At 57.7% G+C, this 230,686-nt stretch carries 216 protein-coding genes, 2 tRNA genes and 1 riboswitch (2 of these 219 running past the window's edge); of the genes, 110 read left to right on the top strand and 108 right to left on the bottom strand.

Features of this window, described 5'->3' with window-relative positions:
• Nucleotides 1–432, top strand: the 3' portion of a protein-coding gene (gene doeA, locus ACR0KS_RS04805) for an ectoine hydrolase DoeA (RefSeq protein WP_170563177.1). It extends 753 nt beyond the left edge of the window; 432 of the gene's 1,185 nt are visible here — the last part of the coding sequence; the start codon falls outside the window, past its left edge; its stop codon occupies nt 430–432.
• Nucleotides 429–1,586: an acetylornithine deacetylase gene (gene argE, locus ACR0KS_RS04800; protein ID WP_170563174.1), complete on the top strand. Its 1,158-nt coding sequence runs from the start codon at nt 429–431 to the stop codon at nt 1,584–1,586. The genes doeA and argE overlap by 4 nt, the downstream gene beginning before the upstream one ends.
• Here argE and ACR0KS_RS04795 read toward each other — a convergent pair.
• From ACR0KS_RS04795 to ACR0KS_RS04770, 6 genes are read right to left on the bottom strand one after another with little or no spacing between them, the layout of a single operon-like run.
• Nucleotides 1,583–2,443: an urea carboxylase-associated family protein gene (locus ACR0KS_RS04795; protein ID WP_480693140.1), complete on the bottom strand. Its 861-nt coding sequence runs from the start codon at nt 2,441–2,443 to the stop codon at nt 1,583–1,585. The genes argE and ACR0KS_RS04795 overlap by 4 nt on opposite strands.
• A gap of 38 nt (nt 2,444–2,481) precedes the next feature.
• Nucleotides 2,482–3,960, bottom strand: coding sequence for an aldehyde dehydrogenase (locus ACR0KS_RS04790; protein ID WP_170563169.1), 1,479 nt, complete (start codon nt 3,958–3,960; stop codon nt 2,482–2,484).
• Between the two features lie 8 nt (nt 3,961–3,968).
• On the bottom strand, nt 3,969–5,003 hold the full coding sequence (locus tag ACR0KS_RS04785; RefSeq protein ID WP_170563166.1) for an LLM class flavin-dependent oxidoreductase: 1,035 nt from the start codon (nt 5,001–5,003) through the stop codon (nt 3,969–3,971).
• Nucleotides 5,003–5,923, bottom strand: coding sequence for a flavin reductase family protein (locus ACR0KS_RS04780; protein ID WP_170563164.1), 921 nt, complete (start codon nt 5,921–5,923; stop codon nt 5,003–5,005). The genes ACR0KS_RS04785 and ACR0KS_RS04780 overlap by 1 nt, the downstream gene beginning before the upstream one ends.
• Nucleotides 5,920–6,699: an alpha/beta fold hydrolase gene (locus ACR0KS_RS04775; protein WP_170563161.1), complete on the bottom strand. Its 780-nt coding sequence runs from the start codon at nt 6,697–6,699 to the stop codon at nt 5,920–5,922. Before ACR0KS_RS04775 ends, ACR0KS_RS04780 begins: the two co-directional genes overlap by 4 nt.
• Entirely contained in the window at nt 6,671–7,270 is a 600-nt protein-coding gene (locus tag ACR0KS_RS04770; protein WP_170563158.1) for an amino acid synthesis family protein, read from the bottom strand. The genes ACR0KS_RS04775 and ACR0KS_RS04770 overlap by 29 nt, the downstream gene beginning before the upstream one ends.
• 108 nt (nt 7,271–7,378) lie before the next feature.
• On the opposite strand from ACR0KS_RS04770, the gene ACR0KS_RS04765 reads away from it, so the two are divergent.
• From ACR0KS_RS04765 to ACR0KS_RS04745, 5 genes are all read left to right on the top strand, one after another.
• Nucleotides 7,379–8,236, top strand: coding sequence for a LysR family transcriptional regulator (locus tag ACR0KS_RS04765; protein ID WP_170563155.1), 858 nt, complete (start codon nt 7,379–7,381; stop codon nt 8,234–8,236).
• A 77-nt stretch (nt 8,237–8,313) separates the two neighbouring features.
• Complete coding sequence (locus ACR0KS_RS04760; protein ID WP_170563152.1) at nt 8,314–9,564, top strand: sarcosine oxidase subunit beta family protein; 1,251 nt, start codon at nt 8,314–8,316, stop codon at nt 9,562–9,564.
• 14 nt (nt 9,565–9,578) lie between these two features.
• Nucleotides 9,579–9,866 carry a sarcosine oxidase subunit delta gene (locus ACR0KS_RS04755; protein ID WP_170563149.1) on the top strand — a complete coding sequence of 96 codons (288 nt, stop codon included), beginning with the start codon at nt 9,579–9,581 and terminating at the stop codon, nt 9,864–9,866.
• Nucleotides 9,863–12,805 carry a sarcosine oxidase subunit alpha family protein gene (locus ACR0KS_RS04750; protein WP_170563146.1) on the top strand — a complete coding sequence of 981 codons (2,943 nt, stop codon included), beginning with the start codon at nt 9,863–9,865 and terminating at the stop codon, nt 12,803–12,805. Before ACR0KS_RS04755 ends, ACR0KS_RS04750 begins: the two co-directional genes overlap by 4 nt.
• Complete coding sequence (locus ACR0KS_RS04745; protein WP_170563144.1) at nt 12,798–13,358, top strand: aminomethyltransferase family protein; 561 nt, start codon at nt 12,798–12,800, stop codon at nt 13,356–13,358. Before ACR0KS_RS04750 ends, ACR0KS_RS04745 begins: the two co-directional genes overlap by 8 nt.
• A 5-nt stretch (nt 13,359–13,363) precedes the next feature.
• On the opposite strand, the gene ACR0KS_RS04740 is transcribed toward ACR0KS_RS04745, so the two are convergent.
• From ACR0KS_RS04740 to ACR0KS_RS04715, 6 genes are all read right to left on the bottom strand, one after another.
• On the bottom strand, nt 13,364–14,368 hold the full coding sequence (locus ACR0KS_RS04740; RefSeq protein WP_170563141.1) for a helix-turn-helix domain-containing protein: 1,005 nt from the start codon (nt 14,366–14,368) through the stop codon (nt 13,364–13,366).
• Between the two features lie 83 nt (nt 14,369–14,451).
• Nucleotides 14,452–15,054, bottom strand: a complete 603-nt coding sequence (locus ACR0KS_RS04735; protein ID WP_170563138.1) for a YrbL family protein — start codon at nt 15,052–15,054, stop codon at nt 14,452–14,454.
• 182 nt (nt 15,055–15,236) lie between these two features.
• A complete protein-coding gene (locus ACR0KS_RS04730) occupies nt 15,237–16,646 on the bottom strand; it encodes an SLC5/6 family protein (RefSeq protein WP_170563135.1) in 1,410 nt (469 codons plus the stop codon).
• A complete protein-coding gene (locus ACR0KS_RS04725) occupies nt 16,646–17,392 on the bottom strand; it encodes a methyltransferase domain-containing protein (RefSeq protein ID WP_170563132.1) in 747 nt (248 codons plus the stop codon). The genes ACR0KS_RS04730 and ACR0KS_RS04725 overlap by 1 nt, the downstream gene beginning before the upstream one ends.
• A 9-nt stretch (nt 17,393–17,401) precedes the next feature.
• A complete protein-coding gene (locus ACR0KS_RS04720; RefSeq protein WP_170563129.1) occupies nt 17,402–17,788 on the bottom strand; it encodes a GtrA family protein in 387 nt (128 codons plus the stop codon).
• Nucleotides 17,785–18,744, bottom strand: coding sequence for a glycosyltransferase family 2 protein (locus ACR0KS_RS04715; RefSeq protein WP_170563125.1), 960 nt, complete (start codon nt 18,742–18,744; stop codon nt 17,785–17,787). Before ACR0KS_RS04715 ends, ACR0KS_RS04720 begins: the two co-directional genes overlap by 4 nt.
• Nucleotides 18,745–19,202: 458 nt before the next feature.
• Here ACR0KS_RS04715 and nadA point away from each other — a divergent pair, with 458 nt between their 5' ends.
• From nadA to nadC, 3 genes are read left to right on the top strand one after another with little or no spacing between them, the layout of a single operon-like run.
• Nucleotides 19,203–20,255 carry a quinolinate synthase NadA gene (gene nadA / locus ACR0KS_RS04710; RefSeq protein ID WP_170563122.1) on the top strand — a complete coding sequence of 351 codons (1,053 nt, stop codon included), beginning with the start codon at nt 19,203–19,205 and terminating at the stop codon, nt 20,253–20,255.
• Nucleotides 20,256–20,263: 8 nt separating this feature from the next.
• Nucleotides 20,264–21,832 (top strand): L-aspartate oxidase, encoded by a 1,569-nt coding sequence (locus tag ACR0KS_RS04705; RefSeq protein ID WP_170563119.1) that lies wholly within the window; start codon nt 20,264–20,266, stop codon nt 21,830–21,832.
• A complete protein-coding gene (gene nadC, locus ACR0KS_RS04700; RefSeq protein ID WP_170563116.1) occupies nt 21,829–22,677 on the top strand; it encodes a carboxylating nicotinate-nucleotide diphosphorylase in 849 nt (282 codons plus the stop codon). Before ACR0KS_RS04705 ends, nadC begins: the two co-directional genes overlap by 4 nt.
• A 6-nt stretch (nt 22,678–22,683) precedes the next feature.
• On the opposite strand, the gene ACR0KS_RS04695 is transcribed toward nadC, so the two are convergent.
• The 9 genes from ACR0KS_RS04695 to pyrH form a co-directional block, all read right to left on the bottom strand.
• A tRNA-Ser gene (locus ACR0KS_RS04695) sits at nt 22,684–22,773 on the bottom strand.
• A gap of 90 nt (nt 22,774–22,863) precedes the next feature.
• Complete coding sequence (locus ACR0KS_RS04690) at nt 22,864–25,305, bottom strand: DUF3772 domain-containing protein (RefSeq protein WP_170563113.1); 2,442 nt, start codon at nt 25,303–25,305, stop codon at nt 22,864–22,866.
• A complete protein-coding gene (locus ACR0KS_RS04685) occupies nt 25,305–26,339 on the bottom strand; it encodes a cysteine synthase A (protein ID WP_170563110.1) in 1,035 nt (344 codons plus the stop codon). The genes ACR0KS_RS04690 and ACR0KS_RS04685 overlap by 1 nt, the downstream gene beginning before the upstream one ends.
• A 69-nt stretch (nt 26,340–26,408) precedes the next feature.
• On the bottom strand, nt 26,409–27,524 hold the full coding sequence (locus ACR0KS_RS04680) for an NUDIX domain-containing protein (RefSeq protein WP_170563107.1): 1,116 nt from the start codon (nt 27,522–27,524) through the stop codon (nt 26,409–26,411).
• Between the two features lie 30 nt (nt 27,525–27,554).
• On the bottom strand, nt 27,555–27,995 hold the full coding sequence (locus ACR0KS_RS04675) for a TrgA family protein (RefSeq protein WP_170482250.1): 441 nt from the start codon (nt 27,993–27,995) through the stop codon (nt 27,555–27,557).
• 16 nt (nt 27,996–28,011) lie between these two features.
• Complete coding sequence (locus ACR0KS_RS04670) at nt 28,012–29,220, bottom strand: SAM-dependent methyltransferase (RefSeq protein ID WP_170549655.1); 1,209 nt, start codon at nt 29,218–29,220, stop codon at nt 28,012–28,014.
• Between the two features lie 69 nt (nt 29,221–29,289).
• Entirely contained in the window at nt 29,290–30,714 is a 1,425-nt protein-coding gene (locus tag ACR0KS_RS04665) for a cryptochrome/photolyase family protein (protein ID WP_170563104.1), read from the bottom strand.
• Between the two features lie 45 nt (nt 30,715–30,759).
• Nucleotides 30,760–31,986, bottom strand: a complete 1,227-nt coding sequence (locus ACR0KS_RS04660) for an aminotransferase class V-fold PLP-dependent enzyme (protein WP_170563101.1) — start codon at nt 31,984–31,986, stop codon at nt 30,760–30,762.
• Between the two features lie 240 nt (nt 31,987–32,226).
• Nucleotides 32,227–32,979 (bottom strand): UMP kinase, encoded by a 753-nt coding sequence (pyrH, locus tag ACR0KS_RS04655; protein ID WP_170384010.1) that lies wholly within the window; start codon nt 32,977–32,979, stop codon nt 32,227–32,229.
• A 96-nt stretch (nt 32,980–33,075) separates the two neighbouring features.
• On the opposite strand from pyrH, the gene miaA reads away from it, so the two are divergent.
• The 5 genes from miaA (at nt 33,076) to ACR0KS_RS04630 (ending at nt 40,797) form a co-directional block, all read left to right on the top strand.
• On the top strand, nt 33,076–33,969 hold the full coding sequence (miaA, locus tag ACR0KS_RS04650) for a tRNA (adenosine(37)-N6)-dimethylallyltransferase MiaA (RefSeq protein ID WP_170563098.1): 894 nt from the start codon (nt 33,076–33,078) through the stop codon (nt 33,967–33,969).
• A gap of 326 nt (nt 33,970–34,295) precedes the next feature.
• Entirely contained in the window at nt 34,296–35,966 is a 1,671-nt protein-coding gene (locus tag ACR0KS_RS04645) for an ABC transporter substrate-binding protein (RefSeq protein WP_170384006.1), read from the top strand.
• Nucleotides 35,967–36,087: 121 nt separating this feature from the next.
• Nucleotides 36,088–37,134 (top strand): ABC transporter permease, encoded by a 1,047-nt coding sequence (locus ACR0KS_RS04640; RefSeq protein ID WP_170384004.1) that lies wholly within the window; start codon nt 36,088–36,090, stop codon nt 37,132–37,134.
• Between the two features lie 13 nt (nt 37,135–37,147).
• Complete coding sequence (locus ACR0KS_RS04635) at nt 37,148–38,611, top strand: ABC transporter permease (RefSeq protein ID WP_170563095.1); 1,464 nt, start codon at nt 37,148–37,150, stop codon at nt 38,609–38,611.
• A gap of 98 nt (nt 38,612–38,709) precedes the next feature.
• Entirely contained in the window at nt 38,710–40,797 is a 2,088-nt protein-coding gene (locus tag ACR0KS_RS04630) for an ABC transporter ATP-binding protein (RefSeq protein ID WP_170384000.1), read from the top strand.
• Between the two features lie 58 nt (nt 40,798–40,855).
• Here ACR0KS_RS04630 and ACR0KS_RS04625 read toward each other — a convergent pair whose 3' ends face one another.
• The gene (locus tag ACR0KS_RS04625; protein ID WP_170563092.1) at nt 40,856–41,440 is read right to left on the bottom strand and encodes a lytic transglycosylase domain-containing protein; all 585 of its coding nucleotides are present in this window, start codon (nt 41,438–41,440) and stop codon (nt 40,856–40,858) included.
• A 205-nt stretch (nt 41,441–41,645) separates the two neighbouring features.
• Between ACR0KS_RS04625 and ssb the strand changes: the two genes are divergently transcribed.
• Nucleotides 41,646–42,152, top strand: coding sequence for a single-stranded DNA-binding protein (ssb, locus tag ACR0KS_RS04620; RefSeq protein WP_170383995.1), 507 nt, complete (start codon nt 41,646–41,648; stop codon nt 42,150–42,152).
• A gap of 18 nt (nt 42,153–42,170) precedes the next feature.
• The gene (locus tag ACR0KS_RS04615) at nt 42,171–43,241 is read left to right on the top strand and encodes a site-2 protease family protein (protein ID WP_170563090.1); all 1,071 of its coding nucleotides are present in this window, start codon (nt 42,171–42,173) and stop codon (nt 43,239–43,241) included.
• On the opposite strand, the gene aroB is transcribed toward ACR0KS_RS04615, so the two are convergent.
• A complete protein-coding gene (aroB, locus tag ACR0KS_RS04610; protein ID WP_170563087.1) occupies nt 43,242–44,354 on the bottom strand; it encodes a 3-dehydroquinate synthase in 1,113 nt (370 codons plus the stop codon).
• Nucleotides 44,354–44,941: a shikimate kinase gene (locus ACR0KS_RS04605; RefSeq protein WP_170383989.1), complete on the bottom strand. Its 588-nt coding sequence runs from the start codon at nt 44,939–44,941 to the stop codon at nt 44,354–44,356. Before ACR0KS_RS04605 ends, aroB begins: the two co-directional genes overlap by 1 nt.
• 79 nt (nt 44,942–45,020) lie before the next feature.
• On the opposite strand from ACR0KS_RS04605, the gene ACR0KS_RS04600 reads away from it, so the two are divergent.
• The 10 genes from ACR0KS_RS04600 to ACR0KS_RS04555 all read left to right on the top strand — a co-directional run bounded on the left by ACR0KS_RS04600 (nt 45,021) and on the right by ACR0KS_RS04555 (nt 56,564).
• On the top strand, nt 45,021–45,170 hold the full coding sequence (locus ACR0KS_RS04600) for a hypothetical protein (protein WP_170383987.1): 150 nt from the start codon (nt 45,021–45,023) through the stop codon (nt 45,168–45,170).
• Nucleotides 45,160–46,683 (top strand): hypothetical protein, encoded by a 1,524-nt coding sequence (locus ACR0KS_RS04595; protein WP_480693132.1) that lies wholly within the window; start codon nt 45,160–45,162, stop codon nt 46,681–46,683. Before ACR0KS_RS04600 ends, ACR0KS_RS04595 begins: the two co-directional genes overlap by 11 nt.
• 2 nt (nt 46,684–46,685) lie before the next feature.
• On the top strand, nt 46,686–47,639 hold the full coding sequence (locus tag ACR0KS_RS04590) for a site-specific tyrosine recombinase XerD (RefSeq protein WP_170563081.1): 954 nt from the start codon (nt 46,686–46,688) through the stop codon (nt 47,637–47,639).
• A gap of 63 nt (nt 47,640–47,702) precedes the next feature.
• Nucleotides 47,703–49,010: an HlyC/CorC family transporter gene (locus ACR0KS_RS04585; protein WP_170482300.1), complete on the top strand. Its 1,308-nt coding sequence runs from the start codon at nt 47,703–47,705 to the stop codon at nt 49,008–49,010.
• Nucleotides 49,011–49,102: 92 nt separating this feature from the next.
• Nucleotides 49,103–51,520, top strand: coding sequence for a GcvT family protein (locus ACR0KS_RS04580; protein ID WP_170563078.1), 2,418 nt, complete (start codon nt 49,103–49,105; stop codon nt 51,518–51,520).
• 31 nt (nt 51,521–51,551) lie between these two features.
• A complete protein-coding gene (locus ACR0KS_RS04575; RefSeq protein WP_170563075.1) occupies nt 51,552–52,151 on the top strand; it encodes a nucleotidyltransferase family protein in 600 nt (199 codons plus the stop codon).
• 354 nt (nt 52,152–52,505) lie between these two features.
• Nucleotides 52,506–52,844: a hypothetical protein gene (locus ACR0KS_RS04570; protein WP_170563072.1), complete on the top strand. Its 339-nt coding sequence runs from the start codon at nt 52,506–52,508 to the stop codon at nt 52,842–52,844.
• 59 nt (nt 52,845–52,903) lie between these two features.
• Entirely contained in the window at nt 52,904–54,340 is a 1,437-nt protein-coding gene (locus ACR0KS_RS04565) for a Do family serine endopeptidase (protein WP_170563069.1), read from the top strand.
• A gap of 183 nt (nt 54,341–54,523) precedes the next feature.
• Nucleotides 54,524–55,204, top strand: coding sequence for a response regulator transcription factor (locus ACR0KS_RS04560; RefSeq protein WP_170383970.1), 681 nt, complete (start codon nt 54,524–54,526; stop codon nt 55,202–55,204).
• 49 nt (nt 55,205–55,253) lie between these two features.
• Nucleotides 55,254–56,564: an ATP-binding protein gene (locus ACR0KS_RS04555; protein WP_480693131.1), complete on the top strand. Its 1,311-nt coding sequence runs from the start codon at nt 55,254–55,256 to the stop codon at nt 56,562–56,564.
• On the opposite strand, the gene ACR0KS_RS04550 is transcribed toward ACR0KS_RS04555, so the two are convergent.
• Genes ACR0KS_RS04550 through ACR0KS_RS04540 form a run of 3 tightly spaced genes read right to left on the bottom strand, consistent with a single transcriptional unit; the run spans nt 56,545 to nt 59,285 of the window.
• On the bottom strand, nt 56,545–57,012 hold the full coding sequence (locus tag ACR0KS_RS04550; protein WP_170563064.1) for a CYTH domain-containing protein: 468 nt from the start codon (nt 57,010–57,012) through the stop codon (nt 56,545–56,547). The two genes, ACR0KS_RS04555 and ACR0KS_RS04550, sit on opposite strands and share 20 nt — an antisense overlap.
• Nucleotides 57,009–57,764 (bottom strand): AAA family ATPase, encoded by a 756-nt coding sequence (locus tag ACR0KS_RS04545; RefSeq protein ID WP_170563061.1) that lies wholly within the window; start codon nt 57,762–57,764, stop codon nt 57,009–57,011. The genes ACR0KS_RS04550 and ACR0KS_RS04545 overlap by 4 nt, the downstream gene beginning before the upstream one ends.
• Before the next feature lie 3 nt (nt 57,765–57,767).
• Entirely contained in the window at nt 57,768–59,285 is a 1,518-nt protein-coding gene (locus ACR0KS_RS04540; RefSeq protein ID WP_170563058.1) for a CHAD domain-containing protein, read from the bottom strand.
• A gap of 316 nt (nt 59,286–59,601) precedes the next feature.
• On the opposite strand from ACR0KS_RS04540, the gene ACR0KS_RS04535 reads away from it, so the two are divergent.
• Nucleotides 59,602–59,949, top strand: coding sequence for a TfoX/Sxy family protein (locus tag ACR0KS_RS04535; RefSeq protein ID WP_170563055.1), 348 nt, complete (start codon nt 59,602–59,604; stop codon nt 59,947–59,949).
• Nucleotides 59,950–60,003: 54 nt separating this feature from the next.
• On the opposite strand, the gene ndk is transcribed toward ACR0KS_RS04535, so the two are convergent.
• Nucleotides 60,004–60,426, bottom strand: coding sequence for a nucleoside-diphosphate kinase (gene ndk, locus ACR0KS_RS04530; RefSeq protein ID WP_155143779.1), 423 nt, complete (start codon nt 60,424–60,426; stop codon nt 60,004–60,006).
• 103 nt (nt 60,427–60,529) lie between these two features.
• Nucleotides 60,530–61,732, bottom strand: coding sequence for a multidrug effflux MFS transporter (locus ACR0KS_RS04525; RefSeq protein WP_170563052.1), 1,203 nt, complete (start codon nt 61,730–61,732; stop codon nt 60,530–60,532).
• Nucleotides 61,733–61,841: 109 nt separating this feature from the next.
• Here ACR0KS_RS04525 and ACR0KS_RS04520 point away from each other — a divergent pair, with 109 nt between their 5' ends.
• From ACR0KS_RS04520 to ACR0KS_RS04470, 11 genes are all read left to right on the top strand, one after another.
• Nucleotides 61,842–63,692 carry an ABC-F family ATP-binding cassette domain-containing protein gene (locus ACR0KS_RS04520; protein ID WP_170563049.1) on the top strand — a complete coding sequence of 617 codons (1,851 nt, stop codon included), beginning with the start codon at nt 61,842–61,844 and terminating at the stop codon, nt 63,690–63,692.
• A complete protein-coding gene (locus ACR0KS_RS04515) occupies nt 63,689–64,081 on the top strand; it encodes an ACT domain-containing protein (protein WP_170563046.1) in 393 nt (130 codons plus the stop codon). The genes ACR0KS_RS04520 and ACR0KS_RS04515 overlap by 4 nt, the downstream gene beginning before the upstream one ends.
• Nucleotides 64,078–64,698 (top strand): MarC family protein, encoded by a 621-nt coding sequence (locus ACR0KS_RS04510; RefSeq protein WP_170416984.1) that lies wholly within the window; start codon nt 64,078–64,080, stop codon nt 64,696–64,698. The genes ACR0KS_RS04515 and ACR0KS_RS04510 overlap by 4 nt, the downstream gene beginning before the upstream one ends.
• Nucleotides 64,699–64,739: 41 nt before the next feature.
• Entirely contained in the window at nt 64,740–65,321 is a 582-nt protein-coding gene (locus ACR0KS_RS04505) for a TIGR02281 family clan AA aspartic protease (protein ID WP_170416982.1), read from the top strand.
• A 48-nt stretch (nt 65,322–65,369) separates the two neighbouring features.
• Entirely contained in the window at nt 65,370–65,990 is a 621-nt protein-coding gene (locus tag ACR0KS_RS04500; RefSeq protein WP_170482339.1) for a hypothetical protein, read from the top strand.
• 64 nt (nt 65,991–66,054) lie between these two features.
• Nucleotides 66,055–67,269, top strand: a complete 1,215-nt coding sequence (locus tag ACR0KS_RS04495; RefSeq protein ID WP_170563043.1) for an MFS transporter — start codon at nt 66,055–66,057, stop codon at nt 67,267–67,269.
• Entirely contained in the window at nt 67,266–67,862 is a 597-nt protein-coding gene (locus tag ACR0KS_RS04490) for a YceI family protein (RefSeq protein WP_170563040.1), read from the top strand. The genes ACR0KS_RS04495 and ACR0KS_RS04490 overlap by 4 nt, the downstream gene beginning before the upstream one ends.
• 70 nt (nt 67,863–67,932) lie before the next feature.
• Nucleotides 67,933–69,162: an MFS transporter gene (locus ACR0KS_RS04485; protein WP_170563037.1), complete on the top strand. Its 1,230-nt coding sequence runs from the start codon at nt 67,933–67,935 to the stop codon at nt 69,160–69,162.
• Between the two features lie 111 nt (nt 69,163–69,273).
• On the top strand, nt 69,274–70,992 hold the full coding sequence (gene metG, locus ACR0KS_RS04480) for a methionine--tRNA ligase (protein ID WP_170482352.1): 1,719 nt from the start codon (nt 69,274–69,276) through the stop codon (nt 70,990–70,992).
• Nucleotides 70,993–71,280: 288 nt separating this feature from the next.
• Entirely contained in the window at nt 71,281–72,459 is a 1,179-nt protein-coding gene (locus ACR0KS_RS04475) for an efflux RND transporter periplasmic adaptor subunit (protein WP_170482355.1), read from the top strand.
• 3 nt (nt 72,460–72,462) lie between these two features.
• On the top strand, nt 72,463–75,600 hold the full coding sequence (locus ACR0KS_RS04470) for an efflux RND transporter permease subunit (RefSeq protein WP_170416970.1): 3,138 nt from the start codon (nt 72,463–72,465) through the stop codon (nt 75,598–75,600).
• Nucleotides 75,601–75,666: 66 nt separating this feature from the next.
• On the opposite strand, the gene glpD is transcribed toward ACR0KS_RS04470, so the two are convergent.
• Nucleotides 75,667–77,250 carry a glycerol-3-phosphate dehydrogenase gene (gene glpD, locus ACR0KS_RS04465; RefSeq protein ID WP_170563034.1) on the bottom strand — a complete coding sequence of 528 codons (1,584 nt, stop codon included), beginning with the start codon at nt 77,248–77,250 and terminating at the stop codon, nt 75,667–75,669.
• Between the two features lie 202 nt (nt 77,251–77,452).
• Here glpD and ACR0KS_RS04460 point away from each other — a divergent pair, with 202 nt between their 5' ends.
• The 6 genes from ACR0KS_RS04460 (at nt 77,453) to ACR0KS_RS04435 (ending at nt 82,202) form a co-directional block, all read left to right on the top strand.
• Nucleotides 77,453–78,214 carry a DeoR/GlpR family DNA-binding transcription regulator gene (locus ACR0KS_RS04460; RefSeq protein ID WP_170563030.1) on the top strand — a complete coding sequence of 254 codons (762 nt, stop codon included), beginning with the start codon at nt 77,453–77,455 and terminating at the stop codon, nt 78,212–78,214.
• A gap of 116 nt (nt 78,215–78,330) precedes the next feature.
• Nucleotides 78,331–78,486, top strand: coding sequence for a DUF5993 family protein (locus ACR0KS_RS04455; protein WP_480693130.1), 156 nt, complete (start codon nt 78,331–78,333; stop codon nt 78,484–78,486).
• A gap of 9 nt (nt 78,487–78,495) precedes the next feature.
• Entirely contained in the window at nt 78,496–79,065 is a 570-nt protein-coding gene (locus tag ACR0KS_RS04450; protein ID WP_170563027.1) for a disulfide bond formation protein B, read from the top strand.
• Nucleotides 79,066–79,099: 34 nt separating this feature from the next.
• Nucleotides 79,100–79,462 (top strand): DUF3302 domain-containing protein, encoded by a 363-nt coding sequence (locus tag ACR0KS_RS04445; protein WP_170383924.1) that lies wholly within the window; start codon nt 79,100–79,102, stop codon nt 79,460–79,462.
• A 20-nt stretch (nt 79,463–79,482) separates the two neighbouring features.
• Complete coding sequence (locus ACR0KS_RS04440) at nt 79,483–80,628, top strand: HlyD family secretion protein (RefSeq protein WP_170563024.1); 1,146 nt, start codon at nt 79,483–79,485, stop codon at nt 80,626–80,628.
• Nucleotides 80,629–80,639: 11 nt separating this feature from the next.
• On the top strand, nt 80,640–82,202 hold the full coding sequence (locus tag ACR0KS_RS04435) for an efflux transporter outer membrane subunit (protein ID WP_170563022.1): 1,563 nt from the start codon (nt 80,640–80,642) through the stop codon (nt 82,200–82,202).
• A 3-nt stretch (nt 82,203–82,205) separates the two neighbouring features.
• Here the strand turns inward: ACR0KS_RS04435 and mprF are convergent, their stop codons facing one another.
• Both mprF and ACR0KS_RS04425 read right to left on the bottom strand, forming a co-directional pair.
• Nucleotides 82,206–84,815, bottom strand: a complete 2,610-nt coding sequence (gene mprF, locus ACR0KS_RS04430; protein WP_170563019.1) for a bifunctional lysylphosphatidylglycerol flippase/synthetase MprF — start codon at nt 84,813–84,815, stop codon at nt 82,206–82,208.
• 101 nt (nt 84,816–84,916) lie between these two features.
• Nucleotides 84,917–85,345: an Lrp/AsnC family transcriptional regulator gene (locus ACR0KS_RS04425; protein WP_170482371.1), complete on the bottom strand. Its 429-nt coding sequence runs from the start codon at nt 85,343–85,345 to the stop codon at nt 84,917–84,919.
• A gap of 86 nt (nt 85,346–85,431) precedes the next feature.
• Between ACR0KS_RS04425 and rocF the strand changes: the two genes are divergently transcribed.
• Both rocF and ACR0KS_RS04415 read left to right on the top strand, forming a co-directional pair.
• Nucleotides 85,432–86,352, top strand: coding sequence for an arginase (gene rocF, locus ACR0KS_RS04420; RefSeq protein WP_170563016.1), 921 nt, complete (start codon nt 85,432–85,434; stop codon nt 86,350–86,352).
• Complete coding sequence (locus tag ACR0KS_RS04415) at nt 86,352–87,395, top strand: ornithine cyclodeaminase (RefSeq protein ID WP_170563014.1); 1,044 nt, start codon at nt 86,352–86,354, stop codon at nt 87,393–87,395. Before rocF ends, ACR0KS_RS04415 begins: the two co-directional genes overlap by 1 nt.
• A gap of 134 nt (nt 87,396–87,529) precedes the next feature.
• Here the strand turns inward: ACR0KS_RS04415 and ACR0KS_RS04410 are convergent, their stop codons facing one another.
• The 3 genes from ACR0KS_RS04410 to ACR0KS_RS04400 all read right to left on the bottom strand — a co-directional run bounded on the left by ACR0KS_RS04410 (nt 87,530) and on the right by ACR0KS_RS04400 (nt 90,647).
• Nucleotides 87,530–88,933 carry a TRAP transporter large permease gene (locus ACR0KS_RS04410; protein ID WP_170563012.1) on the bottom strand — a complete coding sequence of 468 codons (1,404 nt, stop codon included), beginning with the start codon at nt 88,931–88,933 and terminating at the stop codon, nt 87,530–87,532.
• Nucleotides 88,934–89,566, bottom strand: a complete 633-nt coding sequence (locus tag ACR0KS_RS04405) for a TRAP transporter small permease (protein WP_170563010.1) — start codon at nt 89,564–89,566, stop codon at nt 88,934–88,936.
• Nucleotides 89,567–89,630: 64 nt separating this feature from the next.
• Nucleotides 89,631–90,647, bottom strand: a complete 1,017-nt coding sequence (locus ACR0KS_RS04400; RefSeq protein WP_170563398.1) for a C4-dicarboxylate TRAP transporter substrate-binding protein — start codon at nt 90,645–90,647, stop codon at nt 89,631–89,633.
• Nucleotides 90,648–91,073: 426 nt separating this feature from the next.
• Here ACR0KS_RS04400 and acs point away from each other — a divergent pair, with 426 nt between their 5' ends.
• The 8 genes from acs to ACR0KS_RS04360 all read left to right on the top strand — a co-directional run bounded on the left by acs (nt 91,074) and on the right by ACR0KS_RS04360 (nt 100,469).
• The gene (acs, locus tag ACR0KS_RS04395; RefSeq protein WP_170563008.1) at nt 91,074–93,038 is read left to right on the top strand and encodes an acetate--CoA ligase; all 1,965 of its coding nucleotides are present in this window, start codon (nt 91,074–91,076) and stop codon (nt 93,036–93,038) included.
• 7 nt (nt 93,039–93,045) lie between these two features.
• Nucleotides 93,046–93,729, top strand: coding sequence for an adenylate kinase (locus ACR0KS_RS04390; protein WP_170563006.1), 684 nt, complete (start codon nt 93,046–93,048; stop codon nt 93,727–93,729).
• Nucleotides 93,730–93,913: 184 nt separating this feature from the next.
• Nucleotides 93,914–94,198 carry a DUF4212 domain-containing protein gene (locus tag ACR0KS_RS04385; protein ID WP_170383899.1) on the top strand — a complete coding sequence of 95 codons (285 nt, stop codon included), beginning with the start codon at nt 93,914–93,916 and terminating at the stop codon, nt 94,196–94,198.
• 5 nt (nt 94,199–94,203) lie between these two features.
• Nucleotides 94,204–95,988 carry a sodium:solute symporter family protein gene (locus ACR0KS_RS04380; RefSeq protein WP_170563004.1) on the top strand — a complete coding sequence of 595 codons (1,785 nt, stop codon included), beginning with the start codon at nt 94,204–94,206 and terminating at the stop codon, nt 95,986–95,988.
• A gap of 110 nt (nt 95,989–96,098) precedes the next feature.
• Nucleotides 96,099–97,922, top strand: coding sequence for a DUF294 nucleotidyltransferase-like domain-containing protein (locus ACR0KS_RS04375; RefSeq protein ID WP_170563003.1), 1,824 nt, complete (start codon nt 96,099–96,101; stop codon nt 97,920–97,922).
• A gap of 25 nt (nt 97,923–97,947) precedes the next feature.
• Nucleotides 97,948–98,466, top strand: coding sequence for a hypothetical protein (locus ACR0KS_RS04370; protein ID WP_170383893.1), 519 nt, complete (start codon nt 97,948–97,950; stop codon nt 98,464–98,466).
• Nucleotide 98,467: 1 nt separating this feature from the next.
• Complete coding sequence (locus tag ACR0KS_RS04365; RefSeq protein WP_170563000.1) at nt 98,468–99,880, top strand: 3'-5' exonuclease; 1,413 nt, start codon at nt 98,468–98,470, stop codon at nt 99,878–99,880.
• 88 nt (nt 99,881–99,968) lie between these two features.
• Nucleotides 99,969–100,469: a flavin reductase family protein gene (locus ACR0KS_RS04360; RefSeq protein WP_170562998.1), complete on the top strand. Its 501-nt coding sequence runs from the start codon at nt 99,969–99,971 to the stop codon at nt 100,467–100,469.
• A gap of 3 nt (nt 100,470–100,472) precedes the next feature.
• On the opposite strand, the gene ACR0KS_RS04355 is transcribed toward ACR0KS_RS04360, so the two are convergent.
• Genes ACR0KS_RS04355 through ACR0KS_RS04345 form a run of 3 tightly spaced genes read right to left on the bottom strand, consistent with a single transcriptional unit; the run spans nt 100,473 to nt 102,705 of the window.
• Nucleotides 100,473–100,952 carry a DUF6505 family protein gene (locus ACR0KS_RS04355; RefSeq protein ID WP_170562995.1) on the bottom strand — a complete coding sequence of 160 codons (480 nt, stop codon included), beginning with the start codon at nt 100,950–100,952 and terminating at the stop codon, nt 100,473–100,475.
• Nucleotides 100,949–101,647, bottom strand: a complete 699-nt coding sequence (locus ACR0KS_RS04350; RefSeq protein WP_170562992.1) for a biotin/lipoate--protein ligase family protein — start codon at nt 101,645–101,647, stop codon at nt 100,949–100,951. Before ACR0KS_RS04350 ends, ACR0KS_RS04355 begins: the two co-directional genes overlap by 4 nt.
• Nucleotides 101,644–102,705, bottom strand: coding sequence for an Mrp/NBP35 family ATP-binding protein (locus ACR0KS_RS04345; RefSeq protein WP_170416933.1), 1,062 nt, complete (start codon nt 102,703–102,705; stop codon nt 101,644–101,646). The genes ACR0KS_RS04350 and ACR0KS_RS04345 overlap by 4 nt, the downstream gene beginning before the upstream one ends.
• Nucleotides 102,706–102,794: 89 nt before the next feature.
• On the opposite strand from ACR0KS_RS04345, the gene ACR0KS_RS04340 reads away from it, so the two are divergent.
• Entirely contained in the window at nt 102,795–103,523 is a 729-nt protein-coding gene (locus ACR0KS_RS04340; RefSeq protein WP_170562989.1) for a c-type cytochrome, read from the top strand.
• On the opposite strand, the gene ACR0KS_RS04335 is transcribed toward ACR0KS_RS04340, so the two are convergent.
• Nucleotides 103,517–105,469: a 4Fe-4S binding protein gene (locus ACR0KS_RS04335; RefSeq protein ID WP_170562986.1), complete on the bottom strand. Its 1,953-nt coding sequence runs from the start codon at nt 105,467–105,469 to the stop codon at nt 103,517–103,519. The genes ACR0KS_RS04340 and ACR0KS_RS04335 overlap by 7 nt on opposite strands.
• Before the next feature lie 263 nt (nt 105,470–105,732).
• Here ACR0KS_RS04335 and ACR0KS_RS04330 point away from each other — a divergent pair, with 263 nt between their 5' ends.
• The 11 genes from ACR0KS_RS04330 to ACR0KS_RS04280 all read left to right on the top strand — a co-directional run bounded on the left by ACR0KS_RS04330 (nt 105,733) and on the right by ACR0KS_RS04280 (nt 115,281).
• A complete protein-coding gene (locus tag ACR0KS_RS04330; RefSeq protein WP_170383876.1) occupies nt 105,733–106,287 on the top strand; it encodes a DUF3305 domain-containing protein in 555 nt (184 codons plus the stop codon).
• On the top strand, nt 106,284–106,856 hold the full coding sequence (locus tag ACR0KS_RS04325) for a DUF3306 domain-containing protein (protein ID WP_170562984.1): 573 nt from the start codon (nt 106,284–106,286) through the stop codon (nt 106,854–106,856). The genes ACR0KS_RS04330 and ACR0KS_RS04325 overlap by 4 nt, the downstream gene beginning before the upstream one ends.
• A 4-nt stretch (nt 106,857–106,860) precedes the next feature.
• On the top strand, nt 106,861–107,472 hold the full coding sequence (locus tag ACR0KS_RS04320; protein ID WP_170562982.1) for a molecular chaperone TorD family protein: 612 nt from the start codon (nt 106,861–106,863) through the stop codon (nt 107,470–107,472).
• A gap of 57 nt (nt 107,473–107,529) precedes the next feature.
• The gene (locus ACR0KS_RS04315; protein WP_039530250.1) at nt 107,530–107,718 is read left to right on the top strand and encodes a ubiquinol-cytochrome c reductase iron-sulfur subunit N-terminal domain-containing protein; all 189 of its coding nucleotides are present in this window, start codon (nt 107,530–107,532) and stop codon (nt 107,716–107,718) included.
• Nucleotides 107,719–107,822: 104 nt separating this feature from the next.
• Complete coding sequence (locus ACR0KS_RS04310; protein ID WP_170562980.1) at nt 107,823–110,717, top strand: formate dehydrogenase subunit alpha; 2,895 nt, start codon at nt 107,823–107,825, stop codon at nt 110,715–110,717.
• Between the two features lie 11 nt (nt 110,718–110,728).
• Entirely contained in the window at nt 110,729–111,322 is a 594-nt protein-coding gene (gene fdh3B, locus ACR0KS_RS04305) for a formate dehydrogenase FDH3 subunit beta (RefSeq protein WP_085821701.1), read from the top strand.
• A 109-nt stretch (nt 111,323–111,431) separates the two neighbouring features.
• Complete coding sequence (locus ACR0KS_RS04300) at nt 111,432–111,782, top strand: antibiotic biosynthesis monooxygenase (protein WP_170562978.1); 351 nt, start codon at nt 111,432–111,434, stop codon at nt 111,780–111,782.
• A gap of 27 nt (nt 111,783–111,809) precedes the next feature.
• Nucleotides 111,810–113,006 (top strand): formate dehydrogenase subunit gamma, encoded by a 1,197-nt coding sequence (locus ACR0KS_RS04295; protein WP_170383866.1) that lies wholly within the window; start codon nt 111,810–111,812, stop codon nt 113,004–113,006.
• Nucleotides 113,007–114,269, top strand: coding sequence for a c-type cytochrome (locus ACR0KS_RS04290; protein WP_170562976.1), 1,263 nt, complete (start codon nt 113,007–113,009; stop codon nt 114,267–114,269).
• 13 nt (nt 114,270–114,282) lie between these two features.
• The gene (locus ACR0KS_RS04285; RefSeq protein ID WP_480681042.1) at nt 114,283–114,408 is read left to right on the top strand and encodes a hypothetical protein; all 126 of its coding nucleotides are present in this window, start codon (nt 114,283–114,285) and stop codon (nt 114,406–114,408) included.
• The gene (locus tag ACR0KS_RS04280) at nt 114,409–115,281 is read left to right on the top strand and encodes a helix-turn-helix transcriptional regulator (RefSeq protein WP_170562974.1); all 873 of its coding nucleotides are present in this window, start codon (nt 114,409–114,411) and stop codon (nt 115,279–115,281) included. It abuts the gene before it with no gap.
• A 2-nt stretch (nt 115,282–115,283) separates the two neighbouring features.
• Here ACR0KS_RS04280 and ACR0KS_RS04275 read toward each other — a convergent pair whose 3' ends face one another.
• From ACR0KS_RS04275 to ACR0KS_RS04235, 9 genes are all read right to left on the bottom strand, one after another.
• On the bottom strand, nt 115,284–116,099 hold the full coding sequence (locus ACR0KS_RS04275; protein ID WP_170562972.1) for a substrate-binding domain-containing protein: 816 nt from the start codon (nt 116,097–116,099) through the stop codon (nt 115,284–115,286).
• 19 nt (nt 116,100–116,118) lie between these two features.
• Nucleotides 116,119–116,853 carry an ATP-binding cassette domain-containing protein gene (locus ACR0KS_RS04270; protein WP_170562970.1) on the bottom strand — a complete coding sequence of 245 codons (735 nt, stop codon included), beginning with the start codon at nt 116,851–116,853 and terminating at the stop codon, nt 116,119–116,121.
• The gene (locus ACR0KS_RS04265) at nt 116,846–117,559 is read right to left on the bottom strand and encodes an ABC transporter permease (protein WP_170562968.1); all 714 of its coding nucleotides are present in this window, start codon (nt 117,557–117,559) and stop codon (nt 116,846–116,848) included. Before ACR0KS_RS04265 ends, ACR0KS_RS04270 begins: the two co-directional genes overlap by 8 nt.
• A 153-nt stretch (nt 117,560–117,712) precedes the next feature.
• On the bottom strand, nt 117,713–118,702 hold the full coding sequence (locus tag ACR0KS_RS04260; protein ID WP_170562966.1) for an ABC transporter substrate-binding protein: 990 nt from the start codon (nt 118,700–118,702) through the stop codon (nt 117,713–117,715).
• Nucleotides 118,703–118,761: 59 nt separating this feature from the next.
• A complete protein-coding gene (locus tag ACR0KS_RS04255; RefSeq protein ID WP_170562964.1) occupies nt 118,762–119,607 on the bottom strand; it encodes an ABC transporter permease in 846 nt (281 codons plus the stop codon).
• Nucleotides 119,604–120,536, bottom strand: a complete 933-nt coding sequence (locus ACR0KS_RS04250; protein ID WP_170562962.1) for an ABC transporter permease — start codon at nt 120,534–120,536, stop codon at nt 119,604–119,606. Before ACR0KS_RS04250 ends, ACR0KS_RS04255 begins: the two co-directional genes overlap by 4 nt.
• A complete protein-coding gene (locus ACR0KS_RS04245) occupies nt 120,529–121,323 on the bottom strand; it encodes an ABC transporter ATP-binding protein (RefSeq protein ID WP_170416905.1) in 795 nt (264 codons plus the stop codon). Before ACR0KS_RS04245 ends, ACR0KS_RS04250 begins: the two co-directional genes overlap by 8 nt.
• 55 nt (nt 121,324–121,378) lie before the next feature.
• Nucleotides 121,379–122,833: a dihydropyrimidinase gene (gene hydA / locus ACR0KS_RS04240; RefSeq protein ID WP_170482443.1), complete on the bottom strand. Its 1,455-nt coding sequence runs from the start codon at nt 122,831–122,833 to the stop codon at nt 121,379–121,381.
• Between the two features lie 91 nt (nt 122,834–122,924).
• Complete coding sequence (locus ACR0KS_RS04235; protein WP_170562960.1) at nt 122,925–124,175, bottom strand: Zn-dependent hydrolase; 1,251 nt, start codon at nt 124,173–124,175, stop codon at nt 122,925–122,927.
• Between the two features lie 171 nt (nt 124,176–124,346).
• Here ACR0KS_RS04235 and ACR0KS_RS04230 point away from each other — a divergent pair, with 171 nt between their 5' ends.
• A complete protein-coding gene (locus ACR0KS_RS04230; RefSeq protein WP_170562958.1) occupies nt 124,347–124,955 on the top strand; it encodes a TetR family transcriptional regulator C-terminal domain-containing protein in 609 nt (202 codons plus the stop codon).
• 32 nt (nt 124,956–124,987) lie between these two features.
• Here ACR0KS_RS04230 and preA read toward each other — a convergent pair whose 3' ends face one another.
• From preA to ACR0KS_RS04215, 3 genes are all read right to left on the bottom strand, one after another.
• The gene (preA, locus tag ACR0KS_RS04225; protein WP_170482452.1) at nt 124,988–126,292 is read right to left on the bottom strand and encodes an NAD-dependent dihydropyrimidine dehydrogenase subunit PreA; all 1,305 of its coding nucleotides are present in this window, start codon (nt 126,290–126,292) and stop codon (nt 124,988–124,990) included.
• 45 nt (nt 126,293–126,337) lie between these two features.
• Complete coding sequence (locus ACR0KS_RS04220; protein WP_170562956.1) at nt 126,338–127,672, bottom strand: NAD(P)-dependent oxidoreductase; 1,335 nt, start codon at nt 127,670–127,672, stop codon at nt 126,338–126,340.
• Between the two features lie 160 nt (nt 127,673–127,832).
• Nucleotides 127,833–128,465, bottom strand: coding sequence for a cupin domain-containing protein (locus ACR0KS_RS04215; RefSeq protein WP_170562954.1), 633 nt, complete (start codon nt 128,463–128,465; stop codon nt 127,833–127,835).
• 171 nt (nt 128,466–128,636) lie between these two features.
• On the opposite strand from ACR0KS_RS04215, the gene ACR0KS_RS04210 reads away from it, so the two are divergent.
• The 3 genes from ACR0KS_RS04210 (at nt 128,637) to ACR0KS_RS04200 (ending at nt 131,711) form a co-directional block, all read left to right on the top strand.
• Entirely contained in the window at nt 128,637–129,632 is a 996-nt protein-coding gene (locus ACR0KS_RS04210) for a hypothetical protein (RefSeq protein WP_170562951.1), read from the top strand.
• A 72-nt stretch (nt 129,633–129,704) separates the two neighbouring features.
• Nucleotides 129,705–130,997, top strand: a complete 1,293-nt coding sequence (locus tag ACR0KS_RS04205) for an O-acetylhomoserine aminocarboxypropyltransferase/cysteine synthase family protein (RefSeq protein WP_170383822.1) — start codon at nt 129,705–129,707, stop codon at nt 130,995–130,997.
• A 3-nt stretch (nt 130,998–131,000) separates the two neighbouring features.
• Nucleotides 131,001–131,711 carry a GNAT family N-acetyltransferase gene (locus ACR0KS_RS04200; protein ID WP_170383820.1) on the top strand — a complete coding sequence of 237 codons (711 nt, stop codon included), beginning with the start codon at nt 131,001–131,003 and terminating at the stop codon, nt 131,709–131,711.
• 2 nt (nt 131,712–131,713) lie between these two features.
• Here ACR0KS_RS04200 and ACR0KS_RS04195 read toward each other — a convergent pair whose 3' ends face one another.
• Nucleotides 131,714–132,409: an SIMPL domain-containing protein gene (locus ACR0KS_RS04195; RefSeq protein WP_170562948.1), complete on the bottom strand. Its 696-nt coding sequence runs from the start codon at nt 132,407–132,409 to the stop codon at nt 131,714–131,716.
• A gap of 209 nt (nt 132,410–132,618) precedes the next feature.
• Here ACR0KS_RS04195 and ACR0KS_RS04190 point away from each other — a divergent pair, with 209 nt between their 5' ends.
• Nucleotides 132,619–134,472 carry a hypothetical protein gene (locus ACR0KS_RS04190; protein ID WP_480693129.1) on the top strand — a complete coding sequence of 618 codons (1,854 nt, stop codon included), beginning with the start codon at nt 132,619–132,621 and terminating at the stop codon, nt 134,470–134,472.
• A gap of 59 nt (nt 134,473–134,531) precedes the next feature.
• Here the strand turns inward: ACR0KS_RS04190 and hppD are convergent, their stop codons facing one another.
• On the bottom strand, nt 134,532–135,629 hold the full coding sequence (gene hppD / locus ACR0KS_RS04185; protein WP_170562942.1) for a 4-hydroxyphenylpyruvate dioxygenase: 1,098 nt from the start codon (nt 135,627–135,629) through the stop codon (nt 134,532–134,534).
• Nucleotides 135,630–135,774: 145 nt separating this feature from the next.
• Between hppD and ACR0KS_RS04180 the strand changes: the two genes are divergently transcribed.
• Nucleotides 135,775–136,230, top strand: a complete 456-nt coding sequence (locus ACR0KS_RS04180; RefSeq protein ID WP_170562939.1) for an Lrp/AsnC family transcriptional regulator — start codon at nt 135,775–135,777, stop codon at nt 136,228–136,230.
• A gap of 19 nt (nt 136,231–136,249) precedes the next feature.
• On the top strand, nt 136,250–138,130 hold the full coding sequence (locus ACR0KS_RS04175; RefSeq protein ID WP_170383810.1) for a monovalent cation:proton antiporter-2 (CPA2) family protein: 1,881 nt from the start codon (nt 136,250–136,252) through the stop codon (nt 138,128–138,130).
• 25 nt (nt 138,131–138,155) lie between these two features.
• Here ACR0KS_RS04175 and cobT read toward each other — a convergent pair whose 3' ends face one another.
• Entirely contained in the window at nt 138,156–139,169 is a 1,014-nt protein-coding gene (gene cobT / locus ACR0KS_RS04170; RefSeq protein WP_170562936.1) for a nicotinate-nucleotide--dimethylbenzimidazole phosphoribosyltransferase, read from the bottom strand.
• 79 nt (nt 139,170–139,248) lie between these two features.
• Here cobT and cobS point away from each other — a divergent pair, with 79 nt between their 5' ends.
• Nucleotides 139,249–140,013, top strand: coding sequence for an adenosylcobinamide-GDP ribazoletransferase (gene cobS / locus ACR0KS_RS04165; RefSeq protein ID WP_170803169.1), 765 nt, complete (start codon nt 139,249–139,251; stop codon nt 140,011–140,013).
• On the opposite strand, the gene ACR0KS_RS04160 is transcribed toward cobS, so the two are convergent.
• The 6 genes from ACR0KS_RS04160 to ACR0KS_RS04135 all read right to left on the bottom strand — a co-directional run bounded on the left by ACR0KS_RS04160 (nt 140,010) and on the right by ACR0KS_RS04135 (nt 145,901).
• Nucleotides 140,010–140,780 carry an ion channel gene (locus tag ACR0KS_RS04160; RefSeq protein WP_170562930.1) on the bottom strand — a complete coding sequence of 257 codons (771 nt, stop codon included), beginning with the start codon at nt 140,778–140,780 and terminating at the stop codon, nt 140,010–140,012. The two genes, cobS and ACR0KS_RS04160, sit on opposite strands and share 4 nt — an antisense overlap.
• A gap of 114 nt (nt 140,781–140,894) precedes the next feature.
• Complete coding sequence (locus ACR0KS_RS04155) at nt 140,895–141,410, bottom strand: CarD family transcriptional regulator (RefSeq protein WP_170348382.1); 516 nt, start codon at nt 141,408–141,410, stop codon at nt 140,895–140,897.
• Nucleotides 141,411–141,694: 284 nt separating this feature from the next.
• Complete coding sequence (fdxA, locus tag ACR0KS_RS04150) at nt 141,695–142,033, bottom strand: ferredoxin FdxA (protein ID WP_170383802.1); 339 nt, start codon at nt 142,031–142,033, stop codon at nt 141,695–141,697.
• Nucleotides 142,034–142,099: 66 nt separating this feature from the next.
• Entirely contained in the window at nt 142,100–142,465 is a 366-nt protein-coding gene (locus ACR0KS_RS04145) for an RNA-binding S4 domain-containing protein (RefSeq protein WP_170383800.1), read from the bottom strand.
• 6 nt (nt 142,466–142,471) lie between these two features.
• On the bottom strand, nt 142,472–145,270 hold the full coding sequence (locus tag ACR0KS_RS04140) for a DEAD/DEAH box helicase (protein WP_170562927.1): 2,799 nt from the start codon (nt 145,268–145,270) through the stop codon (nt 142,472–142,474).
• A 22-nt stretch (nt 145,271–145,292) separates the two neighbouring features.
• The gene (locus ACR0KS_RS04135; RefSeq protein ID WP_170562924.1) at nt 145,293–145,901 is read right to left on the bottom strand and encodes a tetratricopeptide repeat protein; all 609 of its coding nucleotides are present in this window, start codon (nt 145,899–145,901) and stop codon (nt 145,293–145,295) included.
• A 31-nt stretch (nt 145,902–145,932) separates the two neighbouring features.
• Here ACR0KS_RS04135 and ACR0KS_RS04130 point away from each other — a divergent pair, with 31 nt between their 5' ends.
• From ACR0KS_RS04130 to ACR0KS_RS04120, 3 genes are all read left to right on the top strand, one after another.
• The gene (locus ACR0KS_RS04130; protein WP_170562922.1) at nt 145,933–146,223 is read left to right on the top strand and encodes an SCP2 sterol-binding domain-containing protein; all 291 of its coding nucleotides are present in this window, start codon (nt 145,933–145,935) and stop codon (nt 146,221–146,223) included.
• On the top strand, nt 146,223–147,200 hold the full coding sequence (locus tag ACR0KS_RS04125) for an alpha/beta hydrolase (protein WP_170562919.1): 978 nt from the start codon (nt 146,223–146,225) through the stop codon (nt 147,198–147,200). Before ACR0KS_RS04130 ends, ACR0KS_RS04125 begins: the two co-directional genes overlap by 1 nt.
• Nucleotides 147,201–147,266: 66 nt before the next feature.
• A complete protein-coding gene (locus ACR0KS_RS04120) occupies nt 147,267–149,087 on the top strand; it encodes a M3 family oligoendopeptidase (RefSeq protein ID WP_170562916.1) in 1,821 nt (606 codons plus the stop codon).
• Here the strand turns inward: ACR0KS_RS04120 and ACR0KS_RS04115 are convergent, their stop codons facing one another.
• From ACR0KS_RS04115 to ACR0KS_RS04105, 3 genes are read right to left on the bottom strand one after another with little or no spacing between them, the layout of a single operon-like run.
• Complete coding sequence (locus ACR0KS_RS04115) at nt 149,088–149,975, bottom strand: DMT family transporter (RefSeq protein ID WP_170562913.1); 888 nt, start codon at nt 149,973–149,975, stop codon at nt 149,088–149,090.
• Nucleotides 149,976–149,990: 15 nt separating this feature from the next.
• Entirely contained in the window at nt 149,991–150,260 is a 270-nt protein-coding gene (locus tag ACR0KS_RS04110; RefSeq protein ID WP_170416865.1) for a DksA/TraR family C4-type zinc finger protein, read from the bottom strand.
• Nucleotides 150,261–150,318: 58 nt separating this feature from the next.
• The gene (locus ACR0KS_RS04105; protein ID WP_170562910.1) at nt 150,319–151,293 is read right to left on the bottom strand and encodes a Gfo/Idh/MocA family protein; all 975 of its coding nucleotides are present in this window, start codon (nt 151,291–151,293) and stop codon (nt 150,319–150,321) included.
• A gap of 133 nt (nt 151,294–151,426) precedes the next feature.
• Here ACR0KS_RS04105 and ACR0KS_RS04100 point away from each other — a divergent pair, with 133 nt between their 5' ends.
• Nucleotides 151,427–152,608, top strand: coding sequence for a membrane dipeptidase (locus ACR0KS_RS04100; RefSeq protein WP_170562907.1), 1,182 nt, complete (start codon nt 151,427–151,429; stop codon nt 152,606–152,608).
• Nucleotides 152,609–152,655: 47 nt separating this feature from the next.
• Here the strand turns inward: ACR0KS_RS04100 and rpoH are convergent, their stop codons facing one another.
• Both rpoH and ACR0KS_RS04090 read right to left on the bottom strand, forming a co-directional pair.
• Nucleotides 152,656–153,552 (bottom strand): RNA polymerase sigma factor RpoH, encoded by an 897-nt coding sequence (gene rpoH, locus ACR0KS_RS04095; protein ID WP_170416859.1) that lies wholly within the window; start codon nt 153,550–153,552, stop codon nt 152,656–152,658.
• 146 nt (nt 153,553–153,698) lie between these two features.
• Entirely contained in the window at nt 153,699–154,733 is a 1,035-nt protein-coding gene (locus tag ACR0KS_RS04090; RefSeq protein ID WP_170562903.1) for an RluA family pseudouridine synthase, read from the bottom strand.
• On the opposite strand from ACR0KS_RS04090, the gene ACR0KS_RS04085 reads away from it, so the two are divergent.
• Nucleotides 154,732–155,034: a DUF6476 family protein gene (locus ACR0KS_RS04085; protein ID WP_170562900.1), complete on the top strand. Its 303-nt coding sequence runs from the start codon at nt 154,732–154,734 to the stop codon at nt 155,032–155,034. The genes ACR0KS_RS04090 and ACR0KS_RS04085 overlap by 2 nt on opposite strands.
• 7 nt (nt 155,035–155,041) lie before the next feature.
• Here ACR0KS_RS04085 and ACR0KS_RS04080 read toward each other — a convergent pair whose 3' ends face one another.
• The 8 genes from ACR0KS_RS04080 to ACR0KS_RS04045 form a co-directional block, all read right to left on the bottom strand.
• Complete coding sequence (locus ACR0KS_RS04080) at nt 155,042–156,025, bottom strand: hypothetical protein (protein ID WP_170562897.1); 984 nt, start codon at nt 156,023–156,025, stop codon at nt 155,042–155,044.
• Between the two features lie 31 nt (nt 156,026–156,056).
• Nucleotides 156,057–157,055, bottom strand: coding sequence for a glycosyltransferase family 2 protein (locus tag ACR0KS_RS04075; protein WP_170562894.1), 999 nt, complete (start codon nt 157,053–157,055; stop codon nt 156,057–156,059).
• A gap of 113 nt (nt 157,056–157,168) precedes the next feature.
• The gene (locus ACR0KS_RS04070) at nt 157,169–159,166 is read right to left on the bottom strand and encodes a hypothetical protein (protein WP_170562891.1); all 1,998 of its coding nucleotides are present in this window, start codon (nt 159,164–159,166) and stop codon (nt 157,169–157,171) included.
• Nucleotides 159,163–160,107: a hypothetical protein gene (locus tag ACR0KS_RS04065; protein ID WP_170562889.1), complete on the bottom strand. Its 945-nt coding sequence runs from the start codon at nt 160,105–160,107 to the stop codon at nt 159,163–159,165. The genes ACR0KS_RS04070 and ACR0KS_RS04065 overlap by 4 nt, the downstream gene beginning before the upstream one ends.
• Nucleotides 160,108–160,112: 5 nt before the next feature.
• Complete coding sequence (locus tag ACR0KS_RS04060) at nt 160,113–161,096, bottom strand: glycosyltransferase family 2 protein (protein ID WP_170482539.1); 984 nt, start codon at nt 161,094–161,096, stop codon at nt 160,113–160,115.
• A gap of 387 nt (nt 161,097–161,483) precedes the next feature.
• Nucleotides 161,484–162,032, bottom strand: a complete 549-nt coding sequence (locus ACR0KS_RS04055; protein ID WP_170562886.1) for a hypothetical protein — start codon at nt 162,030–162,032, stop codon at nt 161,484–161,486.
• A gap of 716 nt (nt 162,033–162,748) precedes the next feature.
• The gene (locus ACR0KS_RS04050; protein ID WP_170562883.1) at nt 162,749–163,642 is read right to left on the bottom strand and encodes a DUF6538 domain-containing protein; all 894 of its coding nucleotides are present in this window, start codon (nt 163,640–163,642) and stop codon (nt 162,749–162,751) included.
• A gap of 44 nt (nt 163,643–163,686) precedes the next feature.
• Nucleotides 163,687–163,773, bottom strand: a tRNA-Leu gene (locus tag ACR0KS_RS04045).
• Between the two features lie 142 nt (nt 163,774–163,915).
• On the opposite strand from ACR0KS_RS04045, the gene ACR0KS_RS04040 reads away from it, so the two are divergent.
• Together ACR0KS_RS04040 and lipB are read left to right on the top strand one after the other, a co-directional pair.
• Entirely contained in the window at nt 163,916–164,575 is a 660-nt protein-coding gene (locus tag ACR0KS_RS04040) for a DsbA family oxidoreductase (protein ID WP_170562881.1), read from the top strand.
• Nucleotides 164,576–164,614: 39 nt separating this feature from the next.
• Entirely contained in the window at nt 164,615–165,271 is a 657-nt protein-coding gene (lipB, locus tag ACR0KS_RS04035) for a lipoyl(octanoyl) transferase LipB (RefSeq protein WP_170562879.1), read from the top strand.
• A gap of 443 nt (nt 165,272–165,714) precedes the next feature.
• Here lipB and ACR0KS_RS04030 read toward each other — a convergent pair whose 3' ends face one another.
• Nucleotides 165,715–166,134, bottom strand: coding sequence for an HIT family protein (locus ACR0KS_RS04030; protein WP_170562876.1), 420 nt, complete (start codon nt 166,132–166,134; stop codon nt 165,715–165,717).
• A gap of 287 nt (nt 166,135–166,421) precedes the next feature.
• Here ACR0KS_RS04030 and ctaD point away from each other — a divergent pair, with 287 nt between their 5' ends.
• The 3 genes from ctaD to ACR0KS_RS04015 all read left to right on the top strand — a co-directional run bounded on the left by ctaD (nt 166,422) and on the right by ACR0KS_RS04015 (nt 169,358).
• Nucleotides 166,422–168,080, top strand: a complete 1,659-nt coding sequence (ctaD, locus tag ACR0KS_RS04025; RefSeq protein ID WP_170562873.1) for a cytochrome c oxidase subunit I — start codon at nt 166,422–166,424, stop codon at nt 168,078–168,080.
• A gap of 142 nt (nt 168,081–168,222) precedes the next feature.
• Entirely contained in the window at nt 168,223–168,822 is a 600-nt protein-coding gene (locus ACR0KS_RS04020; RefSeq protein ID WP_170383752.1) for a DsbA family protein, read from the top strand.
• A 44-nt stretch (nt 168,823–168,866) separates the two neighbouring features.
• Entirely contained in the window at nt 168,867–169,358 is a 492-nt protein-coding gene (locus ACR0KS_RS04015) for a DUF2244 domain-containing protein (RefSeq protein WP_170562870.1), read from the top strand.
• 22 nt (nt 169,359–169,380) lie between these two features.
• On the opposite strand, the gene ACR0KS_RS04010 is transcribed toward ACR0KS_RS04015, so the two are convergent.
• Nucleotides 169,381–169,866, bottom strand: coding sequence for a GatB/YqeY domain-containing protein (locus ACR0KS_RS04010; protein WP_170410286.1), 486 nt, complete (start codon nt 169,864–169,866; stop codon nt 169,381–169,383).
• Nucleotides 169,867–170,049: 183 nt separating this feature from the next.
• Between ACR0KS_RS04010 and carA the strand changes: the two genes are divergently transcribed.
• A complete protein-coding gene (carA, locus tag ACR0KS_RS04005) occupies nt 170,050–171,216 on the top strand; it encodes a glutamine-hydrolyzing carbamoyl-phosphate synthase small subunit (RefSeq protein ID WP_170562867.1) in 1,167 nt (388 codons plus the stop codon).
• 81 nt (nt 171,217–171,297) lie between these two features.
• The gene (locus tag ACR0KS_RS04000; protein WP_170562853.1) at nt 171,298–173,166 is read left to right on the top strand and encodes a glycosyltransferase; all 1,869 of its coding nucleotides are present in this window, start codon (nt 171,298–171,300) and stop codon (nt 173,164–173,166) included.
• A 6-nt stretch (nt 173,167–173,172) separates the two neighbouring features.
• Here the strand turns inward: ACR0KS_RS04000 and ACR0KS_RS03995 are convergent, their stop codons facing one another.
• A complete protein-coding gene (locus ACR0KS_RS03995; RefSeq protein WP_170383741.1) occupies nt 173,173–173,820 on the bottom strand; it encodes a GntR family transcriptional regulator in 648 nt (215 codons plus the stop codon).
• A 100-nt stretch (nt 173,821–173,920) separates the two neighbouring features.
• Here ACR0KS_RS03995 and ACR0KS_RS03990 point away from each other — a divergent pair, with 100 nt between their 5' ends.
• The 3 genes from ACR0KS_RS03990 to ACR0KS_RS03980 all read left to right on the top strand — a co-directional run bounded on the left by ACR0KS_RS03990 (nt 173,921) and on the right by ACR0KS_RS03980 (nt 176,174).
• Nucleotides 173,921–174,565 (top strand): pyrimidine 5'-nucleotidase, encoded by a 645-nt coding sequence (locus ACR0KS_RS03990; RefSeq protein ID WP_170482567.1) that lies wholly within the window; start codon nt 173,921–173,923, stop codon nt 174,563–174,565.
• 87 nt (nt 174,566–174,652) lie between these two features.
• Complete coding sequence (locus ACR0KS_RS03985; protein ID WP_170383737.1) at nt 174,653–174,901, top strand: hypothetical protein; 249 nt, start codon at nt 174,653–174,655, stop codon at nt 174,899–174,901.
• Between the two features lie 76 nt (nt 174,902–174,977).
• Nucleotides 174,978–176,174: a UbiH/UbiF family hydroxylase gene (locus tag ACR0KS_RS03980; protein ID WP_170562850.1), complete on the top strand. Its 1,197-nt coding sequence runs from the start codon at nt 174,978–174,980 to the stop codon at nt 176,172–176,174.
• A gap of 10 nt (nt 176,175–176,184) precedes the next feature.
• On the opposite strand, the gene ACR0KS_RS03975 is transcribed toward ACR0KS_RS03980, so the two are convergent.
• Complete coding sequence (locus ACR0KS_RS03975) at nt 176,185–177,312, bottom strand: aminotransferase class V-fold PLP-dependent enzyme (protein WP_170562847.1); 1,128 nt, start codon at nt 177,310–177,312, stop codon at nt 176,185–176,187.
• Nucleotides 177,313–177,445: 133 nt separating this feature from the next.
• On the opposite strand from ACR0KS_RS03975, the gene ACR0KS_RS03970 reads away from it, so the two are divergent.
• A complete protein-coding gene (locus ACR0KS_RS03970; protein ID WP_480693127.1) occupies nt 177,446–178,246 on the top strand; it encodes a GntR family transcriptional regulator in 801 nt (266 codons plus the stop codon).
• 1 nt (nt 178,247) lies between these two features.
• Here the strand turns inward: ACR0KS_RS03970 and ACR0KS_RS03965 are convergent, their stop codons facing one another.
• Complete coding sequence (locus ACR0KS_RS03965) at nt 178,248–178,706, bottom strand: Lrp/AsnC family transcriptional regulator (protein WP_170383731.1); 459 nt, start codon at nt 178,704–178,706, stop codon at nt 178,248–178,250.
• Complete coding sequence (locus ACR0KS_RS03960) at nt 178,703–179,158, bottom strand: Lrp/AsnC family transcriptional regulator (RefSeq protein ID WP_170383729.1); 456 nt, start codon at nt 179,156–179,158, stop codon at nt 178,703–178,705. Before ACR0KS_RS03960 ends, ACR0KS_RS03965 begins: the two co-directional genes overlap by 4 nt.
• A 132-nt stretch (nt 179,159–179,290) precedes the next feature.
• On the opposite strand from ACR0KS_RS03960, the gene ilvC reads away from it, so the two are divergent.
• Nucleotides 179,291–180,313: a ketol-acid reductoisomerase gene (ilvC, locus tag ACR0KS_RS03955; protein WP_170383727.1), complete on the top strand. Its 1,023-nt coding sequence runs from the start codon at nt 179,291–179,293 to the stop codon at nt 180,311–180,313.
• 66 nt (nt 180,314–180,379) lie between these two features.
• Nucleotides 180,380–181,282, top strand: a complete 903-nt coding sequence (locus tag ACR0KS_RS03950; RefSeq protein WP_170562844.1) for a DMT family transporter — start codon at nt 180,380–180,382, stop codon at nt 181,280–181,282.
• Here the strand turns inward: ACR0KS_RS03950 and glmM are convergent.
• The 9 genes from glmM to ACR0KS_RS03905 all read right to left on the bottom strand — a co-directional run bounded on the left by glmM (nt 181,279) and on the right by ACR0KS_RS03905 (nt 193,526).
• The gene (gene glmM, locus ACR0KS_RS03945) at nt 181,279–182,622 is read right to left on the bottom strand and encodes a phosphoglucosamine mutase (RefSeq protein WP_170562842.1); all 1,344 of its coding nucleotides are present in this window, start codon (nt 182,620–182,622) and stop codon (nt 181,279–181,281) included. The two genes, ACR0KS_RS03950 and glmM, sit on opposite strands and share 4 nt — an antisense overlap.
• Nucleotides 182,623–182,657: 35 nt before the next feature.
• Nucleotides 182,658–183,656: a dihydropteroate synthase gene (gene folP, locus ACR0KS_RS03940; RefSeq protein ID WP_170562839.1), complete on the bottom strand. Its 999-nt coding sequence runs from the start codon at nt 183,654–183,656 to the stop codon at nt 182,658–182,660.
• On the bottom strand, nt 183,653–184,573 hold the full coding sequence (locus ACR0KS_RS03935; RefSeq protein WP_170562836.1) for a dihydroneopterin aldolase: 921 nt from the start codon (nt 184,571–184,573) through the stop codon (nt 183,653–183,655). The genes folP and ACR0KS_RS03935 overlap by 4 nt, the downstream gene beginning before the upstream one ends.
• 102 nt (nt 184,574–184,675) lie before the next feature.
• Nucleotides 184,676–186,046 carry a multicopper oxidase family protein gene (locus tag ACR0KS_RS03930; RefSeq protein ID WP_170562833.1) on the bottom strand — a complete coding sequence of 457 codons (1,371 nt, stop codon included), beginning with the start codon at nt 186,044–186,046 and terminating at the stop codon, nt 184,676–184,678.
• Nucleotides 186,047–186,119: 73 nt separating this feature from the next.
• Nucleotides 186,120–186,761: a cell wall hydrolase gene (locus ACR0KS_RS03925; protein ID WP_170383715.1), complete on the bottom strand. Its 642-nt coding sequence runs from the start codon at nt 186,759–186,761 to the stop codon at nt 186,120–186,122.
• Nucleotides 186,762–186,947: 186 nt separating this feature from the next.
• Nucleotides 186,948–189,488 carry a putative PEP-binding protein gene (locus ACR0KS_RS03920; RefSeq protein ID WP_480693126.1) on the bottom strand — a complete coding sequence of 847 codons (2,541 nt, stop codon included), beginning with the start codon at nt 189,486–189,488 and terminating at the stop codon, nt 186,948–186,950.
• 64 nt (nt 189,489–189,552) lie between these two features.
• On the bottom strand, nt 189,553–191,775 hold the full coding sequence (gene glyS, locus ACR0KS_RS03915; protein WP_170562828.1) for a glycine--tRNA ligase subunit beta: 2,223 nt from the start codon (nt 191,773–191,775) through the stop codon (nt 189,553–189,555).
• Nucleotides 191,776–191,784: 9 nt separating this feature from the next.
• Nucleotides 191,785–192,999, bottom strand: coding sequence for a sodium/glutamate symporter (gene gltS, locus ACR0KS_RS03910; protein ID WP_170562825.1), 1,215 nt, complete (start codon nt 192,997–192,999; stop codon nt 191,785–191,787).
• Nucleotides 193,000–193,004: 5 nt separating this feature from the next.
• A complete protein-coding gene (locus ACR0KS_RS03905; RefSeq protein WP_170562822.1) occupies nt 193,005–193,526 on the bottom strand; it encodes a DUF6446 family protein in 522 nt (173 codons plus the stop codon).
• A gap of 91 nt (nt 193,527–193,617) precedes the next feature.
• Here ACR0KS_RS03905 and ACR0KS_RS03900 point away from each other — a divergent pair, with 91 nt between their 5' ends.
• Complete coding sequence (locus tag ACR0KS_RS03900) at nt 193,618–194,250, top strand: MarC family protein (RefSeq protein WP_170562819.1); 633 nt, start codon at nt 193,618–193,620, stop codon at nt 194,248–194,250.
• Between the two features lie 8 nt (nt 194,251–194,258).
• Here ACR0KS_RS03900 and ACR0KS_RS03895 read toward each other — a convergent pair whose 3' ends face one another.
• On the bottom strand, nt 194,259–195,188 hold the full coding sequence (locus ACR0KS_RS03895; protein WP_170562816.1) for a glycine--tRNA ligase subunit alpha: 930 nt from the start codon (nt 195,186–195,188) through the stop codon (nt 194,259–194,261).
• Nucleotides 195,189–195,393: 205 nt separating this feature from the next.
• On the opposite strand from ACR0KS_RS03895, the gene ACR0KS_RS03890 reads away from it, so the two are divergent.
• Entirely contained in the window at nt 195,394–197,127 is a 1,734-nt protein-coding gene (locus ACR0KS_RS03890) for a serine protease (RefSeq protein ID WP_170562813.1), read from the top strand.
• Nucleotides 197,128–197,176: 49 nt separating this feature from the next.
• Here ACR0KS_RS03890 and ACR0KS_RS03885 read toward each other — a convergent pair whose 3' ends face one another.
• Nucleotides 197,177–198,751 carry a thiamine pyrophosphate-binding protein gene (locus ACR0KS_RS03885; RefSeq protein WP_170562810.1) on the bottom strand — a complete coding sequence of 525 codons (1,575 nt, stop codon included), beginning with the start codon at nt 198,749–198,751 and terminating at the stop codon, nt 197,177–197,179.
• Complete coding sequence (locus tag ACR0KS_RS03880; RefSeq protein ID WP_170383697.1) at nt 198,751–200,199, bottom strand: TrkH family potassium uptake protein; 1,449 nt, start codon at nt 200,197–200,199, stop codon at nt 198,751–198,753. Before ACR0KS_RS03880 ends, ACR0KS_RS03885 begins: the two co-directional genes overlap by 1 nt.
• Between ACR0KS_RS03880 and ACR0KS_RS03875 the strand changes: the two genes are divergently transcribed.
• Nucleotides 200,198–200,779, top strand: coding sequence for a hypothetical protein (locus tag ACR0KS_RS03875; RefSeq protein ID WP_170561662.1), 582 nt, complete (start codon nt 200,198–200,200; stop codon nt 200,777–200,779). The genes ACR0KS_RS03880 and ACR0KS_RS03875 overlap by 2 nt on opposite strands.
• Before the next feature lie 513 nt (nt 200,780–201,292).
• Here ACR0KS_RS03875 and folE2 read toward each other — a convergent pair.
• Both folE2 and metZ read right to left on the bottom strand, forming a co-directional pair.
• Nucleotides 201,293–202,396: a GTP cyclohydrolase FolE2 gene (folE2, locus tag ACR0KS_RS03870; RefSeq protein WP_170562806.1), complete on the bottom strand. Its 1,104-nt coding sequence runs from the start codon at nt 202,394–202,396 to the stop codon at nt 201,293–201,295.
• A 172-nt stretch (nt 202,397–202,568) separates the two neighbouring features.
• Nucleotides 202,569–203,759 carry an O-succinylhomoserine sulfhydrylase gene (metZ, locus tag ACR0KS_RS03865; RefSeq protein ID WP_170383693.1) on the bottom strand — a complete coding sequence of 397 codons (1,191 nt, stop codon included), beginning with the start codon at nt 203,757–203,759 and terminating at the stop codon, nt 202,569–202,571.
• A 65-nt stretch (nt 203,760–203,824) separates the two neighbouring features.
• Nucleotides 203,825–203,902: riboswitch (SAM riboswitch) on the bottom strand.
• Nucleotides 203,903–204,146: 244 nt separating this feature from the next.
• On the opposite strand from metZ, the gene ACR0KS_RS03860 reads away from it, so the two are divergent.
• The gene (locus tag ACR0KS_RS03860; protein ID WP_170562803.1) at nt 204,147–204,836 is read left to right on the top strand and encodes a glutathione S-transferase N-terminal domain-containing protein; all 690 of its coding nucleotides are present in this window, start codon (nt 204,147–204,149) and stop codon (nt 204,834–204,836) included.
• A gap of 22 nt (nt 204,837–204,858) precedes the next feature.
• Here ACR0KS_RS03860 and ACR0KS_RS03855 read toward each other — a convergent pair whose 3' ends face one another.
• Together ACR0KS_RS03855 and ACR0KS_RS03850 are read right to left on the bottom strand one after the other, a co-directional pair.
• Nucleotides 204,859–205,698: a DUF2189 domain-containing protein gene (locus tag ACR0KS_RS03855; protein WP_170562800.1), complete on the bottom strand. Its 840-nt coding sequence runs from the start codon at nt 205,696–205,698 to the stop codon at nt 204,859–204,861.
• Between the two features lie 127 nt (nt 205,699–205,825).
• Nucleotides 205,826–206,215 (bottom strand): OB-fold nucleic acid binding domain-containing protein, encoded by a 390-nt coding sequence (locus tag ACR0KS_RS03850; RefSeq protein ID WP_170562797.1) that lies wholly within the window; start codon nt 206,213–206,215, stop codon nt 205,826–205,828.
• Between the two features lie 127 nt (nt 206,216–206,342).
• Here ACR0KS_RS03850 and ACR0KS_RS03845 point away from each other — a divergent pair, with 127 nt between their 5' ends.
• Both ACR0KS_RS03845 and ACR0KS_RS03840 read left to right on the top strand, forming a co-directional pair.
• Entirely contained in the window at nt 206,343–206,666 is a 324-nt protein-coding gene (locus ACR0KS_RS03845; RefSeq protein ID WP_170383687.1) for a 2Fe-2S iron-sulfur cluster-binding protein, read from the top strand.
• Nucleotides 206,666–207,412 (top strand): FG-GAP repeat domain-containing protein, encoded by a 747-nt coding sequence (locus ACR0KS_RS03840; RefSeq protein WP_480693122.1) that lies wholly within the window; start codon nt 206,666–206,668, stop codon nt 207,410–207,412. Before ACR0KS_RS03845 ends, ACR0KS_RS03840 begins: the two co-directional genes overlap by 1 nt.
• A 102-nt stretch (nt 207,413–207,514) precedes the next feature.
• Here the strand turns inward: ACR0KS_RS03840 and purD are convergent, their stop codons facing one another.
• Nucleotides 207,515–208,777: a phosphoribosylamine--glycine ligase gene (gene purD / locus ACR0KS_RS03835; protein ID WP_170562794.1), complete on the bottom strand. Its 1,263-nt coding sequence runs from the start codon at nt 208,775–208,777 to the stop codon at nt 207,515–207,517.
• Nucleotides 208,778–208,852: 75 nt separating this feature from the next.
• On the opposite strand from purD, the gene xseA reads away from it, so the two are divergent.
• The gene (gene xseA / locus ACR0KS_RS03830; protein WP_170562791.1) at nt 208,853–210,346 is read left to right on the top strand and encodes an exodeoxyribonuclease VII large subunit; all 1,494 of its coding nucleotides are present in this window, start codon (nt 208,853–208,855) and stop codon (nt 210,344–210,346) included.
• 7 nt (nt 210,347–210,353) lie between these two features.
• Here the strand turns inward: xseA and ACR0KS_RS03825 are convergent, their stop codons facing one another.
• Nucleotides 210,354–210,749: a hypothetical protein gene (locus ACR0KS_RS03825; RefSeq protein WP_170562788.1), complete on the bottom strand. Its 396-nt coding sequence runs from the start codon at nt 210,747–210,749 to the stop codon at nt 210,354–210,356.
• A 135-nt stretch (nt 210,750–210,884) separates the two neighbouring features.
• On the opposite strand from ACR0KS_RS03825, the gene ACR0KS_RS03820 reads away from it, so the two are divergent.
• The 5 genes from ACR0KS_RS03820 (at nt 210,885) to ACR0KS_RS03800 (ending at nt 215,143) form a co-directional block, all read left to right on the top strand.
• Nucleotides 210,885–211,520 carry a lysoplasmalogenase gene (locus ACR0KS_RS03820; protein WP_170562785.1) on the top strand — a complete coding sequence of 212 codons (636 nt, stop codon included), beginning with the start codon at nt 210,885–210,887 and terminating at the stop codon, nt 211,518–211,520.
• 58 nt (nt 211,521–211,578) lie between these two features.
• On the top strand, nt 211,579–212,721 hold the full coding sequence (gene ftsY / locus ACR0KS_RS03815; protein ID WP_170562782.1) for a signal recognition particle-docking protein FtsY: 1,143 nt from the start codon (nt 211,579–211,581) through the stop codon (nt 212,719–212,721).
• A gap of 90 nt (nt 212,722–212,811) precedes the next feature.
• On the top strand, nt 212,812–213,714 hold the full coding sequence (locus tag ACR0KS_RS03810) for a DMT family transporter (RefSeq protein WP_170562779.1): 903 nt from the start codon (nt 212,812–212,814) through the stop codon (nt 213,712–213,714).
• Nucleotides 213,715–213,730: 16 nt separating this feature from the next.
• A complete protein-coding gene (locus tag ACR0KS_RS03805) occupies nt 213,731–214,336 on the top strand; it encodes an inner membrane-spanning protein YciB (protein ID WP_170562776.1) in 606 nt (201 codons plus the stop codon).
• A gap of 138 nt (nt 214,337–214,474) precedes the next feature.
• Nucleotides 214,475–215,143, top strand: a complete 669-nt coding sequence (locus tag ACR0KS_RS03800; protein ID WP_170562773.1) for a Crp/Fnr family transcriptional regulator — start codon at nt 214,475–214,477, stop codon at nt 215,141–215,143.
• 213 nt (nt 215,144–215,356) lie between these two features.
• Here the strand turns inward: ACR0KS_RS03800 and ACR0KS_RS03795 are convergent, their stop codons facing one another.
• From ACR0KS_RS03795 to rpiA, 6 genes are all read right to left on the bottom strand, one after another.
• Nucleotides 215,357–216,793 (bottom strand): Do family serine endopeptidase, encoded by a 1,437-nt coding sequence (locus ACR0KS_RS03795; protein ID WP_480693139.1) that lies wholly within the window; start codon nt 216,791–216,793, stop codon nt 215,357–215,359.
• Between the two features lie 185 nt (nt 216,794–216,978).
• Nucleotides 216,979–217,173, bottom strand: coding sequence for a DUF2065 domain-containing protein (locus ACR0KS_RS03790; protein WP_170562767.1), 195 nt, complete (start codon nt 217,171–217,173; stop codon nt 216,979–216,981).
• A complete protein-coding gene (gene hflC, locus ACR0KS_RS03785; protein WP_170482680.1) occupies nt 217,173–218,051 on the bottom strand; it encodes a protease modulator HflC in 879 nt (292 codons plus the stop codon). Before hflC ends, ACR0KS_RS03790 begins: the two co-directional genes overlap by 1 nt.
• Nucleotides 218,051–219,196: an FtsH protease activity modulator HflK gene (gene hflK, locus ACR0KS_RS03780; protein ID WP_170562764.1), complete on the bottom strand. Its 1,146-nt coding sequence runs from the start codon at nt 219,194–219,196 to the stop codon at nt 218,051–218,053. The genes hflC and hflK overlap by 1 nt, the downstream gene beginning before the upstream one ends.
• Before the next feature lie 72 nt (nt 219,197–219,268).
• Nucleotides 219,269–220,627, bottom strand: a complete 1,359-nt coding sequence (gor, locus tag ACR0KS_RS03775; protein WP_170562761.1) for a glutathione-disulfide reductase — start codon at nt 220,625–220,627, stop codon at nt 219,269–219,271.
• A gap of 132 nt (nt 220,628–220,759) precedes the next feature.
• Nucleotides 220,760–221,542: a ribose-5-phosphate isomerase RpiA gene (gene rpiA, locus ACR0KS_RS03770; RefSeq protein WP_480693121.1), complete on the bottom strand. Its 783-nt coding sequence runs from the start codon at nt 221,540–221,542 to the stop codon at nt 220,760–220,762.
• Nucleotides 221,543–221,709: 167 nt separating this feature from the next.
• Here rpiA and ACR0KS_RS03765 point away from each other — a divergent pair, with 167 nt between their 5' ends.
• The 3 genes from ACR0KS_RS03765 (at nt 221,710) to ACR0KS_RS03755 (ending at nt 224,770) form a co-directional block, all read left to right on the top strand.
• Complete coding sequence (locus tag ACR0KS_RS03765) at nt 221,710–222,411, top strand: glutathione S-transferase family protein (protein WP_170563389.1); 702 nt, start codon at nt 221,710–221,712, stop codon at nt 222,409–222,411.
• Nucleotide 222,412: 1 nt separating this feature from the next.
• Nucleotides 222,413–223,786, top strand: coding sequence for an L-serine ammonia-lyase (locus ACR0KS_RS03760; protein ID WP_170410441.1), 1,374 nt, complete (start codon nt 222,413–222,415; stop codon nt 223,784–223,786).
• Nucleotides 223,787–223,855: 69 nt separating this feature from the next.
• Nucleotides 223,856–224,770, top strand: a complete 915-nt coding sequence (locus ACR0KS_RS03755; protein ID WP_170562758.1) for a DMT family transporter — start codon at nt 223,856–223,858, stop codon at nt 224,768–224,770.
• On the opposite strand, the gene ACR0KS_RS03750 is transcribed toward ACR0KS_RS03755, so the two are convergent.
• Complete coding sequence (locus ACR0KS_RS03750) at nt 224,715–225,392, bottom strand: thiamine diphosphokinase (RefSeq protein ID WP_480693120.1); 678 nt, start codon at nt 225,390–225,392, stop codon at nt 224,715–224,717. The two genes, ACR0KS_RS03755 and ACR0KS_RS03750, sit on opposite strands and share 56 nt — an antisense overlap.
• Before the next feature lie 153 nt (nt 225,393–225,545).
• Here ACR0KS_RS03750 and ACR0KS_RS03745 point away from each other — a divergent pair, with 153 nt between their 5' ends.
• Both ACR0KS_RS03745 and ACR0KS_RS03740 read left to right on the top strand, forming a co-directional pair.
• On the top strand, nt 225,546–227,213 hold the full coding sequence (locus ACR0KS_RS03745) for a hypothetical protein (protein WP_170562751.1): 1,668 nt from the start codon (nt 225,546–225,548) through the stop codon (nt 227,211–227,213).
• Nucleotides 227,214–227,398: 185 nt separating this feature from the next.
• Nucleotides 227,399–227,962, top strand: a complete 564-nt coding sequence (locus ACR0KS_RS03740) for a GNAT family N-acetyltransferase (protein ID WP_170562748.1) — start codon at nt 227,399–227,401, stop codon at nt 227,960–227,962.
• Nucleotides 227,963–227,969: 7 nt separating this feature from the next.
• Here ACR0KS_RS03740 and ACR0KS_RS03735 read toward each other — a convergent pair whose 3' ends face one another.
• The 4 genes from ACR0KS_RS03735 to nthB all read right to left on the bottom strand — a co-directional run.
• The gene (locus ACR0KS_RS03735; protein WP_170482711.1) at nt 227,970–228,212 is read right to left on the bottom strand and encodes a DUF2842 domain-containing protein; all 243 of its coding nucleotides are present in this window, start codon (nt 228,210–228,212) and stop codon (nt 227,970–227,972) included.
• Nucleotides 228,212–229,507 (bottom strand): adenylosuccinate synthase, encoded by a 1,296-nt coding sequence (locus ACR0KS_RS03730; RefSeq protein ID WP_170562745.1) that lies wholly within the window; start codon nt 229,505–229,507, stop codon nt 228,212–228,214. The genes ACR0KS_RS03735 and ACR0KS_RS03730 overlap by 1 nt, the downstream gene beginning before the upstream one ends.
• 216 nt (nt 229,508–229,723) lie before the next feature.
• Nucleotides 229,724–230,062, bottom strand: a complete 339-nt coding sequence (locus tag ACR0KS_RS03725) for a nitrile hydratase accessory protein (protein WP_170562742.1) — start codon at nt 230,060–230,062, stop codon at nt 229,724–229,726.
• Nucleotides 230,059–230,686: the 3' portion of a nitrile hydratase subunit beta gene (gene nthB, locus ACR0KS_RS03720; protein ID WP_170562739.1), read on the bottom strand. 53 nt of this gene lie beyond the right edge of the window; 628 of the gene's 681 nt are visible here — the last part of the coding sequence; its start codon lies off the right edge, out of view; the stop codon is at nt 230,059–230,061. Before nthB ends, ACR0KS_RS03725 begins: the two co-directional genes overlap by 4 nt.

Raw genomic sequence — 230,686 nt, 5'->3', positions numbered from 1 at the left:
GGCTGCTATCGCCGGTATCACACGCCTTTCTGCCGGTCGGTGTTCCTTGGTCAGCCACCCGATCACCTGCTGCGGGCCGAAGCTGCGCTGGTTGAGGGGCTCGAAGCAGGTTTGGACGCGGCCCGCGCAGGCAATCAGGCCCGCGACATCGCGCTTGCGTTGGCCGCGCCGTTGGAACGCGCCGGGATCGAGCGCGGCGCGCGGTGCGGCTATCCTGTTGGTCTCAGCTATCCGCCAGATTGGGGAGAGCGCACCATTTCCCTGCGACCCGAAGACGAAACCGTTCTTGAACCCGGCATGACCTTCCATTTCATGCCCGGCCTTTGGATGGACGACTGGGGGCTTGAGATCACCGAATCCATCCTGATCACCGATTCCGGGCCAGCAGAGTGCTTCTGCGACCGCCCCCGCAAACTGTTCGTAAAGCCATGACCTTGCAAAGAACCAAAGAAATCCTGTCCGACCTGATCGCCTTTGAAACGGTTTCGGCAGATAGCAATCTTGAGATCATCCACTATTTGACCGACTTTCTTGAGGCTCTGGGCGCGCGGTGTATTCAGACACAGGACGCAACCGGCGCAAAGGCCAATATCTTTGCCACGCTTGGGCCAGAGATGGATGGCGGCATTGTCTTGTCCGGTCATACGGATGTTGTTCCGGTGGCCGATCAGGACTGGACCAGCGATCCGTTCCAGATGGTCGAGCGTGACGGCAAACTGTTTGGGCGCGGCACATGCGACATGAAGGGGTTCATCGCGGCAGCCTTGGCTTTTGCGGAAACTCTTGATGCGACACAGTTGACCCAACCGCTGCATTTCTCGTTCACCTATGACGAGGAAACCGGGTGTCTTGGGGCGCGCAATCTGGTGGATGACCTGTCTGAACGCGGCATCGTCCCGGACATCGCCATCATAGGTGAGCCAACAGAGATGCGCGTGATCGAGGGCCACAAAGGGTGCTATGAATACACCACGTCCTTTGTCGGGCTGGAAGGGCACAGTTCGGCCCCGGACGATGGGGTGAACGCGGCTGAGTATGCGGCCCGCTACATCGGGAAACTGCTGGAATTGCGCCAAATCCTGAAATCCCGCGCGCCAACCGACAGCCCGTTTGAACCGCCTTGGACAACAGTGAATATCGGGCGGATTTCCGGTGGGGTCGCGCACAATGTGATCGCTAGCAAAGCCGAGGTTGCCTGGGAAATGCGGCCCGTTCAATCCAGCGATGCGGACCTGGTCAAGCGCGCTCTGACCGACTACGTGGAACACGCGCTATTACCTGAAATGCAGGCCGTACACAGCGCCGCCACTATAACCCAACAGGCCGTCGCCGAAGTTACCGGTCTTGAGCCGATGGACAAAAACGCAGCCCGAGACCTTGTGGCCGAACTGACCGGAGCGAACGGCACGGGCGTCGTTTCATTCGCGACTGAGGCGGGGCTGTTTCAACAGCTTGGGGTTCAGGCGATTGTCTGCGGGCCGGGATCAATCACTCAGGCCCATAAAGCAGACGAATTTGTCGAGATTGAACAGCTTGAGCTTTGCTGCCGGATGCTCGACCGTTTGGGGCGTCGAATGACCGCCTAGCCTGCGCCGTGAGAACGATCATACGCTGATCGCGCAGGTTGGACATGCGCTTCGCGCGCGTCTTGCCCCGGATCATACACCTCAACCAGCAACGGATAGCAGGCCGCAGCGTCCGAGGAATGCTCGGATGAACAATCCCCTCCGGGACAGGCCGAAAGCCCGACGGTCAGATCAATCTCGGCGTAGAATTCCAGATAATCACCGGGGCGCACCGGGCTGGCCTTCATGAAATACTGCCCGGTGTCCCGCGTGAAACCCGTGCACATGAACACATTCAGAACGTCGTGCACATACATTTCTGCCTCATGAAGCGGCAGGTCGCAATGGCTGGCCAGAGCCCGCGTCAGGTTCGAGTGGCAGCAATAGTGATAGTCGTCACCCGACAGAAGACGGCCGGTATAGGGGTCACAGCGCGTTCCGATTACGTCATGAACGGACCCTCCGAATTCATCGAACCCGTACCAGTCCAAAGTGTCGCTTACGATGGTGGCCATCGGGCGCATGTGCGGAAAGCTGGACCACATGCGATCACCGGTCGACAAATGCGTTCCGTGCAGGGCGCGGGTTTTGCCGGAATAGAACCGCTCAGACAGGTCGTATTTGTTCCACATATTCAGATCGCCGACCTGTGGGCCATCAACCGAAACAACCCGAACGAAAGCACCGGCGGGAACATCAATGCAGGCCGCATCCCGAGGGGCGGCGGTCACCTCAGCCGTCTTGGACGCCTGTTGCCTGAGCGCACTCAACGCATCCAGATCGGGTTGCGGCAGCGTGTCTGGCGAATAGCAGATGACCGGAGGGATAGTTTTGCGCTGGTTCGCGTCTGATGGCGCCCTGAAATGCGGGTTCTTCAACTTCACGGGCACACTCCCTTCGCTGTTTCTGCCCAGATTTAGCGCATTACAAACGGGTTCGCCATCGGCTCTTGCGCGGTGCTGATCCAAGTTGTTTTGGTCCGCGTGTAATCCAGAACCGCCTCGACCCCGGCCTCGCGCCCATAGCCGGATTGGTTGAACCCGCCAAATGGCGCGATGGGAGAGATTGCGCGATACGTATTCACCCAGCAAATCCCAGCCCTGATCTGCTTGGAAACCCTGTGCGCCCGCGCAAGGTTCTGGGTGAAGACACCCGACCCAAGCCCGTAGGGTGTGGCATTGGCCAGTGCGATGGCCTCCTCCTCGGTATCAAACGGCAACAGAGACATCACAGGGCCAAACATCTCGACCTTCAGGGTTTCCGTTTCGGCCGAGTTGCACTGGACCAGCGTCGGATTCATGTAGTTCCCCGGCCTGTCTGCGGTTTCCCCACCAAACCGGATCACCGCACCCTGCCCGCGTGCGGTGGCCAGCGTCTCTTGGATTTTGAGAACCTGAGCCCTCGTACATAGCGGGCCAACATGCGTGTCACCATGCAAAGGATCACCCACCCGAATGGCGCGGGATTTTTCCTCGATCCGTTCGATCAGCGACTCCAATATGGGCCGGTGCACCAACCCTCGCGTTCCCGCAACGCAGCTTTGGCCTGACGCGCCGAAATTACCGGCAATCAGACCGTTCGCTGCCCCATCCAAATCCGCATCCTCAAACACCAGAATCGGGGATTTTCCGCCCAGTTCCAGAGATGTAACCGCGAAATTCTCGGCCGAGTTTCGCACAACGTGGCGCGCGGTTTCCGGCCCGCCTGTGAAAGCGATACGATCCACATCGGGGTGGCGCGTCAGGGGAATTGCGCAATTCTCGGCATCCCCGGAAATGACCGACACAACACCCGGCGGGAAACCGGCCTCGTCGATCAGACGAGCGAATTCCAGCATCGGGGCCGGAGCGATTTCCGAGGCTTTGAGAACAACGGCGCACCCAGCCGCAAGAGCGGGGCCAAGTTTTGTTGCCGTCAGGAACATCTGCGCGTTCCACGGCACGATCGCCGCAACCACACCTATTGGTTCACGGGTCGTAAACACGTGCATGTCCGGTTTGTCGATTGGCAAAACAGTCCCTTCGACCTTATCCGCCAATCCAGCGAAATACCGGTAGTAATCCGCGACATACCCTGTTTGCGCCGCAGTTTCCGCCAGCAACTTACCGCTGTCCGTTGTCTCAAGCTCGGCCAGACGCGAGGCGTTTTCTGCAACCAGATCAGCCAGTCGATACAGCAGTTTCCCCCGAGCGGTAGCTGACAGATCGCGCCACAACGGATCGTCCAACGCGCGTTTAGCAGCCGCGACAGCGCGATCAACATCCTCGGGCGCGGCGCAGGCAAAGGTCGCCCAACCTTGACCGGTGGCGGGGTTTTCAGACGTCATGACCTGTGACGACGCGCCTTCGGTCCGGCTGCCATCAATGAAAAGCTGAAAGTGCGGCAAGTTACCCATCGTGATCCTCACTGAAAAACAGGCATGACTTCATCAATGAACCGAGCCAACGACGCGCGTTTGCGATCGTTGGTCATTCCACTGTCGATCCAGAACGAAAACTCATCATAGCCCAAATCCTCGTACCGTTTGATCCGGTCGATGACCTGCTGCGGGGTGCCGACGGTCAGATCGGCCGCCAGCTTCTCGGTCGTGTACATCGGGTTCGCGTCCATCTCGTCCGATGAGATCGGTTTGATCAGACCCTGAGTGATCGGGCGTTTGTTCAGGAACCAAGCCCCGAAATAGTTGTAATACCGACGCAAATCCTGAACGCCACGGGCGACATCATCCTCGTCCGCGCCGACATATGTGTGATGCAGCAGCATAATCTTAGGACGCGGCCCAGAATAGCTGTTGCAGGCGTCGTTGAACCGCCCCATCAACGTTTCGATCTCTTCCACGCCTTGCCACAAGGGGGTGACCTGAATGTTAAACCCATTGTGGACGCCGAATTCGTGGCTGTTGGGATCGCGCGCCGCGATCCAGATCGGGGGTCCGTCTTTCTGCACTGGCTTTGGCGCGGACGTGGTTGCAGGGAAGGAATAGAACTCTCCGTCATGCGCACAATCGCCCCGCCAGATTTCTTTCAATAACGGGGTCGTCTCACGCATCCTTTGACCCGCCTCCCATGCGTCCATTCCCGGCATAAGGCGCTCGTATTCAAAGGAATATGCGCCGCGCGCGATCCCCAGCTCTATTCGCCCTTTGGTGATCTGATCCGCCGCCGCAGCCTCACCCGCCAGCTTGATCGGGTGCCAGAATGGGGCGACGACCGTCCCGGTCCCCAAACGAACATTGCGGGTGTGATGCGCCAGATCGACCAGTGACAGGAACGGATTCGGCGCGATGGTGAATTCCATCCCGTGATGCTCTCCCGTCCAGACCGCGCGCATCCCGCCCTCATCCGCCATTTTAACAAGCCCGACAAATTCATCGTACAAAACGTCATGAGGCTGATCCGGCGTCAGGCGTTCCATATGGGCAAACAGAGAAAACTCCATCAACGGGCTCCTTCATTCAAACTGTGGATGTCACCCTGTTTCGCGTCACCAAGGTAGAGAGAGAAGTTCCCCTCCTGCGCCTCGACCGCAAAGCGGGCCATCATGTCGTGGATGGCTTGGGTGGTGTAAGTGAGCTTTGGCAATGCGTCGACGGGCACCCATTTGGCGCTGTCTACCGCAGGTGTTTCGTGGCAGGAGGCCAGGAAAAACGTATAGTGCAGACCGCTTCCCGCGTCGCTGAAAGAGGAATACACCTGATCGACCCGCGCTGGCACACCTCGGTCTGCCAGCCCTTGCGCCAGCCTATTGCGCTGACCTCCGGGTTCGACGCCTGCGATCTGTAGCGGCCGGTACCGACCGTTGTGAATCTCAAGCAAAACGTGGCGCTTTGATCGCACCAACGCGCCGCAGATCGTCGGCTCTTTCGCGTCGATCTCACGTTCCAGACCCAGGCTGAAATACGAGCCCCCGACATAGCCCAGACCATTGCCCCTGGCGTGCGAAAACTCCTCAACCCGGCCAATCAGAACCGTATGATCCCCGGCAGGGACTGCGGTATGTGTTTCACAACAGAATTGGGCCAGTGCCCCTTGGATCAATGGCAGGTCACCTAACCCCCTGGAGTGGTCGACCTTGGCAAAGCGATCGCCTTTGTAGCTGGCGAAGGTGTTGGACACCTCCCGCTGTCCCTCAGACAGGATGTTGACTGCAAAATGCGAGCATTTGCCGAATACATTATGGCTGGACAGAAACTTGCCCGGACAGACCAACAGCAATGGTGGATCCAGCGATACGGACGAAAACGAGTTTGCCGTGAATCCAACTGGGACCCCGTTTTGATCAAGTGTGGTCACAACGGTCACACCGGTCATGAAACTGCCGAAAGCGTCGCGCAGCGCCCTTGGGTCGATAGATGTCATGTCAGGCACTCCTGTACGAACCCCAACAGAATAGAATTGACCTCAACCGGGTGTGTCATTGGCATCATGTGGGCCGCGCTGGATACGATCTCGGCACGTCCCTGCGCCACCAGACCCGCCATTTTGCGGGACATTTCCGGAGTAGAATTCGGCTCGTCCGCGCCTGTCATAAACAACGCCGGACGCGTGATTTTCGACAGGTCTTCATCCGACAACCCATCGCTTTCGGCAAAGACGCTGTAGGCGGCTTTGTAGGCCGCAGGATTTACCTCAGTCAGCCATTGTGCACAGGCTTCGCGTTCCTTGGTTTCTTGATCTCGGAACCAACGGGTTAGCGTGCCTGACGGGTCATTCGGTCCATCGGCACTCAAAGACGTAGCGCGTGCCATAACCGCCTGACGCGCCTTGGGATCGCGCCGATAGACGGCGTTCAGGGCGGCAACACCCCTTACATGCTCATGACCGGATGCGGCCAGTGATAAGGCCACCAACGCGCCCATAGAATGTCCGACCAAAACGGCTGGCTCGGACAACAGGGATTCAACGGGTTTAACGTAGCTGAGCAGCCCATCAGGGCTACGGAACACCGAGCGGCCATGCCCAGACATGTCCGGGCACAACACGCGAAAACCTGCCGCGACAAACGCATCAATCTGCGCATTCCACGCCTCAGCCCGCAGGCCCACCCCGTGCAGCAGGATGACCAGCGGCCCCTCGCCTGCGTCTATAGCGGCGAGGTTACCAAACTCAGACCGAGGCCGGGTTGTCCACGTCATGGCCCAGATCCTTCAAATCCTGATAGCGGTCCCCAATACGATGATGTGGCCGCCCCGAGGTCGCACCGCCCAGAACCACGACAACCTCTTCGGCGCGCGGCGCATCGGGGATGGCGAATTGCAGCGTCAGGTAGTGCGACCGACGGCCCGCGTCGTTCTTATCCATCATCGGCACCATGATCGGAGTGTTAGCGGGGCCGCGTGTATTGGTGAAAGACAGATAGGATTTCGCACCAACCGCCTGCCGGAAGATGTTCCCGAAATGCAGAGTGTGGATCAGGCCCGAGGCGTGCTCGACCTCTCCGTCCAGCCCGACGACGGCTGCCTTGCCATAGGCTTCGATCGCGTCGCCCCCTCCGGCCAGCGCTATCATTCGGCTGGTCAGCAGCTCTCCTAAGATCGGACCGAAGGCAAGAATTTCAGCGCGCAGATCGTCGACATACCGCCCGGCCCACGGGTTCGACACAACGGCAGCGACGGCAAACATACGCCAGGGACGGTCGGCCTTGCGAAACCCTTCGACCAGAACTTCCTCATCATAGGTTACGATTTTTCGGATGTTTGGCTTCACGATGGCCCCCTTGTTTTAGTCAGGGAAAATATCACCGCCGGAATCATCTTTTGACAAACGAAAGAACTTTGGCCTTAGGTATTACCATCACTAATAGGTCAATTACCGATGGCAAAAACACTGCCCCCGCTTACATGGTTCAGATCGTTTGAAGCCGCCGCGCGCAGGCTAAGTTCCACCGCCGCCGCCGACGAGATCGGCCTGACACAATCCGCCGTCAGCCAGCAAATCCGCGCGCTTGAGACGCGACTGGGTGTGGTCCTGTTTCACCGCCACGCCCGTGGTCTTTCCCTAACGGATGAAGGCCGCAAGCTGTTGCCGCAGGTCGAAGCCGCGCTTGAGATGCTAGAGGCCGCCGCCTCGCCCTACCTGACCGAGCAAAAAGCGCGGCATATCACCGTGGCGGCCTCGATCAGTATCATTGAATGGGTCATAGCGCCCGCCCTGCCCGAGTTCCAATCGCAACATCCCGAAACATCAGTGCGATTTGTCAGCACGATCTGGCCCGACGAATACGCAGCCTCTCGCGCGGATATCGAAATCAGGTTCGGGTCAGAAAAGCAGGTCGGCAAGAACGCGGTTCCGTTGCGGCCCAACCGTCTAGTTCCAGTCAAGGCACCTTCTTTGGATGGTGATCTGCAAACTTTGCCCCTAATCGAATCGGTGGGGACCTCCGACAGTTGGGCTTCGTGGTCCGAGGCAACTGGCCAACAGGTCGGACACCCGACCTACTACGTGGATTCTTACGGACTGGCACTGCAACTCGCGGTTACTGGAAACGGCGTGGCCTTGGTGAATTCGATTGTCGCGGCCCACGCCCTGAAAACCGGGGCAATTCAACCCGCTTTTGATGAATTCGCTTCGGCCAGCGAGGGGTATTACCTTTCAGTCCAACGCGACTCCGCGGAAGTGTCCGAATTTGCGGACTGGTTCTCGGGCTTGGTGCGTTCTCAGGCCGGGGTCTGATTCAGACATGTCGATGTCGCATCTGAGGATATCCAACCGCAACAAAATAGTGAATTCTGGCGAAAAAGGTCCGATTCATGCGATATTCCGGCTTTCGAGTCATCAAAGAGGCGCTTACCGGCCATAAAGGCTGGAAACCGGTCTGGCGCGAGCCTGAGCCCAAGCCGCATTATGACGTCATCATCATCGGTGGCGGTGGTCATGGGCTGGCCACGGCGCATTACCTGTCCAAGGTCTATGGTCAACGCAACGTGGCCGTGGTCGAGAAAGGCTGGATCGGGGGCGGCAATGTGGGGCGGAACACAACGATTGTGCGCTCGAACTATTTGCTGGACGGGAATGAGCCCTTCTACGAATTCTCGCTGAAACTGTGGGAGGGGCTAGAACAAGACCTCAACTACAACGCCATGATGAGCCAGCGCGGGATCATCAACCTGTTCCATACAGACGGTCAGCGCGACGCCTATATACGGCGCGGCAATGCGATGATCCTGAACGGTGCGGATGCCGAGTTGCTGGACGCCGATCAGGTCCGCGCCGAGCATCCCTATCTGAATTTCGACGACGCCCGCTTTCCTATCAAGGGCGGCTTGGTCCAGCGCCGTGCAGGGACAGCCCGCCATGACGCGGTGGCCTGGGGTTATGCGCGGTCTGCGGATTTACACGGCGTCGACATCATCCAGAATTGCGAGGTCACGGGCCTGCGGATTGAAAACGGCACTTGTCTGGGGATTGAGACCACCAAGGGCTTTATCGGGGCCAGCAAAGTGGGCTCCGCAGTCGCAGGCAATTCCAGCCGCGTTATGGGCATGGCCGGGATGCGGTTGCCCATTGAAAGCCACGTCCTGCAAGCGTTTGTGTCCGAGGGGCTGAAACCGGTCTTGCCCAGCGTCATCACCTTTGGCGCGGGACATTTCTATGTCAGCCAGTCCGATAAGGGCGGGCTGGTTTTTGGTGGCGATATCGACGGCTACAACACCTATGCCCAACGCGGCAACCTGCCCGTGGTCGAGGATGTTTGCGAGGGCGGCATGGCCCTGATGCCCATGATCGGTCGCGCGCGGTTGCTGCGGATGTGGGGCGGTGTGATGGATATGTCGATGGATGGCTCTCCCATCATCGACCACACCCCGGTTCAGGGGCTCTATTTCAACGGAGGCTGGTGTTACGGCGGGTTCAAGGCCACACCTGCCTCGGGCTATTGTTTTGCGCATCTGCTGGCAAAAGATGAACCGCACCCCGTAGCCACCGCCTATCGTCTGGACCGGTTCCGCACCGGCCGGATGATCGACGAAAAAGGCGCGGGCAACCAGCCCAACCTGCACTAAGGGGGACACCAGACATGATCATAAACCACCCCCTTCTTGGGCCACGCGATGCCTCAGAGTTCACCTATCTGGGCGACGCTTCCCTGATCGACCGGCCCGACGGGATGGGCGAGAGTGCCGCTGACGCGTTCTATGACTACGCCTATCTGCGCGACAACCCTGCCGGTGAGCACCGTGAGCTTTGGTATCACGAGGCCGGGGATCGCTCGTGGCTGGTCGTCACCCGCAATACACTGACCCATGAGATTTCCAAGGTGGAACTGGCCCGCGATGTGGCCCGCGCGCGGGGACGTTCAAAATGACGCAAACAAACCGACTGAACGGCGGGCAGATCGACCGTAATACAACTCTGAACTTCTATTTTGACGGTCGCCGCTATACCGCGCACCCCGGTGATACGTTGGCCTCGGCACTACTGGCCAACAATGTGCGACTGATCGGGCGGTCGTTCAAATACCATCGCCCGCGCGGGCTGCTGACGGCAGGGTCCGAGGAACCCAACGGCATGGTGGAACTGCGCAGCGGAGCTCACAAAGAACCCAACACCCGCGCCACGACGATTGAGATGTTCGACGGGTTGCTGGCAAACTCGCAAAACCGTTGGCCCAGCCTGCGGTTCGATGCGCTGGCGGTGAATGACCTGTTCTCGAACTTCCTGTCGGCGGGGTTCTACTACAAAACCTTCATGTGGCCCGCCGCGTTTTGGGAGAAGCTGTACGAACCCATCATCCGCCGCGCCGCTGGCCTTGGGTCGCTTTCGATGCAGGCCGACCCGGATGAATACGACAAAGGTTTCCGTCACTGCGATCTGCTGATCATCGGTGCTGGACCTGCGGGTCTGATGGCGGCGCTGACCGCCGGGCGTGCGGGTGCTGATGTCATTCTGGCGGATGAGGATTTCACCCTCGGTGGACGTCTGAACAGTGAGACATTCCCGGTTGGAGATCAAAGCGCCCCCGATTGGGCGGCGCAGGCGGTTGCAGAACTGTCCGCAATGCCCAACGTCCGGTTGATGCCGCGCACTACGGTGATCGGCGCATTCGACCACGGCATCTATGGCGCCGTCGAACGAACCGGAGATCACCTGCCCTCGCTGCCCGCTGGCAAACCGCGCCAGATCCTGTGGCGGATCTACAGCCAAAAAGCGCTGCTGTGCGCCGGGGCAACCGAGCGGCCGATTGCGTTTGAAAACAACGACCGTCCCGGCATCATGACCGCCAGCGCGTTGCGGACCTACGCCAATCGCTTTGCAGTGAAGGCCGCGCCTCGGGTTGCGATCTTTACCAACAATAATGACGGCCACCGCACCGCCGCTGATCTGCACGCCAAGGGCGTCAAGATTGCCGCTGTGGTGGATGTGCGCGAAGATGCTCCGCTCAGTTATGACTATGAGGTGCTCAAGGGCGCGCAGGTTGTGAACACTAAGGGCCGTCTGGGTCTGAGCTTTGTCGAAGTTGCCCTGCCCGACGGCTCGACCCGCACTGTGGATTGCGGCGCGCTGGGCGTGTCGGGCGGCTGGAACCCGAATGTGCACCTGACCTGCCACCAGCGAGGGCGGCCTGCATGGGACGACGCGCTGGCTGCCTTCGTTCCGGGTCAAGACCTGCCGGTCGGCATGTCCGTCGCAGGCGCGGCCAACGGCGTCATGTCTACGCATGGAGCGTTGCAGTCAGGGGCCGAGGCCACCGCAACTGCACTGGACCTGACCGCACTGCCTGACCTGCCCGAAGCCGAGGACGCGCCCGTCACGCAAAAGCCGTTCTGGTATGTGCAGGGTTGTAAGCGGGCTTGGGTCGATCAGCAGAACGACGTGACCGTCAAAGATGTGAAGCTCAGCTATCAGGAGGGCTTCCGCTCGGTCGAGCACCTGAAACGCTATACCACGCTGGGCATGGCAACCGATCAGGGAAAGACCTCGAACATCACGGGCCTTGCGATCATGGCCGAGGTCGCAGGCAAGACGATCCCCGAGACCGGCACCACCATCTTCCGCCCGCCCTATACCCCCGTGCCCATCGGCGCCTTCGCGGGCCGCATGACCGGTAAAGAGTTCCACCCGACCCGCCTGACCCCGTCGCACCATTGGGCCAAGGAGCGCGGCGCAGTGTTTGTCGAGGCCGGGAACTGGCTGCGCGCGCAGTGGTTCCCCCGACCGGGTGAGACGCACTGGCGCGAATCCGTCGACCGTGAGGTGCGCCAGACCCGTGCCTCGGTCGGGGTGTGCGACTGTACAACGCTAGGCAAGATCGACGTGCAAGGCACGGATGCTGCCGAATTCCTCAACCGCGTTTACGCCAACGGCTTTGCCAAGCTGGCGGTTGGTAAAACCCGCTATGGTCTGATGCTGCGCGAGGATGGAATGGTCATGGATGACGGCACCGCCGCGCGGCTGGCCGAGGATCATTTCGTCGTCACCACCACAACCGCAAACGCCGTAAGTGTCTATCGCCACATGGAATTCGCGCGTCAGTGCCTGTTCCCGGACATGGATGTGCAACTGATCTCGACCACCGATGGCTGGGCCCAATACGCGGTAGCGGGGCCGAATTCACGCAAGCTGCTGCAAAAGATCGTGGACCCGGACTTCGATATCTCGAACGAAGCGTTCCCCTTCATGGCCTGCGGCAAGATCACCGTGTGCGGCGGGTTGCGGGCGCGGCTGTTCCGCATCTCGTTCTCGGGCGAATTGGCGTTCGAGATCGCAGTGCCCTCTCGATACGGCGACGCGCTGATGCGCCGGTTGATGGCTGAGGGTGAGGAGTTCGACGTCACACCCTATGGCACCGAAGCGCTGAGCGTGATGCGGATCGAAAAGGGCCATCCGGTCGGCAATGAGCTGAACGGAACCACCACAGCGTTGAACCTTGGCATGGGCAAGATGGTGTCGAAGAAGAAAGACAGCATCGGCTCGGTCTTGTCCGAACGCGAGGCGTTGACCGCGCCGGATGTGTTGAAACTGGTCGGGTTAAAGCCAGTTGCCCCCGAAGACAAAGTCACCGCCGGAGGGCACTTGATGAACGCCGATGGCCCCGTCGATGCTGCGCATGATCAGGGGTATGTGACCTCGGTGGCCTATTCCCCCAGTCTGAGCAGCAATATCGGTCTGGGCCTGCTGAAACGGGGCGATGAAAGGCTGGGCGAGAAGATGCGTCTTGTCTCCCCGCTGACCGATCTGACGGTCGAGGTTGAGATCGTCTCGGCCCATTTCATTGACCCGGAAGGAGAACGTCTGCGTGCATAATCTTGTCGCGATAACTGCCCTCGGCGGGTCCGAGCCGCGTGTGGATACCGTTGGTCCGGTCACCTGCACCGAAACCCCCGGCGTGGCCTTGGCCTCGGTCGCTGCGCGTCTGGGAAAGGAGACAGCGGCGCAAAAGGCTTTGGCCAAGATGATCGGAGCACCAGCGCCCGAGGTTCAGCGATTTACCGGAGATCAAGTAATCGCCTTTTGGGCGGGGCCAGATCAATGGATGCTCGAAGCGCCCTTTGACAGCCACGAAGACCTTGCGGATCAGGTGAAGGCGACCCTTGGCCAAACAGCCTCGGTCACGGAACAAACGGATGCTTGGGCGCGGTTCGATTTGCGCGGCGATGGGATCAATGCGGTTCTGGAACTTCTGTGCCAATTGGACCTGCGCCAGTTTCCGGCCGGCCACGCCGCGCGCAGTTCAATTCACCATATCGGGTGTTTCGTCCTGTGCCGCAGCGCCGACCATGTCAGCCTTTATGGTCCCAGATCCTCGGCCGGGTCACTGCATCATGCGATCATCGCAGCTATGAGATCAGCCCACTAAGCCAATCAGACCGAGGGCAGCGGCGCGTTGTCCTCGACCCTGAATCGGTTGATCCTGCGCCGATCCTCGCTGGGGCTGAGGCCGAAGGCAGATCGGTAATGAGTGACCATGGGTGCAACGGACCCATAGCCAATAGCGGCAGCGATTTCCGAGATCGGGTCCTTGGTGTAGACAACCATCTGGCGCGCGGCCTTCATGCGCATAGAGCGGTAGTAATGGCTGGGGCTCTGGCCCGTCGCCTGCTTGAATGCACGTTCGATCTGCCGAGGGGTAACACCCATGTGCTCAGCAACTTTCGCGATCGAAATCGGCTGGCTCATATATCCCTCGAACAACTCAATACACCGCGCAACCAGCGCCGGAAACCTATCGCCAGTTTCCGGCGCAGTGGCGTAGGGTACTTGCTGTCGCACCCCTGCCCCACGCATCATCGGGTGCTGGAACCAGCACGCCACCTCATGCGCTGTATCCGCGCCCAGTCGATCCTGGATCAGGTGAAGCGCCAAATCAAAGCCCGCAGCGGCACCAGCCGCAGTGCAGCGCGTCTGCGTTCGGACTATGACTTCGCTACGACTGTCAACCTCTGGAAACTCAGCTTCAAACGCAGCTTCATAGCACCAGTGCACCGAGACAGGCTGCCCGGCCATAGCCCCCGACCGGACCAAGGGGAAAACTCCGCCACTGATCCCACCCAAAACAGTTCCGTGACGCCCAAGATTGCGCAGCGCTCCGTTTCCAAGGCGGATGTCATCGAAACGCGATGTCGGGCTGCTGAGCAAAAAGAGGATGTCAATGTCCTTGCAATCCGTCAGGGCGCGTTCGGCCTCGAAGCCAACCCCGGCGCTTGACTGCACCTTTTCGCCCCGCTCAGACAGCAAAACCCAACAGAAAGCCTCTTGCCCGGCGATTTCATTGGCTGCACGCAGCGGCTCAATCACCGAGGTGAGGCACGCCATTGGGAAGCCGTCAAACAGAAGAAATCCGATCTGGGTCTTATCTTTGGTGTGCATGCCGCTGACTTAACAGGAAAACGATCAGAAAGTCGAAAACGCGCGTCTATAGTCTATCTTGCATTAGACCTGCTTCGGCGAGGTCAAACACCAAACCCCCGGCCCAAACGGTCGCGACGACGCTTAATTGACAAGCGGAAGGCCCAGTCGCTGACCAAGGCCAGCGGGAACAACACTCGTTCACCCACCCCATCAATAACGACCAACTTACCGCCGCGTTCCTGCGCACGCACGACGTTTTCAAGGCCCATGTCGCCGACGATGATCCGGCCTTTTTCCAGATCGTCAAACAGCTCCATAAGTTCAGCATGTAGACGTTTTAAACCCTCGGGATTGCCCTTCAACGCCACCTTCTCGGATTGAACGGTCGGCGCGAGGTCGCCGTTCGGACCTGTTAGTTTTTCAACCACAATCGCTGGCCCATGCGAGGTCGAAGCATAGCCCATGAACCGCGCAAGACGCTCGATCTCTGGGCAGCCGCGATGTAGCGCGGCAAGGTATTCATTGGCTTCGCGGTTCCACTGTCGCAGGTTTCCATAACGTCTCTCGGCATACCGGGGGATGACGTGGTTGCGCACTGGTATGTCAACTCTGACCTTTAGCAACGCGTCTTGATGCTTGGGGTGCTGAAATATGAGATAGTTGCGGCTTTTACGCAAAGGTTCCAATTTACTCAGATCAATCATGATGCCTGCTGCCTTTGGTCATTTGCGGAACGTCCCGCAGGTGCGTTTAATGCCCAACTGAACCTCGTTCATAAAACCATCTTTTAGTTGTTACAAATTTCTTTTTCTCGACCCAGCTTTGACCATCGCGAACACTTCACCACGGCCTTCGCTGGGGTCTACAGCGCCTAAAAAATGCGATACTAGGGTCCCATTGGCGCGGGCGGAAGCAGAATAAAGGCTTGCTTACCAATAGTTTCGACAATCGGGACATGAGTCCACGTGCGCGGCTGGAACGGGGGATCGACATCCTCACACGACTCGGGCGTTTCCTGGCAGGCGAAAACCTCTGCGCCGGTGAGGTAAGTCAAGCGCAAGCGCAATCCCCTGAAATGTTGAATGCCGGCCCGGTAAGCACCATTCAATCCCGAATAGTGACCATAGATATGAATGGTCTCGGTGCCCTCGGGTATCTCCGCCGCAATTCCGCGCGTGGTCTGTTGCCAAGGCGGTATTACAATATATGTCAAATTGACGAAATGGGATAGCTTCAACATCATAATACACATAATGGCGATACGCGCGATACTTGCCATCCTGCCAGGCGTCTTGGACAAGTTGAGTGTTGCGAGAGTGAATGTAAGTCCAAACAAAAGCCAGATCCAACCAAAGGCTCGAACCGGAACGAGAACGCCGGACATCACTGATTTGGCGAGCAAGGGCGCAAGCCCTGCCAGCACAGCGGCCAGAATGGAAACAGCGACAAACGGTTGCTGGCTAAACAGGATTCCCCACGCAATCGCGACAAGTACAAGAAGTATGCCGCCGTTACGCTCGACACCTGCGCCAAATTGTTTGACCGTGTCATGAAGGTATAGTTTCAGCTTGCCCAGATTAGCGATCAAATCCTCAATGGTTTTGACCTCAGTAGGCGTTCGCCATTCGGCAATCGGAATGCCAAAAACCCCGTGATAGAAATAATTCAGGCTATAGACGGACAATAAGGCGACCGCGAGGCTTGCAAAAAACACAGCCAGTGTAATCGCAAGGCTCTTGTAGGTTTGCGGCGCCTTGTGAGACATCACCACCAAGGTCATCAAAAGGAACGGATATGTGGTGTACGCCATAAAGGACAGCGGCACCCCTACGAACAACAGCGCAAGCGAAGCCCTGTGCGGAAGGAAAACGACCAACAGAGCGAAGATCGTAATAACCCAAACACCCAGCAAAAGCGTATTGAACCACAACATGATCTTGAACGCAGGGATCGACAACACCACAAACAAGGCAAAAAAGCCTTTGAACCAAACCGGCGCATCTCGTCCCAGCACAATAACGGATGACGAGGCGGAAAAAATCGACCACGCGAGTATGTACAACACAAAATTGACCTGAGAGGGCCAGAAAACCGGTCGGAACTGCCACCAGTAGTTCAGCCACCGCCCCTCGTCCAACGCTTTAAAATAAGCTATGCGCTTGTGGCCCAAAAGTGCCGGAAAATCATCATGCCGGACCAAAGGATCGGAAAGCAGCGGGGCGTAAATCACCAGCGAGGCCGTGAAACAAATCACCCACAGGCGGAACAAATCTTGCCACAAAGGTTTTGCGTTCATCATTGGCTCCGGTGCGAGCGCGCAATAACGGATGCGCGCGCCTGGGCGATTTTCGTGACAGTTGCCTGAGGCAGTCTTCGGACGATGAATTTGCGTATATTCCAGCCGAGCGTGCCCACTTCCTTCAATCCACCAGGTTCAACCTTGGTTTCCAGAACATCTGCGGGAAGTGTCGCGGCACCTGCTTCATTCGCATACAAAACGCTGTTGTAGCGATACCAAGGTTCGATTGACGCATCACTGAACAGAATGGGGCGAATACAGTCGTATGCCGTGAAACCTTGTTCCGCAAAAAGACCCTGCCAGAAAGACAGGGGTTGTTCGTTAATGTGAAACTCGCCGCCCTGCCCCGGAACCGCCGCTGAAAACAGAACCAGATCGCTGTGGGACGTCAGGCTTTGAACCAAGCTGGCGGACGCTTCGCTGGGAAGATGCTCGCCAACCTCAAGGGATTGCGCCAAACCGAACTTCCTCCCAAGATCGACCGGGTGGCTTAGGTCTCTGCCAAAAAAGCAATCCTTTGGAATAGCCAGAGTTTCTCGGTCGACATAGTCTCCGTCCACGCCCGCCACGTCCCGGCAACCGGCTGCCGCCCATTCCGACAGCCACACACCTCGGCCACAGCCAAAATCCACAACACTGCTTGGCTTGATCCAGGATTGCAGGCAGTCAATTAGCTGAATGGCAGACCGCCTTGCGCCGCGATCAATGTAGTCAAAGAACTCGTTTGAATAGATATGCGACATGGTCACTCTCTAAATTGAGGTTTCTTCGCGATAGACCCACAACCGCAGGATCACGAAGTTTATGATGGGAAGAATGACAACAACCAGACCGGCGGCGACCGGTTCGGCAAGGGCCAGTCTGGGGGCAAGGACACCTGTTATCATTGATGAGACGACAAGGCCGATGGCGATCATGCACAAAAAGCGCCCAAACTGACCGGGCGCCACCACGGGTTTGTCAAACGTCCAAGCGGTTTGACCAACATACTGAATGAGGATAGCGGACCCGAATGCCAGCAGGTTTGCGATCCAAGGGGAACTGAACACCTGCAGCAGCCCCAGATACGCGACAATGTAATATGCGGCGACACCGGTTCCGACCACAGCAAACCGAAATATGCGTTTGCGTTCACTCATGACGTCTTCTGAGCTTTTTCAGAAAGAGTTTCGACACCATTGCCAACTTGTTCGTCCACAAAGAACAGTGGCCGCCCCTTTGCCTCGACGTAAAGCCGTCCAAGGTATTCTCCGATAATGCCCAGCGTCAGCAACTGAATGCCAGAAAAGAAGCTGATGACCAGAACGGTCGAAGCCCAACCAGCCACAGTGCTATAAAGGATTAGGGACCAGAAGACGTAGACCGCCATCAGCGCCGCGACAAGCAGCGTCAGGAATGCCAAACGTGTGGCCATCTGCAGCGGCTTGATCGAAAAACTGGACAACGCGTCGAAAGCCAGCCGGATCATCTTTGACAAAGGGTACTTCGTTTCACCCGCAACACGCGGGTCTCTTACGTATTCTATGCCGATCTGCTTGAAACCCGCCCAAGCAAACATGCCGCGTATGAAACGCGATCGCTCGGGCATGTCCAGAACTGCATCCAAAGCACGGCGGCTGACAAGTCTAAAATCGCCGGTATCATTTGGAATCGGCACGTCGGACAAACGGTTCAACACCCTGTAGAACCCATGAGCGGTCATCTTCTTGAACCAGCTCTCGCCCTTTCGCTCGCTTCTGCGGCCGTACACCACGTCATAACCGCGGTCCATCATGGCCATCATATCCGACACCAGTTCGGGCGGATCCTGCAAATCAGCATCCAGCATAAAAATCCGCTGACCCTGAGCCGCCATCAGACCCGCCGTCAAAGCGACCTGATGCCCTCGGTTCGTGGATAGTTTAATGCCTTTGACGCATGCGTGCTTTTCGCTCTGTTTGCAGATTTCGTCCCACGTCGCATCCGAGGAGCCGTCATCCACCAGCACTATTTCGCAGTCGGCCGACCAAGGATCAGTTGCCGAGACCAGACGCTCGACCAGCATCGGAACAGAGTCCTCTTCGTTCATGCAAGGAACGACAACAGACAATAACATTTAACCTCCGAACGCGAACTGTCCTGCTCGAATTTCTGCGATGGGATCGCTTTTTATAGAACACGTCGCTTTGGTTTTTTCTCTTTGGGTCGCTGCCCTTGATACCCTATCTACAGCACTTCGCTAATCGGCAAGTACCAGTTTTCAGCCCGTAGTCACCCTTGTGACACATCGGAAAAAACTGTCTGCACGATACCGACCAGCCCTGATTGGGATCAGGTATTGGCCACCCGATGTGGCAGCAATGCGCCATTCTTGCGACAAAGCTCGGATTGCATCCGGATTTATGAAAAATTTGCACGCTCGGGGCTACCAAGTCAGAAAATTCAGTCACAAAAACAATATAGTTCCCTCCAAGGTGGGAAATTTGGAACATTCTTCCCCGCTGGGTGGTGGTCAATCCTGATCAAATCTCATATTCAATGCCGCGAGTGTAAACCAGGCAGATATGCAGACCCGTGTTCGACCTACCCGCGCAGCGTGCGCATCTTTCCGATAAATACGACCTCAGCCCCTCGCCGGAACTGGCCGCCAGCATGGAGGACATCTACGCACGCATGTCGCGTGTTGTCTCACCAGTGGACTGGGCTATTTACGCGCCCTACGTCAAGGCGATCAATGACCTGAAGGCCGAGCGTAATGCCGTCATTCTGGGTCACAACTACATGACGCCCGAAATATTCCACGGTATTTCCGACTTTGGCGGCGACAGCCTGCAACTGGCGATCAAGGCCACAGAGGTCGAAGCGGATGTGATCGTGCAATGTGGCGTGCATTTCATGGCTGAGACATCCAAAATCCTCAGCCCTCAAAAGACCGTTCTCATGCCGGATATGGACGCGGGATGCTCGCTGGCTGAATCCATAACGGCAGAAGGCATTGCGGAAATGCGCCGCCGCTATCCCGGAGCCCCCGTGGTGTCGTATGTGAACACAACGGCCGAGGTCAAAGCTGCTTCGGACATCTGCTGTACCTCGTCAAACGCGGCTCAGATCGTCGCAGCACTGGACAGCGACACAATAATTATGACCCCGGATCAGTACCTTGCGCAAAACGTGGCAAGGGACGTTCCGCAAAAGAACGTGGTCTGGTGGGAAGGCTCGTGCATCGTTCACGAACAATACAGCGCCAGCGACCTTCGCGACTTCCGCGAGTGGAATCCCGGCACGCGCCTGATTGCGCATCCCGAATGTCCGCCGGACGTTGTGGCCGAGGCGGATTTTTCTGGCTCGACCAGCGGTATCATCAAGTATGTGACCGACGAAAAGCCCGAAAAAGCGTTGCTGATCACCGAATGTTCGATGGCGTCGAACATTGCGGACGAGTTGCCAGAGGTCGAATTCGTCGGCCCCTGCAACATGTGCCCCTACATGAAAAAGATCACGCTGGAAAAAGTTCTGTACGCGCTGGATACCATGACTGGTCAGGTTGAGGTTGATGCGGACGTAGCAGACAAGGCCCGGCTGGCGGTTCAACGGATGATTGATCTGTCGCGCAAGCTGGGTATTTGACCGGACGGATGCAACACGTCACCACCAAGCGCGTGGTTATTATCGGCGCGGGGCTGGCTGCGGTGTACGCTGCGCTCAAACTGGCTCCGCGTCCGGTTGTCATGATCTCTCCCGAACCTCTTGGTTCCGGTGCAAGCTCGGCTTGGGCACAGGGCGGGGTCGCCGCGGCGATGGCCGCATCCGATAGCCCCGAAGCGCATGCAGAGGACACGATGCGCGCTGGTGCAGGGTCTGTGATGCGCGAGGTCGCGGATTTCGTTACACGCGCTGCCCCGGACCATATCCTTGACCTTTCTGATCTTGGCACGGGCTTCGACCGGACCGCGGACGGAGGATTCATTCAATCCCGCGAGGCGGCCCACTCTGCCGCCCGGGTCGTGCGGGTCAAAGGTGATCAGGCAGGTACGGAAATCATGCGCGCCTTGATCGCAGAGCTGCGTCAGACGCCATCCATACAGGTGATCGAAGGTGTACAAGCGGTTGGTCTGGACAGCGACGGGACACAAGTTCGCGGCGTGTTCCTGACCCCGGCAGAAGACCCCTGCGTGCAGCCATTGGTGCTGCGCGGGTCAGCCTATATTCTAGCGACAGGTGGGTCTGCTGGGCTTTATGCTCAGACGACCAACCCTGCTCGCATCCGGGGTCAAGGGATCGGCATGGCCGCACGCGCCGGTGCGCGTATCGCGGATGCCGAGTTCGTGCAATTCCACCCCACGGCCATCAATGTAGGCGAAGACCCGACCCCTTTGGCCACAGAAGCCTTGCGCGGGGAAGGTGCAACGTTGGTCAATTCCAACGGGCAGCGTTTCATGCAAAACCTACACCCGGACGCAGAGCTTGCCCCCCGAGACGTCGTTGCCCGCGCAGTTTATCTGCAAATGAAGTCGGGTCATCGGCCCGCTCTGGATACCCGGCATGCCATTGGCGCGGCTATTGCCGATCAATTCCCCTTTGTGACCGAAGCATGCCTCAGAAACGGCGTCGACCCGGCCAAATCTCCCATCCCGGTTACGGCAGCGGCCCACTATCACATGGGCGGCGTCGCGGTGGACTTGTCTGGACGCAGTTCTCTGAACGGCTTGTGGGTCTGCGGCGAGGCTGCCTCAACCGGACTGCACGGGGCAAATCGGCTGGCATCCAACGGGCTGTTAGAGGCGCTGGTGTTCGCGCGCTCCTGCTCACATGACATTGCGCGTGTTGTGCCCGTCGACGCTGCGCAGAACGTCGAACTGACCTTTTCAACCGGAACAAGCCAGACAGTGAACGCACAAGACGTTCAGACCCTGCGAAATGTCATGACGAATCTTGTTGGCGTTGTGCGCACAGAAACTGGTCTGAGTCAGGCTTTGAGCGACATCGCGGCACTTGAGGCGCGGAATTCTCATTCGCCTGCATTTTTGAATATGACGGCAACCGCGACCGTCATCACCGCCGCGGCACTGATGCGTGAAGAAAGCCGCGGCGCACACTACCGGTCTGACTTTCCGCAGGCTTCCACTGCGTCCGGACAGCGATCATTTTTGACGCTAGGCCAGGCGATCGCGCTGCGAGACAAATACACAAAGGAATCCGCATGACTGTTCCCGCCCTGCCCGACCTGATTCTCGAACCGCTCATCCGCTCTGCGTTGATGGAGGATCTCGGGTCGAATGGCGATATAACTTCGCTGACCGTAATTCCGCCCGAGACGACATATGCCGCGCGTTTGAACACGCGCGAGGACGCCGTTGTTTCGGGTATGCAGGTCGCAGAACTGGCCTTTCGCTTGGTCGATCCGACATTACAGATCGTTCGGCACGCGCAGGACGGCCAACGCTGCGCGAAAGGAGAAACCCTGATGGAGATTCGCGGCCGCGCGGCCTCGATCCTGTCAGGTGAACGCGTGGCATTGAACTTTGCAGGCCGCCTGACAGGTGTTGCGACAGCTACTGCGGATTTGGTCGCCGAAACCAAAGGCACCAATGCGCGTGTTACCTGCACACGCAAAACAACGCCCGGCCTGCGCATCGTCGAGAAACAGGCCGTACTGCATGGCGGCGGGTATAATCACAGGTTCTCATTGTCTGACGCGATTCTGATCAAGGACAACCACATCGCAGCCGCAGGCGGAGTTCAGGCCGTCCTCGAAGCGACCAAGGCGCGCGCGTCGCACATGATGAAGGTTGAGATCGAAGTTGACCGTCTGGACCAACTGGCCGAAGTACTTGAAGTCGGCGGCGCGGATGTTGTCTTGCTGGACAATATGGCCCCAGACACCCTTGCCGAGGCCGTTGCAATGGTCGGCGGGCGGATGACGACCGAAGCCTCGGGCAACGTCACGCGCAAAACCGTTGCGGCCATCGCAGCGACGGGCGTTGATTACATCTCGTCCGGGGCGCTGACGCATTCTTACCGGACAATCGACCTGGGTCTGGATTTCTAGGCAGGGTGGCGGAGAGACAGGGATTCGAACCCTGGAGACGGTTTCCCGCCTACACACTTTCCAGGCGTGCGCCTTCGACCACTCGGCCACCTCTCCGTGGGCGCGATATTTGGACTATCGCTTAGGGATTTGCAAGGCCCGATTACGGCGAAAATTCAACCTTTTCAGATAAGGGTAGAAACGGCCCTACACCTCATCCCCGTCGCCGTCGGACATGTCGGCCTCAGTCATCTCAATCGCCGTAGATGCAGGAGAATCTGAGAGGTTTGCCTCAGTCTTTTTGTCCGATTCTGCTTGGCGGGTGCCGGTTGGCGTCCGCAGCGTTTCAGGATTACGCAACCAGACGTCACGTTGGGCGAACGGAATCTCGATCCCTTCTTCGTCAAAGCGGCGGTTGATCTCGTGATTCATGTCCGATTTTACGGACAGCACCCAGTTCACGTCGCGTAAGATGGCTCGAATTTCAAAGTCCAGCGAGTCTGCCCCAAATCCTTGGAACACGACGCTGGGCGCGGGATTTGCCAGAACCATCGGGTGTTCGTTCGCAACTTCGCCCAAAATCTTCTCGACCCGCTTTGTATCGGTCCCATAGGCTACGCCAACGGGCACGATGACCCGGCCGATGGTGTTCCCGCGCGTGTAGTTCGTTACCACTCCGCTGATCAGGTCCGAGTTGGGAACGATGACGTCCGTTCTGTCAAAAGTCTCAATCCGCGTTGACCGAACCGAGATATCGCGGACGTACCCCATCATTCCGTTCACATCTATCCAGTCGCCCTTCGAGATGGGGCGTTCGATCAGCAGGATGATGCCTGAGACGAAATTGGACACGATTGTCTGCAGGCCAAAACCGATACCGACAGACAAAGCACCCGCAACGATCGCCAGCGAGGACAGATCGAACCCTGCGACCATGATGGCCACAAGTGCTGCCAGAAAAATCCCGACATATCCCGTCCCGGATACGATCGCGTTCTGACCACCGGGGTCAATGCTGGTTTTGGGTAGCAACGAGTTCCGCAGCCCCCCTTGCAACATCCGAGTCAGCCCATATCCAATGAGGAAAACGATAACGAAAACAAAGAAGTTGCTGGGCGAGATTGTCACGCCGCCGATATCGAACCCCATCAGCAGACGCGACCAAGCCTCGAGCAAATCTGTTTGGCGCGCGCCCCAATAGAGGGCAAGGATTGGCAAGGCCAAGATTGCCAGTACAAACCCAACCAAAACCGAGAACAGCGAGTCCCACACAGCTTCGCCCTGCCCGGTGATCCAGCCGTAGACTTGCGTGATAAAGCGCTGGAAAATGACAAGCGCCGCAATAAGGACAAGCGTCTTGACCGCCGGGAAAACTACGGCCTCAGCCGCGTTCGTGAAGCCGAAAACTGCAAGTACAGGCGTTGCGATACCCAACAGGAACAGCGCGCGGCGTAAGAATTCGACCATCTGGCTAAAGCCTGCCACGCGGGTCGTTCCGGTCGGGTCTGGTTCATCCTGCTGAGCGTCAGTTGTCCGAATATGCCGAACACGAAGCAGCAGCAAAGCAGTGGCAACAATGACCGGAAAGCTGACAACGGCTCTGGTAGAGTCCGAAATGTTCTCGATCTGCTCGAACAATATTGCCAATTCATGCAGGATCAACATCACCGCCAGCAAGTCAATGTAGACGCGCAACTCTTTGATTTTGATCGCAGACAGGCGTTTGAAACCCTGAGCTTGCCCAATGAGGTAAATTTGACGCCCAATCCAGTCGTAGAAAAAGATGATTGCGGCCCAATACGGCACTTCCTCAAGCAGCAATGACCCGCGCAGCCCCAGCACCCCTGTCAGGTTAATGGCAACAACTGCGGCCAGAACCCCCAGCCACGGCAAGAGGATCCGCAGCAGCGAAATCACAAACGTCCAAACCCCTGTACCGGACCCACCCAAGAGGCGCAGGTAGTCCCCGCCTCTCTCGGACCAGTTTCTTCCGAAGACCAGCAACACGACCGAGATTACCGACAGGACAAAAATCCCAAGCCCACGTTCCCGTATTTGCTCGCGCGCGACGTCGGTTCGCAAATTCTCGGCTATTTCGTTGATCAGGCTACGGGCGGCTTCTTTCACGTCCACCCATGCTGGACCCCAGTAAGCCGGGTTAATGGGTGACGGACCTCTTTCCATCAGCTCCTTGGTCTGACGGTGACGGATAATCTGGTCAATCTCACTGATAAGACCGTTGGCCCTGCTATATGCCTCCTCTGAAATGATACGAGGCACACGCAGGCCGTTTAGCTGCTCATCAAGGTGTTGACGGATGGCTGCGATGTCTTCCGGCTCGGTCTCTTCGCCTTCGGGCTTGGGGCCAAGAGCCTCAAGCTGGCTTTCCAGAGTTTGAATCCGGTCTGTATTGGCGCTGCGGGCCTTGTTGAAGTCTTCGCGGTAAACATTTATTTCCGAACGCAAATTCTCGAGCGCTGCGTTCGAAGCGCGGTTCGCTTCGATAACACCCTCGGCCCGATCCGCCGTTTTAATCCAACCCTGATAGTATTCACTTTGTCGATCTGTCAGTTGGGCGGCGACAGGGCCGCCCAAAACGGCGAAACAAACCGAAACCAGGGCTAGGAACAGGCGGACCTGCCGCAGCATCATACGTCCTCGAACACGCCGGGGATGCTGCGGGGCGCTTCGGTCATCCAATCCGGGACTGGCAGCTCTTTCTCACGCAGGAATTCCGGGTTGAACAGCTTGGACTGATAGCGCGTGCCATAGTCGCACAGGATGGTGACAATGGTATGCCCCGGCCCCAGATCCTTGGCCAATCGCACGGCACCGGCCATGTTGATCGCGGTCGAACCGCCCATGACCAGACCTTCTTCGCGCAGCAGATTAAAGATGTAGGGCAGCGCTTCGTTGTCCGTCATCTGATGGGCATAGTCCGGCTTGAACCCCTCAAGGTTCTTGGTGATGCGCACCTGACCGATACCTTCGGCGATCGAGCTTCCCTCCATCGCGATCTCACCGGTGGTGTAGTAGGAATAAAGCCCTGCCCCCATCGGATCGACCAGACCGATCTTGACGCCTTTGGGCTGCAACGCGTCAGCAACTCCGGCCAGCGTACCGCCCGATCCAACGGCGCACACAAACCCATCGACCTTACCATCGGTTTGTTCCCAAATCTCGGGGCCAGTGGTTTCCACATGCGCCTGACGGTTTGCCACGTTGTCAAACTGGTTGGCCCAGATCGCACCGTTCGGTTCGGACTGCGCCAGCTCCTCGGCTAGACGACGCGAGTAGTGCACGAAGTTATTGGGGTTGCGATAAGGGGCGGCCGGAACCTGCACCAGTTGCGCCCCCGCAAGCCGCAGCATGTCCTTCTTTTCTTCGGACTGGGTTTCCGGGATCACGATAACGGTCTTGAACCCCATCGACGCCCCAACCAGCGCAAGGCCGATTCCGGTATTGCCTGCGGTGCCTTCAACGATCGTTCCGCCGGGCTTCAGCTCACCGCGTGCGATGGCGTCCTTGATGATATACAGCGCCGCGCGGTCCTTGACCGATTGGCCGGGGTTCATGAACTCGGCCTTGCCAAGGATTTCACACCCGGTTTCTTCGCTGATGCGTTTCAGCCGGATCAACGGCGTTTTTCCTACTGCGTCAGCAAGGTCTCGTGCAATGCGCATGGCGCCCTCATTTCATTACATAACAACGAAGATTTACAGTCGACGCGCGACAACCACAAGCGGCGATAACTATGCGCGCAGCCGGTTCCGGTGACGGGCAAGCCAATGGGCCAGCGACAACAGCGGCAAATCCTTGAACCCGTTGCCATCGACATGGTCCATAAACTCGACAAACGGCATGATTTGCGTTCGGATATCCTCGCCCTCCGAGGCAACCCCGCCGTTGTCTATTGTTCGATTAAGATCGGCGAGTCCGACATAGAGATGAATGAATTCAGTCGATGACCCACTGGAAGAATAAGCGCCACCTGCGTATTCCAGAGCACTAAGTTGTGTCTGGGCCTCCTCCACGGCCTCGCGGCGGGCGGCCTGCTCGGGCGTTTCCCCAGGGTCGATCATACCGGCCACAGGTTCCCACATCCAAGGTTCCGGGTCGCCTATCAGAAAGACCGGAGCCCGGAATTGCTCGACCAGCAAAACCGTGTCTCGGACCGGGTCATACGGCAGAACGACCACCGCACTACCCTGCATCAAGCCACTACGGTTCAGGACTTCGCCCATTGAACCGTCATGTTGGCGGTGCTGCACCCTAAGCTCGTCCATCCCAAAATAGCTGAGGTAGGCCCTTTGATGCTGATGCACCACGACATCTTTGCCAACACTGCGCGGGTCACCCGTGAGGCGTTGTCGGGCGGCAAGCCGCGCCCACGCTCTGGTTCGGATTGCCGGGAAACTTTGTGCAATCGTGGCCGCATCCACACGACCGTAGAAATCCATGACTTCTTCGGCGGCCAGCATGGTGACGTCTCCCCACGTGTCCACCCAATTTCGCAAGGACCAAATTTGATCGGGAATCCAATGTTCTGACTCGGGATAGAAGACGCTGGCTTCGGTCATCGACCCATCTTGCAGCTCTATGTTTTGCGTTCTGAGGTCATAATCGAACCCACCCTCATAGAACCTCAGCCGATTGAGTTCCTCATCGCCAAGCCCTCGCACCAGAAGCCCGTCAGCCAAGCTGTCTTTTTCCGTCAAAATCATCGGGAAAGCCTGTCCTTGCACCCCGTAAACGGCGTGACCGTTCAAAGATGCTTTGCAGATGTCGAGTTGCAATACCGTACACCCCAACACCAGTTCCAACAGAGGCAAGTGTCGGAGTGTGCCGTAGAAAAATAGATCAGACAAGGAATGAAGTCTCGTGTTTCAGACGAAGAATTATCGCCAGCGGCGGCTGGCTTCCTCAGTGGCAAGACCCGCCACAAGAGCACCGATCGCCAAGGTCAAAAGGATTTCGGGTGTCAGCAACAGCCGACCATACTCGATGCCAATCTGGAAAATCGCCAGCAGCGCCTCAAACGGGCCATCGTATCTATGACGCATGGCCAGACGGAACATTTCGTAACATCCCTGCACGAACAGCCCCCAAAACACCAACGAAGCTATTCCAGTCAAGCCATTGTTGATTGCGGCGGTCCACCCTTTGCCAGCGCGCCGACCCATGATCATCCATCCGCAGGCAACGCCCAAAAACATGTTGATATAGGTGAACGCGCCGTAATCCTTACCTTCTTCCCCGTTCGTGATGATCATGCTCGACACGAGGAAAGCCACCACCAAAAGACAGACGGCGGCAATTAGACGTGAGGCGGTGGGCATTAGAGGGGTCCGTTCACTACACTGGTTTCGCTACAGTAATCTGTGTCACATCGCAATTACCGGTGTCAAAGGCTGCGCCGCAGGCAGTTAAATAATAATTCCACATGCGGCGAAAACGCTCATCAAACCCCATGTCGGCAATCACATCCCACTTGTCGTTGAACGTTTCGTACCACCGCCGCAGAGTCAGATCATAGCTCTTGCCGAACTCTTTCGACGTCACGACGTTCAACCCCGCCTGCGAAACCTGTTCCTTCAACACAGAAGGTGCCGGTAGCATCCCACCGGGGAATATGTATTTCTGAATGAAATCAACGCCGTTTCGATAAACATCCCACCTGTGATCGGCTACGGTTATGATCTGCAGCGTTGCCTGCGCACCTGGCTTGAGGCGTTCTCGGACTGTTTCAAAATAGACAGGCCAGTATTTTTGTCCGACCGCTTCAAACATCTCAATCGAAGCGATACCATCATATTGGCCACGCTCGTCCCGATAGTCTTGTAGCTTGAACTCGACCATCTCTGATAGCCCAGCTTTTTCAATCCTCTGCCGGGCAAACTTCAACTGTTCTTCACTGATCGTAAGCCCTGTGACCCGCAAACCACGCTCCTTCGCGGCATATTCTGCAAATCCGCCCCAACCGCATCCGATCTCAAGGATATGATCTCCGGGTTTCGCACCCATTTCATCGACCAAACTGGCATATTTCGCCGTTTGCGCATTTTCGAGGCTTTCCTGCCCCGTCTCAAACAAAGCGCTGGAATACGTCATCGTATCATCCAGCCACAACGCATAGAAATCATTACCTAAATCGTAATGATACGAGATGTTCTTTTTCGCCTGTTTCCGGCTGTTGCCGTGCAACCAGAACCGCAGACGCTCATATGCTTGAACAAGGAACTTACCGGTGAAATCGTCATAGACCGTTTCGGTGCCCAAATGCACAAGATCCATGAAAGACCGCAGGTCCGGAGTGCTCCAGTCTCCTTCCAGATAGGCGTCGGAAAAGCCCAGCTCACCTTCACGGATCAGGCGTGCGAAAACGTCGGGGTTGTGAATATCCACCCGCGCGACCGGTCCGGGCCTGGCGCCTTCTGACCGAAAGATGCGACCGTCCGGCAGAGCGATGTCCAATCGCCCGGATTCCATCTTGTTCAGCATTTTCAGAACTTGACCGAAATACCTCGGCAGGCCCTTTTGCCCTTCTGTCGTCGTATGGATCATCCGCTTTCCCCTGTGCGGTTGCTGTTTCAGGCTAGGACGAGTTTGTGTTTCTGGCAAGTTTTCAGTTCCTTACTGGCTTTTTCGGCCTTCATAAGCCGCGAGCGCTCGCGCGCGGCCGACAGGCAATTCAACAATCGGGTTTGGATACAAGTCCGTCTCAGAGATGCCCCATGCGCGTGGAACGGCGTCAAAATACGCAAGCGCCGACGCGGGCGGGTTTGATTGCCCTTCGGCAATCCATTTGCGCACATATACCCCATTCGGATCAAATTTCTCCTGCTGTGTCAGCGGGTTAAATATCCGAAAGAACGGCGAAGCATCCGGGCCCGAGCCTGCAACCCACTGCCAACCCATCGCGTTACAGGCCGGATCCCAATCGATCAGACAGTCATCAAACCACCTCATCCCGATTTTCCAATGCGTCATCAGATGCTTGGTCAAGTAGCTGGCTGTGATCATGCGCGCCCGATTGTGCATTCGGCCGGTCACGTACATCTGGCGCATCGCTGCGTCCACAACCGGAATCCCGGTTTTTGCCGTTTGCCATGCGATCACCTCGGGGCGGGTGACGTCCGTATTCCACGGAAACGCCTCCCACTCTGGTTTCCAATTCTCGGTCAACAGGTGTGGCGTATGAAACATCAGGTGATATGCGAACTCTCGCCACACAAGCTGACGCAAGAATGCATCGGTCCCTGACACTCCGGTCATCGCCGCGTTTTGAACCGTGTGCCAAACAGTGCGTGGACTGATTTCCCCTAAAGACAGGTATTCGGACAGATTTGACGTTGCATCGCGATCCAGCCGGTCCCTGTTTTCGGAGTAATACGAAATCCGATCCAAGAAACCGTGCAATGCTTTGATCGCGGTGGTTTCGCCTGCCCGCACGTGTGGGGCCACAATTGCCGCCCCTCGGTTCATGCCCGAAGCCAGGTTCCACTCTGACAGATCGTCCGATCCCGGCCAGTTCTGCGGCCCCCTCAGCGTTGCAGGGGCAGGTTCGGGTGACGCAACATCCCGGCCCTGTACTGCCCTCCACATCGGTGTGAAAACGCGGAACGGCTGACCGGATTTGGTTGCAACAGTCCAAGGTTCAAACAGCAGATGACCTGCGAAGGATTGTGCCTTTACACCCTGATCCGACAACCGCGACTTTGCATCGGTATCGCGCGCAATTGCGTCGGGATCATAGGCACGGGACCAGTAGACAGCCGTTGCGCCTGTTTGCGAGATAAGGTCTTCAAGAACCGCAAGAGCGTGCCCGCGACGCAGAACCAAACGACTGCCCAGATTGTTCAGCGACTGCGCCAGTGCATCCACGCCCAATCCCAAACGCCATTTGGGTGCAGCCCCAAGCGCCTCGGCCTGATCATCCAAAATAAACAAGGGAATAACCGGCTGTCCTGAGGCGACCGCAGCCGTCAGCGCCGGATGGTCCGACAGACGCAAGTCCCGTCGGAACCAAACAATAATCGGTGGCCGCTCGTTTTCCATTTTCGCCCTGTTTTCTTCGGTCTACGAAACAGAGCCAAAACCGGATCACAAAACGGCGTCAAGTGCATTCAATAATTGATCAATTTCCTGCTGAGAGGTGTAGTGCGTGAAGCTGACCCGCAGCACGCCTTGGGCCAAATCGACCCCCATCGCCTGCAGCGGGCGCACGGCGTAGAAGTCTCCTCCGCCAGCCATGATACCGTAGTCCACGAGATCAGCCGCGACCTGCTCGGCGTTGCGCGTCAGGGCCATCGCAACAGTCGGGGCTCGTCTGCTTGCATCCGACGTTCCAATCAGTCGAACGGCGTTGCGATCCTTGACCGCGTCCAGAACCGGCTGAAGCAAAGCCACTTCTTGCGCACGCATCAGGTCGTGGACAAAGGCACCGCGTTCGGTCGCATCGCTGTCAGGCCCATTGTGATGGTCACACAGAAGGTCAACGTAGTCCGCCATACCTGCGCTTGCCGCGATTTGGGCGTGGTCTGGACCGGCGGGTGTAAAGCGTTTATACAGCACATCCGCGTTAAAATAATGCGCCTGATTGGGCAGCAGATCACCCAGAGATTTTCGGACCACCATGCAGCCCTGATGCGGCCCATAGGTCTTGTAGGCGGAAAACAGGTAGATATCCGGCCCAAGGTCACCGACATTCGGAAACCCGTGCGGCGCGTATGAAACGCCGTCGACGCAGACGAAAGCGCCCGCCGCATGCGCGATGGCCGTAATTTCGGTAACCGGGTTGATCTCTCCGATCACGTTCGAGCAGTGCGGGAAACAGACCAGACGCACCTTTTCATCCAGCAGGTGTTCAAGATCATGCGGGTTCAGGGATCCGGTCTCGGGATCGATCTGCCACTCACGGATTTCAATGCCGTCATCCGCAAGTCGACGCCACGGACCCGAGTTCGCCTCATGATCCTGATTGGTGACAACAATAGCCTCGCCGGGTTTCATCCATTGGCGGAATGCCTGCGCCAGAACATAGGTGTTCTGAGTGGTTGATGGGCCAAAGCTCAGCTCTTCCGTCTCAACGCCCAGAATAGCGGCCATCCGACTGCGGGCCTCGTCCATTTCGTCACCCGCCAAACGGCTGGCCTCATAGGGGCCGTAGGGCTGAACCTTACGCTGGGTATAGTAACGGGTCAGCCGGTCAAGAACCGGTTTGCAGGTGTAGGAACCGCCTGCATTCTCAAAAAACGCCTGCCCTTGCAGACTGGGTTCGGAAAACGCCGGGAACTGTGACCGTACAAAATTGATATCCAGAGTGCTCATGGCACGGGACTCCTTGATCATGCGCGTCAATCCATGAGGAGCACGAGCATGATTTCGGTCCCCTCGGAAATCATGGCAGGTCTTCCAGCCCAGCCCGCACTTATGAAGCACCGGCAGCCCTTGCGGTTCACAAGAACAGCGCCAAATTGCCCACAACACCATTTGCCGTCAAGCAGGCCTGCAATCGCGACAAAAAAAGCCGGGCGTTTCAGCCCGGCTTTGTTACGTGATTTGGGTAATTTAACCCTGAACCTTGGTGTAAGTCCCCTCACCCGCGAGAATACCACGGAAGCCGCCCGGCTCATCCAGGCCAAAAACGATCAGCGGCAGGTTGTTGTCCCGTGCAAGCGCAATGGCCGATGCATCCATGACCCGCAGTCGCTTGGCCAGCACGTCGTCATAGGTCACGGTATCATAGCGCACGGCGTCCGCATGTTCTTTGGGGTCTTTGTCATACACGCCATCGACACCGTTTTTGCCCATGAAGATCGCCTCGCACGCCATTTCGTTGGCGCGCAGCGTCGCGGCAGTGTCAGTGGTAAAGTAAGGGTTTCCGGTCCCGGCCGCAAAAATGCAAACCCGCTTTTTCTCAAGGTGGCGAACGGCGCGGCGGCGGATGTAGGGTTCACACACCTCGTCCATCCGAATGGCCGAAATAACACGGGTAAATACGCCGATTTCTTCCAAGGCGGACTGCATCCCAAGTGCGTTCATCACGGTCGCCAGCATTCCCATATAGTCAGCGGTCGTCCGCTCCATCCCCTGTGCCGAACCGCTCAGGCCGCGGAAAATGTTGCCGCCGCCAATGACCATGCAGATTTCAACGCCCAGATCGTGAACGGATTTCACCTCTTGCGCGATACGCTGAACGGTTGGCGGGTGCAGGCCAAAGCCTTGATCCCCCATAAGCGCTTCGCCGGATATTTTCAGCATCACGCGCTTGTACGTTGTTTTCGGGGGTTCAACTGTGTCGGTTGTCGGGGAAAGGCTCATGTTGCGCTCCGGGCTGGCACGGGTTTAATTCCGGCGCAAAATGAAGCAAAACCTCGGCAGGTTCAATGCGGATGGTAAGGAATGAGGCGTGCCGGGATGACCAAGCCTGAAACACAGCAGATTCTGGATCGCCTGCCGAAGATTCCCGAGGGTGCTCCGGTGCTGATCGCCGGGCCAACGGCCTCTGGAAAATCCGCGCTTGCCTTGGAGATCGCTGAACGGTTCGGGGGCGTCATCGTGAATGCGGATGCCAGTCAGGTTTACGATTGCTGGCGCGTGATTTCAGCCCGGCCGTCAATCGAAGATGAGGCGCGCGCGCCGCACTTGCTATACGGTCACATCGCATATGATCAGGAGTACTCGACCGGTCATTGGCTGCGCGAGGTCAAGCCGCTGCTGGCTGTTGATCAGAGGCCAATTATAGTTGGCGGCACCGGGCTTTATTTCTCTGCCCTAACCGAAGGTATGGCGGACATTCCGCCGACACCCGCCGAAATTCGGTCCGAGGCGGACAAGTTGGACCTGCAGTCCCTTATGAAAGGCGTCGACGCTGGAACGCTAGCGCGCATTGACACGCAAAATCGTGCTCGCGTTCAACGGGCGTGGGAAGTGCAGCACGCAACGGGCCGAAGCCTAAGCGACTGGCAGGCAGATACCCCCCCTCCGGCGCTAAATCTGCAAGACGCGGTCCCCATTGTGTTTGATGTGGACAAACAATGGCTTCTGGACAGGATCACACGCCGTTTTGACATGATGTTGGACTCAGGTGCCCTGGAAGAAGTCAAAGCCATGCAGGACAGGTACGATCCGTCGCTTCCTTCCTTTAAGGCGATCGGGGTTCCCGAGTTGATGGCCTACCTCAAGGGACAAATGACGCTGCAAGACGCACGCGAACGCGCGACAATCTCGACGCGCCAGTTTGCCAAACGCCAACGAACATGGTTCCGGGCGCGGATGAAAAACTGGAATCGGGTAGATTTCTCAAAGTGATACCTCAGGTGACGGGCGGTCTGGTTTCTCCTAGTTCACGGCCTTCCCCTAATCACCGAATCCGCGCGACTGATCCCGTCAAAGGGTCAGTCAGGCACCCAGCCCCAAGGAGGTCATTGCCGACTAACTGAGGCCGCCGATGTCGTTTTTGTATCCTGAATGACGATTTCGAGCGTTGACCTGATCCAAATTCTGGTGCGGAATGTGGTTATGGGGATGTTCATATTCCAAAAAACAAGAACCAGAGAACCTGCTACCCGATCAAATCGGGTCTGAGCGGTTCAAGAACTCAGCAATAAAAAACTATGTCACAGGGAGAGACATAAATGAAAAATCAAACCTTGACCGGAGCACCGATGCACTGGGCGGCGGAAATGCACGCGCAGGAATATCGCAACGGTAAGCTTAGCCGGCGCGAATTCATGGCACGCGCGACTGCCCTGGGCGTCGCTGTACCTGCCGCCTATGGACTGATCGGTCTGCATTCGCCTGCAGCCGCCCAAGAACCCCAGCGCGGCGGCACAATCCGCTACCAGATGGAAGTTCGCGCCCTGAAGGATCCGCGCACCTACGACTGGACTCAGATCGCCACCTACACCGCAGGTTGGCTGGAATATCTGGTCGAATACAACAACGACGGTTCGTTCCAGCCCATGCTGCTGGAAAGCTGGGAAGCCAACGATGATGCGACGGAATACACTCTGAACGTTCGCCAGGGCGTCAAGTGGAACAACGGCGACGATTTCACAGCGGAAGACGTGGCACGCAACATCGAAGGCTGGTGCGACGCCGGTCTCGAGGGCAACTCGATGGCGTCCCGCATGGCGTCCCTGATTGATGAGGGCACCCAGAAAGCGGCAGATGGCGCAATCACCGTTGTCGACTCCCACACTGTAAAGTTGAAGTGCAACGCACCGGACATCACCATCATTCCGGGCATGGCCGACTATCCCGCTGCCATCGTGCACAGCAGCTTTGACGCGAACAACATGCTGGCCAATCCGGTCGGAACAGGCTTCATGATCCCCGAAAGCCACGAAGTCGGCGTCAAAGGCGTTCTCGTGCGTAACGAAGAATTCGACTGGTGGGGATACGAGGCCGGCAAGGGCGGCTACATCGACCGGATCGAGTTCATTGACTACGGCACTGACCCCGCAGCGTTCCTGGCGGCGTATGAAGCCGAAGAAATCGACATGAACTGGGAGTCGGTCGGCGAGTTTGTCGACATCTTTGACGGCATCGGCTTGGTTCGCTCAGAAATCCCGTCGGGCTTTACCATCGTCATTCGCCCGAACCAGTTGGCCGAAGACGAGAACGGCAACAAGATCTATGGCGACAAGCGTGTCCGTCAGGCTCTGGCCATGGCGGTCGATAACGAAGTCTGTCTGGAACTTGGCATGTCAGGTTACGGCATTCCCGCCGACAACTGCCACGTTGGTCCGATGCATCCTGAACATGACTCGGCCGTAACCCGTATCCCCTATGATCCAGCCGCGGCGAAGGCCCTGATGGACGAGGCGGGCATGGGCGATTTCGAGCATGAAGTTCAGTCCATCGACGATGACTGGCGCCGCAACACCACGGCGGCTGTCGTCGCACAGTTGAACGACGCCGGCATCAAGGCCAAGCACACGATCCTGCCCGGCTCGACCTTCTGGAACGACTGGACCAAGTACCCCTACTCGTCGACCAACTGGAACCACCGTCCGCTGGGCACTCAGGTTCTGGCGCTGGCCTACAAGTCCGGAGTGGCCTGGAACGAGTCCGGCTTTGCCAATGACGAGTTCGATGCGCTGCTGGCCGAAGCGAACTCGATCGCGGACGTCGACAAGCGCCGCGAGGTGATGGCCAAGCTGCAGGCGATCATGATCGACGAAGGCGTCGTCATCCAGCCGTATTGGAGGACCGCAATGCGCCACCACCGTGACAACATGGTGGGCGTAGAAAAGCACATCGCGGACCTGCCACAGCTGTATAAGTTCGGCATCGTCTCGTAAGCCAAAAAACATAAGGCCGCGCCTGTTGGGTGCGGCCTTTTCGTCCTGACTACGGCGACCAAAATAACAGCGACGCGTGCGGCGAAACGACCGTCACGCTAGCCTACCAACAGGGGCTACCATGGGACTTTTCATATTAAGGCGCGTCGGCATTATGCTGTTGACCGCACTGTGCCTTACCTTCCTGGTCTTCTTTCTGACCAACCTCTACCCGAACCTTGAAAAGCTTGCGAAAACGCAGGGCAATTTCAGGATGTCGGACGAGCAAGTCGAAAGCTTTCTGGAAAAAGGCGGATACCTCCAGCCAACGCCCATAAAATACGGCGAGTGGCTGGGAGTGCTTCCTTCTTACAGGCACACAAATGAAGACGGCACCGTGCAAGGCAGATGTATTCTGCCCGGCAAGACCGCCGAAGAGTCCCCCAATTTCTGCGGCATCCTGCAGGGGTATTGGGGCTATTCGACCGTGTTCAAAGAAGAAGTCTCGACTGTTGTGGGCAATCGCCTGGCCCTTACGGGCCGTTTGATGTTCTGGGTGATGCTGCTGATGGTCCCGTCGGCTTTGATCCTTGGAATTCTGGCTGGCATGAAAGAAGGGTCGGCCACTGACCGGACACTTTCGACCTTTGCGATCACTACCACAGCAACGCCCGAATACGTGTCTGGTGTTATCTTCATTGCGATTTTCACCTCGTCCGCTGTCGGGTTGAAATGGTTCAAGGGAACGGCCACGCAAGCGATGGAAAATCCGACTTTTGAGAACTTCTTCCTGCCAGTGTTGACCATTTCACTATACGGCATGGGGTATATCGCCCGCATGACCCGTGCCTCGATGACCGAGGTCATGACCGCGCAGTACATCCGAACCGCCCGACTGAAGGGCGTCTCGTTCCCGAACATCGTCATGAAACACGCGCTGCGCAATGCGCTGATCGCACCGTTCACCGTCATCATGCTGCAGTTCCCATGGCTGCTGAATGGTGTGGTGATCGTCGAGACCCTGTTCAACTACAAGGGCTTTGGCTGGGCGCTGGTTCAGGCCGCCGGCAACAACGACATCCAACTGTTGCTGGCCATCTCGGTCGTGTCGGTCTTTGTGGTGCTGGTAACGCAGCTGATCTCGGATATCGGCTATGTCTACCTCAACCCACGCATCCGCATTTCGTAAGGAGGGATAGATCATGGAACCACTTTCCTGGACCGGCTCTATCGCCTTCCTGAACCCGTTACTGGCCATTGCTTTGGCACTGATGGTCGTTTCGATCCTGGCCTGGATACTGGCCAGCATCATCCTGCCGGAACCCCAGATGACCGTGAACCCGGATGGGACACTGACGTCAGGGTCGGGCGTGCGGAATCTCATCCAAACCGTGCTGCGCTTTAGTTTTCTTGCAAGCGTCGGTCTGGGCGTTGCCTACATTGTTTTAGGCATCCTGATGGGCACAAGCGCCGGCATCATCGGGGCCATGGCCCAACAATTCCTGCCCGTCTGGTTGTCGCTGGTCCTTCTCTACGCCATGTCGATCGCGTTCAAGCGCAAGCTGGGTTTGTACGGCAAACTGTTTGACAGCCCGATTGGTATGATCGGCTTTGGTCTTGTGATGTTCTGGGTGTTTACCGGTATCTTTGGCGCCCTGGACCTGATCGTGACGCATGAACCGCTCTCGCAGGTGTCGGGTATGAAAAACAAGGTGCCCGGAACGCCATTGCCCAGCGTCGAAGAAGGAGAATACGCCTGGTATCTACTGGGCGGCGACAATCTTGCTCGGGACGTGTTCAGCCGCATGGTCAAAGGGGCGTGGATCGTCGTTCAGATTGCGCCGCTGGCGACGATGTTTGCCTTTATGGTCGGTATCACGCTGGGCCTGCCTGCCGGCTACTACGGCGGTCGTCTGGACACGCTGCTGTCCTTCCTGGCGAACCTGATCCTGGCCTTCCCTGTCATCTTGCTGTTCTATCTGCTGGTCACGCCCGAGATCGTGGCAACAGGTGTGCCGAACTATATGGCGGCCGTTCTGTTCGTCTTTCCGATCATTTTCCTTGGTGTTTTACTGAACTCGCGCTTTTACACGAGGCCCAAGTTCCGAACACCGCTATTGATCGGTGTTCTGGGTGTCGCGTTGTGGCAGTATCTGTCGCTGATCTCAACGAATGGATACATCGTTAACACAGACAACTACAGCATTTGGGGACTTCCGACCTATCTGGACCTTTTTGACGTGCCCGGAGGGATTCTGGTGGTCTTTGTCTCGGTGGTTTTTGTCAACTCTCCAACTGTGTTCCGCATCGTGCGCGGGTTGGCGATGGACATCAAAACCCGCGACTATGTCGCCGCTGCCCAGACACGCGGCGAAGGGCCGTGGTACATCATGCTGTGGGAAATCCTGCCAAATGCGCGGGGTCCGCTGATCGTCGATTTCTGTCTGCGGATTGGGTACACCACCATCCTTTTGGGGACTTTGGGTTTCTTTGGGCTAGGACTGCCGCCGGAAAGCCCGGACTGGGGGTCAACGATCAACGAGGGGCGTAAGCTGCTGTCGATCTATCTCCATCCTGCCCTGCCGCCTGCGCTGGCTCTGTTGACGCTTGTTCTTGGGTTGAACTTGCTGGCCGACGGTCTGCGTGAGGAAAGCCTGAAGGATTGATGTGAAAGCGGCCGGGGGGCCAGCCCCCCGGACCCCCCGGGATATTTTTAGCCAGATGAAGCAGGGGATCCCCCAAAATTTGGCGAGGAGCAAACAAGATGAACAAACTGGCGGATTATGATGGCCCCATCCTCGAGATCGACAAGCTGTCGATTTCGTTCTTTACCCGTTTGCGCGAGATCCCGGCTGTGATGGACTTCTCGGTCAGTGTGCAGCCCGGAGAGGCTGTCGGACTGGTTGGCGAATCCGGATGCGGCAAATCCACCGTTGCGCTGGGGGTCATGCAGGATCTTGGCAAGAATGGGCGCATCGTGGGCGGTACCATCAAGTTCAAGGGGCGTGATCTGGCCGAGATGACATCGGACGAGCTGCGCGACATTCGCGGCAACGAGATCGCGATGATCTATCAGGAGCCGATGGCCTCGTTGAACCCGGCAATGAAGATCGGCAAGCAGTTGATGGAAGTGCCGATGATCCACGAAGGCGTCGGTGCGGAAGAAGCCTATGCCCGGGCGCTTGAGGTCGTCACAGATGTGCGCCTGCCTGACCCCGAGCGAATGTTGAACTCATTCCCGCATCAGTTGTCGGGGGGTCAGCAACAGCGGATCGTGATCGCAATGGCGCTGATGTCGAAGCCTGCACTTCTGATATTGGACGAACCGACAACGGCGCTGGACGTGACGGTTGAGGCAGCCGTGGTCGAGTTGGTCAAGGACCTGGGTAAGAAATACGGCACTTCGATGCTGTTTATCTCGCACAATCTGGGTCTGGTGCTGGAGACTTGCGACCGGCTTTGCGTGATGTATTCCGGTGAAGCGGTTGAGCGCGGATCAATCCATGATGTGTTTGACGAGATGCAGCATCCCTATACACAGGCGCTGTTCCGCTCGATCCCCCTTCCCGGGGCTGACAAGAACGCGCGGCCTCTGGTGGCAATTCCTGGAAACTTCCCTTTGCCGCATGAACGTCCACCGGGGTGTAATTTCGGCCCGCGCTGCGACTATTTCGAGGAAGGTCGGTGTGACGCGCAGAACATTCTGATGGAGGCTGTGCCGGGTAATGACCGCCACCATACGCGGTGCCTGAAGTTCAAGGAGATCGATTGGAACGCGCCGATCACCGTGTCGGAGCAGAAAGAAAAAGCCGAAATCGGTCGCACCGTTCTGAAGATGGACAACCTCAAGAAATACTATGAGGTGGCCGCGAATGCCCTGTTCGGTGGCGGTGAGAAGAAGGTTGTGAAAGCGAATGAGACGCTGAGTTTCGAGGCTCATGAGTCTGAGACCTTGGCCATCGTAGGTGAGTCGGGTTGTGGCAAATCCACTTTTGCCAAGGTTCTGATGGGGCTGGAAACAGCGACGGACGGCCAGATTTTGCTGGATAACCGCAACATCGAAGCTGTGCCGATCGAGGAGCGCGACGCCAAGACTGTTGGCGAAGTGCAGATGGTTTTCCAGAACCCGTTCGACACGCTGAACCCGTCCATGACCGTCGGTCGCCAGATCATCCGGGCGCTGGAGATTTTCGGCGTTGGGAATTCCGAGGCTGAACGCAAGAAGCGGATGCTGGAGCTTTTGGACCTGGTTAAGCTTCCCCGCGCCTTTGCCGATCGGATGCCTCGGCAGTTGTCAGGTGGGCAGAAACAGCGTGTCGGTATTGCCCGCGCCTTTGCCGGAGACGCGCGGATCGTGGTTGCAGACGAACCAGTCTCGGCTTTGGATGTGTCGGTGCAAGCTGCGGTCACAGACCTGCTGATGGAGATTCAGCGCGAGCACAAAACCACGCTTTTGTTCATCAGCCATGACCTGTCCATTGTGCGATACCTCAGCGACAGGGTGATGGTGATGTATCTGGGCCATGTGGTCGAACTGGGGACGACGGATCAGGTATTTTCACCACCGTATCATCCATATACTGAAGCTCTGCTGAGTGCTGTCCCGATCGCCGATACGTCGATCGAAAAACAACATATCGTTCTTGAAGGCGACATTCCGTCGGCGATGAGCCCTCCACCCGGCTGCCCCTTCCAAACACGGTGCCGCTGGAAGTCAGAGGTTCCAGATGGGCGCTGTGAACAAGACGTGCCGCCCGTTAAGACGCTTGCGGATGGGCATCAGGTAAAATGTCATCTGGCCGAGGATATTCTTGCCCGGATGGAACCTGTCATCAAAATCGCGGCAGAATAAGAGAGATTACGGAAAGAACCGGTCATTGTGCCGGTTCTGTATTCTTAAGTCCCTGCGGTTACCCGCCCCAGATGACTTTCACGTAGTTCTGGGTTTCTTTGTACGGCGGAACTCCGCCGTGCTTTTCGACCGCCTGAGGACCCGCGTTATAGGCCGCCAATGCCAAACGCCAGGATTTGAACTTGCGATATTGCCACGACAGGTAACGCGCACCACCTTCAAGGTTTTGCTTGGGATCGTGAGGGTTCACGCCCAAAAGCTGCGCAGTGCCGGGCATCAACTGCGCAAGACCCAGCGCGCCCTTGTGCGATACCGCATGGGGGTTCCATCCGCTTTCCTGCTGAACAAGCCGCAGAAACAGCTCTTCGGGGACATTGTGCTTGCGGGCCGCTTGACGTGCCAGAGAAAGGTATTGTCCGCGGTACTTACCGTTGTAACGTTTGTTGAAATTGCCCGTGGCTGTTTTTCGTTTCGGCTTCAGGCGTTCGGAATCGCGGTACTGGGTCGCGGCGCGGGTGTCCAATATCTTGGCCTGCTTGAGAAAAATGTCCTTGCGGCTTTTGGTAGACAATGTCTGAGCCGCAGCCGGAACTGAGACCAGCACAAGGCAAAACCCTAAAAACCAACCAACCAGAAAACGCATTAATGCCAATCCCGCTCGTCCACGAACCCGACTGAGTATAGATATTTCAACGAAAAATGAAAGCTTGGTAAAAATTTCCGAGTGTTTTTCCATCCGGCGCATGTTCATCAACTGTGTTTTAACCACGCCGCAGGCCGTATAGGGTCGCAGAGATACTCGGCGTCAGATTCGGGCGCATCAAATTCAGTCTAGAACGGGGAAATACATGGCAGGCTCAGTCAACAAGGTCATTCTGGTGGGAAATCTTGGCCGAGATCCCGAAGTTAGAACGTTCCAGAACGGCGGCAAAGTCTGCAACCTGCGCATCGCCACTTCTGAAACTTGGAAGGACCGCAATACGGGCGAACGCCGTGAGCGGACCGAATGGCACTCGGTTGCGATTTTCAACGAAGGGCTTGTTCGTGTGGCCGAGCAGTACCTGCGTAAAGGCTCCAAAGTTTACCTTGAGGGGCAGTTGCAGACGCGCAAGTGGCAAGATCAATCCGGTCAGGATCGCTATTCGACCGAGGTCGTCTTGCAGGGCTTCGGCTCGACGCTGGTTATGCTGGACGCGCGCGGCGAAGGTGGCGGCGGCGGTGGATACGGCAGTGGTCAATCAGGTAGCTATGGCGGCGGTCAGGCTGGCGGCGGTTATGGCGACCCTTACGGCGCGCCCTCGGGCTCCCCTGCCCCGGCATCTGGCGGAATCGACGACGACGAGATTCCGTTCTAAGAAAAACGGAGATTAGTGATGACGTGGTCCTTCTCACTCGGCCGATTATTTGGGTCGGAACTGAAGGTCCACGTCACCTTTTTCCTGCTGCTGGCCTGGGTCGGTTTCGCGGCCTATTCCAGCGGCGGCATGTCGGCGGCCGTCGAGAACCTGATCTTCGTGCTCGCGCTGTTTGCCTGTGTTGTGGCGCATGAATTCGGCCATGCGCTTATGGCCCGGCGCTTCGGGATCAAGACACCTGACATTACCCTGCTGCCCATTGGCGGTCTGGCCCGGCTTGAGAGAATGCCGGAAAACCCGATACAGGAAGTCTGGGTCGCCCTTGCCGGCCCCGCTGTAAACATCGTCATCTGGATCATTCTGATCGCTTTCGGGGCCGGAATGCCTTTCGAGACGATGACGCAGATCGACAGCACAGCCCCCGGCCTTCTGAACCGGCTGGCCTATATCAATCTGCTGTTGGCTGCCTTCAACATGATACCAGCCTTTCCGATGGACGGCGGACGGGTATTCCGCGCCTTGCTTTGCCTTAAAATGGATCGCGTCAAAGCAACTCGGGTCGCGGCGTTTGCCGGACAAGCGGTCGCTGTGGGCTTCGGCTTTCTTGGGCTCAGCATGGGCAATCCGCTGCTGGTCCTGATCGCTGTTTTTGTCTTCGTTGCAGCCAATGCGGAAAGTCAGGACGTGGCCATGCGATCTGTCGCGCGGCAGGTTATGGCGCGCGATGCGATGATCACCGAATACCAGTCGCTGTCGCCTTCGGACACCTTGGCGACGGCCGCCCAAGCCGTCATACACACCACGCAGCATGAGTTTCCGGTGTTGGACACAGACGGAACGCTCAGGGGTTTCGTTACCCGTAACCGCCTGTTTGCGGCCCTGGCCGCGGAAACTCCGCGATCAGATCCCGCCACATCCATAATGGAGGCCGATATTCCACAGGTCGAACTCACCAGCGGGTTGGAGGCTGTTCTGGAAGGTCTGCACAAGGGCGCGCCCGCCATAGCGGTTTGTACCAAGGCCGGTCACATGGTGGGCTACATTACGCGCGAAAACATCGGTGAGTTGATGGTCATCCGGGGACGCTGATCAGGCGACGGCCAGAGCGTCCTCGAGCACCGACAAGACAGCTTCGCGCGGGACATCCGAGGTTACGAACGCCTGCCCGATTCCTCGTGCCAGAATGAAACGCAACTGACCGTCTATGACCTTTTTGTCTTGCGCCATCAGATCGACCAACGCCTCTGCCCCCGGAAGATCACCCGGAATGTCGGCAAGATCCGTTTTCATGCCCATCTGACGCAGGTGCGCGCGAACGCGGCTGGGGTCTTCCTGTGCGCACAAGCCAAGGCGCGACGACAGCTCAAACGCAAGCGCGCAACCAATGGCTACACCCTCGCCGTGCAGCAAGCGGTCCGAATAGCCGGTTGCGGCCTCCAACGCATGACAGAACGTGTGGCCAAGGTTCAGCAAGGCGCGATCGCCCTGTTCGGTCTCGTCTCGCGCCACGATATCGGCCTTCATCTGGACCGATCGCGTCACGGCCCGGACGCGCGCGGCCATGTCGCCGCCCGACACTTCGGTCCCGTTGGCCTCAAGCCACTCAAAGAACTCGGCATCGCCCAGAAGACCGTATTTAACGACCTCGCCATAGCCCGACAGGAAATCCCTCTGGGTCATTGTGCCCAAGACCGAGGTGTCGGCCAGTACCAGTGACGGTTGATGAAACGCCCCGATCAGGTTTTTCCCCTGCGGCGCGTTGATCCCCGTTTTCCCCCCGACCGAACTGTCCACCTGTGCCAGCAACGAGGTCGGGATCTGCACGAACCGCACACCGCGCCGCAACACAGCGGCGGCAAAGCCTGCCAGATCACCGATAACGCCGCCCCCAAGAGCCACGACAACATCGCGGCGTTCGACTTTTTCGGCCAGCAACCATTCGACCGCGCGCTCAAAATGCGGCCAGCTCTTGGTGGCTTCCCCAGCTGGCAGAGCCAGCGCCGACATCTCGATCCCCGCAGCAGCCAGACCTTCGCGCAGCGCGTCCAAATGCAAGGCTGCCACGTTTTCGTCCGTCAGTACCGCAACCTTTTGACGGTTGAGCAATGGCGCGATCATCTTCCCTGACTGGCTCAGTAAATCAGGCCCGATCTCAACATCGTAGGATCGCTCACCCAGCTCAACATGTACGGTTTGGTGCATTATTTCCGTTCCAAAACATCCGGGCGAGTCGTCAAAGCATCGACGACCCTGTCCACCATATTTTCAATCGACGTCTCACCATCAGAAGTCACGGCGAGGTCGGCCTGCGAATAGACCGGCACACGTTCCTCGTACAAGGCGCGCAACGTCGCATGAGGGTCGTCCGTGCGCAGCAAAGGCCGCGTGTCCTTGTGCTTGACCCGGTTCCACAGCACGTTCAGGTCTGCTTTTAACCAGACCGAAACCCCACGCTCGGTAATAATCTGGCGATTCTGACCGGCTAGAAACGCGCCCCCACCGGTGGACAAGATACCCTTTTCCTCGTCCAGAAGCCGCCCAATGACCTGACTTTCCTTCGCGCGGAAGAAAGGCTCACCGTCACGTTCAAAGATTTCCGGTATGGTCATATTGGCAGCCGATTCGATCTCGGCATCGCTATCCAAGAACGGAACGCCAAGCTTTGCGGCCAAGGCACGACCCACAGCAGTCTTCCCAGCCCCCATCATGCCGACCAAAACCACCGTTTTGTGCAGTTTGAAGCTCTGAATGGGTTCGGACGTCGCGGTGTTATGCTTAATTTCGCTCATTTCACCGTGAATGACGTGATCTTAAGAAAAATGCCAGTTATAACTTGGTCAAAACACAAAATTGAGGCAGCGTTGAGCAATGGGTCGTCTGATCAAGTTCCTGATATATCTGGTTTGCCTGTGTTTCATCGGGCTGGTGGGCTATGCCTATCTGGGTCCGATCTTTGGCGCGGACTTTTCTGCCCCACAGCAAGAGATACGAGAGCCGGTAATCCTGAATGTCGAATAAGGCCGCAGTTGCTGCGCTGTTTCTTGCTACTTCGGTACAGGCGCAGCAGGAACCTCTTTCCGTTATTGAGTGGTTAAGCGAGCCGCCCGAAAACCTGCCCGGTACAGTTTTGCTTGAGCCGCCTGTTACCCAGACAGGTCTTGGGCCAGAGGTTGAGGTCACGCGGCTAGAGACGCTTTCGCAGCCCTTGGGCCTTGTATCGTCGAACGTAACCGGCCTGCCTATCGGCCTTTGGCAGAACAGCGATACGGACCGCCTAGCGGAATTGATTGCCCGAGTCCCGGTCAAGTACAACCCCGCCATGCAGCGCCTTCTGTTTACCTTGCTGTTGTCCGAAGCGCGCGCGCCGTCCGGGCCCGAGGCCGAAGAAACGCTTTTGCTGGCACGTTTGGACAGGCTGATGCAGCTTGGAGCGGCTGATCCGGCTCAGTCTCTGGTACAGCTTGCAGGCCCGACAGACAGTCGCGAGCGGTTCAAACGCTGGTTCGACGCGACCCTGCTGACCGGTGACGAAGACCGAAGCTGCACCGCATTGATTGCCCAGCCTCACTTGTCACAGGACTACGCCGCGCAGATTTTCTGCAAAGCGCGCCGGGGGGATTGGCCCTCTGCCGCGCTCACCTTGGAAGCCGCGCACGCGCTAGAAGTCCTGTCCCCCGAGGATCTTGATGTCCTTGATCGGTTTCTCAGCCCTGAACTGTTTGAAGACGCCGAATACCTGCCGCAGCCGGAAGACCCTGACCCGCTGAGCTTTCGCCTGTTCGAGGCCATTGGCGAGCGTTTGCCCTCGACCCCGCTGCCTCGGGTCTTTGCAAACGCTGACCTGCGCGATGTGGCGGGCTGGAAAGCCCAGATCGAAGCGGCTGAGCGTCTGACACGTGTGGGTGCTCTGACACCGAACCAGTTGCTGGGCCTTTATACAGAACGGTCCCCGGCTGCCTCGGGTGCCGTTTGGGACAGGGTTACTGCCGTTCAACGATTTGAAACCGCGTTGAACTCTGGCGACCCGAGTGCCATTGCAACAGCATTGCCCATCGTGTGGGACCAAATGCGCAGCGTCGGGCTTGAGGTGCCTTTTGCCGAATTGTTCGCAGGGCAGTTGTCGCAGGTGACATTGGATGACCCAGCGGTCGAGCAACTGCGGTGGCGGGTATTGCTGTTGTCAGACTTATACGAAACTGCGGCCCTGTCCGCCCCCGATCAGTCAGAGGAAAGTCAGTTTCTGGCAGCGCTGGCGCAAGGTGACCCTGGACGTGCCCCGTCCCCCTCTCCGTTAGCGGATGCCGTGGCTGAAGGGTTTGCCTGGGCCGCGCCAGTGCCTTCGGACACCAACGCCCTGCTGTCCAATGACCAGTTGGGCGAAGCGATCCTTGAGACGATGGAGCTTTTTGCGCACGGATCGCGCGGGAACCTTGTCGATCTGACAGCGGCCATTGCAACGTTGCGCCGTGTCGGGCTTGAAGACACCGCGCGCCGCGCTGCGTTGAACCTGCTGATCCTGCAGGGCACCTGATTATGACCGCCCCCGCCACTCAGGAGCTTTGGATTTCCACGTTTCTGCAAGCGCAAGCGGCCGAGTTAGGTGCAGCCACGAATACGCTGATGGCATATGGCCGAGACCTAAAGGACTTTTCCGATTGGCTGGATCGACGAAAAACCGGCATTGCAGATGTAAGTCGCGACCAGATCGAAAGCTACCTGATCGACTGTGACGCGCAGGGGCTTTCCCAGTCTACCCGTGCGCGTAGGCTTTCAGCGATCAAGCAGATTTACCGCTTTGCGTTCGAGGAAGGCTGGTGTGAGGCCAACCCAGCAATCCAGATCAAAGGTCCGGGGCGCCAGAAACGCCTGCCAAAAACACTGGATGTGCCCGAGGTCGACCGGCTGCTGCAAGCAGCACGTGAAACCGGGAGGACCAAGGCAGATCGCGTGCGCAATACGTGCCTGATGGAGCTGCTATACGCCACCGGGATGCGCGTGACCGAGCTGGTTTCTCTGCCGGTTTCCTCAACGCGAGGAGATCCGCGTATGTTGCTGGTGCTGGGAAAAGGCGGCAAGGAACGGATGGTTCCTCTGTCTCCGCCAGCACGCGAGGCGCTTGCTGTTTGGTTGGGTATTCGGGACGAAGTCGAAGATCAGCAAGTCGCGGATGGTGGTCAGCGCTCTAAGTTCCTGTTTCCCTCACGCGGGAAGTCTGGGCACCTGACGCGGCATATGTTCTTCCAGTTGGTCAAAGACCTTGCCGTTCAGGGTGGAGTCTCGCCCGAAAAAGTCACGCCGCACACATTGCGCCATGCCTTTGCGACGCATTTGCTGGCCAATGGCGCAGATTTACGTTCAATCCAGACCTTGCTTGGCCACGCAGATGTTGCGACGACGGAAATATATACTCATGTGCTGGACGAACGGCTGGCCGAACTGGTGTTAGAGCATCACCCGCTTGCCAAAGACCCCGGCGACAAGGGCTAACCCCTTGATCCGCAGGGGCCGCGCCCCCATAACCATTGCAGCAACACGAACAACCAAGGACCGATGGAACCCTCTTCTTCTCTGATCGACGGCGCATTCTGGTTTACGACCGGCGCCATTCTGCTTTTGCTCGTCCTGTCGGGCTTTTTCTCGGGTTCCGAAACGGCATTGACCGCCTCGTCGCGCGGCAAGCTGCGGGCGCAGGCCGACAAGGGATCGCGTGGTGCGCAAAAAGCGCTGGATATCACCGATGACAACGAACGTCTGATCGGCTCGGTCCTGCTAGGCAATAATTTGGTGAACATCCTTGCGGCGTCTTTGGCTACCGCGTTGTTTACGCGTCTCTTTGGCGAAAGCGGCGTCGCATTGGCGACGCTGGTCATGACCCTTCTGGTTCTGATCTTCGCCGAAGTTCTGCCCAAGACCTACGCCATCACCAACGCGGAAAAAGCGGCCTCTGCCGTGGCCCCGTTGATCAGCGTTGTCGTGACCGTGTTTTCGCCGGTGGTTGCAGCGGTGCGCTTACTGGTGCGCGGAGTTCTGCGCCTGTTTGGGGTGCAGATCGACCCCGATAGCAACATCCTTGCGGTACGAGAGGAAATTGCTGGCGCGCTACAGTTGGGCCATTCCGAAGGCGTTGTCGAAAAAGAAGACCGAGATCGCATTTTGGGCGCGTTGGACCTTGGTGATCGGACGGTGGAAGAAATCATGTTGCACCGCTCGAATATCGAGATGATCGACGCGGACGACGCGCCCGAGGCCATCCTGCAGCAATGCCTGAAAAGCCCTCATACCCGCCTGCCCGTTTTCCGGGATGAGCCTGAAAACATCGTGGGCGTCGTGCACGCCAAGGACTTGTTCCGCGCCATGTATGCGCATGCCGGCAGCAGCGAAGGTGATCCAAACCGCCTGAAAGCGTTCGATATCTCAAAGGTCGCCAACGACCCCTATTTCGTTCCCGAAACAACGACTCTGGACGACCAGATGCGGGAATTCCTGCGCATGCACAGCCATTTTGCGCTGGTCGTAGACGAATATGGCTCGCTGCGCGGTCTGATCACGCTGGAAGATATCCTTGAAGAAATCGTGGGCGAAATCGCCGACGAATTCGATCTTGATGAGGATGTCCCAGTTACACGAACCGAGGACGGTCAGTTTTTGGTCGAGGGTGCGATGACAATCCGCGACGTGAACCGCGCGATGGAATGGTCCCTGCCCGACGAAGAAGCCAATACCGTCGCAGGTTTGGTCATACACGAGGCGCAGATGATCCCGGTGACGGGTCAGGTTTTCTCGTTCCACGGCTTCCGATTTGAAGTTACGGCACGCGAAGGGAACCGGATCACCGAGTTGAAAATCCGCCCTCTCTGACACACAGCCAGCGACACACCATGTCGGGAACGGAACAGTAAACCCAAGCCTGCGCTTGCAGGCTCGGGCCGAAACCGGATGGAGGCAGCAACGTGAAAACGACAACACAAGTGGCAGTCATTGGGGGTGGTGTTGTCGGATGCTCGGTCCTGTATCACCTGACCAAGCTGGGATGGTCGGATGTCATGTTGCTCGAGCGGTCCGAGCTGACCAGCGGGTCCACATGGCATGCGGCAGGCGGTTTTCACACGCTCAACGGCGACACCAACATGGCCGCCCTGCAAGGCTATACGATCCGACTGTACAAAGAACTGGAAGAGATCACCGGTATGTCCTGCGGCCTGCACCATGTGGGCGGCGTGACGCTGGCCGACAATCAGGACCGGTTCGACATGCTGCTGGCCGAGCGTGCCAAGCACCGCTTCATGGGTCTTGAGACCGAGATCGTCGGCCCGGAAGAGATCAGGAAAATTGCTCCTATCACCAACACGGATGGGATAATCGGCGCGCTCTATGACCCGCTGGACGGCCACTTGGACCCGTCCGGTACAACGCATGCCTATGCCAAGGCTGCCCGCATGGGCGGGGCGACGATCGAAACGCATTGTATGGTGCACGAAACGCTTCAACGGCGGGACGGTACTTGGGACGTGGTCACCGACAAAGGCACCATTCATGCCGAGCATGTGGTCAACGCCGGCGGTCTTTGGGCGCGCGAGGTCGGTGCCATGGCAGGCGTATATTTCCCGCTGCACCCGATGGAGCATCAGTACCTGGTAACCGACTCGATCCCTCAGATCGAAGCCATCTTTGATGCGGGCGGCGAGCATCCGCATGTGATGGACCCCGCCGGTGAAAGTTATCTGAGGCAGGAAGGCCGCGGCCTGTGCATCGGGTTTTATGAACAACCCTGCAAACCTTGGGCCGTGGACGGCACGCCGTGGGAGTTCGGGCACGAGCTGTTGCCCGACGACTATGACAAGATCACCGACAGTATCGAATTCGCCTATCGCCGCTTTCCTGTTCTGGCCGAGGCCGGAGTGAAATCGGTGATCCACGGGCCGTTCACCTTTGCGCCGGACGGGAACCCTCTGGTCGGGCCTGTGCCGGGGCTGCGCAACTACTGGTCGGCCTGCGGCGTGATGGCCGGGTTCAGTCAGGGTGGCGGCGTTGGCCTGACGCTGGCCCAGTGGATGATCGAAGGCGAGCCCGAACGCGATGTCTTTGCCATGGACGTGGCCCGGTTCGGCGACTGGATCAGCCCCGGCTACACTCGCCCCAAGGTGATCGAGAACTACCAGAAACGCTTTAGCGTCGCCTACCCGAACGAAGAGCTACCCGCCGCGCGCCCGAACCGAACCACGCCGATGTACGACATCTTCAGCGATCTGGGCGCAGTCTGGGGGCAGCAATACGGGTTGGAGGTGCCGAACTATTTCGCCCAGGGCGATGAACCGGGATATGAAACGCCTTCCTTCCGACGCTCGGACGCGTTCTCGGCGACGGGTCGCGAGGTCAACGCTGTCCGCAATGGCGTAGGTATCAACGAGGTGCACAACTTCGGAAAATACCGCATCACCGGCACCGGTGCTCGGGCGTGGCTGGACAAAGTCATGGCAGGTCGCGTTCCACAACCTGGACGATTATCACTGAGTCCCATGCTTTCGCCCAAAGGCAAACTGATTGGCGACTTCACCATTTCATGCCTTGGCGAGACTGAGTTCCAGCTCACCGCCTCTTACGGCAGCCAAGCCTTCCACATGAGGTGGTTCCTGCAAAACAAAACCGACGGCGTGAACATCGAAAATGTCAGTGATCGTCTGAACGGGTTTCAGATCGCGGGCCCCAAGGCTGCTGAGGTGTTGACGGCCTGCACGCGCGACGACATCGCGACCCTTGGTTTTCTGGATGTCCGGCGCATGACAATTGGAATGACCGACTGCATCGTTCAACGGGTCAGCTATACCGGAGACTTGGGGTTTGAAATCTATTGCGATCCGATGGCGCAAAGACAACTCTGGTGGACTTTATGGCAGGCAGGGCAGCCTCACGGCATGGTGCCTTTTGGAATGCGCGCCATGATGAGCCTGCGGCTGGACAAGTTCTTTGGGTCCTGGATGCGTGAATTCTCACCAGATTATACCGCCGCTGAGACGGGGCTGGATCGCTTTATTTCCTTCTCAAAGAATGTTGATTTCATCGGTCGCGCGGCTGCCGAGCTGGAACGCAGCGAAGGTCCAACCCGTAAACTGGTCGCGTTTGAAGTTGACGCTGACGACGCGGATGTAAACGCATATGAACCAATCTGGCTGGAAGGCAAAGTCGTCGGCTTTTGCACCTCGGGCGGGTACTCCCATTTCGCGAAAAAATCCGTGGCACTGGGCTTTCTGCCCGTCTCCAGAGCGCAAACAGGGTTGGAAGTTGAGATCGAAATCCTCGGCCAGCTTCGCAAGGCTCGGGTGATCTCGCAACCGCTGTTCGACGCAAACGGTTCGCGCATGCGGGGATGACTTGGGGCCAAACCACCGGCATTGTAGCGCTATGATTCCGTTACCCATTATCCTTCTGGCCGCAGGGCAATCCAGTCGCATGGAAGGCAAGGACAAATTGTTGCAGGACGTCGACGGGATACCGTTATTGCGGCGTTCGGCCCAGATCGCGATGAAGGCCGGGCCTGTTATCGTCGCGCTGCCGCCCAAACCGCATGCCAGATACGACGCTCTGGACGGGCTGGACCTGCAAAGGATCGAAATTGCAGACGCGGCCGAAGGAATGAACGCCAGCTTGCGCGGCGCGTTGGCTCATGTCCCGACCGAGGCCAACGGCGTGATGATCCTGTTGGCCGATTTGCCGGACATTACATCGGATGACCTAAGCACTGTTATCAACGCTGTCCGTCGCCACCCCGGTCATCTGATTTGGCGTGGAGCGACCGATCAGGGCAAACCCGGCCACCCGGTTATTTTTGACAGGCAGCTTTTTAATGAACTAGCCCGCCTGAAAGGTGACGAAGGCGCGCAATCCGTTGTGCGTGCCCATGCCGACAAAGTTCACATGGAAGCCTTGCCGAAACAGAACGCGCTTCTCGATCTGGACACGCCTCATGACTGGGACGCGTGGCGGCAAAAAGGGCACACCTGAAACGAACGCGGCCCGGTCTTTTCAGACCGGGCCGGTGCCCAAAACAGGACTACCACTTTTCATCAATCCTGAAAGCGCAGCCATTTGTGCAATAAAGCACGCTGGCTATTCCGCCGCCGAACCTAAACAAGACCCCCTCGTTAACATGCCGCTCAGCGCTTCCAGTGACTGTGACAAGCCATCGGCACCCCCTAGTGCCTTTGGCTCCCCTCGCTTGGGCAAATTCATCGTCACCGATCCGTCCGACCCAAACAACGCAAAACTAGGGCATACGGTTAATTTTCGACGTATCAGAATGGTTTTTACGCAACATGCGGCAACGCGAAAAACAATCTTAGATAGAGTGTCGCGTGTATGTTTTTTGACTATTTTAGGCTATTTGATCATGCTTATACGCTGTTTCATTTATTTGCCGCAGGGTTGTTCGCGGGATTGAGAGAATTGCCGCCATGCGATCCACAACCCAAAAGAGAGAGAAAACCAACTGCCCCGAAAGGCCGTTCTTTTGTTAACAAAACTGTTTCAATCCGGCCCTTTTCGCAATTTGGCATTTGGATCGGCAACAATTTGCCGATTCGCATCGTTGATTCGGCGATTCAAACCACATCGCTCTGTCCGAACGGCACATTGGAAGAACGCTTTGTGGCTAAATTAAGTTTTCTTAACTTTTCTCACAGGAAAGACAAAGACTGATGCTGCATCTGCTGTTTTAACGCGCGGCCGCAATCGCGTGAGACAAACAGGAGACCAAAATGAGCATCCGTAAATCCTCTCTTCTTATCCCGCGCACGACCAGTTGGGTCGGCGTCAGCGCGCTGAGCGCTGCGTTGCTGGCAAGCACCGCCATTCCCTCACAGGCGGACGAAGCGCTGGCTGATCTAGTCGAGAGCGTGTCACCGTCAGTCGTGACCATCATAGCGGAACAGGACGCGCGCCCGATGCCAGCGCAGGGGCAGGACTTTGACTTTGAAAGCCATCCGTTCGGTGAATTCTTCAAACGCTTCGGCACACCCGAAGGCTTTAACGCCCCGCAGCGTGGCCCGGCACAGGGGCTGGGGTCAGGGTTCGTTCTGGATGAAGCCGGCTATATCGTCACGAACCACCACGTTGTAGACAATGCGTCCAGCGTGACCGTTCGTCTGAACGATGACCGCACCTATGATGCAGAAGTTATCGGCACCGACCCCCTAACCGATATCGCCGTTCTGAAAATCGATACCGGAGATGTTCTGCAGGCCGTTGAACTGGGCGATAGCGACGTAATCCGAGTCGGCGAAGACGTCGTTGCCATCGGCAATCCATTCGGCCTTAGCTCGACCGTGACGACCGGGATTGTATCGGCCAAGGGCCGCAACATCTCGCAAGGGCCGTATGCTGAATTCATCCAGACCGATGCGGCAATCAACAAGGGCAACTCTGGCGGCCCGCTGTTCAACATGCAGGGCGAGGTTGTCGGCGTAAATTCAGCGATCTACTCTCCCAGCGGCGGCTCGGTTGGTCTGGGCTTTGCCGTTACCTCGAATATCGTAGAGCACATCGCAGCCGACCTGCGTGATGACGGCCAGGTCAGCCGTGGTTGGCTGGGAGTTTCGATCCAGAATGTCAGCCCGGAAATTGCGGCAGCTATGGGTATTGACGCTTCGACTGGCGCGCTGATTTCGGATGTCGTCGATGGCAGCCCTGCGCAAGGCGTTCTGGAACAGGGCGACATCATCCTGACGTTCAACGATGAGCCCGTCGATTCAAGCAGCGACCTGCCCCTGTTGGTCGGCGCCACCAAAGTGGGTACCGACAGCACTCTGACAGTTCTGCGCGACGGGAAGGAACAGCAGGTTGAGCTGACCATTGGACAGCACGAAAGCGCCTCGGCCGAGATTGATAAGTCCGTAGACGAAACTGTATCGGGTACCGCCCTGGGCGCTACCGTTGCTCCGCTCACCGACACGACCCGTGCCGAGATGGGAGTTGGTGAAAACGTCAACGGCGTGGTCGTGACCGATCTTGCGCCCGAAAGCCCGGCGGCCAAGGCAGGTCTCCAGCGTGGCGACGTGATCGTGAAGCTCGGCGGGCAGGAAACCGTCACACCGGATGCGCTGAAGGCGGCGCTGGACAGCGAAAAGACCGATCCCGCGTTGGTTTTGATCAATCGTGGCGGCAACCAGATCTTCGTTGCGGTGGAAATCGCATGATCTGACACCCGCGCGCGCCACGTGATGGGGAGAATCTGGCGTGCGCCTCCCCGGTGGATTGAATTGTCCGCTATCCGCCGGGACTGCCGGGTGCGCAACGACGCACCCGGCACGTTCTTTCCCTAAAACCAGTGCTTTACCCGAAATTTTGTGTTTAAATACCAGTAGAAAGGAGTCCGGATCATGAGCCGTCGCCTGCTGATCGTTGAAGACGATGAAGACACCCGCGAGTTCATCGCCAAAGGGTTTGGCGAAGAAGGCTATGTGGTCGAACAGGCCGCGGATGGCCGTGAAGGTCTGTATCATGCCACCGACGGCGGGTTTGACGCCATTGTGCTGGACCGGATGCTGCCGGGGCTGGACGGGTTGTCCCTGATCCGTTCCCTTCGGGCTGCGGGCCTGAAGACCCCCGTCCTTATGCTCACAGCGATGAGCGCGGTCGATGAGCGGGTCAAGGGGCTGCGCTCGGGCGCTGATGACTACCTTGTAAAACCGTTTTCTTTCCAAGAGTTACACGCCCGTATTGAAGCCCTGTTGCGACGCCCTCAGGAATCAGAAGAAAACGCGACCTTGACCTGCCGCGACCTTGAGATGGACCTGCTGACCCGCAAAGTCACGCGCGACGGGCACGAAGTTTCGTTGACCCCTCGTGAGTTCCAGATCCTTGAGTATTTTCTGCGCAGAAAGAACCGCGTGGTGTCGCGCACGATGCTGCTCGAAGGTGTTTGGGATTACCATTTCGACCCGAATACGAACGTGGTTGACGTCCATATCTCAAAACTGAGGCGTCAACTGGATGAAGGTGGCGGACCGCCTTTGATTGAAACCGTCCGGGGTGCCGGCTACATGATCTCTGATGGATAACCTTCAACTCTCCTTCAATAATTCCCGAACGAGATTGGTTTTCGCCAGCATGGTCCTCAGCACTTTGCTGACCGCGACGGTGCTGGCTTTGGTCTATGTCACGGCGAACCGCAGCATCGAAGGTGAAACACGATCGGTCGTATCGGCCGAACTAACCGGGTTGGCCGACGAATACGAAAGGCGCGGCCTTATCGGTTTGTTGACGGCCATCGAACGACGCCTGCCCTCTGCGTCCGAGCGGGACGCGCTGTACCTATTGACCGATCGCTTCGGCGCGAAACTTGCAGGCAACCTCAAACAATGGCCTGCGGACGTCACCGCCGGAAGCGGATGGGTCGATCTGGAGCTTCGCCGCGCCGACAATGACGAATTGGTTCCCATTTCCGCCGCCTCCATCCGCTTACCGGGTGGCGAACGTCTGCTGGTCGGCCGGGACGCCCTGGCGCGACAGCAATTTGACCGGGTTCTCTTGCGTTCGGTGGGCATCGCGCTGGCGATTGCCTTTGCGCTTAGTGTGTTGACGGGCTGGTTGTTCACAAGGCTGGTGTTCTCTCGCCTGTCGGACATAGCCAGCACTGCCGAGAATATTGTGTCCGGCGACTTGTCCCGGCGAATGCCCTTACGCGGAACAGGTGATGAGTTTGATCAGGTGGCCCGAACGCTCAACACCATGTTGGACCGGATCGAGGAACTGATCAGCAACCTGCGCACAACTTCAAATTCGATCGCGCATGACCTCAGATCCCCTCTTTCGCGCCTGCGCCAGAGAGTTGAAACCCTGTCAGATCCAAGCAAAACGGACCTGGATCGAGAGATTGATGTGGCACGGGCTACAGCCGAAATCGACCATGTTCTCAGGGTGTTGGGCCAACTTACTGACATCTCACGTGCCGAGGCCGGTGTGGGACGCGAACAATTTGAAACCGTTGATCTGCAACAACTGGTTGGTGATGTTGTTGAACTGTATGAACCCGTGGCCGCAGATCAAGGCGTTCAGATCACTTTCAACGGAGAGGCAAAGCCGATACAGGGTCACCGCCCCTTGTTATCGCAAGCGTTGTCGAACCTGTTGGAAAATGCCTTGCGCTATGCGCCTGAAGACACGTCCATCGACATCACGATTTCCGAGGATGGTCCGTTTGCCTGTATGAGTGTCCGTGATCACGGCCCCGGCGTTCCAGACGAGGACCTGCCCCGCCTTCAAGTACCCTTTGTCACGCTTGACCCTGCGCGAACCGAACGAAACGCGGGGCTTGGACTGGCGCTGGTTGCTGCAATCTCACATATGCATGGTGGCGCTTTCATGGCCAGAAACTGCAATCCCGGCCTGCAAGCGACCATCAAGCTGGGACGCCACTAGTCGCCATTGTCCTGTTCTTGTACCGGTTGTCCGACGTTACATCTGCGCCAAACCAATCCGGGGGTGTAAAGGCAAGCGCCTCGGCCTCGGTCGAAAACTCGACCTCGACCAGTTGCAGCGGGGCAAGATCCCCCAGAAACACGTCCAGCTCAAACACACGTCCGTCGGAAAGCACGCCGGTAAAACGCTCTTTCTCGACCCGGCGTCCTTCGGTTTCAGGCCAGAAGGTTTCAAACTGCTCGGCCGAAATTTCCGCCTCACGCTCGACCCGAACCATTGCACCACCGCCCTTTAGGGTCAGGTAAAACCGATCGTTCTTTTGCCTCAGGCGCAACTCGGCCGAGTCGTCGGGCGATGTCAGATAGCCCTGCCGAACGACGGCTTTGTCCGCCCGACTTAGATCCGGCAGGTCAGCCACAAGGAACTTGCGTTCGATTTCGGTACTCATTTGTCTGAAACCACACCGTTTTCCAACTCATCATAGAGCGCGAGATACGCGGCGCTGGCCGCGCTCTGACCGGCAAAGATGCTGACGGGCGCCCTGTTCTGCCCCATCCGTTCGATATCAGCCGCAAACGGGACGGACGCCTGCAGGAACCGCTTTCGATACAGTTTTCGCATCGCCATCATCGTTTCCACATGCAATGTCTTTCGGCGTTGCACCATCGAGAAAAAGGAGCGCAGCTTTTTCTTTGGCAGTCCTTTCTGGTCAAAGAAACTCACCAGTTGGTCGAAGGTCCGTTCGGACAGTGTCGTCGGAATAACAGGTACGACGATCTGGTCTGCGGCCTTGAATATGTTCTCGGACAGCGTTGAAAAATTCGGCGGGCAGTCCAAAATGATCACGTCATAGTCGCTGCCTGCCGCGACCAGAGCTTTCTTCAACCGCGATCTCTTGTTGCGCATGCGAGACAGAAACACATCAAAGTCGCGAAAGGTCATGTTCGCCGGCAAAACATCCAGCCTTTCAAAATCGCTTGCCCGGATGGATTTAACAAAGCGCTCTACATCCTCGAAGAAACGAGAATCCGTCAGCTTTTTCGAGGGTTTAACCCGCAGGTAGAACCCTGACGCACCTTGCGGATCCAGATCACACAGAAGAACAGTTTTCCCAGCCATCGCGTAGGCATAGGCCAGATTGACCGCAGTCGCTGTTTTGCCAACGCCGCCCTTGTTGCTGTAACAGGCTATGATCTTCAATCCCTAGTCCTCCTTGTGGTGAAACAGGCTGCGAAACAGGTGTCTGATGTTCGGGCTGTCGAAATGCCGGAAATTTGCGATGATGCGGTCTCGTTCTGATTTCTGCCGTTGATCCAACACGGCAACCAACCCGCCGACGGACATGGCAAGCTGCGCGTTTGCACGTTTCTGAGAGTTGCTTTGCCGCGCAACAAACTCCAAAAGCGCCTCTTGCTGGACCGAGCAGTCATTGAACACTCCAAGGCTATCTTGCAGCTTTTTCAACGGCTTGATGATTGTCTTGAAATCCCGCGCGTCGAAAAGAGGGCCAAAGAACTCCATCAGATACCGCAGCTTCTTGCAGTCGATCCGCAAGTCATGCACCAATCCGTCCGGGGTATCCGGCGTGATTTGCCGCGCCAATTTGCAAACTTTTCGATAGCGTTTCCAAATCAGGGCGCAGGCGTACCCATAGGCTTCACGGGTTGCGTTCGGACCCGACTCCAGATTTCCAACGTCCGCAAAAAGAGCGGTCAGCTCATTCATCCGACGGTCATAAGCAACGGACTTGAAACGCCGCGACAGAGCGTTGAAGGCTTGCGAACGCTCTTGCTCAAACTGGTGGAACATCGCCTCCGCACCTAAATGAAGTTTGGGCGGTATCAGTTTGAAATATATATCTTTATCCAGCAAGTATACGTCAAGATCGCGAACCCGGCCCGTGGGGGCCATTAGGTCTGAAAAGACGTGTTTCAAGGTAATCGTTTGTTCGCTTGAAAACACACCCTTGAAAAGGCTCAACACCGAGCGGACGCGCCGCAAGGATACGCGATAGTCGTGCAGATACTCGGTATCAATGTCAGCAATCACGCCAGCCTCGTTCTGGCGCGCTACGGCTAAGAAAGTCCGAATGATATCCGTTGCCACTTCTATTGACGGCTCATTCTTGCCCAGCGAAATTGCCGGCTTTGCCTGATATGGAACCACGCCGGGGCAAAGCGCGTCGAACAGAGTTTCCACCCCGCTTGCCTCTGAAGTCAGCGTGCCCAAAGTCTTGCAAACTGCCTTGAAAGCGCGATCGTAGCCTTTCATCTTTTGGACAATCACGACACTCGCGCGGTACTCGCCTGCCCCAAAAGACAGCACAGCGCCGCGCACCTGCGTCTTGAGCTCGTCATCCAAAACCACAAACCTTTGGGTCTGGAGCTTTCCCTTCCCCACGCTGGTCAGCGCACGCAACCTTGGGAACGTCTTCAAGGCGGCTTTGACTGATCCATCTGGAAGATCCTGAACAAATTTCCCATTTCCGGTTGTTCTCTGCCAAGCAGTGCCGCCGCGCCCCCGGAAAATGCGCAGCGCCCCGCCTGACTGGATCAAAAGGTCTCCAGACGCTCTGATCGACTGATCGTGACAATCAAGCACATCAAAGGTCTGTTCCGCTGCGGCTGGCTCAACCTTGAGTGTGAGATTTTTGAGAGACTTTGATAACCGGTTCGGCTCAAACCGCTCCGGCAGGAAAAAAACGGTGTCCTTTCCTTTCATCGTGATCTTTCCATCGGCACCCACACGCAAAGGCCGTTCACAAAGCTATCAACGGTAGCCGGGCTTCGTATCGCGCACGTCCCGCAAAACAAGAGCGTCTTGCTGCCCCGTCGCAAGGGCAGGTTTTTCACGTGCTTTGCGCTTTGTTCCCGGGCTTCCCAGGTTTTGGGTATTGATGACAGCATAAGGTCATCAGATCGCGGCCTTCCGACAAAATCAAGTAAATCAATCCACCGTATGGCCATGATAAAGAGAGTGTTAAACGACACCTGAACTATCTGATGACAGCATTGGCTAGCATCGCTAAGACACAAGCATGACTGACCCGGTTTCTTCTATCCGAAATCTTGGACCCGCTTACGAGCAAGCCTGCGCTCGCGCGGGTATTCATTCGGCACAGGAACTGCGCGAGATCGGCGCAGATGCGGCTTATGCTAAGTTGCTTAGGTCTGGATCACGCCCACATTTCATCGGCTACTACGTGTTGGTCATGGGCCTGCAGGGACGTCCTTGGAACGACTGCAAAGGCGACGAGAAAAAAGCGCTGCGTCAACGGTTTGACGCAATCAAGGCCAGCATTGAAACTGCGCCTGAAACCCAGATGATCCAGGACCTTGATGCGATCGGAGTCCGCGTCTCAGCGGACGACCTGAAGTCCGAATAAAAAAAGCCGCCCCCGAGAATCGAAGGCGGCTTTTCAAACTTACTAGGCGACGTATTAGCCGACCAGTTCGATGCCCGAGAAGAAGTACGCGATCTCGACCGCTGCGGTCTCAGGTGCGTCCGAACCGTGGACCGAGTTCTCACCAACGGATTCAGCGAACTCGGCGCGGATGGTCCCTGCGGCTGCGTCGGCGGGGTTGGTTGCGCCCATGACTTCACGGTTTTTGGCAATGGCGCCTTCGCCTTCCAGAACCTGAACAACGACCGGAGCCGACGACATGAATTCACACAGCTCGTCATAGAACGGACGCTCAGCGTGGACTTCGTAGAACTTGCCGGCTTGTTCTTTGGTCATGTGGATGCGTTTTTGCGCAACGATGCGCAGGCCAGCTTCTTCAAACTTGGCGTTGATCTTGCCAGTCAGGTTGCGGCGGGTTGCGTCGGGCTTGATGATCGAGAAAGTGCGTTCCAGTGCCATGTCGGGCTCTCCTTAATGCTCGGCGCGAGGCTCGCGCCCAAATCCATCGCGCGCCGCCTAGCACGGTATGCGCGTCAAGAAAAGCACTATGATGGCCAAGCGATCAGATCGCGCCCGGCAACGGGTCCAACCGGTCAACACGACGCACATAGAGCACAGCCAACAACCCCGCGAAGCTGCTGCCGCACATCATCGACAACACAACGAATGGGCCGTTTTCCGCACTGACGAGGGCACCAGTCGCCGAGGTCAGCACCGCGCCAAGCGCCACGATCATTGCCCCAGCCAGACCAGCCGCACTGCCTGCCAGTTTTGGCCGCACCGACATCACCCCAGCCGATGCGTTGGCATTGGTCAATCCGTTGCCAAAGCCTACGCAGATGGCCGAACCAAAGAACACCCAGACCGAACCCGCGTTGCCCAGAAACAGAAGCAGTCCACAGAACGGTCCGGTCGAGGCAACGATCCGTCCGATCAGGATCATCGTCGTTAATCTCGTGCGCGCGGCGATGCGTCCCGTGATGAAGTTACCAACCATAAAGCCACCGGTAATGATCCCGATACCAAGCCCCAGCATGGCGGGGCTCAGATCGAACCACGCGGCGGCCACTAGGGGGGCGCCTGTAATAAAGCTGAAAAAGCCGCCAATCGAAAATGCTGCGCACAAGGCGTAGCCCCAGAACCTGCGGGCGCGGAACAGATGTGGGTACTCGCGCAGCTGTGCTGCGAATGTAGATGACCGGTTCGTGTTGGTTTCCCCCATATCGAACCACAGCAAGACCAAAAGCCCCGCGCCCATCAGCGAATACAAAACGAACCCAGCGCGCCAGCCGAATAGCATATCCAACGCGCCGCCCAGCATCGGACCCAACATCGGTGCCAAAGCCATCGCCATTGTCACATAGCCCAGTTTGCTGGCCGCTTCGTTTGGCGGATAGCGATCGCGGATCGAAGCGCTGGACAGAACCGACCCCGCCACCACTGCGGCCTGCATCAAGCGAAACCCGAGGAACAACCAGATCGTTTCGGCCAAAACACAACCTACCGAGGCGCAGACGAAGATGGACATACAGATCAACAGCACTGGCCTTCGCCCATAACGATCCGACAGTGGCCCCATGATCAACTGAAGCACCGCTGAAACTGCGAGGTATCCAGCCACCGAAAGGTTCACGAGGCCGTACTCTGCTTCAAAATCTGCGCTCATGTTCGCCAGTGACGGCAGGAACATGTTCAACGACAACACAGATAGGGCCGTGGCAAATATCAGCGTGATCAGGGATGGGGGCGTTTGGGCCGCTCGCATGCCAAAAAACCGTTTCGTTACAACAAATGAGACAGCGCTAGCACATCGCGTAGATATTGAACATGGCAAGCCGCTGGCGGCGGCATCATGGCTCTGCTAAGAGCGGCCCATGTTACGGATCGAAGACATCAACTATGCCGTCGAAGGCCGCCCGCTTTTTGACGGGGCAAGCGCAACCATTCCAGATGGTCACAAGGTTGGGCTTGTGGGTCGCAATGGCACGGGCAAAACCACTCTTTTTCGCCTAATCAGGGGAGAACTTGCGCTGGAATCCGGCAATATCGTGCTGCCGAAACGCGCTCGCATTGGTGGCGTGGCGCAAGAGGTCCCCTCGTCCGATGTCTCGCTGATCAACACCGTACTGGCCGCCGATACCGAACGCAGCGCGCTGATGGCCGAGGCCGACAATGCCACGGACCCCGCCCGCATTGCCGAGATTCAAACCCGTCTGACCGATATCGACGCATGGTCAGCCGAGGCGCGAGCAGCCTCGATCCTCAAGGGGCTGGGGTTTGACGACGCGGACCAACAACGCCCCTGCTCGGATTTCTCGGGCGGATGGCGAATGCGTGTGGCTCTGGCGGCCGTACTGTTCTCGCAACCCGACCTGTTGCTCTTGGACGAACCGACAAACTATTTGGACCTCGAAGGTGCCTTGTGGCTGGAAAGCTACCTGTCCAAATACCCGCACACCGTGATCATCATCAGCCACGATCGTGGGCTGCTGAACCGCGCTGTCGGCTCGATCCTGCATCTGGAGGACCGCAAGCTGACGTACTACGCGGTGCCTTACGACAAATTCGCCGAACGCCGCGCCGAGCGTCTGGCACAGGCCGAGTCCGAAAACACCAAGGCCAAGGCGCGCATCGCTCATCTGCAAAGTTTCGTAGATCGCTTTCGGTATAAGGCATCAAAGGCTGTGCAGGCGCAGTCGCGCTTGAAAATGATCGAGCGCATCCAACTCGTCTCGACCCCGCAAGAGGCTGCCCTGCGCGCATTTTCCTTCCCCGAGCCCGAGGAGCTTTCGCCGCCGATCATCCAGATCGAAGGTGGCGTGACCGGATACGGCGAAACCGAGGTTCTGCGCCGCCTGAACCTGCGCATCGATCAGGACGACCGGATCGCGCTGCTGGGCAAGAACGGTCAGGGAAAATCGACGCTGTCCAAGCTGTTATCTGACCGCCTGCCCCTGATGGCCGGAAAAATGACCCGCAGCAACAAGCTGCGTATCGGATATTTCGCGCAGCATCAGGTCGATGAGTTGTATGTTGACGAAACCCCCTTGGACCACCTGCGCCGCCTGCGGCCGGACGAAGCTCCGGGTAAATGGCGGTCAAGATTGGCTGGGTTCGGACTGAATGCGGATCAGGCCGAAACTCGGGTTGGTCGTCTTTCTGGGGGTCAAAAGGCGCGGCTGTCGCTGTTGATCGCAACGATTGACGCCCCGCATATGTTGATCCTCGACGAGCCGACCAACCATCTGGATATTGAAAGCCGGGAAGCACTGGTCGAAGCCCTGACCGCTTATTCAGGCGCAGTGGTTCTGGTCAGCCACGACATGCACCTGCTGTCGCTGGTTGCGGACCGGCTTTGGCTGGTGTCTGACGGCACGGTCAAACCCTTTGACGGCGACCTTGAGGCATACCGCGCCTTGCTGCTGGCCCGCGACAAGCCCGTAAAGACCAAGCCCCAGATCGCTAAACCCAAGCGCCCTTCGCGCGAGGCGATGCTGGCCCTGCGTGCGGATCTGCGAAAGTGCGAGGACAGGATCGAGAAACTTACGGATATGCACGAAAAGCTCTCGGCCAAGCTTGCGGACCCGTTGCTGTACGAAGACGACAGGATCAACGATCTGGAAACATGGAACCGCAAATTCGCCGAGGTGGTCGAGGCGATGCAAAAGGCCGAAGCCCTCTGGGTCGCTGCGGCGGAACGTCTTGAAGAAGCCGAAGCGCCATGAAGAAGCCTGTTGTCGAGACACAGGCCATGATTTCAGGCATGCGCCCGCAGCTTCTGGCCGGAGAATACGCTTTTGTCACCTGGCCTGATGGGGCAGAATGGCCCAACGGCACGAGGGCAAGCTGCGCCGAAGCTGAGGGGCTGTCCCTTATCGTACCGCGCGATGCAGCGCCCAAAGGCGCGGTTGCAATGCGGTGTATTACGTTGCAGGTCCATTCATCGCTGGAAGGCGTCGGGCTGACGGCGGCTGTGTCCGGCGCTTTGGCTCGGCACAATATCCCGGCGAACATGGTTGCGGGTTACCATCACGATCACGTTTACGTTCCAAGCGCTCTGGCCGACAAAGCTGTGGCCATATTGATGGATCTGCAACAAGGTAGTGGGGAATGATCGACCTCGCCTTTTTCATAACTGCTTTCACCACCATGTTCGTTGTGATCGACCCGTTCGGCACGACGCCCATTTTCGTCGCTCTGACACAAGACATGGAGACTGCAGCGCGGCGCAAAACCGCGATCCGCAGTTGCCTGACAGCGGTGTGCATCCTGATCGCCTTTGCAGCCTTTGGAGAGGCGGTGCTTGGCTTTGTGGGCATTTCGATGGCCGCGTTCCGGGTGGCCGGAGGCGCATTGCTGTTCCTGACCGCACTGGACATGCTGTTTGAACGGCGCACGAAACGGCGCGAAGACCGGGCCGAAGAAGAAGAACACCCTGACCCGTCCGTCTTTCCTTTGGCCATCCCGCTGATTGCCGGGCCGGGTTCGATAGCAACGATCATCCTGCTTGCAGGTCAGAACCCCGGCATTCAGGGGATCGCCGCCGCCTGTGCGGTGATGCTGGCGGTCATGGCCGTGGTGTTCATATTCTTCCTGTCAGGGGGAATGATTGCGCGTCTGCTTGGCAAAACGGGTTTGAACGTGCTGACCCGCCTGCTTGGGATGCTGTTGGCGGCGCTGTCGGTTCAATTCATCTTGGACGGCCTCAAGGACTTTGGATTCGCGTCGTAAACCCCCATATACGTGCAAGAGTTTAGTGTTGAGGTTTCGGTATGGATGGCGACAGCATTGCGCGTCTTGCTTATTTGGGGCTGCTTGGGGCGGCTGTCGTTGCCTGGTTTTTGTCTCAGAACCGGCAAACCCTGAATAAAACGCTGCAACAGGCGATGGCCTGGGTGTTCATCTTTATCGGCGTGATTGCCGTGGTTGGCCTATGGGAAGACATTCGCACAACCACCGGCCCTGCCCCTCAGATGACCGTGACAGGCGAGACGATCGAGGTTCCGCGCGCCTATGATGGTCACTACTATCTGCCCGTCTTGGTGAACGGAGAGCCGATCACCTTCCTTGTCGATACCGGTGCCAGTCAGATTGTCCTGAGCGCTCAGGACGCCACCCGCGTAGGCATTGATCCCGATCAGTTGAACTATTTCGGTCGCGCGGCCACCGCGAACGGAGAAGTCCGGACGGCACCCGTTCGGCTTGAGACCTTCACGGTGGGTCCAATCACCGATCAGAACGTCTCGGCCTGGATCAATGAGGGCGAGCTGCACAAATCCCTTCTGGGGATGGATTACCTGCACAGGTTCTCGAACATCCAGTTTGCAGACGGTCGGATGATTTTGTCCCGCTGAGGGCATTTCCGAATTGAGAACAAAGTGAGAACATGCTAGATTGAAAGCATGTCTACCCATCTTCTTGGCCGCAAACCCGCACGTGAAGCGCCGGGCATAAATCTTGATCCGCAGATCGCCCTGCAACTGGGTCGCGTGCACGAAGCCTGCGGCCCCGCCCGGCGCAGCTTTGCCATGTGGCTGGCGGGTCAGGCGCAGGGACCGGTGCTGTGGATTTCCCCTGCGTGGGAGCCGGGTCAGTTGAACCCCGACGGGATGATGCCCTTTGCGGATCCGGCCCGGTTCATCTTTGTCCACCCCACCCGTGCCGAAGACGTGCTGTGGTGCCTTGAAGAAGCGCTGCGCAGTGGGGCCATTCCGCTGGTGATCGGAGATTTGCCCGGTGCCCCCGGCCTGACACCCGTGCGCCGGATGCATCTGGCCGCCGAACAGGGCGGCGCGATGGGGCGGGCTCCGCTGGGGTTGCTGCTAACCCCCGGCGATGGCGGCGCACAGGGGGTCGAGACGCGCTGGCACATGGCGGCCGATCATCAGGGCGAGGCCCGCCGCTGGACCCTGACCCGCCGCCGCGCCCGCGCCCTGCCCCCGGTCAGTTGGCAAGCCACTCAGACCAAACCGCGTGCGGGGCTGAACCTGCGCCGGGTGAAAACCGAAGACGCCCGCGTGTGACACTGGCAGAAGATCACGCAAGATGTGACTAGCCAAAACCAAACCCGCGCCCTAGCGTGCCGGAATGAGCCATCCGATCCACGACAGCCGCTATTCCTGGCTTCGCCTTTTGATCACGCTCGCCATTGCGATGGTGGCGAATGTGGGCATGTGGGCCGTGATCGTGGTGATGCCCGCAATCGAGGCGCAGTTCGACGCAGGCCGCGCCGAAGCATCGTTTCCGTATGTCCTGTCCATGATCGGCTTTGCGCTGGGCAATATGTGGCTGGGCCAACTGGTGGATCGGCTGGGTGTGACCAAGGCGCTGATCGGGGCCGCGGTACTGAGCGCCATCAGCTACCTGCTTGCAACATGGGCGCCGAACATGGTGCTGCTGTCCGCCGCTCATCTGCTTCTGGGGCTGGGAACCTCGATCGGGTTTGGGCCGCTGATCGCCGATATCTCGCACTGGTTCATGAAGCGGCGCGGTATCGCTGTGGCGCTGGTGGCCAGCGGGAACTATTTGTCGGGCGCAATCTGGCCTACCCTGCTGTCCGGTATTCTGGCGCGTGAGGGGTGGCAGCAGGTCTATCTGACGCTGGCGATCATCACGTTGGTCGTCGTGATCCCCTTGTCCCTGCTGCTGCGCCGTCAGGTCCCGGTCGAGGCCCACCAGACCGCAGCCGCAAACGCGCAGATCAACGCGCACAGTGTCGGCATATCCCCCCGAGCACTGCAATACATTCTGGGTCTCGCCGGGATCGGCTGTTGCGTGGCGATGTCGATGCCGCAGGTTCATATCGTCTCGTACTGCGTCGGGCTAGGCTATGGCCCGGCGGTCGGGGCCGAGATGCTTTCACTGATGCTGCTTGGCGGAGTGGTCAGCCGGGTTATCTCGGGGATGGTCGCGGATAAGCTGGGCGGTCTGTACACATTGCTGATCGGGTCGGTCCTACAGTGCGTCGCCCTGTTCTTGTTCCTTCCATATGACGGGATGGTTTCCCTGTATGTCATCAGCCTCATGTTCGGGCTGGCGCAGGGTGGGATCGTGCCCAGCTATGCTTTGGTCGTGCGCGAATACATGCCTCCGCAAGAGGCCGGTGCGCGGGTTGGCTTTGTCATGATGATGACCATCATGGGTATGGCTTTGGGCGGATGGATGTCTGGGTGGATTTATGATTTCACCGGAAACTACCAACTGGCATTTATTAATGGCATCCTCTGGAACGGCCTGAACATCGCCATCCTGCTGATGCTGTTGAAACGGTCGCGTCCGCGCAGACAAGAGCTGCCTGCATGACCTTTCTGTCGCGGCGCACTGTATTGGCCGGGCTTGCCTTTTTACCGTTAGCCCGTCCCGCCTTGGCCGCGTTGCAACTTTACGAACTGGTGCAAGACGGGACATCCGTTGAATTTACGTTTGCGCTTTCCGGCATCACCCAATCCGGCACGATGCCGATCCAAAGCGCTGATATTCAGATCGACCTTGGCAACTTGCCAAACAGCCGCGTTTCCGTTGTGCTGAGTGTTGCCGACGCTCGCACAAATATCCCCTTCGCCCGCAAACCGATGCTGAGCGAAAGCGTACTGGATGCAGCGACTTTCCCGACCATTCAATTCAAGTCGACAAATATCCTACTGGGTGAAGGAGGTCGTATCTCTCGCGGAGCCAAGATAGTCGGAGACCTGACCGTTCGGGACATCACCCGCCCCATCGCGCTGCAGGCGAACCTGTTTCGGGAACGCGGCAGCGCCACCGACAGCCTTGATGACCTCTCGATCCGCCTGACCGGAGCATTAAACAGGCACGACTTCGGCGCGTCCGGCTATGCTGATCTTGTGCAGGACACTGTCGGGCTGGACATCCAAGCCCGTATTAAACGCACCGGATAGACGAAAAACGACGCCACAAAGTCGATAAGCTGCGCGCGTCCCGCTCTGGATGCGCCAATCTGAGGCCATTATGCGCACCGTCATTTCTTTTGCCGCCCTGTTCCTCTCGGTCATACTGCTGCAGCTTTCGACCGGCGGCGTTGGCCCTTTGGATGCCATCTCTGGCCTCACGCTTGAGTTCACGACCGAGCAGATCGGTCTTTTGGGCTCGGCACATTTTATCGGGTTCTTTGTCGGCTGCTGGTGGGCACCGCGCCTTATGGGAAGCGTCGGTCACTCGCGCGCTTTTGCTGTCTGCACCGCTTTGGGTGCAATGGGCCTTCTGGGACATACTTTGACCGAAAACCCATATGTCTGGGCCGTGCTTCGTATCGCGTCAGGCACTTGTGTCGCCGGGTGCTATACCGTGATCGAGGCTTGGCTGAACGCCAAGGTGACCAACGAGACGCGCGGGCGTGCCATGGGCACGTACCGGATCGCGGATATGGGCGCGTCCTTGTGTGCGCAGTTGATCATCGCCGTTCTGCCGCCTGCGTCCTATGTCTCGTACAATCTACTGGCTATTCTGTGCTGCGCGTCCCTGTTGCCTTTGGCCCTGACCCGGGCAAGCCAGCCGAAAACCCCCGACGCGCCGCGGTTGCGCCCCAAGCTTGCGTGGCACAGCTCACCATTGGCCGTGGCAGGCGTGATTGTGGCCGCGCTAAGCTCGGCATCGTTTCGGATGGTTGGTCCGATTTACGGGCAAGAGGTTGGTTTGGACGTTGATCAGATCGCTTTCTTCCTTGCGTCCTTTGTCTTGGGCGGAGCGCTGGCGCAGTACCCTCTGGGCTGGCTGGCCGACAAATATGACCGCCGCTGGGTGTTGATCTGGCTATCGGTCGCCGCCGTTCTAAGCTGCGGCGTGACCATGGCCGCAAGCGGTGCCGGGACGTTGGGCGTGATGTTGGCCGCGGGACTGTTTGGCCTGACGACCTTTCCCATCTTTTCGGTCTCGTCCGCCCACGCCAATGACTTTGCCACAACGGAACAGAGGGTCGAGCTATCCGCCGCGTTGATGTTCTGGTACGCACTCGGAGCCATTGCCTCGCCATTCATTTCGTCCACCTTGATCCAGCAGTTCGGGCCGGGCGCCCTGTTCGCATTTGTGGCGGTTGGTCATGTCGGGTTGATCGTCTTCGGCCTTGCCCGGATGCAGTCGCGTCCAACACCCGAGGAGCGCACGAATTACGTCTATGCGCCGCGCACTTCTTTCACAATCGGGCGGCTGCTGAAGAAGTCGCGGGAAGAACACAAGTCCTAGCCCTGATCGCCGGATTTTCGCATCCAAACCGGCAAGTAAGCAAAAGCCGGGGTTTTGCTGGCCGGTCACATCATGTAGACGGGCGCGCAGTTAGATACGTGGAAGCACAAAATGGCTCGGATTCTCATCACCTCGGCGATCCCTTACATCAATGGGATCAAGCACCTCGGCAACCTGATCGGCTCGCAACTGCCTGCTGATCTGTACGCACGCTATCAGCGTGGCCGGGGGAACGAGGTTATGTTCCTGTGCGCCACCGACGAACACGGCACCCCGGCAGAGCTGGCCGCAGCCAAAGCAGGTCAGCCCGTGGCCGAATATTGCGCCCAGATGCACGGTGTTCAGGCCGATATCGCGCAGCGCTTTGGGCTGAGCTTTGATCACTTTGGCCGTTCATCCAGCGATCAGAACAAGCACCTGACCCAGCATTTTGCTGGTAAGCTGGACGATGCGGGTTTGATCCGTGAGGTCAGCGAAAAGCAGGTCTACTCTAATGCCGATGGCCGCTTCCTGCCCGACCGTTATATCGAGGGCACCTGCCCCAATTGCGGCTATGACCGCGCGCGCGGAGATCAGTGCGAGAACTGCACCAAGCAGTTGGACCCGACCGATCTGATCGAGCCGCGCAGCGCCATCAGCGGCTCGACCGATCTTGAGGTACGTGAGACCAAGCACCTGTATCTGCGCCAGTCCGCCATGAAGGATCAGTTGGATGCATGGATCGACAGCAAGACCGACTGGCCGATCCTGACCACCTCGATTGCGAAGAAATGGCTGCATGACGGAGACGGTCTGCAAGATCGCGGCATCACCCGCGATCTGGACTGGGGTGTTCCGGTCAAGAAAGGCGATCAGGACTGGCCGGGGATGGAAGGCAAGGTCTTCTATGTCTGGTTCGACGCGCCAATCGAATATATCGCCTGCGCCAAGGAATGGGCCGATGCCAGCGGCAAACCGGATGCCGAGTGGGAACGCTGGTGGCGCACCGACAAGGGCGCGGACGATGTGCGTTACGTGCAGTTCATGGGCAAGGATAACGTGCCCTTCCACACCCTGTCCTTCCCCGCCACCATTCTGGGATCGGGCGAGCCGTGGAAGATGGTCGATCATCTGAAATCCTTCAACTACCTGAACTATGACGGCGGCCAGTTCTCGACCTCACAGGGGCGTGGCGTGTTCATGGATCAGGCGCTGGAAATCCTGCCCGCCGATTTCTGGCGCTGGTGGTTGCTGAGCCATGCGCCCGAAAGCAGCGACAGCGAATTCACCTGGGAGAATTTCCAGCAATCGGTGAACAAGGACTTGGCCGACGTGCTGGGCAACTTTGTCAGCCGGATCACCAAGTTCTGCCGCTCGAAATTCGGTGAGGCAGTGCCCGAAGGCGGCACTTTTGGTGAGCGGGAACAAGAGCTTATCGCGGAACTCACCCGCCGCGTTCGCGCCTATGAAGGGTTCATGGAGGCGATGGAGGTCCGCAAATCCGCGCAGGAACTCCGCGCGATCTGGGTTGCGGGCAATGAATATCTGCAATCGGCGGCCCCTTGGTCCACCTTCAAGGAAGACCCCGAACAGGCCGCAGCACAAGTGCGTCTGGGTCTGAACCTGATCCGGCTTTATGCGGTGCTGAGCGCGCCGTTCATCCCCGAAACCTCGGCCAAAATGCTCAGCGCGATGAACACGCTGGATACAAGCTGGCCGGATGACGTGGCCGCAGCGCTGGATGCACTGCCAGCGGGTCACGAGTTCTCGGTCCCGGATGTGCTGTTCGCCAAAATCACGGATGAGCAACGCGAAGACTGGCAAACACGTTTCGCCGGAACGCGCGACTAAGTCTATTGCTCCAACCGATTAAACACTCAAAGGAGGCGTTTTCGCCTCCTTTTTGATTCCACCCTACACTCCGAATCCACAAACGGCCCTCGCGTTGGCTGATGTCAGCCTGTGTCTGCTCGTAAACCTGCGCTTTGTCGTAAGAAATTCCGATGACAATCCCGATCAAGGCACGTCAACACGCTTGAGAAATGAACTCAAACCCGCCATCCTGATCGAAAGTTCACACGACTCGAATGGCCACTGCAGTCCGAGTTGCGTTCAGTTTTAATTCATGAGGCAATTGCCATGTCCCTTGCATCGACGTTTTTGAAGTTTCGTCAATTCGGATCGACACCCAAGTTCTTTCGACACGCCGCCGTTTTGACTGTTATCGGACTGGCAAACCCTGCGTATGCTCAGGACCAAAGCGATGCGCCGCCGCCCAAGGTGTCGATCGCAGCAGCTTACACTCAGGAAATTACAGCCGAATCCGTTTTCATCGGACGGGCCGAAGCACTTGATCGGGCGGACATTGTGGCCCGTGTCAGCGGATTTCTGGACAGCCAAACCGTCGAGGATGGCGCGTTGGTGAACCGGGGTGACCTGCTGTTCACGATCGAACCCGACCTGTATCAAGCCACGCTTGAGGCACGCAACGCCGACCTCGACCGCGCCGAGGCCAATCTGGAACTGGCCAAGGTCGAACTCGCCCGGAAAGAAGAGCTGTACAAGCGCGATGCCACCCCGGAATCGGAACGGGACATCGCCCGCGCGAACGAGCTGGTAGCTCAAGCCGAGGTAAAAGCTGCCCAAGCAGCGATCCAGCAAGCTCAACTGGATTTGAGCTATACAGAAATTCACGCACCTTTCACGGGTCGTATAGGTCGGGTGGCAACCAGCGTCGGCGATGTTGTCGGGCCGAATAATCCCCCCTTGGTCAACATCGTCAGCGAGGCTCCGATCTACGTCAATTTCTCTTTGAACGAAAAGCAGTTCACAACGGTTCTGGAAGCTGTCGGAGAAAGTGCCGCATCGCTGGCTGAAAGCAACAAAAGCCCCGTCGTGAAGGTAATACTACCGAACGGGTCAGAGCTGGCCGAAACCGGGGAAATCGTTTTCGTCGACAACCGGATCGACCCCCTAACCGGGGCAATTACCGTGCGCGCAGAGTTTCCGAACACCGACCGACTGATCGTTGACGGCGCATTCCTGAGTGTTCAGATCGAAGCCTTTGAACCCACTCTCGAAGTTCTGATACCGCAGGCAGCCTTGCAGCGCGATCAGCGTGGTGAGTTTGTTTTGGTGGTCAATGATCAGCAGATGGTTGAACAACGCTATATTACCACGGGCCAGTCCGAGGGATCTGCGATCATCGTCAAGGATGGTCTGCGCGAGGGCGAAAGCGTCATTGTCGAGGGTCTACAGCGGGTCAGGCCGGGCGTGGCGGTGGACGCGGTCGTCGCGTCCGAGCAGCCGGGAGAATAACGGATGTTCTCAGCCCTGTTCATCAGCCGGCCAAAGCTGGCACTTGTTATTTCGCTTGTCCTGACCATCATGGGGACTATCGGCTACATGGTTCTACCTGTAGCGCAGTTCCCCGACATCACGCCCCCTGTGGTGAGCGTGACGACCACCTACACTGGTGCAAACGCCGAAACGGTGGAAAATACCGTTGCCGCACCGATCGAAGCGCAGGTGAACGGTGTGGACGACATGATTTACATGACGTCTACGTCCTCGGACAACGGATCTTATTCTCTTAACATTACCTTTGAGGTCGGCACCGACCCGGATATCGCCTCGGTCAACGTGCAGAACCGTGTCGCGCAAGCGATGTCGTCACTGCCGTCCGAAGTGACTTCGTCTGGCGTTGTCACGCAAAAGGCGTCGACCAACATGCTGTTGCTGGTGACACTGACCTCGCCCAACGGAACCTATGACAGCGTTTTCCTGTCAAACTATGCCTCGATCAACCTGAAAGACGCGCTGGCGCGTGTGCAGGGCGTGGGCAAGGCCGATGTTCTAACCAATCTGGAATACGCCATGCGGATCTGGATGGACCCGGACAAGATGGCCGCTCTGTCCATCACCCCCGGCGACGTGATCACTGCCATTCGGGAACAGAACGTCGAGGTGTCCGCAGGCTCAATCGGCGCGCCTCCGGTGCCCGAAGGCCAGACCTTCCAGTACACCATCAAGACCAAGGGGCGTCTGACCTCGGCTGATGAGTTTGGCGACATCGTCATCCGAACAGGCGAAGCCGGCTCGATCGTTCGGGTAAAGGACATCGCGCGCGTTGAATTGGGGGCTCAGTACTATGCGGCCTCTGGTTATTTTGAAAGCGTACCAGCGACTGTCATCGGTATTTATCAGGCACCCGGTGCCAACGCTCTGGCAGTATCGGAACGGGTACAGACCGAGCTTGATCGCCTGTCGCGCGCTTTCCCGACCGATGTGGAATACCAAGTGCCGTTCAACACGACGGATTTTGTCCAACAATCGCTGAACGATGTGGTCTCGACCCTGATCTTGACCTTTATCCTCGTGATCTCGGTTGTGTTCGTTTTTCTTGGCAGTTGGCGGGCGACCATCATTCCGGCCGTCGCGATTCCGGTTTCACTTATCGGGACATTTGCGTTTCTGCTGGCCTTTGGAATGTCGCTGAACACAATCTCACTGTTCGCGTTGGTGTTGGCAATCGGGATCGTGGTGGATGACGCCATCGTGGTCGTGGAAAACGTCGAGAGGATCATCGCGGAGGAAGGCTTACCCCCAGCCGAGGCGACTCGTAAGGCAATGGGGCAAATCACAGGTCCGGTCATTGCAACCACGCTTGTTCTGCTGGCCGTGTTCGTTCCGGTCACCTTCATGCCCGGAATTTCAGGACGCCTGTATTCGCAGTTTGCCGTGACCATCTCGACCGCCGTGGTGATCTCGTCAATCAACGCCCTGACACTGTCGCCTGCTTTGTGCGGACTGGTTCTTCGGGAACGCTCTGGCCCACCCAAGGGGGTGCTGGCCGTGTTTGAAAAGTTCATCGGGTCGGTTCGTAACGGCTATGTCGCGATTGTCCGAAAGCTGCTGATTTTGCCAATCGTCGCGCTTGGGATCGTCGTGGCTTTGGCCATGGGAACCGGAACGATTATGACCAACACCTCAAGCGGTTTCATTCCCCTTGAGGACAACGGCTATCTGTTTGTCGACATCCAGTTGCCCGATGCCGCGACGTTGGAGCGCACAGAAACGGTTTCCAGTCGTGTAGACGAGCAAATTCAACAAATCCCCGGCGTTGCAAGCACGGTTCTGATCAACGGCTTTTCGCTGTTGAACGGCACAATCACCAACGGAGCCGCGATCTTTGTCAACCTCGACAACTGGGATGAACGACAGGAAGACGATCTGAGCGCTGATGCAATTCTGGCCAAGGTTCTGGCGATTGCAAATGGGGAATCCGCAGCTTCGATCGTGGCCTTCAACCCGCCGCCGATTCAAGGCTTGGGCATGTCGGCCGGTGTCGAGATGGAAGTTCAGCAGACTGGCGGCGGCTCACCGCAGGACCTTGCCTCGGCAGTGGGGTCTTTCGTGTACTCGGCTAACCAGAGGCCCGAGATCGGGCAATCCTACACGACGTTCCGCGCAAACGTGCCGCAACTTTTCGTCGATCTGGACCGCGAAAAAGCCAAGACCCTGCAAGTGTCCGTGGCCGAAGTATTCCAGACCATGCAAGCTCAACTCGGTTCGTACTACGTGAACGACTTTAACCTGTTTGGCCGTGTTTATCGGGTGATGATCCAAGCCGAGGGTAGCTATCGCGACAATGTCGAGGACATTTCAAACCTCTATGTTCGCTCGACAAAAGGCGAAATGGTGCCCCTTGGAACACTGGTCGATGTCGAAAACGTGTTGGGTCCTGTCCTTCTCAAACGTCACAACCTTTTCAGGTCTGCGACCGTCACGGCGGTTCCCGCTGCGGGGCTATCGACGGGCGACGCGATCACCGTAATGACGGAAGAATCGGCAAACGCCCTGCCCCCAGGTTATTCGTTTGAATGGACGGGGACTGCGCAACAGCAGCTTGCGTCCGGCGGACTGGTCATCGTAATCCTCGGACTGGCGATCCTGTTCGGCTATCTGTTCCTCGTTGGTCAGTATGAAAGCTGGACCCTGCCCGTTTCCATCCTGCTATCCGTCATCGTCGCCTTGTTCGGCGCGGTTGCGGCTGTGGCCATCGTTGGTAGTGACATCAACCTGTATACTCAGATCGGGATGATCATGCTCGTGGGGCTTGCGTCGAAAAACGGCATCCTGATTGTCGAATTTGCGATGGAGCAAAGGGCAAACGGGCTACCGATCAAGGACGCTGCCGCCGAAGCTGCGTTTCAACGTTTCCGAGCCGTAATGATGACGGCCCTGTCCTTCCTTCTGGGCGTTGTGCCCCTGCTGGCGGCAAACGGTGCGGGCGCGGCCAGCCAGAAGGCCATCGGCGTTGCTGTCTTCGGCGGGATGCTGGCGGCCACACTGGTCGGAGTGATCGTCGTTCCAGTGCTATACGCCCTGATGCAAGGACTGCGTGAGTGGATGAAGGGCACCAAGAACGATCCGGGATCGCCCGAGAATGCAACCTGATCAGAACTAGTCCAAAATAGAAAAAGCCCCGCTACCTGCTGGCGGGGCTTTTTGTTTTCTGTCGCCTCACGCGGCTATGGCGCTCTGATTTTCCATCCATTTCTGAATGCGGTGCACCTGATCTTCAGTCAGCCGAAGACCCAGTTTATTGCGCCGCCACACGACGTCTTCTGCGGTCCGCGCGTATTCTTTGGTCACAAGCCATTCCAGTTCACGCTCGGTCAATGTCGCGCCGAAATTTTCGCCTAAGTCTTTTTCGGACTGCGCATCGGCCAGAATAGTCCGCGCCTCTGTCCCGTAAGCGCGCGCAAGACGTCCCGCCCAAGCCCGGTCCAAGAATGTGTAGTCGGCTTCGAGACCGGCAATCAGGCTTGGAACGCCATCAACAGGAAAATCGCCTCCGGGCAATGCGACGCCTGCTGTCCACGGCCCCGGCAAATTCGGGAAATGCTCGGCCACTTTTTCCAGCGCGCTTTCAGCGAGCCTCCGGTACGTCGTGATCTTTCCACCAAACACATTCAGGATCGGTGCCCCGCCCTGTGCATCCACCTTCAACGTATAGTCCCGCGTCGCGGCGGTCGCGCTCGTGGCACCGTCGTCATAGAGAGGCCGGACGCCGGAATACGTCCAGACAATGTCATCGCGCGATAAGGGCTGCTTGAAATATTTCGACGCGAAAGCGCAAAGGTATTCCTGTTCTGCCTCGGTACAAATTGGCGGCTCTGAGGGGTCCGGGTGATCTTGGTCGGTCGTACCGATCAACGTGAAATCGCGTTCATAGGGAATGGCGAAAATGATGCGGCCATCCTGTCCCTGAAAGAAATAGCATTTGTCGTGGTCAAACAGCTTTCGGGTCACAATATGGCTTCCCCGCACAAGCCGAACGCCTTCACGCGAGTTCACTCGTATCTTGGTCTGAATAATATCGCCAACCCACGGTCCACCAGCGTTTATCAGCATCCTTGCCTTTACCAAACGTGACTCACTGCTGTTTTCATCGCGGATTGTGACATGCCACAGGTCGTCCACTCGTTCAGCCGACATCACCTTGGTTCGCACCATGATCTGGGCACCGCGCGACTCGGCATCCCGAGCGTTTAGAACGACAAGCCGCGAGTCCTCGATCCAGCAATCCGAATACTCGTATGCCGTTTGGAACTTTTCCTGCAAAGGCCCACCCTCTGGAGAACTGCGCAGGTCCAAAGACGACGTGCCCGGAAGAATTTTCCGGCCGCCAAGGTGGTCGTACATGAAAAGACCCAGCCGGATCAGCCAAGCGGGCCGGCGGCCACGCATCCACGGCATCACTGTGCTCAGCAACCGGGACGTCGGCGTGTCTGAATCGAACCGCATGTCTTCGTGGTATGGCAGAACAAACCGCATCGGCCAGCTAATATGGGGCATGGCTCGCAAAAGGGTTTCGCGTTCGACCAGCGCCTCGCGGACCAGTCTGAACTCAAAATATTCGAGGTATCGCAATCCACCGTGAAACAGCTTGGTCGAAGCCGACGAAGTGGCCGATGCCAAATCGTTCATTTCGGCCAGCGTTACGGTCAGCCCGCGCCCGGCTGCATCCCTGGCAATGCCACACCCGTTTATGCCGCCCCCGATGATGAAAAGATCGCATACCTGTTCGTCTTGCCGTTCCATTTTCGGTCGATTCCCCACACTGGCACATTCGGCGCCATTAACCCGGCACACACTCGGTTCGTCAATGTGATTCTTCGTTTATGTTCGTTTTGCACAAATCAGGCATTTATTTTTCGGCTAAATATCGAATACTGAAACCTAATTCTTGCATTTTGACAGAAAGAGAACAAAAACGAACACTCTTACTTAGCAGGAGACGCCCGTGTCACTTTCTTTCCGCCAGTCGGACATTCTGAAGATCGCCAAACAGAACGGGCGCGTCATGGTCGAGGAGCTGGCCGAAACCTTTGATGTAACCGTCCAGACAATTCGCCGAGACCTGTCAGAGCTTGCGGATATGGGAAAGTTGGACCGCGTGCATGGCGGAGCTGTGCTGCGATCCGGTGTCTCGAACATTGGCTATGAAGACCGCCGCGCACTGAACGCAGACACCAAAGCCCGCATCGCGCAAGCCTGCGCCGATGACATCCCGGATGGCGCGTCACTTTTTATGAACATCGGAACCTCGACCGAGGCGGTCGCGCGTCAGTTGCTGAACCACAAAGACCTGATGGTCGTGACGAACAATATGAATGTTGCAAACATCCTAGTCGAAAACACGGATTGCGAGATCGTTGTTGCCGGAGGAGTCTTGCGCCGTTCAGATGGTGGCTTGATCGGAAACCTGACAATTTCGACGATCGAGCAGTTCAAGTTCGACTACGCGGTCATCGGATGTTCTGCGCTGGATGCTGAAGGCGACTTGCTGGATTTTGACTTTCAGGAAGTTCGGGTAAGTCAGACAATCATCGCTCAGGCTCGTCAGACCTTGCTGGTCTCGGACCATTCTAAATTTCAGCGGACCGCCCCGGCGCGAATTGCGTCTCTGTCCGATGTCGATGCCTTCTACACCGAATTACCACTCTCCGATGATCTGACGCAGAAGTGCAACGAGTGGGACACGCGGCTTTGTTTGGCCCCCTAAGACCCGTCGTTTTCGCATTTAGCGCGCATTCCCAAACGCGGTTCTTGTCAGACGCGATTTAGCCTGACAATATCACAACATATTGCAATCGTTGCACGGGAGGGAGGCTCCGGGCCATGATCGCGCTTTTATTCGCGTTACTTACAGCCACAATGGGGCTGAATTATTTTCGACTGACCACCGCAGCCAACGTGCTGTTTTTTATAACTCTGGCCCTGAGCGTTTACTGGTTCAAGTTTCACGCCACCAGCCAATTGACGATTCAACTCTAGGGGACTGCGATGACACCTGATCTGTCCCGGAACCTGAACGCCCTTGGCACACTGGCTGTCAGTCTGGTTTTGCTTCTGGCCTATATCTATCAGCTGACCCTCTACGAACTGCCCTGCCCCCTTTGCTTGCTGCAACGCGTTGGCTTTGTCGCCGTTGGGGTTGGGCTGGGTTTGAACCTTTTATACGGTGCGCGGCCCAGACATTACGCCCTGATGCTGATCGCCGCCCTCTTTGGTATCAGCGTTTCAGTGCGGCAAATCCTGCTGCATATCGTGCCGGGCACGGGGCACTATGGCTCACCCGTACTGGGTTATCACTACTACACGTGGGCGGCGATCTGCTTTTTCCTGATCCTGCTGGGAACCGCCATCATGCTGATGTTCGAGAGGCAGTACGCTGACGACACATCCGATCAGCCTCGGTTCGGCGGCAGCGCACTGGCGAAGGTCGCGTTCTTCATAGTGCTGGGTTTGGCCGCCTTGAACGCAGTCTCGACCCTGCTGGAATGCGGCCCCGGCATCTGCGCCGACCCGCCGACGGACTACAAACTGATTGACGAACTGGGGACCAACGACTGAGGATGGGTCAACCGTCCCTCAAGGAGGCACGAGCATGGGACTATTGGGGCAGCCGCTTGGCTACTATGACTACCTGACATTTCTTGCGCTGATATTGCTGCTTGCTGCGGTTATGGGGCTGTTCCTGTTCCTGATGGGGTTGCCGGGCCGTATTGCGATCAAACGCAACCATCCACATGCCGAGGCGGTCAAGATCATGGGCTGGATGGGATTCCTTGCGATCGTGCCTTGGGTCCACGCGTTTATCTGGGCCTTCCACGATGGGACAACCGTGGATATCCGCCGTATGCCAGACGATGAACGGGACGCCGTGCGCAAAGAAATCAAGCGGTTGGGTGGAACACTAACAGACGAATATCGCGACCCGCTTGACCCAGACGAGACACAGAAGAGCTAAGCCAAAGGAACTGAAACACCATGTTTGTCGCCCTCGGCATTACGCTTTTCTACATCATTTTCGTCTGGTTCATTTTCTTCAAAATGCAGTGGCTGCGGTTCAACATCGCTTGGGGCATCGTGTCCTTTTGGGTAGGCGCACACCTGCTGCTGATTTTCCTCGTCGCCTTGCGGTTTTTTCAGCCGTTTTCGATCGACAGCCATGTTGTCCGCTCGACCATCCAGATCGTACCCCGCCTGACCGAGCCGACGATCCTGACGGAGGTTTTGGTCGAACCCAACACCCAGGTCAAAAAAGGAGACCCGCTCTACCGGTTCGACGACACCGTTTTTTCGCTGGAGGTTGAGGAAGCCAACGCGCAACTGGTTGCCGCGCAGCAGAACGCCAAGATCCTTGAACAAGACGTTATCGTCGCCGCCGAAGCCGTCGAACGCACAAACGCTAAGCTGGCCTATTCACTGACGCAGCAGGTGCGATACGAAAACCTCGTCCCTGCAGGCGGCGCGCGCCAGGATGAGTTGGATCGCTGGAATGAACAGGTCACCGAAGATCAGGCCTCGATCAAGGAAGCCGAGGCAAACCTTGAGAAAGCGGAACTGGCGCTGAATTCTCAGATCGACGGGGTGAATACGGGCATCCTGCAAGCCCGGGCACAGTTGGAAAAAGCCGAGTATTTCCTTAACAATACAACGATCTACGCACCTGAGGACGGCATGATCGTGTCGCAACAGGCGCGCCCCGGCCTTGTTGTCGGCGATATTCGTCTGGGCGCGATTGCCAGCTTTGTGACCAAGGATAACCCTTATATTCTTGCGACCTATCGGCAGCAGAACCTCAAGTTTGTCGAGGTCGGTCAGGATGTCGAGGTCGCGCTGGACCTGTATCCCGGCGAAATCCTCACCGGCAAGGTCGAGGCGATCTGGTGGGCCACGCGCCAAGGTCAGTACCTGCCCTCCGGCCGCCTGCCCGGTTTTGAGCTGCCCAAATTGCCGGGCCGCATTGCGGTGCAAGTCTCGGTTGATCTTCCTGACGGCCACACTTTCCCCGCCGGTGGGCACGCGGCGGTGGCGATTTACACAGGCCAAGGCAAGAGCTTTGAGTTCCTGCGGCGTATCAATATCCGTCTTTATTCCTTCGCCAACTTCATCCGACCACTGGACATCTGAGGACGCGCAGCATGAACCGGACCAAATTCCGCAGCAAGATAATCGGTACAGCGCTGAGCGCCGTATTGCTTGCGGCATGCGCACCCGTCGGTCCCGATTTCGTGCGGCCAAATTCGCCGGTCGTGAAGCAATGGATCGAGGTGAACAGCCCAAGCGCCGGTTCAAGTGGCTTGACGTCACGCAGTGCGCCCGTGGTGCGTTGGTGGGAGACATTCAACGACCCCACCCTGAACAAACTGATTGCAGAAGCCTATGCCCAGAACCTTGACCTGCAAGTGGCGGGAGCTCGCGTTTTGCAGGCCCGCGCGCAGTTGGGCATCGCGTTTGGCGAACTCTATCCGCAATCGCAGGCCATCGGAGGGTCCATCGAGCGCCGCCAGATCAGCGAAAACCTTGGGCCGATCTCGGACATCAACCGGATTATCCCTTTGGACACCGAATTTTCGACCTCGCAAGTCGGCTTTGACGCACAATGGGAGCTGGATGTCTGGGGCGCACAGCGACGGGGCGTTCAAGCGGCCCGCTCGAACCTCGCGCTGCAGGTCGCGAATTATGACGACGCGTTGGTCACCTTGACCGGCGATGTGGCCGCGCTGTACGTCAATATCCGTGCGCTGCAGGAATCTTTAGCCGTGGCGCGCGAGAACATACAGTTGCAGCAGGAGAGCGCGGACCTTACCGAACTCCGGTTCAAAAACGGCGTCACGACTGAGCTGGATGTACAGGAGTCCCAAGCGCTATTGAACAACACCAAGGCTTTGGTCCCTGCAATCGAAAGCGATCTGCAGCAGGCCAAGAATGCGCTGGCCGTTTTGCTGGGCGCGACCCCGTCAAGGATGGCCGGTTTGCTGGGGAATTCAGGACGTATCCCCACAGCGCGTTCCAACGTGTCCGTTGGCGTTCCGGCAGAGCTGCTGCGGCGTCGCCCGGATGTGCGTGCGGCTGAACTGGCGGCGGCCACGCAATCGGCGCAGGTCGGGATCGCGCTGGCAGACCTTTACCCGCAGTTCATCCTGTCGGGTTCTATCGGAGTGCAGGCTTCGGGCGGTCGCGATCTGTTTTCGGCGGCCAGCACCACGGGACTTGCCAATGCCGGAGTGGTCTGGAACGTCCTGAACTATGGCCGGATCAAGAACAACGTCCGCGCGCAGGACGCGGCCTATCAAGCCCTTATCGCAAATTACCAGAACACTGTCCTGACGGCCTATTCCGAAGTTGAAAGCGCGATGGTCGCGTACACTCAATCCCGCAAACAGGTCGGGTTTTATGAAAACAGCGTCGCTGCCTCACGCAAAGCGGCCGAGATCGCGGTGGATCAATACCGCGATGGGGCCGCCAGCTACTCTCGCATCTTAAACACTCAAACGGCGCTGCTGCGGTCGCAGGCGAATTTGATCGAGGCACGGCAACAAGTGTCGAACAACCTTGTTTCAGTCTACAAGGGTCTGGGCGGAGGCTGGCAAATTCGTCAAAATCAAGAATTCCTGCCCGAGACTGTCCTGGCAGAGATGGCATACCGCACAGATTGGGGTGACCTGCTGCAAGAAACGCCGACTGGGGTCAGCCTGAACTGATCGCTATTTCGTCAGACCTTTCAGCCCGCCCGAGATAAGGATATTCACCTCGTACAGTATGCGCGGGGCCGCCAGACCACCGGGGCTGGCCAGATAGTTCGGGCTCCAATCCGGGTCGAACTTCTGCTTGAAGGACCGCAGCCCCTCAAAGTGATAGAACTGCTCACCGTGCTCGTACACAAACCCGCCAATGCGGTTCCAGATCGAGGCAAGCTGACGGTTTTCGATCCCTGAAAATGGGGCAGCTCCCAATGAAAACCATTGGAACCCCTGCTCTGCCCCCCACGACATCATCTCGGCAAACAGGGCGTCCATGACAAAGCTGGGGCTGTCAGGCTCATACCGCATAAGGTCCAGTGACAGTTCAGACTTGTGGCCACCCTGAAACAGATTGGCAAACGCAACGATTTCGCCCGTATCCCCATTGCGCAGAACCGCATGGTCAAAATACGAAAGGTATTCGTTATCGAACCCACCTAGGGCGAACCCCTTTTCTTCGCCCGCTTTTTGCGCGAGCCAATCATCGGAAATCTTCCGCAACTCGGGCAGAACCGGTGCCAGTTTCTCTTTGGGAATGATTTCAAACACATACCCTTCTCGCTCGGCCCGGTTCTTGGCCTGACGAAAGCGTTTGCGCGACTTTCCGTCCAAAGAGAAGTCTTTCAGCGGAACACGCGCAACCTCGCCGATTTTCAGGATCGACAGGCCCAGATCAAGAAAGGTCGGCAGGTATTTAGTCGAAACGCTGTAAAACGCGCAGAGCTTGCCCTCACGGTCTGCCATTTCGCGAAGCTGCCAGATCAGTTGCTGCCCGGCTGTTTCATCACCAACAGGCTCTCCCTTGGTGATCAGGGCGTTGCCGGTATCAGCGTAGGCCAGAAAGGCGTTTTCCTCGGGCGAGATCAGGAACTGCTTGTCGCCGGTCAGAGAGACTTGCGCCTCAGTATCTTCGCTTTCCATCGCCAGACGTTCGACCGCTGCGGGGATTTCGGTGCGAACAGGCGGTGGAATATCCCTTCCAAACAAGGTGTTCACGGCGACCACGCCCAGAATGACCGCCACAATCAGGCTCGAGCGCAGGAAACGCGACGCATCGCCGTTCCACGCGAATTCCCACCAAAGCGAGTTCTGATATTCGACATGAGAATAAGCAAACAAACCAATCCAGAAAATGACGGCCAGCAGAGCAATCACACTGACAAGCCACGGGATATTCAGCCTGAAAATCGACGCCCCACTCACGCGATAGAAAGCGCCCCGGAACATGGCAAGCAAGGTGATTGTGCCCAGCATGCTAATTGCCTCGTGCGTGTTCAGACCTTTGGTCAGCGACGCCACAAACCCCACAACCATCAGCAACATGGCCACGACCCACGCCCGATAGAGTTTACGGAACAACCCGCGCGAGACGAGGATCAGCAAGACACCAACCGCACTGCCCGCAAGGTGAGAGGCCTCGACAAAGGACAAGGGCAGGAAATCCCGCAGAACCCCAAGGTTTTGGCTACTGGTCGGCAACGCGCCGGATACCAGCAGGATCACCCCGGCAACCGCTGATACCCCCGCGGCAACCATCGGCACGATCGGACGCAGGATGCGGTAAACCCACGTGGCGGCTCCGCCAATTCTGCGGCGGTGGGTCAACGCCGAAGCGACAGCGATTGACAGACTGGCGATGGCAAAAGGCAGAAAGGTGTAAACCAACCGGTACAACAGCAGCGCAGCAATGACGTCCGAACGGCCAGAAGCCCCCAGCCCCGCGATCAGCGTGGCCTCAAACGCGCCAATCCCGCCCGGCGCGTGGCTTAGGATGCCGACCGCGATGGCGCCAATGTAAACCGCAAAGAAGAACGGGTAGCCAATGCCCAGATCATCGGGCATCAGGACATAGAGCGCCATTGACGCGCCGAACAGGTCACCAATGGCCGCGAGGGTCAGCAATCCGGCCAACTTACCGCCCGGCAGATTAAACCCCAGCCCCCCGTAGGCCAGTCTGCGCCCACCCCTTGCCAGCCAGATCAAAAGCGTCGCGAGGCCGATCAGAAGGCAAACACCTATGACGGTTTCGACGGTTTCGTTGATCGGCAGGATTTTAGAAATCCCATCGGGATGAAGGGTCAACAGGCAGCCCAGCAACAGGACCATACCCGACCAGAACGCTATCCACGATGTGGCGATAACACCCGCAACCCGCCCGAGGTCCAATCCAAGCGAGGCATAAATGCGATATCTGATCGCTGTCCCCGTGATGTAGGAAAAACCCAGACAGTTCGACACGGCATATCCGCAAGCGCCTGCCATACCTGCAACGGGCAAAGGAACCTCGCCATCAGCCACGCTTTGAACGGCGAAAACGTCGTACATGGACAGGGAAACAAAGCTGAACGCCGTCCAGCAGACGGCAAAGAACATCAGCTTCCACGACGTGTTCGCCACGTCTGTCTGAACGTCAGACCATTTAACATGCGATGACAATTCATGCAAAACGACCAAAGCGATCAATGTGACCAAGACCGGAATTGCGATACGGACCAGAGGTCGTTCAAGAAATTCCGTCGCACGTTCGGCCCAGCGAACCGCCCACAGTTCTTCGCCTGTGTCCTGCGTCGTCATGTTGTTCCCCTGCTCTCAGGTCTGACAATAGTCACTCGCGCGCGTTACCCGCTCAAGGAAACTGTTGCACAATTTCCTTGAGCTTCAAAGGACTACGGACATCAGACGCGCCCTTTTCGGGTGGACAGCAGAAGATTGGTTTCGGAACGGGTGATCCCTTCCATCCGGCGTATCTGAAAGAGAATCTCATCCAACTCGGCCAAGGTTTCGGTCCCGATTTCAGCGATCAGATCCCAGCTTCCATTGGTCGAATGCACGGCGCGCACCTGCGGCAATGCCGCGATCCGCGACATTGTCCGCTCGGTGCCGCGGCCTTCAATCTCAAGCATCATCAAGCCGCGAACCGGGCTTTGCGCCACATCCCGACGGGTCAGAACGGTGAACCCCACGATTTCCCCTGATTGCTTGAGGCGCTGCAAGCGACTGCGCACCGTTGCGCGCGTTACACCCAGCGTTTCGGCAAGCTCGGACAGCGACGCGCGCGCATCGCGGTGCAGAGCACTGAGCAATCTACTATCCAAATCGTCCATACATTCTTCCCATTTTGTATCCTCGGGTACCTTTTTGAACACTTTGTAGTCTATTCGCAACCCACAGCGATTGGTTAGATAGTCATATGGATACAGGAAATGTAATATTGGTCGGTGCTCCGATAGATGCGGGGAAACGCCGACAGGGATGCCGCATGGGCCCTGACGCCTATCGGGTGGCAGGGTTGGAGCAGGCTCTGACCAATTTGGGGCATATGGTTCAAGACGTCGGTGATATTCGCCCTGATGACACTGACACTCCACCACATGATCACCTTTTCGCCCTACCAGAATGCGTGGGTTGGACACACGCCCTAAGCCGCGCGGCCCAGGACGCCGCTGCCAAGGGACTGCCGATCTTTATGGGCGGTGACCACGCTTTGTCGATGGGCACGGTCAAAGGCATGTCAGAATATGCCAACGGAATTGGCCGCCCAATGTTCGTTCTCTGGCTGGATGCGCACAGCGACTTCCACACCCCCGGCAGCACAGACAGCGGTAACCTGCACGGCACGCCTGTCGCCTATTTCACCGGGCAACAGGGGTTTGACGACTTTCCGGTTGTGACTGCCCCGATTCCAACCGATCGCGTCGGCATGATTGGCCTTAGGTCCGTGGACCCGGCCGAGCGGCAACGGCTTGAACAGGACCAAGCAATGCTGGCCGACATGCGCAGCATCGATGAACACGGGATCAAAGCCCCCTTGATGGCATTCCTTGACAGGGTGCGGGCCGCAAACGGAATGCTGCATGTTTCACTGGATGTGGACTTTCTCGACCCCTCAATCGCACCGGCTGTCGGCACAACAGTTCCCGGCGGTGCAACCGAACGCGAAGCGCATTTGGTCATGGAGCTTCTACACGAAAGCGGGCTTGTATGCTCGCTGGACCTGGTCGAATTGAACCCCTTTTTGGATGAACGCGGTCGAACCGCAAAACTGATGGTCGATCTGGCTGCCTCGTTGCTGGGGCGTCGAATCTTTGATCGCCCGACCCGGAGTTTCTGATGACACAACCATCTGACAAGGCGCTGGTGCCATTTGTTTCTGTCGACAATATGATGCGACTGGTGCACCACATCGGTGTCGAACGTATGATCACGCAGATCGCCGCACAGATCGAAGCAGACTTCAAACGCTGGGAAAGTTTCGACAAAACCCCCCGTATTCCAGCACATTCACCGCACGGCGTTATCGAGCTTATGCCGACATCGGACGGTGAAGCCTATGGGTTCAAATACGTCAACGGCCATCCGAAAAACACCTCGGAAGGGCTGCAAACGGTCACCGCCTTTGGGCTGCTGGCCGACGTGTATACCGGCTACCCCACATTGCTGACCGAGATGACCCTTCTGACAGCATTGCGCACGGCCGCGACATCAGCGCTTGTCGGCAGCTATCTGGCACCAGAATCAGCCACAACGATGGCGATGATCGGAAACGGAGCGCAGTCAGAGTTTCAATGCCTGGCTTTCAAGGCAATGTGCGGGATCGATACGGTGCGCCTGTTTGACACCGACCCAAACGCAACCGAGAAATGCGCAGCAAACCTCAGAACGTCAGGCCTGACCGTCGTTTTGTGCAAGACCCCTGAGGACGCTATCGAGGGCGCCCAAATCATCACCACCTGCACTGCCGACAAGAAATACGCCACGATCCTGACCGACAACATGGTCGGACCCGGCGTTCATATCAACGCAATCGGCGGCGATTGCCCCGGCAAAACCGAGCTTCACCGGGATATCCTGCTAAGGTCAGACATTTTCGTCGAATATCCTGAACAAACACGCATTGAAGGAGAAATTCAGGCGCTTGATCCCGATCATGCAGTCACGGAGATGTGGAAAGTAATGACCGGTGAGGCACAAGGCCGACGCGACGACCGGCAGATCACGCTGTTCGACAGTGTAGGCTTTGCAATCGAAGATTTCTCGGCCCTGCGATACATCAAAACCGCGATCGAAGGGACGGATTTTTACGAGCCGCTCGATATGCTGGCTGACCCTGACGATCCGCGCGACCTATACGGAATGTTGATGCGGGCACGTTGAACGGGGGCTCTGCCCCCGCCGCCCTGCGGGCGCCTCCCCCGGGATATTTGGGGCCAGATGAAGCAGGGGATCGGTTCTTCATCTGGCTAAAAATATCCCGGAGCGCGAGGCAGAGCCTCGCAAAATACAAACTGCTAACCGGCGAGCGATGGAAGATAGAGAACAATGCCCGGGAACGCGACAAGCAATGCTATCGTGACCGCATCTGCTATAAAGAAGGGAGTCACCCCTTTGAAAACGTCCTGAACACTCAGGTCCGGGCGCACACCGGCGACGACAAAGCAATTCAGGCCGATCGGTGGTGTGATCAGGCAGAATTCAGCCATTTTGACCACAAGGATTCCAAACCAGATGGCGCACATCGGCCCTGACATGCCAAATGCACTATCCGCTGCACTGACAGTCTCGCCCCCGTTTAAAGCCATGACCGCAGGGTAAACAACTGGAAGGGTCAGCAGCAGCATCCCGATGGCATCCATGAACATCCCCAGCACCGCATAGGCGAGCAGGATGCAAATCAGGATCAACATCGGAGACATTTCCAGCCCGGTGATCCAATCGGAGAACGCGCCCGGAAGATCGGCAAAACCGAGAAAGCGCACATAGATCAGAACGCCCCAGATGATTGAGAAGATCATCGCCGTCAGCTTTGCAGTCTCAAGCAGTGCGGACTTTAACTCGGTCCAGCGCATCCCGTGGAAAAGAGCGAAGCAGAACACGATAAATGCGCCGATCGCTCCGCCTTCGGTAGGTGTGCCCCAGGCTTTTTCTCCAAAGGGGTTGTAGACGAAACAGATGATGATCAGGATCACGGCTACGATCGGAAAGGCACCCGGCAGCGCGGCAAAACGCTGTTTCCACGTAAAGCCCGTGACCGGTGGGCCAACGGTTTTGAACACAACCGCGATCCCCACGATCAGCAATCCGTAGACCACGGCCGAGAACGCGCCCGGAATGAAACCGGCCAACAGGAGTTTTCCCACGTCCTGTTCAACGATGATGGCATAGATCACAAGTATCGCGGAGGGCGGGATCAAGGACGCCAGCGTCCCCCCAGCCGCCACCACACCCGCGGCGAATTGCTTGTTGTACCCGACCTTCAGCATCTCGGGGATCGCGATGCGCGCGAAAACCGCTGATGTCGCAACTGAGGCTCCGGAGACAGCCGCGAAGCCCGCCGTGGCGAATACGGTCGATACGGCCAAACCTCCGGGCACCCAGGCGACCCAGCGTTTGGCCGCCTCGAATAATGCGCGGGTCAGGCCTGCATAGTAGGCAAGGTACCCGATCAGGATGAAGGTCGGGATCAGGCTGAGGGTGTGGGCTGCGACCTTGGAATGCGGCACCTGCCCCGCTGTCTTGACAGCTACCGTCAGAGCTTTGCCGAACCGGTCCGGGTCGTAGCCAAACTTGGCCCAGAAAATCCAGACCAGCCCCACCAACCCTGCCAGTCCAGCGGCGAAAGCCACGCGCATGCCGGTCACGACCAATACAAGCAGGCCACCGGTGACCCAGAGCCCGATGTCAATACTGTCCATCTACTCGTCCTGCCCCTCAAATTTTTCGGCTTCGGCTGCGGCTTGCGCTGCGGCATCCTGGATCAATGGCACGGCCACAGGGCTTTCCAAGCCAAGAACAAAGGCACGGCCGTACCCCCAGATTTGAAGGACCAAACGCACACACAGCACCGAAAACGCGACGGGCGCCAACAATTTTGCAGGCCAAAGCGGGATACCGATGTCGATCGAGCTGTCGCGGCTCCACAATGGCGCGCCGAAATCGAACGAGCGGTCGAAATGGGACCAGCTTCCCCAGACAAGGGCCAGCATCAGCACAAGGATCAGAATGACCGAGATCAGTTCAAACAGCCACAGCGCCCGCCCATGCAGGCGCGAGATGACGATGTCCATTCGTATATGCCCGCCATCACGCTGCACATAGGAGACGCCAAGGAACGCAATCAATGGCATGGCCTGTTCGATCCAGTCCACGTAACCGGGCAAAGGTGCGTTGATTGCATTGCGCCCGCTAACCGACACGACCGCAAGCACCATCAAGCCAAAGACGGCAAGACCGCTTATCAGGGCAAGAAACCGCTCTATCCTCAGTAGATGGTGATCCAGCCGGCTGAGGCGACTGCCATCTTCCAGCACCGTGGCCTGTCCTGCCATTCCGGTGATCCTCTTGTTTATTATTGGTATCCGGGTGCCCTGTTAGACACCCGGAACAATCAAGTCAGTTTCCGCCGCGCTGCTGTTTCAGCGTCGACTGAACCAGATCATACAAGTCCTGTGCAGGCAGACCTTGTGCGCTCATGTCCGCGATCCACTGTTCGCGGATTGGATCTGCGGCCTTGGTGCGGAATTCTTCGATCACGGCGTCGTCGATCATTACTTTCTCGACACCCTTTTCGGCAAGCACACCGTCCCACTGCTCGAGCAGACCGCCGTAATTGGCGAGGTAGTGGTCAATCGCCTCGTCAACCGAACTGTCCAGAGCTTCCCGGTGCTCTGGTGACAGCGCCTCATAAGCATCAATGTTCACGACAACCGGGCAATTCACTGTGCCGGGGTTCAGGTTGGCCGTCCACCAGTCAGCTTCGTTGATAGTGCCGAATGACAGGTGCGCGTGTTGAGCAAACGCAACCGTGTCGACAACCCCTGATTCCATCGCGTTAAACGCCTCGGTTGCAGGGACTGAGGTGGGAACACCGCCAACCGCCTCGAACGCCTGACCCAGACCGCCTGTCGCACGCACACGCATTCCGTCGAAATCAGCGAGGGTTGCGCGAGGATCGCCTGTTCCAACAAGGTTGTACTGAGGCATGGGCGACGTCATGATAATGCGCGCATTCCACTGGGCCATTTCATCCTTTACAGCGGGATGATCGTAGACGGCGTGGCTGACAGCCACCTCCTCGTCCAGAGTGTTTACCCCAAGGAAGGGCAGCTCCAGAACCGTGATCGCGCGGTTTTTGTCACGGTGGTAGCCCGCACAGAACTGGGCCATCTCAAATGCGCCGATCTCGATTCCATCAAGATTTTCACGCGGTTTGGACAAACCGCCATAGCTGACATTGATCGTGAAGTCGCCGCCGGTCTTTTCGTTGACCAACTCAGCCAGTTTTTCAACATGTTCGGTAAAGGCGCGACGTTTGCCCCAGACCGAAGCATTCCATTCAGTTGCTGCGGCCTCAGAGACAAACGCAACAGTCAAGGCAGCGACGGCCGCGCCGCTCAACATCTTTTTCATCATGATTTCTCCCTTTGATGCGCCCCCTCGCCTGGGCGCTTGGGGTAAAGCTAGCGCCAACATTACAATGTGCCAACCCCGGACAGCTTTCCGAAAACTCTACAGACAGCACAGTTGAGCGCTAACAACCAAAAGATGAATTAGAAATGCCCCATTCAAAGTCGGGGGCGACCTGTGCGCCCCACGGAAATCTGTTACATTTAACAGCTTGTCTTTGCTTTATTTTTTCCAGTTTTGTTGATTTTGTTTACAGATGGCAACCAGTGAAAGAAAGTTATTTACAAACTAATCCATAGTTTTCTGTAATTTATTTCCTTGTTTTCAGTTCTCCGTATTATCCGGTACTGGGAGGAAGCGGGTCGACATTGCCGGTTCAGCAGGCAAAATCGACTTAGTGAAATTTAGTCCAGAGGGAGGAGCCTCAGAATGACAACCGCTGCTCAGGCAGATGCCAAAGTCTATCCGCCATCCGCAGATACCGTTGCGCGTGCACATGTCGATGCTGAAAAATACACCGAGATGTACGCGGCCTCTGTCAACGACCCTGTCGCGTTCTGGGACGAACACGGGAAACGCGTTGACTGGATTAAACCCTATACGCAGGTCAAAGACGTCAACTACGATTTCGGGTCCGTCGGAATCAACTGGTATGCCGATGGCACTCTGAACGTTTCGGCCAACTGCTTGGATCGTCACTTGAAAACGCGCGGCGATCAGACGGCGATTATCTGGGAGCCGGATGATCCAAACGATGCGGCCCAGCACATCACTTACGCCGAACTGCACCGCCGCACTTGCCGGATGGCAAATATCCTTGAGTCGATGGGCGTACGCAAAGGCGACCGCGTGGTAATTTATCTGCCAATGATCCCCGAGGCCGCCTATGCGATGCTGGCCTGCGCACGGATCGGCGCGATCCATTCCATTGTTTTTGCAGGTTTCTCGCCGGACGCTTTGGCGGCGCGGATCAATGGCTGCGACGCGAAGGTTGTCATCACAGCGGACGAAGCACCGCGCGGGGGCCGCAAGACGCCGCTGAAGTCCAACGCGGATGCGGCTCTGCTGCACTGCAAGGACACCGTGAAATGCCTGGTGGTCAAACGCACCAACGGGCAGACCACGTGGATCAGCGGCCGTGATTACGACTATAATGAAATGGCGCTTGAGGCGGACGACTATTGCGCGCCCACCGAGATGAACGCCGAAGATCCGCTGTTCATTCTTTATACCTCTGGCTCCACGGGCCAGCCCAAAGGTGTTGTGCACACGACCGGCGGTTATCTGGTTTATGCCGCGCTGACGCATGAGGTCACGTTCGACTACCACGAAGGCGACATCTATTGGTGCACCGCTGACGTCGGCTGGGTCACCGGCCACAGCTATATCGTCTATGGACCGCTGGCCAACGGCGCGACCACGCTGATGTTTGAAGGTGTACCCACCTACCCCGATGCGGGCCGCTTTTGGGAGGTTTGCGCCAAGCACAAGGTCAATCAGTTCTACACCGCCCCGACCGCGATCCGCGCTCTGATGGGACAAGGCAACGAGTTTGTCGAAAAGCACGACCTCAGCGATCTGCGTCTGCTGGGCACTGTGGGCGAGCCCATCAACCCCGAGGCGTGGAACTGGTACAACGAGGTTGTCGGCAAAGGAAACTGCCCGATCGTTGACACATGGTGGCAGACCGAAACCGGCGGTCACATGATGACCCCCCTGCCCGGCGCACATGCGACGAAGCCGGGATCAGCCATGAAACCCTTCTTTGGCGTGCAGCCCGTGGTTTTGGACCCGCAATCGGGTGTCGAGATCAGCGGAAACGGGGTAGAGGGCGTTCTCTGCATCAAGGACAGCTGGCCCGGTCAGATGCGCACTGTCTGGGGCGATCATGAGCGGTTCGAGAAGACGTATTTCTCGGACTACAAAGGCTATTACTTCACGGGCGACGGCTGTCGCCGCGATGAGGATGGAGATTATTGGATCACCGGCCGTGTGGATGACGTGATCAACGTCTCTGGTCACCGCATGGGCACCGCCGAGGTTGAAAGCGCGCTGGTCGCACACGCTGCCGTGGCCGAGGCCGCAGTGGTGGGCTACCCGCACGACATCAAGGGTCAGGGCATCTATTGCTACGTCACCCTGATGAATGATCGCACGCCTTCGGATGATCTGCTGAAAGAACTGCGCACTTGGGTTCGGACCGAGATCGGACCGATTGCCTCACCGGATGTTATCCAGTGGGCACCGGGCCTGCCGAAAACCCGTTCCGGCAAGATCATGCGCCGCATCCTGCGCAAGATCGCCGAGAATGACTTTGGCGCGCTGGGTGACACGTCGACGCTGGCTGATCCGTCGGTGGTCGAAGACCTGATCGAAAACCGTGCGAATAAGTGAGGATGTGATGGACGCTGCCACGATCACCACACCCGCTGTTCTGATCCTTCTCGGCCCTCCGGGTGCCGGGAAGGGAACGCAGGCCCGGATGCTAGAGGACAAGTTCGGGCTTGTTCAACTCAGCACCGGCGACTTGCTCCGCGCAGCCGTTGCTGCGGGGACAGAGGCAGGCAAAGCTGCCAAAGCCGTCATGGAGGCCGGTGATCTGGTCAGTGACGACATCGTCATCGCTATCCTGCGCGACCGTCTGACCGAACCGGACTGCGCCAAGGGTGTTATTCTTGACGGCTTTCCGCGCACCACGGTTCAGGCGCAGGCGTTGGATACGCTCCTGTCCGAGACCAGCCAGAAGATCAACGCCGCTATCAGCCTTGAGGTTGAGGATGCGGAAATGGTCACCCGCATCTCGGGCCGGTACACCTGCGCCATGTGTGGTGAAGGGTATCACGACACGTACAAAATCCCTGCGACCGACGGGAAATGCGACAAGTGCGGCAGCTCCGAGTTCAAGCGCCGCGCGGATGACAATGCCGAAACCGTTGCCTCGCGTCTTGCGGCCTATCACGCGCAAACGGCGCCTCTGATCACCTATTACCAAGACCAAGGCGTTCTGAAAGGTCTGAACGCCATGGGCGACATCGACGACATCGCAAGCCAGCTTGAGAAAGTTGTCAGCAACGCGATGAACTAGGGGAACTCGGCCCGCCCGAAACTCAGGGCCGAATTCCTAAACGAATACTTCATCGGAACCGCCCTGGCGGACCGGAGGGGTTTTGCCTGATGCCACTCGGCCTTGGGCGTTACGAAAAGCGACCCCAAGCGCTGGAGGACAAAGCAAGGGGTCGCAACAGGAGGAAGCGAAGGAGGACCCCGCGATGGCGGATCAATCAACAAACTCCGCGCAGACTGCCGAGGCCGACAAGGGCTATTGGCAGGCCAATCTGCGTCTCATCTACATCAGCCTCGTGATCTGGGCGCTGGTGTCTTTTGGATTCGGCATTTTGCTGCGTCCGCTGCTGTCGGGTATTTCCGTAGGCGGCACCGATCTGGGCTTTTGGTTCGCCCAGCAGGGTTCGATCCTGGTCTTTCTGGTGCTGATCTTCAACTACGCCTGGCGCATGAACAAGCTGGACGCCGAATTCGGCGTGGATGAGGAGTAAACCCCATGGACCAGTTTACCATCAACCTGCTGTTTGTCGGCGCGTCCTTCGCGCTGTACATCGGCATCGCGATCTGGGCCCGCGCGGGTTCCACTTCGGAATTCTACGCCGCCGGTCGCGGCGTTCACCCGGTCACCAACGGTATGGCGACAGCGGCGGACTGGATGTCTGCGGCCTCGTTCATCTCGATGGCGGGCCTGATCGCCTTTACCGGCTATGACAACTCGACCTTCCTGATGGGTTGGACCGGCGGCTACGTGCTGCTGGCGCTGCTGCTTGCGCCCTACCTGCGTAAATTCGGCAAGTACACCGTCTCGGAATTCATCGGCGACCGGTTCTACAGCCAGACCGCACGTGTGGTTGCGGTGATCTGTCTGATCGTTGCCTCGGTGACCTACGTGATCGGTCAGATGACCGGCGTGGGCGTGGCCTTTGGCCGCTTCCTCGAAGTGTCGAACACGTCCGGTCTGCTGATCGGTGCCTGTGTGGTGTTTGCCTACGCGGTGTTCGGTGGGATGAAGGGCGTGACCTACACGCAGGTCGCTCAGTACTGCGTGCTGATCACCGCCTATACCATCCCGGCGATCTTCATCTCGTTGCAGTTGACCGGCACACCTGTTCCGGCGCTGGGTCTGTTCGGTGACACCGCCAGCGGTGAGCCTCTGCTGACCAAGCTGGACGCGATCGTGACCGAGCTGGGCTTTAACGAATACACGGCCCACCACTCGAACACGCTGAACATGGTGCTGTTCACCCTGTCGCTGATGATCGGTACGGCGGGTCTGCCGCACGTCATCATGCGCTTTTTCACCGTGCCCAAAGTGTCGGACGCCCGCTGGTCGGCAGGCTGGACGCTGGTCTTCATCGCGCTGCTGTACCTGACCGCCCCTGCGGTTGGCGCAATGGCTCGCCTGAACATCACCGACATGATGTGGCCCAATGGAGGCATCGACGGTGGCGCTGTGACGGTTGAACAGATCGACAACGACGCCCGCTATGACTGGATGCAGACATGGCAGAAAACCGGTCTGCTGGACTGGGAAGACAAGAATGGCGACGGCAAGATCCAGTACTATAACGACGCAAATGCCGACATGCAGGCACTTGCCGAGGAAAAAGGCTGGGTTGGCAACGAGCTGACCAAGTTCAACCGTGACATCCTGGTTCTGGCCAACCCCGAGATTGCCAACCTGCCGGGTTGGGTGATCGGTCTGGTCGCGGCCGGTGGTCTTGCGGCTGCTCTGTCGACCGCTGCGGGTCTGCTGCTGGCGATCTCGTCGGCTGTGTCCCACGACCTGATCAAAGGGGCGATCAACCCGCAGATCTCGGAAAAGGGTGAGTTGATGTCGGCCCGTATCGCGATGGCCGTAGCCATCGTCGTGGCAACCTATCTGGGTCTGAATCCTCCGGGATTTGCGGCGCAGACGGTGGCCTTGGCCTTCGGTCTGGCGGCGGCCTCGATCTTCCCGGCGCTGATGATGGGGATCTTCTCGACCCGCATCAACAACACCGGCGCGGTCGCGGGTATGCTGGCCGGTCTGGTTGTGACCTTGGTCTACATCTTCCTGCATAAGGGCTGGCTGTTCATTCCGGGCACCAACTCGTTCACCGATGCTGACCCGCTGTTGGGTCCGATCAAGTCGACCTCGTTCGGCGCAATCGGTGCCATGGTCAACTTTGCCGTCGCCTATGTGGTGGCCGGTGCGACCAAGGAAACCCCGCAGGAGATCAAGGATCTGGTCGAAAGCGTCCGCATTCCCCGTGGCGCGGGTGCAGCTCAGAATAAATGAGCATGATGCGGCCCAAAGCACACTTGCCAAAGGCCGCATCTTTCGACTGACTACTCCCGCCCGGCACACCACCGGGCGGGATTTTTGACCCCGAAACCGAGGAGTATTCCATGCCCCTGTCCCATGACGAGATCACCCGGTTTCTGAAATCCGTACACCCTTATGACGCCCTGCCTGCCGATGTCCTGGACTCGGTGGCAAAACAGATCGAGGTCTGGGAAGTCGAAGAAGATTTCCCCGTGTACGAGCTGGGCCACTCCCTGCCCGGCGTCTTTGTGATTTATGAAGGACAGGTCGAGATCAAGGATGAGAATGATGCTGTCGTATCTCATCTGGGGTTGCGCAACTCGTTCGGAGAGCGCGGCCTGCTGAAAGACGGGAAAGCCTCGACAAAGGCCCGAACGCATGCACCGTCGGTCCTGCTGGTGTTACCGCCTGAATTGGTCAAGGAATTGATCGAAGGGCATGACGTCGTATCGAAGTTTTTCAACCGGTCCAGAGGTCAGCGCACGGGACCGCAGAGCCTCGCCACCAGCGCAATCGACGTACTGATGGCCCACAGTCCCGCCACGTGCCCGCCTGAAACGCCGGTCCGAGAGGCCGCAAAGATGATGCGGGACATGAGCATCTCATCCCTGTGCGTGACGAACGGTGAAGACCTGCTTGGCATCATCACGCTGCGGGATATTTCCAGCAAATACGTCGCCGAAGGGATGTCCAAGGATACCCCCGTTTCGACCATCATGACGGCCGACCCGATTACGTTGTCTCCGTCCGACATTGGCTCGGACGTTCTGCACGTGATGATGGAGCGCGGGATCGGCCACATCCCGATTACCGAAGGTGGCCGCATCGTTGGGATCGTGACGCAAACGGATTTGACGCACTATCAAGCCGTAAATTCAGCAGAGCTTGTACGTCGGATCGCCACTGCGCAAAGTGCACAACAGATGGCCGTTGTGACCGACGAGATACCGCAGCTCTTGGTGCAGCTTGTCGCCGCCGGAAACAGGCACGAGATCGTCACACGTCTGATTACCGACATCGCGGACACTGCAACACGGCGGTTGCTGACACTGGCCGAGACGGAACTTGGCCCGCCGCCCGTGCCCTACCTCTGGCTCGCCTGTGGATCGCAGGGACGGCAAGAGCAAACGGGGGTCTCGGACCAAGACAACTGCCTGATACTGGATGACAGTGTATCGGACGGCGACATGGCCTATTTTCATGCGCTGGCCAAATTTGTCTCGGACGGGTTGGACACATGCGGGTATTTCTACTGCCCCGGCGATATGATGGCGACCAACCCGCGCTGGTGTCAGCCCGTGCACGTCTGGCGGGACTATTTCAAAGGCTGGATCGCCAAGCCCAATCCCGAGGCGCAGATGCTGGCCTCGGTCATGTTTGACCTGCGACCGATCGGAGGTGCATTCAACCTGTTCGATGACCTGCAAGCTGACACCTTGGCCTCGGCGCAAGCAAACTCGATCTTTGTCGCGCATATGATCTCGAACTCGCTGAAACATACGCCGCCGCTCGGATTGCTGCGTGGCTTTGCCACGATCAGATCAGGTGAACACCGTAACACGTTGGATTTGAAGCATAACGGAGTTGTTCCAGTGGTCGATCTTGCACGTATTTACAGCTTGCAAGGTCAACTGACCGAAGCCAACACCCGCGCGCGTCTGAAAGCTGCTGGTTCCGCTGGCGTCCTCAGCCCGTCAGGAGCGCGCGACTTGCTAGACGCATACGACCTGATTGCTGAAACACGGCTGGAACATCAGGTCAGGCTGGTGAAATCTGGCAAGAAACCGGACAACTTCCTACCGCCCTCTGACCTGTCCGACTTTGAGCGAAGTCATCTTCGGGATGCTTTCGTCGTGGTAAAGACGATGCAGTCTGCGGTAGGTCACGGAAAGGGAATGCTGGGTTAACCCGGCTGGAATTCGGAGGAGCACCATGTTCTTAGAATTGCTTGGCACCATTTTTGCAGGCGTCGCCTTTGCGGGGGTGGTGATGGTCGTCAACAAGCTCTCGGGTGGCCGCCTGCCCCGCTGGGTTGCGCCTGTTGCCGCCGGGTTGGGCATGATCGGCATGACGATATCCAGCGAATATACCTGGTACGACCGCACCCGCGCGACTTTGCCAGAAGGTTTGACCGTCATTCACGAGGTGGAAAGCCGCGCATTTTACCGCCCCTGGACCTATGCCGTGCCTTTCGTAGATCGGTTTGCGGCCATCGACACCGCCTCGGTCCGCACGAATGATCAGGTGCCTGAACAGCGCCTCGTCGATATGTATTTCTTCGGTCGCTGGGCACCGGTTTCAAAATTACCCGTCGCAGTCGACTGCGCTGAAAATTTGCGTGCGAATCTGGCGGACGGCGCTGAATTTGGGGACAGCGGCGAGCTGCTGAATGCTGATTGGATCGAGGGCGAAACCGATGATCCGATTATCGAGGCAACCTGCGAGGTTTGAAATGCTGACTCGGCTAAGTCTGCGTCTTCGCGTTTTTCTGTTTTTCTGCCTGCTGGCCATTGGTGGTCTGGCGGTCAGTTCCGTCGCGCTTTGGATCAGTTACCGCCGTATCGCCGACCCGGAACTGATTAACGCCTTTATTTTCGCTGAAATCCTCATGGGGTTTGGATTTGTTGCCCTGATCGTCGCGGTTTGGCTTCTGTTCGATGACAATGTGGCAAAGCCCATAGAGCGACTCTCGGCAGAACTGCGCGCCCGTGCGCATGCAGGCGTCAGCACCGACATGGATGTTAGGGCTGCTCGTTATCTGGGTGACTTGGCCCCCGCAGCCGCAGGGCTGGCCGAACAGCTTTCAGACAAAACCATGAGCGTGGCCGAAGCCGTTGCTGCGGAAACCGCGCATCTGGCCGCGGAAAAGCAACGACTGACTGCTTTGCTGACGGAAATACCTGTCGCCATGATCCTCGCCAGCCCAACTCATAAAATCGTGCTCTATGACGGTCAGGCCGCACAGGTGCTGGCGCAGATTGCGCATCCTCGCCTGAACGCATCGCTGTTTGAATACCTGAAACCTGGCCCGTTGGAAGACGCGCATGCCGCGCTGATAAAGACCGGGCTGGAAGTTACCTGCGACCTCACCAGCATAGATGGCGCACAGACATTCAAGGCCCGCATGAAGCCATTGGGGGATGCACCGGGATACATCCTTATGCTGGAAGACAGTGCGGCGAATATCGCGCCCGAGGCTGCACGTCCTCTGGTCTATGACTTTGACCTGCTAAACTCTACGACCGACGCAGCGTTTGAAACCCTTGCCTTACAGGATCTTTGCTTTGTCGTGTTTGACACTGAAACAACGGGACTACTGCCGCATAAAGATGAGATTGTTCAAATCGGCGCAGTCCGAGTCCTGAAAGGGCGTATCGTGTCTGGTGAAAAGCTGGACATGCTGGTCGACCCCGGCATGCCAATCCCGCCCGCCTCAACCAAGGTGCATAAGATTAACGACCGGATGGTCCAAGGGTCGCCGGACATTGCCGAAGCCGGGCGTGTTTTTCATCAGTTTGCGCGCGATGCTGTGATCGTCGCCCATAACGCTCCATTCGATATGGCATTCCTGCGACGGCACGCCAAAAGAATGAACGTGGATTGGAACCACCCGATTTTGGACACGGTCCTTTTGTCCGCCGTCCTGTTCGGCGCAAGCGACAAACACACGCTGGACGCGTTGTGCGACAGGCTCGACATCACCATCCCGGTTGAATTGCGCCACACTGCCTTGGGTGACGCGGTCGCAACGGCAGAAGCCTTGGTGAAAATGCTGCCAATGCTGCAAGCGCGCGGCATGAGCACTTTTGGCGCGGTCATCGAAGCAACCCGGCAGCATGGTCGCCTGCTTGAAGACCTCAACTGAGCAGGAAAAATACAGTAAAGATTCAGCTTTTCGTGGACAATCTGTGCAGGTCGTGGCACCTGATGCGCGGCTACGGATTGAGCGCACGATGACGGAAAACACCTTTACCCCAACCCCAGACACAAGCACCGCCTTTCGCGAGGCATTGGGATGTTTTGGGACCGGTGTCACTGTCGTCACGACAAACACCAGCCAAGGGCCACGCGCGATTACTGTAAACTCGTTTTCCTCGGTGTCATTAGATCCACCGCTTGTATTGTGGTGTCTTGCCAAGGATTCAAACCGGTTCGACGCTTTTGAAGCCTGTGAGCATTACGCAATCCACGTAATGGCCGAAGAACAACAAGGGCTGGCTCTTAAATTCGCACGAGACGGGTCTGATTTTTCCCATGCGGATTGGGCTGTTGACCACCTCGGGCGCCCCCAATTGGCGAATTGTCTGGCGCGGTTTGACTGTCAGCTTCACACCCGTCACGAAGCCGGAGATCACCTGATCATTGTGGGTCAGGTGGAAAAGGTAATGTTTCGCACCGGCAAGGGACTGATTTTCAAACGCGGTCAATTCGGCGGGTTCGCCGACCTGCTTTAGCCGTCAGTCGTCAAGCGAGCCGTGAACGGCCAGCGCCTCAAGCTGTGTTTCTTGTGGCGTGATGATCCGAAACGCTTCGTGCACACCTGTGTCGGTTAATTCTCTGGCCACGGTCAGCAGTGTATTCGGCGCGTGTTCATCGCATAGTTCAGTCATGTGTTTGATCTCGGATCGCGCGACTTCCAGCGCAACATCGACGGACGGCGCGCCATAGAATTGCACAAAGTGATCAGCAAGGTTCTGCATAATCTGATCAAGCTCGGCCTGTTCGATCTGCGTGACCGCAACAAAGGTCACGCGCCCAAAGGTTTCCAACCCCAACCAACCATTGGAAAAGGCTTGACGAGCTTTGCCCTCCAGATCTCCCTCGCCCCAGTTTGAGAACTCGAATCCGCCGGAAATACACCACTCACCCGTCCGGGCCGGAGAGTGAAAGACATTCATGTCGCTTTCATCGAAATGGATCGCTCGGGCCAGTTTCATTTTCCGTTCTCCAATAACTCCGTAAGCGGCACAAGGTGCGTGTCTGCCCCGTCACGGATCAGCATACCGAACCCCTCATCGGTGCCCAGAAAGACGCCCTTTTCTCCGTAAGGTTCCCCGACCCCACGCAAGAGCCCCATCCATTCGGCGTGCAGCGACGCATTGCCATCCTCTTGCCAGCGGTTGAGCCATGTCAGCGTGTGCCGCGACCAGCTTTCGACCAACTGAGTCGCCGTAACCTCGGCGCACCCTTCATCATAAAGCGCTGTAATGTCGGGGTTTTCGCCGGGCGCGTCGCCGGTTTGCAGTAAGGCTAAATCCCACCCCACGATCAACCAATCCGGTTCCTCATCCGGCGCATCTGTCGATGCCGCGACGCGAAACGCGCCGCATTTCGCACCATTCACGCAGATCGGCCCGTCCCAATCCAAATGCACCGCGACCTCGGGCGGGGCCAAGGCACCCAGTGCATTCTGGAAGCCCACCGCACACAGCGGAAGCATTGCCATCGCATCCTGCAAGGGAACTTCGGGCGCAAAGACAATGGCAACACGCAGGCGGTCCGCCTGAATGTTGTAGACCACTGCCCCCGCATCACATCCTAGCGCGGCCATGGCCTGGGCGCGCTGGAACGGATCTTCTCCACCTTGTACCGGATGCCCTGTCAGCAAAGGTGGAAAGACCGGCTGCGTCATGCGTTGCCCTTGGCGATCAGGTCGCGCGCGATCTTTCGGAACGCATCTGCCTGCGGGCTGTCGGGTTTACTGACCACGATGGGTGCACCTCCGTCAGCGGCGACGCGGATGTCCAGATGCAACGGTATTTCGCCTAGCAACGGAATACCCAGCGACTCGGCTTCGGAGGCAACACCGCCGTGACCGAACACGTGTTCCTCATGCCCGCAGTTGGAACAGATATGGGTGGACATATTCTCAATCATCCCGACGATCGGTGTCTTGAGTTGATTGAACATGTCGATCCCCTTTCGGGCGTCGATCAGGGCCACGTCCTGCGGAGTCGACACGACGATTGCCCCATCCACCTTGAACTTCTGACTCAGCGTCAACTGGACATCGCCAGTGCCGGGCGGCAAGTCGACGATCAGCACGTCGAGCGCACCCCACTGCACCTGATTCATCATCTGTTGCAGCGCACCCATCAGCATCGGACCGCGCCAGACTACCGCCTGACCTTCGTTTGTCATCAACCCCATCGACATCATGGTAACGCCGTGATTGCGCAGCGGCAGGATCGTCTTTCCATCCGGGCTGGCAGGACGACCAGAGACACCCAGCATCCGGGGTTGCGACGGTCCATAGACATCAGCATCCAACAGGCCAACGCGCCGCCCTTCCGCTGCAAGTGCGCAGGCTAAGTTCGCGGAAACCGTGGATTTTCCTACGCCACCTTTGCCGGATGCAACGGCAATGATCCGGTCAACACCCGCCACGGCCTGTGGCCCGGTCTGCGATGGTTTGGGTTTGGGCTTGAGGTCAGGCGGTGCCTTTTCGGAATGGGCTGTCATCATCGCCGAGACTTTGGAAACTCCACTCACCGTCTGTGCCGCCTGTTCCGCAGCGGCGCGCACTGGCTCCATGCGCTCGGCTTGTTTGGGGTCGATTTCCAACACGAACCGCACGGTATCACCATCGACATTCAGTGCGCGAACTACGCCGGCGCTGACAATGTCCTGTCCGGATACAGGGTCTGTGATTTTCTTCAGGTTCGCCAGAACCGCGTCACGAACGCTCATGCTGTAAACCCTTTGCCTTGCCCTACCATGTGTCTTTATCTCTTTCAGTCTATTTGACGCATTCGGGTCCGTGCCGTTAGGCTGGCCCCATGCGCATTGTCCTTTTGTGCCTGAGCCTGACGTTCTCTACCACCCCCTCTTGGTCGCAGGAGGCGTTGGGGCTTGCCGCCCCAGCCGAGGTTACAGACTCTGGTCTATTGCAACATATCCTTCCACGCTTCTCTCTCAAGACCGGTATTCGCGTTATTGCAGATGACGCGGGTGTTTTGGTGCTTGAAACGGCCCCGCCGGGCGATCCCGTCTTTGCCCGAGACGGTTTGATCTACCACCTGCGCATCCAAGACGACGCCAAACACGAAAGGTTCCGCGACTGGCTGCTGTCGGACATTGGTAAACGCACCGTCGAAGGGTTCAGCCCTGAAAGCGGCCCGCCGTTTTCCGCCAGCTTCAAGGTTACTGCCGTCCAGCAGGAAAGCGTGATCGACGGCAATGCCGCACTGGGCGAAGAACTGTCGATGACACATTGCGGGCGGTGCCACGTGATCGGCCCCAAGAACAGAATGAACGGTCTGGGCTCTACCCCGTCATTCGCGGTGCTGCGCGCGATGCCTGACTGGTCTGAACGGTTCGAGGCGTTTTTTGCCCTCAACCCCCATCCGTCCTTCACGCAAATCGAAGGGCTGACCCCTCCGTTTGACCCTGAACGCCCGTCCCCCATCCATCCGGTCGAGATGACACTGGACGAGTTAGAGGCGATATTGGCTTTCGTATCCGTCATAAAAGCCGCCGATCTGGGCGCGCCGCTGCAGCTTCAGTGATCCTTTCTTTTTGAAAAGTAATCATCGGTGGTGACGACATTTGGTTTCGGATTGGACTGGAACGGGTTGTCCGTCTGCTGAAACTGCGCGTTCACGCGGCAGTTGTCGCACATCTGGATCATGCGCGCCTTGTCCGAGGTCGCAAACATCGGGTGCGCACCCGACAGTTTTTCCATGATACGCTCGACCGTCGATTTGACCCCGAACAATGCCCCGCATTCCACGCAGGCAAAGGGTTCTTCCTCGTTCAACACCTGCTGGGACAGGGCCGCATCGCTGAGGTCAAGTTGCGGAACAAGCGTTATCGCGTTCTCGGGGCAGATCGTTTTACACATCCCGCATTGCAGACAGGCGTCCTGCTGGAAGTTCAACTGCGGCTTGTCCGGGTTGTCGATCAATGCACCGGACGGGCACAGCGACACGCAGCTGAGGCACAAGGTACAGGCATCTGTGTTGACCGCGACAGCCCCATACGGCGCGCCTTCTGGCAGCGGCAACGGTTTCTCAGCTTCAGGATTAAACGCCTGAGCCGCCAATCGCGCGATCTGACGGCGATTGCCAAGCGGCAGGACCGGATCAGCCAGCGGAACCGGCGCTTTTTGCTCATACAGCACATCCGACAGCGCATCCGGGTCGGTCTCGTCGATCAGACCAAGCGCGTCAGTTCCAGCGATCGCCTGTGCCAGTTCAAGCTCACGATCCAATGCGTCCCGTTCTGTGGTCGGCGCAAGCACGACATCGACCCGCGCAAACCCATGCGCCAGCGCTGCCAGCATTTCGGCATGGCCAAAACCGGAAATCACATTCAACTCAATCGGGATCACATCGGAGGGCAGCCCCCTGCCGAAACGAGCAGACAGACGGATCATTTCAGCCCCATGCGCATCATGGACCAACAGCCGCGGCGCTTGCCCTCCGGCCCGGCGATAAGTTCGCGCAAGGATATGCATCCGCGACAGCAGGGCCGATACAGGTGGGTCTTCATACGTGATTGCGGTTGACGGGCAGTGCGCGGCGCACGCCCCGCACCCCGCGCAAATCATCGGGTCTATTGCAACATGCTCACCTGCCGGAGTGATTGCTCCGGTCGGGCAGATATCCAGACAATTCGTACACCCCACCTGCTCGGCCCGAGAATGGGCGCAAAGGCTTTCCTCAACCCGAACATAAAGAGGTTTCTCAAACGTACCCACCAGTTGCGCGGCGTCGAACGCCAACCGCTCGACGGCAACGGCATCCTTGGGGTCTGCTCTCAGATACCCTTCCCGTTTGGCGGGCGCCTGCACAAAGGGCGTGCCGCCCGTGAGGTCCAACACGATGTCGCAGGACGACTTGGCTTTGTCGCGCGGCTCGCTCCACGCAAAGGCACCACGCCCACCGGGTTCAAGTTGCTGCAAAGCGTCCATCGACAGGGTGAACCCGCCCAATGCTCCGTCCAGCGATTTGATACGCCCCCGCACAACGTCGTAGGCACGTGACATCGGTTCGGCGTCGTCTGTCACCAATACCGTCACGGCCAGCGTGGTCGCCAACCGCTCGGCCACATCAAAGGCGACTGCTCCGGGTCCAATGACAAAACAGGTGCCTTCGCTGAAAACATCCACACTTGGCGTTATGGGCTGCGGCAACAACGCCTCGGCAGCCAAGGCCGCCATCTTGGGTGCTGCATCTTTCCCCTGCTCGGACCAGCCCGCACGATCCCGCAGATCGACGAACCCCGGCATATCCAGTTCCAGTTCTTCCGCCAGCGCCCGAAAAACGTCCTGTTCCTGCCCACAAGCGATTATGGTGTCGCCTTCCTGCATCAGCGCAGCCGCCGCCTCGATCTCTCGGGTGCATAGCGCCGTGTGAACCTTTGAACACGCCACATCGCAGGCCGACGTCAGCTTTTCGGCGTCAATGGATTGAGACCCCGCGCAGTCGCAAAGAAGTATCTTGGTGCTCATATCCCCTCCCCGGACGTCGCGCCTTTCCTCAGCACAGTAGGCTGTATTCCCAAAGTGGCAATGTAAACCCTGTGCCTGCACGGGTTGGGCGCATGCCAAATACCCCAGATAAGCGTTAAAACTAAGGTGTCCCGAGGGTTGCTCGCGAATATGCGATCACGCCCTACGACTAAGGTCGTAGGCATCGGGCTTGGCACAGAGCTATTTTGTGTATCATAGTGGACGTAGGGGAAGGTCGGGGAGAGCCTTCCGGGGAGGATTACGTGGCGAAGGCCGCTAACCAGATTGAAATGCCAATCGGCGTCGTCGTGCGCAAGACACCTGGTGTAACCCGCTGGGCCAAGTGGAACTGGCGCGCCGTTGCTGTTCTGCCCGGTGCGGGGCCAGCCGATTGGCATGAAATGCGACGCGAGGGCGAGGCCATTGAATACCATGCCGCCACCCTGCCGCTGACCCTTTGGGCGGACGAAACCGAAGCCTACATGGTGAACCTGTCGGACGGGCAACCGTCGATCTATCTGGTTTTGCGTGACGCCTTGGATGGCCAGCGCCCGATGGACGCGGTTCTGGTCACCGCGTCCCCGTTCGAGGGGCAGGATTATGCCGATACCGGAGAGGAGATTGTCGAGAAGATCCCGATGACTGAAGGATTGATTGCCTGGGTTCGGGATTTCGCTTTGGAACATCACCGTGACGAGGTTTTCGTAAAGCGCCGCCGGGACAAAAAGCGCACGGACCTTGTAGAGGACGGCAAAGGCGACGCGCGCATCCGGCAGGCGTCGGATGTGTACCGCGCACCTCGGAGGATTGTGCAATGACCGAAGCGCGCGATTTCTGGTCCCGCCGCAAGGCCGCTGTTCAGGCCGAAGCCGATGCCGAAGTGCTGGCGGTGGAAGAACAGGCCATCGCTGCTCAGAAGGCAGAGCTTGAGGAAAAGACGGACGCCGAAATTCTGGCCGAGTTCAACTTGCCCGACCCCGATCAGTTGCAAGCTGGCGATGACGTCTCGGGTTTCATGGTCAAGGCCGTGCCTGACCGACTGCGTCGCCGCGCGCTGCGCCGGTTGTGGCGGCTGAACCCAGTGCTGGCCAATGTCGACGGGCTTGTTGATTATGGTGAGGATTACACCGACGCCGCCTGCGTGATCGAAAACATCCAGACCGCCTATCAGGTTGGTAAGGGAATGCTCGCTCATATCGAGGCTCTGGCGACTGAGGCCGAAGAAGACGAACCCGAGGTCGAGATCGAGGCTGCTGCGATCGAAGAAGAACCTCAACTCGCTGAGGAACCAGCCCCTACGCCTATAATCATGGCCGACCTTGAAGAACCGCAAGAGGCAGACGTTCACCCTGCCCCGCGCCGCATGAAATTTGAATTTGAAGGGTAACCCTATGACCGCAAGCGAAGCGCAAAAGATGGATGTCTCGACCGAAGACCGTCTGCGCGCGGATTTCTACAACTTCCTTGGGCTGCTGATGGCGGCGCCGCCGGATCAGATGCTGCTGGATCAAGTGGCCGGCCTGACCGGGGATGAAACCGATCTGGGTCAGGCGATTCAGGCAATGTCGCGTGTCGCCAAGGTGACGAAACCCGCAGCGGCCGAGCGTGAGTTCAACGCGCTGTTCATTGGCTTGGGGCGCGGAGAATTGCTGCCTTATGCAAGTTACTACCTGACAGGTTTTCTGAACGAGAAACCTCTGGCCCAGCTTCGCAACGACATGGCTGCGCGTGGGATTACCCGTGCACAGAACGTATTTGAACCGGAAGACAACATTGCCTCGTTGATGGAGATGATGGCGGGCATGATCGTCGGGCGTTTCGGCACGCCCGCCACGTTGGACGACCAGAAAGCGTTCTGGAACAAACATATCGGCCCGTGGGCCGCACATTTCTATTCGGATTTGGAAGGAGCCGAGAACTCGGTCCTCTATGCCTCGATCGGTACGGCCGGTCGTGTCTTCATGGAGATCGAACGCGAAGCCTTCCGAATGACGGCGGCCTAGCCGCCACTCGCCAGCGCCCCAAAGGGCGCTCATACGCAAATGGGAGAGGAGACACCCATGAGCAAGACCAAGGAAGAAGGCGCAACCCGCCGCGACTTCCTCAAACTGGCCGGAACCGCAGCGCCCGCTGCTGTCGCCGCCGCCAGCCTGACCGGGAAGGCCGAGGCAGCCGAGCTGCCGACGGACGAAACCCGGATGCAGGATACCGCGCACACACGCGCCTACCTCGACAGCGCCCGGTTCTAGGCCGGACGACGTCACACCCGACAGACGGTTGCGATTGGCCCTGACGTCGGCATCAGCAGTACCAAGCCAGCCATGGCTGACATGGCCAGCAAGGGAGGAAAGAAATGCTTAGGAAAAAGACCAACGGGGTTGCGAGACGCCCCCAGCGGACAAGTATCCTGTCCCAGGTCGGCGAGAAAACCGTCGATCGCCGCGCATTCCTGCGTGGCTCGGGCCTGACGATCGGCGGCCTTGCCGCGATCAGCGCCACGGGTGGAACCGTGACGCCCGCCAGTGCCCAGTCAGCGGCAAACCAGGCCGTTGAAAACATCAAATCCATCTGCACCCACTGCTCGGTCGGCTGTACTGTCGTCGCCGAAGTGCAGAACGGCGTCTGGATCGGGCAGGAACCCGGCTGGGATAGCCCGTTCAATCTGGGTGCCCACTGCGCCAAGGGTGCCTCGGTCCGCGAGCACGCCCACGGCGAGCGCCGCCTGAAATATCCGATGAAAAAGGAAGGCGGAGAGTGGAAACGCATCAGCTGGGAAGAGGCGATCAACGAGATCGGCGACGGCATGATGCAAATCCGCGAAGAATCCGGGCCGGACAGCGTGTATTGGCTGGGTTCTGCGAAGCACAACAACGAACAGGCTTACCTGTTCCGCAAGTTCGCCGCCTACTGGGGCACGAACAACGTGGACCATCAGGCCCGTATCTGCCACTCGACCACGGTTGCGGGTGTTGCGAACACATGGGGCTACGGCGCCATGACCAATTCGTACAATGACATCCACAACTCTCGGGCGATCTTCATCATCGGCGGCAACCCAGCCGAGGCGCACCCCGTCTCGCTGCTGCATGTTCTGCGCGCGAAAGAACAGAACAACGCGCCGCTGATCGTCTGCGACCCGCGCTTTACGCGTACCGCGGCGCATGCGGATGAATATGTCCGCTTCCGTCCCGGCACGGACGTGGCGCTGGTCTGGGGTATCCTGTGGCATATCTTTGACAACGGCTGGGAGGACAAAGAGTTCATCCGCACCCGTGTCTGGGGCATGGACCAGATCCGTGAAGAAGTAGCCAACTGGAACCCAGAGGAAACCGAGCGTGTAACCGGCGTGCCCGGATCGCAGCTCAAGCGGGTTGCCCGAACCATGGTCAACAACCGTCCCGGCACGGTGATCTGGTGCATGGGCGGTACGCAGCACACCAATGGCAACAACAACACCCGCGCCTACTGCGTGCTACAGCTTGCGCTTGGCAACATGGGCACTTCGGGTGGTGGCACCAACATCTTCCGCGGCCATGACAACGTGCAGGGCGCGACGGACCTTGGTGTTCTATCCCACACCCTGCCCGGCTACTATGGCCTGTCCAAGGGTGCTTGGGGCCACTGGGCCCGTGTCTGGGGTGAAGAACCCGAATGGCTGGCTGGTCAGTTCGCGACGATCAAGGACAAGGAAGGCAAGGACAAACCGCTCCAGAACGAGCGCGGCATCCCCGTCTCTCGTTGGATCGATGGTGTTCTGGAAGACCCAGCCAACATGGATCAGGACAACAACGTCCGTGCCATGGTTCTGTGGGGTCACGCTCCGAACTCGCAAACGCGGGGTCCTGAGATGAAGACGGCGATGGAGAAGCTTGACATGCTGGTCGTGATCGACCCGTACCCCACCGTCTCGGCCGTTTTGCATGACCGCACCGATGGCGTCTATCTGTTGCCCGCCTGTACCCAGTTTGAAACCCGTGGCTCGGTCACGGCATCGAACCGGTCGCTACAATGGCGCGACAAGGTGGTTGATCCGCTGTTCGAGAGCCTGCCGGACGAGGTCATCATGGCCAAGTTCGCCAACAAGTTTGGCTGGGCGGATCGGTTCTTCCGCAATATCGAGATGGAAGACCCCGAAACCCCGAATGTTGAAAGCATCACGCGTGAGTTCAACTCGGGCCTCTGGACCATCGGTTACACTGGTCAGTCGCCGGAACGTCTGAAAAGCCACATGGCCAACCAGCACACGTTCGACAGAACCACGCTGCAAGCGGTTGGTGGTCCGAATGACGGCGAGTACTACGGTCTGCCCTGGCCCTGCTGGGGAACGCCGGAAATGGGTCATACGGGGACTCCGAACCTCTATGACATGTCCAAACCGGTGGCCGAAGGCGGCCTGACCTTCCGCGCCCGATTTGGTGTGGAACGTGATGGCGACAACCTGCTGGCCGAAGGGGTCTATAGCGTCGGATCGGAAATTCAGGATGGATACCCTGAATTCACGATGCAGATGTTGATGGACCTTGGCTGGGATGGCGACCTGACGGCCGAGGAACGCGCGGCCATCGACGCCGTTGCGGGACCAGAGACCAACTGGAAAACCGACCTTTCCGGCGGCATCCAGCGGGTCGCGATCGAGCATGGCTGTGCACCCTTCGGGAACGCAAAGGCCCGCGCGGTCGTCTGGACCTTCCCGGATCCGATCCCACTGCATCGCGAGCCGCTTTACACGAACCGGCGCGATCTGGTGGAGGACTATCCAACCTATGAGGACCGGCACGCCTATCGCCTGCCCACCCTTTACGCTTCGATCCAAAAGAACGACTTTTCAAAGGATTACCCGATAATCCTGACGTCAGGTCGCTTGGTCGAGTATGAAGGCGGTGGCGACGAGACACGGTCGAACCCGTGGCTGGCCGAGCTTCAGCAGGACATGTTCGTCGAGATCAATCCGCGCGATGCCAACAACCTTGGTATCCGTGACGGATCGCAGGTCTGGGTCGAAGGTCCTGAGGGCGGCAAGGTCAAGGTGATGGCGATGCTGACCAACAGGGTCGGTGCCGGCGTCGCCTTCATGCCATTCCACTTTGGCGGCCATTTCCAAGGCGAAGACCTCAGGGCGAAATACCCTGCTGGTGCTGACCCTTATGTCTTGGGTGAAAGTACCAATACCGCCCAGACCTATGGCTATGATTCAGTGACCCAGATGCAGGAGACGAAGGCGACTCTCTGCAAAATCTGGTCAGCGTAAGGAGGACGATAATGGCTAGAGCAAAGTTTCTCTGCGACGCTGAACGCTGCATCGAGTGCAACGCCTGCGTAACCGCGTGTAAGAACGAACACGAGGTGCCGTGGGGCATCAACCGCCGCAGGGTGGTAACGATCAATGACGGCGACCCGGGCGAACGCTCGATCTCGGTGGCCTGTATGCATTGTTCGGATGCGCCTTGCATGGCGGTGTGCCCGGTCGACTGCTTCTATCAGAACGAAGAAGGGGTTGTCCTGCACTCCAAGGATCTGTGCATCGGTTGCGGTTATTGCTTCTATGCGTGTCCGTTTGGCGCGCCGCAATATCCGCAGGCAGGCAACTTTGGATCGCGCGGCAAGATGGACAAGTGTACCTTCTGCGCTGGCGGTCCCGAGGAAACGCACTCGACCGCAGAGTTCGCCAAATATGGTCGCAACCGGATCGCCGAGGGCAAATTGCCCATCTGCGCCGAGATGTGCTCCACCAAGGCCCTGCTTGCCGGTGACGGCGACGTGGTCTCGGCCATCTACCGCGAGCGCGTCGTCGCCCGTGGCTTTGGCTCGGGCGCGTGGGGTTGGGGCACTGCCTACGACCAGAAAGACGGCTAAGGTCTTTAAATGAAACGACAGTCCCCGCGTCACGTCGGGGGCTGTCGCACTGATTTGTGCGGCATCCACTGTTTGGTCGGCCGTACGATTTGACCGTGACGGAGTTGAAATGACCGAAGAAATTTACTGGCTGCTGAAGCTGGACCTGAGCCCCGAAAAACAATCCGATTTCGAGGCGCTGATGGCCGACATGGTGACGGCCACCCTTCAGGAAACCGGCGCAAAAAGTTATGAATGGCACCAGAGCGACAACGCGGTCCACATCTACGAGCGCTACGCCAGTTCCGAGGATGCCATGATCCACATGCAGAACTTCGGCGCCAACTTTGCCCAGCGTTTCATGACGCTGCTGACACCCGTTCAGTTTGATGTTTACGGACCTGCGAAAGATGACCTGCGTGCGGCCCTGTCTCCGGTCGGCGCGGTCTTTCACCAACAGATCGGCGGGTTCGACCGCTAAGCCACCAACCCACAGGAGGGTATCCCAATGCGCCTGATCCACTTCCTGCTCGTTTCGATATTCCTAACCGGGGTCGCTTGGGCGCAGGACACTTCCGAAGCTCAGGCACCTGACCGCGCCTCTACTGGTGGTGCAACCACGTTAGAGGACATTCTTGCCCGACAGCGCGGCGAAAAGGTCGACAATTCTTATCGGTCAGAGAATACGGGCCAAGGCAACGCCGAAGGATTGCTGGGGCAACTAGGCACGCGCGGCGTGGCTTCTGACAGCGATGTATATCGGGCGCTGCGCTATGGATCGGCGGATGTGACAGTGTCATCCAAAGGTCCGGCTGCAAGCGTTTTGATCCAGGATGGCGGTATGTGGTGGCTCAACTTCCGAACTGGACCGCTGCGCGAGTACGGAACGTACATAATCGCCGGAATGATGGCGATCATTCTTCTGTTTTTCCTGATCCGGGGAAAAATACGGATCGACGGGCAAAAAACGGGGCGGACGGTCACTCGGTTTGATGGGTTCGAGAGGTTCGGGCACTGGCTGTTCGCGGGGTCGTTCCTGATCCTTGGTCTGACCGGACTGCTTACTCTGTATGGTCGCGATTTCCTGATGCCTATCTTTGGCAAGGAAGGGTTTGCAACAATCGCGCAAGGGTGCAAATGGCTGCACAACAACCTCGCCTGGGCTTTCATGATCGGGCTGGTGATCGTTACCATCAACTGGATTTCGCACAACATACCAAACCGCGTTGACCTAAAGTGGCTGGCTGCTGGCGGAGGGCTTTTCACCAAGGGTTCACACCCGCCCGCCAAAAAGTTCAACGCCGGTCAAAAGATCATCTTCTGGGCCTGTATCCTGTTGGGTATTTCGATCAGCCTGTCAGGTCTGTCTTTGCTGTTCCCGTTCGAGATGCCGCTTTTCGCCAAGACCTTCTCGATTGCAAATGCGACGGGCCTGCCGCAACTGATGGGGCTGGACTTGCCGACGCAGATGTCGCCGCAAGAAGAAATGCAGTACGCTCAGGTGTGGCATGTGATGGTTGCCTATATCTTCATCGCCATCATCATTGCGCACATCTACCTCGGGTCGGTCGGAATGGAAGGCGCGTTCGACGCGATGGGCACAGGTGAGGTCGAAGAACAATGGGCGCGCGAACACCATTCGCTTTGGCTTGAGGAAGTGCAGGAAAAAGAGGCCGGTAAAACAGCGGCCTCACCCGCCGAGTAGATGCGTACTCTGGTGCTGGCTCTGGCGTTTTTGCCCCTGCCCGCCTTGGCCGAGTTTTTTACGCTCAAGGGTCACGGCGGGCCGATCATGGGGATCGCCACTGCTCCTGACGGGCGCATTGCCACTGCCAGTTTCGACAACTCGGTCGGCATTTGGTCCGACAAGAAACCCGAGTGGCTTGAGGGCCACGAAGCCGCAGTCAACAGTGTCATCTTCAATGGCACCGCGATCTATTCCGCCGGAGACGATTTTACCCTCAGAAAATGGCCCGGCGGCCAAGTTATAGGACAGCACAAAGGCAAAATCGTCAGCATTGCGGCCTCGAAAACTCAAGTGGCAACGGCAAGTTGGGATGGCAGTATCGGCATTTGGCCCTTAGACGGCAGTGCGCCCAAAACGCTTGGCCCTACTGGGGGCGGTGTAAACACTGTGATGTTCTCTGCTGACGGGTCTCAACTTTATTCCGCCGGTATGGATGGCACCCTGCGGTTGTGGGACTTGAAGACCGGGCAAGAAACCCTGCGCGTGGTCGAGCATGGTTTTGGTATCAACGAATTGGTTTTGAACGAACAGGACAACTGGATCGCATATGGCGCAGTCGACGGCGTCACCCGTATCCACGATTTGAATACCGGTGAAGAACGAGACTTCACCCTTGATCGTCGTCCGATCCTCGCCCTTGCGCTTAGCCCTGACCGCAGCCTTCTGGCCGTGGGTGATGGTGAGGGCTACATCATGGTCATAGACACGGTTGAATGGCGCATTGCGCAGGACTTTCGCGCCACCCTGCGCGGCCCGGTCTGGGCGTTGGCATTTTCCGCAGATGGCCTGAACATCCACGCGGGGGGTATTGACGAAGCCATGTATAGCTGGCCGGTGGCAAGCCTTGGCAACCAGACACAAATGGCCCAAAGCGAGCTCAGCTTCCTGAAAAACCCGGATGAAATGAGCAATGGCGAGCGTCAGTTCGCCCGCAAATGCTCGATTTGCCACAGCATAACGCCCGATGGTCAACGCCGCGCCGGACCGACCCTGCACGGCATCTTTGGACGCAAGGCGGGCAGCGTGCAGGGATATTTGTACTCGGATACGCTGCAAGACTCTGATATCGTTTGGAATGACGACACGATAAACGCTCTTTTTGACGAAGGGCCGGATCACTACATTCCGGGAACGAAGATGCCTATGCAGCGGATTACGCAAGCCAACGACAGAAGCGATCTGATTGCCTTTCTGCGCCGCGCCACGGCACCGGAAAACTAAGCCGGAGGAGAACATGAAAGCCTTTCTTGCCGCACTCGCTGCAATGGTCGTGATCACTGTGGCCGCGCCCTTTGCGCTTAGCCAGATCGGTTTCAGCGCCGCAGATGCCGGTACAGGTTCGGCTGTGCGTCTCGACTGAATGTCTCAATATCTGACCACCAAAGAGCTGGCCGACTTGCTGCGCATTGGCGAGCGTAAAGCCTATGACCTGGCTTCCTCGGGTGAGGTGCCCTGCGTTCGCGCGATGGGCAAATTGCTGTTCCCAAGGGCCGAGATCATCGCGTGGCTGAACGCATCCCGCACAGGTCCGCAAGTCGCCGAATCCCCACTTCCCCCTATTGTCGCCGGAAGCCATGATCCATTGCTGGATTGGGCGTTGCGTGAAAGCGGTTCAGGGTTGGCGACGTATTATGATGGCTCATTCGACGGGCTGAACCGCCTGAAGGATCGAACTGCACAGGCCGCGGCCCTTCACATTCACGAAGGTGGCGGCTTTAACGAAGAAACCCTGCGGGATCATCTTGGCGAAGCGCCCGTGGTTCTGTTCGAGGTCGCTCAACGGCAACGCGGGCTTTTGACGGCCCCCGGCGTAGCCGGCGTCTCGGGCTTTCCCGATCTAAAAGGCCGCAGAGTCATTCTCCGTCAGGACAGCGCAGCCAGCCAGCGACTATTCGATGAACAGCTCAAGGCCCACAGTCTGACACGGGATGATCTGAAACCCCTACCAACCTGTGCCCGAACCGAGGAGGAATTGGCCATCACCCTGCATGACGGCAAGGCCGAAGCGGGATTTGGCCTTGGCGCTCTGGCAGGGCTGTATGACCTTGGATTTGTTCCGACCCACGCAGAACGGCTGGACCTGGCCATCTGGCGGCGCGCCTATTTCGATGAGCCTATGCAAAAGCTCCTCAGCTTTCTTCGATCCGAGCGTTTCGCCTCCCGCGCGGCAGAATTCGGCGGTTATGACCTTTCAGGGCTTGGCGCGATCCACCACAACGGAGCCAGCGGCTGATTTCACTCGGCGTTTGGAAAAAATAGCTGCTGACCGTTCAACCTGTAGGATGCGATTGCGGCCTGCCCATCCGGGCCTTTCAGCCAGTCAATAAACCGTTGCCCGGCGGCCGCACGAACACGGGGGTGCTTTTCCGGGTTTACCAGAATGACACCGTACTGATTGAACAGACGCGGATCACCCTCGACCATGAGTTCAAGGTTTCCTTTGTTCCCGAACGACTGCCAAGTCGCGCGATCGGTCAGCACGTAAGCGTCCATTCCGCTGGCCACGTTCAGCGTCGCGCCCATGCCGGACCCGGTTTCACGATACCAGGTGCCCGACGCAGTGGTGGGATCAATCCCAGCGGCTTCCCAATGACCCATTTCTGCCTTGTGAGTGCCGCTGTCATCACCACGAGAAGCAAAGGGAACTTCGGCGTCAGAAACCGCCTTCAGCGCGGAAACGATATCGGTTCCACCTTTGACCTTTGCCGGATCCGACTTTGGCCCAACAAGGACGAAATCGTTGTACATCACGTCAAACCGCTCGACCCCCCAGCCATCGGCCACGAACTTCTCCTCGGCGGGCTTTGCATGGACCAAAAGAACATCACCATCCCCGTTGATCGCATTGCGTATCGCCTGCCCGGTTCCGACGGCAACCACACGCACATCAATACCCGTTTCCGCTTCAAAGCCCGGCAGGATGTAGTCCAGCAGGCCCGAGTTCTGCGTGGAAGTCGTCGATTGCACCACGATAAACGGTGCCTCGGCAACGGCTGGCGCTGCTGTCAGGCCAAGCGTCACCAGAGCCGCCCGAACGATATTCCGGATCATTCTGATCTCCAATTGTCTACTAGGTCACCAAGCCGCCAGAGAGATACCGGCGCGAGGCGACGCTTTCGGGGGCATCCAGTACCCGTTTCGCAGCCCCATGTTCAACCACTTGGCCGCCTTGCATCATCACGATATCTGCGGCCAACCGGCGCGCCTGTCCAATATCATGGGTCACCATGACGATGCGCACGCCTCGGGATGATGCTCGTAGGATCATCCGTTCGATCGTCTGCGTGGCGCTAGGGTCCAACGCACTGGTCGGCTCATCGAGGAACAGCGTTTCAGGGTCCAGCGCCAGCGCGCGCAGGATGGCAAGGCGTTGAGCCTCTCCCCCCGACAAAGAACGCGCGGATTGGCGCGCCTTGTCCTCAAGCCCGCCTTCAGCCAGCAATTCCTCGATCCGAGGCTTGCGGGCCTGACGCGGAATTCCCTGTCGTTTCAGAACAAAGTCCAGATTTGCAGCAACAGACCGCCGCAGCAACACGGGTTGCTGGAACACCATCGCCTGCCGCGTTTTGTGTTCGGCCCCCAGCAGCGCACCATCTTGTTCGACCCGTCCGCGATCAGGTGCAATCAACCCGTGCAGGCACCGCAAAAGCAGGCTTTTGCCGGCTCCGTTCGGTCCAAGGATCAAAGTAGGTCCGGGTCCGTCCAGCGACAGATGTGGCACCTGCAACAACGCTTTGCCGTTACGCGCTATCTGAAGGTTGTGAACGGACAGACACCGGACCATGTCGGGCACAAGATCACGCATGGCGCAGACCCTCCTGCTCGGCCCGCAGGCTAAGCGTGCTGACCATTGCATTCACCGCCACGGCTATACCGATCAGGATCGCGCCCAGAGCCAGCGCCAGCGCGAGATTGCCCTTGGATGTCTCAAGCGCAATGGTCGTGGTCATCACCCGCGTCACGTGGTTGATGTTGCCGCCAACGATGATGACCGCGCCCACCTCGGCTATGGCGCGTCCAAACCCGGCCAGTAACGCCGTCACCAGAGCCAGCCGCGCATCCCACAAAAGCACGGGGACTGACGCCAGACGCGAAACCCCAAGCGACCGCAACTGTTCCGAGTATTCTTCGGCCAGCATTTCGATCACCTGCCGGGTCAGCGCAGCAATGATCGGCGTGACCAAAACCACCTGAGCGATGATCATCGCAGTCGGCGTATACAGCAGTTCCAGAACACCCAACGGCCCCGAGCGTGACAGCATCAGGTACACCAATAGGCCGACAACGACCGGTGGAAATCCCATCAGCGCGTTCATAAAAATTATCAGAAGCCGACGCCCCGGAAATCGCGATACAGCCAGAGCCGCGCCAACGGGCATCCCGATCAGCGCAGAAATCAACACCGCGAATACCGAAACTTTGAGGGACAACAGCACAATCGCCCACAGCTCGGTATCCCCTTCAAGGATCAGGGCGACCGCTGAACTGAATTCTGTTGCAAATCCCTGCATATCCTCCCCTTGGGCAATTCTTCCGCGTCAAATGCGCTTAATTACAGGATTATACTAGGTCATTTCGGGTCTAAATACACGCACAATTGCGACACCAAAAACAAGAAACGCGGCCCCAGTTGGGACCGCGCTGCAAAGCCATTTAAGGGTATTTTAGTTTAGCGCCGCATCCGTGATCTGATGCGTCCAAGCGCCCTCGGGCTGCTTGGTGATCACCGGATCAGAACCGCCTGCCAGCAGCGTACCAACAGTGCGTTCAAAATCCGCCGGATCCAGCGCGCCATTTGACCCTGCGGTCAGCTTGGCAATCTCGCCCATCATGCGCTTTTGGTGTTCTTCGGTCTGAGCGCCCGTCGCGTCGTTCTCCAGAACGATGTCCGCCGCTTCATCCGGGTTTTCTTCGGCATATTTCCAACCCTTCATCGAGGCGCGCACGAACCGCTCCATCTTATCGACAAAAGCTTCGTCGCTCAGGTTCTCCTCCAGAACGTACAGTCCGTCTTCCAGCGTCGCGACGCCCTGATCTTCGTACTTGAAGGTCACCAGCTCATCGGGGCTGACGCCCGCATCAATGACCTGCCAGTATTCGTTATAGGTCATGGTGCTGATGCAATCGGCTTGGCGCTGCAACAGCGGGTCAACGTTGAAGCCCTGTTTCAGAACCTCGACACCGGACTCGCTCTTGCCGCCTGTGTCGATACCAAGCTGGCTCATCCAGCTCATGAACGGGAATTCATTGCCAAAGAACCAAACGCCCAGCGTGCGGTTCTTCAGATCCTCGGGCGAGGAAATTCCGGCGTCCTTCCAGCAGGTCAACATCATGCCCGAGCTTTTGAAAGGCTGCGCGATGTTCACCAGCGGCAAACCTTTTTCCCGCGCAGCAAGCGCTGCGGGCATCCATTCGACCGTCACATCCGCACCGCCGCCCGCGATCACCTGAGTGGGCGCGATATCGGGGCCACCGGGCAGAATTGTAACGTCCAGCCCTTCTTCCTCGTAGAACCCTTTGTCCTTGGCCACATAGTAGCCCGCGAACTGAGCCTGCGTGACCCACTTCAATTGCAATGTCACCTCATCCGCCGCCAGTGCAGCACTGGCTGCCAAACTAAAGGCGGCGACCGCCCCGCTGAGTAACTTTTTCATCTTCATGTCTCCTAGTTGCAGTTGGTGCCCCGTTCTCGGGGTCTGTTAAGAATTTGTTGTTATCCTCGTTGCGACGGATGCCAGAACGTCACAGCCTTTTCGATCATCGCCATCAGGCCATAGAATGCAGTTCCGGCCAAAGCCGCGACCACGATTTCCGCCCAGACCATATCCAGCGAAAGCTGACCGACACTGGTCGAAATCCGAAAGCCCATTCCCAGTGTTGGCGAGCCAAAAAACTCGGCCACAATAGCACCGATCAAAGCAAGGGTCGTCGAGATTTTCAAGCCATTGAAAACAAAAGGCATTGCGGCAGGCAGGCGCAGCTTGAGAAAGCTCTGCCAATAGGTTGCGGCATAGGTCTCCATCAAATCGCGCTGCATGGCAGTAGCCTCGCGCAGCCCCGCGACCGTGTTTACCAGCATCGGGAAAAACACCATGACAACCACAACCGCCGCCTTGGACTGCCAATCAAACCCGAACCACATGACCAGAATGGGCGCAGTGCCAACGATCGGCAGAGCCGCCACAAAGTTCCCGACCGGCAGCAGGCCAAGGCGCAGAAAGTCCCAGCGATCCACCGCGATTGCCGTCAGGAAGGCCGCACCGCACCCGATGATATACCCGCTCAAGGCCCCCTTGATGATGGTCTGCACAAAGTCGGCCCACAAGATCGGCAGGCTGTCGGCAAACCGCACAGCGATAACCGACGGGGCAGGCAGAATGACCAGTGGCACATTAAGCCCGCGGACGACCAGCTCCCAAATTCCGATAATCGTCAGGCCAAAAATCAACGGCGCAAGAAAACGCACCATTCGCGTATCGGCATAAGGCCCGCTGGCGAGGCGGCTATTTAACCACCAGCCAAACAGCCACAGCAGGATTGCACACAAAACCAGTATCATTGCGCCATCCCCATCCGCTTTAGAACCGTCCGCTCGATCAGCCCGAGCAGACCGACAAGGCAGGCCGCAAGTATGGCCGCGGCAAACAGCGCCGACCAGATTTGCACGGTCTGACCATAGTAGCTACCGGCCAGTAGGCGCGCACCCAGCCCAGCGACGGCACCGGTCGGCAGCTCTCCAACAATGGCCCCGACCAACGAAGCAGCGATACCGATCTTCAGTGAGGTGAACAGGTACGGCATCGACGCAGGCAGACGCAGCTTCCAAAACCCCTGAGAGCGGCTGGCGCTATAGGTGCGCAACAGATCAAGCTGCATCGCATCCGGACTGCGAAGCCCTTTGACCATCCCCACGACGACAGGGAAGAAACTCAGATAAGCCGAAATCACAGCCTTTGGGATGATCCCCTGAATGCCTACGGAATAGAGCACCACGATAATCATCGGTGCCAATGCGATGATCGGGATCGTCTGACTGACGATGGCCCAAGGCATCACCGATAGGTCCATCACCCGGCTATGAACAATCCCGACCGCCAGCAAAATGCCCAGCCCTGTGCCAATCGCAAAGCCCAGAACCGTCGCGCTGAGCGTCACCCAACCGTGATAGATCAACGACCGTTTCGAGGTGATCTTCTTCTGAACCGTCGTCTCCCACATCTCGATCGCGACCTGATGCGGCGCGGGCAATCTGGGGCGGTCCTGTTCCCACGTTGCAGGAATGGCAAAGCTATTGTTCAGCACCAAACCCAGCTCGGACATGTCGCGCCGATCCTTGGCAGACGGAGGTTGCACTGCGGCACCCGCGCGTTCCTGCTCGGTCAAAACCCCTTTGATATTCATCGGAACACACGCCACGTACCAGAAGGCCACGATCACCGCGAGAACTGTAAGAACCGCCCAGAACGCTTTGAAACCAGAGCTATTCATCCGAATGCCCCGCACGCAGTCCTTCTCGCACCCGATGGGCAACCTCGATGAATTCCGGCGTGTCGCGGATATCCAAAGGCCGCTCTTTGGGCAGAGGACTGTCGATCACATCCGTAATCCGCCCCGGCCGGGGACTCATGACCACAATCTTGGTACTCAGATACACCGCCTCGGGGATCGAGTGCGTCACAAAGCCGATGGTCTTTTCAGTCCGCGCCCAGAGCGCCAGAAGTTGTTCGTTCAGGTGATCCCGCACAATCTCATCCAGTGCACCAAAGGGCTCATCCATCAGAAGGATATCAGCGTCAAAGGCCAACGCCCGAGCGATACTGGCCCGCTGCTGCATCCCTCCAGACAGCTGCCACGGGAACTTGCCGCCAAACCCTTCCAAATCAACAAGTTCCAAGACCTTCTTCACGCGGCCTTCCTGCTCAGCGGCAGAATAGCCCATGATCTCAAGCGGCAGCTTGATATTCTTGGCAATGGTCCGCCAAGGATACAGCCCTGCGGCCTGAAACACATATCCATATGCCCGGTTCCGCCGCGCCTCATCCGGGGTCATTCCGTTGACGGTCAAAGAGCCTGCTGTCGGCGTCTCAAGCGCCGCGATACAGCGCAAGAAGGTGGTCTTACCGCACCCCGAAGGGCCGATGAAGCTGACAAAATCCCCCTTGTCGATGGTCAGGTTCACGTCTTTCAGTGCGTGGACCGGGCCGTCATTAGTCTGGAAGGTGAGGTCCAATTGTTTCGCCTCTATGACAGGCTGAGTGGTGCTTTCAGTATTCATTCCAGTGCCTTGAAAAGGTTCGGTTATGGGCCGCACTTACATCGGCCCAACCAGGTCACACACCTGTGGCCGGGATACCCGTCCGCTCAACGGGTCGCGGAGCCGTCAGTTCCTTCCACGTGCTCAGCGCCCGGTTCACATGGCCGTTCGGTTCACGCGCCACGAACTCACCATGGCCTTCCTGCGTGCGGATTTCCCCGTCATGCACCGCCACCTGACCCCGTGTCAGAGTAAAGCGCGGCAGGCCCTTGACCTCTTTGCCCTCGAACACGTTGTAGTCGATTGATGATTGCTGCGTATCAGCGCTGATCGTTTTGGTCTTTTCGGGGTCCCACACGACAATATCAGCGTCAGCACCCACCAGGATCGCACCCTTTTTTGGATAACAATTCAAAATCTTAGCGATGTTTGTCGAAGTAACCGCCACGAACTCGTTCATCGTCAAGCGACCAGTATTCACCCCATGAGTCCACAGCATCGGCATCCGATCCTCTAACCCGCCGGTCCCGTTGGGGATCTTGGTGAAATCGCCCACGCCATAGCGCTTTTGCTCGGTGGTAAAGGCGCAATGGTCGGTCGCCACCACGCTCAGCGTTCCCGAATGCAGCCCGTTCCACAGGCTATCCTGATGCTGCTTATTCCGGAACGGAGGGCTCATGACCCGGCGCGCCGCATGGTCCCAATCTTGATGGAAATATTCGCTCTCGTCCAAGGTAAGGTGCTGGATCAGAGGCTCTCCCCACACCCGTTTTCCCTGCATCTTGGCCCGGCGAATGGCTTCATGCGCCTCTTCGCACGAGGTATGCACCACATAAAGCGGCACTCCAGCCATATCCGCAATCATGATGGCCCGATTGGTCGCCTCGCCCTCAACCTGCGGCGGACGGGAATAGGCGTGGGCTTCGGGGCCGGTATTGCCCTCGGCCAGCAGTTTCGCACTCAACTCAGCCACCACATCGCCATTCTCGGCATGGACCATCGCGATCCCACCCAGCTCGGCCAGGCGCTTGAACGAGGCGAACAGCTCATCGTCATTCACCATCAACGCGCCCTTATAGGCCATAAAATGCTTGAACGTATTGATCCCGCGCGTCTCAATCACGGTCTTGATGTCGTCAAACACCTGCTCACCCCACCAGGTGACGGCCATGTGGAACGAATAATCACAATTCGCCCGCGTCGATTTGTTATCCCAGCGCTTCAACGCGTCCAGAAGGCTCTCGCCTGGATTGGGCAACGCAAAATCCACCACCATCGTGGTGCCTCCGGCCAAAGCCGCCCGCGTCCCGCTTTCAAAATCATCACTGGAATAGGTCCCCATGAACGGCATCTCCAGATGCGTATGCGGATCAATTCCGCCCGGCATCACATAGCACCCGGTCGCGTCCAGCTCTTTGTCGCCCTTCAAACCCAAACCAATCTCGGTAATCACCCCGTCTTCGACCTTCACATCTGCTTTGTAAGACAGATCAGCCGTCACGACGGTCCCATTCTTGATCACAGTACTCATTTTAAACTCCCTGATGCGGTCTGCGCCGCTTGCTTCATCTGGCTAAAAATATCCCGGGGGAGTCGCCCTCGGGCGACGGGGGCAGAGCCCCCTATTCCACGATTTCCGCTGTTTCCACGACCGCATGAAACAGAACATCCGCCCCGGCAGCAGCCCAGTCCTTGGTGATCTCTTCGGCCTCGTTATGGCTCAACCCATCCACACAGGGGCACATTACCATAGCCGTCGGAGCCACCCGGTTTATCCAGCACGCATCATGCCCCGCGCCCGAAATGATGTCCGTATGCGAATAGCCCAGCCGTTCGGCCGCATCACGCACCGCCGCGACGCAGCCGTCGTCAAACTTCACTGGATCGAACCCGCCAACCTTTTCAAACTCAATCTCTAGGCCCATTTCTTCCACGATATCCTCGGCGGCGACACGCAACCGGTTCTCCATATCCGTGATCACTTCCAGTTCAGGTGACCGGAAATCGACCGTGAACACCACTTTGCCGGGGATCACGTTGCGCGAGTTCGGGAAGACATCGATATGCCCCGCCGCCCCAACCGCATGAGGCGCGTGGGACCACGCAATCTCATCCACTTTTTCAAGAATGCGCGCCATGGCGAGGCCAGCATTCTTGCGCATCGGCATCGGGGTCGAGCCAGTATGCGCGTCCTTTCCGGTGACCGTGATTTGCGTCCAGCTTAGACCCTGACCGTGAGTAACGACACCGATATCTTTGCCCTCGGCTTCCAGAATCGGACCCTGCTCAATGTGCAGTTCAAAGAAAGCGTGCATCTTACGCGCACCCACCTTTTCGTCACCGCGCCAACCAATCCGCTGCAATTCGTCACCGAATTTCTTGCCCTCGGCGTCCTCTCGATCATAGGCCCAGTCCTGCGTATGCATCCCGGCAAACACGCCCGAGGACAGCATCGCCGGTGCATAGCGCGTGCCCTCTTCATTGGTCCAGTTGGTCGCGACAATCGGATGCTTGGTCTTGATCCCAAGGTCATTCAGCGTGCGAATGATCTCGAGCCCGCCAAGAACACCCAGAACACCATCATACTTTCCGCCCGTGGGCTGCGTGTCCAAATGCGAGCCAACATAAACCGGCAAGGCCTCTGGGTCCGTCCCCTCGCGGCGTGCGAACATATTGCCCATCTGGTCCAACCCCATCGAGCATCCCGCGTCCTCGCACCATTTCTGGAACAACGCCCGCCCTTCGGCATCTTCATCCGTCAGCGTCTGACGGTTGTTTCCGCCCGCAACGCCGGGGCCAATCTTGGCCAACTCCATCAGACTGTCCCACAACCTGTCGCCATTGATCCTGAGGTTCTGCGCCGGAGCTGCCATCTTGTTCTTCCCTGTTGCTTGCGATTTGGCTCGCTATTGATGTCTTGATTTGACCATCTGGTCAAACTCACGCTATCACGGGTTCGAGATCAGTCAAGAAAATGCAGGACGCCGCAGGAATTTTTGGCCTATCCAGCGCCTGCTTGCCGGAAAAAGAGACAGCCTGAAAACATGCCCAAAGACCGCACCCCCACCAGAATTCAGAAAAAGAACCGCGCTGCAATACTCGAAGCCGCTCTGAACGTATTCTCGGCCCACGGATTCCGCGGCGCAACGGTTGATCAGATCGCGGCTGAGGCGGGGCTGAGCAAACCCAACTTGCTGTATTATTTTCCATCGAAAGAGGCGATTCACTCCGCCCTCTTGTCTGGCCTTCTGGATACATGGCTGGCCCCTTTGCACGATCTGGATGCGGACGGCGACCCGATGGAGGAAATCCTCGCCTATATTCGGCGCAAGTTGGAAATGAGCCGCGATCTGCCCCGCGAAAGCCGCCTGTTTGCGAATGAACTGGTTCAGGGCGCGCCGCGCATTCACGAGTCGCTGTCCAATGACCTAAAGGCGCTGGTGGACGAAAAAACCGCAGTTCTTTCGGCTTGGATGGACCAAGGCAAAATTGCCAGACTGCATCCCTATCATCTGATCTTTTCGATCTGGGCGCTGACCCAGCATTATGCGGATTTTGATGTTCAGGTCCGGGCGATCTTGGGGGACGAAGACCCGTTTGAAGGGGCCGAGCCGTTCATTGATACGCTCTATCGCAAGCTTCTGACGCCATAAAAAAGGGGCCAATCGCTGGCCCCTTTCTTTGTTTACTCGGCAGCTTTTGCCATTGGATTGTTCGGGTGCGTTGTCCAGTTGGCATAGTCTGGCTGCACTTCGCGCCCTGTACGTGGATCGACCTCTCCGGCGGCCATCGGCACCATCGAGATACAACCGTCAACGGGGCAGACATCCACGCAAAGGTTACAGGCCACACATTCGTCATCCATGACTTCGAACACGCGATCCTCGGACATCGAGATCGCCTGATGACTGGTGTCTTCGCAGGCAGCGTAGCAGCGGCCGCACTTGATGCACTGGTCCTGATCAATCTTGGCCTTCGCCACGTAGTTCAGGTTCAGATACTGCCAGTCCGTTACGTTCGGTACGGCCAAACCGACGATTTCGGAAACGTCCTTATAGCCCTTCTCGTCCATCCATTTGGACAGGCCAGCCGTCAACTCATCAATGATCTTGAAACCGTAGGTCATCGCCGCCGTACAAACCTGAACGGTTCCGCAGCCAAGGGCCATGAACTCTGCCGCGTCGCGCCACGTGGTCACGCCGCCGATACCCGAGATCGGCAGGCCATGCGTTGCTTGCGCCCGCGAAATCTCGGACACCATCGACAGCGCAATCGGCTTCACCGCAGGACCACAGTACCCGCCATGGCTGCCCTTGCCGTCAATCGACGGCTCGGGGCTGAACGTGTCCAGGTTCACGCTGGTGATCGAGTTGATCGTGTTGATCAGCGACACCGCGTCCGCACCGCCATTTTTGGCGGCTTCGGCAGGTTTGCGAATGTCGGTGATGTTCGGCGTCAGCTTTACGATGACCGGGCGGTCATAGTATTTTTTGCACCAGCGCGTGACCATCTCGATATATTCCGGCACCTGCCCCACAGCGGACCCCATGCCGCGTTCGCTCATCCCGTGGGGACAGCCGAAGTTCAGTTCGATACCGTCTGCGCCGGTTTCCGCCACGCGCGGCAGGATAGCTTTCCATGCGTCTTCCTCACACGGCACCATGATCGAAGCGATCAGCGCGCGATCTGGGTAATCTGCCTTGACCCGCGCCATTTCTTCAAGGTTCACCTCAAGCGGGCGGTCCGTGATCAGCTCAATGTTGTTCAGCCCCAAAAGCCGCCGATCCGCACCGTAGATCGCGCCGTACCGAGGCCCGTTCACATTTACGACCGGCGGCCCCTCGGATCCCAGCGTTTTCCAGACCACACCGCCCCATCCGGCCTCGAAAGCGCGGCGGACGTTGTATTCCTTGTCGGTCGGCGGCGCCGAGGCCAGCCAGTACGGGTTTGGGCTTTCGATACCCAGGAAGTTTGTTTTTAAATCAGCCATTTATCCGGCCTCCCTGATGCGGTTCAGCATCTTTATCTGTGGGTTTCACGCAGTCAGGCTTGCGTGGATATCCATTGCGGCATCGCGGCCCTCGGCCACGGCTGTCACGGTCAGGTCTTCGCCACCAGCGGCACAATCACCCCCGGCCCAGACACCGGCGATCGAAGTGCGCCCGGCCCCGGAGACGGCGATCTTGTTGCCGTCCAGCTCCAAGCCTTCCGGTGCGCCTTCCAAGGTCTGACCAATCGCCTTGAGCACCTGATCAGCGGGCACGCGGACCATCTCGCCCGTGCCGGTCAGTTGTCCGTCATGGCTGGCAGTATACTCCAGTTCGATCTCTGCGGCTGCCCCGTTTCCGTGCACGGCCACCGGCTGCACGTTGGTCATGATCTTGACCCCGTGCGAAGCAGCCAAATCCTGTTCGTATCGGCTGGCCCCCATCGCATCACGGCCACGCCGGTAAGCGATGGTGACATGCTCGGCCCCTAGCAGTTTGGACTTCACTGCCGCATCCACGGCCGTCATACCGCCACCGATGACCACGACATTCCGACCGACTGGCAGGTCAGCCAAGTCACCGGCCTGCCGCACATCGGCGATAAACTCGACGGCGGCCCGTACTCCGTCCTTATCGACACCACCCGCGCGCAGGGCATTCACCCCGGCCAGACCGATTGACAGAAAGACAGCGTCGTAATTTTCCGACAGACCTTCCAGCGAGATGCCCTCGCCCAGAACCGAACCGGTTTCGATGGTGATCCCGCCGATTCCAAGCAGCCAGTCCACCTCGGCCTGCGCGAAATCGTTGGTCGATTTGTAGGCCGCGATCCCATATTCGTTCAAACCGCCCGGCTTGGGTTTGCTTTCGTGGATGACAACGTCATGACCCAGCGTGGCCAGCCGATGAGCGCAGGCCAGACCCGCAGGGCCAGCGCCCACAACGGCCACTGTCTTTCCAGTCGGTGCCGCACGTTCAAACGGGTGCGCGCCATCCGCCATCACGCTATCCGTCGCATAGCGCTGCAAACGCCCGATTTCCACTGGCGAGCCTTCGGCGGTTTCACGCACGCAGGCTTCTTCGCACAGCGTTTCGGTTGGACACACACGGGCGCACATCCCACCGAGGATGTTCTGCGCCAAAATAGTCTCACCCGCCGCTTCGGGCTGTCCGGCCTGAATCTGTCGCGTGAACAGCGGTATGTCGATGTCCGTGGGACAGGCCGTCACACATGGCGCGTCATAGCAAAAATAGCACCGATCAGCGGCCACGGCCGCCTCATGCGGGGCCAATGGCGGATGCAGATCCGTGAAATTCGAGGTCAGCTCATCGCTGGAAAGCCGCCCGGAAACTATGCCGGGAACCATCTGGCCCTGTGCCATCGCTCTACTCCCTGTAGATATGTTTGTTATGACCTCAGCTTGCCACAATCTGATTTTTTATCAATTGGTAAAATTTGCCAAATGGTCAAAAAATGAAAAAACCGGGCCTAAAAGCCCGACTTCACCGTTCTACTGCCTGTTTTTAAAGCAATCGCGGAATTCAGACCATCTGGTTCAAATGGCCGGTTTTCATCCAAACACGTGCGCCAGATGCCCCGGCTTGCGCGCTGGACTTGTCACCGGGTGGTAGTCTGAGCCAGTCCCAGGCCGCGAAATCCTCGGACGATTCCTGCACCGAGCCTTCGATAACGAACATCTCAAGCCCTCCGTCAGCATCCAGTTCGACTGTTTCGCCGGGACCTAACGTCAGAACGCGCACGTCCTCGTGCGCGTCTTTGAAGAGTTGCATGTTACCCTCTCCGTTAATTGACCGCCGCACTTGGGTACGATCCTCGGGATCGAACTGATGCAGTTTGACCAATATCGTTGCACCTTCCTTTGCCGAGGGCGTGTGAGACGAGGTCGGCGGATTCCGCACGTAGCTGCCCACGGGGAAATCACCCGTTTCATCCTGAAATACGCCGTCTAGAACAAGGTATTCCTCACCCCCGTCGTGGGTATGCGCAGCAAACGCACTGCCCGGCGCAAACCGTACAATTGTCGTCGCGCGCGCGACTTCCTCGCCGATCCGATCAAGCATTTTCCGCTCAACCCCTGCCGCAGGCGATGCGACCCATTCACTCTGATCGAAATGGACAGCGACACGTTTGGTGAAGTCCGCGTTAACCCTCATGAGGTTTCTCCTGTTTCGTCACATGTTCAATAGATGGGCACACCGCCGGCAAAATCAATTTTCTCGAGGTCCGTCCATCCTGGCCTCTGGTTTTGACTGACCGCGCTGCATACTGTACGTCCAACACAAATCGAGCAGCCCACTAAGCGGCCAAAGTCCGAAAGTCCTTCGATGCAGGCCAACGCCCACAAGTTTAACGTCGTCATCGTCGGACAGAACAACCGACTGCAGTACGAGGCGCTTTTGTTTGCTGCTTCATTGCGGCACAGCTCACCTGATTTTGCGGGCCGACTGTTCGTAGCCTCCCCGCAATCCGGGCCGCGATGGTCGCAGGATCCTAGCATCCGGGACGAAGATGTTCTTAGGGCTTTGAAACAGTTGGATGTCGAAGTTCTAGCATTCGACAACCACGTATTTGGTGAGAGTTATCCGAACGGCAACAAGATAGAAGCCTTGCTCGCGCTGCCCGAGGGTGAGCCGTTCGTGTTTTTTGACAGCGACACACTCATCACCGGAAACCTGAACAGCGTTCCTTTCGACTTTGATCGCCCTAGCGCCTCGCAAAAGGTCGAAGGGACATGGCCCCGCCCAACGCTGTATGGTCCCGGCTTTGATGGCATCTGGGGCGCATTATATCGCCGGTTCGGGCTTGATTTTGACAGTTCTTTAGACAGATCGAAGCCGCGTGATTATTGGCGGCGGTATCTGTATTTCAATGCCGGGTTTTTCTTTTACCGTTGTCCAAAGGAGTTCGGAGAACGCTATTTGGAGTATGCCCGCACCATCCGGGACGAAGACATCCCCGAACTGGCTGGGCAAACGCTGACCCCTTGGTTGGATCAGATCGCTCTGCCACTTGTCATCCATTCACTGGGCGGTGGGCGTGACACCCTGCCTTCGGGCCTTCTGGACGGCTCGGTTAGTTGTCATTACCGCCTGTTTCCTTTGCTCTACGCGCGCGAAAACGACCACGTGGTCGAGGTGCTGGAAACCGTCGTTGCGCCGAACAAGGTCAAGAAGGTGCTCAAGAGGTATGACCCGATCAGGAAACTGGTGATCCAGCGCAAGGGCTATAAAATCCGTGAGATGTTTGATCGCACCAACCTGCCCAAACGTGAACAAGCCATTCGCAACAAAATCAAAAGCAGCGGCCTCTGGATGCGTTGACTGGGTTGTTGTGCGCAAGCGCCCAATCGCCTAGAGAGTCAGCAACACACATTCCAGAGGGAGATTTCAACGATGTCGGACGGTCCAACCTACGGCTTTGACACGCTTCAAATTCACGCTGGCGCGCGCCCTGATCCGGCAACCGGCGCGCGGCAGACCCCAATTTACCAGACCACCGCGTATGTATTTCGTGACGCGGACCATGCGGCCGCCCTGTTCAATCTGCAGGAAGTCGGCTTTATCTATTCCCGACTGACAAACCCAACCGTGGCCGTCCTGCAAGAACGCGTTGCCACTTTGGAAGGCGGCGTAGGCGCGGTCTGCTGTTCCTCGGGTCACGCGGCGCAAATCATGGCGCTGTTCCCGCTGATGGCTCCGGGCTGCAATATCGTTGCATCGACGCGCCTTTATGGGGGGACCGTCACGCAGTTCACCCAAACCATTAAGCGCTTTGGCTGGTCCGCCACATTCGTGGATACGGATGATGTAGACGCGGTGAAAGCTGCCATCGACGAAAACACCCGCGCGGTATTCTGTGAATCCATCGCCAACCCCGGCGGATACGTCACCGATATCCGTGCGCTGGCGGATGTCGCCGACGATGCGGGCATTCCTCTGATCGTCGACAACACCTCAGCCACCCCATATCTGTGCCGCCCAATTGAGCACGGCGCGACGCTGGTGGTGCACTCAACCACCAAATACCTGACCGGCAACGGCACAGTAACAGGCGGCTGCATCGTGGACTCCGGCAAATTCGACTGGTCGGCGAATGACAAATTCCCCTCGCTCAGCCAACCCGAACCCGCCTATCACGGTCTGAAGTTCCACGAGACGTTCGGCCCGCTGGCCTTTACCTTCCACGGCATCGCCATTGGTCTGCGCGATCTGGGCATGACGATGAATCCGCAAGCTGCCCACTACACACTGATGGGGATCGAGACCCTGTCGCTGCGGATGGAGCGCCATGTTGAGAACGCTCAGAAGATCGCGGCCTGGCTCGAAGCGGATGACCGGGTGGAGTATGTGACCTATGCCGGACTGCCCTCGTCCCCCTATCACGACCGGGTCAAGGCGCAGTACAAGAAGGGCGCAGGCGCTCTGTTCACCTTTGCTGTCAAAGGCGGATATGACGCCTGCATCAAGCTGGTAAACGCGCTGGAAATCTTCAGCCACGTGGCCAACCTTGGTGACGCTCGTTCGCTGATCATCCACTCGGCTTCGACCACCCACCGCCAACTGACCCCTGAACAGCAAGAGGCCGCAGGTGCCGGTCCGGGCGTTGTGCGCGTGTCCATCGGCATCGAAGACGCCGACGACCTGATCGCTGATCTGGATCAGGCACTGGCAAAGGCGTCGGCCTAAACCATGGTCGAGCACGTAACGAACGCATTAGGTCAACCCATCGGCTTACCGGTCTCGGGCGAGTTTCCACGCCCGACCCCGCCCTACACGCCGATGGAGGGTCGCTATTGTTCGGTCGTGCCACTGGATGTGAACAGGCATGCGCCCGGTTTGTACCGGGCGTTTGCCAACGATACCGACGGGCGGAACTGGACCTACCTGCCCTACGGCCCGTTCAAGGCCGAAGAAGACTTTGAGGCTTGGGCGCGTGCGTCCTGCATGGACGCTGATCCCATGTTTCACACAGTGCTGGATCACGAGGGCACTCCGGTAGGGATGGCTTCGTTCCTGCGGATTGACCCCGCTGCGGGTGCGATCGAAGTTGGGCATATCCATTTTTCGCCGCTCTTGCAGCGCAAACCGCCTTCGACCGAAACGATGTTTCTGATGATGCGCCGCGTATTCGATGAGCTTGGCTATCGGCGGTATGAGTGGAAATGCGACGCCCTAAACGCCCCGTCACGCAGCGCGGCCGAACGGTTGGGCTTTACGTTTGAAGGGATTTTCCGACAGGCGACGCACTATAAGGGACGCAATCGGGATACGGCTTGGTATTCCATACTCGATACCGAATGGCCGCGCATCCGCTCTGCGTTCGAGGAATGGCTGTCCCCCGACAATTTCGATCAAACAGGCCAGCAACGGCAACCGTTGCAAGCCCGCGCCAAAAGCTAGGCTTATTCCGAGATCCCGAACTCCATCGAAACGGTGACCGAGACCGAGATTTCCCCGCCTGCAACAGGTACGCCACCGGAGTCCGCCATGTTGTACTCGCGCATCTGAGCGGCAGGCCGGACGCTCGCGACCTGCTCGCTAATCGTTTGGACCGAGCCCAACGTCAGGTTCGCAGCTTGCGCCAGTTGTTCAGCCTTGGCGGTCGCCTCGGCCACAGCTTTGGCACGCGCTTCGGCCTCAAGGGGCTTCGGGTCTTTGATGCCAAAACTGAGACCGCCAAAATCGTTGGCCCCATCCTGAATGACGGCATCCATCAGCGATCCAAGCTGCGAAAGATCCTGAACGCGCACAATCACCCGGTTCGAGGCAACAAAACTCGTGATCTCTGGCGTGTCTGCGTTTTGATTGCCGCGTCCCGACCAAACCGGTGACAATGAGATATCTCGGGTCTGCACGTCCCGCGCTTCGACGCCCAGTTCCTCCAGACGTTTCAGAATCTGAGCTACTGCGTCCGACGTGGCTTGCATCGCTGTTGACGCCTGCGCATCCTCATTCGTGACACCCAGATTGATCGTTGCCATATCGGGGGCCGCCTGAACGGTGCCAGCCGCAGCGACCGAGATGCGACGTTCTTCCGCATGCGACACACTCGCGGCAGTCATGGCCAGCACAGCGGCCAAAAAAGCAAGTTTCTTCAAGGTCTTCCCTCCAAATTCATTTATACCAAGATGGGGTGGCAACGGTCTGCCGAACAAGGGGAAGGATTGGCTTTTTCTTTCCCTCGGCGGGATCCTGCTTTAATGTCGGTCTGCGGACGATTTATCGCCCGCTTTGACGCTGACAATTATGGTTCTTCCGGAATATGAAACCTGCCTTCGCGCTGTCTTTTTCTTCTACCGGAATTTCTTTGCATCACCTTGCAGACGGCGACTGGTTTTGTGTCGGCGAGGTTTCCGTGGACGCGCTGGACCTGAACGCGCAGCTTCAAACGTTGCGCGAACAGGGGTTCGCCCTTGAAAACAACCTGCGTTGCAAAATTGTCCTGCCTGCCAGTCAGGTGCGCTTTCTTGTCGTGGAGTCCGCAGCGGATGACCCTGCGATCCAAAACCAGCGTGTTCAGGCGGCGTTGTCAGAAGCCACGCCCTATGCTCTGGACGAACTGGTTTATGATACGGCCATAGACGGCCCCAAAACCCATATCGCGGCGGTTGCCAGGCAGACGCTGCAAGAGGCGCAGACCTTCGCAGTCGAACACGGATTTATTCCTGTTCAATTCACAGCCCCGACCGATGAGCAGGAATATCCAGCAGAACCCCAGTTTTCTTTGGAGGTTCCGGCTCAGGTGGACGCAAAAGAGGAAAGCAAGCCAGAGGAATCCGGGGCACATCCTGTCCATGCGATCGCCGCGTCTTCTGTACCTGCCGATTTCCGTTCAGCCCCTTCCCCTAAGCCACAGGGCTACCGTGTCCTTTCGCGCAGTGCATCGCTCGGTGGGTATGCGTTGCCTATCGGCGCTGCTGTTTTCTTGGGTGCTGCGTTGATAGCCTGGGCTTTGATCGCGCCCGATGGGGACAATGCCCCTGAAGTCGTGACCGCGCAGACCGAGGAGACGCCATCAGATCCGGTGCTGCAGCCTGAAAAAGTCACAGCGCCAGATACGGTTGCTTTGGAAACGCCCCCAACGAACCCGCCAACGCGAGCCGAAGACAACGAACCCGACCTATCCCCAACGGATGCCGCGATTCTGGAGGCGTTGAAAGTCGCGCCGACAATCGTCGAACAAGTCGCGCGGGACCCCGACCCTGAGCCTGAGCCTGTTCAAAAACATGCCGGTGCGCGATTTGTTACCCCCGAACCGTTGGCAGAGCCTGCTCTTGAACCGGATGAAAGCCAGTCCAACGAATTTTATTTGACATCAATTGACAGGTCTGATCTGTCGCGTGACGCGCTCGCCTTGCCAGCGGTCAGCAGTTTTGACACTGACACTCCGTTCGTTCCCGTAGCGCCGATAACCAAGCGCGAAGACCCGGAAACGCAGTTTGACCTTGATGATCGCGGGCTCGTGACCGCGACTGCCGACGGCACGCTAAACCCAGACGGCGTGGTCGTTTATCTTGGACGCCCAACCAAGGTGCCGCCTGAAGCCCCCGTTCGCTTTGAAGAAGAACCTATTCTTGAGGATACGAGCGCGCGTTTGGCGCTACTTCGCCCCAAGCCCAGACCCACCGATCTGATTGAACGCTTTGAACGCCAGCAGCTAGGCGGACGCACACGCGAAGAACTGGCCAGCGTAAGACCGAAACTGCGCCCCAAGTCCGTGCAGGACCGGCCGCAGGTTGACGACACACCCACGGCGCTGGCCGTGGTGCGCGTGCCTCGGCCCAAGCCCCGCCCCGCCGGGCTGACGCTCAAGCCTCAGACCTCCACCGCTAAGCTGGGCTCGACTGCGGCGGTCCCTCAAAAAGGTGACGAGGCGGGTTCGTTCCAGGCGAAGTCTGTCGCACCCAAGATACCATCATCTGCATCTGTTGCGCGGCAAGCCACCATCGACAACGCGATCAATCTGCGAAAGCTGAACCTGATCGGCGTTTATGGCACACCGTCAAATCGGCGGGCACTGGTCCGGCTGCCAAGCGGTCGCTACAAGAAACTGAAAGTCGGAGATCGCATTGACGGCGGCAACGTGATCGCCATCAGCGACAGCGAGTTGCGATACCAGAAACGAGGCCAGAACGTCACGCTAAGGATGCCGCGAAGTTGACGGGAACATGGTCAGAGGCAAGTGTGGTCCACCCCCTCTGACCGGCTTAAATACCAACCTTAAGCCGCTGAAATCTCGCCGCTTTCGATCTGTTCGCGCTCGATGGATTCAAACAACGCCTGAAAGTTGCCTTCCCCGAAACCATCGTCACCTTTTCGCTGGATAAACTCGAAAAAGATCGGGCCGATTACGGTTTTCGAGAAGATCTGCAGCAAAATTCTGGTTTCGCCGCCGTCCAATACGCCCTCACCGTCGATAAGGATGCCGTGCTTCATCATTCGGTCCAGAGGTTCCTCGTGGTCGGCAACCCGTTCCGTGGACATGTTGTAGTAGGCTTCGTTCGGGCCGGGCATAAACTTCAAGCCCTTTTCCGCTATCGCGTCTGTCGAGGCATAGATGTCCTCGCTCCCGACTGCGATATGCTGAATGCCTTCGCCCTTGTACTTTTTCAGATACGAGACGATCTGCCCTGTCTCACCCCGGTCTTCATTGATCGGAATGCGAATTCGCCCACAAGGAGACGTCAAGGCACGGCTGTAGAGGCCCGTGAACTTGCCCTGAATGTCAAAAAAGCGGATTTCGCGGAAATTGAACAAGTCGCCGTAGAACTTGAACCACTTGTCCATGTTGCCCTTGTAGACGTTGTGCGTCAGGTGATCGAGGTAATAGAACCCATCTCCCCGTGGTTTGGACTGCTTGGTCCAAGTGAATTCGCGGTTGTAGGGCGAAGTGTCATAGTACTGGTCAATGAAATAGATCAGCGACCCACCGATTCCCTTGATGGCAGGGACGTCCATTGTTTTGTCGTCGGCATCGTAAGGCTCTGCCCCTTTGGACACCGCGTGCTCATACGCTTTTTGGGCATCTACCACGCGCCAACCCATCGAAGGGGCGCAGGGGCCGTGCTCTGCCACAAATTTCGCGGCAAAGCTATTTTCGTCCGCATTCAGAATATAGGTCACATCCCCTTGCTGCCACAGCTCGACTGCTGGTCTGTCCTTGTGGTGACCGACCAGTTCAAACCCCATTTTGGCAAACAGATCGCGCAGCTCCTGAGGGTCTGGGTGGGCGAATTCGACAAACTCGAACCCGTCAGTTCCGGCGGGGTTTTCTGGGCTGATGACAGATTTCGGGGCGTTGTGCGGGAAGGGTCCCATGGCGCGTCTCCGTAAAACAGGAATTTCTTTGCTGATTCCAAAATACGCCTTATCCAACGCTGTTTCTGCGCATTGTTTTCGTGTAACCTAACAGCAGGCGCGCAATTTGCGCACGCCTTGGACAAACCGTGGAGATTTTCCGCATATGCTGGATTCGACTGATACTCGCCTTTTGTCCGCCCTGCAAAAGAATGCACACCTGACCGCGCACCAGTTGGGTGAAATGCTGAACCTGTCACCCAGTCAGGCTGGGCGCAGACGGCAAAGGCTTGAAGCCGAAGGCTATATCACGGGCTACGCGGCCAGATTGGACCCGCTAAAACTGGGGCTTCAGGTTCAGGGCTTCATTCAGGTTCATCTGGGCACGCACGGCCCGGAACAGTCCGAGGGTTTTGCCCGCATGGTCAACACCCGCCCTGAGATCACCAGCGCCTGGACGATGACTGGAGAAGCGGATTATTTGCTCCATGTTTATTGCGACGATCTATCCGCCCTCAATCGCTTGCTTCATCAGGTAATACTGCCGCATCCTGCAGTGGCGAGGGTTCAAAGCCAGATCGTTATGGACCAACTCAAGCGCGACGCGCCCCTGCCCACCTGACCCGAGCAAGAGGACAAACATGGACGACTTCCTTTATCAGGCGACGATCTATCTGGCTGCCGCTGTGATCGCTGTGCCGCTGTCGGCGCGCCTGGGGTTGGGCTCTGTTCTTGGGTATCTTGCTGCAGGCATCGTCATTGGGCCAATGTTCGGCCTGGTCGGTGCTGAAACCGAAAGCCTGCAGCATGTGGCAGAGTTCGGCGTGGTCATGATGTTGTTCTTGATCGGGCTGGAACTTGAGCCTCGGGCGCTGTGGGATATGCGCGACAGGCTCTTGGGGCTGGGTGGTTTGCAAGTACTGCTTTCGACCGCTGTGATCGCCTGTGTTGCCATTTACGCAAACCACCCGTGGTCGGTAGCTTTGGCCGTCGGGCTCACATTGTCGCTATCATCGACCGCAATCGTGTTGCAGACGTTATCCGAGAAGGGACTGATGCAAACCAACGGTGGCCGAGCCACCTTTTCCGTGCTGTTGACACAGGACATCGCGGTCATTCCCATTCTCGCGCTGCTGCCGCTATTGGCCCTGCCTGCCCTTCCGCATTTCGAGGACGACGGCTCTATCGATCGTGGCGTCAAAGACCTGCACGACACAGCCCATCACAGCCTTTCGCTGGTTGAAGGGCTGCCCGGCTGGGCCGTAACGCTGGTTACCATAGGCGCGATTGCGTTTGTCATTCTTGCCGGGGTCTATCTGACACGCCCGCTATTCCGCTTTATCCACGCGACTCGACTGCGCGAGATGTACACCGCACTTGCCTTGATGATCGTGGTTGGTATTTCGTTCCTGATGACCCTGGTTGGCCTTTCGCCTGCTCTGGGAGCGTTTCTGGCGGGCGTCGTACTGGCCAGCTCGGAATTCCGGCACGAAATGGAAAGCGATCTGGAACCTTTCAAGGGTCTTTTCCTTGGTCTGTTCTTCATCACGGTCGGCGCGGGCATTGATATCGCCTATTTCTTCAACGACCCGCTCGACCTGATCGGGCTGGCATTGTTGGTCATTCTTGCCAAAGGGATCATCCTTTATCTGGTTGGCCGGGCGTTCAAATTGCGCGGTCGTGACCATTGGTTATTCACTCTTGGATTGGCGCAGGCTGGCGAGTTCGGCTTTGTACTTCTCGCCTTTTCGACCCAGCAGAACGTGATCCCGCCTGACCTGTCGCAAAAGCTGTTGATGATCATCGCATTGACGATGCTGATAACCCCGCTTTTGTTCATCATCTTCGACCTGCTCTCACGTCGGATCGGAGAAGGCGCGCCGGTACCGGAACCGGATGAGATCGATGAAAAAGGTCCAGTAATTATTGCCGGTATCGGTCGCTTTGGTCAGATTGTGAACCGGCTTGTTCGCGCCAGCGGTTTCAAGACGATCGTTCTGGATCATGACATCGAAACGGTTCAACTTATGCGTCGGTTTGGGGTCAAAGGCTTTTTGGGCGACCCAACCCGCCCAGAACTCCTGCGGGCGGCTGGCCTTGAAAAAGCGGCGGTTCTTGTTGCTGCTATGGATGACCCCAAACAAGTGACACGTCTTGTCAGCTTCGCGCGACGTCAGCGGCCCGATCTGCACATCGTGGCACGTGCGCACGATCGCACTCACGTGTACGAGCTGTATCAGGCAGGCGCTGATGACATCGTGCGCGAGATGTTCGACGGCTCACTACGGGCAGGCCGCTATGTGCTTGAGAACGTCGGCCTCAGTGAATATGAGGCGGCGCAGGCCGAACAGACCTTCTACCACCATGATCGGATGTCAGTCCGTGAACTTGCCGAGCTGTGGATTCCGGGAATGCCCACCGCCGAGAACAAGAAATATATCGAGCGCGCGCAGCAGCTTGAAAAGGATCTTGAGACCGAACTTCTGGAGCTTGCCGAAAAGCACGCCAAGAAATCCGCCTGACCCAAGCTGGATCAGGCTAGTTAGATTATCCGTCCGAGACGCCAGCCTCAGCGAATGTCGCCATTCCCGAGTGGCAAGCCACGGCGCTTTTCAGGATGTTGATAGCAAGCGCGCCACCGGATCCCTCACCGAGACGCAGCCCCAGATTCAATATCGGCTTTTTGCCGAGGCGCTCAAGAACAGCGCCATGAGCGCCCTCGGCGCTCTGGTGCCCGGCAATCGCGTGATCCAGCGCTCCGTCAAAGGTTTTAGCCAAACAAGCGGCCGCCGCCGAACAGATGAACCCATCAAGTATGACCGGAATACGCAGCACACGAGCCGCTGCAATCGCACCCGCCATGGCCGCGATTTCACGCCCCCCAAGTCTGCGCAGAATTTCCAGCCCATCTCCCGAACCGGAATGCAAGGCTACGCCCTGTGCTACGACACGGGTCTTGTTAGCCAGCCCGGCGTCATCGACACCGGTTCCGCGACCGGTCCAATCGGACGCGTCCCCACCAAACAACGCGCACGAAATCGCGGCGGCCGGAGTTGTGTTGCCTATACCCATTTCGCCCACGACCAAAAGATCAGCTTTGGGATCAACGGCCGCCCAACCAGTTTGCAATGCCTGCAACAACTCGCCTTCGGACATGGCTGGCTCAACGGTAAAGTCCTTGGTCGGGCGATCCAGATCCAGCGCGTGCACATTCATTGACGCCCCTGCCGACTTGGCGAGCTGGTTGATCGCTGCACCGCCGTGTTCAAAATTCATGACCATCTGAACGGTCACTTCTGGCGGAAAAGCGGACACGCCCTGTTGCGTGACGCCGTGATTTCCGGCGAACACGATGACCTGCGGCGAGGCGATGTGCGGACGCGCGTCCCCGCGCCATCCTGCATACCAGATCGCAAGATCCTCTAACCTTCCCAGCGCTCCGGGCGGTTTCGTCAACTGGCCGTTGCGTTCAGCCGCGCCTTGTGACGCATCACTGTCGGGACCACGCACTTGACCAAGAGCGTCACGGAAGGAATCAAGATCATTCAGTTCGGGCAGCATCCAAAGCCTCGTTGCATCACAGTGGTCCTGCGTGTTTAACCGAAGCGACCGAAGCAACAAGACCCAGAAAGGCGCGGGAGTGCTAAAAAACGACACCAAGCTTATTTCCCTATGGGATATCCCGCTTGCGCTGGTTCTGTTGACGCGCCTGCCGGTCCCCCGCTTGCCAGAACATGTCTTTGCGCGACAGGCAGAATCCGTGTGGGCCTTTCCGCTTGTGGGGCTGGTTGTCGGGTTCTTGGCTTGCGCTTTGGGTTGGGTTTCCGAGACCTCGAACCTGCCCACCATAGTCAGCGCCGTTCTGATCGTTTCCGTTCTGGCCATAGCCACAGGCGCCATGCACGAAGACGGTTTGGCCGACAGCGCCGATGGGTTTTGGGGAGGGTTCACTCGGGAACGCCGTCTGGAAATCATGAAGGACAGCCAGATCGGAACATATGGCGTCCTGACGCTGATATTGTCTCAGAGCCTCCGGGTCGCCCTGATAGCCACGGTTCTGACAGCCGGAGGGTTTGCCGGTGTCCTCGCCGCCTGCATCGGATCACGTGCGGTCATGCCGGTGTTAATGGCTGCGCTGCCAAATGCACGAAGCTCTGGCCTTAGCCACTCTGTCGGAGCCCCAGGTGCTGGCGCCGTTATTTTGGGGGTCGGTGTCGCTCTGGCACTTTCGCTTCTATTGGTTGGAGCGGCGGCCTTGGTCCCGATTTTGGCGTGTGCCATCTCGACCGCAGCAGTCGCGGCTCTGGCCACAAACAAGATCGGCGGACAGACTGGCGACGTGCTTGGCGCTGCTCAGCAACTATCTGAAATCGCATTTCTGCTGGCTCTGGCAGTTGTTCTTTAGGACGCACCACCTGTTTCGATCCTAAGAGCCTCACCACAGTGTTTGCAGTGCACCGCATCCGGGTCATGGCGGAACAGGCCACAGCTTGGGCATTTATAGCGCACTTTCTGAGGCATGAAGATCGCTTGCGCCAGCCTAACGAACAGAGCCACGCCAACCACCATGATGAACACCGAAAACAGCTTACCCCCCGGTGTCGCCAAGGTGATATCACCGAACCCGGTAGTGGTCAGCGTCGCCATCGTGAAATACAGCGCGTCGATATAAGCCGTTTGGCTGTTTTCAGGAATGAAAAAGACCAAAACCGCAGTCGAAGTCACGAACACGAAAACCAAAAGGTTGATCGCGGCAATGACCGCGTCTTCATGTGTCCTGAAAAACTCGCTGTCGCGGCGTAAGTCTCTGAGCAAATGATAGGAGTGGATCAATCGCAACGCCCGCAAAATGCGGAGGAAAGCAAGATTCCCGGAAATGAAGGGATCCAGCATCAGCGAAATGATCACGACCAGATCGGCAAGAGTATATATCTTGGAAAATAGCTTCCAGCGATCTTTTGCGATCCACAAACGCGCGGAAAAGTCGGCAAGGATCAACAGCCCGATGACCATGCTTAGAATTGTAAGCCCCGGCCCATGTGGAACATGTGCGGTGGCGACAAAAAACACGATCGTCACCAGATCGAACAGGATTAACCCGTACCGAAACCAGACGGAAACCGGGTCGTGTCCGATGTAAAGATATTTGAGAGTCCGCTTTACCTTGGCCATGTACCCGCCTCTGTTTACAGGAAAATTAGCCGCAAATAGACAATTCACCAAGCGTTCGGGCACGAAAAAGGCCGCTCTGAATCCAGAGCGGCCTCAAATTTGTGTTCTGCGGCGTCAGGCGGCTGCTGCGCGCGAGGTCAGAACTTCGTCCACTTGTTTGGCGGCCGAAACCTCTCCGGCGCCAGAAACGGCGGCGACTTCGCGGGTCAGACGTTCCAGCGCGGCTTCATAAAGCTGACGCTCGGAATAGCTCTGCTCGCGCTGATCGTCGGTGCGATGCAGGTCACGAACAACCTCGGCGATCGAGATCAGGTCACCGGAATTGATCTTCTGTTCGTATTCCTGCGCGCGACGGGACCACATGGCGCGTTTCACCTTTGCCTTGCCCTTGAGGGTTTTCATCGCCTGGCTGATAACATCAGGCGAGCTGAGCGACCGCAAACCGGACTCGGTTACCTTGTTGGTCGGAACCCGCAGGGTCATTTTGTCTTTTTCAAACGAGATAACGAACAGCTCAAGTGAATATCCCGCGACTTCCTGTTCTTCGATCGAAATGATCTGACCCACGCCATGCGCGGGGTAAACAACGTAATCGTTTGGGCGGAACTCAAGCTTTTTCGACTTAGACATACAGGTTCATCCTTAGTTACTGAGCGAAGGACAGACAAAAAAACACACCAGCCCGCGCCCATATTCGGCCCGGTCAGGCGGTCTATTTGTCACTAAATCAGAACTCCAAAGCGCACATACTTACGGAGCACATCCCCAACTCATTCATCATTCAGGTTCTGATTATATCACAAAATTGAGGCCTGCGAAAGTCGCAGCCGACTTACAGCCAGCAATCCCCTTTGTGTCCAAGGGATTACGCCACCTTTTTGCATTTGACCAACCGGTTCAAAAACGCGAATCGGTCAACCGCCTTCGCCGGGCGCTTCAGAGAAATACTTCTCCATTTTACCTTCTTCGCCGTCGCGTTCTTCTGCGCCGGGCAGAGGGTCTTTCTTGGTCACGATAACCGGCCACTGTTCCGAGAACTTCCGGTTGAACTCTACCCACTGATCCATTCCGGGCTCGGTATCGGGGCGAATTGCATCGGCAGGGCACTCAGGTTCACAAACACCACAGTCGATACACTCGTCGGGGTGGATGACCAACGTGTTCTCACCTTCATAGAAACAATCGACCGGGCATACTTCGACGCAGTCGGTGTATTTGCAGGCGATGCAGTTTTCGGTGACAACATAGGTCATTGTGGACTTCCTGTTTGCGCTTTGGGCGTCTAGCTAAATCAGTATGGCCGGGTCTTCAAGATATGATCAGCTATCTTGAGTGCGAGAAAGATCAAGCGCGCGCCGTTCTTTCTTTGTGGGACGACCTTTTCCCTCAAATCCGGGATTTCTGGGCGGAGCGTCCTGTTTTTCTGTCAAATCAGTATAAAGCGTTTGAGCCTCGGTTGCCGGGCCACGTCGCTCACCCAGCAATTCAACACGGACCACCCGGACAATGCGACCCTGCGGAAAGGTTAGAACATCCCCAATCACAACCGATTGCGAAGGTTTCTGCACCCGATTTCCATTTAGTCGCACATGTCCGGCGCTGACCTGCTTGGCGGACAGGCTGCGAGTCTTGAAGAACCGCGCCTGCCACAGCCATTTGTCGATCCGCAGCTTGGCATCCGCCATCCGCGTTTAGTTGCCGTCCTTCAGGCCCATAAGCGCCGCAGCGAATGGGTTATCGGGATCAATGGCTTTCTCTTTCTTGGGCGGACGGGCCGAGAAGGATTTCGCGCCTTGCGGCTTGCCGCCCTTCTTGCCTTGCGGCCGACGGTTGTCCTGAGACTTACCGCGCGGCTTGCCCTTGCCCTGCCCCTGCTCACGGCGAGGGCCACGGTTCTGCTGCCGCTGGCGACCCCATGTGAACGTGAAGAACACCTCGACCTCAGGCTCATCCGCGGCCGGAGCCTCGGCTGACGCCTCGGTGCTTTCGGTGGCCTCGGCTGGCGCCTCGGCGGGTGCGGCGACCTCGTCAGTGGGCGCTTCGGGGGCCGGGGTTTCCTCAGTTACAGATTGTTCGGCCGCTTCCACCTCAGGCTGTTCTGCCGGAGCGGGCTTGATCTTTTCACGCTCGCCGCGTTCGGCCTTGTAGCCCAAGCCCTGCATCAGGTCCGCGAATTGTTCCAGCGTCATACCGGTGATCGAAAGCATGTCGGGCTTGGCCTCAAACCCGCCTCGGCTGTCTTCGGCGCGCAGCATATCGGCCAGACGTTCCAGCATGTCGATGCGGATCGAGCGTTCGCCGGCATCGCGGTAGCCGCACATGGTGTCATAACCCTGCGGCGCGTCCTTGGCGACGGGCACGGTGACCAGACCCGGAGGCGGTGCCTCGGGGAATTCCTGCAATCCGCTGGACAGCGCCCACAACACCAGACGCAAGCGCGTGGGTGCGGGTTTCAGCAGCAGTGGCATGAAGATGGTGAACTGGCCAAACCGGATGCCGTGCTTGCGCAGCGCGCCACGGGCGTCCTGATCCAGATCCTTGACCTCTTGCGCGACCTGTGCGCGGGGCAGAACGCCCAGAGCCTCGACCATGCGGAAGGCAAAGCCCTTGGCCAGACCGCTCAATTCCTCGTCTCGCGACAGGTTCAGCAGCGGTTCAAACAGCGCGGCCACCTTACGGTCGATGAAATGCTGCAACCGGCGCTGCACTTTCTGTTCGACATCGGGGCCAACGGCCTCATCCACAAACACCTCGACCATCGGCTTGAGAGGTTCAGCCCCGGCAACCAGCTTGCCGACGGCGTACTCGCCCCACATCAGGCCACCTTGTTCGGTGAAATCAATTTCGGTATCGGGCGCGTTGTAGAAGCGGTCGGCGCGCAGATGGAATTGCGGCGCGAGAGCCTGCAAGGACGCCGATTTCAAGGCTTTCGCCTCGGTCCCCTGCGCGGCTTTGTCCGGGATAAACCGGAACCCTTCCAGACGACCGACGAATTCGCCTTCGACGGTCACTTCACCCTTGTCATTTACTTCGGCCAAAAGGGCCTCCTTCTGTTTGAGCCGCCGCAGCAAAACGGATGTGCGCCGGTCCACAAATCGTTGGGTCAGACGGTCATGCAGAGCGTCCGACAGCCTGTCTTCTACAGTGCGCGTTTCGCCGCGCCAATGGGATTCGTCACGAACCCACCCGTTTCGTTGCGCAACATATGTCCAGGTGCGAATATATGCCAGCCGTTTGGACAGCGCATCAATATCCCCATCCGTCCGGTCGATCCGGCGGATTTGCCGCGCCATAAAGTCATCGGGGATCGACTTACGTTCGTGCAAGTGGCCGTAGATCACCTCAAGCAGGCTGGCATGTTCAGCGTGGCTAATGCCGCGAAAGTCGGGGATTCGGCATACATCCCACAGCAGACGGATAGATTGCGGGTCACTGGCGCGGGCCATTACCTCGGTCACTTGCGAGAGCGATTTCAGCACATTCAGGTCATCGGCGGGACGCGCTTTGAGCAGGTTTTCGTTGTCCGGACTAACTTCAAGCGAGTCGATTAGTGCCTCTATCGAGCCGAACCGCAAAGCGGCATTCCGCCAGTTCAGCTTTTTCATCGGCGTAAAGCGGCTGTCCATGATCGCTTGCGCCACCCCCTCGTCCAGCGGCGGAGCCTCGCCGGTGACGCCAAAGGTGCCGTCCGACATGCCGCGTCCGGCCCGACCTGCGATCTGCGCCAGCTCATTAGGGGCCAAGGGCCGCATCCGCCGACCGTCGAACTTGGTCAATGAGGAAAACGCCACATGGTTCACATCCAGGTTCAGTCCCATCCCGATCGCATCGGTGGCGACCAGATAGTCGACCTCGCCATTCTGATAGAGGTCAACCTGTGCGTTGCGCGTGCGCGGGCTGAGTGCGCCCATGACGACTGCCGCCCCGCCCTTTTGACGGCGCAGCAACTCTGCGATGGCATAAACACTATCGACCGAGAACCCGACGATGGCGCTGCGCGGGGGCATCCGGCTGATCTTTTTCGACCCGGCATAGACCAGTTGAGACATCCTCTCGCGCCGCACAAACTGCGCCTCGGGCACAAGCGCTGCGATGGGCCCGCGCATGGTGTCCGAGCCCAGAAACAACGTCTCATTGGTGCCACGCGACCGCAGCAGGCGGTCAGTGAAAACATGGCCACGCTCGGGGTCGGTACAAAGCTGGATTTCGTCGATGGCCACGAAATCGGCCCCCATGCCTTCGGGCATCGCCTCAACCGTGCAGACCCAATATTGCGTGCGCGGGGGTACGATCCGTTCCTCGCCCGTGACCAACGCCACGACGGACGGTCCACGAATGGCGACGATCTTGTCATAAACCTCGCGCGCCAGAAGACGCAGCGGCAGGCCGATCACACCGGTCCGGTGCCCCAGCATCCGCTCGATCGCGTAGTGGGTTTTGCCTGTGTTGGTTGGGCCCAGTACGGCCACGATTCGGGATGACCCGCTCACTCTTGCCCCCTGCCCCGGCGCTTTAGAGGGCCGAGCCCTCGACCTGAGGCTTCAGTCGATTCACCGCATTGGTTACTTCTTCGTGATGGGGATGTATAGCCAAGGCGCGTTCATAGGCCGCCAGCGCTTTGTCAGGCTTGCCGACAAATTCAAAAATCAGACCCAAGCCATAAATGGCCTCGTAATTGTTCGGGTTCAAAGCGAGAGCTTGCCGTAAATCGGCCGCCGCCATGCCAAAGCGTTCGATGCCAAAAAAAGCCGACGCGCGGACATGCCAGCCCTCTGCGAATTCGGGCGCGTGATCGGTCAAGGCCGTCAGGTGGTCAATCGCGGCCTGCGTATCACCGTCGTCCAATGCCTCGCGTCCACGCTCTAACAGCAAATCTGCCGATGCGGACCCGGACAAAGCCCACAGCGCCTTGAGTTGGCGATCCAGACCCGTTGCTTGTTCCGGCGTCGATTGCGCCAGTTGTTCCAGCAGTTCAGCCTCGTCCCTGGAATCTGCGGTCTGAGCGGCACAAGGAATGGAAAACGTGACTAGCAATGCAGTTGCCGCAACGATACCTTTGAGATTTGTGCAAGTAGTGATCATAACAGCGTTCAGTGTAGCGTAGCGCAAAGGGATGTCCATTCCTCGCGCTCAAATCAATGTGAGGAGAATCATGAGCGACACTCTGGAAAAAGCCGCAGCAGCGCTGAACGAAAAACTGGCCGACAGCGGTTTTGCAGCCTCTGCCAAGTTTGCAATCGCGGATCTGGGCTCGATCGTGCTGGACGGCAGCGGCGCACGCATCAGCGACGAAGACACCGACGTAACGATGAGCGCGGATGCTGAAACTTTTGAACAAATCCTGAGCGGCGAACTGAACCCGACCGGTGCATTCATGTCCGGCAAACTCACTGTAGACGGCGACATGGGTATCGCCATGCAGTTGGCGTCGGCTCTGGCCTGATGAATCTGTTGCCGGCCCCTTTGTTTGAAGATGTGGCCGGCGCACCCCCCGGCGGTCAGGCTCATTGGCTGAACACCGCGGATGACACTCGTATTCGGGTTGCGCATTGGATGCCCGAAGGCAATGCCTGTGGAACAGTAATGATGTTTCCGGGACGAACCGAGTATATCGAGAAATACGGCGACGCAGCATCCGAATTCGTGGGGCGCGGGTTTGCTTTTCTTTCAATCGACTGGCGTGGACAGGGGCTGGCGGATCGACTGCTAGATGACCCTCGGGTTGGCCACGTTGACAAATTCACCGACTATCAACAGGACGTGCGGGCCGTTCTTGACATGGCGCAGCGTCAAAACCTGCCAAAGCCTTGGTTTGTCATCGGACACTCGATGGGCGGCGCAATCGGACTGCGCGCCGTTTTTGAGAACGACTGCTTTGCAGCTTGCGCCTTTACCGGGCCGATGTGGGGTATTTTCTTTACGCCCCTGATGAAACCTCTCAGCCGATTGACGGCCTATTGGGGGCCGCGTTTTGGCCTTGGGGAAAAGACACCCCCTACCACGTCGCTTGAGAGTTACGTTTTATCGCAGCCCTTCGAGGGCAACGTTCTGACACGCGATCCTGACATGTATAAAATGATGCAGGACCAGTTGATCGCCTATCCGGATCTGACCTTGGGCGCACCTTCGACCATCTGGCTGCGCGAGGCGCTGGAGGAGTGTTCGTGGCTCATGGCGCAAACCGCCCCTGCCACCCCTTGCCTGACTTTCCTCGGCAGCCACGAACAGATCGTCGACCGCAAGGCGATCCGTGCGCGCATGGCGAACTGGCCCAGTGGAACGCTGGTCGAGATTCCAGATGGCGAACACGAAGTCCTAATGGAAGCGTCCGATATACGCGGCCCAGTATTCGACCAACTGGCAGCGCATTTCAAAGCTGCAAAAACCAATCCAAAGTCGGAACCGGCACTGTCAAGCTAAGACCCTGCTTGTGATCCTTGAGCGTCGCGCCTAGATGTTTGCAAATGCAGATTTTCGAGGTGATCCATGCGCGACCTTCCCTTTCCCGTCCGTGACGCAAATGCAGTCGGAGGGGCCGACAATCTTGGCGACCTGCCGGAATGGGACCTGACGGACCTTTACAGCTCTGAGGACGCGCCTGAACTGGCTGCCGATCTGGAATGGCTGGAAGGGGAATGTGCTTCTTTTGCCGCCGACTACGAAGGCAAGCTGGCCGATCTGGATGCCGACGGCTTGCTGCACTGCGTCTTGCGCAACGAAAAGATCAACGCGATTGCCGGGCGGATCATGTCCTTTGCCGGTCTGCGCTACTACCAACTGACCACGGATGCCGAGCGTGCCAAGTTCCTGTCGGACATGCAGGAAAAGATCACGATCTTCACAACCCCACTGGTTTTCTTCACCCTGGAAATCAACCGTATCGACGACGACGTGCTGAAGACGCATTTCGGGTCGAACGCTGATCTGGCCCGATACGAGCCCGTATTCCGCCGTATCCGCGCGATGAAGCCCTACCAACTGTCTGATGAACTGGAAAAGTTCCTGCATGACCTCGGTGTGGTTGGTGATGCGTGGGAACGTCTTTTCGACGAAACCATCGCCGGTTTGACCTTTACGGTCGATGGCGAAGAACTGAACATCGAAGGCACCCTGAACTTCCTGACCGAGCAAGATCGCAGCAAACGCGAAGCCGCCGCGCGAGAGCTGGCCTCGGTCTTTCAAGACAACATCAAAACCTTTGCCCGCGTTCACAACACACAGGCCAAGGAAAAGGAAATCGTGGACCGCTGGCGCAACATGCCGACCGCCCAAACAGGTCGCCACCTGTCGAACGATGTCGAACCCGAAGTGGTCGAGGCACTGCGCGAGGCGGTCGTGGCCGCCTACCCCAAGCTAAGCCATCGCTATTACGAGCTGAAACGCAAATGGCTGGGACTGGACGTCATGCAGGTCTGGGACCGTAACGCGCCGCTGCCGATGGAAGACACGCGCGTCGTGGGCTGGGACGAGGCCGAGAAAACGGTGATGGATGCCTACAACGCCTTCGACCCCCGGATGGGCGAGATCGCAGCGCCCTTCTTCTCGAAAGGCTGGATCGATGCAGCGGTGAAACCGGGCAAAGCGCCGGGCGCGTTTGCGCATCCGACGGTGACGGACGTCCACCCTTACGTGATGCTGAACTATCTGGGTAAACCGCGCGATGTGATGACGCTTGCGCATGAGCTGGGCCACGGCGTGCATCAGGTTCTGGCTGCAGATCAGGGTGAGATGCTGTCCTCGACCCCGCTGACTCTGGCCGAGACAGCGTCGGTGTTCGGCGAAATGCTGACCTTCCGCAAAATGCTGGATCAGGCCGAAACGCCGGAACAGCGCAAGGTTCTGCTGGCCGGAAAAGTCGAGGACATGATCAACACGGTCGTCCGCCAGATCGCTTTCTACGACTTTGAATGCAAGCTCCATGCCGCCCGGCGCGAAGGCGAACTGACCCCCGACGACATCAACGCCCTATGGATGAGCGTGCAGGCCGAAAGCCTTGGGCCCGCATTTGAATTCATGGACGGGTACGAGACCTTCTGGGCCTATATCCCGCACTTCGTCCACTCGCCCTTCTATGTCTACGCCTATGCGTTTGGCGACGGTTTGGTAAACGCGCTCTATTCGGTCTACGAAAGCGGCTCGGACGGGTTCGAGGACAAGTATTTCGAGATGCTGCGCGCCGGTGGATCAAAGCACCACAAGGACTTGCTGGCCCCGTTCGGGCTGGACGCCAGCGATCCCAAGTTCTGGGACAAAGGGCTAAGCATGATCTCGGGCTTCATCGACGAATTGGAAGCGATGGAAGGCTGATCACGTCTGGTTTTTGGTTGTCAGAAAGACAGCGGCCACAATCAGTACAGCACCCGTGGCCGCGATCGGAGTGATCGCGGCCCCCAGAAAAATCGCCGCATTGATGAAGGTGAACACGACCGAGGCTGCGAACAAGAGTGTCGCGGCCAGGGTCGAGACGCGTGCTGCGGCCTCGTACCAAAGGTAATAGGCCAACGCCGTCGGCAGAACGCCAAGAAGGATCAGGAACAGCAGGTCCGTCGCTGTCGGCACTCGCATGGACAGCGCCGCCAACGGCAGCAACAGAAGTCCCGAGCACAAGAATATCCCGAACAGAAAGTTCAGACGTTCACCGGTGGATTTCGAGTTTCGCATTGCCCGGCTGCTTGCGATCAGAAACACGGCCCAGCTTAAGCCCGCGCCTATTTCGAGGATATCGCCGAATAAAGGTTCGCCACCGCCCTGGAAGTCTCGAAAGACGGTTAGAAACACACCCAATATCGCGAGGCATGTTGCCAGAACATCGGTTCGGGTAACGGGTGTTTCGGCGAAAAAATACAGAAACACCAAAACGAAGAACGGTGCCGTGTTCTCTAGCACCATGGCATTTGCGGCCCCGGTATGCTCCAGCCCGATATGAAAGAGGATGTAGTTGATGACGGTCGACAGGACTGCAAGCTGGAAATAGCGGTCGCGCCATCGGACCGACGCTTGAACTTTCAAAACACGCAACAGGCCGTAGATCGCCAGCGCCGCAATAAACAGGCGCGACACCGCGATCTGCATTCCACCAAGATCGTTGTTCAGAAACCGAACGATGACACTATGCGTGCCCCACAGGAACGCCGCCATAAACCCCAGAAACAGCCCGTTTTGCCATATTGACGGCTGTGCGCGGGTGTCGGCCAAGCTGTTCCTCCAGCGTTATTTGAGTTGGCTGTCTTTCGACCCGCGCCGATTGATCCCGGCGCGCGACTTATAGGTCCCGTCACGCTCCTGCTGACAATCCAGACACAGTTTCACGCCCGGTATGGCGACCCGCCGCTTTTCAGGGATCGGTTCTTCGCACTCGGCGCAATGGGTCAGGCTTTGACCTACAGGGCGCTTTTGGGCCTGCATGCGGGCAAGCTCATCTGAAATTGACGCCTCGATCTGTTCACTCACCGCGCCATCGCGCGCCCAGCCACCAGCCATGTGCACCCTCCTGATCCGGTATCCGACAGGTTAATCCACGCGGGCGGCGGCGCGCAAGTCAGAGGGGTTCCGCGCCCTCGAAAACGCGGTCGATTACATCTTGCGTGCCGCGCGAGAATTCAAGTGGGCATGGGTAATCGGCACCGTCACGTACCGATCGGCTGAACGCTTCGACCTGCAGCTTGTAGTGATCATCCCCGGGAAAGCGCGTGACCTGCACTTCAAGACCGGGGCGATGCAATTCCACACGCGCCTCGCCAAATACCCGCGCGTTGAACGGGGCGGTCAGCCGTATGACCCCGCCTTCGCCATGAAATACCATCTCTTGGTGCGGGTGCATTCGGATGGAGACATAGCTGGAATAGGTGAAATCCGGGAACTGCGCGCGAATTTCGGTGAAGGCATCAATACCGTCTTCCCAACGGATCGCGGACTGCACCGAAACGGGCTCCTGCCCCGTCGCAAACCGAGCACTTCCGATCACGTAAACGCCGATATCGCGTAGGCCACCGCCGCCTGTCTCGGCCCGATTTCGGATATTTCCCGTGTCGGTGCGATTGTCGAAACTGAACGCGCCAGTCACATGCGCCAGCTTACCGATCGCGCCCTCCGCAATGAGTTTGCGCGTGAACTGCCATTGCGGGTGATGCACGATCATATAGGCCTCGGCCGCCAGCAACCCTGTTTGGTCACGCTTGGCGATCAACGTATCGAATTCAGCGGCCTGCATCGTCATCGGCTTTTCGCACAGCACATGCTTTCCAGCTTCAAGCGCCTTCATGCTCCATTCAACGTGCAGATGATTGGGCAGCGGAATATAGACCGCTTCGATGTTTGGATCACCCAGCAACGCCTCATAGTCATCATAGATTTTCAAATCAGGGCAAAACGCCTGAAACGGCTCGGCCTTTTCCGGGCTCGACGTGGCAAGCCCGGACAGGCGCGAACCATTCGCTGCATGGATCGCCGGAGCCATATGGCGGCGCGCAAAGTTGGCGGCACCCAGAACGCCCCATTGAACAGGTTTTTGCATGTGTCTCCTCCCAACTCAAACGCGGCCTGTCGCTGCGTGTCCAAACCTCTTTATCAACCAGTGGACGCTAAGTCAGGCTTTTCTCGGCGGGCATTCTCCGTAACCTATCCGCCAATAAAGAGAGGGAGAGCAAATGCGCAAATTCTTGAAATGGGTCGGTATCCTGATCGCCGTCACGGTAGTTGTGGGGGCGTTGGTTTTCTTCGTATTTCTGCCACCTTACATCGAAGCCGAACGCAACAGTGTCATCGCGCACGACCCTTACAACGTGACGGATGATGCCGCCGCATTGCACGAGACCCTCATCGTCGGCGATCTTCACGCCGACCCTTTGCTGTGGAGCCGGGACCTGACCGAGCGCGGCACGCGAGGACAGGTCGACATCCCGCGCCTTATCGAAGGAAACGTGGCCCTGCAGGTTTTCACCGCAGTGACGAAATCCCCGGCCGGTCAGAACTACGAAGCCAACTCCGCGGACTCGTTTGACAACATCACCCTTCTGGCCGTGGGTCAGTTGTGGCCACTGCGTACCTGGAACAGTCTGAAAGAACGCGCGATTTATCAGGCAGAAAAGCTCCACCAGTTCGAGGCCGCGTCCAACGGTCAGCTCAAAGTCGTCAAAACACGCGGTGATCTGGAAGACGTGCTTGAGGCGCGCGCCGAAGGCAAGCCAATCGTGGGCGGCATTCTGGGCATCGAAGGTGGTCACCCATTGGAAGGTGACCTGACCAATCTGAAAGAGATTTTTGACGCCGGGCATCGGGTGTTCGGGCTTCACCACTTTTTCGACAACGAACTGGGCTCCTCGCTTCACGGTCAGACAAATACCGGACTGTCTGATTTCGGGCGCGAGGTTGTGGCAGAGCTGGCGGCGATGCCCGTGGTGATCGACCTTGCGCATTCCAGCCCGCAGGTCGCGCGGGACGTGATCGCGATGACAGACGTCCCCCTGATCGTCAGCCACGGTGGGTTGCATGGGTTCTGCCCCGTCAAACGGAACTATCCTGACGATCTGATGCTGGAGATTGCCGCAACCGGGGGCGTCATTGGCATGGGATATTGGGCGGACGTCACCTGTGGGGACATCACGCCAACCGGTATCGCCAAGATGATCAAGGCCGCCGTCGAAACGGTTGGTGAAGACCATGTTTCGCTTGGGTCAGATTATGACGGATCGGTTGAGACCGCGTTTGACACATCCGAACTGGCGGCCTTGACCTCGGCGCTTTTGACCGAGGGATTGACCGAGGATCAGATCCGCAAGGTGATGGGCGAAAACATGGTGCGCGTGTTCAGGCAACAGCTTGCCCAGTAACGAAAAAGCCCGCCGGTTTCGGCGGGCTTTTCCAGAATTGGGGTGGTTTACACCGTACCCAACATCCCCTTTTCACGCGCGAGATCGCGCATCTTTTTCTGCAGCTTTTCAAACGCGCGCACCTCAATCTGACGAATGCGCTCGCGGCTGACATTGTACTGAGTGCTCAGCTCTTCCAGCGTGACAACCTGATCCATCAGACGGCGCTGGGTCAGAATGTCCTTCTCACGGTCATTCAGAACTTCCAAGGCAGCGGCCAGCAGTTCGCGCCGTGCGTCCAGCTCATCCCGCGCCTCATAGTCGCCAGCTTGGTCGGCATCCTCGTCCTCAAGCCAATCCTGCCACTGCATAGTGCCTTCGCCCTCGGACCCAACCGTCGCGTTGAGCGAGGCATCGCCACCGGACATCCGGCGGTTCATGCTGATCACTTCCTCTTCGGTCACGCCCAGATCATTGGCGATCTGCGTCACGTTTTCAGGACGCAAGTCGCCCTCCTCCAACGCGCCGATACGGGCTTTGGCCTTGCGCAGGTTGAAAAACAGCTTTTTCTGCGCCGAGGTCGTGCCCAGTTTCACCAGAGACCAGGACCGCAGGATGTATTCCTGGATCGAGGCGCGAATCCACCACATCGCATAGGTCGCCAGCCGGAAGCCCTTTTCCGGGTCAAACCGCTTGACCGCCTGCATCAGACCCACATTGGCCTCAGAGATCACCTCGGCCTGGGGCAAGCCGTAGCCGCGATAGCCCATAGCGATCTTGGCCGCCAGTCGCAGGTGCGATGTGACCATTTTATGCGCAGACTCAGTATCTTGCTCCTCCACCCAACGCTTGGCGAGCATGTATTCTTCTTCCGGCTCCAGCAGAGGAAACTTGCGAATTTCCTGCATATAGCGGTTCAGTCCGCCTTCCGGCGTCGGCGCGGGGAGATTTGCGTAATTTGCCATGTTTCATGTCCCTCCGACAAATGTTTAATTCGTTAACATAGGATATGGGAGGTCATCCCGATCCATTCAAGAGGTACCGTTAACAGTTTGGAATTAACGATCGATAAAGGAAAGCTAAGAACGCGTTACTCACAATGGTTTGCACATTATGACAGTGGCGCGCGAAGTCGATCAATCAGATTTTCCATGTCTTTGGGCAAATTTGCCTCAAACCGCATGGATTCGCCTGTGACCGGGTGCTCAAAACCCAAAACAGCAGCGTGAAGCGCCTGTCTGGGAAAGGCGCGCACCGCCTCGGCGGTTTCTGGAAGAAAGGCTTTTGCAGCCAACTTCCGTTTACCACCATAAACCGGGTCGCCGACCAGACCATGCCCCGCATGCGCCATATGGACCCGGATTTGATGAGTGCGACCTGTTTCCAGCCAGCATTCGATCAAGGCCAGCCCCGCAGGAGTGCCAAAGGTCTCAACGACGCGCGCCCGTGTCACCGCGTGCCTGCCACCATGAAACAACACGGCCTGCCGTTGCCGGTCCGTCTTGTGGCGGGCCAACTGCGTAGTCAGACGCATGACGTTTCCGGGCTCAAAACTGACCCCTTTGACCCCGCGCAATCTGGGGTCATTAGCGTCCGGCACGCCGTAACAGATGGCGCGGTAGTACCTTTCGACCGTATGCGCCTCAAACTGGGCGGCCAAACCGTGATGCGCTGCATCTGATTTAGCAACGACAAGCAAGCCACTAGTTTCTTTATCTATTCGGTGAACAATGCCGGGGCGCTTTACACCGCCGACGCCAGACAAATCCGATCCGCAATGATGCAGCAGCGCGTTCACAAGCGTCCCGCTCGGAGACCCCGGCGCCGGATGAACCACCATCCCCGCCGGTTTATTGATGACGATCAGATCGTCATCCTCGAACACAACATCCAAGGGAATATCTTCGGGCCCGATATGGCTGTCTTCGGCTTCTGCGACCGTGACTGTGACCACCGCCCCTTCTGTGACCTTGGCCTTTGGGTCCGTGACCTGAGTACCGTCAATCAGAACAGCACCGTCTTCGATCAAACGCCCCAATCGGGTGCGCGAAAGGCTTTCCTCGGCTGGCACATCACGCGAAAGCGCCTTATCAAGGCGTGACGGCGGATCAGCCGCGATGTGAAATTCAATCTGGCGAGCGCCCATGACTGTCCCTTCCGAACCCCAAGAACCGCTGGAAACGCCGCAGATCAGATTGCTGCGGCGGATGGTCATGCTGCTGACCGCGGTGATGATTGGCGGCGTTCTAGTGACATTCGCCCTGATTGTCATCCGGCTAACTGATCGAACCCCCGCCCTGCCCGATCAGGTTGAACTGCCGGACGGTGCGAAAGCGCAAGCGGTGACAATCGGAAGTAACTGGTACGCCGTGGTCACTGATGACAACCGAATACTGATCTTTGACAAAACAACTGGCCGTCAGCGTCAGGAAATTGTGATCGAGTAATCAGAGCCTAACCTTCCAAAGCCATTCGGAACACGATTTCGGACGCTTTGCGAAATGCTTCATATTCCTCGGGTGTATCCCTGCGGAATCGGGCATCCTCAGCACTCAGCCCGACCGGATTGAACAATCGAGGGCGATCGGGGAAGAATTCCTTCTGAAAGGCCACGTCCTCTTGGGCCATTAAGTCATCCAGCCACGCCCTTTCGTCAGGCTCCAAAACATCGTAGCGGCGCAACATGACCGGGTCCGAAACTGACATCCGCCTTAACTGACGGCCTTTCTTTCGCCCTAATGCGCGCGCAACGATGCCAAATGCCTCGCTTGCTGCGCGCGACTGCGACGGATTTGACAGTTTGTCGTTCAATAGGTCGTCAGGCGCCGATACGCCGATCCGGGACAGAAAATCACTCTCCACGCTTCCGCGGATCATTTCCGAACGATCATACAACAGCGGCACAACGGTCACACCGGGAAATGCCTCGCGAATCTGGGCTGTTTTGGCTGCAAAACCAAGTTTCGAGGGCTGCTGCTCAATCTGCGATAGCTGCGATTTAATGTAGCTTGAGCCACCGTTCGCCAAACGCCCGTTCTTGGCACGCTGTTTGTAATCCGCCTCAAAAAAATCCGAATAGCGACGGCAGTAAAACGTGATCTTCATCTCGCGCGCCGGGATGTCAGCGAAAACCTCGGCCAACCTGTTGAGATCACACCCATAGAACATCTCTGACGAAACAAGGCATGTCTGATCAGAATTCGCGTCAAACTCGCTGGTCATGGACGCGCGGAACGGGTCCATCGGCTGGTTGGTCTGGTTGATGTGAAAAGCAATAATGTTGTGACTGCTCGCCAAACGAGAACTACCCTCCAGACGACGGCGGCCAGCCTCCATGTAGTGGAGGCCAACGTCCGACAAAGCGGCGCCATTTTTCCTTAGAAAACCCTGAAGCGCCGTCGAACCGGTTTTCGGCATCCCCAAGTGCAGCCAAAGCATTAGCGGGCTCCTGTTCGTGATAAATTGACAGTCATTCTGTCTGACTGGCCGTGAAGCCCGCAGTCATTTTTTGCATTAAGTCCTGCATTTCAGGGTCGTCGCGCAGGGTCGCGATTTGCTGTCGGTGCAGATCGCAGGACATGTGGTGCAAGCGCGCGGTTTCCGTGTCTGACAGCAATTCGTAGTAGTGGTCGCGCTTCCGGTCCAACACAGCGTCGATCGAGGTGTCCGTCTTGGCGTTCTGGTTCATCATATTCCAGTAATCCATCCCAAGGCTTTCACCCAGGTGGTGCGCGCGCCCACGCAATTTCTTGACCAGATAACTTTCACATGACTTCAACGCGTAGTGGTTCACCTGAACCAGATCATAACCCACCGAGTCCCGTGCTGATCGCCAACTGCTTGTGAAATAGCGCTCCGGCATCGGCTGGCCCGAGCCGTTGTACCAGTGACACTCCTCCATCGTCTCAACTGTGGGGCGCTTGGGTCTATGCACGCCCAGCATTCCCCACAAACCCTGCTGGAACATCGTTTTTATACCCCAAGCCTGGGGCGGACGGTGCATTCTGACCTGCGCGGCTTGGCGAAATTGTTCGGATAAAAAACGATCTTCGTATCGAACCACCCCTGCGTTTCCAAACAGGCGCCAAGTCATTGAAATGGTTTTCGCATCCGGTATTGCATCGGTCAGCGCGCGCAGCGTGTTGTCGCCGGTTTTCACATTGATAAGTTCGTCCGCATCGATAACGATGACCCAGTCCTGCGGCCGGGCGATCTCCATCTTCAAGAACTTTTTGTAGGCGCGTTTTTGCGGGCTGGCCTGCCGCCCCGAATTGTTGTCAATGTGGGTAACGATCCCCCGTTCGTCCAAGCGCTGAAACAAGGCGTCTGTGCCGTCGGTGCAGTCATTGGTCATCACCACGATCTGATCCACGCCAATTGCCCGATTATGCGCGACCCATTCCAACACAAACGGCCCCTCATTCTTCATCGGGGTTACGCTGATATATCTGGGGTCTGCACTGATCATAAGCTGCTGCTCTGTTCGTTTCTTGTCACCGCTGAACTACCAGAGGTTTCGTTTGGATTTTGGAAATAAATTACGTTCATTTGTCAAAGCCACCAAGGGGAAGTCCAGCCTTTTCAACCGCCCGCGCGTTTCAGTTGATTGGAAAATCGGTTGAAACTGGGGCACAGGTCTCGGGCCTTTTGCAAATAGACGCGCGCCTTCTCTTTCTCTCCGCGTTGCAGCAGAAGCCGACCGGCCTCGCCCTGAATTGCTGCGGTGTCATCATCGATGTCTGCGGCTTGAAGGATTTGGTTCTGCCCCTGCTCAACAGCTTCGTTTTGCTCAAGAAACTGCCCCATCGCAAAAATCAAAAACGGGTTATTCGGGTCGCAAGCCAGCGCATCCGCCATTGCCAGACGCGCCGATCCTATATCGCCTTCGGCGGCATAAAACTCTGACAGGCGCTTGTAGTAAAGGGGATTGTCCGGAACCCTGGCCAAGACTTTACGGGTTATGTCGACAGCTTGCGCTGTAGACATTTCCCCCATGTGCACCCTCAGTTTTGCAGAAAAACTCTGAACCCGCGGATCGTGATCGGGGATGTCGGTCATGCGCACAAGATCCTTGTTCAGCTGCTCCAATCGAGGCGGAGAGGCAAACAACCTTCGCGCCTTCTGATCCAGAGATAGTTGAGACCAATCCAGCAGCAAAAGATCAAAATTGCAGGGAAGCCGTGACAAAACCTTGCGCTGCGCGACATGAGAATTGAAATTGAACCAAGGCCGACGGATCACCTTTTGCAAAGACCAGTCAGCGGGGGGGAACAGGCGCAGAGAAATCTGATCGCGATACAGAAGTCGAGATCCAAAGACCAAAACATCAGGTCGAATGGACTTGGCCCAAAACGCCTGGCTGAACGCTTGACCTGCCTGCCATCGCTTGCGTTTCTCACCCAGCGCTGCTGCCTTCAGCGCCCCGGACACCGCGTAGTCCTCGGGCCAAACATGGGGGTTATCCATCACCACGCCTGTAAGCTCGACAACCCGATCCCACTGGCCGCTATAAAACAGGTTCAACGCCTGAAGCAGAGGCATGAAGGCATTGTCAGCCCCGGCGTCCAGAAGGCTCTCACCCATCTCGACGGCCTCGTCGGTTCGATCCTCACCGTTTAAGCGGGTGATGTGAAACAGCAGCTTGGCGTAGATATGGGCCGCCTCAGACACGTTCAAAAATCCGCCTAAACCGCCTTTCAGCCTGTCGATCGCAGCTTCGTTAGCTTGATGGATTTCGCCCTCGGTCAAGACATCTCGGAACACCTTTCGTTGCTGCCCGGAAATCCGCGCAGCAGCCATCGAAAAGGCGGATATCACCGGAGCGATAACATGATCCGCCCGAGACATTGTAAACAGTTCCAGAAAGTCGCGTTTCGCGCGCGTCATGCCAGACAGGTCCGCGACATCCGACATCTGCAACAAATTCGGGTATCGCTTTTGAAACCGTGCAATCAACTCGGGCTGATCCGAAAACATGATCGCGGTCTGCCCCGCATTTTTGTCGAGATGCGCCTCGTAAAGTTCTTCAATCTCGATCTTAGCGGGCCAGGTTGCGTGCTTCCAAGGCAACCCGTTTAGAATATCGCCGCGACGGATGTGATATGCGGCCACCCCCCGCCCCGACAACATATGGTCTGCCAGGTCCATGATGGATCGAATTTCATCCGTAAACCCGATCCGGTGAATAAAGTCGTGGTACCTTGGGCGGATCGCCTCAATATCTTCCCAAGGAAAGGCCAAAACCTCAAACCCTTCCTCAACCAGAACCGAGCGCCCGGATTTCAGGTGCGTCTTCAAGCGGTCCGGAGAGCTGTCCCCCAGAAACGACCAAACCGGCACAGCATCCCGTGTCAGTTTGTCAAACTTCTGAGGGTTCAGGAAATGCGTGTTCATCCAGCCCTTGCTGAACAGTTCGCCCGGATTGCCGAGCTCCGGCGCGTCCGCGCCCTTTGGAAACCAGTTCACCTTGTACGTAGTGCCATAGTCTTCGGCCAGGCGAATACATGTCAGCATCATCAGCAACCGGGCGCCCATTCGGTCCTTGCGCTGACCGATAAAGACCCCCTTGTCGATACTCATGAGGATTCCTTTTCAGCTTGCGCCATAGCCATTCGGCGCAACCTACGGAACCTCTGGCGCGCCTGCGGCACCAGAACAGGGTGGCGGTCTGCGCCCATCGCCTCAATTCCGCGCATGTACATGGGCAGACGTCGGCGTGCGCGCATCAGTTTGTAGTAGTCACCCGGCTCCAACGTGCCATTCATGGCCCCCAGCATAACGGGCTTGAGGATATCCAGCTTGCGCAGCATCGGTGCTGCGAAATGGTTCGAGAACCAGGTCTTGAGCAGGACAACATTCTCACCTTGCAGACGCTGCACCTGTAGCTTGTCCAGATCAAAATACGGATCGTAGAATACATACGCTCTGCGGGCGACCCCTACGGTCTGCGCTGCATCGCCATAGGGCAAATCCCAATCCTGCACCCGACCAAACCGGTATCTGGTTTCCCAAGGAACCAACCTTTCATCCAGCGTGGTCTGAGGGTTGAACGCAACCACGTTCGAGCCGGGTGCGAGCTTAGAGAACGTCAAGGCACCGAAACCTCCCATCGATGCTCCGGCGAACACGACATTTTGGTATTGGTCAAAGAACCCTGCGGCGGCCTTGTCTTCAAAATACGAGATGATCTCAGGATCCCGATACCATGCCTTGGTGCGCGCAAAGACGCCCATATGGGACCATCCTTCATCGCGAAAGAACTTCCACCCCCATGGTTCGCGCGCGAATGAAAGGTCGTTGGCATTGGCAATGTTGTCGAAGCTGACCACCAACTGAGACGCCGAACGCCGGTGAAAGAGGACGGAATGCCTTTCCAGCTTGTCCAGAAATCCAGTTCCATCACCACCGGGGTAAAGCTCGACAAACCAAGGGGGTGCGGGGTCTGTCAGTATGCGTTCATATCCCGTCTTGCGATCGGGGTGATCCGGTTGCAGTTGGTCTTTGGAAAGTTCATCTGCCATAGCGGTTATATCAGGTTGTCCGCCAGCCAAACGCGAAAGTTCACCCAGTCAGGCCGCATCTTGATTTCGGCGACCTTCGCCCGATGCCAGTCGCAGGCTTGCTCGTGCAGGCGCTTGAGCTCGGCATCTGCCTTCAACTCGTCCAGCAAGGGCGCGGCGCGGCGCGCTGTCGGCAGGATGGACTGGTCCATTTCCTTGTTTACGTTCATGTCCTGCCAATAGGATTGGCCCTGATCCACCAGAATATGATTGGTCCGCCCTCGGTCGCGTTTTACCAAGAAACCGTCCATTGACCGAACCGAATAGTGATGCAAGCGCCCCAGCGAATGGTCGAACTTGCGCCATGCACGCCAGCCAACCTTGTCCGCCGGAAATAGGTTTCCACCCGCGTCAGACCACGCAATATCCGCGGCTTGTTCTTCGTCGAACCCTTTAGGGCGATGCGGTCCAAATCGGTTGAATTTCCCATTGTTCCGAAACAGCGTCTTCAAACCGGAGGCCCGGCCAGAGTGATAGGGAAATGGCTGATCCCCCATTGGAAAGGCTTCGGTCACCGGCTTGTCTTCAAAGCTGATGTTGCCAGAGCTGCCAAACAGTTTCCACGCGAACGAAATTGCATCCACTGGCTGACCGGCTCTTTGTTCAACCTCGGCGATCAACGCGCCAAAGCTGTTGTCGCCACACTTAATGTTCCAGAACTCATCAACATCCATGCAAAGCAACCAGCCAGATTCCTTCACTCTGGGCTGGCGCCGAGCACGCCAAAGCATCTGGTGCTGAGGGTTCCCGCCATCCTTCACTTCATTCGGGACATGTGTCGCAAGTCCAAGGTCTTGCAATCTGCGCGCGATGTCGTCCGTGCCATCTTCACAGTTGTTGGTAAAGATCAGAAAGTGGTCAACACCGATGCTTTTGTGGAATGCCACCCATTCCAGCATATAGGGACCTTCGTTCTTCATAGTTGTGAAAACGGTAACGGCCTGAGACATTTGCACCTTTCCCGAGCAATCCTTTCACCCGTCATACACATCCACGCGAATATGCGCGAGATGCGAAATCGAGGTATCGGCAATACAAACAGAACTGGTGCAACCCTACACTCACAGACAAGAATAGATTGTAAACGCCGAACTACAGTATGATACGTGTCTGGCCATCTACATTTGGGGCGCTGCAAAGGCTCGCCGGAAGAAAAGGAAAAAACGCACCGCGCCTCGACGAACATAGGGTACCGCAACCCTCGCTGCACAACCCTTGCAACCCTCAAAGAGGCTCCTTGCCATAGGCAGCCCACCTCAGAAGGCTGCATCTACCGTGGTATTCTGCGCGAAGGGAGCACTTGATTGTTGCGAGGGGTAAATGCGTTGACCACCAACTTAGAGTGAATATCCGGTAAACTGATTAGAGCTGGAAAACGCATCATATATTGCTCTTTTATGGAGCTCTGAAACATCAATATCCTGACGAAATCCGGCCTTTGCCTTAGCCTTTAAATCAAGGTTAAAACCAAGCATTTCTCCAACTGCACTTAACTCTTCGGATAAGTTTTCATATTTCAAAATCTTGTCGACGATTAGGGTGCCATGCTTGTCGGTATATTTTCCAGTATCCACGGGAAACTTTTTCATTTCCACATAGTCATTCCAAGATAAATTCTCGTTACCGGAATTATGGTCCGGGCTGTTCTTAATCATGCTGTAGTGACTTATGCACTTATCCAATGGCTCTCTTTCAACGCAAAAAACAAAATAGTCGCTGAATGTACGGCTCCCTACTATTTTCTTAACTTCGGCCGCGCCCATATGGTTCCGAAATCTTTTAGTAAAAATACCAAACTTCTTGAATTCAAAATTCTGCGCTTTGTGACCAGATACGACCGGAAAAATTGGTGTTGCAACGTCACTCTCTCCCAGAACTTTATTCAAATCGACTTCGATAGAAGTTCCCGCAGTCTTGACTGTCTTAATAAAAATAAATTTGAATTTGTGAGAGATTATCATTTACTTTTTAGCCCTTACCGGTAAGCCAAGAACACCTTTCCCTTTAAGCAATTCTGCTACTTTTGGAAAGGCGGCTTACAAGAACACGATCTGTATGAGTTGCTATTCACGGTTCGCCGCTGGCTACCATACGCCGAGTGTTGACACCACCCAGCCAAAACGTTTTCGACGAACTATTTCGGCCCGAAATTCGTCTTACCTAAGGCTTTCAGGCAAAACCTCTTTCCACTGAACCAAAGCCTCAGCCAAATCCTGCGTTCCGCCCCCGCACGATTTCTTTCTTACCGATGATATCTTGATAGTTGTTGGTTACCGCGACTCTTACCGCGTAGCACCTACTTCCCCAAATTCGCCGTTTGGCTCCCGCAAAGCACCTCAGAAGGCTGCAAATACCGGAATATTAGGTGATAAAAACTGCTGGATATAAAGTAGTTGGTGCGGTCGAGAAGACTCGAACTTCCACGGGAGTTACCCCACAGCGACCTCAAGTAAACCGCGTGTCAACATTCCGTCTAACGCACTGAAAACTTGGTGTCTTTGACCGCGTGACCTTCTTGGGTTCTTAGCACAGTTAAGTACTGCGAGTACGACCCTTACTGTAACGGAATCGGGGTGGTCAACCCGTACATGTAACGGCTGAGTCAACTTGACTCATGTAGAGCCCCAAGTCTGCTCGCGGTAACCGTCCTCTTCCCTGCCTCGGTCTTGGCCTCAGGGATATTGATACGGATGTGATCTCCCCTGTCCTCTATGTCCGACAAATAGCGCCCACAGATTTCATTCAGTCGGCATCCGGTAACCCAGAGCAACCTTACGGTAACGAACATTTCGAATTGGTATTTCAGACCATCATTGTCAGCGATATAAGACAAAAGGCTTTCCGCCTCTTCTCGGGTCACTGGCCTCAGCTTCTTCTCTCGTGGGTCAGCTTTCTTCTTCTGCCCTGCGACACGCCGCAAGAGAGACGAAAAGGGATTACGAACATCAGGATCGACTAGACCCCAATGATCCAAGACACGCCAGTAGGACGCGAGACAGCATTGGTACGACTGCAAGGAACGCGCTGAGAGAGGCTCTCCGGTTCGCTCTGAGGGTGTTCGCTTGAGGTGATCCATGAATGCCAAGGCAAGCGTTCGGTTGATCTGGGTGACCTCTATGTTACCTGCGAACGCCTCAAAGCCCTCAAGGTGCTGCCGATATCTAGCCTTAGTAGACGCCTTGATACCGTCAGACTCAGCCAACCAGCGATGCCCTGTATCTTTAACGGTTGTCCCTTCCTGCGGGATGTGTCGTTCAACCTGTTTGATAACTGGCTCAGGTATTGAACCCTCACCAATAGAGGCAAGGATTTCCGACAAGACTTCTTTTCGCCTGACCAAAGCCTCCGCCAAGTCCTGCGTTCCGAGACCCCGCACGATCTCTTTTTTACCGATTATAGCTTGGTATTCGTTGGGTACTGCGACTCTGACCGCGTAACCCTTGCCCCTCTTAAAGAGGCCCTTTGGCACCCGTACATCCATCTCAAAAGGCTCCATTTACCGTTACATTCGGCGAAGAAACCTGTTGAAAATCAAGTACTTGGTGCGGTCGAGAAGACTCGAACTTCCACGGGAGTTACCCCACAGCGACCTCAACGCTGCGCGTCTACCAATTCCGCCACGACCGCACTGCCCATGACTTGGTAGAGGCGCGTATAGACGGTGCGGAACGGGATGTGAAGAGGCAAAAACACGCCGGATTGAATTCCTTTTCAGCTTTCATATCTGTACCACAGATATCCCGTTGCCGACGTCGCCCGGAGCCGAACCATGACCACGCCAGATCAGCGCCCCATCATCCAAATCGATATCGTTTCTGATGTCGTATGCCCTTGGTGTATCGTTGGTTTCCGGCAGCTCGATCTTGCCTTGCAACAGGAAAACGTGCTGGCGCAGCTCAGGTGGCACCCGTTCGAGCTGAACCCCACCATGCCCCCAGAGGGACAGAACCTGCGCGAGCATATTATCGAGAAATACGGCTCGACCGCAGAGCAAAGCCAACAGGCGCGCGACCGGCTGACCCAGATCGGAGCCGAGCTGGGCTTTGACTTCCGGTTTCACGACGACAGCAGAATGGTTAACACATTTGCTGCGCACCAGTTGCTGGACTGGGCCGAAACACAGGGCCGCCAGCATCCGCTGAAGATGGAATTGTTCAAAGCCTACTTCACCGATCAACGCGATGTCTCGGACATTGAGGTTTTGCTGGAGGCCGTCGAAGCCGTCGGCCTTGACCGGGCCGCAGCGCAGCAGGCTCTGGCATCCGGCGCACATGTAGCGCCCGTCCGCCAGAAACAGCAGTTCTGGACCAGTCGAGGAATTTCAGGCGTACCTTCAATGGTTTTCGGCGGCAAGTACCTTCTGACCGGTGCGCAGGGAACCGATACATACGTTCAGATACTTCAACGCTGTCTGGCCGAAGCCGCATAACCCCTTTTCCAACTCGTCCACGCACGGTAAGAGGCCCGCATGGAGTGGAAAATCACAGACGGTTTGACCGACTATGCCGAGGCTGTGGCCTTTATGGAATCGCGTGTGGCAGCCATTGCTGTGGGCGAGGCTGATGAGTGTGTCTGGCTGTTGGAACATCCCCCCTTGTATACGGCTGGCACATCCGCGAAAATCGAGGACCTGACGGACCCTGATCGCTTTCCGGTATATGAAAGCAAGCGCGGTGGAGAATACACCTATCACGGCCCCGGCCAGCGCGTTGCTTATGTCATGCTTGATCTGAACAAGCGCGGCAAAGATGTCCGGCGCTTTGTCAAACAGCTCGAAGAATGGGTGATCGCGTCCCTCGCTGAATTCAACGTTCACGGCGAAATCCGAGACGGGCGCGTCGGTGTCTGGGTGCGGCGGGACGACAAACCACTGACTGTCACTGGGCAACCCGCCGAAGACAAGGTAGCCGCCATCGGCCTGCGTCTTAGCAAATGGGTCAGCTTCCACGGAATCTCGATCAATGTCGAACCTGACCTCGACCATTTTACCGGGATCGTACCCTGCGGCATCTCGGAATACGGGGTCACGTCGCTCGTGGATTTGGGCTTGCCGGTGACCATGGCGGATGTGGACTCAGCGTTGCGAAAAACCTTCACCGAGGTGTTCGACTCGGTCTCGGCCTGACTGAAATCGAATCGACGCTGCGTAGAATTTAATCAACAATAACGCAGATTTGACCGGCTCTGTTTCCCAAAAGACCCACAATTCGACGGTAAGCCGGGTATGTTTGGGCCAAATTCACCTAAAATTAATTCTTGGGGATACAGGATGGCCGATTGGGGGTACTATAGGATCACCGTTCTAGAGTGAGTGGTGTGTTAAACCGGTAATCGTGGGTCAACCGCGAAACGGAAAAGTCTTTTATAGTGTGTCTGCCGTTCCGACCCCAAATCGGAACGGCAATTCTATTTAGTGGCTTCCAAACAGACGCGCCTATCCGCCACCGCACTTTCTTTCCGCTTTAGCCTTAGGACGTGAGTAGGCAAAACGCCGGCCCCACAGCCCACACAACCGCGGCAATATCGTCCACCGCTGCGACGCCTTTCGTAGACAAAGCGCGACACGACTCAACCAAGCGCGATTTTGATTTTTTCGGCGTGTTCCGCGATGAGGTCAAAGTCACCCATTGTCCCCGGCGCACGGACCGAGACCCCTTCGTGGCGTGGCAGAACATGGAAATGCAGGTGGAAGACCTCCTGCCCACCTGCAGCTTCGTTGAACTGCTGGACGGTTACACCATCTGCGTCAAACGCCGCGACCACCGCCTTAGCGAGTTTCTGAACTGTGGCGGTAACATAGGCCAACTGCTGGGGGGATGCATCCAGGATATTGCGGCACGGGGTCTTGGGGATCACCAGAAGATGCCCATCCGCGCGCGGCATGATATCCATGAATGCAAGTGTTTCATCGTCCTCGTAGACGCGGGTCGCAGGAATTTCCCCACGCAATATCTTGGCAAAGATGTTCTCTGGGTCATAGGCGGTCATATCAGCTCTCCGATTGCGGTGTTGACTACAGTTCTGCGGCCCGACCCTCGAAGGGTCAAGTCGAGAAACAACACAGCAATTCCACCCTTGAAATTCCGCTGCCAGTTCCCAGATTGACGATGAATTTGAATGGAAACGCGCGGGTCATGCCTCTACCCGCGACAATTAATCTTGATCCAGATCAAACTCGACCATTGAAGGCACCCTCTCCACATTCTAAAACCAGCAGGAATCCCGCGCGCCGGAGAGGTCCGGCTGCGCGGTAGAATTGCAACAGGAGGCACCTAATGGCAGACGCAGCCATTCATGGTCACGATCATGAAGACCAGCGCGGGTTCTTTACCCGCTGGTTCATGTCGACCAACCACAAGGACATCGGGATTCTCTACCTGATCTTCTCGGCGCTGGCCGGGTTTATCTCGGTGGCGATGACCGTCTACATGCGGCTCGAGCTGATGCACCCCGGTGTGCAGTATATGTGCCTTGAAGGGTTCATGGCGGACCCATGTACCCCGAACGGTCACCTGTGGAACGTTATGATCACCTATCACGGTGTTCTGATGATGTTCTTCGTGGTCATCCCTGCCCTGTTTGGCGGATTTGGCAACTATTTCATGCCGTTGCAGATCGGTGCGCCGGATATGGCGTTCCCGCGGATGAACAACCTGTCCTTCTGGCTTTATGTTGCCGGTACTTCGCTGGGTGTGGCCTCGCTGCTGAGCCCCGGTGGTAACGACCAGCTCGGTTCAGGCGTTGGCTGGGTGCTTTACCCGCCGCTGTCCACGACCGAGGGCGGCATGTCCATGGACCTTGCGATCTTTGCCGTTCACGTTTCGGGCGCCTCCTCGATCCTCGGCGCGATCAACATGATCACCACCTTCCTGAACATGCGTGCCCCGGGCATGACCCTGTTCAAGGTGCCGCTGTTCAGCTGGTCAATCTTCGTCACCTCATGGCTGATTCTTCTGTCGCTGCCGGTTCTGGCGGGCGCGATCACCATGCTGCTGATGGACCGCAACTTTGGCTTCACCTTCTTTGATCCGGCCGGTGGCGGCGATCCGATCCTGTATCAGCACATCCTGTGGTTCTTCGGCCACCCGGAAGTGTATATCGTGATCCTGCCCGGTTTCGGCATCATCAGCCACGTGATTGCCACCTTCGCGCGCAAGCCGATCTTCGGTTACCTGCCGATGGTCTGGGCGATCATCGCGATTGGTGTTCTGGGCTTCGTCGTGTGGGCACACCACATGTACACCGTTGGCATGTCGCTGCGTCAGCAGGCGTACTTCATGCTGGCCACGATGGTCATCGCGGTGCCGACCGGCGTGAAAGTCTTCTCGTGGATCGCAACCATGTGGGGCGGCTCGATCGAGTTCAAAACCCCGATGCTGTTTGCCTTCGGCTTCCTGTTCCTGTTCACCGTTGGCGGTGTGACTGGCGTTGTGCTGTCGCAAGCCGGCGTGGACCGTGCCTATCACGACACCTACTACGTCGTGGCGCACTTCCACTATGTGATGAGCTTGGGCGCAGTCTTCGCGATCTTTGCCGGAGTGTACTTCTACTTCTCGAAGATGACCGGTCGTCAGTACTCGGAATTCTGGGGCAAGGTACACTTCTGGCTGTTCTTCATCGGCGCCAACCTGACCTTCTTCCCGCAGCACTTCCTGGGGCGTCAGGGCATGCCGCGCCGCTATATCGACTATCCCGAAGCGTTCGCTCAGTGGAACTTTGTGTCGTCGATTGGTGCGTTCATCTCGTTCGCCTCGTTCCTGCTGTTCTTCGGCATCGTGACCTACGCCCTGCTGCGTGGCGCGAAAGAAACACGTCCGAACCCGTGGAACGAATATGCGGATACGCTGGAATGGACCCTGCCCACACCGCCGCCCGAACATACGTTCGAGCAGCTGCCCAAGCAGGAAGACTGGGATAAGGGCCACGCGCACTGATCCCCTTTCGATTCCCTAAGAAAACCCCGCCCAACTCGGCGGGGTTTTTTCTTTGCTCGCTTCCCTCGATGAGAAATTCGCCAGAACAGTCAAAATGCGCTATTCTGTTTAGGGCACACATCCGGCAACCCGGAGGGGTAAGATGCCCGAAATTGATTTTTGGTATTCCATTGGCAGCACTTACAGCTTCCTGACGATCATGCGTATTGACGATTGGTGCGCCGAGAATGGCGTCTCAGTGACGTGGCGCCCATTCAATGTGCGCACAGTTATGTCCAAACAGCAGAACATCCCGTTTGCCGGTAAACCTGTTAAGTCGGCATACATGTGGCGCGATATCGAGCGTCGGGCAGCCAAGTATCATATTCACGCCCAACTGCCCGCGCCCTACCCCATCTCTGACCTCGCACTCGCCAACCAGATAGCGCTTTTAGGATTGCAGGATGGCTGGGGCAAGGATTTCACACAGAACCTATACCGCATTTGGTTTGAAGACGGGGTCGAGGCCGGCAGCGAGGCGGCTCAATCCGAGGCTTTGTTACGATGCCAGCAAGATCCTCGCCTGACGCTGGCTCGTGCGCGCAGCCCCGATGCGGTAACGGCTCTGGAATTCCAGACAGACCGAGCAACCCGGCTTGGAGTATTTGGCGCGCCCAGCCTCGTCGTCCGCGGCGAGGTTTTCTGGGGCGACGACCGGCTTGACGACGCGCTGTCCTGGGCGCGCGTCGGTCATGTTGTTTAATCATTTACCTTCGACTTCGACAACCCTTACGCTATTTTCCGAACATGCCCTACCAATGGACTCAAACCGCTGGCTCAGAGCTGGAACTGCGACTTTGGCCGCACAACTCATTGCCGCCGCGATGGGCGGTACGTGTGGTGTTGTCGGTCTTTTTGTTCGGCCTCATACCCTTGATGGCGGTGCTGGGGTCCGCGCTGCTGTGGGGGCTTCTGCCATTTTTGTTGCTGACGGTGCTGGGCCTGTGGCTTGCACTCCAGTCGAATTATCGGTCGCGCAGCGTTTTTGAAGTATTCACCCTGACCGGTACGCAAGCACGCTTGGTCCATCATCATCCCGGCCGAGGACGGCAAGAATGGACCTGCAACCGATATTGGGCGCGGCCAGCAATGCACAAGCAAGGTGGTCCAGTCCCCAACTACGTCACTCTGACCGGACACGGGCGCGAAGTCGAAATTGGCGCATTTCTGACCGAGGAGGAGCGGATCGCCCTGTTTGACGACCTCACAAAAAAACTGCGCGAACCAGTCGCGCAGTAGATATTCCAAGGCTTAATCTGTGTCAGCAGCCGCCAGCAGAGGCCGAGCAGAGCTGATCTTTGACCATCGGGCCAACTTTTCCGAAATCCATCTGGCCAGTGTAGCGCGCTTTTAGTTCGCCCATCACTTTGCCCATATCGCGGATCGACCCAGCCCCGGTCGCAGAAATTGCCGTTTGGATGGCCTGAGACACCTCATCATCATCCAGTTGCTTGGGCAAAAACTCTTCGATCACCTCGACTTCACGAAGTTCCCGCTCAGCGAGGTCAAGCCGCCCGCCTTCTTCATAGGCCCGAGCACTTTCCTTGCGCTGCTTGGTCATTTTGCCAAGGATTTCAAGAACCTCGGCATCGCCGCAGCCCTTCGCCTCTTCGTTGTCAGAGGCGCGTGACGCGATGTCACGATCCTTGATTGCGGCATTAATCAGCCGCAGCGTCGACAAACGCTCGGCATCCTTATCTTTCATTGCTTGCTTCAGGGCAGAGTTCACCCTTGATCGCATATCCATATGATCTGTCCATCCCCATGGAAAAGGAACCACGACCATATATAAACAAAAAGCGTGATACAACAGGGAACGAATATAGCTAACCCATTGATTTTCCACAATAGCCCAAAATTTGAACAGGCTTGACCCAAGCGCCCAACCCCCTTAGGTATGCGCCGATTTACCCTGCAGGAGAGTCGCCCAATGGCACAGAACCCCCCGACCAAGCCCACCGCATGTCTGGCATTGGCCGATGGAACACTGTTCTACGGAATGGGCTTCGGCGCTACCGGACAGACCGTAGCGGAACTGTGCTTTAACACCGCCATGACAGGCTATCAGGAAATCATGACCGACCCGTCCTATGCGGGGCAGATCGTGACTTTCACTTTCCCGCATATCGGCAACGTCGGAGTGAACCCCGAAGATGACGAGACGAACGATCCGGTTGCGGCTGGCATGGTCGTCAAGTGGGATCCGACCGATGCTTCAAACTGGCGCTCTGCTGAGGAGTTGAAATCCTGGCTGGCGCGTCGCGGTCGTATCGCGATCGGCGGCGTTGACACACGCCGCCTGACCCGCGCGATCCGCCAACAAGGTGCACCGCACGTTGCACTGGCCCATGACCCCGAGGGCAATTTCGATATTGAGGCGCTGGTTGCTGCCGCACGCGGGTTCTCAGGTTTGGAAGGGATGGACCTGGCCAAAGAGGTTACTTGCGCGCAAAGCTACCGTTGGGACGAAATGCGGTGGGCTTGGCCCGATGGCTACTCACGCCAAGAAGCCCCTGCTCACAAGGTTGTCGCGGTCGACTTTGGCGCAAAGCGAAATATCCTGCGGTGTCTGGCAACAGCCGGATGCGATGTGACCGTTCTGCCAGCGACAGCGACTGCAGCCGAAGTTTTGGCGCACAATCCCGACGGGGTATTCCTGTCCAATGGCCCCGGCGATCCGGCGGCAACCGGCCAGTACGCCGTGCCGATGATCAAGGAAGTTCTGAATACGACCGACCTGCCGGTCTTTGGCATCTGCCTCGGTCACCAGATGTTGGCACTGGCGCTGGGTGGCCAGACGGTCAAAATGAACCACGGTCACCACGGTGCGAACCACCCCGTTAAAGACCTTGAGACTGGTAAGGTCGAAATCACCTCGATGAATCACGGCTTTGCCGTCGATGCGCAGTCCCTGCCCGAGGGCATAGTGGAAACGCATCGCTCGTTGTTCGACGGATCGAACTGCGGAATTCGCATGACGGATCGTCCGGTCTATTCGGTGCAATACCACCCTGAGGCTTCGCCCGGTCCGCAAGACAGCTTTTACCTGTTCCAGCGCTTTGCCGAGGCTATGGCAAGCAATAAGGCGCAAGCGTAAACGCTTTCACGCCTAAAGTTAACGGGCTGTTAACCTTAATTGATCAACCCTGACGCCGGCAAAACGTGTCAGGGTTTTTTCATGGTCGAGCTGAACCAGCGGCGCTTCGTACACGCCCCGCCGATATCTGCGCGGGTCAGAAAACCTCTGGGCGCCTGCCTGATTGATCGTGGCCTGATCACGCAAGCGCAGCTCGACTCTGCCCTAGATCTAAGGTCCGGACAGGATGTTGCGCTGGGTGAGATCCTTGTGGCGAAAGGATGGGTGAGCCGCCAGGATGTGATGAACGCGCTTGCCGACCAAAATCATCTTCAGTTCGCTGACCTAACGAATTTACCCCCTTCCGAAGAACTGTGTTCCATCAAGCCAGTCAACTTTTGGCTTGAGCACAACGTCGTTCCCTGGATGCGCGTCGGGCCAATCCTGTTGGTCGCGACCGCACGGCCCGACCGCTTTGCCACCGTTCGAGAACATCTGAATGGCGCTGATTTTACAGCCGTACCCGTTCTTGCCGCGCCAAGCGAGATAGACCGCGCGATTGCAGCCACCTTTGCGTCAACCCTTGCGGCCGCTGCCGAGACGCGCGTGAACGAAAGGCACAGTTGCCGAACCTGGACGCCCCGCGCACGTGCCGGACCTACGGTGGCACTGATTGCCGTGGCCGCCCTGTTCATCTGCTTTCCAGATGCGGGTCTTTTGTTGCTTTTGACGGCCGCAATAGGTTCGTTGATCCTTTTCTTTGGGCTTCGCCTGTGCGGACTGATCGCTTTTCTGGTTCATCAAACCAAGCGCGATACAAGTGACCGCCACGTTTTACCCAACCCGCTGCCCTGCGTGTCGATCATGGTTCCTTTGTTCAAGGAAAAGGAAATCGCCAACGCCCTGATACAAAGGTTGCAACGCCTGACGTACCCAAAGGCATTGCTGGATGTCATTCTGGTTCTTGAAGAAACCGACGAGGTGACGCGCACAGTTTTGGCCAACGTGGACCTACCCTCATGGATCAGAACTATAGAGGTGCCCGCGCTAAATGGACTGACCACCAAACCCAGAGCTATGAACTATGCGTTGGATTTTTGCCGAGGAGACATTTTGGGCGTGTGGGACGCCGAAGATGCGCCTCAGCCCGATCAGATCGAACGGGTGGTGGCGCACTTCGCTAACGCGGACAAAGACGTTGTCTGCCTTCAGGGGGTGCTGGACTATTACAACCCGCGCACCAACTGGAGGTCGCGCTGCTTTACAATCGAATATAACAGCTGGTTCCGCGTGCTGCTGCAAGGCATCGCGCGCATGGGCCTTGTGGTGCCGCTGGGAGGTACGACATTTTTCTTCCGGCGTGACAAGCTGTTAGAGCTGGGTGGATGGGACGCCCACAATGTTACGGAAGACGCTGATCTTGGCGTCCGGTTAAGCCGTGCGGGATACCGCGCCGAGATGGTGGATACCACAACATTCGAGGAGGCCAATTTCCGCGCCTGGCCTTGGGTGAAGCAGCGTTCTCGGTGGCTCAAGGGGTTCATGGTCACATATCTCGTTCACATGCGCGCCCCGGTTCGGCTGTGGAAAGAGCTCGGGTTTTTGAAATTCCTGGGCTTTCAGGCGTTCTTTCTAGGCACAGTCGGGCAGTTTCTGCTGGCTCCGGCGCTTTGGGCGTTCTGGCTTACTGCCCTTGGGTTCAACAGTCCTTTGGACGCATTGATGCCGCACGGCCTCATGGTTTGGCTGATTTACCTGTTTATGGCGGCAGAACTCACAAACCTCGTCGTGGGCATTCTAGCGGTCTGCGCCCACGAGCGGCGGTTCCTTGTACCTTGGGTGCCGACCATGCCGCTGTATTTTCCACTTGGAGTCGCAGCAGCGTACAAAGCCCTGTGGGAATTGATCGGAAACCCGTTTTTCTGGGACAAAACCCAGCACGGACAGGCCAGCGAAGAGAATACCCCTTGATGGGGCTCAGTTTTCTCGGCGCACAGCGTCCTGTTTAAGGCGGGTCATGAAAGCAACCGAGATATGCTCTTTCAGAGCTTGTGCCGCTGCGACCTCATCACGGGCGGCAATCGCTTCAACGATGCCCTTGTGTTCGCTCTGAGCAATTTCACCGCGCCCTTGCACGGCCAAAGAGGTCGTCGCCATCAAAGCCATCGTTCGGTGCACCAGATCCAGTTGCTGAACCAGATAACGGTTGTGCGAGGCTAGGTGGATCTGTTCGTGGAACCGGCGGTTGGCACGAGACAGCGCCGTCGGATCGTCTACCAAAGCGTCGTCCGCGGCCACCATGTCCTGCAGAACCTTGATTTCTTCCTCGGTGGCGTGTTTTGCCGCCAGGCTTGCCGCCAGACCTTCCAACTCGCGCCGCACCACGTAAAGCTCGGCCATCTGGTTGTGGTCCAGCGAGGCCACGATCAACGACCGCCCGTCTCGTTCCAGCAGCGACTGCGTTTCCAGACGTTGCAGAGCTTCGCGGATTGGTGTCCGGGATACCCCGAACCGTTCCGCCAGTTCGCTTTCGACCAGCCGGTCGCCGGGCTTGTAAACCCCGACGTCGATCGCTTCCAAGATTAGGCTGTAGGCGTCCCTGTTGGACTGTTTGGACTGGGGCATGGGATGGTTCGTCTCCTCGTTCGGACCTGTCTATCCGTCTCAGCCCCCACCAATCAAGTGCAGCATTGAAAACAGGTTCACAGCGGCCTAAACCCTAGGCATGGTCAAACCTGCTTTTGTTCACGTCACCCAATGGGTGTTCGACCTCGACAATACTCTGTACCCGCCCCATATGCGCCTGTTCGATCAGATCGAGGTGCTGATGACCGACTACGTGGTGCAGGCCATTGGCGTGGACCGGGCCGAGGCGGATCGTTTGCGTTCGCAGTACTGGCGTCAATATGGCACGACGCTGGCGGGTTTGATGGCAGAACATGATCTGGACCCTGACCCATACCTGCATGCCGTACATCAAGTAGACACGAGCCACATGGACCCCGATGCAGAACTGGCAGATCACATACGTTCGCTACCCGGCCGACGGATTGTTTATACAAACGGCAGCGCACCATACGCGGAACGTGTGCTTGAGGCCCGCGGCCTGAGCGGACTTTTCGACGCGATTTATGGCGTTGAACATGCAGGCTACCGCCCTAAACCGGAAAAAGCCGCGTTTGAAGCGATTTTTCAGCAGGATGGCATCGACACGACCAAGGCGGCCATGTTCGAGGATGATCCCCGCAATCTGGCGGCTCCGCACGAAATGGGAATGCGCACTGTCCATGTCGCGCCCGAGCCGCACAAAGCCGACCATATCCACCATCACACGGACGATCTGACCGCGTTCCTCGCCCGGCTGCGATAGGCTGTCGCACTGCGACGTTCTGCACATTTTGCAGGTGCAGCATCGCCCCTATATGCGCCTCAGCGACGAACAGAATCGGAGATATCCATGAGCGCGATCGAGGCCCCTCGGCGCCTGCCAATCTGGCAGCGCCTATTGTTTGCAATTCCCCTGTTTGGCTGGATGGCCAAAGACGCCGCCCATGGCGAGGCCGAAGATTGGGGCTATACCGCCCTGGCGATCTTTAGCATGTGGGGCTGTTCGGCCCTTTTGTTCGGTCTGCCGGGCCTTTACATCCCTGCCGTTATGATGGTGCCGGTGATGTTCCTGATCCTCATCCTCATTTCACGAGGCTGAGACACGGGACAGGATGTCACTTGGCGCGTGCCTTGGAACCGCACTAGGTTCTGCCCAAGATACGGAGACCGAGGCCATGACTGACAGCTGTGACATCCTGATTTCCGGCGGCGGGATCGCCGGGTTGACTGCTGCGGCAGCCCTTGGGACAGCCGGATTCGACGTAGTATGCGTCGACCCCGCGCCACCTATTACCGAACGCGATGTCGACGGGTCTGACATGCGGACCACGGCGTTTCTGCAGCCCGCGCGTGGGCTGCTTGAACAGTGCGGGCTGTGGGAGAAACTGGCCCCACATGCGGCCCCTCTGCAAATCATGCGTATCGTGGATGCAGGCGGCGACGTTCCCGAACCGCGCGTTGTAAGGGACTTTGATGCCGCCGACATTTCGGATCAGCCGTTCGGGTGGAACCTGCCGAACTGGTTGCTGCGCCGCGAGATGGTGAACCGTCTGGCCGAACTTCCAAATGTCGATTTCCGTCCCGGCACCGGAACCGTCAGCCTGTTCACACGTACGGCTCATGCCCGTGTTGGTCTGAGTGATGGCAGCCGCGTTTCCTGCAAACTTGTTGTGGCCGCCGATGGGCGCGGCTCTCCGATGCGCGAAGCAGCCGGAATTCCTGTACAAACAACGCGTTACGGGCAAAAGGCGTTGGCCTTTGCGGTTACGCACCCCATTCCGCACGACAACGTCTCGACCGAGATTCACCGATCCGGCGGCCCCTTCACTCTGGTCCCCCTTCCAGACTGGCAGGGCCAACCTTCGTCCGCAGTTGTGTGGATGGAGCGTGGACCGCGCGCCGTTGAATTGCTGAATTCAGAACCGCAGGCGTTTGAGGCCGCGATGACCGAACGCTCTTGCGGGTTGTTCGGGCCGCTCAAACTCGCGTCACGGCGAACCATCTGGCCAATCATCAGCCAGTCAGCGGAACGTCTGTCCGGGGAAAGGATAGCTTTGATGGCCGAGGCCGCGCATGTCGTGCCGCCTATCGGCGCGCAAGGTTTGAACATGTCGCTGGGCGATCTGCGCAGCCTGCTGGACCTTGCACAGGCACGGCCGGACGGTCTGGGTGACACGCAAATGCTGGATGCCTATCACAAAGCCCGCCACACCGAGATTGCGATGAGGGTCAAAGGCATCGACCTTCTCAACCGCGCCTCCATGATCGAAACGCGCCCGCTGAGAGATGCGCGGGCGATGGGCCTGAATGCTCTCTATTCCTTGCCGCCGGTGCGCAAGACACTGATGCAGATGGGTCTTGGCGTGCGCTGAAGCCCGGCGCTTAAAGAACCTGATCCAGAACACGCCTCAAACGGGCAATCGTTCCATCAACGTCGTAGAGCTTGTCCAGGCCAAACAGACCCAGCCGGAAAGTGCTGAAACCTTCGGGTTCATCACATTGCAGTGGAACACCGGCTGCAATCTGCATGCCCAAGGCAGCAAATTTCTTACCGTTTTGAACTTCGGGATCGGCAGTATAGCTGACCACAACGCCCGGCGCGCCAAAGCCGTCTGCGGCGACTGATATCACGCCTTTGTCCTGTAGCATCGCGCGAACACCGTCCCCCAGCGCCCATTGCGCATCGCGCAGCTTTTCAAACCCATAGTCTTTGGTTTCAACCATCGTATCGTGGAAATCGCGCAATGCGTCCGTCGGCATTGTGGCGTGATAGGCATGTCCACCGGATTCATAGGCCTCCATGATCTGACGCCATTTCTTCAGGTCAATCGCAAAGCTGTCGGACGATGTTTCGTCCAGCCGCGCTTCGGCGCGTTCTGACAACATGACCAATCCAGCGCAGGGCGACGCGCTCCAGCCTTTTTGCGGAGCCGAGATCAAAACATCAACGCCAGTAGCCTTCATATCGACCCAGGCGCACCCGGAGGCGATGCAGTCCAGAACCATCAACGCACCAACTTCATGAGCGGCGCTGGCCATCGCCGTCACATACCCATCTGGTAGAATGACACCCGCCGACGTTTCCACATGGGGCGCAAAAACCACTTCGGGCCGCTGTTCACGAATGGCCGAGACAACCTCCTCAATCGGGGCTGGGGCAAAAGGCGAAGGGCTGGAGTTCCCCACCTGTCGAGCCTTGAGCACCGTCGACGACGCCGTCAGACCACCAGTCTCAATGATCTGGCTCCACCGATAGGAAAACCACCCATTCCGAACAACCAGTACATTCTTGTCGCGTGCGAATTGGCGGGCAACGGCTTCCATCCCGAAAGTACCCCCGCCGGGAATAATCGCGACGGCATCCGCGTTGTAGACGTCTTTCAACATCCCCGAAATACCGCGCATAATCAGTTGAAACTGGACAGACATGTGATTCAAGGACCGATCCGTGAAAACAACCGAGAACTCCTCGAGCCCGTTGGGATCAACCGTATCCAATAGCGCTGGCATGATTTGTCCTTTCAAATTGTGTCGGCGACCAGGGGAATGAAACCATCCTCGACAGGCCAGCCCCTTACTTTCGCCACTTGACCCCAGTGAAGGTGGCAACATCAACAGAAAATTCACCCTTACCGCACGGAAATTGCCCGATAAACAACGCCAAGCAGGGCCAGCGACCTTTACACTGTTACGTGTTTCTGACCAGATAAGCTCACTTTATAGAAGAAAGGTATTTTTGGACGTGACGGCACAAAAACGGATAAGTTTTCAGGTTGTACGTGACGAGGTTAAAAGGCAGATCGAAACGCGTGTGTGGCCACAAGGCTCATTGCTGCCTACCGAAACGCAACTCGCAGAAGAATTTAATTGTGCGCGCGCCACTGTGAACCGAGCTTTGCGCGAATTGGCTGAACAAGGGTTCGTCGAGAGAAAGCGCAAAAGTGGAACGCGCGTCAAGAAAGAGCCAAGCAAGCATGCGAAACTTGAGTTTTCTCTGGCGCGACAGACTGTTGAAAACCAGAACTCCACCTACCGCTACTCACTGGTGGAAAGAAACGTCGAGACAAGCCCCGGCTGGCTGGCGTCGCAACTTGGCGTTTCGCCCGACGTACCGGTCCTGCATGTTATTTGTATGCACTACGCAGATAACCGTCCGTTTCAGTTGGAAGAACGCTGGATCAACATCAACGCCGTTCCAGAGGTTGAGCACGCAGATTTGGGCACGCACGGCCCGCATGAATGGTTGTTGAGCGCCGCGCCGTTCACCGAAGCCGAAGTCGCATTCAGTGCAGTTTCGGCAGACAGTCGCCTTGCCGAATTCATGGGAACAACAGCCGGGGCGTCGATGATCCAGCTCGAACGCACCACTTGGAAAGATGGACAACCGATGACCTTTGCGCGGATGACCCATCATCCGGGGTATTGCTTCCGCACTAAATACTGACCTATCCGATTGGTCCAGGCAGGCGTTCTTCACTCAGAAGAACGTTTGCTTCCACGTCTCCGGCACCGGGCAAGGTCATGATCCGCCGCCGCAGAACACGTTCAAAGTCCGCCAAATCGCGCGCGACGACTCGTAGGCGGTAATCATACAGCCCCAGAACATGCTCGACTGTTTGGACTTCGGGGATCGCGCTTACCGCGCGTTCAAAGTCCTCAAGACTGACCTGCCCTTTGCGTGCCAATTTCACCCCAAGGAACACGGTCACGCCAAAACCCAGCGCTTCTGCGTTCAAACGCAGACGACGCCCCTTTATCACTCCGGCGTCTTCCAGCCTGCGAATGCGGCGCCACGTGGCGGGTTGCGATAGTCCCAGCTTACGCCCCAGCGCCCCTGCGCTTTGCGATGCCTCTTGCACCAAAGCGCGGAGGATTTTGCGGTCGATCTCATCCAATTCAGTCATACCGGAAGAACCACTTCGCTTTTGACGCGCGCGATATGCATCAGGGCCTCGATATCCGCGATATGCGGAAGGGTCAGAATCTGATCCCGATAGAGCTGCTGATAATGGGACATATCCCGCGCCAAGACCGACAGCCGCACATCCACCCGGCCAAGAAACGTCTGAATCTCTATGACCTCGGCGACCTGACGTGCGGCTGCTGTGAACTCGTCAAATGCGCGGGGTTGCGTTTTATCCAGCGTGACCCGGAGAGACACTTCCACAGCATATCCCAGCGCGGCCCAATCGATGACGGCCTCCTGCCCTTCGATCACGCCGGCTTCCTGCATCTTCTCTATGCGACGCCAACACAGGCTTGCGCTAATGCGGCTGCGTTCGGCCAATTCCGCAGTGGACAAGCTGGGATCAGATTGAAAGTGGCGCAGGATTCGCCGATCTATGTCATCAAGCATGATTTTTCGCAATTATCGCAATCGAGCGAATAAATTCTCACAAACCAAGTGGAATAACAAGGGAAACGCTATCGCCATCCCTAAAGATGACTAGTAGAACCGTCGCCAAGTTAAACAGAAAGGACCAGCGACATGCGCGTCTATTACGATCGCGATTGCGACATCAACCTGATCAAAGACAAGAAAGTGGCCATCCTGGGCTACGGCAGCCAAGGCCACGCCCACGCACTGAACCTGCGTGACTCGGGCGCCAAGAACCTGGTCGTCGCGCTGCGCGAAGGCTCGGCATCTGCCAAGAAAGCCGAAGCCGAAGGTCTGACCGTGATGGGCATCGCGGAAGCCGCCGCTTGGTGTGATGTCATCATGTTCACCATGCCCGACGAACTGCAGGCCGAAACCTACAAGAAATACGTGCATGACAACATCAAGCCCGGCTCGGCCATCGCCTTCGCCCACGGCCTGAACGTCCACTTTGGCCTGATCGAGCCGAAAGAAGGCGTCGACGTCATCATGATGGCCCCCAAAGGCCCAGGTCACACCGTGCGCGGCGAATATGTCAAAGGCGGCGGCGTTCCCTGCTTGGTTGCCGTGGACAACGACGCGACCGGCAAGGCGCTGGAAATTGGTCTGTCCTACTGCTCGGCCATCGGTGGCGGTCGCTCGGGCATCATCGAAACCAACTTCCGCGAAGAATGTGAAACCGACCTGTTCGGTGAACAGGCTGTTCTGTGCGGCGGTCTGGTTGAGCTGATCCGCTGTGGCTTTGAAACACTGGTCGAGGCAGGCTATGCGCCTGAGATGGCATATTTCGAGTGTCTGCACGAAGTGAAGCTGATCGTTGACCTGATCTATGAAGGCGGCATCGCCAACATGGATTACTCGATCTCGAACACCGCTGAGTACGGCCAGTACGTGACCGGCCCGCGTATCCTGAAATACGACGAGACCAAAGCGCGTATGAAAGAGGTTCTGAACGACATCCAGCAGGGTAAATTCGTTCGTGACTTCATGCTGGAAAACGCCGTTGGCCAGCCGACCATCAAAGCGTCGCGCCGCGCCAATGACGAGCACATGATCGAGGAAACCGGTGCCAAACTGCGCGCCATGATGCCCTGGATCTCGGCCGGTAAAATGGTCGACAAGGAAAAGAACTGATCCTTTTGGGATAGTGCGAAAAGGCGGCCCACGGGTCGCCTTTTTTGTCGGGGCCGGAGGGCGCAAATGGTCGATCAACCCACATCCCGCGACTGGAGCGGCGTTTTCTCTCTGGGCCTGATCTGGGGCGGCACATTCATGGTCGTCGCCATGGCGCTTGAGGGGTACGGACCGATCACTGTCGCAACCGCCCGCACCACTTTGGGCGCGGTGACATTGCTGGGGCTGATGGCCGTCACAAAACGACGATTGCCGGGATTTTCCTTGGGGCTGTGGTGGTCGATAGTGATCATCGGCATCCTGTCCTCGGCCCTACCCTTCCTGCTGCTGAGCTGGGGTCAGCAACATGTACCATCAGCCTTTGCCGGCCTGTCGATGGCCGCGATCCCCCTGATGGTTCTGCCGCTGGCGCATTTCTTCTCGGATGAGCCAATGAATGCACGTCGGTTCCTGGGCGTCTGCCTGGGGTTTTCTGGCGCGCTGGTGCTGATCGGACCGGGATTGGCGCAAATCGGACAAGGCGCGGAACCTTTGGCGCAATTGGCCTGCGTCAGCGCCGCACTGTGCTACGCCTGCGCGTCCATCTTCACACGACGGTGCCCGCCGATTGATCCAGTGGTTCTGGCCGCCCTGACCCTATTGGTTGGCGCGATCATATTGCTTCCCATCATGCTGATGACCGAAGGATTACCGGCTTGGGAAGGCACTCGTCCAAGCCTCGCCATCATCGCACTGGGCCTGGTGCCAACGGCGCTCGCCACCTTGCTGCGCGTTTCAATCATTCGCAGTGCGGGATCGGTCTTTCTGACGCTGGTGAATTACCAAGTGCCGATCTGGTCGATGGTTTTTGGCGCATGGATTTTGTCCGAAGCCTTGCCCCTTCGGTTCTTTGTCGCCCTTGCCATGATCCTGACCGGATTGGCGATCAGCCAGTGGTTCAGCCTGCGCAAGATGTTGTTCGGCCGTTAACCTGCGACGGCCTCAACTTCCGCCACAATCCCATCCACAACTTGCGTCAACAGGGCGTCATCCTCACACTCTGCCATAACGCGGATCAAAGGCTCAGTGCCGGACTTGCGGATCAGCAGACGACCCTGCCCGTTCAAACGCGCTTCGGCGTCTGCGATCGCGGCTTGAACGCTTGCGACTTCAAGCGGAGTTTGCCCATCTGCGTAACGCACGTTTTTCAGCAATTGCGGAACGGTCTCAAATTGCACCGAAAGCTCTGACGCCTTGCGACCGGATTGAACCATTTCAGCAAGGAAATGCAGCCCGGCCATCAGACCGTCGCCGGTCGTAGCATAGTCGCTCATGACGATGTGGCCGGATTGCTCGCCACCCAGATTGAACCCGCCTTCGCGCATCCGCTCAACCACATAGCGGTCACCGACCGCCGTTCGTTCCAATCGCAAACCCTGAGCGGTGAGATGCCTCTCCAACCCGAGGTTGGACATGACGGTTGCAACCAAAGCGCCGCCCCGCAGCAGGTCCGACTTGGCCCAGCACGTAGCCAGCAGAGCCATCAATTGGTCACCGTCGGCCACCTGCCCGTGCTCATCAATCATGACAACGCGATCAGCATCACCATCGAGGCATATCCCAACGTCTGCGCCATGTGCGACCACCGTTTCGGCGGCCAGCCGGGGCTTTGTTGAACCGCAATTCAAGTTGATGTTCTTACCGTCAGGCGTGACGCCGACCGGAATGACTTCGGCCCCCAGCTCCCAAAGAACTTCGGGGGCGGTTCGGTGCGCTGCGCCGTTTGCGCAGTCCACTACCACTTTTAGACCATCCAGACGCAAATCGCGGGGCAGCGACGACTTAACACGCTCACCATAGCGAAAACGCGCGTCATCTACTCGCCTGGCACGCCCGATGTTCTGCGCTTGCGCGGGCCTTACCCCTTCTTCGATCAACTTCTCGATCTCAACCTCTGCCTGATCGGACAACTTGAACCCGTCAGGCCCAAAGAACTTGATCCCGTTATCCTCGGCCGGATTGTGACTGGCTGAAATCATAACACCCAGATCGGCGCGCATCGACCGAGTCATCAGGCCCACGGCTGGCGTAGGAACTGGTCCCAACAGCAACACGTTCATACCCGTCGAGGTCAGACCCGCGGTCAGTGCGTTTTCCAGCATGTACCCTGACAGCCGGGTATCTTTACCAATTACAACGCGGTGCGCGCGGGACTGGTCCCTGCGAAAATACCGCCCGGCCGCTGCTCCGATACGTAGAGCCATCTCAGCGGTTATCGGATGCGTGTTCGCGGTGCCCCGCACCCCGTCGGTTCCGAACAGCTTACGCATAGATGTCACTCCGTAATTTCTTGCCTGTAGATGGCTTACCGGACGGCGGCCCAAAGACGCAAGGCTTGAGCCGTCTCGGTGACGTCATGAACCCGCAGGATCTGCACCCCTTGTGCCAGACCTGCCAACCCAACCGCAATCGACCCCGGCGCACGAGCGTCCTTGCGCGTCTCTTTGCCGATCTGACCGATAAAGCCCTTGCGCGATACACCCAACAGGATCGGGCAACCCAGCCCGTGAAACAGACTAAGGTTTTGAAGCAGCGTCAGGTTATGGGCCTCGGACTTGCCAAACCCGATCCCCGGATCAACCAGAACCTTGCTTCGATCCAGCCCTAAACCTTCCAGATAAGCCACTTGGTTCTCTAGAAAATCATACACGTCCAGCAGCACGTCGTCATAGGTGGGATTATCCTGCATCGTGGCCGGATCGCCCTGCATATGCATCACGCAAACCGGCGCACCGACCTCGGCACAAAACGGGGCCAGTTGCGGATCAAAAGTAAAACCCGAGACATCGTTGATCAGCCCCGCGCCTGCCTCCCACGCGGCCTTTGCAACAGCAGATTTGCGCGTATCGATGGATATCAGTGCGTTCGTTTCAGCCCGGATTGCCCTGATCAGAGGTTCAGTCCGCGCGATTTCCTCGGCTTCTGGCACGAAAGAGGCACCGGGTCGCGTCGATTCACCGCCGATATCCAGAATACTTGCGTCATGGGCGACCATCGCACGGGCAGCCGCCTGCGCCGCGTTGACGGAGTTGTGCACCCCACCGTCCGAGAAACTGTCTGGTGTGGCGTTCAGGATGCCCATGATCTGCGGACGGTCCATCGCCAGACCTGCAACCGGCTGGCGTGGCCTCGTCAAGCGATCCAAAACCTGATCGGGCACTTCGGCTGCGGGAAGGACAATAGGCGCATCCGTGCGGCTTAGCCGTTCCACATGAGAAAACCAGAGCTGCTGCCCGGCCAAGGCCACTGCCCCATCGGGACGAGCCGGTCCGTGCTGAACCAGTGGTCGGTAGTATGCTGTCACAGTCGGGCCTGATCCACGGGCACAGCGCGCAGCGGGGTTTTTGGCGCTTCGGGCAAATCTCCGCCAATTACCATCATCTCGCTTGCCTCGAAGGTCGCGGCGAACCACGCAGCCAATGCAACCGCATCAGACGGAGCCGCAGACGGTCCATCCACCGCATCCAGAACAATCTTGGACGGTGCCCAAACGCAGATTTGGCCGTTCTTCATAGCCCAGTCCAACTCGGTTCGGGTCGACACGACGACGCAACGGTGATCCCGCGCAGCCAACACCCACGCATTCTGTTCGATGGCAAGAAGGTCGATCCGGCGCTGTGTCATCGCGTGCCCTGTTTGCGAAACCGCTATATCCGCAGCGCCAACACACAGGATCAACGGACGTTTGCGGTTTTCCAGTTGATCAATCCAACCGGTCAGATTGTCAGACGCAATGGCCTCGTTCGACAGGAAAACCAGCCGGGGATGCGGGCGTTCTTCCTCGACCAGATCATGGTGAACCATGTCCCGACCACGCACGATTTCGACACCCAAGGCCCCCGGACCGCGATCCAGTTTTTCTATTCTAACAAAAGCTCTTACAGCCTGAGGCTCAAGCAAAATCCGTTCCGCTATTCGATCGGCCAGTGTCTCCAGCAGGTTCAGACGCTCGGCAGCCAGTTCGTAGGCGATCGCCTCGGTCACACGGTCATAGGACAGAATCCGGTCAACATCATCGTCGATAGGATTCGTCAGAGGGCGCACTTCGACCACGATGTTAAAGCAGATGCGCTGCGTCGTGCCGCGTTCCGCCTGAAACGCGCCGATCTCAACCTCGACAATATGGTCGCGCAGGGAAATGCGGTCCAATGGCCCCCGAGTGGCAGTTGCCTCGGACCGCTCAGATGGGTGCGCAAAAGCAAGACGGATTTCGGAACTCATGCAACGGACCTTTTCGGGCTTTTGGGACAGGTTTACCCAAATTAGACGATGCAGGCGCGTATAACACCGCAACAAACGCCTTTCTAGTCGTCGAATGCGGCGTCAGGTGACACGAAACCAGCTCATCATGCCCGAAGCCGCATGTCCAAGCATATGGCAATGCAACAGCCAGTCCCCCGGATTATCGGCCACCAGTGCAATTTGGCGGGTTTGCCCACGCTCAACCAAAACAGTATCGCGCCATGGGCCCAGAGTTCCGTCCTGAAGGATCAGGCGAAAATGGTGACCGTGTAGGTGCATGGCGTGCGGAAACGCAGTCTCGTTGACGAACTCAATCCTATGAGTAGTTCCCTTTTGAGCATCCAGAAACGGCTCTGCCGGTCGCTCGGCATCGCCGTTTAACGCCCAGAACCGCCCGAGTTGAGCCAATTCCTGCCCCGAAAGCTCTGACTCACCGATCCTTGCCGATTCCAGCCAACGCATCGCGCCGCCCTGCATCTCCATTCGATGCAACGGCACATTTTCCGCCGAGGCGTCGGGCATCTGGTTCGGGACCAATGGGGTAATTCCGGTTCGCGCAGTTTTCGACGGGCCGGTCACGTCGAACCGAACCAGCCCATAGCTACCGTCCCTTTCAAAACTCACGAGGTTCGCAACCGAGGAGGACTCGGCCCGGACATCCACGATCAGGTCCGTCCTTTGCGCTGGAGCCAAAGGAAATCTGTCGCTAACCGCTAATGGAACTTCTAACGGCATTCCGTCAAGCGCAACAATCCAACCGCTCAGTCCATCCAGCCCAAGATCAAATATTCGAGCATTGGAGGCGTTGATCAGGCGCAAACGCAGCCTTTCACCACCCCCTACCGAATAGACGGGATCAAACCGGCCATTGACAGAAACCAGATTGCCCAGTCGTCCCGCGTGGCTCAGGTCATGACCATTCCCAAAATCGTCCATGATTTGTGCGGTTTCAGGGTTCAACCGCCAATCATCCAACATCAAGGTCAGATCACGGTCGACGTCCGGCGCGACTGCTTCTTCAACGATCAACGGCCCGTACAGCCCCCGCGCGACCTGCTCCATCGAGCGATTATGCGCGTGATACCAATATGTTCCGGCATCCGGCACCTTGAAATCATAGTCAAAATGAGAGCCCGTCGGAACAACATCCTGAGTCAGGCCCGGGACACCGTCCATTGCGTTGTCGATGCGAATCCCGTGCCAATGAACGGTCGTCGGTTGAGGCAAAGTGTTCGACAATCTTCGCTGAACCCGCGCGCCTTGCGACACCCGGATTTCCGGGCCGGGCACCTGACCGCCATATGTCCAGACGCGGGTCTCGGAAAACCCGTCCGGGGCGATCTGTTGCGCTGTTTCCTTGGCGACAAGCGCAGGGTAAGAAGCCCACCCAAAATTAGGCAGAGCGACCGCCGCTGCAGTCGTTTGCATGAATTGTCTGCGGTTCAAAGTCATTGCGGGCCTCCCGGCCCGCAACATAAGACAAAAAACACCCCGCGCCAGCAAGCTTCCAGCGCGGGTGCGTCAGTTAGTTGCTCGCTGTCCGATAGTTGTGACGATAGAAAATGTGCACACCAATGCGCGCCGTTTCCTTGTACACACGCGACCAGGAAGGACGAACCGCGGTGGTATGATAGTGCGTAGCACCTTCGGTCATGTCGTTGACAACACCGTCAATGGCCGCCCGCGCAACTTTCGATACGCGTTCATACGCCTTTTTCTCGTTGATCACTTCCTTGAGGCCATCGCAGGTATAGGTGAACTGGCATTGGTACTTCTTGCCTGTTCCCTGCTTGATCACGCCGCACAGCGAATCTGGAAAGCGGCTGCTTTTGACCCTGTTCAGGATCACTTCAGCCACGGCGAACTGGCCGCGAACACTTTCGCCACGCGCCTCAAAGTACAGCGCCTCGGCCAGACATTTAAAGTGCTCATCCCCGGTTGCGGCCGGAAGTTTATCCAGCCAATCCTTGGAATAGGACATTTTCATCGGTTCATCCGATTTTCGCGGCTTGAACAGATTTAGGTATTCACGGAAATTCTGACCGGGCGGTTCGCTCCGCGTCACAAGTTCACGCTTGGCAGTATCAGTGGATTCCCTCTCAGCGACGGAAACACTCGGCAGCACGGTTGCTGCCAATGTGGCAACAGCCATTATGTATCGTAGCATCAGATAACCTCGCACAGGCACGTTCCGCGCCATACCCTCCCCCGGCGGGCGCGACGAGCCTGATACCGAATTGAATCGGAAACGTCCAGTTTTCGTGCAATAGCAAGTGGAAAATCGCCGTTACGTCAAAAATGATCGACGACGGCGCTCTTTGTTTCCTACTAATCCTAGCGGAAAGAGTAAGTGTCAACCCCCAAGTCTGGACGAAATCGCTAATTGTGCGGCAGCCAGCCGAGCGACCGGAACGCGGAACGGAGAACAGGACACATAGTCGAATCCCAGCTCTCTGCAGATGGCGATTGATTCGGGGTTGCCCCCGTGTTCACCGCAAACCGACAAAGTCACGTCCGGTTGGGCCTGCCTGCCACGCTCGGAGCCCAGTCTCAGCAGTTCGCCTACGCCATCCGGGTCAAGCACATGAAACGGGTCTTCGGCAAAGACGCCCTGCCGGACGTATGCGGACATAAAGCGCCCGGCGTCGTCTCGGGAAAGACCATAGGTCATCTGGGTCAGGTCGTTTGTCCCGAAGCTCAGGAACGAGGTCTGCGGCGCGATCTCGTCCGCCCGCAGGCACGCGCGCGGTGTTTCGACCATGACACCCAGACGGTATTCAAACTCCTGCCCTTGCTCGGATGCGACCGAGGCCGCGACGGAATCGATACGGGATTTCACAAGTTCAACCTCACGCTTGGCCGAAACCAGCGGGATCATCACCTCAGGCACCACGGGTGCACCGTTTTTGCTGGCTTCAAGCGTCGCCTCAAAGATCGCACGCGCCTGCATGTCGTAGATTTCAGGGACTGTGACACCCAGACGAACCCCGCGCAGACCCAGCATCGGGTTGTATTCGGTCATGGCCGCAACACGACGCTCGACATCTGAGACCGGCAGGTCCAAAGCCTCGGCCAATTCGCGTTGCCCACCGCGCGTTGTTGGCAAAAACTCGTGCAAGGGCGGGTCAAACAACCGGATGCAGACCGGCTGCCCCTCCATGATACGGAAAAGCTGAACAAAGTCCTCTCGCTGCATCGGCAACAGCCGTTCTAGCACCGCAGCGCGCCCGGATGACGTTTGTGCAAAGATCATCTCGCGCATCACGATCAGACGGCCCGGGTCAAAGAACATATGCTCGGTCCGGCACAGGCCGATCCCCTGCGCCAAGAAATTGCGAGCCGTTTGCGCATCGGCGGGCGTATCAGCGTTTGCGCGGATTGCGATGTCACGCTCGGCATCGGCCCAGCCCATGAGGGTTTGGAAGCAATCGTCCAAAGCAGCCTCTAGCATGGCCGGTTGCCCCACCAGAACTTGCCCGGACGAACCGTCGATTGTCAGGATGTCGCCGGTTTTGAACGCACGCCCATCCGGGGCCGTCAGCAGCTTTTTCTTGGTCTGGAACCGCATCTCTGACGCGCCGACAATACAAGGCAACCCCAATCCGCGCCCGATAACCGCGGCGTGGCTGGTCATCCCGCCCTTTTCTGTCAGAACGGCCACGGCTGCATGCATCCCACGCACGTCCTCGGGCGAGGTTTCGCGGCGGACCAAAATACAAGGCTCTCCTCGGGCTGCGCTCGCCTGCGCTTCGGCAGCGGTAAACACGATTTTGCCTGTCGCAGCGCCGGGGCTGGCGGCGATGCCGGTTGTAAGAACATCCCGTCGCGCTTCTGGGTGAACCTGACGGTGCAGCAATTCGTTCAAAGAGTGCGGATCGACCCGCATTACCGCCTCTTGCGGTGGGATAATGCCGTCTTCAGCCAGACGCACGGCAATGCGCATCGCAGCCCTCGCGCTGCGCTGGACGCGGACGCCATCCAGAATATGAATATGGCCGTTCTCGATGACGAACTCGACCTGCATTTCCTCGCGTAACTTGATACGCATCAGTGCAGCATGTGTTTTGAGCTCTGCAAATGCCTCAGGCGCAACGTCCTCTAACGACTTCCCGCGCGGGTCTTTTTCGAGGTACAGCGCGGCGACACCCTCGCCCAAAGCGTCCCTACCCTGACTCTGGCTTAGGTAGCGGCCGGTTAACTGAGGCAAACCGGTCGTCGGATCAACAAGTTGCAGCACACCTGACCCGCACTCACCCTGCCCAACCCCCGGGATCATTTCCTGAATGACCAGCCCCAGTCCAGCGTCCGCTGGCGCACCTTTGGCCTGGCGCAGAAGACGCGCGGACGTTCCATCCCATGCACGGGCCATCGATCGCAAAACCGCAACCAACTGCTCGCCCCGGTCTTGCGGGAAGGCTTCGTCTGTTTCGTCCTCGTACGCACGCAGCGACTGCCTTAGACCTTCGCGACCGTCAGCGTCGATATCGTCGAACACATCAGCGTCCAGACGCGCAACATGCACGGCATAACTTTGCACAAACCGCAAATACAGCGCCGCCGCTGCTTCGACGCCCATTGAATCCGAAAGATCAACATAGCGCGCATCATTCATCCCGATGTTCAGGATCGCCCCTGGCCCACCCCAATCAGGGTCTTCAGAACTGGGCCGCACACACAAAAGCGCCGATTGATCGAATTGTTCGAGTATCGACTCGATATCGGGAACCTGTCCATTGGCGATCTGTTGAACGGCATCGAAGGACAGGGCCACTGTGCGCGGCACCGGCAGGTCCAGACGGACAAGGCGTTGCAGACATTTCGCCCGGCCACCATGCGTTGTGGTGGCGACAGGCGCAGTCGAAGTAATAAGCGTGGTATGCGGGTTATTCTGCACTGCGGCACCTTTCAAACTGACCGCAGCATAAGCCCATGCAATGTTGACGCAAGCGCGTTCTGGGTCAGCCTTCGATCTTGGTCAAATCCGCGACACTAGAACACACCTGCCTGATCTGGCTCAGCAGGTTCAGACGGTTACGCCGCAGAATATCGTTGTCGGTATTGACCTGCACATCCTCAAAGAACGCATCCACAGGACCGCGCAGGGCCGCCATCGTCGTCATGGCCAGCGGGTAATCTTCTGCCTTCAACGCGGAGTTGATCTTGGACTGCGCCGCTTCCAAAGCTGCAAACAAGGCCGTTTCGCTGTCAGTCTCTGCGAATTTCACATCAGCGCCATAAGAGTATTCGACGCCATCCTTTTCCTCGGCCTGCGTGAGGATGTTATTGGCGCGCTTGAAGCCCTGAACAAGGTTTTCGCCATCCTCGGTCGCGATCACCTCATTCAGCGCGCGAGCGCGTTTGACCAACAGGTTCAGGTCATCATTGCCGTCCATCGCGATACAGGCGTCGATGATGTCGTGGCGGATGCCCTCATCGCGCAGGAAAACTTTGAGGCGGTCGTGGAAGAAAGAGAGGAGATCAACCGAAGTGTCGGGAATCTTCTGTTCCAGTTTTAGGAACTCGGGGGTCGAGATTTCACCCACCTTGTCTTTCACAGTCCGGAACGCCGCGCCAAATACGCCGTGATCTGCGATCTCATCCAACAGCTCCTTGACGTTTTCCGCAGGCAAAGTGTCATTCATCGCAGCCTCGGCCCGAACAAGCTGCGCGTCAAAGTAGCGATCCAATTTCAGACGCAAGTCATTCGTCAATACCAACCGAATTACGCCCAACGCAGCACGGCGCAGCGCAAACGGGTCCTTGGAACCAGTCGGCTTTTCATCAATCGCCCAGAACCCGGTCAGCGTGTCCAGCTTGTCCGCAAGCGCCACGGTAACAGATACAGGTGCCGTCGGCACATCGTCTGACGGACCCAAGGGAGAATAGTGTTCCTCGCTGGCCTGCCCCACTTCGGATGGAAGTTCAGCGGCCTCGGCGTAGTAGCGACCCATCAAGCCTTGAAGCTCGGGGAATTCAAACACCATTTCCGAAGACAGGTCGGCCTTGCACCCTTGTGCCGCCATCATCGCCAAAGCAGGGTCTGCGTTGACGGCCGGTGCCAATTCATGCGCCAGTTCAGCAATACGCGCCACACGCTCGCCTTGCGATCCCAGCTTTGCGTGGAATGTCACAGAATTCAGTTTGTCCACCCACGGCCTGAAGCCGTCTGCCTTGACGATGCGCAGGTCGTTCTCCCAAAAGAACTTTGCGTCCGCCAAACGCGCCGACAACACCTTTTGGTTCCCCGCCAGAATGGTTGCTCCGTTGTCAGAGGTTTCACGGTTGGCGACTGTGATGAAACGTTCGATCCGCCCTGTCTTTGGGTTGCGCACCGAGAAGAACTTTTGATGCTCTTTCATCGAGGTCTGCAGCACCTCGGGCGGCAGGTCCAGAAACTCGTCGTCGATCTTGCCCATCAAAACCACGGGCCATTCGACCAGCCCCGCGACCTCGGCCAGCAGACCCTTGTCTTCAACGACTTCCAGCCCTGCTGCAAAAGCCATGTTGTGGGCGTCGTTCCAAATATGCTCGGCCCGGTCAGCCGGGTTCAGCACCACGAAAGCGCGTTTCAACTTGGCGGCGTAGTCGTCAAACGACGTGACCGAGAACCGATCGGGCGCCATGAACCGGTGACCACCCGTTTTATCACCGGATTTGATCCCCTCAATTTCCAGCGGAACGACCTGCGCTCCGGTCTCGTCACTGAGAATGCACAGGATCGAGTGCAAAGGCCGCACCCAGCGCAATGGACCACTGCCCCAGCGCATTGATTTGGGCCAAGGGAAATTGCGGATCGTGGCTTCAAGAACCTCGGCCACAATCTCGGCCGCTGGACGACCCGTTTTTTCAATAGTGGCGAAGTAGACCGCACCTTTGGGGGTTTCACGCTCCTCCAACTGGTCGCGGGAAAGCCCCGCGCCGCGCAGAAAACCTTCGATTGCCTTGTCCGGCGCGCCAACCTTCGGACCTTTACGCTCTTCCCGGATGGTCGGGCTTTCCGCCAGTAGCCCGTCCACCGCCAGTGTCAGGCGGCGCGGCGTAGTCAGGGCAGCGGCCCCGGCATAGGTCAAACCGGCCTCGACCAGACCGTCGGTGACCCGCTTTTTCAGATCTTCACCGGCGCGGGTTTGCATACGCGCGGGGATCTCTTCAGAAAACAGTTCGATCAGCAGGTCGGGCATTGTCGGTCCTTAGAAATTGACGATCGTCTGGATGACGATGGCATTGGCGATATCCACAAAGAAGGCGGATACAAGGGGCAGCACGATAAAGGCAATAGGTGAAGGGCCATATCTCTTGGTCACGGCGGTCATATTTGCAATTGCGGTGGGTGTCGCGCCCAAAGCGAAACCGCCGAACCCGGCTGCCAGAACTGCGGCGCGGTAGTTGCTGCCCATCACCGGGAATAGCACCCAGATCACGAATACAACGGCAAATATGGTCTGCGCGGCCATGATCACCACGATAGCAAGCCCCAGTTCGGCAATGGTCCACAACTGCAAGCTCATGAGCGACATGGCCAGAAACGCGCCCAACGAGAATTCGGAAATCAGCGCGAGCGACGGTGTGCGCGCCACTGGCGGAGCGGATGGGGTTAGTACGGACCGCAGGTTGGCGATGACAATGCCCATGATCAGGCAAGGCACGAATAGCGGAAGCCGCAACCCAGCGGCCGTTATCGCCTCGTTCAGCATGTACCCAAGGACAATCGCGATATTCAGGTAAAGCATCACCCGCATGATCGTCAGATGGTCAATCTTAGAAGCGGCTTCACTCGGGCTTTCCGGCAGCCCAACTGTGTGCTCTTCGTCCGGACGATCCGGTGTCAGCCCCTTCCCCTCGATCAACAAACGCGCGATTGGACCGCCGACCAATGCTGCAAGAACCAAACCCAAGGTGGCCACTGCAACGCCAAGTTCGGTCGCTCCGGCCAATCCGGTTACAGCGCCCACCTCTGGCGCCCAGGCTATGGCTGTTCCGTGCCCTCCGATCAGAGCGGCCGAGCCGAACAGCACGCCAGCCTGCGCTGGATACCCGAACGTCACCGCTCCGACCGCGCCGACGATGTTTTGGGCGACGATCGTCACCAGTGTCAAAACCAATAGCAAAATCAGCGGCTTGCCGCCTGATATTAAGTCAGAAAACCGAGCATTCAGACCGATACCCGCGAAAAACACCACCAACAGGAAATCTCGCGCCGCCAGGTCGAACGTCATCTCGAATCCGAAAACCAGATACAGCAACAAAAAGAAAACCGCCGCCAACAGGCCACCCGTTACAGGCTCGGGGATATTGAACTGACGCAGGACAGCCGTTCGCGCATTGATCTCAGCACCAATGAGGTAGACAGCGAACCCCAGAGTTGCCGTCAGAAAGCTTGGAATTTCCAACATTTCCTCGGTCATTGCGATCATTCCTGCGGCCTTGGTGGGCACTCCTCGCCCACTACGGTTCCGTCATAAGCCTTTTCCCCGCAGTTGTTCAGCGCGTGCCAGACATATCCTTTGCCGTCTTTGGTAATGGCGACAATGCGATCAACACCGTAGTGAATGTTTTTAACGCCGACAAATGCTTGCGCCTGCCCGGAGTCCAAAGCATCCGCCACCGCCGCAGCGTCGTAGCAATCAAACCATCGCGGAGCCGTCAGCGGTTCGGGGTCCTCTATCGGTACAAACCCCGCAAGGTCAGTCACCGCCAGATCCGTTTCAAAACACGCACGATAGCGAATTGGCGAGCTGTCGGCATCTATCGCTTGAAACGCGGAATATGGGATCGCTACGGGTGCCTGGTCTTCTGCGGCCAACAAAGTCACATCCTCGCCCGCTTTGGGCTCTACGGAATAGTAGAACCCATACACCTGAAGATAGTACATGGCCGCTCCCGCAAGGGCAGCGGACACGAGCAGAAGGATGGCAAGCAGTTTTCCAGTCATAGTTCCCACATCCTGATCACGCGGCCTCTTTCAAACTTGCGAAAAATGCGACAGGTTTCAATCCAGTACAGGTTGAGTTGAGGCATACGGAATGGATCCCACCCTTGCAGCCGGATTTTTCGGCGCGTTGTTCGCGATCATGAACCCGATCACCAACCTGCCCGTCTTTCTGAGCGTAACAGATGGCCTGTCGCCCACCGACCAAAGAAAGGTCGCCACCAAGACCGCGCTTTACTGCCTGATACTGGGTGGAGCGTTCGCCGCGATAGGCAATAAAACCCTTGGTCTTTTCGGCATCAGCGTGGACGACCTGCGCGTCGCGGGCGGACTGGTCGTCCTCATGATCGGGCTGAACATGCTGAGCGGCACCGAAAGCACCACCCATCACGGCACGGAAGGGGAAAAGCAATCCTACCCCGAACCCGACACCGTGGCTTTTTATCCTCTGGCCTTTCCCATTCTCGTTGGCCCCGGCACGATCACGACGCTGATCCTGTACGCTCACCACGTCTCCAAACCAGTTGACGTCATGATCTACTCGGGCGTTTTCCTGGCTGTGCTGTTCTTGCTGTTCATCACCTTCTGGAACGCCTCGGCGCTGGCCAAACGGCTGTCTGCGAATGCGCGGGTGATCATGAGCCGTTTCATGGGCATGATCCTGTCTGCCATTGCCATCGGGATGATCGCAGACGGCCTGAAGGTTCTGTTGCCCGGATTGGCCTGAACGCCCCATCAGCCCCCGAACCCGGCGGCCTCGGTCAATACAAACGCATCGGCGCATTGCTTGGCCAGAGCTCGAACACGACCGATATAGGCTTGACGTTCTGTCACCGAAATCACGCCACGGGCATCCAACAGATTGAACATGTGGCTGGCCTTGATGCACTGGTCATAGGCCGGGTGCGCCATCACGATACGCTTGCCGGTTTTCGGGTCGTCATGTTCCTGAGCAAGAATGTTGGCGCATTCGGCCTCTGCCTCCTCAAACTGACGCAGCAACACTTCGGTATTGGCAACGTCAAAGTTCCAGCGGGCGTATTCTTCCTCGGTCTGCTTGAAAATATCGCCGTATTTCAAAGGGCTGGGAGACTGAGGATCATTGAACGGCATGTCCATGACATGATCGATGCCCAGCACATACATGGCCAGACGCTCCAGCCCATAGGTCAGCTCGCCTGAGACCGGCGCACAGTCATGTCCACCGACTTGTTGGAAATAGGTGAACTGGCTGACTTCCATGCCGTCACACCAGACTTCCCAGCCCAGACCCCACGCGCCCAAAGTCGGGCTTTCCCAATCATCCTCGACAAAGCGGATGTCATGCAGATTCATGTCGATCCCGATCGCCTCAAGCGACCCCAGATACAGATCCTGCAGGTCCGGCGGGCTGGGTTTGATCAGCACCTGATACTGATAGTAGTGCTGCAACCGGTTAGGGTTCTCACCGTAGCGCCCGTCCGTCGGACGGCGCGAGGGCTGCACATAGGCGGCTGCCCAAGCCTTTGACCCCAACGCGCGCAGAGTGGTCGCCGGGTGGAACGTACCTGCGCCAACCTCCATGTCGTAGGGCTGTAGAATGGCACATCCTTTCGAGGCCCAATAGGTCTGAAGCCGCAGGATTATCTCCTGAAAAGAACGAGGTGCACTGGACTGTTCGGTCATGACATTCCCTTTGGGCGACCACGCGCCCGGTTCCGATGGGTTTTGCCCTTCCTATGCAAGGGGCAAAGGGGCGTCAACGTTCCAGTGCGCTTTGGCTGTCACTGCACCGCCACACTGGAAATTCCCCGTAATCGGGGCATAGCGCTTAGCCCCTCAAATCGCGTATTCTGATCGAAAGATAAAACACCGCGGACACGGGCAGACAATGACACGCATATTCACTGCAATTCTGTTTCTATTCTTCTTTGGCGTGCGCGCCGTATTTGCCCAACAAGACGCTGGCGTCTGGGTTCAGGTTGAGGCGCAGCCCTCGCTGCGTGAGGCCCAGGAACGGGCGCAGGCGTACGCCAACGTCCTGCCGGACGTAAACGGGTTTCGCCTTAGCTCTGGCTGGTATGCCATTGTTATTGGACCGTATTTGCAAAGTGACGCCGAACAAGTCCTCCGGGTTTACCGCGCCGAAGGGCAAATCCCCGCAGACAGCTATATCGCATTCTCGAATTCCCTTGAGCAGCAGTTCTGGCCCGTCGGAGTCAATATTCTGGATCGCGGGGTCGTGACCCCTCCGGTCGAGCCTGCGCCCGAGCAGCCTGTGACCGGGCTGACGCCGCAAGTATCTGACGAAACCCGCGCGCAAGCCCTTCAAAGTGAACGCTTGTTGACTTCTCAGGATCGAAAAGACCTGCAAACTGCGCTGCAGGCCGCGGGGTTCTACAACTCGACAATCGATGGCGCATTTGGTCCCGGCACCCGCCGATCCATGAGCGATTGGCAGCGTTTCAACGGCTATGACGCCACGGGTGTGCTGACCACTGCTCAGAGGCAGGCATTGATGGACGACTTCAATGCCCCCCTGATCAGCGTTGGAATGAAGCGTTATTCTGACCCGCAAGCCGGGATTGATTTGGACCTGCCGCTGGGCGCGGTTGCATTTGACCGGTATGAGGCTCCATTCGTTCATTTCAACGGCACGTCAAGTCTGGATGCCAAGGTATTGCTGATCAGTCAAAACGGAAGCAAAGCCACGCTGCGCGCACTTTACGAAGTCATGCAATCACTTGAGATTGTTCCCTTGGACGGTCCAAGGCAGTTGCGCGGGGATAGCTTTACGCTTGAGGGGCGCGGCAACGGCATTGGGTCCTATACCGAAGCGCAATTGAAAGACGGGGCTATCAAGGGCTTTACGCTCGTCTGGCCCGACGGGGACGAGGCGCGCCGCGCGCGCGTACTTGCGGCTATGAAGGCCAGCTTCGCCACAAACAGCGCGGTTCTGGACCCCGCAGTTGGTGAAAACGCAGGGCAACGCATCGACCTTGTATCAGGGTTGCAGGTCCGTAAGCCACGCCTCTCTCGATCTGGGTTCTTTGCCGATGCCAAGGGTACTGTTCTTACGGTCGCCGAAGCGGTGGACAGTTGCGCACGCGTGACGCTTGACGGCGATCAAGAACTGCAAGTCGCTTGGACTGACATCGATCTCGGCGTTACGGTCCTACGCCCCAAAGTCGATCTGGCCCCTCTCAGTATTGCGGAATTCCGGGCGGGCACCCCTAGAATTCAATCCGAAGTCGCGGTTTCCGGGTTCTCTTACGAAGGCGCGTTGGGTGCACCCACGTTGACATATGGACAGATTGCCGATGTGCGCGGACTGAACGGTGAAGAAGGCATAAAGCGCCTTGCTTTGGCCGCTCAACCCGGCGATGCGGGCGGTCCGATATTTGATGACAGTGGCCAAGTCGTTGGCATGCTGTTGCCAACTCCGTCCGAGGGACGCACCCTGCCCGCGTCGGTCAGCCTGGCCGCATCCGCGGATCGGCTGAATGAGGTTTTGGGCAAAGCCGGACTATCAGGCCAATCTGGTCAGGCGACAACACAAGTCACACCCAACGAACTGAACCGCCGGGCAAATGGAATGACCGTGTTGGTTCATTGCTGGGACTAACCACACCTGCAAAAAACTCAGCGCCGCTTTTGCCAGCGGCGTTGTCGCTCTAATGTATGTCCGGCGTGACCCGGATCAAAGTTGGGACAGGTGCGTCAAAAGCCGCGCGAACAGCATCCTGCAAATCTTCAAGATTTGACGGGGTCGCCGACAAAGCGCCGTAGGCTTGTGCCAGTTGGCAGAAATCAGGGTTATGCGCGACGACGGCATTGGGTGCGATCTGACTGCGTATCATGCTGTCTTCGATCTCTTTTAATTTGCCATTGTCCCAAAGAATTATGGGCAGTGACAGTCCAAGTTCAACCGCCGCCCCCAGTTCCATCATGGTGTACTGAAACCCATAGTCCCCCGCGATCACAGCCGTTGGCTTTCCACGGCGGGCAACCGCGCCGCCGATCCCCGCCGGCAGCGCATAACCCAGCGTGCCAAAACCCGTCGGGTGATGCCAATGGTAAGGATACGCCATGTCCCAAACTTCTTTGGCGACGTAGGCAAACTGGGTCATGTCCGAATAAATCATCGTGTCCGAGGGCATCGCCGCACGCAGCGCGTCTATGACTGGAACAATACCCGGACGTTCAGCATCCACTTCCGCGCGCCAGCGGGCCCGCGCCTCGGCCACTTCCTCCGCAGTCCAGCCCGTGGCAGGTTTCACGTGATCAACTGAGGCCCAAAGTGAATGCGCAAAACTCTCACCATCCGCTTGCAGCTTTATGGCTGCACGATGGTGATCAGACAGCACCTTAGGATCGATATCCACCCGCACAAGATTCGCTGTATGTCCTAGCCGATCTCGCCACAAATCGACCTCGCCAAGCTCGGCCCCGACCGCGATCACGAGATCGGCCGAGGCGATGATATCTGCGCTTCCCGGACGCGTAAGCGCAGCGCCGAAATCCAGCTCATAGTCCAGCCCTGCCATACCGCGGCCAGCAAATGTCGTGAAACAAGCGGCCCCCAACTGCGTCAAAATTTGCCGCCAGAGGTTTGATCGTGTCCCGCCACCCAAGATGAAAAGCGGCCGACGCGCGATATTGAGCATCGACAGCACCGACGCAACATCCGGCGGGAGAGCCTTTGTCCGCAGCCCCGACTGATTGGGAAACGGCGCGGGGTCGGCCTCGGCTTCAAGCTGGGCTATCGGAACCTGAATGTGCTTGGGGCGAGGACGAGTCAGCTCGAACTCCTCGAATGCACGCTCGATAAGCCCATAGGCCGCCTGAGCGGTATTGGCTTGATGAGACCAGTCCGCCACTGTTTCAGCCGCAGCCCGCTGGTCTTTCATCTGATGCAACTGACCATGCAACGCCTGCGTTTCGTCCAGACAGGACGAAATCAACAACATCGGCACCGAGTCCGTGAACCCCTGCCCCATCGGTGTCATGACATTGCACAAACCCGGCCCCGTAATCACATATGCCACTCCGGGCTTGCCCGTCGCGCGCGCATATCCGTCGGCCATAAAGCCAGCACCCTGCTCGTGCCGCGCCAAGACATGCGTTATGCCTGCCTCCTCGATGCCGCGGTACATCTCTTGGTTATGAACGCCGGGAATACCAAAGATAACATCGACACCACGGTCCTTCAGCATGTGGGAAATCTGAGCGCCAAGGGGTCTTTTCATCAACTTCTCCAGAATTGCGCCGTGAACAAGGCGTAGACAGCCAGCAGTTCCAGACGCCCGACCAACATTCCGATCGACAGCAGCCATTTCGCCGTATCACTTAGCCCCGAAAAATTCCCGGCGGGTCCGATCTGATCTCCGAGACCGGGACCGACATTGGCCAGAGCGGTCGCAGCGCCTGAGACTGACGTGATAAAGTCCAGCCCCGTCAACGCCAACGCCCAGGCCAAAACGCCCATCGACAGAACGAAGAACATGAAAAAGCTCATGACCGAGGTCAGGACATCCGTACCGATGGGCCGCCCGCCGTAGAGAGGCATAAACACGCCGTGCGGTGATCGTATTCGGCGTATCTGCGTCTTTATTGATGCAAACAAAAGTTGATAGCGGAACACTTTGATCGAACATGCGGTCGATCCCGCGCAGCCACCGATCAGACCGATCAGAAAGAACACCATGACCGGAAAGCTACCCCATGTCATGTAATCGACGCTGGCATAGCCTGTGCCTGAAATGATCGACGTGATGTTAAACAGGGATTCCCGGAATGCCTGCTCCCAGTGGCGCGGGAAAACTGACAGCAGAAACACCGTCATGACAACGACGAGCACCAAAATGGTCGCAAGGAAAGCTCGGATCTGGCTGTCCTGCCACAAGGAACTGGTATTTCCGTTTGCAAGCTGCACATACCGCACGAAAGGCAGCGCGGCCAGGATCATAAACACCGATGCGGCGTATTCCGTCGGCCCGGAAAACGTGGCGAACGAGCCGTCGTAGTTTGAAAAACCACCTGTTGCGATCGTCGTCATCGCGTGGACAACGGCGTCAAAAAAGCTCATGCCGAAGCCGGCGTACACAAGAACACAGACAAATGTCAGGAAGACATAGATCAGGGAAATCTGACCCGCGATCTCTTGCGCGCGCGGTAGAATCTTGCCCATCGTCTCAAAACCTTCCGAGCGGAAGATCTGCATCCCCCCGACCCGGAGTTCGGGTAGGAACACCATAGCGACAACGATGATCCCGATGCCGCCCAGCCACTGAAGGACACCGCGCCACAACAGCAAGCCCTGCGGAAGGTCATCCAATCCCGAAATCACGGTGGAACCTGTCGTGGTCAGCCCGGACATTGCTTCAAAATAGGCGTCCACAAAACGCAGTTCGGTTTCGCCGAACAAAAACGGTATCGCTCCAAAGAACGGGAGGGCGACCCAAACTCCGGTTGTGAGCAAAAAGGTCTGCCGGATGGTCAGCCCCTCGCCCACTCCGTTCGAGCAGCTCATGGCCAGAACCACGCCGGTCAGGATGGTTATGACACCGCTTTCAAGAAAAACCGGCCATTCGCCGCGACCTTCGATCAGGTCCGCAAGCAGCGGCAGCACCATGGTCGCCCCAAGAATGGCGACCAACAGGCCAATCACATATCCAACCGGGCGCATATCCGTCATGAGGCGCAGCGTTGGCGCGCCTGCACGACGGTGTCAAGCTATAGTCCGGTTTTACTTATCCGTTTTGCTAACCGGGGCAGGCATTGCCGGCGGCTTGGACGGAGACCTTGTACGCCGCACGGGTGCCGCAGGTTTTGGTGTTTCATCCTTTTTTGCGACTGTTTTTGTCGCCGTTTTAGGTTTTGCGGCACTTGCAGCAGCCTTGGGCGCAACAGGCTTGGCCACAGTGGGTGCTGCCTTAGCTTTGGTCGCGGCGGGCTTCGGTGCTGCTTTTTTCGGCGCTGCCTTGGCAGCCGCAGGCGTCGCTTCGGCGGTCGCTGCAGGCTTGGTTTTTGCAGGCGCTGCTTTGGGCGCGGCGGGCTTTGGCGTTGTGGTCCGGCCCGCTCGTGTTGTCGGTTTGGGTGCTGGCGCTTTGGCGGTTGCAGGTTTGGCCGCCGGACGTTTAGCGGCAGGTTTTGCGGCTGCGCTTGCTGGCTTCGCCTTGGCTGGCGTTGTTTTCGGCGCTGTCGGTGCAGCCGATTCGGGTTTCGGCTTGGCTGATGCGTTTGCCGTCACGACGGGCTTCGGTTTTGTGGCCTGAACAGTCTTGGTTTTTGTGGCACGGGCCGCAGGTTTGGCTTTCGGCTTGGGCTTCGCCTTCGGCTTTGCCGGTGCCGGAACCGACGACGACGCGTGCAGGGCATGTACCGACGCAAAGGGCAAATCCATCGCTGAGCGCGCCAAAATTTGCATTATTTTCATCTGGTTACTAACCGCATAGCCAGCCATACGAATGGCAGCAGCCTGAAATTCCAGCGGTTGGGAAATCGGGTTCATAGGTAGTCTCTCCTCTGAAAACTATGCAGCTTACGAAAGAGAAAACAGCCCTGTCCGACCCGATTTCTCAGGCGGAATGAATTATTTTGCAGGCTAGGGCGTCGCACGTCTCAGCTTCCTTTGGAGTGGCAACGGCCTATGAAAAGCGGAACATGCCACGGCTGCATTACGCACGAGTGTAGCTTGAAACACCGTGCGTTCGCAGCATTTTTTGCTGCACTGCGGCAGAAACCCGCCTCCAAACAGATTCTGAGACTTTTTTAACTCACCGCGAAGGTCACCCGACGTGGAAAAGGGTCGTGAACAACCGCGGGTCCAAGCTGGCTGCCACGAAAGTCGGACCTTCGGTCAGGACTGACACAGCGTCGTGGCTGTGCAGACTTTCCTGATGGCTGGCAACAACGCGGAAGTCACCAACGTGATGATCCGCCAACAACTCGGCGCAGAATAACCGGGCCGCATCTTCGACAAAAATCGGATTGGCCGCGTTAAGCTCTGCGAATGCCTGCTCGTCTTCGCGCTTGACCATCACCTGAGTTTCAGTCGGAACCGCACGGCGGCACAGCTCGATCAGGTCTTCAAACCACAGGCAGTCTGCGTCGCAATCCACGACAACAGAAATCCGCGCGACCGAGCGCTGCGAGTGCGGCGTCGCCAGTTGTCCGCGCGTGGACCGAGCGTGCTCGCTCAGCTCCAGAGAACATGGGCAGGTCGAGGAATAGACGTAATCCAAGTGCATGATCTTCTGGCGCACGCCATTCTGCTCAACCAGTTCCAGCGCGATGTCGTAATACTGATAACCTTCAAGACCGGACCGCAGGCTTTTCACCTTGTCGGGATACGAGAACCGCATCTGAATCCGTGCATCAAAGCTGTCCAGATCAGTCATATAGTCGTCCAGCGCGGCCTCCATGACCTCAAAACTGAACGTGCGCTCGGCATGTTTGTAGAAAGAGCGCATGATCCGGGACATGTTGATGCCCTTCTTCTCAGCATCAAGGCTAACCGTGCCGGTGACCGACGTCTCAAGTGTCAGGTCTTCACCCTGTTTGCGGTGAAATCGGATCGGCAGGCGGAAGTTCGAGATACCGACATGCTGAATCTGCTGCTTCGCGCCACGGATCAGGCTGGACGGGCCGTTTTGAAGATCGGGCAGCGTGGCGCGATACTCGGGGTCAACTTTGAAATCCTCGGGGTAGTCCCGAGACAGTGAGGGATAGTTTACCGGCACCAACCCCGGCACAAGACGGGCGATAGCGGGATCGAGTTGGCTGATCTCTGTCTCGGTCGCGGATTCCGCCCATTTGCGCAACACTTTCAGCGCGGCCGCAGCCTCGTCATGGTCGGGTGCATCGTTAATGTCGCGGGGGTGCACGTTCATCAGAGAGGGCTCCTCGGGTTGGTCGCCGGACTATATACAGCTTTGGCGTGTTTTCCAGTGTAACCGTATACGCACCAAAACGCAGCCCGGATCGATTTTCTGTGCAGGAAACAGGGTTTGCCCCCTGCACACTTATACGACATAGCGCAGGATATCAGCCCAGCAGCCCCCCTTATCGCTGAGAAACGTCCAATGCTTGCTTGATATCGGCAAGCAGGTCGCCTGCATCCTCAAGCCCGACTGAAAAGCGGATCAGGCCCGGTGTGATCCCCAGCTCATCCTTTTGCGCATCGCTCAGGCGCTGATGGGTTGTCGTTGCAGGATGGGTTGCAATCGACTTTGCATCACCAAGGTTGTTGGATATCACCGGGATCGCCATCGCGTTAAGGAAGGCAAACGCTGCCTCTTTCCCGCCCTTGATGTCCAGCGACAGAACAGTACCGCCCTTGCCACCCAGTTGGGACTGAACCAAAGCGTTCTGCGCGTGCGTTTTAAGGCCGGGGTACAATGTGCGCTCCAGCGCGGGATGCCCTTCCAGCGCCTCGGCAATGATCTGCGCGGACTCAGCCTGCGCGTTGACCCGCAGAGCCATCGTTTCCAGACCTTTCAGCATTACCCACGCGTTGAACGGGCTGAGCGCGCCTCCGGTGTGTTTCAGATACGGCTCCACGGTTCCGCGAATAAAGTCCTTAGTCCCAATGATGACGCCGCCAAGCGCCCGCCCCTGCCCGTCGATATGCTTTGTCGCAGAATAGACCACCACATCCGCGCCCTGCTGGATCGCACGCGAGAAGACCGGGGTCGAAAAGACGTTATCAACGACGACGGTCGCACCAACAGCGTGGGCGAGCTGGGCCACCGCCGCGATGTCGATCACTTCGAGCGTCGGATTCGACATGGACTCGAAAAACACGGCCTTTGTGTCGGGACGGATCGCTGCCTTCCAAGCATCCAGGTCAGTGCCGTCGACAAAGGTTACCTCAACGCCAAAGCGGGTCAGGATGTTCTCAAGGATATAGAGACAGGAGCCAAACAGCGCCTTGGCCGAAACCACGTGATCCCCGGCCTTCAACATCGAGGTCAGCGCCGCGTTTACCGCTGCCATGCCAGAGGCGGTGGCAAATGCGTCTTCACCACCCTCAAGCGCGGCGATGCGCTGTTCAAACATGGATACGGTCGGATTGCCGTAGCGGGCATAAATGAACTCATCCGGGCCGGTTTCGATGAACCGCGCCTCGGCCTGTTCAGCGTTTTCATACACGAAGCCCTGCGTCAGAAATATCGCCTCGGACACTTCATTATATTGGCTGCGACGAATGCCGCCGTGGACGGCTTGGGTGCGTTTGTTCCAGCTCTCGCTCATGTCATTCCTCTCGGCCCTTGTCTGGCAAGGGCATCAAAAAAACCCCAGACGCGGTCAAGCGAAAGGGGCCTTTCATCCTGACCTTTTAGCGGTGTTGTTTAGAGTGGCCCGCAATCCGGTAACAAATCGCCACGTATTGCGTTGCGCATACGCCTCAGTTGCCAGCACGTCAACCCTGACGGGCGCGACGTCACGGCTCTGGAACCTTCCCTGCGCCGATGTGTCATAGAGCTGCGGCTAAACCGCACCACAACATCTTGCGCGATAACAAGCAGACGCGAATAGTCGGGTTCAACGCGGTGACGCTGCAACTTGCTCTGCCCGACCACAAGAACTGTTGCCCTTCGTTCAGAAAGCCCCATGATCCTATCAACCTGAGGAGACATCATGATCGATCTGTATTTCTGGCCCACGCCAAATGGCTGGAAGGTATCCATCGCGCTGGAGGAGATGGACCTGCCATACACAACTCATCTGATCAATATCGGCAAGGGCGACCAATTCGACCCCGAGTTCCTGAAGATCGCTCCGAACAACCGGATGCCCGCAATTGTCGACCCGGACGGACCGGATGGCCAGCCAATCTCGGTTTTTGAAAGCGGTGCGATCCTGATGTATCTGGCCCGAAAGACCGGTCGGTTCTACGGAACCACCGAACGCGACCGTGTCACGGTTGAGGAATGGCTGATGTGGCAGATGGGTGGCGTCGGACCAATGGCGGGTCAAGCGCATCATTTCCTGAAATACGCCCCTCAAATGGATCCACCGCAGGACCTGCCCTACGCGAAAGATCGTTACCGCACCGAGGTTGGGCGTTTATACGCAGTGCTCGATCGTCGGCTGGCCGAGAACGAGTATGTTGCGGGTGATTTCTATTCCATCGCCGACATGTCGATTTGGGGATGGGCCAGCCTCTGGGAAGGACAACAGCAGGTGTTGGAAGATAAGCCGCACTTCACGCGCTGGCTTGAGACTGTCAGCGCACGTCCAGGCGTTCAGGCCGGGCGCGCACTACATGCCGAATTGCGCGGTGACCACAGAAGCAAGCAGTCACAAGAGGTTTTGTTCAAGCGGTGAGCCTACCGAAGTTTTCATTTATTCAGGACTGTGGCGCGTCAGAACGCCCCTCTGCTGGTGAAACCGCACGGCGATAGAGATGCCACGTTGTGTGCCCAAGGATCGGAAGGGTGAATACCAGACCCAGAAACGCCGGAGCCATCGACAATAGCATAGTGACCGAGATGATTGCCGCCCAGCCCAGCATGACGACCGGGCTCTCTGTCACAACGCGAATGGAGGTCAACATGGCGGACACAAAATTTGTCTCCCGATCAAGCAGCATGGGCATGGCAACAACCGTTACCGAGAACAGAACCCCAGACAAAAAGGCACCGACGCAAGTGCCAATGGCAAGAAAGGTCCATCCCTGCGGTGTGTAGAACACGACGTTCAAAAACCCTTCAAAATCCGAAAAGGAAGCATTCTGAAGGGTAATCGCCAGCCAAAGCCGTACCTGATAAATCCACACCCAGAAAATGAACAGGGTCACAAAGGCCATCCAGCCCATTTCACGCTTGCGCTGATTGGCCATCACGCCGAGGATTTCAGACCAGCCGAAACTCTTGCCCTCCTGCAACCGGCGGGACATTTCATAGAGCCCGGCAGCCGCAAAAGGTGCAATCAGCGGAAAGCCTACGGCGGCAGGAATGATCATCCAGATTTTGCCAAGCCAAACCAGGCACCAAACAAATAAAAGCCCGAAAACCGCATAAAACAAGCCGAAGAAACCGCTCATAATTGGGCGCGCCAGAAAATCGGAAAACCCCGCCTTCAGCGACTCGGTGATATCCTCCGCTGTGATCTTGTTAACCTTGGGCATATCCTGCTGCTGCGGCGTCAGGTTGTCGGGTGGCGTGGAACCCTCGGTTTTGGTTGGCATGGCACGTTCCTCCCAAAGCGTGACGCCGCGCTGGTCCGCTTGCCAATCGACTTGGCGGCGAAACAGGCGTCCTCCGCACGAAAGTTTGCATCAGGCAAGGCGTGTGGGCAAGGCGGGAATATGGCCTCTAAGAGCGATGAGCACATGCCTCCTCCCCCCGCACCAGCACATCCAGCATGCCCGAAATATCCTCAATTTCTTCCGCGATCACATGGGTCACCGAATGCGCCCGCTGCATCCGCCCCGTGACACGTAACAACCGCCCCGAGATCACGGCGCGACGAAAGCGTTCGTAGATCGCACGCCAGACCACCACGTTCACGATACCGGTCTCATCCTCAAGCGTCAGAAAGATCACCCCCTTGGCCGTCCCCGGCCTCTGCCGCAGGATCACCAGCCCGGCGACGGCAACCCGCGCGCCTTCGGGCGGGTCGTCCAGCCGTTTGGCTGGAAGACAGGCAGGCGGGCGCGGCCAGTCTCGGTTTGAAACCGCAGGGCGAACAGGGGCAACAAGCATAAGAACAAAAATAGAACATATGGCTGGAAAGTCCAGACACGGCACGTCGAGTCGCAAATGAGGCTGGTCAGACCTAAATGCCTTCACTAAGGAAGAATTCGACAATCGAAAAAGGAAGACGCACGCAATGGCAAAGATCACCTATGTCGAGCATGGCGGTACCGAGCATACAGTCGAGGTCGCCAACGGACTGACCGTCATGGAAGGGGCCCGTGACAACAACATTCCCGGCATCGAGGCCGATTGCGGCGGCGCCTGCGCCTGTTCGACCTGCCACGTCTATATCCACCCCGACTGGGTCGAGAAGGTTCCAGCCAAGGACGACATGGAAGAGGACATGTTGGACTTTGCATTTGAACCCGACCCTGCCCGCTCACGCCTGACCTGCCAGATCAAGGTCACGGATGAGCTGGACGGTCTGGTCGTGCAGATGCCCGAAAAGCAGATCTGATGCAGCCCAAAGCGCCGCGCCTGCCCGCTCGCCTGTGGCAAAGCGGGACTCGCGGCGCGCTGCTGGCGTCGAGCCTGTGGCTAATGGGTGCAGCGACCGACGCGATCGCAAACACGATAACGGCTGCCCAATTTACCGAACCGACAACACGGTATCCACATGGTGTTCTGGGGGACACCGTAGAATACGGTGCGCTAGAACTCATGGTTGACGGTGAAATATTAACCGTCTCCCTGCCCCCGGACCGCGTGTTTGAAGACCTTGCCCCCAGATTGGTGGATATCGATCTGGACGGCGCTCTCGAAGTGATGGTCGTCGAGTCGCAGAACCAAACCGGCGCTCAGCTTGCGGTCTACAACGCGCTCGGCGAAAAAATCGCCGCCACACCCCATATCGGCACCCGTTTCCGCTGGCTCGCCCCAATCGGCGCAGCCGATCTGGACGGCGACGGCTATATCGAGATCGCCTATATCGACCGCCCCCATCTGGTCAAAACACTACGCATCTGGCGCTTCAAAGATGGCGCACTCACCGAAATCGCATCACTCCCCGGCCTGACGAACCACAAGATCGGAGAGGATTTCATTTCTGGCGGTATCCGCGATTGCGGCAACGGCCCGGAAATAATCGTCACCAGCGCCGACTGGAGCAGAATTATCAGCGTCACTTACAAAAACGGCTGGCACATGACCAACATCGGCCCCCTTAGAAAACGCAACGACCTGACGAAGGCGCTCACCTGCTGATCCGCCCTTCATCTGGCTAAAAATATCCCGGGGAGCCGCCATTGGCGGCGGGGCAGCGCCCCTCGACCTAACAATCAAGTCGGGCGCAGCCCGGCAATTTGATTACAACGCCCGCCAGCCGATATCGCGGCGGAAAAATCCGCCGGGCCAGTCAATCCCGTCCACCATCTCATAGGCCCGGTCGCGGGCGTCCTGCAGAGTCTCGCCCCGTGCAGTCACATTCAGCACCCGACCACCCGTCGCCAGAATTTGACCATCCTCAGCTTTGGTCCCCGCATGAAAAACCATGTTCTTACTGTCTTCAGGCAGCGCACCCAAGCCGTTGATCACACTTCCCTTTTCATATGACCCGGGATACCCGTTTGCCGCCATCACGACTGTGATCGCATGATCATCCGCCCAATTCACGCGCGCCTCTGCCAACCGCCCCTCGGCCGCAGCGTGCATGAGGTCCATCACCTGCGCGCCCAAACGCATCATCAGCACCTGACACTCCGGGTCCCCAAAGCGCACGTTGTATTCCACCAGCCTCGGTTGCCCGTCCTTGATCATCAGGCCGGCATAAAGCACGCCCTGAAACGGAGTTCCGCGACGCTTCATCTCATCCATCGTCGGGCGCACGATTTCATCCATCGCGCGCGCCTCAATCTCGGCACTTAGAACGGGTGCCGGAGAATACGCCCCCATTCCGCCTGTATTCGGGCCAGTATCACCTTCGCCGACGCGTTTGTGATCCTGCGCCGTGCCAACCGACAGGATGTTCTCGCCGTCACACAGCACAAACAGAGAAGCCTCCTCGCCCTCCATGAACTCTTCGATGACAACCTCAGCGCCTGCCCCGCCAAAAGCCCCACCGAACATATCGTCGATCGCTTCCAGAGCGGCTTCTTCATCCATCGCGACGATCACGCCCTTACCGGCGGCCAGACCATCGGCCTTGACCACAATCGGTGCACCCTGCGCGCGGATATAGGCCTTGGCAGGATCGGCCTCGGTAAACCGCGCATAAGCCGCCGTCGGAGCTCCGGCGGCATCGCAAATCTCTTTGGTAAAGCTCTTGGATGCTTCCAGCCGTGCCGCCTCTGCCGAGGGACCAAAGACCAGAACGCCTGCCTCTCGCAACCGGTCCGCGACACCGGCAGCCAAAGGCGCCTCGGGACCGACGATGACAAAATCAATCGCGTTTTCCTCAGCAAAGCTAACAACCGCGCCGCCGTTTTCGATATCCAACGCCGCACAGTCCGCAATCTGTGCGATTCCTGCATTTCCCGGAGCCACGATCAGTCGATCACATTTTGGGTTCTGCATCACCGCCCAGGCCAGGCTGTGCTCACGCCCCCCGCTTCCGAGAATAAGGATGTTCATAACTGCTCTCCGATCTGCTTGGCCTCGCCTGCCGCGCGTTCTAAGCTGGGCAGGCATTTGACACAAGGCGCTGAAATGTCCGACCTGCTTGACGACCCCATTCCCGGCCAAAACACCCCCGAATACACCGTTTCTGACATCTCAGGAGAGGTAAAGCGCACACTGGAAGGCGCATTTGGCCGAATCCGTGTGCGTGGCGAGGTCGGGCGCGTATTCAAGGCGCGCTCGGGCCATCTGTATTACGACATCAAGGATGACCGGAACGTGCTGGCCTGCACCACGTGGAAAGGTCAGATCTCGGGCTTGTCCGTGGTGCCGGAAGAAGGGCTTGAGGTCGTTGTCACCGGCCGCCTGACCGCATTCGGCGCGCAGTCGAAATACAACCTGAATGTCGATGAGGTCGCCGTCGCCGGGCAAGGCGCGCTGATGGCGCTGCTGGAAAAACGCAAGAAACAGCTTGAGGCCGAAGGGTTGTTCGCGCCAGAACGCAAGAAGGCTCTACCCTACCTGCCGCAGATCATCGGCGTCGTGACATCCCCGTCTGGCGCGGTGATCCGCGATATCCTGCACCGTCTGCGCGATCGGTTCCCGCGCAAAGTGCTGATCTGGCCCGTCGCCGTGCAGGGATCAAACTGCGCACCCGAGGTTGCCAACGCGATCAACGGTTTCAACCAGCTGACGCCCGGAGGGGCCCTGCCGCGCCCCGACCTGATCATCGTCGCTCGCGGCGGTGGCTCCATTGAGGATTTGTGGGGCTTCAACGAAGAAGCCGTCGCACGAGCGGCAGCGGCGTCAGACATTCCGCTGATCTCGGCCGTGGGGCACGAAACCGATACAACACTGATCGACTTCGTCTCGGACAGACGCGCGCCCACTCCGACTGCTGCTGCCGAACTAGCGGTTCCCGTGCGTATGGAGCTGCTGGCCTGGACCGGCGAGCAAGGTGCGCGCTTGTCCCGTTCCGCCAGTGACGCGGTTCAACGCCGCGCCCAGCGTTTGCGCGACCTGTCACGCGCCTTGCCACGCCCGGACACTTTGTTGAACACCCCGCGCCAACGCCTTGATCTTGTTGCAGATAGGCTTGCCCCAGCGCTTGGCCGCAGTGTTCAGAACCGCCGTTTGCGTGTCGTGGAAATCTCGGCCCATCTGCGCCCCTCGACCCTGCGCAATCTGGTGGCAGCGCGGCAAGAGGCTGTTCGTAACCTTTCCTCCCGGCTGTCCCTGCGACCGATCCAACGCGAAATCGAAACACAGCGAAACAACGTCGCGCGACTGGCTGAACGCCTGACCAGCGCACAGACCGCAAGGCTTGACCGGATGCGCCAGAATCTTGAGGCGACAGACCGGCTACGCGAAACACTCAGCTACAAAGCGACGTTGGAAAGAGGCTACGCAGTGGTGCGCGCAGAAGGCCATGTCCTGACGACCAAAGAACAGGCTGGACAGCACTCGGAATTCGAGATCGAGTTCGCGGATGGCACACTAAACACAAGTCAGGCAAACCCGTCGCGCCCCCCGCAAAAGAAGACTCCGACCAAAGACACGCCGGATCAAGGATCACTGTTTTGACAGGGTGCTAAACGCCGACATCCGGACCGTAACAGACCATTTCTTCGTCGATCTCATCGGCCTCGTACAGCTCGGTTCGGTCCGGATTCCCCTCGAACTGAGCGATCAAACCGCTACTCGACTCCGTGAACAGCCAGCATTGCGGGTCCAAACGATCCTCATAGAGAAAACAAATCTGGCCACTTTGTTCGTACCAGACGCCTTCCTTGCAGTCCCCATCCAAAAATGACCAGATAACTCTGCGGTTTGGCAGGTAACGCTCAACCCCGTAAATCTGCCCTTGAAACCCGTAGAACAGTGTTTTCCCACGGGTATATGCGTCAAATTCCGAACCCGAAAGACCAGGCTCTGCGCCCACAACCGGACCGGACATTGCCAAAAGAATCGCGATAGACCTCAGCATAAGATCATTTTGGCAGATGTGGTGCAGCAACGCCAACTCTGCGCGCACCGAACGGCTGACCCAACGTAACCGGTTGAGCTATTGCCGGCTTCACGGCGACGCTGCACAAAAAACAAAACACGGGGGAGCCACCAAATGACCGCCTTGTTCCTGATCGCCGCAGCCTGTGCGCTGGCCTATTTGCCGATGACGCCAAAACCCGCAAGTGGGCTGAGGTCTGTCCTGAAAACGCTGTCGGTCGCATTCCTTGCGGTTATTGCAGCACTACAGGGTGCGCCCCTTTTGCTGATCGCAGCCCTGTCATTCTGCGCCATCGGCGACGCGTTACTGTCCCGGGACTCCGATGCCACCTTCATGGCCGGTATAGGCGCCTTTGCTGCCGGACATCTGGCCTATATCGCATTGTTTTTGTCCCATCCATCCAGCGAAACGGCCCTTATCTTCGACAAGCCCGGCTTCTTCTGGTCCTTGATCATATTGGGCATCGTGGCCGCAACCTTGCTCGCCCCGCGCGCCGGAGAGTTGAAGGTGCCGGTCCTGGGGTATATTCCGATCATCCTCGGCATGGGTCTTGCGGTTTTGGCAGTGCCCGAGATCGGCCCATTGCGTTGGGCGTTGCCCGCAGCGCTGGCTTTTATCGCTTCGGACCTGATCCTGGCGACGGAAAAGTTCCTGCTGCCCCAAAATCATCCAAGCCTCCGCTTCACCCCTTACATGGTGTGGATATTGTATTGGGGTGCTCAGGCCGGGCTGCTGACTGCCTTTCTGTGACCCTTTGCAACTGGTTCAAATCCGCATTAGGTGAGAGGAACATCTGCGGAGACCAAAAATGGCGTTTTTCTCAAAGCTCAAGGACAAGCTGTTCAAATCCTCGTCCCGTCTCGAACAGGGGCTGGAAGCCATCGTCGAAGATGGCGGCGAAGAAACGACGGCCCCTGATCCAATCATCCCTGAGCCCGAGCCTCAGCCAGAACCCGTACCGGAAATCCCGCAGCCGCAGCCGGAACCCCAGCCCATTGAAACCCCTGAGCCGGCCCCGGTCGACCCAATACCAGCCCCCCCGCCACCAGAGGCGGCTCCGTCCAAAGGTGTTCTGGCGCGCATGTTCAGCCGGAGCGAGACCAAGACCGCCGTTCGCCGCACACTTGACGACGACATGCTGGAGCAACTCGAAGAACTGCTGATCGCCTCGGACATGGGCGTGGACACCGCCCTGCGCGTCACCTCGAACATGGCCGAAGGCCGTTTTGGCCGCAAACTTTCAACCCAAGAGATCAAGCAGCTTCTGGCGCAGGAAGTCTCGCGCGTGATGGAGCCTGTCGCCAAACCGCTGCCGATCTACCCCAAGCGCCCCCAGGTTGTGCTTGTGGTCGGCGTGAACGGATCCGGCAAGACCACAACAATCGGCAAACTCGCAAGCCAGTTCAAAGCAGCAGGCAAAAAGGTCGTGATTGCTGCGGGCGATACATTCCGGGCGGCCGCCGTCGAACAGCTTCAGGTCTGGGGCGAACGCGCCGGGGTGCCGGTCCTTACCGCTCCTGAAGGGTCTGACCCCGCCTCTCTCGCTTTTGACGCCCTCACACGTGCGCAAGAGGACGGAGCAGACCTGTTGATGATAGACACAGCTGGCCGCCTGCAGAACCGCGCCGACCTGATGGAGGAACTCGCCAAAATCGTGCGCGTCATCCGCAAAGTCGACGAGACCGCTCCGCACAACACCCTTTTGGTGCTGGATGCGACCACCGGGCAAAATGCGCTCAGCCAGGTCGAGACATTCCGCAAGCTGGCCGATGTCTCGGGCCTTGTAATGACCAAACTGGATGGCACGGCCAAGGGCGGCGTCTTGGTGGCGCTCGCGGACAAGTTTGGCCTGCCGATCCATGCAATCGGTGTCGGGGAACAAATAGACGACCTCGCCCCCTTTGACCCTGAAGAATTCGCCGCCGCCCTTACCGGCCTTGACCAAGGCTGATCCGCCCCTTCATCTGGCTAAAAATATCCTCGGGGGGTGTGGGGGGCAGACAGCCCCCCACCCTCTCCTTCCAACACAAAGATCTGACACTTGAGCGACTGGCTGATCTCACTCGAAGGCACCGAAGCAGGCCACCAGCTCGCGCTGGGACTGGCTTTGATGGCGGCGTTCCTGCACGCGGTTTTCGGAGCGTTACAGAAGGGCCGGCACGACCCGTGGCTGTCCCGCGGAGCTATCGACGCGTGCTACTGCCTGATGGCCGCGCCATTTGCCTTTTTCGTCGTGCCGTGGCCAGAACCCTATATGTGGCCCATTTTCGCCGTCGTTTGGCTGATTCACATCATCTACAAAACGCTACAGGCGATGGCCTATACCAAGGGCTCCTACACAGTCGTCTATCCGGTCGTCCGCGGAACTGGCCCACTGTTCACCGTTATCGGAGCCTACCTTCTGTTCGGTGAGACCTTTACCGGCATCCAATGGCTGGGTGTCGCAGTGCTACTGGCAGGAATATTTGGACTGGCGGCCTATAACTTCCGCTTTCTCGAAACCAACCGCGAAACGCTTGGGATCGCCCTGACGCTGGCAATCGCTACCGGATTGTTCGTAGCGCTTTACACAACGTACGACGCTTATGGCATACGCGCGACCGCCGACCCTTTCACCTTTTTGGCTTGGTTCTTCATGATCGACGGTGCCACCATGCCCTTTTATGCCTTCCTGAGGTGGCGTGCGATGGCCCACCGGCCAGCGCTCGGTCCGTTGATGCTGCGAGGTTTGGCTGGCGGCATCATTGCCCCGCTGTCTTTTGGCGCCATCATGTTGGCCACAAGGCTGGACAAAGTCGGAGAGGCCGCCGTTCTTCGCGAAACCTCAACTGTATTCGCCGCCCTGATCGGCTGGCTTGTTCTCAAAGAAACCGTTGGGCCAAGGCGGATCGCTTTAATGGCATTGATTGCATTGGGCGCCGTAATAGTTGAAATGGGCGGGTAAGCAGCAGGAAGCCGACATGACAGGTAAAAAAGAAATCAATCCGTTTCTGAAACAGGTGCTGGAACTTGGCCCACCCTTGGCTTTTTTCTTCATCTACCTGCGCCTGCGTGACGATAGTTTCCAGTTCGCGGGCACCGAGTATTCGGGCTTTATTGTCGCCACCATCATATTCGTCCCCCTGATGCTGACGGCAATGGCGGTCCTGTGGTACCTGACCGGGAAACTCAGCCGGATGCAGATTTTTACCGCCGTCATGGTCATTTTCTTCGGTGGCCTGACAGCCTGGTTCAACGACGAGCGGTTCTTCAAAATGAAAACCACGCTGGTCTACGGCTTTTTCTCGATCATCTTGGGCATTGGCCTGCTGCAGGGGAAATCATATCTGGCCTATGTCCTCGACGAGATGCTTCCCATGCGACACGAGGGCTGGATGATCCTGACCCGTCGCCTGTGCGGATGTTTCGCCGTACTCGCTGTGGCTAACGAACTGGTCTGGCGGACCATGTCCACCGACCTTTGGGTCAAAATCGAAACCTTTGGGTTTCCGATCGCGCTGATGGTCTTCCTAATGCTCCAATTCAGCATGTTGCAAAGCTATATGGACGACCCAGATCACCAGTAAAACCCATGAACCCTGCCCGATATTCCGATGCCAGATAGCCGCCTGACCCAAGGAAACTGATAAAATCCTTGGCTAAACGTCATAGCTGTGGAAAGTTGTGGGACCACTCACCATTGGCAGCCGGAGCACCACATCCACATGACCGCCATCCCAAACAGCGGCTTTCTGGCCGAGGCATCTGACAGGCTCAGGGCCATGCTGTCTGCTCAGGCGACGGAGATATCGCTTGAACAGGGTGAGACCCTGTTTGAACAAGGCGACGAAGGAGACTCTCTTTACGCCCTCAGTGAAGGCACGCTGGAAGTGTCTTTTCTGGCCATGAGTGGTCGAAAACTGTCGTTGAGCCTGATGAAGCCAGGCGAAATCTTCGGTGAAATCGCCTTGTTCGACAACGGACCGCGCACCGCCACGATTGCGGCGGCCGAACCGTCCCGCGTTCTACGCGTCCGGCGCAGCGACGTTATGAACCAAATCCGTCAGCATCCCGATCTTGCGGTCGATTTGATCCGCCTTGCGGGATTGCGTATGCGCTGGATGGGATCGCAAATGAATGAGCAGGTCTTTCTGCCAATGCCCATCCGTTTGGCGCGTAAGCTGCTGCACCTGTCCGGCCTTCAGGATGACCCTGCCAAACGGATCACCCTGTCGCAAAGCGAACTGGCCGAGTTCGTTGGCGCGACGCGGGAAGCGGTCTCCAAAACGATCTCGACCTGGAAGCGCGATAATGTGGTCGAGGCATCACGCGGCGGCCTGATGATCCATGATTTCGAAGCCCTGCGGGAATTGGCGGAATCCGATTTGATCTGATCCGTTGTGACCTGCTTCACATACGACCGCGTCCGTTAAGACTATCTTCATAGTTGTTACCGTAGGAGGTCAGAGAATCATCCCCGATATCTGTCCACTGACCTCTCCCTGTATCAGAGCCACGCGCCTTCCCCGGTGTGTGGCTCACTTCTTTGCGGAACAGAAAAAGGCCGAAGCAAACGCCCCGGCCCTTCAATCAGGATAAGCTGTTCGTCACTCCTCGAGGCTTAGCGCCACAAAGCGCGGGTCACCGCCGCGACGTACCAACAGCAGCAGGGATTTCCGCCCGGCCTCGCGCGCTTCTTCCATTCGCGCCTCAAGGTCTTCGACCGAACTTACCTTCTGCTGGCCCGCTTCCGTGATCAGGTCACCGGCGCGCAGTCCCTTGGCATAGGCTTCCGAGGCTTCGTCAACCTCGGTCACCACCAAACCTTCTGCACCAGCATCCAAGCCCAGATCGGTACGCAGTTCATCCGTCAGCGGAGAAATCGTCAGGCCAAGAATATCAGCGTTTTCTTCAACCGGAGCTTCTGACGTTTCTTCTTCGCTTTCCTCGGACCGCTCAGCGTCTTCGCGCCGTCCCAGGGTCACCAGAACCGTTTGCGTTCCGCCATCTCGGTGCACGACCACGCGAACCGACTTACCCACGGTCGTTTCGCCAACCTGACGAACAAGGCCGCGCGTATCTTCAACCTCAACCCCATCGAAGCTGAGGATCACGTCACCGGCCAACAATCCAGCGTCCTTTGCCGGTCCATCCGGCACGTCGCTGATCAATGCGCCGCCCGGCTTGTCCAGACCCATGGCTTCGGCCATATCTTCGGTCACGTCTTGAATGCGTACACCCAGCCAGCCTCGGCGAGTCTCACCAAACTCACGCAGTTGATCCACGACCTTCACGACAACATTCGATGCCATCGAAAACCCAATCCCGATCGAGCCACCATTGGGCGACAGGATGGCCGTATTCACACCGATCACCTCGCCGTCCATGTTGAACAACGGCCCGCCCGAGTTACCTCGGTTGATCGCCGCATCGGTCTGGATGTAGTCGTCATAAGATCCACTCAGCGCGCGGTTGCGGGCCGACACGATCCCGGCCGAAACCGAAAACCCCTGCCCCAAGGGATTGCCCATCGCAATCACCCAGTCGCCCACGCGGGCGATATCGCTGTCACCAAATTTGACGTATTGCAGCGGCCCTGTTGCCTCGACCTTGAGCAGCGCAATATCGGTTTTATCATCCGTACCGATTACCTTGGCGGGCAATTCCTTCTTGGGTTGACCGTCACCGGGAAAGAACTCGATCAAAATCTCATCCGCTTCGGCGATCACGTGATTGTTCGTCACAATGTAGCCGTCCTCAGAGATCACGAACCCCGAGCCCAGAGCATTGCTGCGTCGCGGAGCGTTCTCACCATTATTGTCCCGGTCCTGAAACTCACGAAAAAAATCCTCGAACGGCGAGCCCTCGGGCACGATACCTTGTGGGCCGGTCTGGTTCTCGATCAGGGTCGAGGTGGTGATGTTCACCACCGCCGGGCTGATCTTTTCGGCCAACGGCGCAAGGCTTTCCCCGCGCGCAAAAGCCACCGATGTCTGCGCCAGGATTATCAATATCCCTGCAAAAGCCAGCCACATCAGCCGCATGAAACTAACACTGTCGTCCGTACGGACGGAAATACTGCGCGCTTGTGCCTGCACTTGGGTACTCCTTGTCGTCAATTCTTCGGGGATCGCGCGTGAACGCCCCCTCTTACCAACCAATGTAGTCGGTTTGCGCAGCCCCGCAACTGAGGATCGCGGGGAAATCACTTGCATTTGAAACCGCTGAACTAAAAGCCGACCTGATACGCGCCCCACAGCAGGATAAAGCCACTGACTACGCAGAGCAGCCCTGCCAGCCGCCTCGCTTGTTCAGGCAGCGATCGCAACGCCTCCAGCATCCGCTCAATAAGCGAAGGGGCCAGCGCATAGGCCAGCCCCTCGACAATTAACACCAGCCCGAAGGCCAGAAGGATCATACCCATTACTGGGATGCCTGTCCTGTTGGTGACTTCAGATAGTTAAAGAACTCTGAATCCGGGCTCAGAACCATCGAGCTGTTACTTCCGCCCAACGCGCGCTCATAAGCGGAGAGAGACCGGTAGAACTCAAAGAACTCAGGGTCCTTGCCAAACGCTTCGGCAAAGATAGCGTTGCGTTCGGCGTCGGCTTCACCGCGGATGATCTCGGCCTCACGGTTGGCGTCCGAGACCAGTTCGACCACGGTACGGTCAGCTTGCGCGCGCACACGCTGCGCCGCTTCGTTACCACGGGCGCGTTCGTCGGTGGCTTCACGTTCCCGTTCAGCTTTCATCCGGTCAAAGGTCGCCTCAAGGTTGGCTTGCGGCAGATCGGTCGCTTTCAGGCGCACGTCGATCACGTTGACGCCCAGCGCGCGGGCTTCGGCGATTGCGCTGTTGCGGATACGCAGCATCAGCGCCGCACGGTCCGAGCTCAGGATGTCGCGGGACGAGACCGAACCCAGAACCTCACGCGTTTCAGCACGCAGGATACGGTCCAGACGATCTTCGGCGACAGGAATGCCACCGACACCGACGGCCTGACGGAATTGCTCCAGATCAGAAATCCGATAGCGGGCAAAAGCGTCCACCACCAGACGGCGATCATCCAGAGGCGTGACCTCCAGCGGCTGTACGTCAATCGAAAGGATGCGGTCATCATAGCGGACAACATCCTGAATCAACGGGATTTTGAAGGCCAGTCCGGGTTCTTCTTTGACGGCGACCACGCGACCAAACTGAAGGACCAGTGCGCGCTCACGTTCATCCACGATGAAAATCGAAGACAGGCCAACCACGCCAATGATCACCAAGGCAATGAGGATAAGGGGTGATTTACGCATCAGTTGCTCTCCTCAGCCTGATTGCGGCGCAACTCGTTGAGCGGCAGGTAAGGCACGACGCCCTGCCCCTGACCGGTCGAGTTTTCGTCCAGAATGATCTTGTCCACGTCGCCGAGAACTTGTTCCATCCGTTCCAGATACAGACGCTTGCGCGTCACGTCCGGCGCTTTGGAATATTCCTCAAGAACCGCGATAAAGCGGCTGGCTTCACCCTGCGCGCTGTTGATCTGCTGCGCGCGGTAGGCTTCGGCCTCTTCCAGAACCTGCGCGGCTTCACCACGTGCCTCCGCGAGAGCGCGGTTGGCATAGGCGTCGGCCACGTTCTGCAGACGATCACGTTCCTGCGCGGCGGCCTGAACGTCGCGGAAGGCGGCAATCACGTCTTGCGGCGGGTCCGCCTTGTCAAAGTTGACGCGGATGATGTTCACGCCCGAGTCGTAGCTGTCCATCGTTGTCTGGATCAGTTCCTGCAGGCGTTCAGCAATGACACCACGGTCACGGTTCAGGATCGGCGCCAGCTCGCTTTGCGCAATAATCTCACGCATGGCCGATTCCGACACGGCGCGGATCGTCTGGCGTGGGTCGCGCAGGTTAAAGAGGAACTTAGCCGGGTCGTTGATGTTCCAGACGACCTGATAGTCGATGTCGACCACGTTTTCGTCGCCGGTCAGCATCAGGCCATCATCGCTGCCGCGCGTGCCGCCCATATCTTCGGTTTGTTCGCGGGTTACCGGAATAACCTCAGCCGTTACGAAAGGCCAAGGCGCAAAGTTCAGGCCAGGATTACCAACGGCCGAGAACTCACCCAGAAACAGTTCAACCGACTGTTCCTCGGGTTTGACGGTATAGAAACTTGCCGCGCCCCACAGGACAGCACCGACAACAAGACCAATCAGGACCGTCCCCTTGGTAAAGATGGGACCACCCCCGCCCGAGCCTTGACCGTTTCCGCCACGGCCAGAGCCGCCACGTCCGCCCATAAGGACACGCAGTTGTTCCTGACCTTTTTTCATCAACTCGTCGATTTCAGGGATTTGCGGGCCGTCGCCTTCGGGCGGGCGTTGCCCGTTCCCGTTGTTACCCCGATTTCCTCCGCCACCCGAGGAGCCTCCGCCCCCCCAGGGGCCACCGCTGTTGCCCGCCATATGTATATATTCCCTTGTATTGGACCGTGTGATCACGGCGTCCTTTGTAACTTGTGTGCGCGCGGTTGCAAATCAAGCAGTGCGCACGGGTTCCCGCATTGTCACCAGTTCCTCGGCCATAACCGGGTGAACTGCGACTGTCCTGTCAAAATCTTCCTTGGTTGCGCCCATTTTTACGGCAATTCCCGCAAGCTGGATCATCTCGCCCGCGCCCGGAGCGACAATGTGACAGCCCAGAACCTTGCGAGTCGCCTGACTGACGATCAGCTTCATCAATACCCGCTGCGTTCCACCTGCAAAGGCTTTCTGCATTGGCTTGAAGGACGTGGCATAGACTTCGATCGGCTCCTGCGCGGCGGCTTCTTCCTCGCTGAGCCCCACAGTCCCGAATTCCGGCTGCGTGAAAATCGCCGTTGGGATCAGCTCGTGATCTACCGGCGTCGGGTTACCTTTGAAGACCGTCTCGACGAATGCCATGCCTTCGCGGATCGCAACCGGAGTCAGGTTCACCCGATCGGTCACATCGCCGATGGCATAGATCGAGGGAACACCTGTCTGGCTGTAGTCATCAACGATGATCTCACCCTTGCGACCGCGCTCAACGCCCAGCGCCTCAAGGCCAAGCCCATCCGCATTGGGTGTACGACCAGTTGCATACATGACAACGTCAAACTGATCTTCTGTGCCGTCAGTGGCTTTGACGCGGATCTTGTCGCCGTCTTTCGTCATCTCCAGCACATTGGTGCCCAAGCGCACATCAATACCGTTCTGCCGCATTTCTTCACAAATCAGACCACGGGCTTCTTCGTCAAAGCCCCGCAGGATTTGCGCACCCCGGTAGAACTGAGTGGTTTGCACGCCCAGCCCGTTCATGATCCCGGCAAATTCGCTGGCGATATAACCGCCGCCGACAATCAGGATGCTTTCGGGCAGCTTCTCAAGATGGAAAATCTCGTTCGACGTGATCGCAAGGTCTGACCCCGGAAAATCCGGCACAACCGGGCGACCGCCAGTGGCGATCAGGATATGCTTGGCGGTCTTGCGGGTTCCGTCGGCCAACTCGACAGTATGCGGGTCCACGACCCGAGCACGCTGATCATAGCTTTCGACGCCGTTGTTCTTCAGGATATTTCGGTAGATACCTTCCAGCCGGTCCAGTTCGGCTACCAACTTGTCGTGAAAGGTGTTCCAGCCGAACGCACCGGGCTGAATGTCCCAACCATAGGCCTGCGCATCCCCGACCATGCCAGAAAACTCACTTGCGAACACCATCAGCTTTTTCGGCACACACCCCCGGATGACACAAGTGCCGCCGTAGCGGTCCTCTTCTGCAAGCGCCACTTTTGCTCCGGTTTCTCCGGCCGCAACACGTGCTGCGCGGACCCCGCCCGAGCCTCCGCCGATAACGAATAGATCGTAGTCAAAGCTCATCGTGAGTTCCTTTGTCAGTCATGGCAAAATTCGTTGAGTATCTGGGATCGAATAACAAGCTTCCAACCCTTGGTGTTCAGAAAGTTTGCCGAAGTCTATGCGTTGCTGCACGACTTGGCCTCAGGTCTATTGTCATTCCGCGAGATCCGCGAACAGGTTCTTGACGCTATCGGCAGGCTGATCCGTCTCAATCGTGCCTTCATTGATGTCCCGCAGTTCGACCCGTCCATCCCCAAAGCCGATCACGACCTTGTCACAGATATCGACAAACAGGCCGTTTTCCACGACACCGGGAACCTGGTTTAACACCATCGCCAGTTGGCGTGCGTTTCCGATCCGTTGCAGGTGCAGGTCCAGAACGTGGTTCCCTTCATCTGTTACAAACGGTGCTTTGTCGTTCATGCGAAGTACAGCCGACGTTCCCAGAACATCCATCGTGTCCAAAACCTCTTGGACAAGGGTCCGGGTTGTCTGCCATCCAAAGGGAATAACTTCGATCGGCAAGGGAAACGCACCCAGAGTTTCAACCTCTTTACCGGCGTCAGCGATCACCACCATCTGATCGCTGGCGGTCGCTACGATCTTTTCCTGCAAATGTGCGCCACCGCCGCCTTTGATCAGATTGAGCTCTCCGTCAAACTCGTCTGCGCCATCGATCGTCATGTCCAGCCACCCGGCCTGATCCAACGAAACGACCTCGATCCCTACCTCACGGGCCAGTTGCGCTGTACGGGTCGAGGTGGGGACGCCTTTGATCTTTAGCCCCTGCTGCACCCTCTCGCCCAATCGACGCACCATCCAAGCGGCGGTCAAACCGGTTCCAAGCCCCACACGCATACCGTCCTGCACCATGTCGGCAGCGCGTCGCGCAGCAACGTATTTGGCCTTGTCGATAGGCGGCAACTCTCCGATCATTGCGGCTTTTCCCTATTTTGCTGACGGACTTATACGGAATGACCACGGCAACTGCGAGAGCCAATTCACCCATTTGCCGGGCCAACATGTCGCGAAACTACGCGTTTCCGATGGGAAACGTCGCAATCGAGGCTTTGGCGAACGCTGCCGCGGTATACATAGGGTCCATGAAGAACCCCTATCTACTGCACTATGCCCCTGACAACGCGTCGCTGGTCATTCGGCTGGCGCTGGAAGAAATGGGTCTTCCCTTTGAAACCGTACTTGTGGATCGCCGCCAGTGCGAACAGGACAGCCCAGCGTATCGGGCGCTGAACCCCAATGGCCTCATCCCGGTTCTGGAAACTCCGCAAGGACCGATTTTTGAAACGGCCGCAATCCTGCTTTGGCTGGCGGATACCCATTCTCAGCTTGCACCAGCACCGCAGAGCCCTGATAGGGCCGCTTTTCTCAAGTGGCTGTTTTTCGCATCAAATACGCTGCACGCTGACTTGCGAATTCTTTTCTACGCCGAGAAGTACATAGAGGTCTCGCAGACCGAACCCTTGCGCGACGGAATGCGTCAACGACTGCGCCGCCATCTTCAACTTCTGGAAGATACCGCGAAACAGGCCCCTGACTGGTTGCGGCCAGACAAACCGTCAGTTCTGACTTACTATCTGGCCTGCCAGATGCGCTGGATGGCCCTTTACCCAATCGATGCCGACCGTAGCTGGTACCACTTTGATCATACGCCACATTTGCGCGAGATTCTGTTGCAGCTCGAAACCCGGGACGCAACACGCGCGGCCACCGCAGCCGAGGGGTTGGGAGTGACACCCTTCACCTCTCCGTCTTATGCTAATCCTCCAGAAGGCTCTGCTATCTGATATGTTTCTGTCTGTCTTCGATATGTTCAAAGTGGGCATCGGCCCGTCCTCGTCTCATACTATGGGGCCAATGGTAGCCGCAGCGCGATTTCTGGACCTGATGCGGGCGTCTCCGTTTGAGTTCTCCGGCCTGCGTGGGTCGCTGCACGGTTCGCTGGCCTTCACAGGTGTGGGGCATGCAACGGACCGCGCGACGATATTGGGGCTGGCAGGGTTCGTTCCCGATACCTACGACCACGAAAAGGCCGAAGCCGCTCTGGTTGCGATCAAAGAGAGTCACAGCGTTACCCCCGAAGGGTTGCCGACGCTGCAATTCGATCCCAAAACCGACCTGATCTTTGACTATGAAAACAACCTGCCCGGCCACGCAAACGGTATGGTTCTCATGGCCACGGACGCGCAGGGTGACGTGATTCTGCGACAGGTCTATTACTCGATCGGGGGTGGCTTTGTCCTGACCGAAGAAGAACTGGCCGAGGGTAAAGCCACAGACGAAGGCGCGCCGGTTCCTTTCCCCTTCAAGTCAGCGGTCGAGATGCTGGACATGGCAAAAGCCAGCGGCAAAAGCATAGCCGAGATGAAACGCGCCAACGAAATCGCGCGCGGATGCGCGGACAGCTTTGCCAAAGGCTCGGCCCGATTGTGGCAAGTCATGAACGACTGCATCGAGCGCGGCCTGACAACCGACGGCATCCTGCCCGGTGGCTTGAACGTGCGCCGCCGCGCCAAGGGTATCCACGACGCGCTTCAGGCCGAACGGGGCATGAACCTGAATGCTCCGCACACGATCAATGACTGGATGAGCGTCTATGCCATGGCCGTGAACGAGGAAAACGCCGCCGGAGGCCAAGTGGTCACAGCGCCGACAAACGGGGCGGCCGGAGTGCTTCCTGCCGTGTTGCGCTACTACCTTGACCACGTGCCCGGCGCGTCTGAAACCCACATTGAGGATTTCCTTTTGACCGCCGCCGCCATTGGGGGACTGGTGAAGTTCAACGCTTCGATCTCAGGGGCCGAGGCCGGATGTCAGGCTGAAGTCGGCAGCGCCTCGGCAATGGCTGCGGCAGGGCTGTGCGCCGTAATGGGCGGCACGCCTGAGCAAGTTGAAAACGCCGCCGAGATTGCGTTGGAGCACCACTTGGGCATGACTTGCGACCCGGTCGCCGGTTTGGTGCAGGTCCCCTGTATCGAACGAAACGGGCTGGGCGCGATCAAGGCCGTGTCTGCGGCGTCGCTGGCGCTGCGCGGGGATGGCCGACATTTTGTGCCTCTGGATGCGGTGATCGAGACGATGCGTCAGACTGGGCACGACATGCACGAAAAATACAAAGAGACTTCTCTGGGCGGTCTGGCCGTGAACGTTCCAAATTGCTGACCAAGCGCAGGGCCAAGCCGGGGCTCAACCCGCTTTCCCCCTTCGCCCAAAACCCGTAGCGTCGCGGTCATGACACAGGATCGTCCCCTCTTCGGCATCGTCTTGATGCTTGGTTTCTGCGTGCTCGCCCCTCTGGGGGACGCAATGGCCAAGCTGTTGGGTGAGACGACACCGGTCGCGATGCTGGTATTCGTGCGCTTTGCGGTTCAGGCAATGGTGCTTGTCCCTTTGACCGTTGCGACCAATCGCAACTGGCGGCTACGAGGGCGCGTCTTGCGGCTAACGGTCATTCGGACCGTTCTGCACATCATCGGCATCAGCGCAATGTTCAGCGCACTGCAATTCCTGCCATTGGCGGATGCAGTTGCCATTGCATTCGTGATGCCCTTCATCATGCTGCTATTGGGCAAATATGTACTGGGTGAAGACGTCGGCCTGAGACGCCTTGCGGCCTGCATAGTGGGGTTCGCGGGCACCTTGCTTGTTATTCAGCCCAGCTTTGCCCAGGTCGGGGCGGCGGCACTGTTGCCTCTTGTCGTTGCCGTGGTCTTTGCGCTGTTCATGCTGGTCACGCGCCAGATCGCCAAGGAAACCGATCCAATCGCCCTTCAAGCGGTATCGGGCGTCATGGCAACAGCCATGTTGCTGCCCATTCTGCTATTCGGAACCGCTGTGGACATGCGGGAGCTTTCGTTGATTGTCCCGAACAGTGACAGCCATGTCTTGCTTGTCGCCATTGGGCTTTTGGGCACCGTGGCGCACTTGTTCATGACCTGGTCTTTGCGCTATGCGCCCTCGGCGACGCTGGCGCCTATGCAGTATTTGGAAATTCCGGTGGCAACCCTGTTCGGCTGGATGATTTTTCACGACTTGCCAGACGGTATTGCCGCGATCGGTATTGCGATCACCGTAGCTGCCGGGCTGTATGTCATTCTGCGCGAACGGGCCAGCGCCCGGTCTGCCCCGACAGAAACGCCTGCATGACCTGATCCAATGCGGCCCGAGGCACCATCACCAGCAACCCCGGACAGTCCAAATGTAGCTCTACGCGGGACAAAGCTCGGTTGGATGTGCCGACCAGCCCGTTGGGTTCTAGCACCAGATCGTCGATTGGCCACTCCAGCCCTCGGCTTCTTCCCGTTACACGCTGAAATGGAAACAATGAGACCACGTCTCCGGGCGGAATCTCCAGCGCAATTCGGGGCGGAGCGTGAAACACGACTTCGCGCGCGCCAAGCAGAACACATGGTCGATCCTGCCGCCGAACCAACCCATTAAGCACAGCCAGCTGGTGATCCAGACGCTGACCCAGAAAACCAACCCCAAAGACCAGCGGCGCTTCGATATTGCGCAACGACTTGTCGAAATCCGTGCTGTCTTGTTCACGAATTGGAAACAGACGATCGACAGGAATTTGGTCCTTGTGACGCGGTTCCAGCGAATCAAAATCACCAATAACCGCGTCCGGAATACGCCCGGCGTCCATCAGCGGGGCGGCCCCTCCGTCGGCGGCCACAACCGTCCTGGCGCGAATCAGCGCCAGCTCCAAATCTTCGGGGCCAATTTCGCCCCCTCCGACCAGCGCAATTGGCTCATCAGAGCGCACAATTGGTCTATTTTTACGAAGATTGATCATTTTTCCCGGATTTGGACACATTCAGACCACAAAATGATAGGTTTATAAGCGAAGTTTCGAACCAATAGACATGCCCGGACCTGGGCAGGCTGGTTCAGGTAGTTTGTAGAGGACGTGCGTCTGATGGTACAGAATAACAAGGTTTTGACCGTTTCCTACGGAACCTTCTCATGCACTTTGGAAGGTTTTGACGATTCGTTCGAGACGATGAAGGCGATCGCAGAGTACTTCCGCGACCTTGCGGCAGAGGATCGTTATTTCGGATCTGAACCACCTCAGCCAGACGCTGAGATGCTGGCCCGCATCGCGCAGCGTGACGCATCCAGACATGTCGAGGCACGCCAGAATGAAACGGGCTTGTTGCTTCGCGCAACCGAAGCCGCCGCCGCACCGGCGACCATGGCACCCGTGAGCCAAACTCCTACCCCGGTCGAAGACCCAGCAATCAGCTCTCAGCCCGCACAAAGTCCTGCGACGTTCTTTGAAGACGCGGAACCGGTCGAGGACACATCTGCTCCTGCCGCTGACAGCATCGCTGCAAAGCTGCAAAGGATTCGGGACGTTGTCTCACACACCGACGAAAACTCGGTCATCTATGCAGAGGATGAAGAAACAACCCTGATGAAAGAGGCCGCAGGCCCGTCGGACGCTGTTGCCGCCGCGTTTGAAGCAGGTAGCCTGAGCGCAACAGACCTTCAGGAAGAAAAAGAAGCTGACGCACCCGCGCAGCCCGAAAACGAGCCTTTCCAATTCACGGCGCGTGAACCCGTTCTCGAAGACTATGAGACCGACGACGCGGACGAACCCACGCCTGAAGCCGAGCCTGTGGCGCCGATTGAAGAATACGCCGAAACGGACGAGACGTTCGAGCCAGATGCACCCGCCGCATTTGACGATGAGGCCGAAGAAGAAACACCTGAACCCGAAGTTCTGTTTTCGGAAGATGACGAAAACGCGGATGAGGAGATTCTCAACATCCTCAGTGACGATGCTGAGAGCGATGAGTCTGCTGAGCTTGAAGAATCCGTCGCCGACACCGAGGAAGGCATCCTGAGCGCTGAGGATGAAGAAAACCTGCTGCACGAGATTTCGGAAGTTGAAGCGTTTCTTGCCAATCGCGCGGCGGAACCTGCGCCCGATTCCGCAGCGCCAGACCAAGATGTGACGCGTCTGATGGACAAGGCCGACGTCCAAATGGACGATCCGGCGTCGAATTCGCAGCGGGAAACCTATTCTCACCTTCGCGCAGCAGTCGCCGCGACCAAGGCGGAACGCAAGGGCAAGCCCAAAGCAGACGACGCCGAAGACGAATATCGCAATCTGACCTCGGCGGTCAGCCCTCGGCGCCCTGAGATTCAGGTGACCAGCATGCGTCCTCAGTCTGACGCCCTGGCCCCTCTCAAGCTGGTCGCCGAGCAGCGGATCGACAATCAGGACGAGGACGCAGGACCGGTGACACCGCGCCGTGTTCAGACCGAAGCCGAGAACCAGTTGGGCGAAGAAGGTGGCTTTGCAATGTTCGCGCAAGAGCAAGGCGCACAATCCCTGCCCGAACTTCTGGAAGCCGCAGCCGCGTATCTGTCGTTCATCGAAGGTCAGGAACAGTTTTCGCGCCCACAATTGATGAACAAGATTCGGTCGCTCAAGCAAGACGACTTCAACCGCGAGGAAAGCCTTCGTTCGTTCGGCCAGTTGCTGCGCGACGGTAAAATCGAAAAAGCCGGTGGCGGGCGGTTCGCGGCGTCCACTCAGATCGGCTACCGCCCCGATGGCGAGCGCGCCGCTGGCTAATTGCGGTTTACCTCTGACACAAAGGGTCGGCGCAATGCGTCGGCCCTATTTTTGTGCGCTTTGCGATTTGGCACTGCTGTGTCGCATCAGGGCGACACAGCAACTATGCTGCGCCGCAGAAAAGTGATACGATTGCCCTGTTTACGAATTGGATTGAAATAGATCATTCAAACAGGAGTCGTGCCATGTATGAACTCCCGATACGACGACTTAGAATCTACGACAAACCGAAAATATTAAGCCACTACAGGAACTTGGACACAGAAGCCCTGTCCTCGCGTTTTGGCATGCCGGTCAATGCGGATTTCGTCCAAACATATCTTGCCGGAATGTTCGACCACCCTGCGCTAGTCTACGGAGCGTTTCCAGATTCCTGCCTTCGCGGGGTTGGCGAACTTCGAACTGTGCCGGACAGCCAAAAAAACGTTGCAGAAGTAGCATTTACAGTCGAAACGCCGTGGCAGGATCGCGGGATAGGAGACGCCTTGCTGTCTCGAATCATAGCCGCGGCCCGAAACCGGGGGATTCGTGAGGTCCATATGCTTTGCTTGGCCACAAACCAGAAAATGCGCCGCCTCGCGACCAAGCACCATGCCGAACTCAAACTCATCACCGGACAGGTCGAGGCAACCCTGACGACCCCGTGGCCTTCACCTTTCAGCCTGGCCGAGGAAATTTCAGGCGAGTATCACGCCTTTGCACGCGCGATCCTCACCTGGCCGCAGCTTGATGCCGGAAACAGACGGTGAAAAACGCCTAATCAGAGGATTGATTGGGGTCTTCTTTGCCCACGCCTCTGAAAACGAATTTGAATGGCAAAGCCCACAAAACGCCCAGAACCACATAAACCAGAAGTTCCAACCAGATCGGTGGACGGTCAAGCCAGTTCACGACCGTCACAACCGCCACGATGTAAGCAGGCAGCCCGACCAACAGCAATACCAGCGACCAGCGCCGACGGGCTTTGTAGCTAAGGCCGGGCTTCTTTTCGTCGACCATCAGTCGGCGAATGGGTCGGTCACCAGAATGGTGTCGTCCCGCTCCGGGCTGGTGGACAAGAGTGCGACGGGACACTCGATCAATTCTTCTACCCGACGCACGTATTTGATCGCGTTCGCCGGCAGGTCTGCCCAGCTCCGCGCGCCTTCCGTGGATTCGCTCCACCCCGGCATCTCTTCATAGATGGGAGTGCATCGCGCCTGCTGATCAGCCGCGGTTGGCAGGTAATCCAAATGCTCGCCGTCCAACTCGTACCCAGTGCAGATTTTAAGTGTTTCAAACCCGTCCAATACGTCGAGCTTGGTCAACGAGATCCCGTTTACACCACTGGTCGCACAAGTTTGGCGTACAAGGCAGGCGTCAAACCACCCACAACGCCGCTTGCGGCCGGTGGTCGTGCCAAACTCGTGGCCGCGCTCTCCAAGGCGCTGACCGTCAGCGTCGTCCAACTCCGTCGGGAACGGACCTTCACCAACCCGAGTCGTATACGCTTTGACAATCCCCAAGACGAAATCGATTGAACCCGGCCCGATGCCGACACCTGTGGCCGCCTGCCCCGCGATTACGTTAGAGGACGTCACAAACGGATAGGTTCCAAAGTCGATATCCAAGAGGGCACCCTGAGCCCCCTCAAACAGGATTCGCTTACCTGCCTTGCGCTTTTCATTCAGCACCTTCCAGACGGGTGCGGCGAAGGGTAGGATTTCAGACGCGATTTCCTTCAGCTCCGCAATCAATGCATCGCGATCGACAGGCGCGATGCCCAGCCCTTTGCGCAACGGGTCATGGTGCTGCAACGCGCGATCCACCCGAGCTTCCAACGTAGCTTCATCCGCAAGATCGGCGACACGCACGGACCGGCGCCCCACTTTGTCCTCGTATGCTGGACCAATGCCGCGACCGGTCGTTCCGATCTTCGTTCCCTTACTGGCCGCTTCCTCGCGTGCGCGATCAAGCTCACCATGGATCGGCAAAATCAACGGCGTGTTTTCGGCAATCATCAGTGTTTCAGGAGTAATCTCGACGCCCTGCGCCCGGACTGTTCCAATTTCTTTGATCAGGTGCCAAGGATCGAGAACAACGCCGTTTCCAATGACACTCAACTTACCGCCCCGTACAACGCCCGAGGGAAGCGCGTGCAATTTATACACTGCGCCATCAATGACCAACGTATGGCCGGCATTGTGCCCACCTTGAAAACGCGCGATTACATCTGCTCGCTCGCTGAGCCAGTCGACGATCTTGCCTTTTCCTTCGTCACCCCATTGGGCGCCGACAACAACCACATTGGCCATATCCGGTCCTTTAGCGCTGATTTATCAAACTCGGCTCGTATAACGATGTGACAGCCGCAGGGAAACCGGTAATTCGCCGCAGTTCAGAACCGCGCTTCGCGCGGTGCCTCCGGCGGGGATATTTACAAGCCAGATGAAGTTCGGATCCCTTGTTCATCTGGCTGAAAATATCCCGGGGGAGTCGCCCGGAACGGGCGGCGGGAGCAGCGCCCCCCCCTACGGCAGACCAGACAATACCACCGGCTGCCCGTGGGGTGTAGTCAAATAGGCTTCTCTCCAAGCAGCACTTATGTTCGCGAGTTCCCCGGACTGGGTGGCACCCTGCTCAGCCAGAAACTGTTCCAACGTTTCCAGCCAAGCGCGGAAGTAATCGTCCCCACCGCTCAGTTCCCGGTCTAATCTGTAACGCTGTAGAGTTGCAGAGAACCGCGCGGCCCAGTCTGACCAACCCAATCGTCCAGCCTCGTTCAATGCGACTGTCACAGCAAAAATCTGAGCATGCCAAGGTTCGTCAAAAACTGGCTGTGGTGCTGATTGGTTATCGCTGTGGCTCATGTGGGCTCCAGGTAGCTTTGCCAAAGGTCGAGAATGACCTCATCCCGCGGGTTTTCCGGGTTCGTCCATAGTTCAGACGCCAGAAAGACCACTGCGAATAGAGGCTCCGGCGCTTCTCCGAGGCCATGCGCGTTGGAGTCTGGAAATACGTGCGTGCCGTGCAAACGCAGAATCCGCCCCTCTGCCCCTGCCGCATAGTTCGGCAGCCTTGTGTGCCCGCCATCAACAAGGCGGTTCGCGCTAGGACGAACAGTTCGGACGCTTTGTCCCACTGAAAATTTCACCGGCACACCCGAGGCACGGTCTGCCGGGCCGCCTCTGGACAATGCGCCAGCGACAGCATCTGCTTGCAGCATGCGCGACCTCAGCGGATGCGAGTCTTGTAATGCGTCCCTACCGGCTAAGTCATCCACCGTCAGGACGCCCCGTTCAACCAGCAGATCGGCCAGAGCAGATATCCACTTTTCGTAGTAGGAAAACCGAGCGTAATCTTTGGGTGAAAGCCTTTCACGCGCGTGCCGGGAGATGTCTATATTCCATTGCCCCAAGAAACCTGCGGCCAGAGTGACAGCCAATGCGCGCCCGTGCCATTCCTGGGAAAAGACAGGGGCGTCTTCCCCATCT

This window comes from Ruegeria sp. BC7, assembly GCF_056539165.1.
The sequence above is the reverse complement of the archived record's forward strand: the minus strand, read 5'-3'. Positions and strand labels throughout refer to the sequence as shown.

Coding starts and splice junctions, on each gene's coding strand:
- argE (WP_170563174.1), top strand. CDS start 429: ATGACCTTGCAAAGAACCAAAGAAATCCTGTCCGACCTGATCGCCTTT.
- ACR0KS_RS04790 (WP_170563169.1), bottom strand. CDS start 3,960: ATGGGTAACTTGCCGCACTTTCAGCTTTTCATTGATGGCAGCCGGACC.
- ACR0KS_RS04785 (WP_170563166.1), bottom strand. CDS start 5,003: ATGGAGTTTTCTCTGTTTGCCCATATGGAACGCCTGACGCCGGATCAG.
- ACR0KS_RS04780 (WP_170563164.1), bottom strand. CDS start 5,923: ATGACATCTATCGACCCAAGGGCGCTGCGCGACGCTTTCGGCAGTTTC.
- ACR0KS_RS04775 (WP_170563161.1), bottom strand. CDS start 6,699: ATGACGTGGACAACCCGGCCTCGGTCTGAGTTTGGTAACCTCGCCGCT.
- ACR0KS_RS04765 (WP_170563155.1), top strand. CDS start 7,379: ATGGCAAAAACACTGCCCCCGCTTACATGGTTCAGATCGTTTGAAGCC.
- ACR0KS_RS04760 (WP_170563152.1), top strand. CDS start 8,314: ATGCGATATTCCGGCTTTCGAGTCATCAAAGAGGCGCTTACCGGCCAT.
- ACR0KS_RS04755 (WP_170563149.1), top strand. CDS start 9,579: ATGATCATAAACCACCCCCTTCTTGGGCCACGCGATGCCTCAGAGTTC.
- ACR0KS_RS04750 (WP_170563146.1), top strand. CDS start 9,863: ATGACGCAAACAAACCGACTGAACGGCGGGCAGATCGACCGTAATACA.
- ACR0KS_RS04740 (WP_170563141.1), bottom strand. CDS start 14,368: ATGCACACCAAAGATAAGACCCAGATCGGATTTCTTCTGTTTGACGGC.
- ACR0KS_RS04735 (WP_170563138.1), bottom strand. CDS start 15,054: ATGATTGATCTGAGTAAATTGGAACCTTTGCGTAAAAGCCGCAACTAT.
- ACR0KS_RS04730 (WP_170563135.1), bottom strand. CDS start 16,646: ATGAACGCAAAACCTTTGTGGCAAGATTTGTTCCGCCTGTGGGTGATT.
- ACR0KS_RS04725 (WP_170563132.1), bottom strand. CDS start 17,392: ATGTCGCATATCTATTCAAACGAGTTCTTTGACTACATTGATCGCGGC.
- ACR0KS_RS04720 (WP_170563129.1), bottom strand. CDS start 17,788: ATGAGTGAACGCAAACGCATATTTCGGTTTGCTGTGGTCGGAACCGGT.
- ACR0KS_RS04715 (WP_170563125.1), bottom strand. CDS start 18,744: ATGTTATTGTCTGTTGTCGTTCCTTGCATGAACGAAGAGGACTCTGTT.
- ACR0KS_RS04705 (WP_170563119.1), top strand. CDS start 20,264: ATGCAACACGTCACCACCAAGCGCGTGGTTATTATCGGCGCGGGGCTG.
- nadC (WP_170563116.1), top strand. CDS start 21,829: ATGACTGTTCCCGCCCTGCCCGACCTGATTCTCGAACCGCTCATCCGC.
- ACR0KS_RS04690 (WP_170563113.1), bottom strand. CDS start 25,305: ATGCTGCGGCAGGTCCGCCTGTTCCTAGCCCTGGTTTCGGTTTGTTTC.
- ACR0KS_RS04685 (WP_170563110.1), bottom strand. CDS start 26,339: ATGCGCATTGCACGAGACCTTGCTGACGCAGTAGGAAAAACGCCGTTG.
- ACR0KS_RS04675 (WP_170482250.1), bottom strand. CDS start 27,995: ATGCCCACCGCCTCACGTCTAATTGCCGCCGTCTGTCTTTTGGTGGTG.
- ACR0KS_RS04670 (WP_170549655.1), bottom strand. CDS start 29,220: ATGATCCATACGACGACAGAAGGGCAAAAGGGCCTGCCGAGGTATTTC.
- ACR0KS_RS04665 (WP_170563104.1), bottom strand. CDS start 30,714: ATGGAAAACGAGCGGCCACCGATTATTGTTTGGTTCCGACGGGACTTG.
- ACR0KS_RS04660 (WP_170563101.1), bottom strand. CDS start 31,986: ATGAGCACTCTGGATATCAATTTTGTACGGTCACAGTTCCCGGCGTTT.
- pyrH (WP_170384010.1), bottom strand. CDS start 32,979: ATGAGCCTTTCCCCGACAACCGACACAGTTGAACCCCCGAAAACAACG.
- miaA (WP_170563098.1), top strand. CDS start 33,076: ATGACCAAGCCTGAAACACAGCAGATTCTGGATCGCCTGCCGAAGATT.
- ACR0KS_RS04645 (WP_170384006.1), top strand. CDS start 34,296: ATGAAAAATCAAACCTTGACCGGAGCACCGATGCACTGGGCGGCGGAA.
- ACR0KS_RS04640 (WP_170384004.1), top strand. CDS start 36,088: ATGGGACTTTTCATATTAAGGCGCGTCGGCATTATGCTGTTGACCGCA.
- ACR0KS_RS04635 (WP_170563095.1), top strand. CDS start 37,148: ATGGAACCACTTTCCTGGACCGGCTCTATCGCCTTCCTGAACCCGTTA.
- ACR0KS_RS04630 (WP_170384000.1), top strand. CDS start 38,710: ATGAACAAACTGGCGGATTATGATGGCCCCATCCTCGAGATCGACAAG.
- ACR0KS_RS04625 (WP_170563092.1), bottom strand. CDS start 41,440: ATGCGTTTTCTGGTTGGTTGGTTTTTAGGGTTTTGCCTTGTGCTGGTC.
- ssb (WP_170383995.1), top strand. CDS start 41,646: ATGGCAGGCTCAGTCAACAAGGTCATTCTGGTGGGAAATCTTGGCCGA.
- ACR0KS_RS04615 (WP_170563090.1), top strand. CDS start 42,171: ATGACGTGGTCCTTCTCACTCGGCCGATTATTTGGGTCGGAACTGAAG.
- aroB (WP_170563087.1), bottom strand. CDS start 44,354: ATGCACCAAACCGTACATGTTGAGCTGGGTGAGCGATCCTACGATGTT.
- ACR0KS_RS04605 (WP_170383989.1), bottom strand. CDS start 44,941: ATGAGCGAAATTAAGCATAACACCGCGACGTCCGAACCCATTCAGAGC.
- ACR0KS_RS04600 (WP_170383987.1), top strand. CDS start 45,021: ATGGGTCGTCTGATCAAGTTCCTGATATATCTGGTTTGCCTGTGTTTC.
- ACR0KS_RS04595 (WP_480693132.1), top strand. CDS start 45,160: ATGTCGAATAAGGCCGCAGTTGCTGCGCTGTTTCTTGCTACTTCGGTA.
- ACR0KS_RS04590 (WP_170563081.1), top strand. CDS start 46,686: ATGACCGCCCCCGCCACTCAGGAGCTTTGGATTTCCACGTTTCTGCAA.
- ACR0KS_RS04585 (WP_170482300.1), top strand. CDS start 47,703: ATGGAACCCTCTTCTTCTCTGATCGACGGCGCATTCTGGTTTACGACC.
- ACR0KS_RS04575 (WP_170563075.1), top strand. CDS start 51,552: ATGATTCCGTTACCCATTATCCTTCTGGCCGCAGGGCAATCCAGTCGC.
- ACR0KS_RS04570 (WP_170563072.1), top strand. CDS start 52,506: ATGTTTTTTGACTATTTTAGGCTATTTGATCATGCTTATACGCTGTTT.
- ACR0KS_RS04565 (WP_170563069.1), top strand. CDS start 52,904: ATGAGCATCCGTAAATCCTCTCTTCTTATCCCGCGCACGACCAGTTGG.
- ACR0KS_RS04560 (WP_170383970.1), top strand. CDS start 54,524: ATGAGCCGTCGCCTGCTGATCGTTGAAGACGATGAAGACACCCGCGAG.
- ACR0KS_RS04555 (WP_480693131.1), top strand. CDS start 55,254: ATGGTCCTCAGCACTTTGCTGACCGCGACGGTGCTGGCTTTGGTCTAT.
- ACR0KS_RS04550 (WP_170563064.1), bottom strand. CDS start 57,012: ATGAGTACCGAAATCGAACGCAAGTTCCTTGTGGCTGACCTGCCGGAT.
- ACR0KS_RS04540 (WP_170563058.1), bottom strand. CDS start 59,285: ATGAAAGGAAAGGACACCGTTTTTTTCCTGCCGGAGCGGTTTGAGCCG.
- ACR0KS_RS04535 (WP_170563055.1), top strand. CDS start 59,602: ATGACTGACCCGGTTTCTTCTATCCGAAATCTTGGACCCGCTTACGAG.
- ndk (WP_155143779.1), bottom strand. CDS start 60,426: ATGGCACTGGAACGCACTTTCTCGATCATCAAGCCCGACGCAACCCGC.
- ACR0KS_RS04525 (WP_170563052.1), bottom strand. CDS start 61,732: ATGCGAGCGGCCCAAACGCCCCCATCCCTGATCACGCTGATATTTGCC.
- ACR0KS_RS04520 (WP_170563049.1), top strand. CDS start 61,842: ATGTTACGGATCGAAGACATCAACTATGCCGTCGAAGGCCGCCCGCTT.
- ACR0KS_RS04515 (WP_170563046.1), top strand. CDS start 63,689: ATGAAGAAGCCTGTTGTCGAGACACAGGCCATGATTTCAGGCATGCGC.
- ACR0KS_RS04510 (WP_170416984.1), top strand. CDS start 64,078: ATGATCGACCTCGCCTTTTTCATAACTGCTTTCACCACCATGTTCGTT.
- ACR0KS_RS04505 (WP_170416982.1), top strand. CDS start 64,740: ATGGATGGCGACAGCATTGCGCGTCTTGCTTATTTGGGGCTGCTTGGG.
- ACR0KS_RS04500 (WP_170482339.1), top strand. CDS start 65,370: ATGTCTACCCATCTTCTTGGCCGCAAACCCGCACGTGAAGCGCCGGGC.
- ACR0KS_RS04495 (WP_170563043.1), top strand. CDS start 66,055: ATGAGCCATCCGATCCACGACAGCCGCTATTCCTGGCTTCGCCTTTTG.
- ACR0KS_RS04490 (WP_170563040.1), top strand. CDS start 67,266: ATGACCTTTCTGTCGCGGCGCACTGTATTGGCCGGGCTTGCCTTTTTA.
- ACR0KS_RS04485 (WP_170563037.1), top strand. CDS start 67,933: ATGCGCACCGTCATTTCTTTTGCCGCCCTGTTCCTCTCGGTCATACTG.
- metG (WP_170482352.1), top strand. CDS start 69,274: ATGGCTCGGATTCTCATCACCTCGGCGATCCCTTACATCAATGGGATC.
- ACR0KS_RS04475 (WP_170482355.1), top strand. CDS start 71,281: ATGTCCCTTGCATCGACGTTTTTGAAGTTTCGTCAATTCGGATCGACA.
- ACR0KS_RS04470 (WP_170416970.1), top strand. CDS start 72,463: ATGTTCTCAGCCCTGTTCATCAGCCGGCCAAAGCTGGCACTTGTTATT.
- glpD (WP_170563034.1), bottom strand. CDS start 77,250: ATGGAACGGCAAGACGAACAGGTATGCGATCTTTTCATCATCGGGGGC.
- ACR0KS_RS04455 (WP_480693130.1), top strand. CDS start 78,331: ATGATCGCGCTTTTATTCGCGTTACTTACAGCCACAATGGGGCTGAAT.
- ACR0KS_RS04450 (WP_170563027.1), top strand. CDS start 78,496: ATGACACCTGATCTGTCCCGGAACCTGAACGCCCTTGGCACACTGGCT.
- ACR0KS_RS04445 (WP_170383924.1), top strand. CDS start 79,100: ATGGGACTATTGGGGCAGCCGCTTGGCTACTATGACTACCTGACATTT.
- ACR0KS_RS04440 (WP_170563024.1), top strand. CDS start 79,483: ATGTTTGTCGCCCTCGGCATTACGCTTTTCTACATCATTTTCGTCTGG.
- ACR0KS_RS04435 (WP_170563022.1), top strand. CDS start 80,640: ATGAACCGGACCAAATTCCGCAGCAAGATAATCGGTACAGCGCTGAGC.
- mprF (WP_170563019.1), bottom strand. CDS start 84,815: ATGACGACGCAGGACACAGGCGAAGAACTGTGGGCGGTTCGCTGGGCC.
- ACR0KS_RS04425 (WP_170482371.1), bottom strand. CDS start 85,345: ATGGACGATTTGGATAGTAGATTGCTCAGTGCTCTGCACCGCGATGCG.
- rocF (WP_170563016.1), top strand. CDS start 85,432: ATGGATACAGGAAATGTAATATTGGTCGGTGCTCCGATAGATGCGGGG.
- ACR0KS_RS04415 (WP_170563014.1), top strand. CDS start 86,352: ATGACACAACCATCTGACAAGGCGCTGGTGCCATTTGTTTCTGTCGAC.
- ACR0KS_RS04410 (WP_170563012.1), bottom strand. CDS start 88,933: ATGGACAGTATTGACATCGGGCTCTGGGTCACCGGTGGCCTGCTTGTA.
- ACR0KS_RS04405 (WP_170563010.1), bottom strand. CDS start 89,566: ATGGCAGGACAGGCCACGGTGCTGGAAGATGGCAGTCGCCTCAGCCGG.
- ACR0KS_RS04400 (WP_170563398.1), bottom strand. CDS start 90,647: ATGAAAAAGATGTTGAGCGGCGCGGCCGTCGCTGCCTTGACTGTTGCG.
- acs (WP_170563008.1), top strand. CDS start 91,074: ATGACAACCGCTGCTCAGGCAGATGCCAAAGTCTATCCGCCATCCGCA.
- ACR0KS_RS04390 (WP_170563006.1), top strand. CDS start 93,046: ATGGACGCTGCCACGATCACCACACCCGCTGTTCTGATCCTTCTCGGC.
- ACR0KS_RS04385 (WP_170383899.1), top strand. CDS start 93,914: ATGGCGGATCAATCAACAAACTCCGCGCAGACTGCCGAGGCCGACAAG.
- ACR0KS_RS04380 (WP_170563004.1), top strand. CDS start 94,204: ATGGACCAGTTTACCATCAACCTGCTGTTTGTCGGCGCGTCCTTCGCG.
- ACR0KS_RS04375 (WP_170563003.1), top strand. CDS start 96,099: ATGCCCCTGTCCCATGACGAGATCACCCGGTTTCTGAAATCCGTACAC.
- ACR0KS_RS04370 (WP_170383893.1), top strand. CDS start 97,948: ATGTTCTTAGAATTGCTTGGCACCATTTTTGCAGGCGTCGCCTTTGCG.
- ACR0KS_RS04365 (WP_170563000.1), top strand. CDS start 98,468: ATGCTGACTCGGCTAAGTCTGCGTCTTCGCGTTTTTCTGTTTTTCTGC.
- ACR0KS_RS04360 (WP_170562998.1), top strand. CDS start 99,969: ATGACGGAAAACACCTTTACCCCAACCCCAGACACAAGCACCGCCTTT.
- ACR0KS_RS04355 (WP_170562995.1), bottom strand. CDS start 100,952: ATGAAACTGGCCCGAGCGATCCATTTCGATGAAAGCGACATGAATGTC.
- ACR0KS_RS04350 (WP_170562992.1), bottom strand. CDS start 101,647: ATGACGCAGCCGGTCTTTCCACCTTTGCTGACAGGGCATCCGGTACAA.
- ACR0KS_RS04345 (WP_170416933.1), bottom strand. CDS start 102,705: ATGAGCGTTCGTGACGCGGTTCTGGCGAACCTGAAGAAAATCACAGAC.
- ACR0KS_RS04340 (WP_170562989.1), top strand. CDS start 102,795: ATGCGCATTGTCCTTTTGTGCCTGAGCCTGACGTTCTCTACCACCCCC.
- ACR0KS_RS04335 (WP_170562986.1), bottom strand. CDS start 105,469: ATGAGCACCAAGATACTTCTTTGCGACTGCGCGGGGTCTCAATCCATT.
- ACR0KS_RS04325 (WP_170562984.1), top strand. CDS start 106,284: ATGACCGAAGCGCGCGATTTCTGGTCCCGCCGCAAGGCCGCTGTTCAG.
- ACR0KS_RS04320 (WP_170562982.1), top strand. CDS start 106,861: ATGACCGCAAGCGAAGCGCAAAAGATGGATGTCTCGACCGAAGACCGT.
- ACR0KS_RS04315 (WP_039530250.1), top strand. CDS start 107,530: ATGAGCAAGACCAAGGAAGAAGGCGCAACCCGCCGCGACTTCCTCAAA.
- ACR0KS_RS04310 (WP_170562980.1), top strand. CDS start 107,823: ATGCTTAGGAAAAAGACCAACGGGGTTGCGAGACGCCCCCAGCGGACA.
- fdh3B (WP_085821701.1), top strand. CDS start 110,729: ATGGCTAGAGCAAAGTTTCTCTGCGACGCTGAACGCTGCATCGAGTGC.
- ACR0KS_RS04300 (WP_170562978.1), top strand. CDS start 111,432: ATGACCGAAGAAATTTACTGGCTGCTGAAGCTGGACCTGAGCCCCGAA.
- ACR0KS_RS04295 (WP_170383866.1), top strand. CDS start 111,810: ATGCGCCTGATCCACTTCCTGCTCGTTTCGATATTCCTAACCGGGGTC.
- ACR0KS_RS04290 (WP_170562976.1), top strand. CDS start 113,007: ATGCGTACTCTGGTGCTGGCTCTGGCGTTTTTGCCCCTGCCCGCCTTG.
- ACR0KS_RS04285 (WP_480681042.1), top strand. CDS start 114,283: ATGAAAGCCTTTCTTGCCGCACTCGCTGCAATGGTCGTGATCACTGTG.
- ACR0KS_RS04280 (WP_170562974.1), top strand. CDS start 114,409: ATGTCTCAATATCTGACCACCAAAGAGCTGGCCGACTTGCTGCGCATT.
- ACR0KS_RS04275 (WP_170562972.1), bottom strand. CDS start 116,099: ATGATCCGGAATATCGTTCGGGCGGCTCTGGTGACGCTTGGCCTGACA.
- ACR0KS_RS04270 (WP_170562970.1), bottom strand. CDS start 116,853: ATGCGTGATCTTGTGCCCGACATGGTCCGGTGTCTGTCCGTTCACAAC.
- ACR0KS_RS04265 (WP_170562968.1), bottom strand. CDS start 117,559: ATGCAGGGATTTGCAACAGAATTCAGTTCAGCGGTCGCCCTGATCCTT.
- ACR0KS_RS04260 (WP_170562966.1), bottom strand. CDS start 118,702: ATGAAAAAGTTACTCAGCGGGGCGGTCGCCGCCTTTAGTTTGGCAGCC.
- ACR0KS_RS04255 (WP_170562964.1), bottom strand. CDS start 119,607: ATGATACTGGTTTTGTGTGCAATCCTGCTGTGGCTGTTTGGCTGGTGG.
- ACR0KS_RS04250 (WP_170562962.1), bottom strand. CDS start 120,536: ATGAATAGCTCTGGTTTCAAAGCGTTCTGGGCGGTTCTTACAGTTCTC.
- ACR0KS_RS04245 (WP_170416905.1), bottom strand. CDS start 121,323: ATGAATACTGAAAGCACCACTCAGCCTGTCATAGAGGCGAAACAATTG.
- hydA (WP_170482443.1), bottom strand. CDS start 122,833: ATGAGTACTGTGATCAAGAATGGGACCGTCGTGACGGCTGATCTGTCT.
- ACR0KS_RS04235 (WP_170562960.1), bottom strand. CDS start 124,175: ATGGCAGCTCCGGCGCAGAACCTCAGGATCAATGGCGACAGGTTGTGG.
- ACR0KS_RS04230 (WP_170562958.1), top strand. CDS start 124,347: ATGCCCAAAGACCGCACCCCCACCAGAATTCAGAAAAAGAACCGCGCT.
- preA (WP_170482452.1), bottom strand. CDS start 126,292: ATGGCTGATTTAAAAACAAACTTCCTGGGTATCGAAAGCCCAAACCCG.
- ACR0KS_RS04220 (WP_170562956.1), bottom strand. CDS start 127,672: ATGGCACAGGGCCAGATGGTTCCCGGCATAGTTTCCGGGCGGCTTTCC.
- ACR0KS_RS04215 (WP_170562954.1), bottom strand. CDS start 128,465: ATGAGGGTTAACGCGGACTTCACCAAACGTGTCGCTGTCCATTTCGAT.
- ACR0KS_RS04210 (WP_170562951.1), top strand. CDS start 128,637: ATGCAGGCCAACGCCCACAAGTTTAACGTCGTCATCGTCGGACAGAAC.
- ACR0KS_RS04205 (WP_170383822.1), top strand. CDS start 129,705: ATGTCGGACGGTCCAACCTACGGCTTTGACACGCTTCAAATTCACGCT.
- ACR0KS_RS04200 (WP_170383820.1), top strand. CDS start 131,001: ATGGTCGAGCACGTAACGAACGCATTAGGTCAACCCATCGGCTTACCG.
- hppD (WP_170562942.1), bottom strand. CDS start 135,629: ATGGGACCCTTCCCGCACAACGCCCCGAAATCTGTCATCAGCCCAGAA.
- ACR0KS_RS04180 (WP_170562939.1), top strand. CDS start 135,775: ATGCTGGATTCGACTGATACTCGCCTTTTGTCCGCCCTGCAAAAGAAT.
- ACR0KS_RS04175 (WP_170383810.1), top strand. CDS start 136,250: ATGGACGACTTCCTTTATCAGGCGACGATCTATCTGGCTGCCGCTGTG.
- cobT (WP_170562936.1), bottom strand. CDS start 139,169: ATGCTGCCCGAACTGAATGATCTTGATTCCTTCCGTGACGCTCTTGGT.
- ACR0KS_RS04160 (WP_170562930.1), bottom strand. CDS start 140,780: ATGGCCAAGGTAAAGCGGACTCTCAAATATCTTTACATCGGACACGAC.
- ACR0KS_RS04155 (WP_170348382.1), bottom strand. CDS start 141,410: ATGTCTAAGTCGAAAAAGCTTGAGTTCCGCCCAAACGATTACGTTGTT.
- fdxA (WP_170383802.1), bottom strand. CDS start 142,033: ATGACCTATGTTGTCACCGAAAACTGCATCGCCTGCAAATACACCGAC.
- ACR0KS_RS04145 (WP_170383800.1), bottom strand. CDS start 142,465: ATGGCGGATGCCAAGCTGCGGATCGACAAATGGCTGTGGCAGGCGCGG.
- ACR0KS_RS04135 (WP_170562924.1), bottom strand. CDS start 145,901: ATGGACATCCCTTTGCGCTACGCTACACTGAACGCTGTTATGATCACT.
- ACR0KS_RS04130 (WP_170562922.1), top strand. CDS start 145,933: ATGAGCGACACTCTGGAAAAAGCCGCAGCAGCGCTGAACGAAAAACTG.
- ACR0KS_RS04125 (WP_170562919.1), top strand. CDS start 146,223: ATGAATCTGTTGCCGGCCCCTTTGTTTGAAGATGTGGCCGGCGCACCC.
- ACR0KS_RS04120 (WP_170562916.1), top strand. CDS start 147,267: ATGCGCGACCTTCCCTTTCCCGTCCGTGACGCAAATGCAGTCGGAGGG.
- ACR0KS_RS04110 (WP_170416865.1), bottom strand. CDS start 150,260: ATGGCTGGTGGCTGGGCGCGCGATGGCGCGGTGAGTGAACAGATCGAG.
- ACR0KS_RS04105 (WP_170562910.1), bottom strand. CDS start 151,293: ATGCAAAAACCTGTTCAATGGGGCGTTCTGGGTGCCGCCAACTTTGCG.
- ACR0KS_RS04100 (WP_170562907.1), top strand. CDS start 151,427: ATGCGCAAATTCTTGAAATGGGTCGGTATCCTGATCGCCGTCACGGTA.
- rpoH (WP_170416859.1), bottom strand. CDS start 153,552: ATGGCAAATTACGCAAATCTCCCCGCGCCGACGCCGGAAGGCGGACTG.
- ACR0KS_RS04085 (WP_170562900.1), top strand. CDS start 154,732: ATGACTGTCCCTTCCGAACCCCAAGAACCGCTGGAAACGCCGCAGATC.
- ACR0KS_RS04090 (WP_170562903.1), bottom strand. CDS start 154,733: ATGGGCGCTCGCCAGATTGAATTTCACATCGCGGCTGATCCGCCGTCA.
- ACR0KS_RS04080 (WP_170562897.1), bottom strand. CDS start 156,025: ATGCTTTGGCTGCACTTGGGGATGCCGAAAACCGGTTCGACGGCGCTT.
- ACR0KS_RS04075 (WP_170562894.1), bottom strand. CDS start 157,055: ATGATCAGTGCAGACCCCAGATATATCAGCGTAACCCCGATGAAGAAT.
- ACR0KS_RS04070 (WP_170562891.1), bottom strand. CDS start 159,166: ATGAGTATCGACAAGGGGGTCTTTATCGGTCAGCGCAAGGACCGAATG.
- ACR0KS_RS04065 (WP_170562889.1), bottom strand. CDS start 160,107: ATGGCAGATGAACTTTCCAAAGACCAACTGCAACCGGATCACCCCGAT.
- ACR0KS_RS04060 (WP_170482539.1), bottom strand. CDS start 161,096: ATGTCTCAGGCCGTTACCGTTTTCACAACTATGAAGAACGAAGGTCCC.
- ACR0KS_RS04050 (WP_170562883.1), bottom strand. CDS start 163,642: ATGGAGCCTTTTGAGATGGATGTACGGGTGCCAAAGGGCCTCTTTAAG.
- ACR0KS_RS04040 (WP_170562881.1), top strand. CDS start 163,916: ATGACCACGCCAGATCAGCGCCCCATCATCCAAATCGATATCGTTTCT.
- lipB (WP_170562879.1), top strand. CDS start 164,615: ATGGAGTGGAAAATCACAGACGGTTTGACCGACTATGCCGAGGCTGTG.
- ACR0KS_RS04030 (WP_170562876.1), bottom strand. CDS start 166,134: ATGACCGCCTATGACCCAGAGAACATCTTTGCCAAGATATTGCGTGGG.
- ctaD (WP_170562873.1), top strand. CDS start 166,422: ATGGCAGACGCAGCCATTCATGGTCACGATCATGAAGACCAGCGCGGG.
- ACR0KS_RS04020 (WP_170383752.1), top strand. CDS start 168,223: ATGCCCGAAATTGATTTTTGGTATTCCATTGGCAGCACTTACAGCTTC.
- ACR0KS_RS04015 (WP_170562870.1), top strand. CDS start 168,867: ATGCCCTACCAATGGACTCAAACCGCTGGCTCAGAGCTGGAACTGCGA.
- ACR0KS_RS04010 (WP_170410286.1), bottom strand. CDS start 169,866: ATGGATATGCGATCAAGGGTGAACTCTGCCCTGAAGCAAGCAATGAAA.
- carA (WP_170562867.1), top strand. CDS start 170,050: ATGGCACAGAACCCCCCGACCAAGCCCACCGCATGTCTGGCATTGGCC.
- ACR0KS_RS04000 (WP_170562853.1), top strand. CDS start 171,298: ATGGTCGAGCTGAACCAGCGGCGCTTCGTACACGCCCCGCCGATATCT.
- ACR0KS_RS03995 (WP_170383741.1), bottom strand. CDS start 173,820: ATGCCCCAGTCCAAACAGTCCAACAGGGACGCCTACAGCCTAATCTTG.
- ACR0KS_RS03990 (WP_170482567.1), top strand. CDS start 173,921: ATGGTCAAACCTGCTTTTGTTCACGTCACCCAATGGGTGTTCGACCTC.
- ACR0KS_RS03985 (WP_170383737.1), top strand. CDS start 174,653: ATGAGCGCGATCGAGGCCCCTCGGCGCCTGCCAATCTGGCAGCGCCTA.
- ACR0KS_RS03980 (WP_170562850.1), top strand. CDS start 174,978: ATGACTGACAGCTGTGACATCCTGATTTCCGGCGGCGGGATCGCCGGG.
- ACR0KS_RS03975 (WP_170562847.1), bottom strand. CDS start 177,312: ATGCCAGCGCTATTGGATACGGTTGATCCCAACGGGCTCGAGGAGTTC.
- ACR0KS_RS03965 (WP_170383731.1), bottom strand. CDS start 178,706: ATGACTGAATTGGATGAGATCGACCGCAAAATCCTCCGCGCTTTGGTG.
- ACR0KS_RS03960 (WP_170383729.1), bottom strand. CDS start 179,158: ATGCTTGATGACATAGATCGGCGAATCCTGCGCCACTTTCAATCTGAT.
- ilvC (WP_170383727.1), top strand. CDS start 179,291: ATGCGCGTCTATTACGATCGCGATTGCGACATCAACCTGATCAAAGAC.
- ACR0KS_RS03950 (WP_170562844.1), top strand. CDS start 180,380: ATGGTCGATCAACCCACATCCCGCGACTGGAGCGGCGTTTTCTCTCTG.
- glmM (WP_170562842.1), bottom strand. CDS start 182,622: ATGCGTAAGCTGTTCGGAACCGACGGGGTGCGGGGCACCGCGAACACG.
- ACR0KS_RS03935 (WP_170562836.1), bottom strand. CDS start 184,573: ATGAGTTCCGAAATCCGTCTTGCTTTTGCGCACCCATCTGAGCGGTCC.
- ACR0KS_RS03930 (WP_170562833.1), bottom strand. CDS start 186,046: ATGACTTTGAACCGCAGACAATTCATGCAAACGACTGCAGCGGCGGTC.
- ACR0KS_RS03925 (WP_170383715.1), bottom strand. CDS start 186,761: ATGCTACGATACATAATGGCTGTTGCCACATTGGCAGCAACCGTGCTG.
- glyS (WP_170562828.1), bottom strand. CDS start 191,775: ATGCCCGACCTGCTGATCGAACTGTTTTCTGAAGAGATCCCCGCGCGT.
- gltS (WP_170562825.1), bottom strand. CDS start 192,999: ATGACCGAGGAAATGTTGGAAATTCCAAGCTTTCTGACGGCAACTCTG.
- ACR0KS_RS03905 (WP_170562822.1), bottom strand. CDS start 193,526: ATGACTGGAAAACTGCTTGCCATCCTTCTGCTCGTGTCCGCTGCCCTT.
- ACR0KS_RS03900 (WP_170562819.1), top strand. CDS start 193,618: ATGGATCCCACCCTTGCAGCCGGATTTTTCGGCGCGTTGTTCGCGATC.
- ACR0KS_RS03895 (WP_170562816.1), bottom strand. CDS start 195,188: ATGACCGAACAGTCCAGTGCACCTCGTTCTTTTCAGGAGATAATCCTG.
- ACR0KS_RS03890 (WP_170562813.1), top strand. CDS start 195,394: ATGACACGCATATTCACTGCAATTCTGTTTCTATTCTTCTTTGGCGTG.
- ACR0KS_RS03885 (WP_170562810.1), bottom strand. CDS start 198,751: ATGAAAAGACCCCTTGGCGCTCAGATTTCCCACATGCTGAAGGACCGT.
- ACR0KS_RS03875 (WP_170561662.1), top strand. CDS start 200,198: ATGAGGCGCAGCGTTGGCGCGCCTGCACGACGGTGTCAAGCTATAGTC.
- ACR0KS_RS03880 (WP_170383697.1), bottom strand. CDS start 200,199: ATGACGGATATGCGCCCGGTTGGATATGTGATTGGCCTGTTGGTCGCC.
- folE2 (WP_170562806.1), bottom strand. CDS start 202,396: ATGAACGTGCACCCCCGCGACATTAACGATGCACCCGACCATGACGAG.
- metZ (WP_170383693.1), bottom strand. CDS start 203,759: ATGAGCGAGAGCTGGAACAAACGCACCCAAGCCGTCCACGGCGGCATT.
- ACR0KS_RS03860 (WP_170562803.1), top strand. CDS start 204,147: ATGATCGATCTGTATTTCTGGCCCACGCCAAATGGCTGGAAGGTATCC.
- ACR0KS_RS03855 (WP_170562800.1), bottom strand. CDS start 205,698: ATGCCAACCAAAACCGAGGGTTCCACGCCACCCGACAACCTGACGCCG.
- ACR0KS_RS03850 (WP_170562797.1), bottom strand. CDS start 206,215: ATGCTTGTTGCCCCTGTTCGCCCTGCGGTTTCAAACCGAGACTGGCCG.
- ACR0KS_RS03845 (WP_170383687.1), top strand. CDS start 206,343: ATGGCAAAGATCACCTATGTCGAGCATGGCGGTACCGAGCATACAGTC.
- ACR0KS_RS03840 (WP_480693122.1), top strand. CDS start 206,666: ATGCAGCCCAAAGCGCCGCGCCTGCCCGCTCGCCTGTGGCAAAGCGGG.
- purD (WP_170562794.1), bottom strand. CDS start 208,777: ATGAACATCCTTATTCTCGGAAGCGGGGGGCGTGAGCACAGCCTGGCC.
- xseA (WP_170562791.1), top strand. CDS start 208,853: ATGTCCGACCTGCTTGACGACCCCATTCCCGGCCAAAACACCCCCGAA.
- ACR0KS_RS03825 (WP_170562788.1), bottom strand. CDS start 210,749: ATGCTGAGGTCTATCGCGATTCTTTTGGCAATGTCCGGTCCGGTTGTG.
- ACR0KS_RS03820 (WP_170562785.1), top strand. CDS start 210,885: ATGACCGCCTTGTTCCTGATCGCCGCAGCCTGTGCGCTGGCCTATTTG.
- ftsY (WP_170562782.1), top strand. CDS start 211,579: ATGGCGTTTTTCTCAAAGCTCAAGGACAAGCTGTTCAAATCCTCGTCC.
- ACR0KS_RS03805 (WP_170562776.1), top strand. CDS start 213,731: ATGACAGGTAAAAAAGAAATCAATCCGTTTCTGAAACAGGTGCTGGAA.
- ACR0KS_RS03800 (WP_170562773.1), top strand. CDS start 214,475: ATGACCGCCATCCCAAACAGCGGCTTTCTGGCCGAGGCATCTGACAGG.
- ACR0KS_RS03795 (WP_480693139.1), bottom strand. CDS start 216,793: ATGCGGCTGATGTGGCTGGCTTTTGCAGGGATATTGATAATCCTGGCG.
- ACR0KS_RS03790 (WP_170562767.1), bottom strand. CDS start 217,173: ATGGGTATGATCCTTCTGGCCTTCGGGCTGGTGTTAATTGTCGAGGGG.
- hflC (WP_170482680.1), bottom strand. CDS start 218,051: ATGCGTAAATCACCCCTTATCCTCATTGCCTTGGTGATCATTGGCGTG.
- hflK (WP_170562764.1), bottom strand. CDS start 219,196: ATGGCGGGCAACAGCGGTGGCCCCTGGGGGGGCGGAGGCTCCTCGGGT.
- gor (WP_170562761.1), bottom strand. CDS start 220,627: ATGAGCTTTGACTACGATCTATTCGTTATCGGCGGAGGCTCGGGCGGG.
- rpiA (WP_480693121.1), bottom strand. CDS start 221,542: ATGATCGGAGAGTTGCCGCCTATCGACAAGGCCAAATACGTTGCTGCG.
- ACR0KS_RS03765 (WP_170563389.1), top strand. CDS start 221,710: ATGAAGAACCCCTATCTACTGCACTATGCCCCTGACAACGCGTCGCTG.
- ACR0KS_RS03760 (WP_170410441.1), top strand. CDS start 222,413: ATGTTTCTGTCTGTCTTCGATATGTTCAAAGTGGGCATCGGCCCGTCC.
- ACR0KS_RS03755 (WP_170562758.1), top strand. CDS start 223,856: ATGACACAGGATCGTCCCCTCTTCGGCATCGTCTTGATGCTTGGTTTC.
- ACR0KS_RS03745 (WP_170562751.1), top strand. CDS start 225,546: ATGGTACAGAATAACAAGGTTTTGACCGTTTCCTACGGAACCTTCTCA.
- ACR0KS_RS03740 (WP_170562748.1), top strand. CDS start 227,399: ATGTATGAACTCCCGATACGACGACTTAGAATCTACGACAAACCGAAA.
- ACR0KS_RS03735 (WP_170482711.1), bottom strand. CDS start 228,212: ATGGTCGACGAAAAGAAGCCCGGCCTTAGCTACAAAGCCCGTCGGCGC.
- ACR0KS_RS03730 (WP_170562745.1), bottom strand. CDS start 229,507: ATGGCCAATGTGGTTGTTGTCGGCGCCCAATGGGGTGACGAAGGAAAA.
- ACR0KS_RS03725 (WP_170562742.1), bottom strand. CDS start 230,062: ATGAGCCACAGCGATAACCAATCAGCACCACAGCCAGTTTTTGACGAA.